Below are 220,115 nucleotides of genomic sequence, written 5' to 3'. Positions count from 1 at the left end.
TAGAATCCTTGCAACGTGAATGAAGCCATACAGGTTCGGGGTAGCTCCCCATAAAGAAACCGAATATACGTGCACTTGCCAACACGCTTTCTCAAACTCTTGCATTACACGGGGAGTCCATATACGTGCCTCAACTTCCGAGATGACGGCTATTGGGCTGAGTAGATGCAAAACTCAACGATCGAGATGCTTTACAAAGAAACAAACGCAAAAACAAAAGACATCCATAATTTATCGCCAGTGATGATGGAAGCTGCCGCTTAATGTAAACACCTATAAAGATGTACAGTTTTACTTGATCACTTCAGACTGATTCATTAACCGTATCGAAACACTTAAACAAACGGGTAGTGGTTAAATATATCGTCTATTTTTCTGTGAAGTAATGCCTCATTATTATTTACTTTAGCGAAGGTACGCAAACCCGTTATTTGAATTTGCACGTAGCTTGCTAATTCTTCAGCATCTTTACTTGAATCTATAATTCCCTGCGCTTGGGCTTCTTTAATCAGCGTAGTAAATTCCAGTAAAATTTCGTTAAGACAATCTTTGGTCACATCGATTAGTTCTTGATTTTCCGACGTTAATTCTCCTATGGTTTTGGCAAGCATACAGACACCGTTTGGTGCATTAGTTTGGGTGTCGATAACTTGTGCTTTGACAAATGCCTTTAATACTTCGATAGGCGTGTCGAGCACATTTCTTAATGCTTCAATTTGCGTAAGCCCCATATTGGTATAGTTACGCAGTACTTCCTTGAATAATCCCTCTTTACTATTGAAAGCTGAATAAATACTTCCCGGTCGCATATCAATTTCGTCTTGCAGATTACGCATTGATGTCGCGTGAAAGCCTTTTTTCCAATATAAATTGGTGGCTTTTTTTATTACTTCTTGGCGGTCAAATTTTGCTGTCTTTGCCATAATATGATCTTGTAAATTTATATATGAACACTCGTTCAATTGTAGTGGTAGTGGGTGACTAGGTAAAGATTAATTTGCTTAGTTTTATGCCTGTTGATTAAAGGGAAATACAAAATTAGAAAAATAAATCATTTATAATCAGCATGATAAAGATAAAGTGGTTAGTGTTTTGAACGGTCGTTCAATTTATTGCTTGAACGATCGTTCAGCGTTCGTTATAGTTCAATTCATAGACAGGGAATATGGCATCTTTTTGTGGAGTATCACATAATATTTCCCTTTATTTTGAACAACGATTGGAGTCTTGAAAATGAGTAAATTTATTTTTCACACAGTAGAAACCGCGCCAGAAAAAAGTAAACCAATGCTAGAAGGTGCTGTGAAACAAATGGGCGCAGTACCTGGCTTATTTGCGGTAATGGCAGAGTCTCCAGAAACACTGAAAGCATACCAACAGCTTCACCAGATATTTATGAATTGCTCATTTGATGCAGAAGAGCTAACGGTTGTGTGGCAAACTATTAACGTAGAGCATGAGTGCACTTTCTGTGTACCAGCACATACTGCCATTGCGCACTCGATGAAAGTTGATCCTGCATTAACCGAAGCACTGCGTAATGAAGAGGCAATGCCAACAGAAAAACTACAAGCATTGCATGATTTCACGTTAGCGATGGTTCGTGAACGTGGTAACGTGTCTAACGAGCAAATGGATGCATTCTTTGCAGCAGGTTACGGCCAGCAGCAAGTACTTGAAATTATCCTAGGTCTATCGCAAAAAGTGATCAGTAACTACACCAATCATGTAGCTAAAACACCTGTAGGCCCTATGTTTGAACAGTTTGCTTGGACTAAAAAACGTAATTAATCTAGCTTACTTTTTCCAATAATGAGTTAGCCGTTTAGCTAACTCATTAATGATATTCGTTCACACAACCATTACTAATTTGTGAGTGGTATTTTCAAGTTCTAATTGCGATAAATATCAACTTGTGGTTGTATGAAAAGTCATAAATTCACGCAATGTGGCAATAGGAGTGGTGATATGAGTATCGAAAAAGCAATACTGGCTGGTGGGTGTTTTTGGGGTATGCAAGATCTTATTCGTCGTCAGCAGGGCGTGATCGCAACGCAGGTCGGTTATACGGGCGGTGATGTTGATAATGCTACCTATCGCAATCATGGAACTCATGCTGAAGCGATTGAGATTATCTTTGATACCACACAGACTAATTTTACTAAAATCCTCGCTTATTTCTTTCAAATACACGATCCATCGACCGAAAATCGTCAAGGTAATGATCTTGGCTCATCTTATCGCTCAGCTATTTTTTATACCTCTAATGAGCAAAAAACCATTGCTGAAGATTTGATTAAACGGATGGATGCTTCTGGTGTATGGCCTGCACCAATCGTGACGGAAATTGTGCCTGCCGGTGATTTTTGGCATGCCGAGTCTGAACATCAAGATTATTTGTTGCATCAACCTAATGGTTATACCTGCCATTTTCCTCGTCCAGATTGGGTGTTGCCTGAGTAATCGTAGTATAAATAAGTGTCATTATGTGATTGAAATAATGACGCTTATTTAGAGTGATTTTTCATAATTGAGTAATGGCACACATACTGCGACAGAGAAATACACTTTAATAGTGGCTTTATTTTACTCTGGAAAGTCACCATGAACGAAAAAGACAAAATGCTAGCTGGCCTTGCTTATAACGCGGGTGATGAACAACTCTTTGCTGATCGAATGCATGCTAAATCTGTCTGTCATCGCTTTAATATCGCTGATCCTACTCAGCTTGAAGCGCAGATGGCGATATTAAAAGCGTTACTTATCATCAAAGATCGAGCTCACATTGAGCCGAATTTCTTCTGCGATTATGGCTATAACATTGAAGTTGGCAGTAATTTTTATTCAAATCATAATTTAACTATTCTTGATGTCTGCAAAGTGACGATTGGCAATAATGTACTGATTGGTCCCCATGTGATGATTTCAACCGCCACGCATCCTTTAGATCCTATTGAACGTCAACATCAAGAATATGGCGCGAATGTCAGCATTGGTCATAATGTTTGGATTGGTGGCAATGTGTCGATATTACCAGGGGTGACTATTGGTGATAATTGCGTGATAGGGGCAGGCAGTGTGGTAACGCGTGATATTGCTATTAATAGTGTAGCGGTTGGGAATCCTTGTCGAGTAACAAAAATACTTGAAACTCAGTCAATCTCTGTATAAAGATATGAGCTTAATGCGATAAATGTTTAATTAAATATGGGTTAAACATTTATTGATATTTAATTATCATGGAGAGAGATAAGTTATGTCGGGTATTACAGAGTTAAGTGAATTGTTAGCCTCAATGAAACCTATTCTAGTCGAGTCAGAGTTTGTTTTCTGTACGGTTACAGGTGAGCTAAAAGAGTATGTTGATTTGCAGCCAAAAGCTACGTTTATAGAAGCGGAAGGGCTAACGCTGATCCTTGAAAAAAAGGTAGCAGAGAAGGCACAATTAGCGTTTAGTGGCTCTTTTCGTCAAATTACATTAACGGTTCATTCAAGTTTAGAGGCGGTAGGGCTAACTGCTGCGGTGTCGGCGAAGTTAGCCGAGCATAATATTAGCGCGAATGTAGTTGCTGCTTATTACCATGATCATATTTTTGTTCAGGCGACGAAAGCAGATGCGGCAATGATTGCATTACAGTCATTTAATGTTTAGTTTTTAGTTCTATTAATACAGCTCTTGAGCGTTAGTCCGAGATTGTCTACAATAGCGCACTTTTTATTTTCAACAGGCACCATCATGACCGATACTACATCACGACCAACTTTACCTGATCACCTTGCTGGTAATCCTCGTAGCCCATTCTTCTTAGAAGCTGCTTTTGAATTCGAAATTGGCATTCTACTTAACGGCAAAGAGCGTTTTGATGTTGAAGAATACTGCATCAGTGAAGGTTGGGTAAAAGTACCGTCACCTAAAGCATTAGATCGTCGCGGTAACCCAATGCTTATTACGCTAAAAGGCACTGTTGAAGCTTTTTATAAGTAATAGCGTCACTGAGTTAATGGTCAACCGTTAACTGCATTACTATCATTGTTTGCCGTTTAGGTAGCAATCGATATGATGATCTTAGGGTCTAATAATGATTAGGCCCTATTTGATCAATAAAAAAGCTACTGTATTCCTTCCTTATTTTACATCCTGTTAGTATTTAAAATTGTCTTGTTATTAAAAATACATTGCAGCTGATTTATCGCGATTAGTTTGCTATTGGTTATTATTCATATTTACTTAGAGGGTAATAAATGAAATAGTAATAAAGTATTTAAATATTCGCTAAAATGGAGTTAAGCATGAATATATATAAGATACTTGATGATCTTGGGATTGATTATAAAAAGTTTCAGCATCCTGCGGTGTTCAATTGTGAGCAAGCGCACTTATTAGCGTTAGATATTGATGGTGCAGCAACCAAAAATCTGTTTATTAAAAATAAGAAAGCTAATCGTCATTTCTTAATTATTATGATGGACGATAAAACCGTTGATTTTAAAAGACTAAGCCAAATATTGAACGTTTCAGGTTTAAGTTTCGCATCCAGTAACCGCTTAGAAAAATACTTAGGCACCAGTGCTGGCTCTGTTTCTATTTTGGATATTGTTAAAGATACACAAGCAGCGGTTGAATTAATTATTGATAAAAGTATATTTAATTATTTAGCTATACAGTGTCATCCCTTTACTAATACCGCAACATTAGAGATTCCGATAACGGGAATACAACAACTGTTAGCGCATTATCAACGTCAGTACACTGAAATAGAGATATAAAATCCACGAGCAGCATTTTATATTGAGCTAAGCTATTAGTATGTTCAATAAGGGATGATGTGATGAATATTTTTATTTTAGATCATGATATTGAAAAATGTGCTCAATATCATTGTGATCAGCATGTGGTTAAAATGATTTTAGAAAGCGTGCAGCTTTTATGTACGGCGCTTAATAAAAAAGGATTTACGACACCGTATAAATCAACCCATATGAATCATCCCTGCGTGCTTTGGGTTGAGCAATCTTATGATAATTTTCTCTGGTTAAAAGCATTAACGTTAGCATTAAATAAAGAATATAAATTTAGGTACAATAAAACAACTGATCATAAATCAATTGCGGTGTTGGTAGAGATTGAGCGTCATTCTTATGATGCAGTAGGATTAACACCATTTGCTCAGGCAATGCCAAATGATTATAAAGTAGAAGCGAATGCGATTGAGGCTTATCGTAATTTCTATCGTGGCGACAAAGCAGCCTTTGCTAAATGGACCAAACGATCCCCTCCAGAGTGGTTTTACGTAGCTTAATGTATAATTTAAGTATTATCGTTGCTGTAATCAACGTATTATGATCGCGTATTATTCTGATTTTATACGAAAATTAGCAAGGGTTAACGATGAATATAGATAAAGCGAAAAAGCGGATTGCAAAGCAGGTTAAAAAAGGCTTTAAAGGCTATCCTCAGCTTTCTTTAACCTATTGTGGTAAAACGGCAGATATTGCAACGGAAGTGATTGTTACATTTACACTGGCAGAAGGGGCTGAGCCTCAAGAACAAAAATTTGCGAGTGAAAATGATGTTCGAGAAGATGAAACGATTCAATCTGTTCTCGTTAAAATCATCGATCGCGCTGGTGCAAACAGTGTGCTTGAAACTGAAGGTGTTAAGATTATCTAATTCTTTATTGGGACTTCAATAAGAAAGTTATTTTTATTATTGAGTTCCAATTCTTATAAAATTCCAATTATTATAAAAGTACTTGAGATTTATATCTCAAGTATAACGTTATAGGCTGTATTTAATAGTATAAATACGAACGATATGCTATTAACGTTTTATTTTCAAATCAACATATTACCCTTCATTAATCTATTTTTTAATATAATAATCGCAATATCTGTTAGTTGTATTTGGTGTATCAGTTATTAAATTGCTATTTTAGTAATTTACCTTTTACGTTATTAAACATTGATAATAACCGTTGATGAGCAATAAGGTGTTGCTGAATAAATTGTCGGCATACGATAACTTGTTTAGTGTAATTCTCTGGTAGAGAGAGATTTAGTTCGTGTGCAATAGTTTGAGCGTGCTTAATTTCTTGTGTTGATGGCGGTGTTAACGCTTCAGGAATAGCTTTTAAAATAGAGGCATCTAATGCTTCAGAAAATCCTTGCCATGTCGCTAGATCGATAGTGACTTCATCTGTTAATGATAACAATGCTTCTTGCTGTTTTGAAACGGTAAAGTGATAAGTAATATTGCCAAGCTTAAATTCAATGATATTCATATTAATAATACAGTTACTTACAGTAAATACGTGCTAGTTGAGGTAGGGGAAATATAGGGTTAATTTTTTGTGGAACCTCTGCAATAGCAGCGAATAATGCCTTAGTAAAGACATAAACGACAAAAGCCCGCGCGGTAATGACAGTGCGGGCAATAGTTATTTGATATTTATGCTTCTAACGGTGCGCGCCAGTCATCAGCACCAGATGTGCCTGAAACCGTATGATCCCAGTTAATTTTACGGTAAGCCATTGAAACTTCAATAAGCTGAGTGAAATCAGCTTTGGTTGAATCTTGGCAATGTGGCATTTGATTGTCGATATTTACAATCGTTGCATCGGTTAACGTAGTTGTGAAGTAATGCTCTTGCTTACCTTCAACAGAAGTGCGGTACCACTTAAGCTCAACCGTTGGCAGCATTTCACCTGATGCCAATGCGTTATACATCAGTGGTACAGATTTGTTTAATGCCACAGTAAATTTAAAAGGTTTATGAACACGTTGGCCAGCAGGTTGACCTGATTGTGGATCAGTTGGCACGGTCACGACATGCTTAAACTCTTGCACTAGCATTTGGTCTTCGTGGCCTTCAACGTAAATGTTACCGACTGAATCAGCGGTAAATGAACCTGCGGTGATGTTGCCCTGAGTACGACCTTGGATAGAGATATAACAAGGAGTTGGCATTGTAATGTCCTTTATATTAATAAGTTAGAATGTATTTGTACTTAAAGCAGGATGCATGCCAAGATTTAATTTAATATAACTTATTGTTTTTAATGCTGTTTATTTTAAGTGGAAATAGCTGTGGGCGAGTTGTTGCTTATGCCGGGCCATTTATTGCTCAACGGGCAAGATGTTGCTCATATTGAGCAAGTTATTGCCTGAAATGGAGGTAAAGAAAAATATTCATTTAATTTCAATAGTTTGTGATTTTTACTGTTGGCTTGATAATTGCATAATATAGCTCGTTGTAGGTAGTACGAAATAACATATGTGCTTTGTCACAGCGTTTGATCTATTTTTACGGGGAGTAGTAACCATTGAGTACGATGGGATTTTATCAAGGTCGACAATTTACGTTTGTGGATGACGAAAGCACACTTAGAAATTCAACAAGATATCAATTGATTAGAGATGAGATTAATCGCCTTAATAATCCATCCTATGGAAAAATCGATTGGGATAAAATTAAGATGTTGTGTGAGGATCTTGCTCGCACTGACGGATTAAACTTTCTGACAACACTTTATTATACGACAGCATTAGTAAAAGAGAGTGGGATAGGTGGGCTTGCCAATGGGCTTGAACTTCAACTTGCTGCGCTGATGCACCTTTATAATAATAACGATGCCAATCTCATAAAATGTGCAGATCTCTATCGTTGGATGATTGCCAGATTAGGTGATGACTTACGTCGATTAGAACCTAAGCAGTCACAGTTAAAAGATCTTTATCGTTGTGAGCGTTGTTGTAAAGAAATTTATGAACTGTTTCTTGATGTCCATCCTCAACATGTTCCTGACTTAGAAGCCATTAGCTATGTGATTTTTGAACATGTCGATTATCTTGAAGGGAATATAAAGCCAATAGCGTTAGTTGAAGAAAAGCAGATGGATAAGGTGGATGATATTCCGCCTGAATTACCATCGCATAAGAACAAACACCGCATACGTCCATATTGGATATTTTGCTTCGGTTTACTAGTAGGATTATCAGTTTTTGTGATTAAAGGGTATTTAGAGTCCACAACGCCTAAGGTGGATCATCAAGAGTCGTTCCCTGCGTCTACCATGAATGAATCACCGAGTATTCCTTTATCTTTACGCCCAGCAAATGAGATACAAATAGAACCTAATCAAACGCATATTGCCGATATTCAAGAGCGGTTTGAGACACAATATCGACGTTTTAAGCTTACCAGAACCAATATTGCAAACTTACAACAAACAATGAGCCAAAGTAAAAACAATAAGATGGCCTCATTATCAAAAGATCTCAACGATTACGCGATTGGTTTATCACCCGTTTATGGAAGAATTAGTTATATTGAGCAACAAATAATTAATAAAAATCAGCCAGAAGTACAAAAAGAGCTTCAACAACTTGATAGTGAAATAAAAGGTTTAGCATTAAAATTTTCACAATTAGAAAGTCTAAGTAAAAATATTTAAAGACTATGAGCATTGTTTAATGAATGGATAAGAATAAGGAAGGTTGGGTTAAGTGATGTATAGAAAATATCTGAGTATATTAATAAGCACATGTGTATTAACAGCATGTAATGGAGAGATAACAGCTTCAGTAACCAGTAAAACGATACCAGCTGAAAAAATCAATCAAATAGAAGCGAAAGTAAAAAAGCTTTACCCTGATGCAGATACCAAACTTCAACATCAAATCGTGGCTGTTGCTGTTGAATCACTTGAAAGCATGGTGTTTATTAAGGGAGGGACTTTTATGATGGGTGCATTTAAAGCACCTTGTAACCCAATTTCTACGGATAGAATGGATTGGTCGCCAGATGCTAAGTGTAATACGACTATTTCCAATTTTAAAACGGGCTCTAACTTTATACATAAAGTGACCTTAAGTAACTATTCATTAGCAAATCATGAAACGACTTATCACGGTTTTGATGCATTTCAACGAGTCCATCATCGCGCCGTTGTAAAATCTGAAATGAGAGAAAAATATGATCTTCCTGACGATAAGTTTAAAGATTTAGCGGCACCGACTAAAGCATGGCAAGAGGCAAAGGATTATTGTTTATGGTTGGGTGAGTTAACAGATTATCCGATTGACTTACCCACAGAAGCACAATGGGAATATGCAGCTAGAAATCGTGGAAAGCATATTTACTATGGAACTAATAACGGTTACATCCAACGTAAAGGTGACCAGCATTTGGTTGATGGTAGTAGGTATGTAGACTACACAAAAGATGAATGGAATATTGGTAGCTCTATAGATTTAAATCAAATTAAATTGTATCCGCCAAATCCATTAGGTTTGTATGATATGGCTGGAAATGTAAAGGAATGGATGAATGACTGGTATAGCGAAGATTATTATCAACAGTCACCTGTACTCGATCCTCAAGGTCCATCGGCAGGGGTTAAAAAAGTCATGAGAGGAGGGGGATTAACAACATCTCGAGCAGGGCAAGCCATAGTCCAAGATGAATATATCTCACTCAACGGTTTTCGCTGCGCGGTACAGCAAGCCATACCTGTAAAATAGTATGCATTTAGTGCCGACAATAACCCTTGGTTATTATTGTCGGCAACGCTGTATTATGATTATAAATTATTACGTTTGAATTTTCGTTGTGGACTGGAGATAGTAAATGGTGTTTTAGGTACCATACCCATATTTTCTAAATAATTTAAGCTCGCTAACTGAGCGATCCATTGATTAAACTCTCTTTGTTGTGAGAAATCTAAAATATTGTTTATTCGCTGTAGGTTAGTTATAAGTGCAATGTCTGAGTTTTGTTTTTCTCCTATTTCATTCATATGTGCTAACACCTCAACAAACTTACGCCAAGAGCGAACAGCGCCTCCTAATAACAAATAAATTGCTTTTTCTTGTGACTCTTCAAAATTTAACCAATATGTATGCACCAAGGTATTGAGCATCATTCCTACCGTTTCAGGGGGAAGAACTTTTAAACTGACACCACTCAACACTTTGCGCTCTCTATCTAAAATCCGTTCTGTTAAACGTTTAGCTTCATCTGAGATGAATATTTCATCGCTTATCATTAATAGACGATCTTCCCACCATTGTCTAATACTTATAGTTCCTGCTTTAATATTCTCCTCAATTGTCTTTAAATTTATATTTGTAAAAGCGCTATAGGCGGCCTGATATAAATAATTATAGGAGTGGCTATCTATGTTTTTTATGACACGGCAACCAATGGTATCTATGGCTTCCCAAATAATTTTTGTTAATTCAAATAATTGTGAAAAGTCAATCGAGGTGCCAAAACCGCCGGAAGCTCCAGGTCCCCATACTAAACGCGCACAACAATGACACTCAAATTTACCACTTTCCGGATCAAAACGAAGCTGAAAATCAACCCCAGCACCAAGCCCGAACGCTACATTGCCCTCAGCTTTGATTTCAACTAAAGCTGAAAAATCAGTAGTACCCGTCTTTTGAGGTGTTAACCATTCCACGGATCCTTTTAATTGTCCGCCAGCTTGAGCGCCAGCGAATCCTTCGGCACTAACACCTATTTGCCCTGAAGGTTTTACTGCCATCGTAGGGTGAGGTGAGAAAATAACTCCCGTTCCCGCACTTTTCTCAGCCGTATTAGTCAGCATTGCTTTACCATTAACCATAGCGGTCACTAAACAACTTAATGTTAACGTTGCGCTACATCTAAAGTGACCAAGAGGGTATAAGGCAGACTTACCATTAGCATCAGTATAAGTAATGAGTGCGGAGTAACCTTTTTCATGTGGGAAGTAACTATTAAATGTAACCGCACCTTCCGCTAATGAAGCGGAAGACTCAGCTGCAAAGCCGAGATCAAATTTAGCTTGTTTAAGATTAAAATCACCTTTCACACTGGCTTGTGCTGCAAATCTTAGTAATTGCGCTTCCGCATTGACGGCATAAACCGTTTCGCCGTTGGCATCTTTAAATTCTTTATTTGCTTTCCATTCTTTGAGCTTATAACCAGGGACTTGCCAGCCTATTATTTTACCTTCGAATTGGCCGTCAATAGTGTTCTTAATACCATCTGTCATGCCATTTGTAATATCTGATGATATTGCCTTACCCATTTCTTTCCAATTGCCGCTAGAGACAGCTTGATTCAAGTGGGTATGGTTTTCTGAATGACGCCAAAAAGGTTTTTCTCGTGCCATAAAATCTTGGCGTATGTAAACCAATTTATTTTGTGAAACGATAAAGATTTCAATAATCCCTTGTTTTTTATTCGTTAGTGCTACATCTTTTGATGTGAAGTTTTTTGGATTAATACCTTGTTTTACTGAAGATTCATCAGTACTAGCCACTGCTTTTATATAGTATTCTTGCCGCTTCAGTTCTGTATTGATCTCTGAGATTAAAGCATCAACGAGTGTTATCTCTGTCGGTTCAAAAGTAATAACCGTCTTTATGATTTTTTTTCTTTCTTCTAGTTCATTTATTTTTGCTTGTGCCGTGTTCTTATTAATATCACTGCGCTTGATGCCTATTGTATTTACAAAAGGATCGTCTTCAGACGTTGGTTGTGCTTCAGTTTGCGTCTTAACGGGCAGAGCACCTGAAGATATAGCCATGTCATACCATTTTTGTCGCATGGCTTTATGCTCAGCAACAGCGGCAGAATCTTGATTTGCATTGTTTTCAGGCGCTTTTTGCAATATTTGCTCATATCCATCAATCAGTTGTTGAGTATATGAAATCTCTTCTTCAAGTAATTCTTGAGCATGCTTATCCAACAAAAAGTAATCTGTCGTTTTATTTCCTGTTTTGAATACAACATCGCACACTTCTATCCCTTTACAGGTAGGTCTTGCAATAGCACATCCACCTTCTGTTGGTCGATTCATATTTACAGGTTCAACAGGCTTTAGTTCTATTAAGCTTGGTTTTTCCTGATTCGGTAAGGTAATACTATCGTTGATGTTTATCAGATCTGGATTCGGTTGATATTGAGGGTTTATCTCCAAAAGCTCAACAAGGCTAATATTGTTTTTGATAGCAATACCTAACAGAGTGTCATTTGGCTTAACGGTGTATATGTTTGTCATAAGAAAATAATACCTGTTAGGATGCTAGAAATTTATTAATATTATCAATCTGTTGAACGCTGACAACCCACTGAAACTGAGGGCGTAATCTACCTTCCTGATGCTGCGGAGGAGAGAAGTGTTTCCAACCTTTATTCCACCAAAGCAAGTCATTGATACCGGAAAAAATGTTTCTTTTTTCTTCTTCGTTTAATACTGTAATTAATGCATTAAGAACACGAGGTTCGTAGAAACGAAATAAAGCTTCGCCATAAGAGGTATTCGCGGTTAGACGACCTCTAATTTGTTGAAGCAATTCATTCATAGTCAATGATGATGTTAAAAAACAACCGATGGGTGAGTGCTTTGAGTTGTCATATATCAATTGATAAAAATCAGGATTCATATCAGTTAATTGAAGAAGGATTGGCCCATCAGCAATAGATTGAAATGGTGATTCTTCAAAAATTTTGTTAAATATAGGATTATCTATTGCGTAGGTATAGCACCACTTAAAGATGTCAGGGCATAGTTGCGGTTCAATAATTGCGTATTGATAATAATTCAGTTCTATTGGTGTGAATGAATTTAGCTCCATTACTTTGGAGAATGAATCGGACATGCACCACCTCCACATGTACATAACTCTACAAATAAAGCTCCACTTTGAAGTACTGCTGAGTAGTTAATTAAAGAGGCGGGTGCTAATGCCACAGCCGCTTCAACCGCTCCGGGTAATAATGGTGAAATACCCGCATAGCCGGAGCCACTGCCTGCACTACCACCTGAATTGAGGTTAATTGCAGCTCCTGATATTGATACACCAGATGCATCAATTTTGATAAAGCTACCGCCTGCTTTAAGGGTTAACTCCGCACCGGCTTCAATGACAATTTTACTGCCTGCTTTTAAGTGCACTTCATTACCCGCATTGAGTAATAAGGCTTTACCTTGTTTCATGTGTAGGTTGCCATCAACGGTGAGGGTAGAGTCACCTTTAACATGCTGGCGGCTTTCACCATCAACCGTTAAATGATCATTCACTTTGATATGGCTAAAGCGTTCATTTTCTACATCAAGGTGTAAGTCATGTTTGATATTATCGGTACGGTCATTTTCAACTAAGACATTGACATCTTTTTGAGCTCGAACGTAGATTTCTTCTTTGCCAGCTTGGTCTTCAAAACGCAGTTCGTTATAGCCATCACCTTGGTGGGTTTCAGTGCGTAAAACAGTGCGGGTCTTATGAGCAGGTAATTCATAAGGAGGCTGATTGGTGGCGTGATAAGTACGGCCTGTGATGATCGGTTGATCAGGATCACCTTCTAAAAAACTGACAATGACTTCATGGCCTACACGAGGCAGGGCAACCATACCATATTGGCTACCCGCCCAACCTTGTGAAACTCGCACCCAACAGCTGGCGTTATCATCGTTGTTACTGTAACGATCCCAAGGAAATTGAAGTTTGACTCGCCCAAATTCATCACAATAAATTTCTTCACCCTCAGGCCCAACAACCATCGCGATTTGTGGGCCATCAACGGTGGGTTTGGCATTAAACGGCGGACGCCAAGGACGATGAGCGGCAATGACAACAAACTCATTATTATAGGTTGTTGCGCCTTTGCCGCCGGCTTCTTCTAATGCTTGGGGTTGAGTACCAACATGGGTGACGGCAATGATCAACCAGTCACGGTTACAACTGTCATCATCATGCTCTTGCAGCGTAAACTTTACGCCGGGAAGAATAGTGGGCACATTACTTTTAGCATTCGCGGTTTGGGCATCGCGTCGAAGTGATTCAATTCGAAACTGCACAAAGGGCTTACCACTGGCATCATCTTTATAACGACCTGGGTAATCATAGTGCTCATACGTGGCTTGTTGATAATCTGCTTCTTTAGCTGCTGATGTTTGCAAAAAACTATAAGCCGGCTTTTTAAAGCTGTAGTCTTTTAGCTGAGCGGATGATGAGCAAATTTGAGTGTTACGCGCAAAAGTTCGAATAAAAGGCACGTTACTGCTACCACCACTGCGGCTGTTGTAAACCAGAGGCTCAACGAGACTGACAGCATGTTGAGTATCATCACTAAAAATGAGGGTGTTTTTGTTATTGTCGTGATTGAAGTAATAAAAAATCCCTTTTTCTGCGGCAATTCTCTCGATAAAGGCTAAATCACTTTCACGGTATTGTACGCAATATTCACGTTGTACCAATTGGCGGCTGATTGCAAAACTATAATCATTAATCCCCATTTCTTGCAGCAAGATAGAGATAATTTCAGGCACCGTTTGTGTTTGGAAAATACGGCTATTTTGACGCAAGGCTAACCGCGCCAAAGGTGGCACAAATTCAACTTGATAGATTGTATGGCTGTGGCCGGTATCGCCTTGAGAAAATTGGCGCACAATACCATGCCATTGCTGTTGTAATTCACCGTGCTGCCAAACCGTCAATTTTGCATTGCGATCAATGGTTTCAAGCGGCGTTAAACTTGAGTTGCGGCTGGCTAAATCGATCGTAAAAGAAAAAGGCAAAGACAACGTATCGTTACCTTTAAATTCAGTCACAGCAAATGTTGACGCGTCAAGCCCTTCAACGGTAAAGGTAAATTGTAATCCTGTTTGTTGTGCCATGATATTGCCTCAATTAAGCCTGTGCTAAAGCGATCAAAAAATGCCTTAGCAAAGACATAAACGCTAAAAGCCCGCACTGGATAACAGTGCGGGCAATAGTTATGTGATACTTACGCTTCTAACGGTGCGCGCCAGTCATCAGCACCCGATGTGCCAGAAACTGTGTGATCCCAATTAATTTTGCGGTAAGCCATTGAGATTTCAATAAGTTGAGTGAAATCAGCTTTGGTTGAATCTTGGCAATGTGGCATTTGATTGTCGATATTTACAATCGTTGCATCGGTTAACGTCGTTGTGAAGTAATGCTCTTGCTTACCTTCAACAGAGGTGCGGTACCACTTAAGTTCAACCGTTGGCAGCATTTCACCTGATGCCAATGCGTTGTACATCAACGGAACAGATTTGTTTAATGCCACAGTAAATTTAAAAGGTTTATGAACACGTTGACCAGCAGGTTGACCTGACTGTGGGTCAGTTGGCACGGTTACGGTATGCTTAAATTCTTGCACCAGCATTTGGTCTTCATGGCCTTCAACGTAAATGTTACCAACAGAATTAGCAGTGAATGCATCTGCGGTGATGTTGCCCTGAGTACGACCTTGGATAGAGATATAACATGGAGTTGGCATTGTAATGTCCTTATATGCTAAAAAACAAATTGAATATCTGATGTATAAGCATTAAGTGTGCCATGTTGTTTTTATTTTTTAACTGATTGTTTTACATTGTTTTAATTTAAATATTGCAGTGTTTTGATTTTTTCTGGGCAAGAAGTTGCTTGAGGTGGGCAATAACTTGCTCGTTAGGCAAGTTATTGCTCATTTAAATGAACCAAATATTTGAAAGTATAAAAAAGTCACTATCAACACTGTTCGAAGCCATTGATAGTGATAGATGAGAGCAATATCTAATTTAGCCATTAATGTGCACGTTATTTCCTATTTTGATGCTGTTTCCCATATTTGCTGGTTTAGCTGTGTTGGTACTAAGACTAACAGCATGTGAGCTTGGAGTAAGAAAACAACTACCGCACCCTGTATTGACAAGATCACCGACGCGAGCAAAATTAACGCCATTAACATTGGCTGCTCGAGGTGATTGAGCCACTATTGGGCCCTGGCCTTTGCAATTTTTTTGACCACACATACAGGTTGCGGTATCGCCAACGAGTGCAATTGGCTGCCCATTTATCATGACATTTGAGTTACCTGATATTACCGCTCCACCCGTTGATGTTTTACTGCCTAATGTGATGACATCATTCATTTAATTACTGTTCCTAAGTTATAAAGATAATTATCGTAACACATTAAAAATAGGGGCAATAATTTGCCCACTTAGCAATGATATTTTTCAATGTTGCAATTTGTTATGGCTTGTGGGTATTAAATATTATTTTGATGTAAATTCATTTTTGTGATCTTGCTCTAGTGATTTTGTTTTTTACTTTTTTTTATCTTTTTAAAATCAATATGTTGAGTAATTTTGGCTGTAGAGGGTGTTAATGAGGTAAGCCTGTGGGGAATTTTCTTTAACATTATGTAAAATAAATGATATTTGATTTAAATGCGTTTTTTTTGATTTTTTTATATTCATATTTCGAATGTATTTATTCTAACTGATACTTGAATCATTATGATATTAGATGTCTAATCCACTCATTCCTTATGCACATAAGGTTATTATCATGCAATTTCAAATGGCTAAGTTTGATTTGAAAAATAAATATAACAGGGAAAAAATATGTCGAAAGAAGGCAGCGTAGCACCAAAAGAGCGTATTAATATTAAATATGTTCCTCATTCTGGTGAGACACAATCGGAAGTTGAATTGCCATTAAAAACGTTAGTGATTGGTGAATTCAAAGGTCATGCTGAAGATACTGCAATTGAAGATCGTAAAACGGTCTCAATTGATAAAAATAATTTTGAATCAGTTATGCGTGAAAGTAGTTTAATGCTGACGACAGCCGTTAAAAATAAATTATCTGATGATGATTCCGATTTATCTATTTCACTTTCTATTAAAGGATTAGATGATTTTTCCCCTGATGCAATTAGTCAGCAAGTCCCTGAATTAAAAAAATTAATTGAGTTAAGAGAAGCATTAGTTGCTTTAAAAGGTCCACTTGGAAATATTCCAGCATTTCGTTCTCGACTTCAAGAACTTATTGAGTCTCAAGAGTCTCGTGAAAAGTTATTAGGTGAGCTGAAAATTGTCAGTGGAGAAGCAGAAAAGTAATCCTTTCTGTTGCTAACATTCTTTTAAGGGATCGATAAATGTCTGTACAAAAAACTGTTGAATCATCAAGTGCAACTCAAAGTAGTTTACTTGATGAAATTATGCTTCAAACTCGTATGGTACCGAGTGATGATGGCTACGATATTGCAAAGAAAGGCGTTGCTGCTTTTATAGAAAATCTATTAGGTAGCGAGTATGGTGTTGATCAAGTTAATAAAGCGCTTGTTGATCAAATGCTCGTTGAACTTGATAGTAAAATCAGTGCTCAAATGGATGAGATTTTGCATAACGAGTCAGTTCAGAAAATTGAATCTGCGTGGCGTGGTGTGAAAATGCTCGTTGACCGTACTGATTTCCGTGAAAATAACAAGATTGAATTATTAAATGTAACCAAAGAAGAATTACTAGACGACTTTGAGTTTGCGCCAGAAACCGCTCAATCTGGTTTATACAAGCATGTATATTCTTCTGGTTATGGTCAATTTGGTGGTGAGCCTGTTGGTGCAATCATCGGTAACTATGCTTTTACTCCATCATCTCCAGATATTAAATTATTACAATATGTGGGTGCTGTTGGTGCTATGGCCCATGCTCCTTTTATTTCAGGTGTTGCACCTGAGTTTTTTGGTATCGAATCTTTCGAAGAATTACCAAATATTAAAGACTTAAAAGCAACATTTGATAGTCCTCGTTATATTAAGTGGCGCCAATTACGTGATTCTGACGATGCGCGTTATCTCGCACTAACCGCTCCTCGTTTTTTGTTACGTACACCATATGATCCTAATAATAACCCAGCAAAAACATTTAACTACCGTGAAAATGTTAGTGATTCCCATGATAATTATTTATGGGGTAATACATCATTTGCATTGGCTTCTCGTTTAACTGATAGCTTTGCCCAGTACCGTTGGTGTCCAAATATTATTGGTCCTCAAAGTGGCGGTGCAGTAGAAAATCTTCCTGTTCATTTATATGAATCTTTAGGTGAGCTGCAAGCTAAGATCCCAACAGAAGTATTGATCAGTGATCGTAAAGAGTTTGAACTAGCGGAAGAAGGCTTCATTGCATTAACTATGCGTAAAGGTAGTGATAATGCTGCATTTTTCTCTGCTAATTCAATTCAAAAACCAAAAGCGTTCCCAAATACAAAAGAGGGACGTGAAGCTGAAATGAACTTTAAGTTAGGTACTCAACTACCTTATACGATGATCATTAACCGTCTCGCACATTATGTAAAAGTGCTGCAACGTGAACAAATTGGTTCTTGGAAAGAGCGTCAAGATCTTGAGCGTGAATTGAATACTTGGATCAAGCAATTTGTTGCCGATCAAGAAAATCCACCGGCTGATGTTCGTAGCCGTCGCCCATTACGTGCGGCAAAAATTGAAGTACTCGATGTTGAAGGCGATCCCGGTTGGTACCAAGTTGCATTATCTGTACGGCCTCACTTTAAATATATGGGAGCAAATTTTGAGTTATCGCTGGTTGGTCGTTTAGATCAAGAATAACTGAATGTCTTATATTGAGCTAGCAGATAGGGCTTATGGTGTCAGTCTCTTTGAACGATTAGAGACTGATGCACCTCAAATGACAATGACGAAAGCTCCTGACACGAAGCAAATATTAGATTCAATTAAACGAAATGTGGCGCAATTGCTTAACAGCCGACTTGGTGAAGCAATGAGTGCGCCACAGTTAGGTTTGATTGATTTTAATGATGCAGCATTGGGAACACATGATTTAGCATTTCAGATTAAATCAGCCATTCAGCGTTGTCTTGAGTGTTATGAGCCGCGATTAAAACAGATTGATATCCGATATGTACCTGATAATGGAAGTCCGTTAAATATTTTTTTCCATATCACAGCAAGCATAAATTCTAGTGCGCTGCATGAATCAGTACGTATTGATTTGCTATTGGATAACTGTCGTAAATACCGAGTAATTTGACTTTGTCACAAGAAAAATACTTTAGAGATGAACTGGCTTTTTTAAAAGAGCAAGGGGGAGCTTTTACAGAAGTGCATCCCCAGCTATCCCGTTTTTTGCAAGGGAAAAATACAGATCCAGATGTTGAACGGTTATTAGAAGGATTTGCTTTTTTAACAGCTCGCTTACGGGAAAAGGTCGAGGATGAATTTCCAGAGTTAACACACTCGATTATTAATATGCTATGGCCCAATTATTTACGGCCAGTACCTAGTTTTAGTATTGTTCAGTTTTTACCGATCGAAAAAGCGATCAGTGTTCGTCAAATAATTAAAGCCAATACTGATGTTGATAGTGGACCTGTGGCTGAAACTGTATGTCGATTTAAAACGTGTCGGGATATAGATATTTATCCATTAAAGCTTACTGATGTGATGACGACACATAGTCGCGAATCATCGACTATTGATTTGCAATTAAATGTGTTAGGTGAGCAAAGTTTAGCTGATATTAATCTTAAAACATTGCAGTTTTTTCTTGGTGGTCAGCATTACAGTGCACAGATGCTTTATTTATGGCTGAATCATTATTTATCACATATTGAATTAATCTGTGGCGATAAGCAGTTTTCTATTCCGGCATCACATTTTAGAAGCCGTGGTTTTGATAGTGCTGATGCGGTGATGCCATATCCAAAGAATGTGTATGAAGGTTATCGAATTTTACAAGAATATTTAACGTTTCCTGATGCGTTTTTATTTGGTGATGTAGAAAATCTAGATCGCTTTATTACTTCAGATATGGGGAAGGTGTTCCATATTCGGTTTGTATTTTCAAAGACATTGCCTACGGATGTTCGTGTTCGTGACGAATGTTTTAAATTATTTTGTACACCCGTCATTAATTTATTTGCTCACGATGCTGATCCTATCGATCTTACGGGAAAACGTTCTGAATATAAGATCATACCGTCAAGTCGTTTTCCTGCACATTTTGAGATATTTAGTATTGATCATGTACAAGGTAGACAAGAAGCACATGAGTCGCGAGTGCGAGGTCAAAAACGAGTTTATACCGCTTTTGAAAGCTTTCAGCATGAAATTGAGCGTTCTCGTCATCGCTTAGCTCTTTATTATCGTGCCAGAGTTAAAGACAGTATGCGTAATAATGGTTTTGATCATTATATTTCGTTTGTGCGTGGTGATGAAACTCAAGGGATCGGATTTAGTGAAGCTATCTCATTACAACTAACTTGTACTAATAGACAGTTACCGTTGGAATTAGGTTTGGGGGATATTTGTGTTCCGACCAATAGTTCACCATCGTTTGCGACTTTTTTTAATATTACGGAGCCAACGCAACCTTTAAGGCCGACTTTAGATGGCAGTTTATTGTGGACGTTGATTTCTAATTTATCACTTAATTATCTTTCATTATTATCGAAAGATGCATTGTGTTCTGTGTTACGTGCATATGATTTTAGAGCACTTGTTGATCGACAAGCTGAGCGTGTTTCAAAACAACGTCTTGATGGAATTGTAAAAATAACATCTAAACCAATAGATAGAATTATCAAAGGGTTACCTGTCAGGGGTTTACAATCTGAGTTAGAGCTTAATCAAGAGGCTTTCAGTTCTGAAGGTGATTTGTATTTATTTGGCAGTGTATTGAGCCGATTTTTTTCCTTATATGCCAGCATAAATTCATTTCATGAGCTTATTGTGATTAATAGTGTGAATCAGGAACAGTATTCATGGGGAACGCAAGTGGGTCTACAACCCTTGATTTAATGTTTGATGATATCGATTTAACATCAGAAAAAGTAGCGATATTACAACAACAAGCTCGCTCTTATGATTTTTATCAATTAGTTGAGTTATTACAACGTTTAGCGGATCAAGATCCTGATAGTGAAGGTTGGGAAACTAATTGTCGTTTATTGTTTAAAGCTAATCCGAGTTTAGGGTTTGCGGCTAGCGATATTTCAAAATTAGAGTTATTAGAGCAAGGCGGCTTTTGTATTGAAACTAATTTTTTTGGACTAAATGGTGCGCAATCGCCTCTGCCTGGGTTTTTACTTGAACAAATAGCGACAGAAAGTGAAACCGGTGTACGTCGTCATTTTCTTGATTTTTTTAATAATCGGTTATTGGCGTTGGTTTATCGTATTTGGCGTAAATACCGCTATTACATTCGTTTTCAAGAAAATGCAAGTGACGGATTTTCATCACAATTATTTGCTTTTGTTGGTCTTGCTGATGATGAATTACGTGGTGAAACGGCTATTAACTGGGGAAAGATGCTGTCTTATGCAGGTACATTAGCCGGCAGAAGTCGATCTCCTCAAGTTGTTGCTGGGATTATTTCACATTGTTTTGATTTAGAGGATGTTTCTATTCGGCAGTGGGAAGAGCGTAGTGTGGTGATTCCTTCTCATCAGCGTATGTGTCTCGGTATGGCAAACAGTGCGTTAGGTGAAAGTACGATCATCGGTTCAACAGTTCGAGATTGCACTGGTAAATTTGTTATTGAAATTAAAGGGTTGACTCAAAAACGATTTAACGATTTTTTGCCTTCGGGTAAAGAATATCAATCATTTTGTAAGCTAGTTGAATTCATTCTTCGTGAGCAGATGGCATTTGATTTGGAGTTAGAACTCAAAGAAGACGAAGTGCCATTATTAAAGTTAGGGAAAAATTCAACAATGTCGCTAGGTTGGTCCTCTTTTTTAGGTCAAGTTGATAAAGATCGTAACGTTTGTATTCAAGTTCGTCAGTAAAAAGGATAAACGCATGGCTGAACAAACACTACTGAAATTAAAAATCACTAATACACAGTATTTAGAACCAGGTTTATCTGCAACAAAAGAGTTTATTGCTGACGGTGGAACGATTGGTTCAAGCTCGTCAAGTGACTGGTGCCTTACAGATCGTAAAGGAAGGTTAGAGTCTACTCATTGTCGTATCTCATTAATAGATGGATATTTTTGTATAACAGATGTTTCTAACCAAACGTATATTAATGACGCTCGAATGGCTATTGGTTGGGATAAACATGCTCGATTAAATGAAAATGATGTTATCTCCCTTGGTCCTTATATGATTCGTGTCTCTATAGATAATACCTTTAGTGACAGGGATAGAGACATAGAACATATGATCTCTGACTCAAAACATCTTGATTTGTTTGGTGAAGAGCTAGATTTAACAGTTGAAGAAAAAGAGTTGTCTATTGATGATCCTTTAACGGCATTAGATGTATTAAGACGCAATCTAGAGACTGAATCGGCGCTACAGCATTCGCAATCGAAGACCGAATCATTACTCGATAGTCAACAGCAGTGGTTTGGTCATGATAGGACAATTCAAGCAGATACCGACCGTGATCCCACTTCAGCTATTTCGTTGAGTGGCTTTAAATCGAATCCATATGAGGATTCAACGTCATTCACCGCAGCAACATATATTAACAAGGATAAGATAATGGACGATAACACGCTGGATTTACTTGAAGAGGAAATGAGTCGGAACTTTTCTTACTCCAATAATCAATCTACCGTAATAAATGACGAAAATCATTTATTAACAGGTCCATTATTTCGTGGGTTGGGTGTACGAACAAGTAACAGTGATAATCTTGCTGAAATGCAAATGCTTTCTGAAGAAATAGGAGCGTCATTACAGGCTGCGGTAAAAGGACTGATTGAACTTCACCAACAGGTCAATACTAGTCGCTATGGTGTAATGAACAAAAACCTACAACCGATTGAAGATAATCCTCTGCGATTAGGATTGACTTATGAAGATACCGTACAGGTTATGTTTGATAATCAGCGTAGCTTAGTGCATTTATCCGCTCCTGCTGCGATTGAAGAAAGTTTACGTACTGTTAAAGATCATAACGAAGCGGTACATATTGCGATTAATGATGCCTTAAATCAGATTATACAAGCCTTTTCACCTGAAGTTTTAATGCGTCGTTTTTTACGTTATCGCCGTCCAGGGCAAACAATGAATGTGTCATCTGAAGCATGGGCTTGGGATATGTATCAGAGTTACCACAAAGAACTAACATCAAATCGTCAACATGGTTTTGAAAAGTTATTTTGGGAAATTTTTGATCAGTCTTATGACAAGAACCTGCGAGAGAAACAGCAGGAGGTATAGACGGTGAAGATCTCTTATTTGATGCATGCTGTTATATATATATGGTTATTATTTCTAGTGGGATGTAGTTCTAAATACGATCCAGCTTTAGAACCTAGCACCGTAACCATAAGTATGGTGACCACTGATTCTATAAATATAAATAATAATGAAGAAGCATCTTCTGTTGAATTAAAAGTTTTTGAACTTGAAGATGATTCAATGTTTAATTCGGCATCTTATGATCAATTAGCGTTGGATTATAAAAAGGCATTAAAAAGTAATTATGTTGGTGACTATGATTATGTTTTGTTACCCAATAAATTCAAATTTATTGAAAAAATAAAATTAGATGAAAACACTCGTTATATCGGTGTAATGGCATTTTTTTCAGATAGTGATCATAGTGACTGGAAAAAATCGGTAAAAGTAAAAACATTGGGTAGAGATTATCATCTACTTATTTACATAAAAAATAATCAAGTGATGTTGGACAGGGTTGAGTAATATGTCATCTAGAAGCCGAGTTATATGGAATGAAGGGCTATTTATAAAGCCTCAACATTTTCAACAGCAGCAACGCTATTTTGAAAGCGTGATCGATGAAAGACTTAACTCTGTTAGTTTATATTTATATGGCATAACAGAATTAAGTTTAAATTTGGAATACTTAAGTTTTGGTCGTATTGCAATAGAACGAGTCGTCGGAATTATGCCTGATGGCACATCGTTTAATATTCCGCAGCAAGATTTATTACCAGATGCATTAGAAATTATTGATAGTTCTCTTGCGAATCAAATTATTTATTTAGCTATTCCGTTACGTAGTGATTCTCTGGCTGAAGTAAGTTGGAATGATTCTACTAATATGATGCGGTATAAATCGAAGCGCGAAGAAGTGAGAGATATTCAATCTATACAAGGTGATAGTTGTTTGATTGATGTTAGTTCGACAAGTATTAAGTTAATGCTAAGTAAAGATGATCGTAGTGCATATGCTTCTATTGCTATCGCACGTATTTTAGAAAAACGGCCAGATGGCAGTGTGATGTTAGATGATAATTTCATTCCTTGTCACCTTAATGTAAAAGCGGTACCTCGCTTGCAACGCTTCATTGGTGAAATTGCAGGATTAATGCGGGAGCGAGCAAAAAATATTGCGTCACGCATTGGCTTATCAAACCAAGGTGGGGTCGCGGATGTCGCTGATTTCATGTTATTGCAAATGTTAAACCGAACTCAACCTAAGTTACAGCATATTGCGTATTTGCGTAATGTTCATCCGGAAGTGTTATATCAAGAGCTGACGTCTATTTGTGGCGAGCTTGCAACATTTACTGATGAAAGTCGGGTGGCAGCAGAGTTTGGTAGTTATGATCATGATATGCCTGAATACTCATTTATTCCGGTTATGTCAATGTTGCGCCAAGCGTTAAGTATTGTACTTGAACCTCGTGCGGTATCAATCCAATTACATAAGCGTAAATATGGCCTTATGGTGGCATCGATTCAAGATACTAACCTTGTTACAGATGCAGAATTTATATTGGCGGTTCGTGCTCGTATGCCTCAGGATGAATTGCGTAAGCTATTTATGCAACAAACAAAAATAGCATCTGTTGAGAAAATACGTGAACTTATTTCTTTGCAGTTACCAGGGGTTCCATTATCACCATTGCCTGTTGCCCCGCGTCAGTTGCCTTACCATGCTGGTTATACATATTTTCAGCTTGATAAGACCAGTGCAGCATGGGAAATGTTTGTTAATTCGAGTGGTTTTGCGTTCCATGTTGCGGGTGATTTCCCTGATCTTGATCTTCAATTTTGGGCGATTAGGAGTTAATTACTATGGATAGTGTAATGAAGAAAGCTAACCATATTCGCGAAAGTAGCTATGATGATTTGTTGTTTGATAATGTAAACAATATTAATCAAGACCAAGATTTTTGGTTTCAGCTACGTGGTAATAGCATTAATTTATTTATTGATGCAGCGACACCGTTATTAGGTATGGCTTTACGTATTCGTCATTTGGGAAGCTGCGATAATATTGAAGCAATTTATCATCAAGCCGTTGAAGAAATTAAAGCGATTGACGTTGAGCTAACCGAAGCCGATCATGAGCATGCTGTTATTTTAGCTTATCGTTATATTCTATGTTCATTTATTGATGAAGCAGTAATGAGTACCTCTTGGGGGGCGGATAGTGCTTGGGCTGAACATTCATTGTTAACTCGGTTTCATAATGAAACATGGGGCGGAGAAAAAGTTTTTTCTGTTCTTTCACGGCTAGAGGCAGAACCAGAACGATACCAAGAGTTACTTATGTTTATCTATCTTTGCCTAACATTAGGTTTTGAAGGTAGATATAAGGTAATGAATAACGGTAAAGAAGCTTTTGATAAAGTTATTGCCAATCTTTATGAAATTTTGCGTCGGTTAAAAGATAAAGAGCCTCAGGCTTTAACATTTGCTACAGAGCACGTGGCTGCTAAAAAATATAAGTTAACCAAGCAAATACCTCTTTGGACTATATTTTCTGGATTTTCTTTATCTTGGATAGTTATTTTTATTGTGTATTCAGTTTTATTAAATAATAAATCAATCGATGTTTTAACGCAGCTTAATCACATTCTTCAATAGGATATTACCGTGATCAGAATTGAACTTCCTGTGCTAATTAATAAATTAAACGCACAAACCAAACTTGCATTAGAACAAGCGGCAGCATTGTGTATGAGCCGTGAAAGTAATGAGGTTACTTTTGAACATTTTTTATTTTCTCTTTTAGAAAACCCATTATCTGATGTGCGAGTTTTAATAAACCATGCTGGCTTAAATAATGACATTATTAAGCAAATGTGTGGTGATGCAATGCCACATGAAATAGGTAACGATACTTATCCTTCTTTTTCACCTTTGCTGGTGGAGTTATTACAAGAAGCATGGTTACTTGCATCAACTGAAATGAATGAAGTTGAATTACGTTCAGGTATTATATTTTTAACGGCATTAATTCGTCCTGATCGTTATTTGGCCTTCAATTTAATTAAAGCGTTTGAAAATATTAATCGTGAATCATTTCGTAAACAATTTGCGTCTTTAGTCGTGGAGTCATCTGAGACCGCTGTGATTGATTCGACGTCAGGAAAAGCGACGGCAGTTTTAGGTCATGACAATAGTACTCTTGCTCGTTTTTGTTCAAATTTCACTGAACAAGCTCGTCAAGGAAAATTAGATCCTGTGCTTTGTCGTGATAATGAAATTAATTTAATTATTGATATTTTGTGTCGTCGTCGTAAAAACAATCCAATTGTTGTGGGTGATGCAGGTGTTGGTAAAAGTGCCGTTATTGAAGGGCTTGCTTCGCGCATTGTAGCAGGAAAAGTACCAGAATCACTGCAACAAGTAGAATTGTGGGCACTTGACCTAGGTTTAATGCAAGCGGGCGCTTCGGTTAAGGGTGAATTCGAAAAACGTCTAAAATCAGTATTAGATGAGGTAAAGCATTCGGCGACCCCTATCATTTTATTTATTGATGAGGCCCATACAATGATAGGGGCTGGTAATCAAGAAGGTGGTGGTGATGCTGCTAATTTACTGAAACCAGCTTTAGCTCGTGGTGAACTTTGTACGATTGCGGCGACCACATGGAAAGAATATAAGAAGTATTTTGAAAAAGATCCTGCATTAACGCGTCGTTTTCAATTAGTAAAACTGGATGAGCCAACAACAGAGCAAGCTGTTGATATTATGCGTGGTCTTCATAGTGTTTATGAAAATGCACACAATGTATTGATTAGTGATGATGCTTTACGTGCAGCGGCTGAGTTGTCAGCTCGTTATGTGTCTGGGCGTCAACTACCCGATAAAGCGATTGATGTGTTAGATACCGCTTGTGCGCGTATCGCAATTAATTTAAGTGCGCCACCACGACGTATTTCAGAAATAGAGAGCCGTTATTATCAGCGCCAGTTAGAAATAAAGATGATCCATCGCGAGCAGCAATTAGGATTATCGATAGATGAAGATCGTTTAGCTGTTTTGATTGAAACTGAAAATACAGAACAAGCTGAATGTGAGTCGTTGTATCAAGCATGGCAACAACAGAAAATACTAGTGACTGATATTATTGAGACGCGTCGACAGGTTCTTTTTCCTGAATTAATAGCAGTAACGGATAAGCCTGAGTTATCTGCTGATGAATTACGAAATAGGTTAGTAGATCTTTATGTTCAACTTGAGCTAATTCCACATGATAAATTGCTTATTTATCCAGAAGTAGATGCAGCGCAAATTGCTCAAGTTATTGCTGATTGGACAGGAGTACCTGTTGATCAGATGAATACCGATGAATTAACTAAAATAACTGAATTACCTCGTATTTTAGGCGAAGCGATTAAAGGTCAAGATGTTGCGATTGCAGGTATTCATCGTCATTTGTTAACTGCTCGTGCAGATCTTCGTCGTCCAGGACGGCCTAAAGGGGCTTTTTTATTAGTCGGGCCTAGCGGCGTCGGTAAAACAGAAACTGTCATACAATTGGCAGAGCAACTCTATGGTGGTCAACAATTCTTAACCACCATCAATATGTCTGAGTATCAAGAGAAGCATACAGTCTCTCGTTTAATTGGCTCTCCTCCTGGTTATGTTGGTTTCGGTGAAGGTGGCGTATTAACGGAAGCTATGCGCAAAATGCCTTATTCGATTGTATTGCTCGATGAAGTTGAAAAAGCACACCCCGAAGTATTGAATTTGTTTTATCAAGCGTTTGATAAAGGCGAATTAGCGGATGGTGAAGGTCGTGTTATTGATTGCCAGAATATTGTGTTCTTCTTAACCTCAAATCTTGGCTATCAAACTATTGTTGATTATGCCGAGCAGCCAGAATTACTAGAAGAAAAAATGTACCCAGAATTGGCTGCATTTTTTAAGCCCGCATTATTAGCTCGCATGGAAGTCGTACCATATCTACCACTTGATAAGGAGGTATTGAAGCAGATTGTTCGCAGTAAGTTATCACGATTAGAGAAATTATTGGCAACTCGTTATAAAGCTGAAGTAATAATCGATCATTGTCTAATTGAAGAGATTTTACGTCGAGCGACACGTGCTGAAAACGGTGCGCGTATGCTAGAAGCGATTATTGAAGGGCAAATGTTGCCTCCAGTTTCTTTGGCTTTATTGAACCGACTTGCTCATCGTGAGGCGATCACTCGTATCCGTTTGACCGTAGAGAATGGACAGTTCTGTGGTGAAGTGGAGTAATTGTCATGCAACAATGGCTTCATTGTATATCAGCACTAATTAGTTATAGAGATAGAGTAAAGCTGGCTGACTTTTATAATCATACATTAAAAAATAAGTTAGCGTTAACCGCCAGTTATGTTGTCTATCCGACAGATGATGGTCGAGCTTTACATGCTGCTGATAATAAAGATTGGACATGGGATGTGAGTGATTTTGATCATCCATTTTCTCACGTCTTACAGCAAGCATCATTGATTTTACTTGATCATAAGCGGTTAGTTTATTGGCAACAAAATAAGGAATTTAAACAATTAGCTGAACTGGTTGATACCACGAGTAGTTTATTAATTGCCCCATTATTTAATAATCATAAACAAATTATTGCAATTCAAGTCTTGATCGGTAAACAGGACATTATCAATGGATTGTTGACAGACGATAATTGGCACGAGTTTAGTGATGCATTTGTTGCACAATGGACGTTACTCAAAGATATGGAAATGCAGGACTCGCATAAACAACAATTGAGTGATTCTATTGTACGCTTGAAAGCCCAGCAACGAGCAAAAGATGCATGGTTAGATATGACATGCAAGCTAATTGGCAGTAGTACTGTTATGGAGCAATTGCGTGAACAAATAGCAATGGCTGCTAGTTCTAATCTCGCGGTGCTTATTCAAGGTGAAACTGGCTCAGGTAAAGAGTTGGTAGCGAAGGCTGTACATAGTTTGTCATCACGACGAAATAAGCCGTTTGTTGCGATTAATTGTGCAGCGATACCTGAAAGTTTGCTGGAAAGCGAGTTATTTGGTTATGAGAAAGGAGCATTTACAGGCGCATTGATAAGCCGTAAAGGCTTGATCGCTCAAGCTGATGGTGGTTCATTATTTCTAGATGAAATGGGTGAGTTACCCTTAGCTTTACAAGCTAAATTATTGCGAGTATTGGAAACATATCAGTATCGACCTTTGGGATCGAATAAAGAGCAATCATCAAACTTTCGTTTAATTGCAGCAACTCATGTCAATTTACGTCAGAGCGTGAATGATGGTGGCTTTAGGCAAGATCTTTATTATCGTATATACCAATATCCACTATTAGTACCAAATTTAAACAGTCGATTGATTGATATTAATGAGTTAGCAACTTATTTCATTCGTCAATATAACGATCGTGAGCAACGTAATATTTTAGGTTTGTCACCCTCTGCACTTAATAAATTGAAAAGTCTGGATTACCCGGGAAATGTACGTGAATTACGTTCATTAATTGAATTTGCTTGTGTACAAACTCAGTGTGATGTTTTGATTGAAAAATCAGCTTTTACCACCAAGTTACCATTGGGCATAAAAATAGCTGTAGATAAGTTTGTTACTAATGGCAATGATTTTACTGTGATTGATGATTTACGTACAGCTTTGGAATCTTACGAAAAAGCCATTATTTGTAATCGATTAGAACAGTATAACGGTGATCGTGCTAAGGCCGCTGAAAGCTTAGGACTTCCTAAACGTACACTGGCACACAAATGCCAAAAGTTGGGGATTCAAAATAGATGATAATAAAAAGGATAATATTATCGTTAAGCTTGATTTTGTTGCCAAGCTTAGTATCGGCACAACCTGATTTATTAATTACGCTAGATCAAGCTCATCAGTGTCGAGATATTGAGTCAAAGCTTAAACGTTTGCAGTGTTTTGATGAAGTTTTTGATACGCCAATGGCCATTAAAACATTGGCAGGACTTAATTCTGTGCAATATCCGCCATCTTGGATACGTGCCGTTAATAGTGAAAAAAGTCGTGGCTCAAAAAAAGGATTTATTTTAAATCAACAAGATGAAAGTAATAAATTATCAAGTGTGTGGTTAACGGCAACGGCAACAAATGTTTCGTCACAATCTAAGACTCGGGGTCCAATTTTGATGCTGACTTGTTTCGAAAAAATTAGCCGTGTCCAATTAATATTACCACAGCCAATTAAAGCTGGGCGAGTCACTATATCCATTCCTGGATCACCAGTAGTGACGCAAAATTGGATCAGTGATGACAGTGGTTATTTATTGCGTTCAGGCCGTGGAATACCCGCAATTGATGCAATAAAGGCGATGATTTCTGCTCCACAATTGATATTACGCTCAGATATAGCCGGTATTGATAATGTAGAGTTTGATAATAAAAATCTTGCTGAGGCTGTTAAGCCAATGCGAGAAATTTGTCGTTGGTAGGAGTATTAAATGTCAATGACAAGCTTTAGAGAGCAACTGCTTACTCCAATAATGACAGACAATCCTGTTGGTGAGCGCTTGAAAGATGATCCTCAGCTGAATTTTATTGATAGTCAGATGATGAAAGTTGGCTCCCTCGCTCATGGTGAAGTGCAATGGGAAAAAGTTGAAAAGAGTGCCGTAAATTTACTCTCAACAAAATCGAAAGATATCAAATTACTGACAGTGTTAATACAGTGCCTGCAATATAAACCTACGCCTGAACGCTTCACTTTATCTATTGGTGTGTTGGTCGATTTTATCTCGTGTTTTTGGCTTGAATGTCAACCAAGACCAGGTGAACGTGGTGCTGTTCACCGTAAAAAGTTTTTTAATCAAATTTGTCAGCGAACATATGTCGCTACAGATAAATTAGACAGTACTTTGTTTGATGCTGATCTTAAAACCGAGTTAACAACGTTGTTACAAGAGCTTTATCTGCATGCTGAAGGGCTGAAGTTACCAATAGAGGTTATTGATGATATTAATGCACGTTTGCGCCATAAATTAGCGCAAGTCGATAGTACATATAAAGTTAATGATCCAAAGGTAATAGCCCCCTCAACTATAGATTCGTGTAGCAATGTCACAACATCAGTACCGATACCTAATTTAGACATCGATAATAGCAGTGATCGTAATTTTAAAATATCACTCCTGAAAGCAGTTGAATGTCTTTCTGATCTTGGCGGTGATGGTGTGATGTTAAGTCTCCGTATTCGTCGTTTTGCAATGTGGTATTCAATTCATAGTTTACCTGATGCCAATATGAATGGAGAAACGCAGTTAATGCCCGTTTCATTGGATCGTATTAGTGATTATGAAGATGGCTTACAGCGTGGAGCTGATATTGAATTGTGGCGTCGAGTGGAAGAAAGCTTAACTAAAGCGCCTTATTGGTTAGATGGGCATTATTTAAGTTACCGCATCGCAATGGCGCTGGAAGAAGACACATGGGCAGAAATTATTAAAGATGAATTACACCGTTTTATGCAGCGATTACCAGCATTGAAAACGTATTTATTTAAAGGAGGGGTTCCATTTATTAGCGAAGCGACCTTGACGTGGTTAGATACCTCTGTCGGTGATTTCAATATTGCAGAAGTTAACCAAATCGGTTGTTGGAATGATAAACGTAATGAAGCACTTGTACTCGCACAAGAAGAGGGAATTGCACCTTCTCTTAAAATGCTTAATGAGGGGTTATCACAAGCGACAGAACCACGTGATGCCTTTTATTGGCGGTTATTATCAGCCGATGTGATGAAGGCTAATTCATTGACCGCAATGGCAGCAGAGCAATATCAGACTTTACATCATCAAGTAAATGCAATGTCGGTTACAGAATGGGAACCCGCATTAATTAAACAAATTGAAAATAATATTGCAGCAGAATAACCACAGGGAAAATATAAAATGTGGAATTTAATAAGATCAATCGGCTTCAGGCTTGCTTCAAGTTTTAAAACATCATTACCTGTGATTATGTTAGCAACATTTATTCTAATAAATGTTGCTATCTGGTGGGCGGGACCTTGGTTAGACATTGAAGGTCAGCAACCTTTAACGACAGTCACATCTCGTGTTGTCTTGAGCATTATTTTTTCGTTGTGTTGTTTTACAATATGGGGGTTTATGCAATGGCGTAACTTACAACGAATCAATAAAGATAAAGCGCGTGAAGAGAGATTAGTTGAAGATCCTATTAAACGTTTAGAAGCTCGTCAACAGGTTGAGCTAAACCAAGTAATGGGAGAGCTAAAACAAAATTTAAATAAACGCAATTATCTTTATAGTTTGCCTTGGTATTTGGTATTAGGATTAGAAAATGCAGGTAAAACTAGCTTAATTAACCGTTCAAGTCAGAATTTTGTTTTTTCTAGTATGATGCGAGCATCAGGGAAGAAAAGTGAAAATCCGTATTCTTTTGATTGGTGGATTGGTGATGATGCGGTATTGATTGATCCTGATGGTGAATTATTGACGCAACGACAGAATGAAGAGAATAATGATGGAGAAATGGAACGACGTTTATGGCTTAACTTCGTTAATTGGCTAGATAAAACGCGGTCACAACGACCATTAAATGGCGTTGTTATTGCTCTTGATATTGAGCATCTTGCGAGTTCAACTGTTGCTGAGCGTCGTGCATACGCTAATTTATTACGTGCTCGATTACGTGAGTTGATGGAAATATTATCAACACGAATGCCCGTATATATTGCATTGACTAAATTAGATCTGTTGCATGGTTTTGAACCTTATTTCCGTAGTTATACTCAAAGTCAACGTGAAGAGGTAATGGGATTTACTTTTTCACTGAATACTGTAAAAGATTTTGATCATTGGTTAGCTGAATTTGACCAAGATTATATTCAATTTATTGAACGTATTAATGATTCTTTACCTTTGGCATTGCGCCATGCTGTTGGTGCTGAAGATCGTACGGCTATTTATAGCTTTTCTCGCCAAGTTGCAGGGTTGCATGATGTCTTAAAGCAGTTACTAGAAGATGCTTTTGCAAGTGATCAATTTTCAACACCGGCGTTAATTCGTGGTATTTACTTTATGTCTGTCTATCAGCAAGGAGTACCAACGGATGCATTTGTTGATGCCGCATCTCGTCGTTACGGTTTATCAAATACAATTAATAGTGCGCAACACTCTAAAAACTCAACTACTTTTTTTGTAAAAAAACTTTTTAATGAGATTATTTATCCAGAAGCGGGGATTGCATCTGACAGCCTGCGAGTTATTCGACATAAAGCAAAAGTGCTATGGATGTCGGTATTAGCATGTAGCATTGCATCTGTATTATTAATAGGGGGGTGGCAGCGTTATTATACCCAAAATATTGCTCATGAAAATGCAGTGCTTAATCAAGTCAGTCAATTTAAAAATGAATATTCAAACGTTAAATTGATGCGTTCAGAACAAGAGTTATTAGCACCATTAAATTCAATTCGTCAAGCAACATTAGAGTTTGGCGTGTTTCAAGATAAGCCTAAGTATGTTTCTGATATCGGGCTTTATCAAGGACATAAAATTGGACCTAAAGTTGAAGAAACCTATTTAGGCTTACTGCAATTTCGATTTTTACCAGCATTAATGAAACAGTTAGCGGTGGATATTAAGAGTGCGAATTCAGAGCAGCAAGAGTTATCCGCATTACGTGTCTTTAGAATGTTGACAGATCGAAGTGGACGACAAGATAATGTTGTAAGGACGTACTTCGCACAAGTTTGGCAGAAAAACTTTCCTAATGATGCTCAAACTCAAGAACAATTACTTGCACACTTGGATTATTCGTTAGCATATACTGATTTACAAGATCTTCGTAATACAGGTAATACAAATGCGATTTCGGTGATGAGACCGTACGATAATTTAATTGAAAGCACTCAACGGGATCTTAGTTCAATAGGTTTAGCTGAGCGTGTTTATAACAGTTTAAAACGTACGGCAGAACACACATTAGGAGCTCCTCTTAATATTAAAAAAGCGGTTGGTCCTGTATTTGAAGTGGTATTTGGTCAGCGAGTGCAAGATAATGCTCTGAATATTCCGCAAATATTAACTAAAAAAGGCTTTAATAGTTATTTTTTACCCAAAATAGAGTCATTGTCAGATGTCGCGCTTGTTGATAGTTGGGTATTAGGTGAATCAACAGTCGCAACGTTTAGCGCAGAAGATAAACAAGTGTTACGTCAGAAAATTCGTAATTTGTATGTTGATGATTATGTAAATACATGGCAGTTAGCATTAAATAATATTGAGATTAAATATTTTTCAGACATTAATGAAGCCGTAGCTGTTTTGAGTAATATAGTTGGACATAAACAGCCAATAGTGCGTTTTATTAAAACTGTTGATATAAATACCCAGCTATTTCCAATGTTACCCAAAAATGATAAAGCACGCTTGGCGTTGATGACATCATCGCAATATAACGTGGCGTCAATGATTGCAACACCGTTTACTGATATTGATTCAATTTTAGACAGTAATAGCAAACAGCCCGCATATATACAAGAAGTGATGACTTCAGTGCGGCAGCTATACTATTATATGAAAGCGATTCAAGATGCGCCAGACAAGGGAAAAGCAGCTTTAGAAGCAACGAAAGATAGATTAGGATTAAAAGAAAACGATCCTATTTATACGTTGCAGCAAATGGCAACTAATTTACCTAAACCACTTGATAGTTTGGTTAAAGAAATCGCTGAAGAAAGTTGGTATGTGATTAAACAAGAGGCGATTAAGTATGTCGAAGTACGTTGGCAACGTGATGTTTATAAAGAATATCAAGAAAAATTGGCTTCTCGCTATCCATTTAATAATCATACCTCGAAAGATGTATCGCTGAAGGATTTTGAAACCTTCTTTGCGCCTAATGGCACTATGGATAACTTTTATAATAATGACTTGAAACTATTTATTGATGATAATATTTCAATGGATATGAGCAATAATAACGAACCGTCATTATTACGCAGTGATGTGCTTAAGCAATTTGCTAATGCTAAAAAGATCCAACAAGCATTTTTTAATCGTAAAGGCATATTAGATGTTGAGTTTACACTTGAGCCCATTAATTTAAGTGCTAACCAACGCCGAAGTGTGATCAATGTTGACGGCCAATATATTGAATATAGTCATGGTCCTCGTCATCCAGTAGAACTCATTTGGCCTAATACACTCCGAGATACCTCAATATCAAAATTATCATTAGTACCAATATTGGCGAATTTATCACCGCGTGCTATTACCATTCAAGGGCCATGGGCATTTTTCCGTCTTCTTGAGCGAGGGCAGGTTGTAAGTGCGAGTGAAACAAGTGTTGATTATAGATTTTCGATCAACGGTGGCAATGTTGTTTACCGTCTAAATACGGAAGAGGACGCTAATCCATTCACATCATCATTATTTAAGAACTTTAAATTGAGTAAGACACTTTATTAATTAAGTATCTCTTTTAGATATTAAAGTTACTGATTTATTAATGATAGAAGAAGCTGCCTTGTGCAGCTTTTTCTCTATATATGCTTAGGTAAAATATTACGATAATTTTTAGTTTAACTTTAACATCATAATCAACAGGTATATTTGAGTGTAGTAGCATATTAATTGTCAGGATGGCTGAAGAGCCCCGTCGATATAACCGACATTATCTTAATCCAGATTAAAGATTTTCAGATGTAGTCACGGTATTATTCATATTAGCTTAGCGTTTATGATAACAACACATAAAAAAGAACAGCTCAATAATGCTGTTCTTTTTGTTTTTATGGCGTTGGTGAAAATAAGACGACATGATATTTAAGAGGACGTGATTTGAGTACTTTATTTACAGAAGCCCGTATTGGCAACATGGCATTAAAAAACCGCTTTGTTCGTAGTGCAACATGGGAAAATATGGCAACAGAAGATGGCCATATGACCGATAAGCTTTATGCTATTTATGAAGAGCTTGCACAAGGGGAAGTGGGGCTGATCGTAACGGGTTATGCAAATATTGTCGAAGAAGAAAAACCCAATGCTGGCATGATGGGGATGTATAACGACTCGTTTATCGAAGAATATCAAAAACTGACTGATCTTGTTCATCAATACGATTCCAAAATCGTGATGCAACTGGCTTATGGTGGCACTAAAACCACTTACAACCTTGGCGAGCGGGTGATCTTTGCACCTAGTGCGGTGTGCGAGAAAGGCACTCAAACATTAGGTCAGGCTATGACTCAAGCTGACATTGATTATATTGTTGAAGCTTTTGCATTAGCGACTAAACGTGCTCAAGATGCGGGTTTTGATGGTGTTGAAATTCATGCAGCACATACCTATCTAATTAACCAGTTTCTAAGTCCATATTATAATCAACGTGATGATCAGTATGGTGGTAGCCTTGATAACCGTATGCGTTTTCTATTAGAAATTTACGCTAAAATTAGAACCTTAGTCGGTGATGATTTCCCTATTTTAGTTAAATTAACCGCCTCTGAATTCTTTGAGGGTGGATTAACATTTGCTGATACGCGTCTTATTTGTAAAAAACTAGCAGCGGTTGGTGTGGATGCGATTATCATCTCAGGTAACGTGCATGGTAAGGCTGACACCATGGTGGGCGAGTCTTACGATGGTTATACTATTGAAGCTGAAGGCTACTTCCATCAATACGGCGACATAATCAGCCAAGATGTTGATGTGCCAGTGATTACTGTTGGTGGTTTGAGTGAATTTGATGCTATTGAAGCGATGGCAAACAATACTGGTATTGAATTTTTCGCATTATCACGTCCATTGTTATCTGAACCTAAGTTAATTAAACGTTGGTTAGAGGGTTATAAGGCTGACGTTGAATGTGAGCGTTGTTCAAAGTGCCGTACCCGTCGTGGTAATTTCTGTGTAGTAAATAAAACCCGTAAAGCAGAATTAGCCCGCTTATAATTGACGTTATTAATTTGTTTCCTAAAAAAGAGCTAACCTTTGTGTTGGCTCTTTTTTACTTTTAGAGCAATACATATCAACATGATTACCTTTGCATCGTGGTGAGTATTAATTTATAGTATGGCATATTGTTATTTTGTTAACATATAACTAACAGTCGACTATGGATAATGTATTTATCGTTCAATGGATGAAAGGGTGAAAGTAATGCAACAAAAGATCTGGTTATTGATATTAGTCATTATCACTACGGTAGGTTGTGCTAATAATCACCAAATAGTAAAACCTAAGACATTTGAAACATATGAAGACTTTCATCCAGGTCCAAAGGATGGTGTTGATTTAGTGTGGGCGCAACGGGGTATATTTAATCAGCGCTCATTACAACGTAAAATAGCAAAATACGATAATATTATTTATGATCAAGTACATATCATGCTTGATAAAGAAAAGAGTGATCACTTATCAGAAGCTGAAATTATTATGATAAAAGATTATTTTATCAATCAGTTAAAATCACTTAATACAAAGTTAACCGTTGTTGAAAAGCCACAGCCAAAGACATTACGAGTTACGATTGCGATTACTAATGTGCAAACACCGAACCCTATTTTAGCGATCACAAGTAGCGTATTACCTGTAGGGTTGGGGATCTCAACCATTTCAAAAGTGCTTACAGGCGAGCATACCAATGTTGGTTCAGCGTCAATGGAAATATTGATCAGTGATGCGACAACAGGTGAGCCTATTATGGCGGCTATTGATCGTAAAACGGGTAATAAAGATTTTAGTACGATGATTGATTCTTCTGATGATATAAAAGATGCAATCAATTGGTGGGTAAAGCGACTATCTATTACTCTTGCGCAATATAAACAGTAATCGTTTAATAACAATATCAATACCAACAAAAGAGCGGCTGTTAAATATTCATTAATAGCCGCTTTTTTTGATTTAGTTATTCAACAGGATACCAATAACCAATATTAATTAACTGGGTTAACATGGCTAGAAATGCTGGATTATCAAGTTGTTCGCCTAATTGTGCGTGAGTGATTTGTTCTTCATCACACAATAATTTAGCGGCATCAGCACACTCTGGCGGTAATTGATATTGCTCACCATTAATATAGACAAGGTGAGCTTGATCGGGATGATAAAACGCACGTAAACCACCAATACGTTTAAATGCTTCACCGTCTTCTAAGAACTGATAGGTTTCATTATTTTGCCATGGCGGCTCAGATGCCATTACATCAAGTTCATGACGATTTTGCGTTAGATGTTCGCCTAACCACTGTTTTAATCGTTGAGGGTCATCAAGCAAACTGCGCATCATGTTTTCAAGATCTTTGGCTTCTTCTGCCAAAATAGCACCGTTGTTAGCACGAGCTGGTAACGCTGGATTATGATAGTGCACATCACCAATATCATTCGCAATCACAAAGTCGGCAAAGCTGCTTAATAATTCTTGTTTCTTAGGTGAGCGGAAACCCACTGAAAAACTCATTGATGTTTCAATGGCGTAACCATCATGTGGGAAACCTGGTGGAATATATAAAATATCACCGGGTTCTAAAATATCGTCAATAATAGGATCAAAGCCTTTTATTTGACGTAATGCAGGATGACGACATTCTTCTTCGTAGTCATCTTTTTTAGGGCCTACGCGCCAATGACGTTTACCTGAACCTTGAGTAATGAATACATCATATTGATCGATATGAGGACCAACACCGCCGCCTGGGGTTGAGTAGCTGATCATTAGATCGTCCAGTAACCAACCGGGTAATTGACGAAATGGGGTGATCAGTTGCGCTGCACCTTCATGCCAATGGTTTGCCGCTTGAACAATGAATGACCAATTATCTTTAGGGGTATCATCAAAAGTCAGTGGCCCATGACGCACATCCCAAGTGTCAGCTAATTTAGCGATATAACGCGAATCAACGTCCTCTTCCATTGCGAGTCCAGCGAGTTCATCCGCTGAAATGGGATCGACAAAGTTTTTAAAACCGCCTTTGATAATGGTGGGTTTCTTTTGCCAAAACTCGGCAAGAAATTCTTCAAATGAAAACGTCAATTGATACATATTATTCTATTTTTTGTTGAGCTGGATGGCGATTATAACGTAATCCGTTTTTAGAGATAGTATTTGTTTTTGGGAATGAATATGTCGATATAAGAAATGATAATCTATAAAAAAGCGCCAATAGCGGCGCTTTGAATAATTAGCTTTGTATTGCAGTCGGTTAATGTTTGCTTACGCGCCAGCGAAGTGTGATGCCATATCTGCTTTTTGGGTAAGCGTGGTAAATATTTCGTTGGTGACTTTTAGTGCATTATCCGTAGCGGTTTTTTCAAATTTATTAATTAAAGCGGTTGCTTGTTGTGGGTGCTGTTTATAAATAGTTAAGTATTTCTGTTCCATTTTTTTCTGAGCAATCGCGGTATCAGCTTCGTATTTATCGTAGGCAGCACGAATAATCGGTTCATTTTGTTTCCAATTTGCCATGCCTAACGTTTGTAGTTTACGCATGTCCCAGAAGATAGAACCATTACTTGCGACATCAGTACCGATATCGTAGCCATAGGGGATCTCAGTTGTTCCTTGATAGAAAGGAATGTAAACTCCAAGCGCCGTCATACCTAGGTTAATGTATTCAGTTTCGCCGATTGCAATCGGTAGGTTTGGACGTACTTCAATGATATGTGATTCAGCGCAACGGAATACTGAAATTGGACGATAGTGACCGAGTGGATCTGCATTTGCATATGGGTCCATCGCTGTGCCTTGATAATGGTTACGCATAATTTCTTCTACTTTTTGGAGTGAGATTTTATGTGTAGGTGTTAAGAAGACAGGGTAGTTTGGTTGGTCGCGATCAATTTGTGTTTTAAGGCTTGGGTTTAGAATATGTTGTGCAATCCATACGCGAGGGTAGTTATAAGTGATGTTTTCTTGGCCGCCAGTAGTGGCATAAGCATCATGGAAATCAAAAGGTTGATTAGCCTTGGTAACATATAAACCATGTTGTTCAGCAAAAGAAACTAATGTTGGAGAGGCGAGATAATCACTGTTATTCGGTAGATATTGTTTTAAACGTGATTGGTTGCCTGAAATGAAATAAGCATCTTTAGGTATTTTACGTGCCATCCATTGATGACCGCTGCCTGTTTCTAAATACCAAATTCCGGTTTTATCAATAAATCCAACCCCAAAGCCTTGTGATGCGCCACGCTCTTCAATGATTTTACCTAGTAATTCAACACCTTCTTTGGCACTGTGAATACGAGGTAAAATCACATTTTCGATTGAATCTTCATTAATACCATTTTTAGTATTATAAGGATCGGCGGTCAATGCGGCTTTTCGGTTAGTCAGGCTTTCGGTTGAGGTAATACCCACGCCCGCAGAATTTAAGCCCACTTCACCCATGGTTTTATCATGAGTATCCCAATCCTGCATTGATGTATAAGCCAATGACACTTTAGGGAATGGATAGGTAAAGCCATCAGTATTGGAATGGAATTGCCCTTTTTCATTAACAGCATGAGGATGAAGAACAAAGTGTTTAGCCCATACCGCTTTATAGTCTTCATTACGTGCCATGTAATAGGCACCATTGGTTGAGGCTTGATCACCAACAAGAAGAGTTGTACAGGCACTTGCCGCTTGAGTGCCAAGTAAACTGGCAATTGCACACGCTAATAAAGGTAGTTTTTTCATGGTCGTTAATTAGGTTTATAAAATGAACATTTATTCTATTCTTGCTGTAATAAATAACCATATCAGTAATGACAATCTCATCTTGTTAATTTTCAGTTCATTTTTCAGCCGTAAACACTAATATAATAATTCAAATCATAAAAAGCTAAGAGTGATATAACACTTGCGAGGTTGATGTTTTTTTTCATAAAATGGTTTTTTATGTTAACGAACCGCTTCCTATGCCCAATTTTTCTTTGAATAAAATACCTGTTGGCGTCAGATATATGCTGATGTCAGCGTTTGCCTTCGCATTGATGTCGAGTTGTGTGAAATTAGTCCACACTTATGGTATTCCCGTGTTTGAAATTGTAGCAGCGCGTGCGTTGGTATCTCTGCTTATTAGCTATGCTGACGTCAAACGTAAACGGATTGATATCTGGGGCAATAACCGTAAGTTATTATTAACTCGTGGCGTTACAGGTTCACTGTCATTAATTTGTGTTTATTATGCGGTTTCAACTTTACCTTTAGCTGAAGCGACCATTTTACAGTATCTCAACCCCGTTTTTACAGCAGTATTAGCGATTCTTTTCCTAAAAGAAAAAATCCATATCAGTACCATTATTTGTATTTTTTGTTCAATTATTGGTTTGTTATTGATGGTGGGGCCAGGACTAACGCTAGATCATGTTCAACAATTACCGCTATTTAGTATAGGTATTGCATTGTTAGGCGCATTTGGTAGTGGTGTGTCTTATATTATTGTTAAGCAGTTGAGTAACACCGAGGATAGTTCGGTAATTATTCTTTATTTCCCATTGATTGCGTTGCCGTTATCAGTGTTATTACTGGGTGATGATTTTGTTATGCCAACCACAGAAGCGCTGTTCTTACTACTCTTTGTGGGTATTTTTACTCAGTTTGGTCAAGTGGGTTTAACCAAAGCAATGAAAGTAGAAGTGGCAAGCAAGGCAACCGCATATTCTTATATTCAAGTCGTGTTTTCGATTGTTTTAGGTTGGTTGGTCTTTAGTGAAGTGCCATCGACATGGACATTAGCGGGTGGGGCGATGATAGTACTCGGCGCATTAGTGAATGTTATTGGTAGTTTACGCGCTAATAAAGCAAAAGCGGCAATAGTTTAATTTTAACTGATCACTTAAAAACCCTGTGATGTTTAATGCTTATTGATTAAATATCACAGGGTTTATTTTTATTAGTTATTACCTTTTTTTGATTTTATATGAACAACAGAGGTCGGATTATTAAAAATCTTACCGTGTTTAAAGCCTTTAAATGTGCCTAATGCTGCTGTAACCCACGCTAAGATCAAGAATGCAAAGAGGATAATAGAAGCCCATTGAAAAGCGGGTAAACCAGTATGAAGTGCTAATTGTGTTGTGCCTGTTACACATGTACCCACGGGGAAGGTAAATGCCCACCATGTTAATGCAAACGGCATTTTACGACGCATAGCACGTAGGGTTAATAATGCTGCGACACAGAACCACAACATAGCAAAGCCCCAAATCGGCACACCATATAAAATCGACATCACATTCATTGCACTCGCAATAGGTTCATTGACAGTAAACATCGCCGCTGTACCTAAACAACCCGCCGCAGTAATTGATTGACCTAGCGGACCTAATACAATCCATAACGTTGGCACACGTGCACTGCCTGATGTACCTGAATGTGCTAAACGACTCCAGATCAATGTAATAATAATGACTGATGCCATTAAACTCATACCAAAACACGCATACATGCCATAGAGTAAGGTTTGTTGTGCTGCAGAATGGGCCATATGTGATAAGAACATTGAACCGATAGTGGCTGATACCATGGGTGGAACAACAGGCATTAACCAACCACCAAAGGCGGCATCGTCATGTACTTCATTATGAGTAAACAAACGGTATGGAATAATAATAGCAGTAATAATACCGCTGATTGTACCAATCCAAAATAGTGGCCACGCAATATTAAGGGCAAGACTTTGGCCAAGAACATGAGGACCTAATAATAGTGTGCCACCAGCAACGGTTAAGAATGCCATTGGTGGTGCGCCAAAGAATTGAGACATCACTGGATCGTTAAATTGACGTTTAATAATATGGGGCTTGGTGATTGTTTGATAGCTTTTGATAATGGTCATAACGATCAGCATCGCAAATGCAATTAACCAAACAACCGTTGCAAATCCAATTAAGTCTTTGCCTATAAAAGGTAATCCAACAGCAGCATTAGCGATAATACCTGTACCCATGACGGATGCAAACCAGTTGGGACCCATTTCTTTTTGTAATTCGATTTGTTGTTTATTTGTTGACATAAATATACTTTTCAATGAGAGAGTTTTTACAAATAGCGTGCAATATTTCTCTTTTTAATAGGAGATATAATCTTATATCTTTAGTTTTTATATTGTGTGCTTATAAATAATGTACTAACTATAACGTCATTTTTGATTTTGTAAAATTGAATATTATTAATAATAGGTTAATAATTATTTAACCTGAATTTTTAGTTATTATTTTTGCATGACTATGGGAGGATGTATTATATGTTATTGTATTTTAATATGATTTATACGAATCACTGTTGTAAAATTAGTTTTTGGTAATATTAAGGTTTAAACAATGATTAAATTAAATAATGAACACTATTGTGGTGAGATTAACATTGATTCAAAAGTAACAGGTTATGGGAAAGTACAAGGTTATTCATGGTGCTTATCATCAACCTCGACCACTATTGTTATAGAGATCGCTGAAGATCAATCGATAGACAGTAAAAGCTTGCCACTTGTGGGTTATGGTTGTGGTGGTTGGGTTTATGAGCAGTCATTAACTAAAAATGAGAATGATATCTTAGCCATAATAAATACTGCAATGATGTTATTCCGTGAGAATAAAATGACGTATTTTCCAGCAGTAACATGCAGTTGTAGTGATTTGTAAAATTATCAATTTAGTTGTGAAATTTATAATGTTGTTGTTTTTTGTGAACCAAATCAAAATATTGAATACAAGAATGACTCTGTAGTGATGAATATATGCTATTAATGAATAAATAATGATAGTAGCAGATATGTGTAATGGCTAAATATCAATTTTTTTGTTTACCCAATTCAAATCGTGAGAAGTTCACCTATTTGGATATGGCAGATGAGCAATTTATAGAGCAGAAAAAACAATTATTGGCAGCGGGGTTTAAGGTTGAAGATGATGTAATTTTGGCTGAAACGGATGAAAAAGCTGTTGAGCATTTTAAGTCAAACTTTATCTATGTAATGGAAGAATACAATAACGCTAATTTTATTACAGCATTGATTAACGCTATTATTAATGGCTATAAAAGTGTTTTTAATAAAAAATAATACGATACTAATAAGAAGTTATTGATATTCAGACCATCAATTTAAGAGGCGTTTCATTAAATGATTTTTTCAACAACAGAAACTGTTCCTGGACGTGAGATTATCGCTATACTTGGTGTAGTTACGGGTAATATTGTGCAATCAAAGCATATCGGCCGTGACATTATGGCAAGTTTAAAAGGTATTGTCGGCGGAGAACTGAAAGGATATACCGAAATGTTTAATGAAGCCCGTAGTCAAGCGATGGCTCGATTAGAGGCTGATGCGACAACGTTAGGTGCTGATGCTGTTGTCGGTATTCGCTTTACTACCAGTGCAATTATGGACGGTTCATGTGAACTATTAGTATTTGGTACAGCAGTAACATTGCAACAGCCACAAGCATAGATCACTAAAGGCTAATTATTTAAGGATGAATAATGACTCGGAGGGATAATGAGTAATTTTAGCCATAATATAGCCCCCTATATTAAAACAGAAATGACCCGTTCATATCGGGCTCAAAAGAAAGGCGATTCTGCTGCTGAATTTAGACATTTAGAAAATGCACATGTCTTAGGTCAAGAGTCAACGTATTGGCATGTTAAGGTGCATTATTTAATGTTACGTTGGGCATTAAGACAGCGTGATATAAAAGAAATTATTGGACAGCTTGTACGTATTGTTGGTGCCGCATGTTTAACCGCTATTGATGGCGTACCAATAGGTAATACGGGTGGCAGCAATGTGCATTCGTTAAAAGTGATGCCAATATCAGCAGAGCATGCTGAGATTATTTTGAAAATAAAAGCGTTATCGCGCTAATTAATGACAGTAATAGTAGGAGCGGCGATAATTATTCATACGCTCCCTCTTATTTCTTTATCTATCAATATCATTAGTTAATTAGATAAAAAGTGATTCATTATTCGTTAATGATCACCTGATTGATAACGATAGCTTCACATGGAACATCTTCATGCCCTTGTATTGTTGCAGTTTTTACCTGTGCAATATGATTAACAATATCCATTCCAGCGGTTACATCGCCAAAAACGGTATATCCCCAGCCACTGTTTGTTGTCGCTGTATAATCAAGACAATCGTTATCAGCGAGGTTAATAAAAAATTGTGCGGTCGCAGAGTGTGGCGCATCGGTACGTGCCATTGCAATTGTACCAATAGTATTTTTAAGACCACGATTTGCTTCATTTACAATTGGATCGCGCGTTGGCTTTTCTAGTAAATCTTCAGTATGACCACCACCTTGAATCATGAACTCATTAATAACACGATGAAAAATGGTATCGTTATAAAAGCCGTCACGACAATATTGAATAAAATTACGTACAGTAACTGGGGCTTTTTGTTTATTAAGGCTGATGTCGATATTGCCGACATTGGTGATCAAAGTAATGTTTGTCATGATAATTATCTAGTTAAGGTGGTTGCTCGCAGTATACGTAATTTATATCATAAACTATAGCTAACGCAGATTATCTGCGCGGGTTATTGTTGGAATGCGCTATTTTTAACGAATAAATAATACCAATAAAATGAAAAGGACTCAGATAATGAACACAAACATGATCCGTTGGGGCATGATTGGCTGTGGCGCAGTAACTGAAGTAAAAAGTGGCCCAGCTTACCAAAAAGTTGAAAATTTCACCTTAGCGGCGGTTACTCGTCGTGATCAAGCTTTAGCTCAAGATTATGCAGATCGACATAATATCGATACGGTTCATGTAGATGCGGATGCGTTAATTAACGATCCTACAATTGATGCAATTTATATTGCGACGCCGCCTGATAGCCATAAAGCGTTGGCATTAAAGGTTGCGCAAGCTGGAAAGATTTGTTGTGTAGAAAAACCATTAGCCCCGAGTTATGCTGATTGTCAAAGCATTGTTGATGCCTTTGAAAGGGCACAGTTACCATTATTTGTTGCTTATTATCGTCGTTCTTTACCGCGTTTTAATCATATAAAACAGTTGCTCGATGACGGTGAAATTGGAGAAGTACGTCATATTAATTGGCATTTAAATAAGCCAGCTAACCCCATGGATTTGTCACAACAATATAATTGGCGGACAGATAAAATGATTGCCGCTGGTGGTTATTTTGATGACTTAGCTAGCCATGGCTTAGATTTATTTGCGTATTTATTGGGTGATTTTTCAATGGCTAAAGGGGTAGGTATTAATCAACAACATTTATACACCGCCTTAGATGCAGTGAGTGCATGTTGGTTACACACAAATGGTGCTACAGGCAGTGGTAGTTGGAATTTTGGTGGTCATTCACGTCAAGATAAAGTGGTGATATATGGCAGCCGAGGGGAAATACGATTCTCAGTGTTTGATGAATCCCCAATAGAAGTGATCACCGAAGATAAACAGCAGCAAATTATGATTGAAAATCCAACTAATATTCAGTTGTATCATATTGATAATATGCGTAAACAACTTTTAGAAGGAAAGCAACATCCATCGACAGGCGTGACGGCGGCTCATACTGGGTGGGTAATGTCACAAATAATAGCAAGCTAACACAGATTAATCGTGACGTTGTCACTTTGTGTGAATATACAGATAAAAATAAGATGGGTGGTTGGAAGTAGCAAGTTATAAGGAATGTTATAACTTGCTACTGGTATTATGTATTAAACGATTTTGCCTTCAAGGGCAAGGTTTGACATGTATTCGTCAAATGTGCCGTGGAAGTTAACTACTTGTTTTTCACGAATATCAATAATGCGTGTTGCTAGTGATGATACGAATTCACGGTCATGGCTAACAAAGATTAACGTGCCTTCATACACTTTTAATGCACTATTTAGCGCTTCAATCGCTTCCATATCCATATGGTTAGTAGGTTCATCCATTACTAATACGTTGATATTTAGCATCATTAATTTGCCAAATAATAAACGGTTTTTCTCACCACCAGAACAGTTCTTCACTTTCTTGTTGATATCATCAGCAGTAAACAATAAACGGCCTAAGATACTACGTACGGCTAGATCATCATGATCTTTAGTACGCCACTGTGAAATCCAATCAAAGATGCCTAAATCATTATTAAAGTCAGCAGAGCTATCTTGAGGGCAGTAACCAACTGAAGCATTTTCAGACCATTTGATCACGCCGTGGTTGTGTTTTAGTTCTTCCACTAAACAACGCAGCATGGTTGTTTTACCCACACCATTTTCACCAATGATCGCTAATTTTTCACCAGCGTTTAAGATTAAATCGCCACCTTCAAATAAGGTTTCGCCATCAAAGCCATGGCTCAGCTCTTCTAGAATCAATGCTTGACGGTAAAGGGCTTTACCCGGTTTAAACTGTAATGATGGCGTTAAACGGCTTGACGATTTCACTTCATCAAGCTTGATTTTGTCCATTTTTTTAGCACGAGAACTTGCTTGTTTTGCTTTTGAAGCATTCGCACCAAAACGGTTTACGAAATCTTGTAGTTCATTAATTTCAGCACTTTTCTTCGCGTTTTCTGATAATAATTGTTCTTGAATCAGCGATGATGCTTCAATGAATTTTTCGTAGTTACCAGGGTAAATACGTAATTCGCCGTAGTCGATATCTGCCATGTGAGTACATACAGAGTTCAAGAAGTGACGGTCGTGTGAAATAATGATCATGGTACATTTACGCAGGTTCAACTCGCCAGCAAGCCAGTTGATTGTGTGGATGTCCAAGTTGTTTGTTGGTTCATCAAGTAGCAAAATATCAGGGTTAGAGAACAATGCTTGTGCTAGTAACACACGTAATTTCCAACCTGGCGCTACTTGTGACATTAAACCGTAGTGAAGTTCTTCGTCGATACCAGCATCAAGCAATAACTGTCCAGCACGACTTTCAGCGCTGTAGCCATCCATTTCTGCGAATTCACTTTCAAGCTCAGCCACCGCCATGCCATCTTCTTCTGTCATTTCTGGCAGAGCATAAATACGGTCACGTTCTTGTTTTATTTTCCATAATGCAGCATCGCCCATGATTACTGCATCAACAACCGTGTATTGCTCAAAGGCAAACTGGTCTTGACTTAGGGTACCTAAACGTTTCCCTGAAGAGATAGACACATTGCCAGAGCTTGGCGTTAGCGCACCGCTAAGAATTTTCATGAAGGTTGATTTGCCGCAACCATTGGCACCGATAAGACCATAGCGGTTACCGTTACCAAATTTAGCTGAAATGTTTTCAAATAATGGCTCAGCACCAAATTGCATTGTAATGTTTGCGGTAGATATCAAGAGGTATTCCTAGCAGTTTTATTCGATGATTTTTTGACAGTAAGCCAAAAGAAGATGCACGAAAACAGAGATAGATGTAAAGGGGGCGCATTATACAGAGGTTTGTTTGTAAATGTCGAGGCTAAAATGTAACCAAAGTAGATAACAGCCTTGTAAAAAGAAAGACTAAGGCTGTTATCAAGAGGAAGGGGGATGAATTTAAGTGGATTATTTCGCTAAGTTGGCAGTATCAAACAACAAGAAAGCGTCATGTACGCCTTGGATTAACATCTGCATACCAATAACCGTTAAAATCAATCCCATTAAACGCGTGGTAATGGTAATGCCTGCTTCACCGACTTTATCAACCAATTTAGGGCCATAAAGAAAGCACACAAGGGTAATTAAACATAAAGTAGCAAAGGCAACAATTGTGATAATAGTGTGTAGAAATGATCCTGATGCTGAATAGTTCATCGCTGTCGCAATAGTGCCGGGGCCAGCAAGAATTGGTAATGCGAGTGGTGAGATAGAAATGTCTTTTTCTTCACTTGTATCATCAGCGTTAGAATTTGAATGCAGTTTTGAGCTATCACCTTGTAACATATGATAACCGACTAAAAAGACTAAAATACCGCCTGATAATCGTAGTGCAGGTAACGTAATACTGAATAATTCAAAGATCCCTTTACCTAAAAGACAGAAGGTAGCGATAATAAAAAAAGCGGCGGTAAGGGCTTTGTAGGCAGTTTTTTTTCGTTGTTCTGGGGTTTGATTACCCGTCATTCCGACAAAAACAGCGGTATTGGCAATGGGGTTCATCATAGCAAAGAAACCCATAAATACCGTGATTGTCATTGTTGTAATATCGTGCATAACCATCCTTTTGGTTAATTTTTTGTTATTGATTTTATTACAATAGCATGGATTTTTAGGTGATGAACGTAAATATCTATACAAAATTAATATCAATATTATTACTGGTGTGAAGATTGTGAAGAGTTTAATAAATGAAGGATAAGGAATGAGGGATGACGATGATGTCAGTGTCTTTAGTGTGGGTTTGAGGTACTATGCGCGCAAGAAAACATGGCGATGATAGATATGACCATTGATATAACCAATATAAGCACCGAACCCGATCCAACCATGACTTGCAGTACGTGCCAAGCATGTTGTTGCCGTTTGGAAGTAATGATTATTACAGATACAGGTGTACCTGAAGAATACATTGATATTGACGAGTGGGGTGGTGAAGTGATGCTACGCCTTGATGATGGCTGGTGTGCAGCGGTTGATCGCGATACTTTGTTGTGTACGATTTATGAAAATCGTCCGTGGATTTGTCGTGAATTTGAAATGGGCTCGTATGAGTGCAGTATTGAACGTGCCACGATGCCGCCACGTTCAGCACAACAAGATTAACAGTTCACTATAATAAGATTAACCACAGTCAGTATATTTTAATAATCCCCCAAACAATAACCAAGGTATATTCAGCTACCTTGATTATTGTTGATTGTATTATCGCGTTACTGTTCTATTTACCACTGTTCTATTTGTTATCGTTTATTTACTTGAGCTTATTGCTGCCAGTATCTCAGCTGTCGCTTGGCAAGGATTGTCGGCATGGCTTATCGCAGAAACAATCGCAATTCCATCTGCTCCGGCTGTCATCACTTCAGTTAAATTGGTGTGATTAATACCACCAATCGCCACAATCGGAAATGGACAGATCGCTGCTGCACGTTGTAGACCGTCTAATCCCCAATGAGTAATCAGATTGGTTTTAGTCGTTGTCGAAAAAATAGCACTAAGTCCAATGTAATCAATCGGCTGGCTGGCACAGTCTAACAGTTGCTGTTCAGTTTCAATTGACAGCCCAATCAGTTTATCTTTTCCCAATAGTTGCCGCGCCAGTGTCACAGGCATATCTGTTTGGCCTAAATGTACCCCATCAGCATCCACCGCTAAAGCAACATCAACCCGATCATTAATGATTAAAGGGATATGACGACCTGTTGCCGCATAAGCCTGTTGCAGAATCGCTTTAACGGTTTGAGCGCGCTGAATAAATGCCCGCACATCACCGTGTTTTTCACGAATTTGCACCATTGTCACACCACCCGCAACGGCTTCACGGACAACGTGTTCAAGGGTGGTTAGGTTTTGCTGATCATCAGTGACTAAATACAACAAATAAGGATTGTGATTGCTGGTTATCATTACGCTACCACGTCCATATTAAGTCGCTGACAAATTTGCTCGGCACTGATTTGATATAAACCATCAATAATATTGAGCTGTAATGATGCAGGACCTGCTGATTGTTCTGCGGCAATTTCACCTGCAATGGCATAGATTGCAGTGGCTGCTAGCCCTGAAGTTTCACCAATAGCGGCAAACGCTCCAGTTAATGCGGTTAATGAACAGCCCATGCCAGTGACATAAGGCATCATGTGGTGACCATTGCTAAGGCTGATGGTCTGTGACGCTGTCACTACATAATCAACTTCACCAGAGATAACCACATTGGCGTGGTACTGCGCAACTAACGCTTGTGCGGCGGCTAATGCGGTATCACTGCTATCAAGCGCATCAACGCCTTTGGTTTGGCTGGCTTCACCTGCAAGGGCAATGATTTCAGATGCGTTACCACGAATGATCAGATTATTGGCATTCGCTGCCAGAGTGCGAGCAGTTTGAGTACGTAATACACTTGCGCCACAGCCGACAGGATCTAACACTATCGGTTTGTTATTGGCATTCGCTTGTTCAACGGCAAATAGCATCCGTTTAATCCATTCGCTATCAAGGGTGCCAATATTGATCACTAATGATCCTGCAATGTGCATCATCTCAGCCATTTCTTGACGTGAATGCGCCATAATAGGTGACGCGCCAATGGCTAATAAGGCGTTAGCAGTATTGTTCATTACTACATAATTGGTGATATTAACCACTAATGGTTTTTGTTCTCTGACCAGCGCCAGTGCCGCGATAATGCTTTCGGTCAAAGAGGCTGAAGTAGGCGTTTGCTGTGATGGATTATGCATTGTCGACAGCTCCTGATTTATTGTTAATAGCTTCTGCGTTGAGCCCTTGTTGCCAGAAGGCGATTTCCATTTCTGTTGCGACTTTAAAGGTTTGAACCAGTTGCTGACCTCGTTGACTGTGTAGCGGAATTTCTGCGAGTAAGTTATTCAAATATACTGTCGCGGTGGCAACACCTTGTTGGTAGTCTTCACCGCTATATAACGCAATCCAACTATGGTAGGGATTATTGTCAAACACGGTTTTTGTATCATTAACCAGTAAGTTGCCAATTTCCGCATAGCCAATCGCACACGGCGCAAGGGCAACATATAAATCAATGATATCCCCTTGCATACCTGCATCTAATACATAACGGGTGTAAGCGACTGTTGCGACATCTTCTGGCTCTTGTTCCATATCTTGTTCGGTTAAATGCCAAGCACCACAGTAATCAATATGGTGAGCAATTTCATGATCCAATAAAGCGGCAACACTTGGTAGTGCTCGGCGCATATCGGCTAAGGTGCGGGCTTTATAAATCGCTAACGCATAAGCGCGTGCATATTGTTTTAAGAATAAAAAATCTTGCTTTAAATAATGCATAAAACAATGGTGGGGCAGTGTACCTTGACCAAGTTGCATCACAAATGGGTGCTGGGTATAGGTAGTCCATTGTGGTTGGCAAGCATCAATTAAATCTTGGTATGTCATGTGATCTCTCCTTAGAAGCTGCCAATATAATTTTTGGCTTGAGGCAGTTGCGTTATAACGTGGTGTTTAAATAGAAATTGGGCGTAATCATCGTAGCGTTTAAAATCGACTGCCGCAGGACGCAGAGCAAACCGCGTTAACGTATCGTTCCATGCATTATGGTTAAGCTTGTTATCTAACGTATCGGGCGCGTATTGAATAAACTGTTTCCACGCTGCATCTGGGTGATTGATGATATAGGTGGTCGCTTGAGTGATAGCGGCATTAAAAGCGGTAATAGCTTGGCGGTTATAATGTTTGCTGTTGGCAACAAAGATCAATTCGTCATAACTAGGAATACCGTTCTCTTCAGGAAAAAACGATGTAGTCGGGTAGCCTTCTAGTGCTAATTGATTGGTTTCAAAGTTACGTAATCCTCCCCAAATAGCATCAACTTTGCCTGATGCTAATGAAGATGATAATGCCCAGCCGACATTGACGATGTTGACATCACTTAATTTTACACCGTGATCAGCTAGCATGGTGCCAATGGTGGCGTCTTCATTGCCTGCGACTGAAATACCAATGGTTTTACCTTTCAGTTGTGATAAATCAGTGATGCCACTTTTCTTTAATACCATCAATGTATTAAGCGGTGTCGCAATTAGAGTTGCGGTTTTAATTAACGGTAAGCCAGCAGCAACATCAATCGTTAAATTAGGTTGATAAGAAACGGCAAGATCGATTTTATTAGCGGCGACTAATTTAGGTGGTAAAGATGGATCGGCAGGTTGCTGAATATCAACCTCGATTCCATGCTGTTTAAAATACCCCCGTTCTTGGGCAATAATAATCGGACCATGATTAGGGTTAACAAACCAATCAAGCATTAGGCTTATTTTAGTGAGCTTTTTGGGGACGGTTGTCGCATCTGCACTGACTGAGAAGCCAAACAGCACCAACATTGTTGTAGTAATTAACAAAATACGTTTCACAATAGATCCTTTAAAGAGTGAGTCTAAAAATAGGTATTAGGTAAAGCATTAGCCTGTTACGACAGTTGCCATGGAATAAAACGCTTTAATAATTTATCGGTAATGAAATACAGTGATATCGATAACAATGACAAAATAAACAGCGCGGCAAACATTTCATCAATCATCATCCGTGCATTGGCTTGGAGCATTAAATAACCTAAGCCTTTGCTCGCACCCACCCATTCGCCAGCGACAGCACCAATCGGCGCAATAACCACCGCAACTCGAATGCCAGAAGCTAGTGCCGGTAAAGCAGCAGGAAAGCGAATATATTTAAGCTGTTGCCATTTGGTCGCGCCCATCGTGGCGGATAACTCAAGGTAACCAGTGGGGGTATTACGTAAGCCGTCATAGCAGCAAGTAGTGACGGGGAAAAAGATAATTAACGCTGCCATTACTATTTTAGAACCAATGCCATAGCCTAACCACAGCATTAATACCGGAGCGATAGCAAATACAGGGATGGCTTGACTGGCAATCAGTAATGGTAATAACCATCGTTTAACGGGTTTAAACAACAGCATTTGTAAGGCAAAAAATAGCCCTAATGATAAACCGAGTATTAGCCCAAGGATGATCTCTTGAGCTGTGACCCAAGTGTTACTTAGCAATACGTCATAACGTGTTATTAACCGCTGCGCGACATCAAGCGGTGGCGGTAAAATAAAGCTCGGTAAGTTGAATGCCACCACCGTCAGTTGCCATAACCCAAGTAGCACACTAATACTGATCAGAAACCGTATTGGTGTCGCAAGTTCACGCTGTGGGTGCCGTTGTTGATGGGGCGATGTGGTGGTGATTAAACGGGTAATATCAGTCATGATCGTGTGCCAATATGTCAAAAATACGTTGCTGGTGGCTGGCTGATTCAGCATCAAATCGCCGTGGTGGCAATGTGGGCGGCAACGATAATGCCGTCGCGAAAGCGGGTTCGCCTTGCAAAATATACAGCTGATCACTTAATCGAATCGCTTCTTGAGGATCATGAGTAATCAACACCACAGTTTTATGCTTGAGTAACTTTACAAACAGATCTTGAAGGCGATAGCGAGTGACGGCATCCAATGCTGAAAATGGTTCATCCATTAAGACAATCGGCTGGTCTTGTAATAACGTCCTTGCGAGGGCGACTCGTTGGCGCATACCGCCTGATAATTGTTGTGGCAATAGCTGGTGTTTATCTGCTAAACCAACGTGTTCTAATAATGTCATTGCCCGTTGTTTTAAATTGGGTATTGAATCGTGATGACCGAACTTACTGCTAATACAAACATTGTCTAATACCGTTAACCAAGGTAATAACAGATCTTGTTGTGCCATATAAGCGACTCGCCCCGTTAAAGGCTGATTGTCTGAAATCGTCAGTTGACCTTGCCATTGGGTACTTTCGTTGAGTAATCCGGCTAAAAACTTGATCAGGGTGCTTTTACCACAACCACTTTTACCCACCAGACAAGTCCATTTATTGGCGGCAATAGTCAGATTAAGGTTCTCAATTACCGCCTTATTTGTATTTGAACGGGGGCTGGAGTGATAGCGTAAACTGCCATTAGTTATGGTAATTTCCAGATCAACGGACATGATGATGACCTGCAAAGAAGTGATTCACAGGGCCGTGACCATGACCAACATTGAGTTCATCGGCGGCGGTTATGGCGGCGGTAATGTAGCGTTTAGCCAAGGTAGTTGCCGTTGTAAGATCATTGCCTTGAGCTAAATAAGATGCGATAGCCGCAGATAAGGTACAACCCGTGCCGTGAGTGTTGTTGGTGTTAATGCGAGGGGTTGTCAGTTCAATAACATCAGTGGCGAGAATGAGTAAATCAGTGCTATCACTACTTTGTTCTAAATGCCCACCTTTGAGTAACACTGCATGAGGATTAATATCTCGTAACGCACTGATCATCGCTTGCATATCAGCCAGTGATTGTGGAATGTCTAAACCTGTTAATGCAGCAGCTTCTGGTAGGTTAGGGGTAATAATATCAGCCAGTGGCAGTAAGTCTATTTTGAGGGTAGTAATGGCATGTTGTTGTAATAACACATCACCGCTGGTGGCAACCATCACCGGATCAATGACTAAAAACTTGGGTTGGTAATGACGAATTTTTGCAGCAACCAGTCGAATAATATCACTGTCGGCGAGCATACCAATTTTAACGGCTTGAATATTGAGGTCACTGAATACGGCGTCCAGCTGTTGCTCAACCATATCAAGAGGAATGGCGAATATGCCGTTAACACCTTGCGTATTTTGGGCGGTAATCGCGGTGATCACCGAGCAAGCATAACTGCCTGTTGCTGAAATGGCTTTAATATCGGCTTGAATGCCTGCACCGCCGCCACTGTCTGATCCTGCAATCGTCAATACAATAGGAGTAGTTGTGTGATGCGATGATGGGTTGTGTGACATATTTCATTCCTTACGCGCTAGCATCAGGAACAAGTTATCAAGCGGGGAAGTGTAAACTGCGGTATGAGAGTATGCAGTTGACTCAGCTTGCATCTATTAACGTTGGTAATCCGTTGATAGTTAGTTCCCTCCGCCAGTGTTAACTGGTTCAGGTTCAACGGGTCCCACCGTTATGGTGATCTCAGCTTAACGCCCCCCGACTAATGGCAATTATCCTAATTCAGAATAATTTAATTGTCACTCTATTTTATTAACAAATAACACGTTACAAACATTACGCGAGATTGTTAATAAATAATAGATTAAATTGGTGAAGGTTTTATTGTTGTGAACTGAAGTGGTTTTTTGGTATATGAATCTGATACTGACTATTTATAAATGAGATAGGTGTCAGTTTTTCGGTGCTTATTTTGATTTGTTATACTGCTAATTCTAATAGCAATGAATTATAAAGAAAATCAGAAACCGATTGATTGCAAAGGAACGCTTGTTCGTCATTATTACCATAGACGTACATATTTGTAATCCAGCGTAATTCTTCTTTTTTAAATGTTTCATTTAAGAAATCAGTTGTTTGACCTTTAGTTCTTGAGGCACAAAAAATAATATCACAGCGACGATTATTATTAATTTGTGTTAAACCTGATTCGATAGCACCTCGGTCATCGCCACCCGTAATAATGCCTATTTTTTTATTCTTTAGAATGAATGTTACAGCAAAATCATCCTTATTTGGAATAGTGATACTTGGTATTGTTATTTGCTCTAATTTCTTTGCTAAAAGCCGCAGTGAGGTGGTTTTGCCAGTGTTTGAACTACCATAAAGGACATAAATTAAATTATTCTCAGACATATTTTCAATCGCAGGTTATACCGTTATTGAAAATATAATAACTTATGTTGGTGATTGAAAATTTGCGCCATTCCATAAAAATACAATAATGTTGTCTGGTATGGTGAATGCCCATTCAGGTGGTACAAGCTCTAATGGTTGTCATGCAAACTACAAAACAGGCGTATATCACTGCCATTAAATTCGTTTTTCTATCTGCACATCTTGACGGTTACAACGGTGACCTTTAGAAAGATGAAAGACATATGAAAGACAGGACAGCCATAAAAATATTAAATTAAATATCTGGCTGTCCTGTACTTGCTGTCTGTGGTTTCTGTATCGCTTTTTTAACGGTGGGAGTCTGTAAAACTTGAGTTATATTAGTCAAATTGATAACTCTCTAATTGACCTATCTCTTTTTCAGCTTTAGCCATAATTGCTTGTTTTACAAACTCATAAGATAATTCTGGATTCTCTTCCATTATCGCTCCAACTTTTGCCCAATGTTCTATTTTTTTTGATGTTGTTCGGCTAAGGGCTTTGGCTTTAATTGTCGCTTTGGCTATTAATTCTTGATCTAGTCTAATACTTGTTGTTGCCATTTTAAATTATCCTTTAGTTTGTTTCTCATATTGTAGTGCATTGTTACATATGTCGTAATTTGTATCTTTATATAAAGCGTCAATAGCTGCTATCTAATACTTATTCTCCACTGAGAAAAATAGGACAGCCATAAAAGTATTAAACATATGGCAGTCCTGTTTTTTATACAAAGTGTTGATATGGTTGTTAATTACACTATCATGATGATTAATTGGACATTGTTTGTTTTAGTTCTCGCTGTAAGGATATTTAAAATTGTCATTGCTCACATTTATTCTACTTTTATGTTGTTTGACACCTTCGCAAGGCACATCATATGCAATAAGTCACAATATCCATCGGTGAGTATTGTTAATTTTAGGTATTTTAAAAGGCGTAATTTACCAATGCAATATGACATATTAATAAGTGAATTTGGTGCAGTAGCAACAATTTCTGTTTCTAAAAAAACATATAGAAAAAATGTAATTATAAAAGTTCTTTATGAATGTACAGATCGTCTTTTTGTATTAGTTTCAGAAGATAATGATAATTTCCTTATTAAGATTAGTGCGAAAGATCCAAGCTGTACTGATGTAACTGAACTGTATAAAGAATGCGGTAAGCTAGTTAATAATTTAGCTGATCAGGAACTTCGTCAGATTGTTATTGAAGAAACAGGAAAAATACGAGATGTAATTATCCAAAAAGCATTTTCTGAGGCAGCTAAGGGAATTACTAATAAATTATTAGACAGTGATCTTCCTAGATATGATCAATCATATAAAAGCGATAAAAAGAATATAATGAAAATCAAAGGCTAATTTATGAAAGTGAATCTCCCATTATCAATATATTCAATTAGTGCTTTAGGTAAAGCAAGAGTTGCTTATAAAGAATATGCGACTATAGATATTGAGAAACAGAATAAAAATGCTTATTTAACCATAGCTGTTAATCATGAATACACTGATGCTGAAAAATATGAAATTGAAGGTTCGTTTTTGAATTATGCTCTTCAGTTGACAGCTGTAGAGTTTCTTGAACTTGAGGTGGTTCAGTAATATGGAAAAATTCATTAGCTTAGAAAATTTTCAGGATAACAATGATTATAAACTCATGCCATTTAGGTTCTCTAATTTTAAGAGTGATTATTTAATTAGTAATGATTTTGGTGAATGGATGGTGATATCTAGAAAAAATTTAGAAGATCTTATTAATAAAAAATTAGATACTACATCTATATTTTATCGTGAGTTAAAGCTAAATAATTTTATTCTTGGTAATTCTGGATCTTTTGGTTTAGAAAATCTTGCTTCTAAGTTGAAAACAAAAAAAGAATTTATTCTTGATTTTAGTAAACTTCATATTTTCTGTATGACACTTCGCTGTAATCATAGTTGCATTTATTGTCAAGTAAGTCGAAAGTCAGAAAATTCTTGTACAAATAAGTATGATATGAGTAATGAAGTGTTATCTAAATCTATTGATATAATGTTACAGATGCCTTCACCGTCAGTGACGATGGAATTTCAAGGTGGAGAATCATTATTAGCTATTGAAAAAGTCAAAAAAGCAGTACTTCTAACTAATGAGAAAAATGAAAAAATTGGAAAAAGTATAACTTTTGTTATTTGTACCAATATGGTTGGAATTACGGTACAAACACTTGAATTTTTTAAAGAACATAATATTCAGATATCAACATCTTTAGATGGGCCTGAATTTCTACATAATTTTAATCGAAATACTTCAGGTGGTGATAGTTATATTAAAGTAATGAAAAGTTTTAGATTAGCGAAAGAAATACTTGGGAATAATTGTTTATCTGCGTTAATGACAACGACTAGAGAATCTTTAAAATATCCTAAAGAGATTGTTGATGAATATATTAAAAATGGATTGACAACTATATTTATTAGAGAGTTGAATCCATATGGATTTGCAGAGAAGTCTCAAAAAAAAATAGGCTATACAACTGAACAGTTTATATCTTTCTATAAAGAAATCCTTGATTATATTATTGATGTAAATTTATCAGGAGTTTATTTTCAGGAAAGCTTTGCTGGTTTGATACTTAGAAAATTATTAACTCCATGGTCGATTGGTTTTGTTGATTTACAAAGTCCAACGGGGACTGGTTTTAATGTTACATTATATAATTACGACGGAAAAGTATACCCAAGTGATGAATCTAGAATGCTAGCAGAAACTGGTGATGATACTTTTTGTTTAGGTAATGTTATAGATCATGGTTATGAGGAGTTGTTTTTTTCTAAGCCAATGCAATTAATTGCAACAGCAAGTACAAATGAATCATTACCATCATGTAGTGATTGTTCTTATGCTCCATTTTGTGGTTCTGAACCTGTTAGGCGACATCAAACTCAAGGTGATGTAATTGGTCATAGGCCTTCTGATACATATTGTAATAAAAATAAAGCTATTATTGCACATATCATCGATTTATGGATTAACGGTGATGAGAAGGTTAAAAATGTTCTTTCTTCTTGGATTACTAATTAATGACTAAGGTTAAAATATCATTTACTCCTTATGGTGGAGTAAAAAGGAAATCCTTTTCTGCACAAATAGGATTAGCTGTGAGTAAGCTAACAGAAACTTGTAAAGGTAAGAATTTATTTTATCTATACCATGGTGGTGTTATTGACCAAGAACTATTAAATTTAAGTAATTTAGTCATTAGTAGTGAAAATATTGAAGTAAATAAAGATATTGTTGTTATAAAAGATTCATTATTAATAAGTGAAGGTTCAGTTATTAATATAAGTGAAGGTGGTAAATTACGAATTTTATTTGATCCAAAATCACATAATAATGCTTTATTTGTTACTGATGCATGTAATAACTATTGTATTATGTGCCCTCAACCACCAAAGCCTACGATATCATTAGGAATAAAAGGGTATTTAATTAATATTATTGATCTAATTCGTAATGAGGATTCTCCCGAAACATTAGGAATTACAGGTGGTGAACCAACTGTTATTAATAAAGACTTAATCGATGTAATTATCAGGATTAATGAGAAATTTCCTAATACTATAATTCAATTACTTTCTAATGGGCGAATATTTGCTTATCAAGATTACACTAAAGCGATGTCAGCCGTTTCATCTAATATGTTTATTGGTATTCCGATATTTGGTGCTACATCTGAGATCCACGATTTTATAGTGCAAAGTAAAGGAGCTTTTAATCAGACGATAGCCGGAATTTATGAATGTAGACGAAATAAAATAGATATAGAACTTCGTGTTGTATTGCATAAATATACTATTAAAGAACTTGAGTTAATTATTCAATTTATTAAGCGAACCCTTCCATTTGTTAACCATGTTGCTTTAATGGGGATGGAGAATATGGGATTTGCTAAGATGAATTATAACGATTTATGGATTGACCCCATCGAATATAAAGATACGCTTAGACATGCTGTTATAGACCTTAATAGCGCTGGCATTTCAACATCTATTTTTAATCTTCCATTTTGTGTCTTAGCTTCAGATATTTGGGATTTTTCAAAACAAAGTATTAGTGATTATAAAACTAATTATTTAAAACAGTGTAATGAATGTATTAAAAGAGACGACTGTGCAGGTTTATTTTCCTCTACAAATGATAAGTTTAGACTTACTAAACCAGAAAATATAAATCTAATTAAGGATATAATATGAAGTTACCTTCTATTGAAAAGCTAAAAGAAACTATGGCTCCAAAATCAGTAAAAAAAATTGTGACTGGTATCCTTGCAGCAATTGTAATAACTATGTCTACTCCTGTAATTGCGTCGAATATTAATAATAGTTCAGCGGTGTTAATTAAGTCTAATAATATTGAGATTGAGAGAGTTATAACTCTTACACCAGATAATACTGGTATTTTAAGTGCCTATCATAGTAGCCATCGAAGTCATAGTAGCCATCGAAGTCATAGTAGTCATTATTCTTGTACACCAGGAGTGACATGTTAAAAAATAAATTAAGTTAATAACATCATTTTCTAAAAAATAAAAAGGACAGCCATAAAAGTATGTAAACATATGGCTGTCCTGTCTTTGGCTTGATAGAGAGAATGACGGTCTTAATTAACCACTATCACCATTTATCTATAGTGAGCGTCTTGCCTTGGCGGCTACTTTCCATTGCGAGTGCAATTAGTTTGATATTCCATAACGCGTCTGTTGCGGTTACGGGTGGCGCTGTATTGGTGTTAATCGCTAATGCAAGTTCTTGAAAATATTGTTGATAGCAACCAGGCTCAGTTGTAATGGTTTCGACGCCATCTGCATCATAAAAACGACCATATTGCTCCGATGTTTCATTTGCCCATTGTGGTTTGTTAGGCAAAACGCCTGCAATTAAACATGCTTCTTGTGGATCTAAGCCGTACTTTTCATAGCTTCCTTGCGTGCCTTTTAGCGTAAAACGTTTGTTTGGACCAGCACTGAACAAATCACTATGTAAGGTCGCTAAATGATTAGGGTAGTGCAGAACAATATTGAAGTAATCGACATTTGTTGAACCTTCACGCATGATTTCACATTGTGCGGTAATCGCATCAGGAACACCAAATAATACCAGCGCTTGATCGATAAGGTGCGAGCCTAAATCAAACAAAAGCCCACCGCCATTGGTCGCATGTTCACGCCAACGTTGACGAACTTCTGGTCGAAAACGGTCGAAATGAGATTCATAATGCTTTAACTCACCACAACGTTTTTCTTCAATCATCTTTTTAATTGTTAAGAAGTCACCATCCCAACGGCGATTATGATATACGCTCAAGATTCGGTCTTTCTCTGCGGCAAGGGCAATTAATGCTTCACCATCGGCAAGAAAGACAGGACAGCCATAAAAGTGTTAATGGTTCAACAACCGCCACTTTTTCAAATGGGGCATAGATGGGACACGATTGTTTTAATGCCCGTGAGGGCGATAGGGAATCTACTTGCCGCGCGTTGAGTTTTTAAAATAAAGATATGGCTGTCCTGTCTTTGTGTCAGATAATAATTAACGCGATTATCTGAGCTTACAATCATCATTCCCTACAGTGAATGTCTGCGAGAGCGATAGGGCGATTACCATTAGCGTGTCGTAGAATTACTATTTCATTGATATCTTTTAGGCTCGATCACGCTATTAATAGATCACGGATAGCTCATGCTTCGCTTCCGAGATGACGGATAATAACCAGTGCTATTCTCTGCTGTTACGTATAAATTCATTTCTGTTATTCCCCAAACGAAGACAGGACAGCCATAAAAGTGTTAATGGTTCAACGACCGTCATTTTTTCAAATCGGGCATAGATGGGACACGACTGTTTTAATGCACGCGAGGGCGATAGGGAATCTATTTGCCGTGCGTTGAGTTTTTTAAATAAAGATATGGCTGTCCTATGTTCTGCTGACTACTACTTGTCGAAAACCCAGAAACTAGATGGCAAGTGTCCTATTTTGTGATTACTATCGGGATTAATAACTAAAAATGCATCTGATTTATAATGATTTTTATATTATTACGAGATAAATACGGGCGTATGTTCAAAGAACAAATTCGGGCAAGTTGTTAATATAATAAGTTGTTATTTTTTTTCTTGATTATCACAGAAACTCAGTCAGCGGATTATATTCATAACTGATTGAATATAAATTATAAAGTAGTCACTATGAGCTTGTATAATAACTGAGTGATATAGAATTAATAAAAAGCAAGGCCGAATACTTCATTCAGAACGGCCTTCTGTCATGGAAGCCTTACAGTAGCTATCTGCTTTGTGGATGCATCTAGCTGAGTCATGTTAGTAACCAAGTATTTTTTGAGTAAATTAAAGTGAATAAATATTTATATAAGTATATGCCTCTAAGAGAGCAATTTTTTGTTGAGCCAATGTTAAGGGCAACTCAAATAGAAGGTTTAAACGATCCGTTTGAAGCGTCCTTGGCAATGGAGCAAATTGTAAATGTAATGAAGCATCAGGATAACGTTTTCGCTCCCGACGGCTATGAAAAATCAGAAGACGAAGATAATTATCACATTCAGGCTTGTCTAGAAACGATTCCAGAAGATTTAAATGAGCAAGGCATAGTATCTTTTACAGAGGATTATTCAAATCTTTTAATGTGGTCTCACTATGCTGATGAGCATCAAGGTATTGTTATTGAAATAGAAAATGATCATTCGTGGCTAGATGACAAAGACTTTATAGAGAACGATAAGTTTGTGCGTTTTGCGAAAAGCCCGGTATGCAATATGCATGAATTACCTACCAGAGTCGTCTATAGAGATACTCAGCCGATGTTTGAATTGGAGCGTGATGCGCTTCCTGATGATAAATATAGTGTACCCTATAAGAAACTAATAAAATCACTCTTTTTGACCAAGGGGGATAAATGGATATACGAGAAGGAGCATCGTTCCATACTAAACCTTAGGTATTGTGATAAATTGATTACTGATTACAGTGATCATTTAGAAATAATCTGTAATGGTCAGTTAACAATTCAAGGTGATAAGAAAGAAAAATGTGAAATTAATATTCCATCTGACTTTGATGTTGGAGAAAATGAAGATGTTAATGGTGATGGTATTAGATTAGGTCTGTATGGTGCAACAAGATATACAAGCAAATCATTATATCTTTATAAAGTTGATCCTATGGTAATAACAGGTGTTTATTTTGGGTGCAATGTGCCTGATTATAAAATAAAAAAATGTATTGAATTAATACGGAATAATTCGAATTTTCGTGAAGACTTAATACTTAAGAAGGCTGTAGCACGTAAAGATAGGTATGCTCTATCTTTCGAAGAAATAAAAATATAACAGATAAGGATATGTGTCGTGCAGCTGACACCTATCCGAAGTGTTGGATAAGCCAGAGCAAACTGTTGTGGCTTAATGAACTTGTACACCTAAATAGGATAAAATACTTTTAATATCAAAATGGTGTACATAATGAAAAAAGCTCGAACAACTTATTCAGTCGCATTCAAGCACGATGCTGCTAATTTAGTCCTAAATAAAGGCTACACAATACAAGAAGCATGTAATGCTGTTGGTGTCGGATATACAGCAATGAGTCGCTGGGTTGCTCAGCTAAAGCAAGAACATGGTGGAATAACACCAACCTCAAAAGCCATGACACCAGAACAAAAACGCATTCAAGAGCTCGAAGCAAAAATTAAACAGATTGAGTGGGAAAACGATATTCTAAAAAAAGCTTCCGCTCTTTTAATGCAGGACAACATCAAACGATAGATTTGATAGCAGCATTATCAAAAGAGCCTCATTCAATAAAGCCATTATGTAAGCTATTTGAAATACCTCGTAGTAGCTATCATTATCGACTTAAATATCGGGGTATTGTTACGCCTGAGCAAGCATTGCTGCGTCAAAAAGTTGTTGATATTCATAGTCGTAGTAGAGGCTCTGCGGGTGCAAGGACAATAGCTGGTCAGCTTACCCAAGAGGGTGAAAATGTTGGTCGTTATAAAGCTGCTAGCTTAATGAAAGAGCTCGGTATTATAAGTAAACAACCGAATAAACATAAATATAAAATATCAGAAGATGTCTCTAAAATAGCTCCGAATTTATTAAATCGAAAATTTAATGTTAAAGCACCAAATCAAGTTTGGTGTGGCAACGTGACATACGTTTGGGCGGGTAATAAATGGTTATATTTAGCCGCTGTTATGGATCTATTTGCTCGAAAAATTGTGGGTTGGGCAAGAAGAAATATAGGACACCCATAACTTTCCATTTCGAAAATAGATAATAAGTAACGCGATTATCTGAGCTTACAATCATCATTCCCTACAGTGAATGTCTGCGAGAGCGATAGGGCGATTACCATTAGTGTGTCGTAGAATTACTATTTTATTGATATCTTTTAGGCTCGATCACGCTATTAATAGATCACGGATAGCTCATGCTTCGCTTCCGAGATGACGGATAATAACCAGTGCTATTCTCTGCTGTTACGTATAAATTCATTTTTGTTATTCCCAATCACGTTGAAGTACATGCTTAAAGAAAAACTGTAATCCATTACGTTCAATTCTGACGATACTCCATGAATGGGTTTTAATCAGTCGTGAGAAATATAGGACAGCCATAAAAGTATGTAAATATATGGCTGTCCTGTCCGTCTTTGGCTTGATAGAGAAAATGGCGGTCTTAATTAACCACTATTACCATTGATCTATAGTAAGCGTCTTGCCTTGGCGGCTACTTTCCATTGCGAGTGCGATCAGTTTGATATTCCATAACGCGTCTGTTGCGGTTACGGGTGGCGCTGTATTGGTGTTAATCGCTAATGCAAGTTCTTGAAAATATTGTTGATAGCAACCAGACTCAGTTGTAATGGTTTCGACGCCATCTGCATCATAGAAACGACCATATTGCTCCGATGTTTCATTTGCCCATTGTGGTTTGTTAGGCAAAACGCCTGCAATTAAACACGTTTCTTGTGGATCTAAGCCGTACTTTTCATAGCTTCCTTGTGTGCCTTTCACCGTAAAACGTTTGTTTGGACCAGCACTGAACAAATCACTATGTAAGGTCGCTAAATGATTAGGGTAGTGCAGAACAATATTGAAGTAATCGACATTTGTTGAACCTTCACGCATGATTTCACATTGTGCGGTAATCGCATCAGGAACACCAAATAATACCAGTGCTTGATCGATAAGGTGCGAGCCTAAATCAAACAAAAGCCCACCACCATTGGTCGCTTGTTCACGCCAACGTTGACGAACTTCAGGTCGAAAACGATCGAAATGGGATTCAAAATGTTTTAACTCACCACAACGTTTTTCTTCGATCATCTTTTTAATTGTTAAGAAGTCACCATCCCAACGGCGATTGTGATATACGCTCAAGATTCGGTCTTTCTCTGCGGCAAGGGCAATTAATGCTTCACCATCGGCAATGTTGGTTACAAATGGTTTTTCTATGATGACGTGCTTACCGTTTTCAAGTGCTTGTTTAGCGAGCTCAAAGTGGACGTCGTTAGGGGCTGTGATAATGACAAGCTCAGCATCAGAGTGGTTAAGTAAATCTTGCGCAGATTCATAATGTTGTACATTGGGCCAATCACGATTGACGGCTTCACGATTACGGGTGCTTACCGCTGTAAATTCAAATTCTGGTAAGGTGTTAATAAAGGGAATATGAAACGTTTTTGCTGAAAAGCCGTAGCCAATAATAGCGGTTTTGATGGAAGAAAAGGTCATAATAGTCACGCTCAGTTGTTGGATAAAAGCTGTTAATTATTTAATTTAGCAAGAAGAGTTATGATGATGTGACTCACCTATAATCACTTATAGACGCGTTTTGAAATTTAAACGGCACGTACAATAATGCACAAACACAGATCAATTAGCAAAGCTAAAAAGAAGAGAGGACAGCCATAGCATTATCATGGTGCTATATAGAAAAAAGCCTGATTTTTACGCAATTATAACGCGGCACAATAATACCTTACGATGGCATCAATTTAATAAATTTGTAGTGAGCAACAATACGTAGACTACGTTGAGAGAGTAGATCGTATTATTCCTATTTTATGGATGAAATGATTGATTTTATAAATACACATTACGTCTTTGTAGCCCTACCGAACGTGATAGGTTGCTAATAACGAATAAAAAAGAGTAATTGTTTCGCCATTTAATGCTTTTTATCACAATTTGTAGTGATGTCCTTTTTTTATGATGCATGTAATTTCAATATGTTTTTTAAGGATATTAGCATGATTTATAAGCGTTCATTACTGTCGTCTTCCATTTTATCTATTATTACAACCATCATTCTTTCTGGATGTAATGACAATTCCTCAAAAAACACAATAGATGATAACGCCTATTTTGATACCACAAATCCTCCCCAAATTGCGATTAAACTACCGTCAACAAATGGCCCTACAGCAACCTTAAATAATGTTGGTGAAGTGTCAGAGCCTATACAAGCTAAAGATGGCGAGGCGGTGGTTTATTATGTTGCTAAATCAGGAACAACCCGCAGTAATAATTTTGCCAATTATAGCCTTCACATTTGGAATAATGATCAGTGTGATCGCGCCGCAAGTAACATGGTGAATGGGGCATGGGATAATAGCCAGAACACACCAACAGGCGTTGATAACTTAGGGCCATATTGGAAGATTAATCTTAAAGACGGTAAGAATAATTGTATTAATTTCATTGTGCGAGATGACAACTTATCTAATCCGCTAGGTGGTAATGTTCTATTAGATTTTACTCAAATACCTGATCGTACCGCATCGTATATTGCAGGCGATACCAAGGCGAAGGATTCTCGTGAACAAGCCTTTATTGCTATGTCTGGTATTGCGAATGCGGAAGCTCACCTTATTGGTACCAATACATTAGTGTGGAATGGTGCGAGTGGTGCTGCCCAAGTTCGTATGTATGTGTCATTAAACGGGGATATTAAACCAAACGATAATTATCAATATACTGCGGATTACATTGTATTAAAACCTGCGACATTAACGGGACAACAACAAGCACGCTTCCCGTATCTTGCGGGTCAACAGGCTTATACCATTCCGAATGATGTTGATATGCGAGCCATTGTGAAAGCTGAAAATATTGTGTTAGCCGTCGATAAAAAAGGCACAGTATTAGCGGGTACCAAAGTTCAATCAGCTGGTGCACTTGATCAACTGTTTGCATCTAAAGCGCAATCAGAACAATTAGGCTCAACGATTACTGACAATGGCGTGCAATTTAAATTATGGGCACCGACTGCGCAAAATATTGTTCTGGTTTTATTTAATAATGAAAAGAAAGAGCTGGGACGATTGCAGATGGATTTTGAACCGCAATCAGGTGTGTGGTCTTCTATTACCGATAAAGCAAAAGATGGGACGTATTATCGTTATTTAGTTAATGTGTTCCATCCGGTATCGGGCAATGTTGAGCAATACCAAGTGACCGATCCCTATTCATTAAGTTTGGCGATGAACTCTAAGTATAGCCAAGTTGTTAATCTAAATGATCCAAGGTTAAAGCCTGAAGGGTGGGATGAATTAGCGCGTCCAAGAGACCAATCTAATCCAAGTTCTTTTGTGATTTATGAAGCTCATGTGCGTGATTTTAGTGCGCATGATCAATCCACTAAAGAAGCGTATCGCGGTAAGTTTAAAGCATTTACTCAGGCGGATTCTATTCCGGTTAATCATCTTAAAAAATTGAGTAACAATGGCGTAACGCATCTACATTTATTACCTATTTTTGATATTGCGACCATTAATGAAGATCCACAACAAGTTGCTAATATTGATCAACCTTTCTCTACGTTATGCAAGGTTAATCCCAACGTTGCTAGCTCATTATTTAGTGGCGATTGTAGTCGTGATTTAACCATCGCTGAAGTACTGGCTCGTGAGCAAAATGGTGATAATGAAAAGAACCCTAAAGTACAGATGCTTAATCGACTCATATCGGAAGCTGATAGCTTTAACTGGGGTTACGATCCTTTTCATTACACTGCGCCAGAAGGATCTTATGCAACAAATGCTGAAGGCAAAACACGTATTTTAGAAATGCGAGAAATGATTAAAGCGGTTAAGCAAGATATTAAGATGAATGTAGTGATGGATGTTGTTTACAACCACACTAATTCGGCTGGTCCAGTGAGTGAAACGTCGGTGCTTGATAAGATAGTTCCTTGGTATTACAATCGCTTAAACCCTATAACGGGGGCGGTAGAAAATTCCACTTGTTGTTCTAATACGGCACCAGAACACGCGATGATGGCGAAACTGATTAAAGACTCATTGGTGGTATGGTCACGAGATTATAAAATTGATGCATTCCGTTTTGATTTAATGGGGCACCATCCACTAGCACAAATGGAAGATGCATTACATGCAGTGCAAGCAGTGGATCCTCAAACATATTTTTACGGTGAAGGGTGGAATTTCGGCGAGGTTGCTAATGATCGTTTATTTATACAAGCAACGCAGGCTCATTTAGCTGGAACGGGGATCGGTAGTTTCTCTGATCGTCTTCGTGATGCTGTTCGAGGTGGTGGTCCATTTGATGGTGGCAATGCACTGCGAGAAAACCAAGGTTTCGGTAATGGCGCTTATGTTCAACCAAATAAGATAAGCACAACCAGTAAAGCAACCGCATTTCATGCAGCGGATTTAGTACGCTTAGGCATGGTTGGTAATCTAAAGGCGTTCCAATTTGAGAATGCACAAGGTCAACGTATTCGAGGTGATCAACTTGATTACAACGGTCAACCCGCAGGATATGCAAAAGATCCTACTGAAATTCAAAACTATGTCTCTAAGCATGACAACCAAACATTATGGGATAACCAACAATACAAGATCCCTTATAGCGTTAGCGCGAGTCAACGTGTTCGTATGCAGGCGGTGTCGTTAGCAACGGCATTGTTAGGCCAAGGCGTACCATTTACTCAGATGGGATCTGAGATATTACGTTCTAAATCAATGCAACGAGACTCTTACGATTCTGGTGATTGGTATAATAACGTTGATTTTACCTTGCAAGATAACAACTGGAATAAAGGCTTACCCCGTAAAGATAAAGACGGTGATAACTATAATATTATTGAGCAAGTTATTGATGGTAGTGGAGCCAATGCAAAACCAAATAGCAAAGAGATTCAACAAATGTTGGATTATTATCTCGATCTTACTAACTTACGTCAGAGCTACCCTTTAATAACATTAGGTACAGGATTCGAAGTGATTAATCGCGTGGCATTCCATAATACAGGCGTAGATCAAAAACCAGGCTTGATTGTTATGACCATTAATAATGGCAATGGGGTGGAAGATATTGATTCAACGCTTGATGCAATGGCGATTGTGATTAATGCGAGCCCTGAAAGTCAATCGGTTGATATTGGCGTTACAGGTTTTGAGCCAAGTGAAAAATATAAATCTGATTTGGCAAAGGGTACAACCGTTGATGGAACTGTATTAACTGTTCCCGCGTGGACTCCTGCGGTATTTGTTATGCCACGAGGAAATGTTCGCTCACAAGGCTTACCTGTCCTTCAATAAAATAAATGCAATAAAATCATCTGTAGAGCTCTTTATTTTATAAGATAAAGAGCTTTTCTTTTAAGAATAATATTTGGTTATCTCTCGCTGAGATCTTTAATTTGTGTAAACGATCTCACTTTGTAGGGGTACAGTACGGGTAAAGTGGATAATCCTTTATTATTCTTGAAGTTATAAGATGTCCTGTATTCTAAATGCTATTGTTTTCCAACCTGCGGCACAAATTGTGATTTCTTTGCAGCATGAGCAGCTTCTTCCTTGTTATCAGTTAGATAATCACTCACAGATATTAAGTTCTCATACACAAATTGGACGGTTTACTTTCCCTTATAAAGGCACCGAAACGATTATTGGCGATGGTTTTCAAATGTTAGCCCAAACAGGCGGTACGATTGATCAACCTGTTGCGATTGGCCGTTGCCCTGATAACAATAGTGAATACCGTATTTATCCACAAGATGCGCCCAATCGTTATTATAACTATCTTGTTATTGAACAAAATAAGACATTCACGTTATTTGGATTTACATCATGTCGTCGTTTTGCGGGGTATTTTGAAATTCATGATCAAGCAGTGCATGCGTTTATTGATGGTGAGTCTTGCCAATGCCAAGTTGATGAGCCTGATCTATTAACCCTTGAAAATATCATTACCATCATAGGAACTAGCCTTGATGAGGTATATCAGCTTTTTACACAAGCAATTAATGTTAATCATCCTAAACGAAATCAGCAGCTTGCATCTCCGATAGGCTGGTGCTCATGGTATGCCTATTATGCTGGGGTTTCCGCACAAGATATTGATTCAAATGTAAGCCGAATGGACGGTGACAATTCTGCCATTGAGTGGGTATTACTTGATGATGGTTATCAGGCTTACATGGGGGATTGGTTAACACCGTCAGATCGTTTTACGAATGGTATTAAAACGGTTATCGCTAATATCAAACAGCAAGGGAAAAAACCAGGCATATGGCTTGCTCCATTTATTGCAGAGCCAAGTTCAACTATTTTTAAACAGCATCCCGAGTGGTTTGTTCGTCATCATAATGGTGAATTATTAAAAGCAGAAACAATAACCTATGGCGGTTGGCGGTGTACGCCTTGGTATATTCTTGATACTTCTCACCCACAAGTTCAAGCGCATTTAACTCACGTAGTAAAAACAATGCGTGAAGAATGGGGCGTCGAACTGTTTAAGCTTGATGCTAATTATTGGGGTACGTTGAAAGGACAGCGTTATCAACGGGATTGTACTGGGGTTACTGCTTATCGTTTGGGAATGGAAGCGATTGCAAAAGGGGCGGGAACGGCTTGGTTATTAGGGTGTAATGCACCAATGTGGCCATCACTTGGTTTAGTGGATGCGATGCGCGTTTCTGATGATGTTGAGCGTAATGATCATCGTTTTAGTCAAATCGCGCAAGAGACATTTTATCGTAGCTGGCAGCATTTGAGTTTGTGGCATATTGATCCTGATTGCGCGACGCTTGTTGATCTTGTGAATCAAAAAACAGATCACCACAGTTATCTATTTCATCGTGACGTATTATTAGCGGCTGGTGGCTTATTATTATCAGGTGATCCATTAGTGCAGTGGAATAGTTTTGCTCAGCAGAGTTTTTTACGATTAGTTCATCGTCAACAATTAACGCAACATGCCGCAGTATTTAAAGATTTAAGGTTAACAACCGCAGAATTAGCCTTGCCATTGACTGATGGCTCAGTGCAACAGCTGTATTTTGCGTTTAATTATATTGATGATGCCGAGCAAGAGATTTTATTAGAGGCAGAATATGCGACAGATTGGTTTGATTTCTGGAGTGGGGCGTGTGTCGCTAAAAACACATCTACTTATACAATAGCAATGGGATCAGGATTAGAAAGTCATGTGTTTTATACCGTTAAGGCTTAGTTTTCTTTTGGTTTTAGCTAATAACAACTAACGGTAAGTAAAAATCCCAGCAATAGGTGATTATTGCTGGGATTTTTTTATGCTGCTAACCCGATCAGTTTTAATAAACTTTCAGCAGTTTCAATGGCCTGATGACGATTAATAATATTTAATTTTTGATATAAATTACGAATATGAGTTTTAATCGTTGTGGCGGCGACATCAAGTTCATTTGATATTTGTTCATTGCTATAACCCGCATAGATGAGCCCTAAAACCTGCCATTCTCGTTGTGTGAGTGGGCTAGAACGAATAAGTTCTGGAATATTGGGTAATGCTAATAGCTTATCAACAAAATTCTCATCAAAATGTACAACCCGAGCCCGCTCTTTACTGGTCATTTCCCGTAATAAATATTGGCAACGGTGTAGTGTTAATTCGTCTAATTTTTTATGTTCAACCAGCGTTTGGATCAATGTATTGACATCATCGCCAACACATAAAAAATCACTGATCATCCCTGAATTATTACTGACAGTAAGCACTTCATTTAAGGTGGTTAAGGCTTGTTGTGGTTGCTCTGCTTGTTTATATAGTACTGTTTGAATTATTGCATTGCGATGATGATCTGTATGCAAATCATGTTCAATACAATGTTGTTGCATGGTGTTAAGTAACTGCTGTGCTTGGTCTGTTTCTTCTAATAGAAGATAAGCTCTGACAATATTACGGGCATGCAATTGTTGAAAATGATTGCAGTATGATTTCGGTGGTGTGGTGGTTTTTAACCATTCTTTGATGGCATCAGTATCGTTTTTAGCTTGCCAATATAGAAGACAACTAAAATCATGGTTTGCTAACCAATCAATATGATATGAGGTGTTTTTGACTAAATCATGGCATATATCAAGATAGCGGGTTGCTTTATCTAATTCACCTCGAGATATGGCAATTCTTGCGAGCATAGAATAAGCATGTAATGATTTCGATTTATCAAATGGCGTTAAAATTTCAATGCATTTATGCGTGCACTGTTCTGCTTCATCTAAACGATGCCAGCACCATAAAATCTGTGCTTTTAAACGTAACGTAAATTCATGCAATGGAACTTGCTGCAAATGCTGTTCTTGTATGAGCTTAGTGGCATTTTCTAGTAATTCAAAAGCATGATGAATGGCGCCTTGAGCAATAAGAATCTCAGATTGTTGAAGTAGAGCCCATAACGCTTGGTGATAGAAATGATATTGACGTGCCATCTTTTCAGTTTGTTGCATCATAGATAACGCTTGAGTTAAATTCCCTAAGCAATGATGAACTTCACCAATGACAGATGTTGCAACAATACGACTGCGATAAGTTGTTGCTGATAGTTGCCCTAAGGACAATTCAGCTAATTTGAGAGCTTGTTGTGGTTTACTTTGATTAATCGCAACTTGTGCCCGTAATGCATTAAATTCACCTAGAATGGCATCATCCAGCGTTAAGTTACGGGATATTAGTTCAGTTTCACTTTGTAATAATAGCTCGCCCACATCATTATAACGGTGTTGGCTTTGTGCTAGCCATGCTTTTAATAAACATAAACGTGGCGAACCAAATAAAATGTCTTGGTTGAGTTTTTCAATGGCATTTTCAAGTAAATTTAATTCACCTTGATGGAACATACTCCAGCCATGAGCCGATAACAGATCGGTTAACAGGGGTTGATTCTCACTCTTAAGCGCATGAATAAGTGCTTGTTGATAATTATGCTGTTTTATCCATGCTTTGGCTGCACTTTCATGTAATTTATTCCGTTGCTGGGGGATGGTCGCATAACGTTGATGACGTAAAAATTCAGCAAATAAATTATGAAAACGATACCAATTATTATCACCTTCTAATGGCGTTAAAAATAGGCCGAAGCGGTTAAGTGATTCTAACATTGCTAAAGCATCAGATCGTCCGGTTAATTCGGTAATCAGTTCAGCATTAAACATGTCTAATATTGAACAATGTAATAAGAAATCTTTAATGTCTTCACTTAATTGATCAAAAACTTCTTCAGCTAAATAATCCCATAAATGGCTACGATTAAAATTCACTAATGAGTGTGCTGAATCTGCTAATAAGTTAGGTTTTTGTTTTGCATGCAAAGCGATAAGTTGTAATGCAGATGGCCAACCTTCAACTTGTTGTCTTAAGTTGCTCAGTAATTGACTCTCAACATGATCGGTCACTCGTTGATGGAAGAACCGTTGGGTTTCTTCTTCATCAAAAGCAAGGCCATCATGATCCACTTCAAGTAGTAAATCACGAATACGTAAATTTGCGGTTCCCAATGGTGGAATAGTACGACTGGTGACAACCAATGTAATATTATCTGGCATGTGTTTTAAGAAAAAACGCATACCTTCATGAATACTGTCATCATTAATAACATGATAATCATCTAATACGATGTAACATATTTCTTGATAATCGGCTAATTCAGCAAAAAGCGCATTGATTAATGTCGTAATACAAGCGAACTGACGGCGCTCGGCCATTGCTTGGGTTTTTAAACAGCTATTATTGGTAGCTTTATTTATTGCTTGGAGAAAATAATTAACGAACCGAAAGCTTTCATTGTCGTTTTCATCAATATTAAACCAGCCAGTATGTGGAATATCTTTTAACCATTGCGCTGCCATTGTCGTTTTGCCATAACCAGCCGGTGATCGAAACAGGACTAATCGATAATTATTGGCTTGGTTAAGATCCTCAAGCAGACGAGGTCGTAAAATCGCGTTATGTAATCGCGCAGGGCGAGTAAGTTTCGAAGGTATCCACATAATTAAGCTCTTTAAAGATCCATCATTTAAGGCTAGAAATAGGAATATATACGATAAACGTATTATTCTTGGTGCATACTTTAACCTTCAGTACGATACAAACAAGATCTCTCATCATTCTGGCTCTTCTCATCCCTATAAATTTGAGCTCTCTCACATAATATACGGATGCAGTGCCGAATTTTTACTCGTTGACTACCGATATTTTTCCTACGCCCTTCATTCTCCTCCCCATAATCCTTTTATTAGGATGATGTTTCATTATTTGAATAGGTGCAGCATAGATACCAATCAATTAAATCTTACAGTGAGACATAACAATGAAAAAGCGTGGTCAAACACAACAATTTGATAAAGCCTCATTTAAGGCTTCAGTTAAAAAACATTTAGTGACTACTTATGCTCAAAATATTGAAACTGCCAGCGATAAACATTGGTATTTAGCCGTAGGTAAAGCATTGGCTGAAATTAGTACGGGCAATTTACTCGAAACAGAAAAGCGTGTTGCTAATGCACAAACGCGTAGTGTTAACTACTTTTCACTAGAATTTTTAATTGGTCGTTTAACGGGCAATAATTTAATTAGTCTTGGTCTATATGAACAAATTAGTGACGCTGTTACTGAACTTGGTTTTCAGTTAACTGATTTATTAGAACAAGAACGAGATCCAGCATTAGGTAATGGTGGTTTAGGTCGTTTAGCTGCGTGTTTTATGGATTCATTAGCCGCTCAAGAGTTTCCTTCTGTTGGTTATGGTTTACATTATCAATATGGCTTATTTCAACAGTCATTTCTTAATGGTCATCAAATTGAATTTCCCGATGCATGGCGTGAAGCTGAGGGGTATCCGTGGGAAGTGCAACGCCCAGAATTAAATCAATTTGTTGGTTTATATGGGGATGTTAGCTTTTATACTGATGATGAAGGACAGCAGCATCGCCGCTGGAATCCGGCCGTTACATTACAAGGTATTGCGTGGGATTTACCTATTATTGGTTATCAAAACCAATCGGTATTTCCGTTACGTTTATGGGAATGTCGAGCGCCTGTACCGTTTAACTTAGCTAAGTTTAATGATGGTGATTATGTTGGTGCACAACAAACGCAAATTGCGGCAGGTAATGTAACGAAGATACTGTATCCAAATGATAATCATGATCAAGGTAAAGTGTTACGTTTAACACAACAATATTTTCATTGTGCTTGTTCTATCGCTGATATTATTTGTCGTCACCTTAAAAATGGTCATGAAATTAATTCGTTATCAAAATTTGAGGCTATACAGCTTAACGATACCCATCCAACGATTGCTATTCCAGAGTTGATGCGAGTGTTATTAGATGATCACCAACTAAGTTGGGACGATGCTTGGGCCATTGTTTCAAAAACATTTGCTTATACTAATCACACCTTATTGCCAGAAGCATTAGAAACATGGAGTGAAGCTTTAATTGGTGAATTATTACCTCGTCATTTAGAAATTATTTTTGAAATAAATCATCGTCTAATGGCTCAGGTTGAAGCTAAATGGCCGGGTAATAATGAAATAAAGCGTAAGCTTTCTATTATCGCTGAAGGTCAATCGCGAATGGTTCGTATGGCGAATCTTTGTGTGGCAAGTACTTATGCGGTTAATGGTGTGGCAGCGCTTCACTCTGAATTAGTAAAACGTGATTTATTCCCAGAGTTTGATGAACTATTTCCAGGACGCTTACAAAATGTGACCAATGGAATTACGCCTCGCCGTTGGCTTAAATATTGTAATCCACAATTATCAGCTTTAATCAGTGAAAAAATAGGTACTGAATGGCCTGCACATTTAGAACAATTAGAAGCTATTGCTCAGTTTGCAACTGATACTCAATTCCAGCAACGTTTTGCTGAAATTAAAAAACAAAATAAACAACGTTTTGCTAACTGGGTTGCTGAAAATCTTGATATTGAATTAGATACTAATGCTATTTTTGACGTACAGATTAAACGACTACATGAATATAAACGTCAACATTTAAATTTATTACATATATTATCGCTATATCATCGTTTATTAAATGATCCAACATTTGATATGCATCCTCGCGTATTTATTTTTGCGGCTAAAGCAGCACCTGGTTATGCCTTAGCGAAAGATATTATTTATGCCATTAACAAAGTTGCCGACAAAGTAAATAACGATCCTCGCTTAAATGGTAAGTTGAAAGTGGTTTTTGTGCCTGATTATCGCGTTAGTTTGGCTGAAATTATTATTCCTGCGGCAGATGTATCAGAACAAATATCAACAGCTGGTAAAGAAGCGTCTGGTACGGGTAATATGAAATTAGCGCTTAATGGGGCATTAACGATTGGTACGATGGATGGTGCTAATGTTGAGATCCGTGAAGAAGTAGGCGATGACAATATCTTTATCTTTGGTTTATTAGTTGATGATGTCGAAAAACTAAAAGCTGAGGGTTATAACCCCCATACCTATTATGAGCAAGATAGTCTATTAAAAGCATCGATCGATTTATTGGATAATAATGAATTTGATGCTACGGATTGTGCTGCATTTTCAAATATTCGTCATAACTTATTAGAGGGTGGCGATCCATATTTAGTTCTTGCCGATTTTGCTGACTATGTGAATGCACATAATCGTATTGATGCTGAATATCGCAACCAAACTCAGTGGGTTAAAAAGACCATTTTAAATACCGCATTAGTGGGTAAGTTTAGTTCAGACAGAAGTATTCGTGATTATGTAAATAATATTTGGCATTTAACTGCATTGCCTCAGTAATATTAATTCTGCATTGATGCCAGATTTGGCATCAATGCTAATTGTTTTTTTTTATTATTTTATATTTTATATTCTTTATTTTTAGTTGGTTGAATTTTTAATAATTTGATCATAACAAATCGCATCGTAGTGGAAGTAATTGCCGCTTATGGAGAAAACAATGAAAGATAGCCAAGTATTAAAACAAGTGGCAAAAGCTGCGGGAATTGCTGATAGTTATATTAGTGCTTGGGGGGAGGAAACCCCAGTTGCAGACGAAACGTTACGTCATTTATTAACCGCGTTAGGATATGACGTGCGTAATGATGAAGTGCTATTAGAGTCAAGTGGTAAACATAATCGCGTTGAAGTTTTAGCTGATGTAAAAGTTGTTCGTAGTGGTGAAGCTATCCACATTGAGTTGCAATTAGGTGCTAGCGCTAGAGTGAGCGATTTTAGTTGGCGTTTAATCGCAGAAAGCGGTGAAGTTTTTGAAGGTTGGCTACAGTCGCAATTAGTGAGTGATATGCGCTCTGAAGGCGGCACATTAACATTTTCACTGCCTGAATTAGCATGTGGTTATCACCAGTTTGAATTAATGCGTAAACGTCGTAAATCACCGTATTTAATGACGCTTATTGTTGCACCGACAGCTTGCTATAAACAACAACCGTTATTAGATGATAAAAAAATATGGGGAACTAGCGTTCAACTATATTCTATTCGCACTAGCCATAACTGGGGTATTGGTGATTTTGGTGACCTAAAACAATTGGTTATTGATGTGGCTAATGCTGGCGGAGATTTTGTTGGTTTAAATCCAATACATTCTCTTTTTCCTGCTAATCCCGAGGGTGCAAGTCCATATAGTCCGTCATCTCGTCGTTGGTTAAATCTGCTTTATATTGATGTTAGCTCAGTGGCTGAATTCGCTCAAAATGATAAAGCTCAGCAGTTAGTGGGCAGTGCAGAATTTCAACAACGATTAAGTGCAGTTCGTGATACTTGTTGGGTAAATTACAGCGAAGTATCATCATTAAAAATGGCTGTGTTACCGCTGCTATATCAAACATTTACTACGCGTCACCTTGATAAACATACCGCAAGAGCAAAGCAATTTTTGCAGTTTGTTTTTGACGGTGGTGAGAGCTTATTACATCAAGCAACGTTTGATGCATTACATGCTCATTTAAAGCAAGATAACGATGATGTATGGGGATGGCCTGTTTTTCCTCAGCAATATCGTCATTTTGGCAATCAAGCAGTACAAGATTTTATTGCTCAAGAATATGAGCAAGTTGAATTATATATGTACCTGCAATGGTTAGCTGATATACAACTAGCTGAAGTGCATGAATTAGCTAATGAAAAAGAAATGGTCCTTGGTTTATACCGTGATTTAGCTGTTGGTGTCTGTGATTCTGGCGCTGAGACGTGGGCGGATCATGGTGCGTTATGCCAAGATGTTAGTATTGGCGCGCCACCTGATATTTTAGGTCCTCTAGGTCAAAACTGGGGACTTCCACCATTAAACCCTGAAGTGTTAAAGCAAACTGCTTATCTGCCTTTTATTAATTTATTACGTGCAAATATGCGTAATTGTGGGGCATTGCGTATTGATCACGTTTTAGGTTTATTACGGTTATGGTGGATCCCTAAAGGCGAAACCGCTCAACAGGGCGCTTATATGTATTACCCTGTTGATGACATGATGGCAATTCTTGCACTAGAAAGTCACCGCCACCAATGTACTGTTATCGGTGAAGATTTAGGTACGGTACCTGATGAAATTATTGAAAAACTGGCTACCGCAGGTGTTCATTCTTATAAAGTCTTTTTCTTTGAAACCGCCGAAGATGGGGGTTTCTATTCACCAGAACATTATGCACCGCAATCAATGGCTGCACTGTGCACTCATGATATGCCAACGCTTCGAGGCTTTTGGCATTGTGATGATCTTAAAATGGGTAAAGAACTTGGACTTTATCCAAACAGTGATCAATTAACCCAGTTATTTAATTCTCGTGCAGAGAGTAAGCAAAATATTCTAAATAGTCTTAATTGGCATGGGAATTTACCTGAAGGTGTTGGTTTAGATGCGGCTTATGTTCCGATGGATCGTGTATTAAGTGAGGCCATGCAAGTTCATTTAGCGGGAAGTTCTAGTGCATTATTAAGCTTGCAACTAGAAGATTGGTTAGAAATGGATAAGCCTGTCAATATTCCTGGTACGGTCAACGAATATCCAAACTGGCGTCGTAAGTTATCAACAAATTTAGATGATATTTTTACTCGAGATACGATTAAACGGTTAACTCAGCGTTTGAATCAAGCTCGTGAGAAAGCTAGTCATAAAGCAGATTAAGGTAACGGATTATATGAATTTATCTGTGACTTCTCACAGTGATAATTTACAGCAGCTCGAAAGGGCTGCTTACTGTGATTTAAATCAAATAGTAACTTTATTACCTTGCGCAGCGTTATTACGTGATCCTGCTGCGATGTGTAACGAAATGGGGGCTCAATTTCGTGACGTTACGATTGATGGTGCACTTGTTTCTGGTGTTCGTTTTTTAGTGTATGCCCCTCATGCATCCAGTGTTGCTGTTATTGGTGATTTTAATGGTTGGCATGCTAAAGAGTGCCAATTAACACGATTGCAGCAGCCTAATATTGATAGTGGCTTATGGGGAATATTCATTCCTAATCTAAAAGCCGGTGAACGCTATAAATATCAATTAAGCGATCAGTGTGGTAATCAATTGCCGGATAAAACGGATCCTTGGGGATATTATGCCGAGCAGTATCCGTCATTTTGTTCATTAACCTATCAACAATCTTGTTATCAATGGCAAGATGAGAAATGGCAAACACGGCCAGTAACCGCAAAACATCAGCAACCATTGTCTTTTTATGAGTTGCATATCGGCTCTTGGCGACGTCACGAGAATGGTGATTTTTACACCTACCGTGAATTGGCTGAAACATTGATCCCATATATAACTGAAATGGGGTATACCCATCTAGAGTTAATGCCGGTTTCCGAGCATCCATTTCATGGTTCATGGGGCTATCAACCGATTGGTTTATTTGCACCAACAAGCCGATTTGGTTCGCCTGATGATTTTAAATATTTCATTGATCAATGCCATCAAGCAGGGCTGGGTGTTGTGTTGGATTGGGTTCCTGCCCATTTTCCGGCCGATGAGCATGGCCTTGCTAATTTTGATGGCACTGCACTTTATAACGACCCCGATCCTCGTCGAGGTTGGCACCAAGATTGGAAAAGCTACATTTATGATTATGGGCGTGATCATGTACGTCAATTTTTAGTTTCAAATGCGTTATTTTGGTTTGAGCATTTCCATATTGATGGCTTACGTGTTGATGCTGTGGCATCGATGTTGTATTTAGATTATTCCCGTAATGACGGCGAGTGGATCCCTAATGCTGATGGCGGTAATTATAATTATGATGCCATTAGTTTATTACGTTGGATCAATGAAAAAATTTATGCCCATTACCCTAATGCAATGATGATCGCTGAAGAATCTACCGCTTTTCCTGGCGTCTCTAAGCCAACAAATTTAGGTGGCTTAGGTTTTGGGTTTAAATGGAATATGGGCTGGATGCATGACAGTTTAGCTTATATAAAAGAAGAATCTATTTATCGTTGTTATCATCATAATACCATTACGATGCCGTTACTTTATTCTTTTAGTGAGAACTATATTTTATCACTCTCACATGATGAAGTGGTTTACGGTAAAGGCTCGTTAATGAATAAAATGCCGGGTGATGAATGGCAACAAACGGCAAATTTACGGACATATTTAGGCTATATGTACGGTCAGCCTGGCAAAAAATTAAATTTCATGGGAACGGAAATTGGTCAAACGGCTGAATGGAATCATGACGATCAATTGCAATGGTTCTTACTGCAATTTGCACGTCATCAGGGGATGAAGCAGTTAGTTAAAGATTTAAATCATATGTATTGCTCTTACCCTGCGCTATACCAATTAGATTGTGATCCTTCGGGGTTTGAATGGCGAATTGGTGATGCGGCTGACGACAGTTTATTAGTGCATGAACGTTTTGATATTGTCGGAAATAAGGTCTTGGTTGCGTCTAATTTTACACCGGTTCCAAGAGAACAATATCGAATTGGTGTGCCGTTAGAAGGGACATATGAACTGATATTAAATACTGATGATGCTTTATATTGTGGCAGTGATTATTCTCTGATTACAACGATTAAAACTGAAGCAAAAGGCAGTCATGGTCTCTCTGATTCAATCTTGATGGTTATACCACCATTAGCAACCGTATTTTATCGATTCATACCTAATCCAGCATAACGGATACAGTGATAGGAAGTGACAATCATGAGTATATTAACAAATTGGTGGCATGATGCCGTTGTTTATCAAATATATCCCCGTAGTTTTTGTGATTCAAATAATGACGGTATCGGTGATCTTCAGGGGATCATTTCTAAGTTAGATTATTTACAAAACTTAGGGATTAATGTGATTTGGTTATCGCCTGTTTATCGTTCACCAATGGATGATAATGGCTATGATATCTCAGATTATCAAGATATTGCGCCTGAATTTGGCACCATGGCTGATATGCAGCAGTTGTTAGATGAAGCCAAATACCGAGGCATTCGAATTATCATGGATTTGGTGGTCAACCATACTTCAGATGAACACCCATGGTTTGTTGCTGCTCAATCATCGATTGATAATCCATATCGAGATTATTACGTATGGCGAAAACCTAATGTAGATGGTACCCCCCCAGATGATCAAGGCTCACTCTTTGGTGGTAGTGCTTGGCAATATGATGAGCAATCAGGCGAGTATTATTATCATTTATTCTCAAAGCGTCAGCCAGATCTGAATTGGGAAAAACCTGCGGTTCATCAAGCGGTATTTGATATGATGAATTGGTGGATAGATAAAGGCATTGGCGGCTTTAGATTAGATGTTATTGATTTAATTGGTAAAGAAGTCGATAAAGGTATTACAGGTAATGGTCCTAACTTGCACCCATTATTGCAGAAAATGAGTCAGTCTACTTTTGGTGATAAATCATTATTAACGGTGGGTGAAACATGGGGAGCAACGCCTGAAATTGCAAAACTATTTAGCGCCGAGCAACGAAATGAATTATCCATGGTATTTCAATTTGAGCATATTACATTAACGTGGGGAAATGGTGACAAGTGGCAACCTATTGATTTTAATCTGCCAGCATTAAAGCAAGTGTTAACCAAATGGCAAGTTGAATTAGAAAATGAAGGTTGGAATTCTCTGTTTTGGAATAACCATGACTTACCTCGCATTGTGTCAAAATATGGTGATGAAGGGCAATATCGGGTTAAATCTGCAAAAATGTTAGCAACAACGTTACATTTTATGAAGGGTACACCTTATATTTATCAAGGTGAAGAAATTGGTATGACCAATGTTGCGTTTGATTCTATTGATGATTATCGTGATATTGAAACGTTGAATTTTTATCACGAGCGCACTGTAAATGGTGTGTCTGAAGAAACGATGCTAGCCGCTGTGCATGAAAATAGCCGTGATAATGCCCGTACTCCAATGCAATGGGATAGTTCAGATTATGCGGGTTTTTCAACTTCGCAACCGTGGATTAAGGTAAACCCTAATTATCCAGAAATCAATGTGGATGCGGCACTGCATGACACGCAGTCTATCTTTTATCATTATCAACGGCTTATTGAATTGCGACGTGCATTTCCGTTGATTGTGGGTGGTCGGTTTGTACCATTATTAGAGCAGCATGAGCAAGTCTTTGCTTACATACGAGAAGACGATCATCAGCAAATAGTCGTAATGAATAACTTTAGTGATCAGACCGTAGAGATTATTTTACCTGACGCTTTAGCACATTGTGGCTTAGAGACGTTAATTAATAACTATGAGCCACATGTGCAGTTTACTAATAAACTGTTATTACAACCTTATGAATCCTTTGCTGCGTTAATTGTTTAGTTAACCGTTTAGTTAACCGTTTAGTTAATCGATAAGTAGTTATAAAAATGCCGACCTTGATTGCGTCGGCATTTTTTATTTATTAATTTAATTTGAGCGATATAAAATAGACATAGAATGTGCAGGTTGAAGATAAGAAACATTAATATCTTCGATAATTATATTCTGGGTACTGGTATCACAAACTATATTCCATTTATTATCTTTGGGTAAAATAAAGGTTAGTGGATTATTTGTTCCGTTAATTAAATAGAGTAATTCGCCATGATTATTGAATAAATCAATATGTAAGGAAAAATGATCGATATCGACCCATTGCTGAGACGTGATTTGTATACCATTAGCATCTGACCAAGTAATAGTGTTTTTTGTTCTATTTTCATTACTGAAGGCACGAATAACATCAGGCATGAGTTGCTGACGGATAGATATAATATCAGTTAACCATTGCTGAAAAGCGGTATCTATCTTTGATAATTTCCAATTAGCCCAACCAATAGGTGTATCTTGACAATACGCATTATTATTACCTTGTTGGCTATGTGATAAACTATCGACAGCAAGTAAATGAGGAATACCAAAACTAAATAAAAGCGATACCATTAAATTGCGTTTTTGTTGATCACGTAATAATAAAATAGCAGTATTATTTGTTTCGCCTTCGATACCATGATTATTAGAACGGTTATCGCTATGCCCATCACGATTATTTTCACCATTAGCTTCATTGTGTTTTTCGTTATAAGAAACGAGATCTTGAAGCGTAAAGCCATCATGGTAACTAATAAAATTAACGGGTAGTTTTTGAGGCCAACGACTGGCACTGAATAGATCTCTTGAACCCATTAGACGTGTTGCGAAATTTTTGGCTATATTCGGTTGTTGTAACCAATAATTTTTTGTTATATCTCGGAATTTATCATTACATTCATGCCAATTATCCGGATAGTTTCCTAATTGATACCCATTAGGTCCAATATCCCAAGGTTCAGCGATAAGTTTTACCTTTTGTAAAATAGGGTCTTGAGCGACAGCCATAAAGAACGCATTGTGCGCAGAGAAATTCTCATGATCTCGTCCGAGTGTTGTAGCAAGATCGAATCTAAAACCATCAATATGATATTCTTTTACCCAATGGCGTAGGCTATCTAGCACTAGAGTAAGGCTTGCTTGGTGCGTTAAATTAAGCGTATTACCACAGCCGGTATAATTCATACATTGGTCATGTTCGTTATGGAGATAATAATCATGATCAAGCGCTTTTAGGTGGAAGCATGGGCCATTATTATCACCTTCTGCCGTATGATTAAAGACCACATCTAAAATCACCTCAATATCATGCCGATGCAATTCTTTAACCATAAGTTTAAGTTCTTTTACGGCATCATTTTTTGCATAATTTGGATGAGGGGCCATAAAACAGACACTGTTATAACCCCAAAAATTGGTTAAGTTATTTTCAATTAAGTGTGGCTCAGTGACAAATGAAACGATGGGTAATAATTGAATGCTAGTAATAGATTGTTGTTTAAAAAAATCAATAATATCAGGTTGACACAATCCTAAATAGTTTCCTTGATAAGAGGGAGCAATAGTAGGGTGTTGTTGAGTAAATCCTTTGGCGTGTAATTCAAATAGTATTGTTTTTTCGATAGGATGATTAGGGGGAGTGTCTTCTTCCCAATCAAAAGCATGATCAACAACCACTGATTTTGAGAGTGTCCAACTTTGTTCTGCATCTAAAGGGTAATTATATTCTAACGGTTTACTCAGTTGATGAGCATAGGGATCGAGTAATAGACGACTGTTGCCATTATCGTCGGTAATTTTATAGCCATATTTTGTGGCTGATTTTATATTTGGAATAAAGAGATAATATATGATTTGATCATCAGTATTTAAACTATATTCATAAGAGTCGTTATCGTTCGTGAATATAATTAATGAAATAATTTTATCTGGGCTATGAATGGCGAAATTACAGCCATCATTATATAATGTTGCCCCTAAAGGGAATGGCGAGCCTTGTTTTTTTTTCATTTAATTATCTCTGATTTTTTTTGTATATATATTGTTGCTTTCTATTTTACTACTAAATTTTATATTTCTTATCATCCTCATTAATGTGATGAATATCACTAACTAATTGAAGTGGAATATTTCTACGCCCTAAATATCACCCTTAGAAATAACTAAAAGAGGAGGATGTTTACGCCCATGGTTCTAGGGAATACTAGGTCTAAAGGTTGCCCTACAGCACCTACCTAATATTACAAACATAAAGGGACACATGGATGAAATTCACATTGATGCCAATAGCAGCCGCTTTGTTAGCCGCACTTACGTCGACTACTGTTTTTGCTGCGGATACACAAGATTCTAATAATGTTGATGCTGATGTTATTGCAGCAGAGACTCAACCCGTTGATTCACAATCAGCGGTTGAAATGTTGACAGATGGCTGGGAAGTGAATGGTTATGGTTCAATGAACTACCGTTCAAATTCTGATTTTCAATCATTTGACTCTGAATTAGGTAAGCCTGATTATCGAACTGCTGGTACATCGGGTAAGAGTGCTAACCAAGTTGAATTTGTTGTTAAAAAGAAAACAGCATTTTCAAATGGGGTGAAGAGTGATTTTGTTGTTCGTGCTGAGTACGGTAACGGAGATTCTTACTATTACAGTTCGCCTGGTGCAGAAAAAACCAATACAGTTGCTCAATTTGAAGTTAAAGAAGCTTACGTTGCTTTAGCTAATTTACCTTATTTAGGGGAAGGTACTGAGATCTGGGCTGGTCGTCGTTATTTTAATCGTGCTGCTGGCATTTTAACGGGTGAATTTTGGAAGCAATCATCAGGTATGGGGGCTGGTTTTGAAACCACGTTAGCCAATGAAAATAAAATGGGTATTGCTTTAGTTTCTGCAGATCCAGAAGCTGGGTATGGAATTAACTGGGAAAATCCAGATTTTCAACCGGCACGTCCTGCTGATGGTGATCGCACAACCGTACATTCATTAGATTTGTATTATTACAATGTAAAAGCATTAGGCGGTAGTTTTGATTTTGACGCTAAAATCATGAAACGCGCAGATGAGAAACTGACAGGTGATCAAGCTAAAGATGGTTATGGTTTTGCGGTAACTTATAACCGTGATTACTACGGCTTAGATGGCTGGACACAAACAGCATTGGCTTACGGTCATGGCATGGCGTCTAACCGTGGTGTGAACTTTGGTCAATGGAGTGGTGATTGGCTGAAAGATTCTAAATCCTGGTTTGCAACATCATACGGTGTGTTAAATATTAATAATCGCTGGCAGATGGGCTCTGAATTAACGTACTGGGCACCACAAGATATGAATTGGGGGGCAACTTCTGATGGTAAAGATAAAGTGACTCGCTTTATTGCGGCATTCCGTCCTACTTATAAAGTAAATAATAACTTCCGTGTTGAGATGACGGGTTCATATGCGATTGAAAAAGTGAATGGCAATAATTGGGGTCGTGAAGATAACGCCACTAATTTCTATAGCTTAGAGCTTGCACCTGTCTTTACTGTTAATGCTGATTACTTTGGACGTCCACAAATTAAACCTTACATCACGTGGGTTAGCACTTCTGATGAGGCTGCTGCGGGTGCTATCGGTATTACTGACGCCAATAAAAAAGATCAAGTTGTGTTTGGTATTCAAGCTGAAATTTGGTTCTAAGACAATATGTTTATTAAAGGCAGCTTAATTGCTGCCTTTTGTATATATAACAAGGAGATAACAATATGAAAGTTATAAAAAAACGTACTGTTTTGGTTATGGCGCTATTGAGTATTATGGGCTGTAGTAATACCGATGCAGTATCGACAAATACAATATCACCAATGATTAATCAAGCCGCTTGTTGTACCTCTTATTCTCAATTTTCGTGGATACCGTTACAAGGTGCAGACATTTCTGTCGCGATTAATGCTCAATCACAAATTGGTCAATTTCCTGATGGGAAAAGCTATTTTGCAGGGTTTTCTTTACCCGGTCATGTTGAACAAATGCAAGTCACATTAGAGAGTTTTATTCGCGGTGATCATGTATTTGCTCCGACAGTTATGCTGTTAAATGCAGACTTTCAACCAGTGAAAATAATTGACTTAAATAAGTTTTCATTAACATCATCACATTTATTACAGCGTGCGGCATATCAACGTACTTTTACGATGACAGCAAAGAATACCCCTTATATGGTCGTGTATTCGCCTGAAAAATATCGAGGTGAATCGATAACCATTCCACATCCTGAACGCGTACGTGCTGAAGAATTAGGTTTACCGCGTCCTATCGTTACCGATCCTGAAATAAAATATGCATTAACGGGGCAATTACGCTTAGCCTTTAAGCCAACACAATTAAAAAGCTACCAAGTATCATCCCCTGTATTAGTACCACAAGGGCAAACATTAATTGCTGATTCGTCTGTCATGCCTAAAGCCGTAACAACAGTACCAGTACCGGCTGCTGTTTCTACTGTTGATGTTTCAAATCGTGCCATGCTGCCAGAAACAGAAGCATTTTATAATCAACAAATAACCAGTGCAATTAAACATAAAAATATTAAAAAAGCGTTGCAGTTATTGAATGAAGCTAAACGTGCAGGTTCTACATCAGCTGAAACGGTGTTTGTTGAGTTAGTTCAATAACGTATTGTGATTTAAATACAAAGGATTACAAGGATGTTTGATGGCGCATTCAAATAATAAAGATGCATTAGATACTACGGAAAAACAAATTCGATAATATAAGCCAACATTAATAATATTAAACACTTCAAAGAATTTCTATTTTTGAAGTGTTTTTGTATAGGGAATAAATAGATGAGTTTTTTATTAAATAACGATCTTTATTTAAAGGGAACATTTAATGGTTGGGGTAATGATACACGGTTTAAAAAGATAAATAAGGGCATTTATCAAGCATTTTTAATGTTATCACCATTACAATATCGTTTTAAAATATCAGATCTTAACGGTTCAGATGGATTCAGTTTTACTGCTGATACTATAAAAGAGGTTGAGTGTAAGTTAGATAGGCCAATTCATTTATTATCAGCGAAAGGTATTGGTAATGATATTATAGTGAATATTGAAAATCCTGCCTGTTACTGTTTTGAAATAACCGTTATTGATAATATTCTTTCTCTTGAAGTTAAGTGTTCGCTAAACGATAAAATAATAAGTAAATTATCTCGAGACTTGATTTTAGAATCTTTTTCTATTAATGCTTATAAGAAAAAAATTAAAGAAAAAGGACGATGGGTATTACCTTCAAAAGTATTATTTTCAGAACTTGCAATTAGTAACAAAACAGCTTGTCCTTTCGTTTTTGGTGATAATATTGACGGATATTATGAAGGTCATACACATTCATTTATCGGAGGGAAATATAACCATAAACAAGGGTGGATAGTCGGGGAATTTGCTTCATTTATCAATAAAAAAATAAATAATAAAACAGTAAATATAAATGCTGATATTTTTCCTTACGGTGTTACACATTATTACGATACTGAAATTAATAATAATTGTAATGATACATTAATGCTGTTTTCTGGCGCTCAATCTCAACAACATTGTATCGCTTTATCTATTGAATCTGAATATCCAGCAATATTATCTATTGCCCCTCAGTTAAATATTATGTTGTCTGAATCCGTTGTTAAGACGTTTAATCATGGCGTCGTTTATAGAGTGTCACCTGATGATTCTCAAGAAATAATGCCAAAATTTATTGCTATATGTACTAATAAATCCTTTGTTTTTGAAGAGCCTGATGATTCTCAATACCCTGAGTTAATTGAAACCGCTTTATTTGATAGACGACAAGTAACGCCTGTTATTAGCTCTCAATATTTAGAGTCACAAATAACAGTCTATATTACTTTGGCTGATAGTGAAGCTGACGCTATATCTGCTGCTAATCGTATGCTTGCCCACGATGGCACAACCCAACATAAACAAGCGGTTTATGATGTGCTTACAAATACTTATCTTTGGACGTCAGATCTTGAATATAACCGAGCATTAATGTGGTCAAAATTGTCTGGTAGGGTTTTTGTATCAACAGAATATGGTCATGGAATATGGGCAGGTTTACCTTGGTTTAAAGATTGCTGGGGGCGTGACACTTTTATCGCGCTGTCTGGTATTTCATTAGTCAACGGATTCATGGATGAAGCGAAAAACATTATCAGTCGTTTTTCACAATGGCAAATGACCGATCCTAATCATTGTCATTATGGTCGTATTCCTAATCGTGTAACGTCATTTGATGACATGATTTATAATACGACGGATGGAACACCGTGGATGATTAGAGAGATATGGGATTATCTTCGTTATAGTGGTGATAGGGATTTTGCTATAACAATTTATCCAGTGGTGCAAACGTATATCGCGGGCGTCGAAAAATATTATTTAGATGATAAATGCTTAATGACTCATCGCGATCCTGATACATGGATGGATGCAAAGTTATTCGGTCTTTATCCTTGGTCTGCCCGTGGTAATCGTGCGAATGATATTCAAGCATTATGGTATACCAGTCTGCAAGTTGCGATAAAATTAGCTGATATTACGGGTGATGTTGACAGTAAGCAGCATTATCAACAATTAGCTGATGCAGTAAAGCAGAATTTCACGCCACTTTTTTGGGCATCAGCATCTCATCAGTTAGCGGATTGTATAAAAGCAGATGGCCAACAAGATATGAAGGTTAGACCAAATCAGTTGATGACAATAACCGTTCCTTATGAGCAAGATTTTATTGATCGTGAAATAGGGGCTTATGTTGTATTGAATACCGTTTCTGAGTTACTTTTTCCTTGGGGAATAACCTCATTATCACAAAATGATCCGCAGTTTCATCCTTATCATGATAACCAACCGCACTATCATAAAGATGCCGCTTACCATAATGGGACTATTTGGGGCTGGAATGCAGGCTTTACTGTTACGGCATTGACATTATATGGTTATGACGATTTTGCTTACTCATTAACTAAAAATTTAGTCGATCAAATTTTATATCAAGGCCATCGAGGCACAATGAGTGAAAATGTTGATGCGTTCCTTGGTGATAATCAGAACGTAACATTATCAGGAACATACGCTCAAGCGTGGTCTGTTTCAGAGTTTACAAGAAATGGCTTTCAAGATTATTTAGGTTATCAGCCTAATTTAATTGAAGGTATTATTACTCTTGCTCCTTCTTTAGCCAGTGGATGGAATAAATTTCATGCAGAAGTTGATGTTGCAGTTAACAATCGTTTATTGATTGATTTTAAACGTAACGTAAAAGGGGAACAATGTTATGTATTAACGATGCTAGAGCAGAATAAATTATCTTTAGTATTACAGCTTACGGCTGACGATAAATCGAAGTATCAAGCAATATTACCAATAAGTAACAAAAAGATGGAATTGAGATTTAATCCATATTTAGCACAATTATTTATCGATGGTGTTGAATATAAAATAGAACACATTCAATCAAGCTATCAGGCATTAATTGGTCATCTTTCATTTGCGCAACCAGATTTAAAAATTAAGCCTCAAGCACTACAAACACAGCATTGGTTACAACAACAGGTTGAACGACTCGCATCGATTAATACAGATTCATAAACCGCAATAATAAAAAAACTCACTTCATTGTGTGATGAAGTGAGTTTTTTAGTTTATCGTATTAAGGAAAAATTAAGATCCAACTTCCTGGTATAAACGACGACATGCTTTACCATCATCATGGAATAGGTGACAGCGGTGTGGTGGAATACCCACTCGGAAACTATCACCAGCGTTAATATCTAAAGTGTCACTATGTCGAGATACAAATTCAGCATCAATATCATTTAGACTAATGTAAGCTTGTGTTTCATAACCTAATTTTTCAACAACTTGTACTATACCCTCAATACAAATATCACTATGTTCACAATGAATAAGGTGCTCAGGACGGATACCTAATGACATGCGTGTATTGGGAGTAACAGTCGTACCATCAACGGGGATCCAAAATGAAGTGCCGTTATCCATTTTTACTTTAACTTGATCTTTTTCTGCTTCAATCGCAGTTACGCTCATGAAATTCATTTTTGGTGAGCCAATAAAACTCGCCACGAAACGGTTTTGAGGATAATGATATAACTCTAATGGTTTACCAACTTGTGAGACATAACCGCCATCGAGTACGACGATCTTTTCAGCCATTGTCATTGCTTCAATTTGATCGTGAGTAACATAAATCATGGTGCAACCCAGTTGTTTATGTAATTTAGCGATTTCAATCCGCATTTGTACACGTAAGGCTGCATCAAGGTTAGATAAGGGTTCATCAAGTAAGAAGATCGCAGGTTGAGAGACCAATGTACGGCCAATGGCGACACGTTGACGTTGCCCACCAGACAGTGCTTTAGGTTTACGATCAAGTAAGGGTGTTAATTGTAATATATCTGCGACTTTAGATACGCGACGTTTAATTTCATCTTTATTCGTTTTCGCTAATTTTAAGCCGAATGACATATTGTCATACAGATTTAAGTGTGGATAAAGTGCGTATGATTGAAAGACCATACCGACACCACGTTGTGCTGGTGGAACATCATTCATTCGTTTATCACCAATAAATAAATCTCCAGATGTAATATCTTCTAATCCAGCAATGCAGCGTAGTAACGTTGATTTACCACAACCTGACGGACCAACAAAGACAACAAATTCGCCATCTTTAATTTCTAGATCAACGTTCTTGGAAATTAAGTTATCTCCATATGCTTTACATACATTTCGTAAAGTGACACTCGTCATTGTGCCTATTCCTCTATTGGTTATAACCGACTAATATTTTTGTTATTTAAACAAAAGCTAGCTTTAATACGATTGAGTTTACGTGATAGTGAGTGTTGATTACATCCTCCTCCTTATGCCTTTATAAAGGGGGATGATAGGGGAGGAGTATGAAGATGACTGTTTTAATAATAATGAAGTAAAACGGATTATTTACGGTTTTAACCTGTGCATGTCATCACATATTGATATTTTTTTGCGATATAGCTCACGTCCAAATTTGGTTGAGATCACATTTTCGAATAGAGGTGAGCGGGGGCGTAGAGTGTAGGAGGATGCATCTTTGTCATTAACTATAGAAAATAGGCTTAGAAAAACGTTATGACCTTTGCGTGACGTTATTAAGATCAATAACAATAATGAAGGATGTTAGATAATGACTAAGGTACTCACTACAGTTGCTTTATGTACTATTGCGGCGTTAAGTTCATTTCATGTTTCAGCGGCTATTGAAGAAGGGCAACTGACAATTTGGGTGAATGGTGATAAAGGTTATAATGGTCTTGCTGAAGTTGGTAAGAAGTTTGAAGAAGATACCGGAGTTAAAGTAACGGTCGCATTTCCTGATAATCTTGCTGATAAATTCCCTCAAGTTGCTGCATCTGGTGATGGTCCTGATATTGTTATGTGGGCTCATGATCGTTTTGGTGGTTACGCTCAATCTGGTTTGTTACAAGAAATTAAGCCATCAGCTGAATTTAAACAGCAGTTTTCTGATTTTACGTGGGATGCAGTAAAATCTAATGGTAAATATTATGGTTATCCAATTTCTGTTGAATCTCTTTCTTTAATTTATAATAAAAATCTTGTGCCAAATCCGCCTAAAACGTGGGAAGAAATAGCTGCTATTGATAAAAAATTAGCTAAAGAAGGTAAAAAAGCAATCATGTGGAACTTACGTGAACCGTATTTTACATGGCCTCTTTTATCTGCTGATGGTGGTTATGCTTTTAAGAAAACGTCTGATGGTTATGATGCAAAAGATATTGGTATCAATAATGCTGGCGCACAACGCAGTATGGCTTTTATTAAGTCATTAGTTGATCAAAAAGTAATATCACCTGATATGGATTATAGCATTTCAGAAGCTGAATTTAATAAAGGTAATGTCGCGATGACAATCAATGGGCCCTGGTCATGGAGTAACATTGATAAATCAGGTATTGATTATGGCGTAGCAATATTACCCATGTTTAATGGTCATCCTTCAAAATCTTTTGTTGGTGTATTAACCGCAGGTATTAGTACCGCGTCGCCAAATAAAGATTTAGCGATTGAATTTCTTGAAAATTACCTATTAACCGATGCAGGTTTAGCCAAAGTTGATCATGATAAACCACTTGGTGCTGTTGCGCTAAAATCGTATCAAGCAAAAATTGGTAAAGATAGCCGTATTGCCGCTACCATGAAGAATGCAGAGCAAGGCGACATTATGCCTAATATTCCTCAAATGACTGCTTTCTGGTATGCCGAAGGTAATGCGATTCAAAATGTTGTTGATGGTCGCCAGAGTATTAAAGAAGCTTTAGACGCTGGTGCGAAACAGATGCTTAAGTAATTTCTTTTTTAGGGGAAGTGATTCCCCTATATTTTATCTGAATGCAGGATATTGATATGGAATCGGTTCAAGATATTGAGCTATTTGAATCAAAAAATAAAACATTTAAATATAAAAAAGAAATTAAGTGGTTTATTTTATGTTTGATTGCCTTAGTAAATGGTTACGCAACAATTTTAATGTATGCACAAGGTGAAATCGCTTTTGCATTATTAACTGTAGTACTTACTGCATTAGCAATTTATATTTTTGGTAGTAGTAAAACATATGCTCAGCGTTATATCTATCCAGGTATTGCAGGGATGATTGTATTTATTATATTTCCATTGTTATATACCGTAAGTTTGGCGTTTACTAATTATAGTGCAACCAACCAATTAACATTGGAACGAACGCAGTCAATATTAGAGCAGCGAACATTTCAATCAGGGAAAAATTATAAATTCAATTTATATAAAGCGGATAATGGTTATCAAATTATTATTAATGATGATGGTAAATTATTATCTACAGGATTAATTGATTTTAATAATAAATCGGTAAAATTAAAACCAGTAGCCGAAGCTTTTGGTAATACAACCCCGATAAAAAATTATGATGAATCTCATCCGGTTGCTATTAAATTAGACGCAATTGCTCAAGCTTTTGGTAAAAAATTACCGATTAAAGATATTGTTAAAAATAGAAATCAAATATCTAAATTAAGGTTAGAGCTACCTAATGGTAAAGATATTCGAATGAGCGGGTTACGAAAATTTGCTTCTGATTATCCATTATTTACCAAGCAACCTGATAACGTTACATTACTGAATAATCAAACCGATCAGTTTTATAAACCAAATATGGAAACGGGTTTTTATCAACCAGTTGATAGTAAAGGAAACTTCATTGGTGAGTCAATTTCTCCCGGATTTGTCGTTGATGTTGGTATCGATAACTTTAAACGTGTAATTCAAGATGATGGTATTAAAGAACCATTCATTGGAATCTTTATTTGGACGATTGTATTTGCATTTCTTGCTGTTTTTTTAACGCTTATTTTAGGAATGGTCTTAGCATGTATCGTACAATGGGAACCATTAAAAGGAAGTGGTTTTTACCGTATATTATTGATATTACCTTATGCTGTGCCTTCGTTTATTTCTATATTAATATTTAAAGGTTTATTTAATCAAAGTTTTGGTGAGATAAATATGCTGCTAAGTTCTATTTTTGGAATTAAACCAGCATGGTTTTCTGACCCCGTATTATCACGGATGATGGTTGTTATTGTTAATACCTGGTTAGGTTTTCCTTATATGATGATTTTATGTATGGGTTTATTAAAATCAATACCTGATGATTTATATGAAGCTTCAGCCATTGATGGGGCTGGTCCTATTCAGAATTTTATGAAGATTACTGTACCATCAATGATTAAGCCGTTAACACCATTATTAATTGCAGCATTTGCTTTTAACTTTAATAACTTTGTAATGATTCAGTTATTAACTGGTGGTGGTCCAAATATGATTAATACCTCAGAACCTGCTGGTTATACTGATTTATTAGTAAGTTATACGTATCGTATTGCTTTTGAAGGTGGTGGTGGTCAAGATTTTGGTTTGGCTAGTGCAATTGCAACAATTATTTTCGTAATGGTAGCGGGTATGGCATTACTGAATTTGAAATTCACTAAGTTATCACAGGACTAAGGAGTCGGTCATGGCAATAGTTCAACCTAAATCATTAAAATATCGGTTATGGGCAACACATGCAGTGTTATGGCTTTTTTTGGCAATTACTATTTTTCCGTTATTGATGATTATTGCAATCTCGTTTCGTGAAGGTAATTTTTCTGGGGGTGAATTAATTCCCAGTAATCCAACATTAGATCATTGGAAATTAGCATTAGGCTTTGCGGTTGAGAATGCTGATGGCTCGGTAACGCCACCTCCATTTCCAGTATTATTATGGTTATGGAATACGATTAAGGTTGCAACGATAACATCTGTGTTAATTGTTGCAATGTCGACAACCAGTGCTTATGCCTTTGCTCGATTACGTTTTAAAGGTAAAGAAAACATTTTAAAGGGAATGATGGTCTTCCAAATGTTCCCAGCAGTATTGGCATTGGTGGCGTTGTATGCATTGTTTGATCGATTAGGACAATACATTCCATTCCTTGGTTTAAATACACATGGTGGATTAATATTTGCATATTTAGGCGGTATTGCTTTACATGTTTGGACGATTAAAGGTTACTTTGAAACTATTGATCGTTCATTAGAAGAAGCGGCAGCATTAGATGGTGCGACACCATGGCAAGCATTTAGATTAGTATTATTACCATTATCAGTACCAATTCTCGCGGTTGTCTTTATTCTTTCGTTTATTGGTGTTGTAACAGAAGTACCTGTTGCGTCAACATTACTATCAGATGTGAATAATTACACCTTGGCGGTTGGTATGCAGCAATACTTATATCCTCAAAACTACTTATGGGGTGATTTTGCGGCCGCAGCGGTACTTTCGGCATTACCTATTACGATTGTATTTTTACTCTCGCAGAAATTCCTTGTTGGTGGATTAACTTCTGGTGGTGTAAAAGGTTAACTCTGTAATCAAACCAGAGTATTACGATTAAGTCGTTCTAATTAGTCTATCTAAAAATCCGAGAATGTTCATATTCTCGGATTTTTTATCGAATATTTAACCATAGTAACGTTACTATGGTTAACCCGCCATAATATCCGTTGTGTTAGCAATGTTGATACCTAAAATCTCCATCTTTTCAATAAAGACTTTTGCTTGTTGTTCAAAGCCTGCGACAGGGCTGGTGGTATCAATAAGGAGGGTTAATTTATGAATGTCAGTAAGTGGTAGTTTATCGACCATTTGTTCAACAGTGCTTGCGACGCAGTGAGATAGGGCCTGTCCTGAGATAAAGACGCGATCGCTCTGTATGACTAATGCCGTTAATTGGGGATCAAACTGAGTCTTTATATCATTGTGCAGTGGGTATTCAGCTTCACAACCACCATAGTGCTCAGTATGTGGGTTTTCACCTTTAGAGATGGTGTAGCGTGAAAGGGCTGTTTGTTTTTCCCAAGCATCAATAGCGGTTTGAATTGGGGCAACAATCGTATGTCCTATTGAATTGATAATACAGTGTGTTGGCCAAATAATCAGGCTGTATTTACCTGTTTGCTCAAGGAACTGAGTATATTCAAGTACGTGACCAAGGTGCTCTAAATTGGTCGGTTGCCATAAGCCATCAACAATATTCTGATGGCTAATAAGCGTAAACGGCGCAGGATGTTGACCATATTTATTCTGCCAATAAATCGTGTGAGCAATATCGTATTCATGGTGGCTATCAAGGGTTACAACGATATTGTTGATTTTATTTTGTTGATTATTAATAAATGTAGCAAGTCGTTGAGCATCTTCCCATGAATGAGGAACAGGAAGAGAGGGAGAAATCGTATTTGGTGGTGCACCTAAAGTGAGTTGCTCATTTAATGGTACATCATAAAAGTCGTATTGAGGATCAATGATAAGTAATGATGTTATTGTTTGATGCATTGCATACTCCTTTATGCTTTGAGGTGTTGATCTGAATCGAGTGACAGCATGGTAAAAAAAGTGGAATAAATATACGTGGGTGAACGTTAATTGAAAAGAAATAAGATGACTATCTAAAACGTCTTCAAAAGAATTGGAAGAATTGGGACAGCCATAAAGGAAATACGGGGCATTACACGGGACAGCCAAAACATTGCAGACTTTCGATAAGCTACTACACTTAAGCCTCGTATTGCTTATGGTGGAAGAAATGACAGTCTCAAGACGTAAATTGATCGAACCTCAAATTACTCCGTATTATCATATTATTAATCGCTGTGTTCGGCGGGCTTATTTGTGTGGTGATGATCCGTATAGTGGTAAAAATTACCAACATCGACGTGGTTGGATCGTGAATAAAATCAAGCAATTGTCTGAGGTGTTTTGTATTGATGTTTGCGCTTATGCCGTCATGAATAATCATTATCATTTAGTCTTAAAGATCGATATACAGCAACAACAGGCGCTATCACCTCAAGAGGTCATTTCGCGTTGGTTACAGTTATTTAATGGTCATCCTATTGCGGTAGATTTTGTTAATAATGGTGATGTTGGTGCAGATAAGAAACAAGCGTTATCAACATTGGTTGCAGAATGGCAGTCACGATTAGGCAGTATTAGCTGGTTTATGCGGTGTTTAAATGAAGAAATTGCGCGAAAAGCCAACAAAGAAGATGATTGTACTGGTGCTTTTTGGGAAGGGCGTTTTAAATCTCAAGCGTTGTTAGATGAACAAGCATTACTCTCTTGTATGATGTACGTTGATTTAAATCCGATTAGAGCCGGACTTACAACATCGTTGCACGACTCTGATTTTACTTCAATTCAGCAACGAATAGCAGAATGCCATCAAACGTCTATAGCAAAAAAATCAACCTTAAATTCATCATCAATTAAACTACCTAAAATTGGATTATTGCCTTTTGTTGGCGCTGAGCATCAGGATAAACAGGCGGGGATTCAGTTTGATTTTGCTGATTATTTAGAGCTGATTGATTGGAGTGGACGTAGTATTCGCGATGATAAAAAAGGCTTTATTCCTGCCACTCAACCTAAACTGTTACAACAAATTGGGGTTAATGCAGAAGCGTGGTTAGATAATAGTAATGACTTTATGGAGCACTATACTAATGTGAGTGGTAAATGGTCGCGAATGTGTTCGTTTCAACAGCATTTTGGTGGTCGTTGGTGTAAAGGTAAGGTCGCTAGTCAAAGATTACACCCTCACTAAATTTCTTTTTGTGATTGCAGAGGCCTATCACCGCAATAACCGTTTATTGTGGAATTTGGCGATCTTGTTAAACAGGAAAGAAGATGTTTTATTGTTGTGAGACTGGTTTTTTCACATTCAAAACCGAAGTAAATGGTATGTGGTTGTTATTGTCTCAGTGTGTAGTGGTTTTTATGTTAGAAATATATGGCTGTCCTCAATTTGCTCCTCAATTTGACAATGAATGTCTTTTATTTAAGCAGTTGAGCTGTGATTTTAAAAAGACATGGCTGTCCTTTGTGCTCTTGCCTTTGTGCTTTTTTTGTGCTCTTTTTCGGCAAAAAAAGCCTCTTAATTTCTATCAATTAGAAACTAAGAGGCGAGAAGATTAATCCTGAATATTGTTAGCTTGTGCCGTCGTTATTTTATCCCATTGATAGAAATCTTGTTTATAAGACAAGCTACCCCATAACGCGAATGCATTTGCTGTTTTTACTTCGCTGTTGGGTAATTTAGTGGGTATTAATGCATGAGTTGTCGGTTCATAGTGAAAAGTCATTACGTCTTTGTTTGGCTGAAAGACGACAGCATGATTATCTCTATTTAGCCACGCAAAGTTATTGTGGTATTGCATGATGGCTCTTTGTTTGTGTTGTTCTACTTCTTTGCTGAGATCATTTCCCATCATCGGGTGATAAGCACTAATACCAGCCATTGACAATAATGTTGGCGGTAAATCAAGTTGACTGGCTAATTGATTATCCTCACATGCAGATATACCACCACCAAAAATGACGGCAGGAATATGGAAGCAGTCTATTGGAACTATTTGATCACCATAAGCACGCGAATCATGATCCGCGACCAGTACAAAAATAGTATCGTCCCAATAATCTGATTTTTTAGCCTGCTCTAGAAATTTACCCAGCGCGTAATCTGAATATTTAACGGTATTTTCTCGCGTGGTTGCTGGTTGATTATAAGGTTCTATTTTACCTTGTGGGTAATCATAAGGTGAATGATTTGTTGTTGTGAAGACTAAGCTAAAAAAGGGCTTATCTTGTTGAGAAAGCATACTAAATTGTTGGTGTGCTTTAGTGTAAAGATCTTCATCACACGCGCCCCATGATCCAATAAATTCTGGATTATGAAATGTGGGCAAATCTTGAATATCAACAAAGCCATTACCCAGCATAAAGCCTTTCATATTGTCAAAATGACTTTCGCCAGCATAGATGAATTGAGTATGGTAATTTTCATTTTTAAGCGTTTGAGCCATCGAATAAAAATTATTTTGGCTTTTAGGTAATTTTACAACGGCATTTGCAGGTGTTGGGAAAAATCCAGTAGTAACCGCTTCAATACCTCGGATTGAACGTGTTCCCGTTGCATATAATCGAGTGAGATTCCAACTTTCTTGCATTAATTGATCAAGATTTGGCGTGAGAGGTAAACCGCCTAGGCCGCCGACAAAACGTGCCCCAAGACTTTCTTGTAGCAAAATAACGATGTTTTTGCGTTTACCTGTATTACTTGCTTTGTGGTAGGCAAGTGTTGGTAGTGGCTGATAACTGAAAGCGTCTGCGGGTAATTGACTATTTTCCTGCATAGTCTGAATAATATCTTCTTTTTCCATTGGGGGATAAATAGTGGATGAGTCAACTATTTTGCGCATTAGTTTCATTGCATACAGAACTGAATACGTTGAATTTAATGGAAAATCATTCATTAGGTTATCATGTGAAAATGCAATCATCGATGGATTAATCGCGCGGTGACCTAATGTTGAGCGTGCACCTAATACACACAGTGCCACCGTACTCAGAGCGATAACAGGACGCCAATACCAGTTAGGAGCGTTAAGGTCTTGAATAAGGTAATTTGAAAAAATCCAGCCAAAATAAAGTGTTGTTAGTGAAATGATTAAACCAAGCGCTAACTCAAGTTTATACCCACTCCACATCATGCTCATGACTTCTTTTGGATAGATAAGATATTCGACAAATAGACGGTTTGGACGTACATCATATTCTTTAATGAAAAAAGGAGTTGCTGCTTCCATATAAACGAGCAGCCATAACCCGCAAGTGATCCATAATGAAAGTATTGTTAACCAAATTTGATTTAAATAAGGGATGCCAACGACAAGCGGTGTGATAAGACAAGGTACGATGACCAAGTAGCACATACTCACAATATCCATTCTCAACCCAGAGCTGAAAATTATCTTCCAACCATGAGCATTAGAAACTCGCTCTTTTTGCCAGAGACATAAAAAGAGACGTGAAAGTGTTAATATAACAATGCCTACAATAAAAAACATGAGAATAGGGAACATTACGCCAGTTATTTTTTTAATTGGATCTAGCAGGATAAAAAAATCCATAAATTAACTACTTAAATAATTTAGTTTTGTTTCAAATGTAGATTTGATGGTTAGTTTCGGAAAAAGTTTCAATTTATGTTAAAAAATCACAAAAAAATAGCAAATATACCTGTTTTTATAATTTTTTGGCTGTATTTCTATCTTTTATGTGGCGTATATTTAATCAAATATGCTGTGTGATTATTAATTAGGTTGATGTTGAGTGCTTAATCTTTAATATGAAATATACATGTTTTCAAATGAGTTAATTTCTGGATGGTTTTTATTTTCGGATGAATAAAATAGTGATGGATGAACAACTGACGATTCTTACTGTGTTAGATTGCGATTTAATAGTATGTTAAATTTTCAAAATTAATGTAATACTTAACACATTGTTATCATTGCTAATGTTATAAGCCATTGAATCTATCCGTCATTAAGTCTGCTGTTCTAGCAGCGATGCCTTTTATGTTGTTGTTTGTCGCCGGTATTGTTGATGCAATTGGCTTTATACATCTTAAAAACGGTTTATTTGTCTCTTTTATGAGTGGTAATACAACGCACGTGGCGATGTTACTTTCCAGTCATCAATATCATCAATCGTTGCCTTATATTGGTGTGATCTTGCTGTTTGTCACAGGAATCACTGTTGGTGAAATGATTGCTGTATTACAAAGGAAAAATTATCGCTGGTTGGTGATGAGTGCGGTATCTATATTATTATGCAGCGCTATTTTTATTGAACAGATTACCATACCGATGGCAACTAACTTTGTGCTGGCATTTGCGATGGGATTACAAAATATTGCATTAAGAATTACGATTAATAAGGCGATGCCATTAACGTTTGCGACGGCTTTTCTCGCTAATACAGGACGAGAGTTAGCAATGTTGTTATTAGGCCAAGGCGATAAAAAAGTTTTTATTAAACAAATTAGTTTATGGCTGTCCATTTTTATTGGTGCAATTGTAGGTAGTGAGTTAATGGTAGTATCATTAAGTTACGCGTTAGTTGTGCCGATCATTTTGTGCTTATGTATTGCGGGATTATTATTTTGGTTAAAGGAACTAACGAATGATGATTGACACATAATGAGAATGTTAAATCACTGCTACATACTCTTTATTAGTCTTCTTTGTGGTTGAGTCATTAATCAAGAAGAGTGTGATTTTATGGGATTAATCACAGTGTCGTTTTTGTTTAATATATAAATCGATTGTAATTGGATTGGTAACATTAATTAATGGTGATATGGTGAGTTAAAATCTCAAAACATTGTTACGTTATACCGAAACTAACTAATTTTACAAGGATGATCAAATTGGCAGGGATAAGTAAATTAAGTGCTGAGCGTTATGGAGCCATGTTTGCTCAATTAACGGATAAATCATGGGTATTTGGTGTGATTGTTGCAACTGTTTTTTTAGTCATAACATTATGTTTAAGTTATAGCATTATCTACTACGTTCCACTTTATCAACCGACAACAGAGCCAGCTATGGCTATAATGACAACGTTAAAACCGTTGATGTTTGTCTTTCCACTTATTACCGCAGGGCTTACTTTTGCGGCGAGTTTTCGAGTTGTTAAATCATATTTAAATAACAAAACAACAGCTTTAAAATAGGCTAATAATAGCGATGAGTTATCACATGACTCATCGTTTTTTTATAAACTAAAATACGTTTAATTTGTTAAATAAGTGAAGTTATTGTTTTCTATATGGTCAATTAATGATGAAAATGCATAGTGGTTATTTTTTATTGTTGATATTGACGCATTATTGAATATTGATAATAGCAATGTGTGATCGTTGCTTTATTTTATTTATGATTGTTGACTCGTTTTTTTGTGAATTTACGCTACGATAGCGGCCATTTCTCGTTCCTTTATTTAATTAGATCATGAATATAAAAAAAGCGGTTCCTTATTTATTCGTTACTTTAAGTTTTTTTGGCAACATGTCAGCTGCGCAGGCTTATGACCAGATTACACTTGGTCGTACTATTTTACTTAAACATGGCGAGCATGGTGCAAAAATTCCATTAGTCGTGTGCCGTAATACCAACGCGATAAAAGTGAAAGCAGAACGAAACTTACACCTTGAGCGCATTAAAGTAACGTTTAGAAATGGTGAAACGCGTAATATTTCTTTTTATCGTGATCTGAAGAAAAATCAAGAAACGAGCTGGCGTAAATTTTCATACAAGCGTTGTGTGAAGAAACTAGAAGTGTACGGTAATTCTGACGGTACGCGTGCTGGCGTTAAAGTTTACGGTCGTCAAAAAGATTAACTAAAAAACGCCATATGTCTTATCTATATAACAAAAGATGAGACAATATGGCGTTGTTTTTATTTAGGTGTTTTAGACCTGATATAATCGATTAAATTATAATAGCCCAACGGTGAAGTGTAAGCCGTAAAACACCCCGCGTCCGATGATTTCTGCTGCAAACATAATCACAAAAGCAAGGCCACTTAAGGCTGTAACCGATGTTGTCTGTGATGATTTAAATGCAGAGAATAACCATAAGCCACCCGCAATAACAAGCAACAGTAAACGGGTAATAATTGACCCTGAATAAATAGCTAAATGTTCAGCACCCGTCTGAATTGATGTTGTTATTTCAGCGATATTCACTAATTGCCAAGCTGTTATCACAAGATGAAGTGAAATAATAACGACACCAAATGTAGCTAATTTAGCGTTTAATGTTGGGGTTGTTGCCCCCGTTAGGTTCAATAGCACGTAACCGAGTAACACACCGGACATTAATACGGTGCCAATAAACTCGACGTAAGTGAAACTGCTATCCCACACCGGAACCGTATTGATCAGATAGACTTTGATCATCGCCGCCATAAAAATAACGCCAGCAATACTGACAACCAGACGGGCGATTTTTAATAGATGCGCATTTGCAATTTTAAACAGTTCAGCAAGCCAATAAATGCCGCCTAAAGCAAAGAACAAGCTACCGGTTAGGATCTCGTTAGATAAACCGGAATAACCGACACGGTTTAACGCATTAAATGCACGTAAAGGACTACCAAGGTGCATGGTTGATGCAGCAAAACCTATTGCCATAAATGCCCATAAAATAAACATACTAAGCACAAGCGGTTGACGCTGCTTTGCTATTGAGTCCATTTGAGATAAACGGCCAGCCATAGTGATATAGCCACCAACAGCGGTTTGTGCCAGAACAGTAAACACGACTAAAGGTAATTCAGGATATAACATTATTTTACCTCCCGAGGGTTTTGTAGAAATCCACTGGTATCATTAACGGGCTTACCATTTGGATTTAGCTTAATGATTAAGTTTGGATGGGTAATATTTGAATCAGGTAATGGTGCACAATTAGCGTTAGTGCCGTATTTTTTACGTAATTCACTGATCTCGCCAAATTCAATTGCGCGTAATGGACAACTATCGACACAGATAGGCATTAAGCCTTCTGCGACGCGTTCAAAACAACCATCACACTTGGTCATATGGCCTTTTTCTTCGCTATATTGCGGTGCACCATAAGGGCACGCCATATGGCAATATTTACAGCCAATACAAACATCTTCATTAACGACAACTAAGCCATCTTCTTCACGTTTATGCATCGCACCTGATGGACATACTTTTGTACAAGCAGGATCATCACAGTGATTACATGAAATTGAAAGGTAGTAAGAGAAGACATCTTGACGGAATACGCCATGATTTTCTGTCCAGTTACCGCCTACGTATTCATAGATTCGACGAAAGTTACGATCAATCCCTAAATCTTTATTATCTTTACATGATAATTGACACGTTTTGCAGCCAGTACATTTACTTGAATCGATGTAAAAGCCGTATTGTTTTTTCGGTGTCATTACGCAACTCCCATGCTTTTCACAAGTTTCACTTCAACAAGGTTGGTGTGAGATGGATTAGATTTCGCCAACGGGCTTGGACGGCTGGTGGTTAATACATTAATTGAACCAGCCTGATCGACACCTTTACTATTCGGTGAATACCAAGCGCCTTCGCCAAGAGCGGTAACATGGGGCATGATACGAGGCGTCACTTTTACGCGAACATTCATTTCACCTTGTTTACTGCGCACACTAACGAGATCACCATTTTTAATGCCACGAGCCGTCGCATCAATAGGGTTCATCCATAACTCTTGTGGTGCAGCGGTCTTTAAAATATCAACGTTAGCGTAAGTTGAATGGGCACGAGCTTTGTAGTGGAATCCGGTTAATTGCAGTGGGAATTGCTCACGATCTTTTGAATCCCAACCATTAAACGTTGAGTGATATTCAGCGATCGGTGTAATTTTCTCATCGTCACCTAGGGTCCATTCTTTTGCGATAACCGCTAGCTGCTCGGAATAGATTTCAATTTTCCCTGATGGTGTTGAGAGTGGATTCGCAATAGGATCAGCACGGAAGTCTTCATAAGGCACATACGGACGATCAAATTGTTTCTTATAGATCCCTTGTTTACGCATTGTGTCGTAATCAGGTAAATTTGCGTCATTATTTTGCTTAACAGTTTCAGCATACATCCACTGTAACCATTGCTCTTGAGTACGTCCTTCGGTAAAGGCTTTTTCAACACCCATACGCTTAGCCACACCAGACATAATGTCGTAGATTGGCTTACATTCAAAACGGGGTTTAATGGCTTGGCTAGCGAAGATGAAATAAGGCATAGATGCCGCAGCACCGTCCATACAGAAGTCTGATTGTTCTGATGTAGTACAGTCAGGCAGAACAATATCTGCATATTTAGCGGATGATGTCATGTGGTTATCGATAACAACGATCATCTCACAAGCTTTTTCATCTTGTAGAATATCATGAGTACGGTTGATGTCTGAATGCTGGTTTATCAAACAGTTACCAGCATAATTCCAGATGAATTTAATTGGATTATTGAGTTTTTCTGCGCCTAATAGACCATCTGTTTTATCGGTCATTTCATGAGCACGGAAAATAGCATCAGTCCATAAGAACATCGGAATTGACGCTTTTATTGGGTTTGCTACTTTAGGGAAACGTACAAATGGGTAGCTATGATTACCTTCTCGTGCACCGGTACCACCACCTTGAAGGCCCACCTGACCACGTAGAAGTGACAACATCATGATCGCTTTACAAGCTTGTTCACCATTAGCTGAACGTTGTAATCCCCAACCTTGGGTAATGTAAGTGCGGTTTGAGTTACCAATTTCACGCGCTAATTTAATGATAATGTCAGCAGGAATACCTGTAATAGGGGCAGCCCATTGAGGTGTCTTTGGTGTTTTATCATCGCCATTGCCGATAATATAATCTTTGTAACTGCCATTTTTAGGCGCTGATGCTGGTAATGTTTTAGCATCATAACCAACACAATATTTATCAAGGAAAGTTTGATCGACTTTATTTTCAATGATTAATACATGGGCGATAGCGGCACATAATGCGGCATCTGTACCATGCTTAATTGGAATCCATTGATCTTCACGGCCGCCAGCGGTATCTGTATAACGGGGGTCAATGCAAATTGTGCGAGTGTGATGGATTTTTTGACCATCAACAAAACTGTGAACTTGACCGCCGCCAGACATGCGTGTTTCTGCTGGATTATTACCAAACATAATGCACAAATCAGCGTTTTGAACATCATCAATACTATTGTTATCAATAAATGAGCCGTAGAAGAAGTCACTCATACGCTCAATATTGGCAGCTGAGTAGTCACCATAATGGTTTAGGTAACCACCACAAAGGTTCATCATTCGTGCAATTAGCGTGCTAGATGGATCCCAACTTTTCGTCACAGTGCCACCAAGTGTGCCTGTACCGTAGTTAAGATAAACCGCATCATTACCATATTCTTTGATGGTGTGCTTTAAGCTATTGCCAATAATATCGAATGCTTCATCCCAACTAATACGTTGAAACTTACCTTCACCACGTTTACCGATACGTTTTAATGGGTATTTAAGGCGATCAGGATTGTAGATACGACGACGCATTGAACGGCCACGTAGACAGGCACGGACTTGGTGAGAATGGTTGAAAACATCATCACCTGTGTTATCCGTTTCAACATATTTTATCTCACCATCAACGACATGCATACGTAAAGGACAGCGAGAACCACAGTTCACCGTACATGATGACCAAACGATTTTCTCATCGGGCTTTGTTGGGGTTTCTTTAGCAATCGCTTTAACGCTGGTGAATGGTAGGGACATTCCTCCAGCTGCGGCTGCTAATAAATAACCACTTTTTAGCACGCTACGACGACTGACGCTAAGTGGCTTTTTTAAATCTGTCACATTACATCCTTAAGATATTGCTTTTTTGTTTTATGAGGGACAAAAGTATGCCTTGATAAAATTATCATTTATTGTTTTACGTCAATATATGTAAGATAGTTTCAAAGCATTATTGGGTTAATGGTATAAATTAATAGACTATGAGAAATGATGTTCATTTGTAGAGATATGGAAAATATAAAAATATTGAGTCGAGTTATTGGAGGGTTGTTTTATTACCATCCAAGCCAATATGAAACGGTAGGTATTAATGCAATATTAAAACTGGACCACTCGGGTTTTACTCAGTTCGACACCACGACAGCAGCAATTTCGGCAACGGATCCCCATACTTTATCTGTGTGGCATGATGAATTATTCACGGGGGTAGGAGAGATGAAAGCACCACCGTGGGGATCGGTGTATTTAGATAAAGAATCGGTAGTTTTTGGTGATTCAACGCTTCATTTTCGACAATTTTTACAGCAATACGGCATTAAGTTTGAAGTTAATCATAATGAACCTGAAGATCAATTTGGGTTGATGTTAATGGTGATCGCCAGTTTAATTGAAGATAATAAATTTGATGCTGTCACTGAGTTGTTATCAATACATTTATTACCTTGGGCTCCACATTATTTGACCTTACTTCAACAAGCCGCACCTGTTGGCGCTTACAGGGAATTAGCTGAGTTAGGTCAAGCATTTATTATGGCTCTTGCGCAAGAGTTTAATGCTGAAATTATACCGAGTAAGCTCTATTTTAATGCGTGAATCAAAGCAATATAGTCGGCGTCAATTATTTACTCAATTTGCACGACCACCAGTGAATAAACCTCAATTGGTTATTAGCAATACGTGCGATAATCTTTATGGTTATTGTGAAAGTTGTATTGATATTTGTTCTGAACAAGCAATACTTTGGCAAGTAGATAAGAAACCTAGTATTGATGCTGAAAAATGTACGCTTTGTCAGCAATGCATTGGAGCTTGCTTTATTAATGCGATCAGTATAACTGATTGATTTTTATTGTTAAATGTTGCTGTACTTTGTTTTTATAGGTTGAAATAACTGATGTATTTATAAGATATACCGTTGTGATTTTTACTCGGAATATGATCATTAAAATTAAATATGCAATATAAAGTGGGCTTTTCTGTTGTTGTGTGCAGTAATATTAGTCTTATATTGATATTCTAATTCTATATGCAATTAAATAGTAATTGGTTCATGACTTATAAGGATAATGTTTATGAATGATACACCTAAGCGTGCTTTAGTTGTTGAAGGTGGAGCGATGCGTGGTATTTTTGCCACGGGTGTTTTAGATGCTTTTCTTGAAAAAAATTATAATCCATTTGATTTTACGATTGGTGTGTCTGCTGGATCAATGGTGCTAATGGGTTACTTATGTAAAAACCATAAGCGCAATTATCAAGTAATTACAGAGTATGCACGTAGTAAGTCATTTATTAATTATTTTCGTTTTGCTAAAGGCGGCAATCTTATAGATATTGATTGGCTATGGTCTGAAAGTATTAATAACTTACCATTAGAAATTGATAAATATGAAAGCCAAGGGATCCCTCTATTTGCCACAACGACAAATATCGTTACGGGTGATGCTGACTATATTGAAGTGAAGCGTGATAACTTACAAAGTTTGATGACAGCAACATGTGCTTTACCCATTGTTTACCGTAATTTCCCTAAAGTGGATGGTATTGCCATGAGTGATGGTGGTATCGCTGATCCTATTCCTGTTATTGAAGCTTATCGTCGTGGCGCGCGTGATATTACGGTTATTTTATCCCATGCACAGGCTAATTTTGTCCATAGTCATCAAGTTCCTTGGTTAACGCGTAAGATATTCAAAACAACCCCTGTATTTGGTCAAGAGTTTCTCACCAAAGAATCGCGCTATAACAAGGCATTATATTTTATTCGTAATCCTCCAGCTGATTGTCGTATTACCGCGATTGTACCGAATAAAGATTTTTTGATTAAGCGGTTAACGCGCGATGTAAATAAGCTAAATGCAGGCTATGAATTAGGGCGTCAAGCTGGATTTAAGATGATCAATGATGAGCAAGCATTAAGTTAATTGATGTGTGACGGAGTGTTATTCGATATTCAATATGAGTTTGGAAAATCGAGTGGTTAGATAGGTTTTCCTTTTTATCATGAAAGAGTATGGTGTCTACTTAACGAATATACCGCACTAGGAAAATAATATGAGTATTGTTGATGCTGCCAACAAACGCTATTCAACCAAAGTTTTTGATCCTTCTCGTAAGCTAACTGATGATCAATTACAACAAATTAAAGCGTTGATTCGACTAAGTGCTTCTAGTGTGAATTCACAACCTTGGCATGTTATCGTTGCTGCAACGGATGATGCCAAGCAGCGTATAGCAAAATCGGCTGAAGGCCCTTATGTCTTCAATAAGCCAAAAATAATAGATGCATCACATGTGTTAGTTTTTTGCTCAAAAACAACCATTAATGATGACTATCTAAATGACTTATTAGCGTCTGAACAGCAAGATGGTCGTTTTTCTAATGAACAATCAAAACAACGTATGGTTGATGGACGTAACTTCTTTGTTGATTTACATCGAAAAACCCTAGGCGATGCAGATCAATGGATGCAAAAACAAGTGTACTTGAATATTGGTTCACTATTATTAGGTGTTGCAGCCATGGGCATTGACGCCGTGCCGATTGAAGGTTTTGATCGTGATGTTTTAGATAAAGAATTTAATCTAAGCGCACAAGGTTTTACCAGTTTGGTGATAGTGCCTGTTGGCTATCATAGTGCTGATGATTTTAATGCTAACGTGCCAAAATCACGTTGGTCTGATACGAAAATTTTTACGGAGTGTTAACCCATGATTTATTTATTAGCAGAAATCAAAGCAAATCCTAATTGTCTTGAAAAAGCACAAGCACTATTAGAATCGCTGATTGCACCGACACATTTAGAGAAAGGCTGTGAGAGTTATCAGTTATTTGCTGATCAAAACGTAGAGGGTTTATTTGTAATGCAAGAAGTGTGGCTTTCTCAAGCGCACCTTGATGAGCATTTAGCAAGTACACATTTTCAGAATTTTTTAACAACAGCTGAAGAATACAAATTGTTTGAATATGTGAAACTACGTCCAATGAATTTGGTTGGTTAATATATTATAATTGCCAGTATATGTAATAGTTACTGGCAATTTTTTTATAAAACATGCTGTAATATACCCATACCCATACCCATACCCATACCCATACCCATATTTAATAGTCATTATTTTCCCTTTAAATATTATGTAATAAATTAATTTTTATTGCAGGTAGGAATATTAATGATACATATAAAACCTATATTTTTATCTTATTGATTAAATAAATTTATCATATAGGTCTAGCGTGAGTAATTCCTTATGGTCATTTGTTGTTATTTATATATTCTTTTAAAGAATTAATTATAAAATATATATATCAAAAAGGGCTATTTTAAATAAAGAAGAAAAATCATATTGTAAAGTAAAAAACAACATGCATACTGGCCAAATATTACATGGAGGCTAGGCGTATGAAAAAAAAAGTGATTGTACTATCGATTGCAGCAGCATTATTCAGTATTAACGTATCTGCATCTAACTATATTACTTCTGATGAATATATTAAATCTGAATCTCAAACTATTTATAATAAAGTTAATGATAAAATAGAACAAATTCGGTTATTAGCTCAAGATGAAAATAATATAGTTATTATTGATGGTCAGCGTAATATCAGCATTAACGGTATAAATTATCGTCTTAATGATGATAATTATATTCAGTTTGATTTTCCTACACCTACTTTTACTGATGAAACGCGTTTTAGAAATGTGTTTGACTTTATAGGATCAGACTGGGAATTGACTTGGTACGATCTTGGTATCGTGATGGTTAATAAAATATTTGGTAATTATGATTATGGTAATGGCTGTTTAATTGAATATTCACCTAATAATCTAATTGCCACGCCAGTCGGGGATAGTCACCTTGTTATTGAAACGGCATCATGTGCTATTGAAGATAATGAGAAATTATCTATTACCCAATTTTTAGGCTCGGCAAAAAAACTCGACTTCTCTAGTTTTGGTTATCAACAAGCCCGCGACTTTGCGCCTGAATCGATCGCAGTGATTAATGATAAAGTGTATGTCGGTAATACAAACAGTACATTTTCTCGTATTGATCGTTTTGATTTGAAAACTCAGCAACCATTAACGCCAATTACAGGGTTTACTAAAAATGGTGTTGCGGAAACATACCGTATAGTCAGTGATATTACAGAGCATAACAATCGTTTATATGTTGCGTCATTATCGTCAAACCGTGTTGATATTTATGATACACAGAATGACGATCAGATTATTATGTCATTAGGTACCGGTACGTGGTCTGGTAATACATTCAACACGACATTAACGCATCCTTATGCTGTTGCAGCAAATGATAATTATATTTTTGTTGCAGATATTACAGGTAAAATTTCTGTTTATAATCAAAGTGATGCAACGGAAAGTAATCATAAGCGCGCGTCAAAACATGCATTTTTAAGTCTGCCTGAAAGTAATAATATATTACGCAATATAAAATTAGAAGTTGTTGGTAATGAACTTATTGCTTCATTTGATAATACAGCAACTTATGTTTATGACATTGCGAATCTTGAAAAAAGTACTGAATTAGTTGAACCAAAATATACAACATATTTCAAACGTAATGTTTATGAAACAAAGAATGGTGATGTTTATACAGCAGATAAAAATGGTCAATTAAATGTATATTCAAAGGGTAAATTACATTTTAATGATGCTGAAAATATCGCAGTAGCAGATCAAAACATGGTTAAGTATTTTGATCAAATTGAAAATAAAGAAAAGACGTTAACAGCATCTTTTGATTTAGCAGCAGAAGATCAAACATTAGCAATGCTACAAGGTAATACAATATTATTGGCTGATATTGAATTAATAAAAATGCACTTGTCGAATACTGTTGGCGAAACGCCGACAGCTATTGATCTTATGGCTGAAAATGTCGTTAGAACGCCATTATTATTTGATGGAGAGAGTTGGGAAAGCCTCACTGAAAATCACTCCGTACGAATTAATCGTTTACTATCAGGTAAACAAGATAAGACCCATTTGGCACTGACAAGTTATGCCGCTCAAGAAACATCAAATCTTAATGTTGAAGCGCAGTTTAAAGGCAGTGATACTTGGTTAACATTGGGTTCTGTCGATCAATTACCTGCTTTTAACCAATATACGATAGAACAAAAAGTAGTTGATAATTATGCTTATCCTACTTCTGATGGAACTCAATCCGTTTCTTTCTATGGTATTGGTGATGTTAGTTATCTACCAAGTGACTTACTTGATATTCGTTTAACATCTGAAACTGATGAATTTGTTAAAAAGATCACTGATTTCCGTATGAAGTGGAGTTTAAGTTTTGGTAAATATTCTCGAGCAGATGGTCATTGGGAGAAAATAACGCCTGTTTATGCGCGTGAGTGGATGATTATCATGGCTAACTTTGCTTATGTGATTAACAGCCCTGAGTTTGAACATTTATGGTTTAATTATAAGCAAAGTATTGGTGGCGGTGAGCATGAGTTTTATGGTAATGCGGGCCCTGTTTATGCGCCAGGTGGCTATTTTAATAGTGATGATTACCAACGTATATTCAAAGAGTTTATGGAACGTGGTGGTATTCGTTTAGGTGTTACAACTATCGGTGGTGGTTTGGGTGGTGGCGATGTTTTAGGTATTGATACTTGGAACTATTATGCTCATTACTACAAATCAGGTATAGGCGTTGTAGGCCACGAGTTCGGTCATCATTGGGGCAGCCATTCGAGTAGTTTTTCGTCATATTCCACTGGGATGCAACGGATGTCACAAGATATCCAACAAATGATGATTCGTCGTCAAGAATTGCCATATTTAGACGATAATATTAATAGTTTTTATAAAACGCCAAGAGAAGATCTTTACAATGGTGTTGCGCACAATATGCGTGTGCCTCGTCCCGCATCAGATATAAATATTGTTGAACGTTACTTTGCTGAAAACCCAGTACCGTTAAAGTAATTCGTTAACGTCATTTGTTAAGATAATAACGACGAAAGTATTAATGTAAAAATAGCCACTATCGTGAAGTTGTCGCTTTATCAACAACGGATAGTGGCTTTTTTATGTTTATTTCAGATAGGATTAAGCACTAATAGGACGTAATCCACTGATGATCAATTGCTTATCAATATGATAATCGGTCGCGTAATGACGTAATTTACAGTCATTACCATCATGACAACCACAACTTAGGCAACGTTTTGCTTCATTCATCGCTGCTTGATGGCTATAACCTTTTTCCACTTCATTAAAACTTAAATGACGAGCATGTACGTGCAGCTCTGACATTTGATTACGCATAACGTGTGTTAAGGCATGTTCAAGTTGAACTTCAATATCTGTTGAATTATTATCTGACAGTAATGAACGCATAACGTTTTTAAGTTTGTCGACATGATCAGGGCGAATTAAATGCCCACGTGTCACATTGCGTTCACGGAATGACTCGGTGTAGAGTTTTTCCATGTTGCCACCAAATTGTGCATCAATCGCTTGGGCTGCTTTACGTCCATCAGCAATCGCCTCAATAGCCGTTGCAGGACCTCGACGAAAATCACCAATACCAAAAATCTTATCAACGCCTGAATACATTGTCTGTTCATCGGTATCGAGCGTATTCCAACGGTTGATAGGTAATTTAACTGTATCGTTATCTAAAAATCGCGTATCTGTTTTTTGTGAGACAGCAGCAATAACGGTATCAAATTCAGCATAGATATATTCACCGGTAGCTTTAGGTGAACAACGACCCGATGCGTCAGGTTTACCAAGCGCCATGGTTTCTAATTTTACTTGGCAAATATGGCCATTTTCATCGGCAATATTTTCTACAGGATTAGTTAAAAATAAGAAGTTAACCCCTTCGTGTTCTGCTTCTTCAATTTCATATGATTCAGCGGGCATTTCTTCACGGGTACGACGATAGATAAGGGTGGTATGTGCCCCTAAACGTAATGCTGTTCGTGCGCAGTCAATCGCGGTATTGCCGCCACCGATAACGGCCACTTTTTTACCAATGATGCAGTGTTTATCAAGCATTTGATCTTTTAAAAAGTCGACCCCAAGATAATGCCCATTAAGATCGGTACCTTGATAATTCATTTCACTGGCGAGTGAAGCACCAACGGCTAAACAAACGGCATCATAGTTGTGTTGTAATGATGATAACGTAAAATCTGTACCCAGCTTTTTATTGGTTTCAATCGTCATACCATTACGGCACATGATGTCAATTTCTTGATCTAAAATAGCTTTAGGTAAGCGGTATTCTGGAATGCCGTAACGTAACCAACCGCCAGCTTGAGGCATTGACTCAAAAATAGTGACGTTGTAACCTTCATTACTTAAGAAATAACCACAACTTAATCCACCAGGACCTGCACCAACAATGGCAATCTGCTGTGTTTTAGTGGATTTTTTTGTTGGGGTATAAGCATGTAACGATGCTAGATCAATATCTGCGGCATAGCGCTTTATTTGTCGAATCGCAATTGAACCATCTACTAATTTACGCTGACATTTAGCTTCACAAAAAGCGGGGCACACTCGACCAATAGACAATGGCATCGGTAGTGTTTTTTTGATGACTTCAATGGCTTTTTGTGGTTGATTGGTGGCAATAAAATAGAGATAAGATTGAATATCAACATCTGCTGGGCAAGCGACTTGGCATGGTGGCACACTGCAACTGATATTGGGTGCAGATAAAATCTGTTCAAGAGCGTGTTTACGACGTTGAATTAATGCGGTCGATGTTGTTGTAATGACCATGCCTTCGGTAGGATAGGTACGGCAGGCTTTTACTGTGCCATGATGTTCAACCTCAACGTCACATAAATCACAGTTGTGATGAAAACCGTCTATTTTACATAGCGATGGAATAGTAATGCCACATTCTTCTGCAGCGTTGAGCAAGGTTAGACTTTGATTCACCTTGAATGTGTTACCGTCAATAATGATATTTACCATTAATAGTCTCTATTCTTTTTATCTACTGAGAGTAGGGCTGTGTTGGTATTGTTGGTGATTCTCAGTGATTTTTAATTATTTTATGAATTACGTAAAGGCTATATCCATATAAGCCAAAGATGATAATTGCTTAAAAAAAGCAGAGGTTAGACGTCTTAAATCGTCTGTTATATGTTCGTTGGCTAAATAGGGACGGCATCATAGCATGATGCTCTAGAGGTATAAAGAGAGCCGTCACGGGTGTTTTTTTTTATTTTTTATTTTATATCAGATACTTAAAAAAAGTAATCGTTTGCTTTGTGATGTTTTTCCAAGAATTTTATTTATAATAAAAATTAAGAGCGTAATCATAAGAAATTTGAATTATTACCGTTTGTTTTTAGGTTTGTTATTGTTGGCAATGCTTTGATGGTATAACCTAAAGCTCACGCAAGGGGGCACAATGTCAAAAAGTATATTTCTAGTACGTCATGGTCAAACAGTTTTTAATGCACAGCAACGCTTACAAGGACATTGTAATTCTGACCTAACGGACTTAGGGCAACAGCAAGCAACGACGATCGGTTTATCTTTAAAAAACAAATTAGCAAATAAGCGACAGTGGACTATTTATTCAAGTCCATTAGGCCGTGCGATGCAAACCGCTGCAATCGTTGCGGAACAAATAGGGATTGATGCGAGTGAGATTGTGCCTGATGCACGCTTACAAGAGTTTTGTTTAGGTGAGTGGGAACAAGCATATATTCCGGACATTAAAGCAACACAGCCACGTCTTTGTGAACAACGTGATTGGTATTTAATGGCGCCAAATGCTGAATCCTATTATGCCGTTAAAGATCGTATTGAAGATTTTCTTGCTGATGTTTCAGTACCTGAAAATGTTATTGTTGTTTCCCATGGGTTAACTGGCGCTGTATTTCGTGGCGTTTATGTCGGCATGACTTACAACGAAGTCTTCTCTCAAGATTTACCACAAGATGCTTATTTCTTATTAGCTAACGATAAAATTAGTCGTATTCAGTGTGATGTTCAAAGTGTAGCCACTGTTGCCGTATAAGTCGTTATAACAGCAAACTTAGAGTAACGTTTTATCTAGAAATAAAAATTATCTTTCATTTCGGCCTAAAGTATAATAAAACATAAATAACATAACGAATTTATGCTTATGTTCATAGTTGGTTCATTTATGGCAAGCTATTATCTAAATAGATATATAGAGTATTGAATTGATATTAGAATAAGCAGACTTATCAGGTATAAGATAAACGTTAGGATAACCTAATGGCCTGATTGATATGATTTTAGAGAGGCGTGTCCATGAGAAATTTACTTACTGGTTTTTTTGCTGTTGTAATCGGTTTATTTGCCGTTTCTTTTGCTACCATTATGGCATTGTTTCTTGGTATTGCAGCAATGATTGCGAAGCCATTTATTAAACGTAAACTTGCAGCTGAAGGTATGCAGTACCAAGACAATAGTTTTACAGAAGGTTTTGCTGGCCAAGATGAAACCATGAACAGTGTGTTCCGTCAGCAACGTCAAACTACATCAAATGTGATTGATGGTGAATGCGAAGATGTGACCAGTCGAAAATTTTAATCGCTGTCATAAAAGCACTTATTATACTAAGAACGCCTAGCAATTATTGTTAGGCGTTTTTGTTTTATTATTTAATTGTGGTTATTGAACATTGTACGCTTTGGCTTTTACCATATTGCGGTATTGTGACGGTGTAATATCAAATTCTTTTTGAAACCGTGTTGAAAAATGATAAGCATCTTTATATCCCACCTGTTCTGATACATCAGATAATGACATTCCAAAATCGCGCAATAATTCTTTGGCTGTTTCCATTCTTATTTTTTGTAGGTATTGATGGGGTGCTTGGCCGACTTGATCTTTAAATTTACGATTAAAGCTGCGTAATGGTAATTCACAATGTTGTGCTATTTGTTGGGTGGTTAATGGCTGCGACATATAGCGCTGCATCCAATCTTGCGCTTGGGCGATTGATTCATCAAATTGCACTTGACCGCCAATTTCATAAAAAGGTTGATGACCCGATTTACTGATTTCATGACCATAATGGGTTTCAATGGTGTTGGCGATTTTCTGCCCATAATATTTAGAGATTAAATACAGCACCATTTCTGTTTGTGAGTTAATACTTTCAGTGCAATAAAGCCCGTTAGCTGACGTAATAGAGGCTTTACGGTTAAGTTTTATTTGTGGATAACGCTGTGAGAATTTGTCATAAAAATACCAATGGGTAGTGGCCGTTTGATGGTTTAGTAATCCCGTTTCAGCCAGCCAAGTCACGCCAGTGCCTGTTGCAATAATTTGAGCGCCATTATGATATTGCTTAATTAACCAAGGTGGTATTTCGGGGTGTTTTGACAGTGCAGATATTGGGTTGCCCCACATTGGTGGCACAATAATAATGTCAAAATTTGCAGGGTCTTCAAATGTGATATCAGGCTGAATGCGAATACCTGCGGTTAAGTTTGGTGATGTGAGTGTTGGAGCAATGAGTTTAATATCAAAAGGGGACTGTCGTTGAGTTTTACGATCACGAAGACTGGCGGCACTGGTTAACATTTCAGCACTTAATGAAATACCCGTAATTAATGCTCTATGAAAAAGTATAAAACCCACTTTCATTATTCTACCTCTGACAATAATTGTGCATAAAACACACATCATTGTAATGTTTTCACACCTTTGGCTGAAATGTCAGTGATTTTGGCACAAATATAGAGTGAATCACAGGTTAATACTGATATTCTGATTCAAACGGTGTATTAAATCGATCTCAGGATATTAAAATGGCAAAATTACCGCTAATTGTTGGTTTGGGTGGCATCAATGCCGCTGGTCGCAGTTCTGGCTTTCATAGCTACAAACTTATGATTGCTGATGTGCTATCTGAAGATACAATGCAATCAACATGGCAAGATCTCGCTCGTCGAATGGGATTGAGTGATGATGGCGCTATTACTGATGATATTATTACTGCAATTAAAGCGGGTACGTGTGTACGCCGTATTGATTCGTTTGATCCTGATAATCTGTTATATCAATATAAAGCGAATCTCAATTCAGCAGATGATCAAATCACATTTACCTTACGTAAATCTAAATTACCTAATCATATTCCAAGCAACTGGCAGGTTGATATTCAAGGTGCAAAAGCCGTTATTACTGTTAAGGGTGATTTTGATGCCTTAGTTGAGGGGCGAGTTGCTTTTCCTGTTTCTAGTGGCGGTAATATTCCTGCCGGTTTTGATCCTAGTAAATTATATAATTCTCGTTTTCATCCGCGTGGTTTGTCGCTCACAATATATGGCGCTTCAGATGCACTTAACTCGTTAGGTTTTGAGTGGGATGACGTTTTACGCCACATCAAACCCGATCAAGTGTCAGTCTATGCGGGCAGTGGTTTAGCACAAATTGATGATAACTCGCTAGGTGGCATGATTGCAGCGCATCTTACTGGCGGCCGTGTAAGTTCCAAGATGATGGCGTTATCGCTAGCACAAATGCCTGCTGACTTTATTAATGGTTATGTGATTAACAGTATTGGCGCAACAGGTACAAATATGGGGGCGTGTGCGACGTTCCTATATAATTTACGTCAAGGTATGCACGATATTCAACATGGTAAAGCGAAAGTTGTGATTGTCGGTAATGCAGAAGCTCCAGTTGTTCCCGAAATAATGGAAGGCTTCCGTGTGATGGGCGCATTGGCTGAAGATGAGCAATTAAAAGCGCTTGATGGCAGTGATCGTGTTGATAATCGTCGTGCTTGTCGTCCATTTTCGTCAAATGCGGGCTTTACCATGGCAGAATCAGCGCAATTTGTGGTGTTAATGGAAGATGAATTGGCCCTTGAATTAGGAGCTAATATCTATGGTTCTGTGGCTGATGTGTTTGTGAATGCTGATGCGAATAAAAAGTCAATTTCAGCGCCTGGTGTGGGTAACTATGTCACCGTTGCGAAAGCTGCGGCATTGGCAAAAGCGATCCTTGGTGAAGAGGGCGTAAAGCAAACATTTGTTCAAGCTCATGGTACAGGCACACCACAAAACCGCGTGACTGAAAGCCATATTCTTAATGAAGTCGCTAAAACATTTGGTATTGAAAGCTGGCCTGTCGCAGCGATTAAATCGTATGTCGGTCATTCAATGAGTGCAGCCGCTGGGGATCAGCTTGTCGCTTCATTAGGCGTATGGCAATACGGTTGGCTACCTTCGATTAATACCATTGATCATATTGCTGATGATGTTCATAATTCAAATCTGAATATTCTTACTGAGCACACTTTCGCGGGTGATTGTGGCCAAGATTACAAAGCGGTTATTCTTAATGCGAAAGGCTTTGGTGGTAATAATGCATCAGGACTTGTGTTATCGCCGCAACAAACCGTTGCAATGTTAACGGCGAAATACGGCAATGATACAATGGCGGCTTATCAGGTGCGTAATCAGGCTGTTAAAGCGATAACAACACGTAATGATGCTAACGCATGCCAAGGGCAAGAAACCATTCGTTATCAGTTTGGTGAAGCGGTAATGGATGAGCATTCAGTTACCATTACACCTGATGCGATTAAATTGTCTGAGTTTGAACATGCGATTGCATTAAGTAATGTTAATCCTTACGCCGATTACAACTAGAATTAAATAAGAAATAAGAAATAAGAAATAAGAAAGCAGGTTATTTATGACCTGCTTTTTATTACGATGAAAAAGAACAACAAGGATCATAGTTTAGTGACTAGAAAAAAAATAGCAGCGATATGGATTGGTGTTGCCAGTTTACTTGCTGTATCAACGTCTGCTTATAGCGCGACATGTTCAAATAATGGCGATGTGCTGCCATTATGGAATAACAGTGCTAGTCGTAGTGCGATCACGCAGTTTGTCAATGAAGTGACAACCGTAGGAAATCCTGATTTTGTAAAACCCAGTGCACGTATTGCCGTTATCGATAACGATGGAACGTTGTGGCCTGAGAAACCCACTTATACGCAGTTTTTGTTTGCCTTTAGCCAAATTAAGCATGAAAGTGCACAACATCCTGAGTGGAAAACAGAAACACCGTATAAGTGGGTACTTGATAACAATACTAAAGCTATTTTCGCGAAAGGTTGGGGGGCATTACTGCCTATTTTAGCTACGTCACAAGCAGGATTAACGCCCGAGCAATATAGTAAAGATGTTTTAGACTGGCTCTCAACGGCCCAATCACCACGCTTTAAACGTCCATATACAGATTTAGTTTATCAACCGATGATTGAGTTGATTGATTATCTTCACGCACATCAGTTTAAAGTATTTATTGTAACCGGTGCTGGTGGTGCATTTATCAAGCCATGGAGTGAGGCTATTTATCATATTCCCGCTGAAAATGTGATTGGTACTGCGTTTGGTTATACTTATAAAGACGGTGGATTAATTAAGAATGATAAGTTGGTATACATTGATGACGGCCCACAAAAGGCGATCAATATTGCGACGATCATTGGTAAGCGTCCTATTCTCGCGGTTGGTAACTCGACGGGTGATAAAGCGATGCTGTCATGGACAACGTCTCAAAAAGGCGCAAGTTTAGGCATGTTGATTCATCACACCGATGCCGAACGTGAATGGCAATATGGTGCAGATTCTTTTGAAGGTAAATTTACCCCTGCATTGATGCAAGCAGCAAAACAACATCAGTGGCAAGTGGTTGATATGAAGAAAGATTGGTGTCAAATTTTCCCGACTAAAGCTGAACGTCGAACATTATAGTTAGATTTTAGCGATGTAATACCGTGCTAGTGTTAATACGCTATTATTTGTTATTAATGGTTACGACAAATCGACATTGCTAATATGCATTGGTAAAGATGAAATAAAAAAGCCGAGTAAGATAAAATCTTAGCTCGGCTTTTTCGTGTTAATACATTAAAGAATGTACTTAACTTACTTTTTCAAGCGAGTGATCTTGGTTGCTTTGCTGCTAATTGCGTTACGTAAACGTGCGCGACGTTCAGCGGCTGATTGATCTTGAGTCGGATTGTTTTGACGACCTGCACGATCACGGTAAGCGGCTTTAGTGTTCATACGCACAACGAGCGCTTCACGGCTCTTAGGCTCGTAACCTTCTAATTGTACACGGTGAATACGTTGGTTAATCAAACGTTCGATCTGCACTAATGTCAGTTCTTCTTCACGGCTAACAAATGAGATTGCATTGCCTTTTTGTCCTGCACGACCAGTACGACCAATACGGTGAACATAGTCTTCAGCAAGGAATGGCATGTCGTAGTTAACAACATACGGTAAGTTTTGAATGTCTAAACCACGGGCTGCAACTTCTGTTGCTACCATTACACGTGCTTTACCTTCTTTAAACTCTTCTAATGCACGACGACGCGCACTCTGCGCTTTATCACCGTGGCAAAGAACTGCTTTAATACCGTCAAGTTTTAGTTCTTTCACTAATTGGTTAGCGGTTTCTTTGTAGTTAACAAAAACCAATACTTGTGGCCAGTTTTTCTTACCAATTAATTCCGATAGCATTTCACGCTTACGATCTTCATCAACAGGGTATACCACGTGAGAAACTGTAGATGCAGTACTGTTTTCAGGCGTAACTGTAATACGTTGTGGTTTACGTAGAATATCTCCCGCTAATGCATTCATCTGTGCAGAAGAGGTTGCTGAGAACAACATGGTTTGTGGCTTAGTGCGAATATCTTCAAGGATAACGCGAATAGCACCGATAAAGCCCATATCAAGCATACGGTCAGCTTCATCAAACACTAAACATTCTAAGTTAGCCAATGAAACGTTCTTTTGTTCCATGTGCTCAATTAAACGACCCGGTGTAGCAACAAGAATATCAACACCTTGTTCTAGGCGTTTCTCTTGTGTTGCCATTTTTTTGCCACCAAAAACAGCCGTACAATTAATGTTGGTGTATTTAGCGTAATCGTTGATGTTAACTGAGATCTGTTCAGCTAGCTCACGCGTTGGTGCAAGGATTAATGCACGAACGTTAAAACGGCTTTTTGTTGCAGGTTTGTCCAACAACTTTTGAATAATAGGCAATGCAAAAGCAGCTGTTTTGCCTGTACCTGTTTGTGCTAATGCTAAAATGTCAGCACCACGTCGTGCTTGAGGGATTGCTTTTTGCTGAATTGGGGTTAATTTCTCGTAACCAATTTCGGTTAACGCTTTAACAAGCTCTGGAGAAAAACCTTGAGATAAAAATGACATGCTGTGTTCCTAAACTGTCGGCCTATGCCGATTACATTCATAAACTAATAATTAAAAGTAAGCTTATGAATGTAATCTGCGAATAAAATGACCGCATATTATAGTTGATTGTAAGTTATTGCGCTACCGTATCCTGAGTTAACATAAACCCCGCATAATGCGGGGTTTAAAGAATAACTGAGTTCAGCCTAAAGCTTACTTAAATTCAGCTTTGCGCATTCGGTTCAATACTGCCATAACCTCAATAACGCGAGGTTTAGCCATTTCACCATATTTAGGCATCATATCGGCCCAATTATCGTGCAACATATTGGCAAACGCATGAGTAGGATTTTTTTCCCAGCCTTTAGTTTGCGCAAGTTGGAACCATAGGTAACCAATGGCTAATAGTTGGCTAGAGTGAGCAATTTGCTCTAAGGCTTTTAAGTCTATGTATTCACGACCAAAACGTAATGATGTTTTGTCTTTAACTTGAATACGGAACTTGCCTTCTTCTAACATTGCTTGCAATGCACTGCGGTTTATTTGACGTGTGCGAGGATGAACAATAACTTCTGTTCCTTCTTGCTTACGACGTGTTGGATGAGACGCAACCACTGCACGTGCTTTTTCTGTTACATCAACGGCATCATAGTTATGCATTTGAATAACAGTATCTGCTACATCAAGATAATCACCAGAACCACCCATTACTAACATTACTGAGATGTTGTGTTGATCGCGTAGCAGTGCAATGCGGTCAACTAATGGTGTAATTGGCTCATCTTCTTTACAGATCAGTGCTTGCATACGCTCATCACGGATCATGAAGTTAGAAGCTGATGTATCTTCATCAATCAATAAGGCTTCAGCGCCTGATTCAATCGATTCTTGTAACCACGATGCTTGAGAGGTTGAGCCCGAAGCATTTTGGCTACTAAACGCCGTGGTATCTTTACCCATCGGCAAGTTGCTGATGTAAGGTGATAGATCAACATTGTGAACACAGCGACCATCTTCAGCGCGAATTTTAGCCGCGGCATCATTAGTCACAACATATTCACGACCATCACCAGGAACATGATCATACACTGAACGTTCAATGGCACTCAATAAGGTTGATTTACCGTGGAAACCACCACCAACGATAAGCGTAATACCTTCAGGAATACCCATACCGCGGATTTTACCTTTATGAGGCGCTTCTAATTCAACCGCTAAGTTGTCTGGACTCAGAAATGGAATTGCGTCTGTTAGTGGTAAATCACTATTACCTGCAATACGAGGTAATAAGCTGCCATCTGCAACAAAGGCTAACAGCTTATGTTGTTTAAGCTGGCTACGCAGTGCAACTTGATCTTCAACCGCTTCACAGTGACGTTGTAATTCATCCATAGGTAATTCACGTGCGATAGTGGCACGACGAATCATCTTTGGTAAATAGAACGTCAATAGGTTAAGAGTTTTTTTCGCAATAATAGTACGGCCATCGGCAGGCATATTAATGCGGAAACGTAATTCAATACCTTTTTCATCAAACACAACAGAAGTGCGATCAAGAATGGTTTGTCCTGGCATATCAATTAAGACTGCATTGTCTTGCTGTGATAATTCAGCAAAAAAACGTGCGATAAAATCACGAGCTGCACGTTGATAATCAGTCGATTTTTCACGTAGCCATTCGAGGTCAGTTAATGACCAAGCGCGACGAGCACGAACGCGAGAAGCTGGCGCAAAGGGATCCGACTGAACGGTATCGATAAAAAAGTCGAAATCAACAAAGTGATATTCACCGCGCATACTTGAATAGCTGCGGTAGTTATGACGGTCAATTTTATGGAGTTTGGCTTCGAGTAATTGCATATCGCCCCGATATCGTTCGTTATTAAATACAGAGCGCATAATGAGGTTGGCTCTGGTCGCTGGATATTACACTAAACACTGACTATTAGCATGAAAACTTTACCTAGGTCACAAAAAACCATCTAGGCATGGATTGTTTTAAAAGGGATAAATAACAAAATGTAAAGGCATATTATTGCAACTAAAATAATATTATGCAGAGGTAAACGTTATGAACAAAGCTTTTATTGTCGAGTAATAAAAGTAGAGAAGAGAGCTGTTTAGTTGATATATCCTAAAAAAGCATATTTATTCTTTATATCTATATGTTTTTTATTAGTTTTTCTGTTATTAATGATTAATTTTATTTATATAAACGCAATTTTATAGTTCAGAACTCTAAAATATTGCTGATTAGATGTGATTCTTAGCACTAAAAATGAAATTGTAAGTAAAAGTAAACTATTTTCATCTTTTCTATTCACCAATGCTGGTTATCTTCGCTGTTATGATGCATTCTTAAAAGATAAAACAACAAAAACTTACATAAAACCAATGAGTTATTCCTTTTTGGTATAATTCATCTGTGTTGTGTAACAATGATTATCAAGGTAACAACTATGAATAAACCCCAGCTTAAAACTATTGCCGAAAACGCTTTTTTCTCAATGTTTCGTCGTAAAGCTGATGTGTGTGATATTCAGGAAACCTTTTATGGTTGGGTAGTTTTTCTTGCCTCAGGGAAGTCGAAAATTGTGGTTAAATTTTCGCGTGAAGTAGGTCGTATTGGAAAAGAAGTCGCGAGTTTAGAGCAGTTACGTAAAATAGTGTCATGTCCTGTGCCTGAAATTTATTTATTTGGTCGAGAAGCTGGCTATGATTATATCGTTTTAGATTGGTTAGATGGGGTCTCTGCGCATCAATTGCCGGAAGATTCTAAAGCGGTTATGACATTTAGAGAAGATTATACTGATATTTTATTAGCGTTACATGAGCATCAGCATCCACAAGGGTTTGAGCTTTCAAATGGTCAGTTTAGTCAACATTTAGGTTCCGCATTTGATGATTGGATGGGCAGTGTTTATCATTATTTAATGAGTGCTGGTTCACCCTTTAGCTCAAGATTAAAAGAAAAATTTGCAGATCTTTGGGATAATAGAGCGAAAATTTTAGCGCCAATTGCTCATGAGTCATCATCTTTTGTACATGATGATTGTCATATTGCCAATGTGCTTTTTGATCCAACAACGTTTAAGGTTGCGGGATTATTGGACCCTTGTGACAGTGGTTTTAAACATCGAGAATTGGATGTAATTCATTTATTTGATGTGCGTAGTGATTTGCATATTGCAGAGCGATATTTAGAAAAAAGCCATTTAGATGATGGTTTTGAAGAGCGTCGTCATTTCTTTAGTTTGTGGGATGATGCTAAACACAGTCGCAATATGGGGTGGTATAATGAACAGTGGTTAACCAATAAGTTTTCATTATATGAATCAGCGATACAATAGCGATGGACTTTGACGAAATAGAATTATTTGGCATAACATGAATCCTCGTATTATGGTTAGTTATGGCCTGTAAAAATGTAAAGGAAAATGTAATTTATGAAGAAAACAGCAGTAGGTTTACTAACTTTGTTTCTTTTTGGTTGTGCTCAGCAGCCAATAAATGATAAGCAACAAGTAACTGCGCCAGTAGTTAAACCAATGACCAAACCATTAGCGTTTGCTCCGATGGTTACCGCGGCTGAAATGCAAGCAGCAGCAAAAGCACAAACAGCTACCGCTGAAAAAAAAGCATCTAAAATTAAAAAGCAGGCAGTAGTGAACACTAATGTGACGACCGATAAAATTACGGCTTCAACCGCATCTGCAAAGTTAGCGGCTGTTGATCATAAGCAAAAGGCGACCACAAAAAAGACCACCAAAGATGGAATGTTAATCTTAGGGCATCATGAGTGGGTACTTATCTTATCGGGTACCAAACATATTTCAGCCTATATCGATCCTAAATCAGCCACATCGAGAATTGGTGTTAAAGATTTAGTGGAATTTGAGCGTGATGGTGATAACTGGGTAAAATTTCATTTTCAAGCGAAAGAATATAAATATCCGGTAAAATCGTGGTCAAAATCTGAAGATAAAAAACGATTACCTGTTGTTTCCCTTCGAACTAAATTGGGGGATCGCAATGATGAAGTTGTATATCAACTGATTAATGGCGGTAACGGTGTCGTTTTAGGTGAAAACTTTATGCGTGATATTGCTATACAAAATAATCAACGAAAATATATTCAGCCAAGAGCTAAATAAATTTACGCTAATAATAGAGCGCAATTAGAAACGGTATTCCTCGCATTAAAGAGGAATGCCGTTTTTGTTTTTTATGAGTAAAAATTATTCAGCAACAATGATTTCATAACTGCTAAATTTACGAATATTAATGACTCCTGTATCAAATAATAAATATTGGCCTTTAATGCCTTCAAGAATCCCACTGACAACCGATTCTTTATCAAAATTATGAGATGCTATTTTGGTTGGGAAATGATCAACAGGATAATGGATATCAATAATATCATTATTTAAGTATTCAATAGCATCGTCACCAAATTCTGAAGTTATTTCAGAGAGTCTTTGTTTTACTTCTGGCAATAATAATTGGGCTTGCTGCTGCAAATCGATATCGTCATTATTACCTTTTAACATTGTGCGCCAATTCGTTTTATCTGCCACCATTTCAGCAATGGCAATTTCAACAAGGCCTGATATTTGACGTGTTTTTACTTTTAATACTGCCAATGCTTGAGTTGCACCTTGATCAATCCAGCGAGTAGGGATTTGGGTATGGCGAGTAATACCGACTTTAAGGGCTGAAGTATTAGATAAGTAAACATAGTGAGGCACCATACAGTTATCTTCGCCCCACTGAGGCTCACGACAGGTTCCTTCAGCATAGTGACAAGTTTCTGGCTTTAGAATACACATATCACAGCTAGCCAGTTTTTTCATACAAGGAAAGCAATGTCCTTGAGAATAACTTTTTTTGGTTTTCTTACCACATGAACAGCAAAAAATATTACCCGTATGAGTAAGGGTTAATTGCTTACCAATAAATGGATTAAGATGAAGTTGTTGATCGCCCACAGGGAGATAATAATCAACGATATCTCCAAGTGATGATTTCATTTTACTGAGTGTACCTTGCATGTTTGTGCTCACCATTAAATGTTTGCTGTGAGTGTATCAGTGATTTGTCTGAAGACCCAAGTATCTTACGATGGTGAATAGTGAACAGTTGCACAAACAATTAATAATATTTCCATCCTACAGTATAAATATTGACTATAATTAACGTATATTCATTGGTAGTCGTGGGGGATATCATGAAGAATAAACTTAAGAGGTTAATTACAGCATATATAAAAATAGTAAGTAGTAAACAAATACATAATATTTACAAATAATATAATTATTGTATACGCAGTTATAATTTTATTTATTAATATCAAGGTATGAAGATAGAGAAGATGGAATATAAAAAATAAAACCCAAGAATATTTGTTATTCTTGGGTTTTACATATGATATTTATGAATGTTGTAAATGACGTGAGCTGTGTTTTTCTAGTTTTCTAAAGAGTAATGATAAACTAAAACATAATATAAAATAGACCAGACCAACAATCAGCCATATTTCAAAGATAAACCCTGATGAGTTAGCAATTTCAGAACCAGTAAATGTCAATTCTTGTATAGAAATTAATGAAATAATAGATGAGTCTTTTACAATTGATATAAATTGACCAGCAAGTGTTGGCACGATAGCGGCAAATGCTTGTGGAAATATTACAAACCTAAAACGGCTATATGTTGATAACCCCAAAGAATCAGCAGCTTCCCATTGACCTTTGCTTATCGTATTAATACCGGCACGAATTATTTCAGCAATGTAAGCGGCAGCAATTAATCCAACACATAAAACACCTGAAAATAAGTTTTCCCAGAGGTTGCTACGTCCAAATAAAATGATCTGTAATATGTTTTCTTCGCCATTATAGTGACGAAAGATATGATTCAAACCTAATAATGGAACTAATTGATTTGAAATGAAAAAATAGAAAATAAATACAAATACAAGTGGTGGTATATTACGCAATAATTGGATGTAGCTACTTGCAAAAAGCTTCATTATTCTAAATGAGGAAAGGTTCGCCAAAGCAAGCAATAAACCAAATGTGGCAGCAAAAAGCATTCCCCAGAGACTAACTCTAATTGTACTGATTATACCTTGTATAAAATAAGGTATGCCACCATTGTGGCTACAAGTAAATACGAGCTTAATGGCTTGACGCCAATGCCAGTGGTAGTGAATACCAATAGAAGAACGATAAGCTAACCAGCCAATAAAACAGCCAATAATAATAAGTAAAATAATATCGAGTGTATTTAGTTTGAAATTAAAGCGACGACCCACAGGAGGCTGTAATGCCTCCTGTGGTGTCTTGTCACATGACGTTTTAACGACAGTCATTATTATTTATTCTCGTTAACCAAGTTTTTCCAGTCTGTTGTTTTAAACCAGTACTGGTAACGCTCATTTAACCAACCATCTTCAGTACGTACTTGAATCCAGTTATTAAGGAAATTGAGTAAGTTAAAATCACCTTGACGAATAGCAAAACCGGTAGCGTAGCGTGTTAGTGGCTCTTTAAAGGGCATGAATAAGCTATCTGGGTTTTTAATTACCATTTGTTCTGGTGTCGGTGTTGATGCTAGTGCTGCTTGTGCATTACCATTTAACACTTCTTGGAATGCTTGAGTTTCGTCATCAAATTGGCGTAGTTTTGCTTTTGGAAATAACTTACGTGCAGTTTGAACAGGGTAAGCACCACTACGAACGGCAATCGTAACACTGCGTTTATTATAGTCAGCAATCGTCGTCATTTTTGATGCAAGTTTTTTATTGGCAACCATTTGAACTGCTGAATATGAGTATGGATGAGTAAAGAGAACACTCATATTGCGTTCAGGTGTGATAGTTAAGCCACCAATGATAACATCAAACTTACCCGCGAGTAGGGCTGGAATAATACCATCCCAAGCAGTAGGTACAAATTCAACTTTTAATCCAGCATCAGCGGCTAAACGTTTAGCAACATCAACTTCAAAGCCAATTAATTCGCCTTGTTTATCACGCATAGCCCAAGGAACAAATGTTGATAAACCCACACGTAATGTGCCGCTTTCTTTTATTTGCTGTAGTGCATTATTATCGTCTGCCGCGAAGGCATTATTAACCCCTAATAAGCAAGTAAAAACGGTAAGTAATACCGCAATAAAGCGTTTCATAGCTTTCTCCATCGATGTACGTATAAATTTAGTGATTAGGAATACTTAAACGGCGTTCTAGCCAAACAGCTAATGCTGATAATGTTAAAGTAATACAAAGATAAATGGCGGCCACTGTAAACCAAACTTCAAATGGCATCGCCGTATCTGCGACAATATTTCGTCCTTCTGTTGTCAGATCAAATATAGCCATTATACTGACAATAGAAGAGTTTTTTACTAAAGAGACCGCTTCATTTGTGAGCGGTGGAATTATTTTTCTAAACATTTGTGGAATAACAACAAATCGATAGCTGTCAATTTGTGATAACCCTAAGCTTTCCGCTGCTTCAAGCTGACCTCGTGGGATCCCTTGCAGACCGGCTCTAAAAATTTCAGCACTATATGCACCTTGAAATAAAGACAGCGCTAAGATAGCGGTTGTTATGCGATCAATGCCTAATACGGGACCGAAAACAAAATACAATAAGTAAATTTGTACTAATAATGGCGTACTACGAATAACTTCAATATAACCACGTGCCAGACCTCGGCCAACAATAGAGTTAGACATTCGTAATAGTGCGGTGATAAAACCGATAGCAACCGTACAAACTAAACTGATAGCGGATATTCTTAATGTTACCATTAAGCCTTCAATCAAGTCGCCAGGATACCATTGTCCATCTTCATAAAACCAAAGATGTTCAGGAATGCGGTACCATTGCCAATGATAATGCATTGCTTTTGCACCACTATTGAGTAGTAACATTATAATTGATGCAACACAAATCACTTGTAATATAATGGCAATAGTTTTAGGGATTCGAGATCGCGTATGTTGGGTCATTATTTTGATCTCAATAGCTAAGTATATTTTCGAGAAATTGTTGTGTTCGTTGGTGTTGAGGACTATCAAATAATTGTGCTGGAGAGGCTATCTCAACAATTTCACCTTGATCCATAAACATGACTCGGTCAGCAACTTGACGAGCAAATCCCATCTCATGAGTCACACAAACCATCGTAATTCCATCATCGGCGAGTTCTTTCATAACATCAAGCACTTCACGGATCATTTCTGGATCAAGGGCAGACGTTGGCTCATCAAAAAGCAATATATTGGGTTTCATACATAAAGAACGGGCAATTGCCACACGCTGCTGTTGACCGCCAGACAGTTGACCTGGAAATTTATCAGCTTGGTGACCGATATGAACACGTTCTAAGAAGTTGCGCGCAAGTTTTTCGGCATCTGCTTTTGACATTTTTAATGCACGACGAGGTGCTAATGTAAGGTTATCTAAAACGGTCATATGTGGAAACAAATTAAAGTGCTGAAACACCATACCAACCTGACCTCGAATGGCATGAAGCTCTTTATGGTTGAGTAAATGTCCGGCAACGGTTATTTCACCGCTATTATACTTCTCTAACCCATTGATACAGCGAATCAATGTTGATTTTCCTGAACCTGATGGCCCACAAATGACAAGTCTTTCACCTTTACTAATAGAAAGATTAATATTTTTGAGTGCATGATAATTGCCATACCATTTGTCAACATTATTAAATGTGATTATGTTGTTTTTAGACAATGCCGCACTCCTTAAATTTAATAGACATCTATTTATATTATCTTTAGTTATGTTTTATGATTAAAGAATACATTGTTATTGAAATAAGGTATTAATTTCGGTCAATGTTATTTCGGCAATACATTGAGCGCGTGTATATTCTTTAGGTTATTACAAATTATTGTTGTTAATGTTTATTATAAGCATATTTTACAGTGTTTCTATTCTCTCGTGTAATGATATATCCATATTTTTGATGATTATGAGTATTCATTGTTATTTATATGCGGAATTATGCATTATTTATTGCAAAGAGGACCTATTGATACCGTTTTTGATTCAATAACTGTTTGCACTATTAGTTTTTAAACGATAAGTTAAGTAAATGTGTCAGAATTAATATTATATGGTTATTTGTCTTTGTAGACTAATTGTTGTGTATTAAAAGGAATTATAGGAAGTCAGTATATGCATAAAACGGATGATATTCGTATTAGTGAAATCAAAGAGCTTTTACCACCGATTGCTGTGTTAGAGAAGTTTCCAGCGTCTAAGACCGCAGCAAAAACAGTGTATGAATCACGTAACTCAATCCATAACATTCTCAATGATAAAGATGATCGCTTATTGGTGATTGTTGGTCCATGTTCAATTCATGATCCTCAAGCGGCATTAGAGTATGGCAATAAGCTTAGACTGTTACGAGAAGAGCTTAAAGACGATCTTGAAATTGTTATGCGAGTTTACTTTGAAAAACCACGAACAACGGTTGGTTGGAAAGGGCTGATTAATGACCCATATATGGATAATAGCTTCCAACTTAATGATGGTTTACGTATTGGACGTAAATTATTAGCTGATCTTACCGATTTAGGTTTGCCTACGGCTGGTGAGTTTTTAGATATGATCACGCCTCAATATATGGGAGATTTAATCAGTTGGGGAGCTATTGGTGCTCGAACCACTGAATCTCAAGTACATCGAGAGCTTTCATCTGGGCTGTCTTGTCCTGTCGGTTTTAAAAACGGTACCGATGGCAATATTAAAATAGCAACGGATGCTATCGGTTCTGCAAGTGCACCTCATCATTTTTTATCGGTGACAAAATACGGCCATTCTGCAATTGTTGCAACTGCGGGGAATGAAGATTGTCATATTATATTACGCGGCGGTAAAGCGCCAAATTACAGTGCTGATGATGTGAATGCTATTATGCAGCAGCTTGTCAATGCAGGCTTACGTAATAAATTGATGATTGATTTTAGCCATGCCAATAGCTCAAAACAATATCAGCGACAAGTGATTGTATCTGAAGACGTTGGACAACAAATTGCCAATGGTAATAACGCTATTTTTGGCGTGATGATTGAAAGTCATCTCGTTGAAGGCCGTCAAGATATTATTGAAGGTAAAACACCTACTTATGGACAAAGTATTACTGATGCCTGCATCGGTTGGGATGATACTGATAAAGTATTACGCCAACTTGCCGCAGATGTCAGAATGCGTCGTCAAAAATAGTGGTATTAATTGTTTAATACGCTGTAAATAAACATATTTTTTAAAGCTCTTGCTTATACCGAGTAGGGGCTTTTTTATTGTGGCAGCGATAACCATCATTAAATTCAATATCAAAATGGTTACCATAATGATACTTATTAAGTAAATTAACATTAAAGGGGAATTGGCAATATATGCAATAATGTAGATGTAACCCATTAATGATAAAAGCATCAAAAATATCATGAGTGTCAGCTATCAGTGTTTTCTTATTCATAATGCTCCCAAAGGGTATGCCCGATAAGTAATATGATAAAAAGAACGCATTAATTATAAGTATATTTTATTTTTCAAATGATAGGAGGATAAATGTTCAAAAAGGTACAGTAGATTGTCACGGCAATAGCGTAACAATAGCGCCTGTTAATTGAACAATATCTAAAATGAAAAATAATGCCACAGTTGTTAACGGGGGATAATAACAGCATATCGTTTAGATTTTTAATCAGTAGCCTATATTAGCTGTTATACCATTGCTTAAATAATTTTTGACTGATAACTTGCTTAAGATTATATCCCATCGAAATTGTATTCGGTGTGTTTTGATGGAAGTCCTTAGGCGGTGTCAATATATTACAGCCATTATAAATGACACTGTAACTTTCTTTGACATCAATGACGATTTTATAGCTATTCTCTCGTATTTTTGGAAGTGTAAATTTACCATTGTTAGCAATATTGAATGTTAATTCTTTCGGGTATTCATTAAGTATCTTTGTTGCATATTCTTGAGTTAGTTTTTTAATCAACGGTTTATTATTATAAAGTAATGAAAAGTTAACAATAGGATCTTTTATCTTGTCATGGAGTAATAATGGCGATAAGTATTCATAGAATGCCATACTTGAAACATTGACTTTATTATGCTCATCAAGCAATGCTTTGTTAATGCTTGTAGCCATTTCCATGGTCAATTTATTATATTTATTAATATGTTCATTTATTGCATATTGAGACTGATGTTCTACAGTCATAGTACGTTTGATCGCTAAATTGTTATTAGCAATCATTAGATCTTTTTGTAAATAACTATCGAAAACTTGTTTGTTATAATTTGATTCGAAATAACCATTAAGTTGTACCATTGTTTTCCATAATTCTGGCACGTATTTATTCAATATAGTTACGACTTGCGGCTGAAATTGTTGTGGTATTGTTTCAATGAGTTCTTCTTTATTATAATAGACACATGCATTAGGTGCAGTAAAAGTAATAGGTTGATAAACCCCTAAATATTTTGAACAATGCAGTGATTTGTCTATTCTATATGTAAAATTAATATCTGATATTAAGTCAAAAGTAAGATCATTATTAAGTAAGATAGCATTTAAATCATTCCTTAATGAACGACGAATATTAATATAATGTTTTTGTTTTTCTTTTATTTTATTTTTTATATTTGATATTTCATTAAGTTGTTGTTTTTCATCTGTTCTTGTTATTTTTAGATAGGTATCTATTGATGATAGTTTTTGTTGGTAATACTTTATTTTTTTATTAGTCTCTGCTTGAAGCTTTCTTTTTATAATATTTACTTCAACCATGTTTTTTTTATAAATCAATGCACTATTATGAAGTGCTTGAATGAAAATATCAGCATTTTTTAAATGTATTTGATTAAATTGATAGATTAAAGAATGAATTTCTTCAAGATAATACGGATTAGATAACCAATTTGAATTAATTAATGATTTTGATGCTTGTTCAAGGTTTTTGAAGTCTAACGGTGTTTTAAATGGGCTACAATTATTTGTAATAATAAAACCTTGTTGTTTTTGATCTGGAATAATTTCAGGTTGGATATTAAAAGAAGAATAATCGATATGACTCTCTTTATCACAGCCAGCAACCATGCATAACAGAATAATAAAAAAATTGCGCAACATGCTAATATTCCACAGCATTTACAGTCATTAATAAGAATGTGAATTATACCGATATTGGTGCCATATACAAGTGTATGCTTAGTAGCAATTGATACCTACAGATTATTTTATATTTAGTGTGGTTTTATTGTGATAAAAATGTTTATGTAGTTAAATGTTTAGCTATAAATTAGTATGAAAAGGGTGAAAAGAAGCATGTTAATCACGTTTAGTAGTAAAGCTCATAATGATGTCACTATGTTTGGTGATATTGCTCAATCATTCATTAAGATGATGGGATATACAACTGAAATACCAGGAGCCATAACGGCAGAGGATGTTAACAGCGCATTGGCTAATCTAGAAAAAAACCTTGCAGTTGCCGCTGCCGCTGATCAACAACAGATAGCTCAAGATAAACAACAAGCGGTTGATATTGATGATGAGGATGAAAAAGAATCGGAGATCAAGATTACTGTTCGTGCTATTCCGCTGATAGAACTATTAAAGGCCGCTATTTCAGCAAAAAGTTATGTGATGTGGCAGTAGTAAAGTTTATCTATTTATAGACAGCCTTATTTGACTAAATGTAATGGGGCGAAAGGGTCGTCATTAGGATCATTGAGCCATAAATATTCCGTGTCAGCAGCAATGCGGCGAGCAATAGAATCACCATGTTGATGACCAATAATCGCTAATGACATATCAAGGCTTGCTGAGCTCCCTGATGCTGTAAAAATATTGCCATAACGTACCCATCGAGCTGAAGTTTGCCACTGAATGTTGTGACCAAATTGAGACACCCAATCAAGATTTTTTTGGGTCGTGGTGGCTTTGCCATTGTTAAGTAAGCCTGCATTTGCAAGTAATGCTGCTCCAGTTGAGGTTGAACATATAATATGTTGTTGTGGCGCGGTTTTTTTTAACCATGCTAAAATATCTTTGTTATGAGTTGCAAATCTCATTCCCGCACCACCAGGGATAATTAAAATCCCTGCGGATATTGTGTCATTAAAGCTTAGCGTTGGTTGCATATTAATACCCTGAGTACTAGTAACATACTGCCCATTGGTTGTTATTATTTGTAATTGATAATATTCAGGCAATAAGCCAAACATGTGCAGAGGGCCTAATGCATCAAGTAATTCAAATTGCTCAAAAAGTAATACTGTAACCGTTTGCCGATTTTGCATCGTATATACCTTGTCATAAATGGAATCTTGCGACTAGATACCATAAGTAATAGTCTAATTAATCATGATTCATTGTGTTGTAGATGATAATTTGGCATTTATAATTGCATTATGAGGATAATGCTTGTTATTCAGCCGCGAATGATTACAATCAGCTCCCTGTTTAAAAATGGCTCAAAATATCAACTGACACGATTATGAATAGAAAGAAAAAAATTAACGAAACGCTAAAAAAGAGAATGAAGAAGGCGAATGCTAAGCTAAATAAAAGCACTAAGCCTCGTTATATTTCTAAAGCAGAACGTGCCACGCTTGATGAAGAAGCTGCACTGGTTGCTGAAACAGCAGATGTAACATCTGATGCTATTGTTGATAGTGAGATTGAATCTGCACGTTAATCAATAGCCAAAACATGAATTTTATATCTTAAACAGAAACATGATTTTGATCGTTTTTCTGTTTTTTCGCATCATGCCTATGATTATTTATAGGGTGATTGCTTGCTTATCATTAGATGAGTAATCTACTACGCGATTATGCGTTTAATTTATACAAAGAGAGATGCTATGAGTTTTGCCTCTTTAGGCCTATCCGCCCCAATTCTTGAAGCCGTTGCTAAGCAAGGCTACAAAACACCATCCCCAATTCAAGCGCAAGCAATTCCAGCAATTTTGGAAGGCAAGGATGTCATGGCGGCGGCACAAACGGGTACAGGCAAAACAGCAGGTTTTACGTTGCCGCTACTAGAAAAACTATCTGGTGGTCAATCTGCTCGTTCACATCATATTCGTGCACTTATTCTAACACCAACCCGTGAGCTTGCAGCTCAAGTTGGTGATAATGTTGCAAAATACAGCAAAAATTTACCGATTAATTCAGCTGTTGTATTTGGTGGCGTAAAAGCCAATCCACAAATAAATCGTCTACGTCAAGGTGCTGATGTTTTAGTGGCAACACCTGGTCGTTTAATGGACTTGCACAGCCAGAATGCGGTTAAATTCCGTGATGTTGAAATTTTAGTTTTGGATGAAGCTGACCGTATGTTAGATATGGGCTTTATTCGTGATATTCGTAAAATTTTAGCGTTACTACCAAAGCAACGTCAAAACTTACTGTTTTCAGCGACATTCTCTGATGATATTCGTGCGCTTGCTAAAGGCTTGGTGAATAATCCGGTTGAGATTGATGTTAATCCTCGCAACCAAGCAGCACCAACAGTTAAGCAGTGGATTTGCCCTGTTGATCAAAAGAAAAAAGCAAACTTATTAACGAAGTTGTTAAATGAGCGTAGTTGGAAGCAAGTGTTAGTGTTTACTAAAACTAAACATGGTGCAAACCGATTAGCGACTCACTTAGAAAGCCGTGGTATTTCATCTGCTGCTATTCATGGTAATAAGAGCCAAGGCGCACGTACAAAAGCACTTGCTAACTTTAAATCAGGCGAAGTACGTGTACTTGTTGCAACGGATATTGCGGCGCGTGGTTTAGACATTGAGCAATTGCCACAAGTGGTTAACTTTGAGTTGCCACATGTTGCTGAAGATTACGTTCACCGTATTGGTCGTACAGGTCGTGCGGGTTGTGTAGGTGAAGCTATTTCATTAGTGTGTGCTGATGAATTTGGTGATTTGATTGCCATTGAGCGTCTAACGAAGCAAATCTTAGATCGTGAAATTATTGAAGGATTTGAACCATCAATTAATTTACCAGTATCACGATTAGATACACGTCCTCTTAGTAAGCCTAAAACAGCTAAGAAGCCAAATGCTAATGGCGAAAAGCGTACTTTCTCTAACAGTAAGCCTTCTGCTCGACGTAAAGCAACGCCTCGCAGTGATGATGCGCCACGTAGTGAAGGTGCAAAGCCAGCACGTAAGCCACGTCCTGCAACAGATGCTAAGCCAGCACGTCGTACACCTCAACGTAACCGTAAGCCTGCGGCAACAACAGCTAACTAATATCGCTATTGCGGTTTAATCAGCTAGCTGAAAAATACGTTTTACTAAAAAGCAGCGTGTAATGATTATTTATCATTGGCGCTGTTTTTTTATCTATACTTTGTGTTATTACGATCTCAGTGACAACGTCACGCAGGGGATGGCATGATCAGTGCTATAACCATCTTCATCAAAACTGCTATTAACAAGATGTTTATCTTCAGTATGATAATGACTGACTTCAAACAACGAACCACGGTATTGGGCGTTAAATTCTTGAGATAGCAAAATATAATCAAGCACTGAGCTTTTGGCTCCGAAGTAGTGAGTCGGTGGGCGAGGCAGTGTGGTTTGTTCAGTATTTTGAGTAAACAACGTCCAACTATCATATAAACGATAATAGCCAATTAAACGTTCAATATCCCCGTCTGACATGCCAAAAACATTACCCGCAATCAGTTGTTCTAAGCATGAACTTGAGATCTCATCATTAAAATCTCCCATTAATAGCATTGGATGCGTGCTTGATTCACGTTGTTTGAGAATGGCTAATAATAATAAATTTGCTTCTGTGCCACGCAACATTGCTGATCCCCAACTGCCTAAGCGTTGGCCTGCAAAACGTGATAATGCGGTGTTTGATGGCACAATCACGTCAGGGAGTGGATCATCAAACAGGGAGCGTTTTGATTTGAAATGTGTGACATAGCAATCAGTTAAGCCAACGTGTGGAATATCTATCGTGGCTCTTAGGGGCTTACGACTAAAGTGAAAATCGGCTAATCCGAGTAATGCAGCCGCTTGTTGATCGGCGGTAACGGTAGATATTTCAGTGATAGGAAATTTTGATGCGATAGCAACCACAGGGCTACGGCAGATAAAATCATCAATCACTGTGGGAGAATCAATTACCGCATAATAAGGGTAACCGGCTTTTTCCAACAGAGATTGTAGACTCTCACTACTGAATACTTCTTGAAAGCCAATAATATCAGGTTGGTTTTTATCAAGAAATCGTGTTATCCATGCTTGTTTTTTATGCCATTGTTCAAGGGTATAAATATTTTGAAAATCATAATAAGCCATCGGTGGCTCAAGATAATTCAATAAGTTAAAGCTGGCAATTTTAACGGTGGGTAATAGCACTTCATAAGAAGGCTGATTAACGTTTGGCACACTATACACTCTCAGTAATATAGCCGAAGTTTATAACTTGGGCTTTATGATTATGCTAAATTATTGATATATAGCATACCAGAGTGAGAGGGTAATAACAGTGCTGCTTTTAGAGTGAGCCAATGCAAGCCAGTTAACAGAATAATTTATTAATATTTGCTTTCGGTGTTTTAGCAAATTTTTGCATTAATGAAAATGGTACGTCATTAATACCATATTGCTGTTTAATATCATCAATCATTGTTAGCCATAATCGGGCTGTCATTTCAGAATCCGCTAATGCTCGGTGAAAAACACCATCATGGCGAATATGCTTATATTCGACTAAAGTACCCAGTTTGTGGTTGGGTGCGTGTTGGTATAAACGTCGTGCAATTAGCATAGAACAGGCAAATTGTTCACGGTATTGACGACCAATCATATCTAATTCAGCCGTAAGAAAACGTTGATCAAAAGAAGCATTGTGTGCAACAAGGTTAGCATCGCCAATAAAATCGGCAAACTCAGCCATGACACTTTCACAGCAAGGGGCAGTGCGAAGCATATTATTACTAATGCCAGTATAGTTCTCTATAAAACTACTGACACGAAAGCCGGGGTTCATTAATTGTTGAAAATGCGCGACTACCTGACCATCTTCAAGTTTAACCGCACCAATCTCAATGGCTCGATCACCTTGAGCGGGTGATAAGCCTGTGGTTTCAAAGTCGAGTACGATAACGCTATTTGCAGAACGAGAATTGATCATTTTTAAATCTTTAACGGTAATAGTAGTCGTATTGTAGCGTTATCCATTCAGTTGTAAATTGTAACCAGTCAATTTTATACCACTTTTAATGCTGAATTTTTCGGCAAATACGCTTGTTTTTTATCGTGTTTAAATTTAAATGGCATATTGTATTCTATGAAAGAATCAATACGGTGTTATTATTTGATGATTGGCGAATTATCGCCCCGATTATGAGTCAATTAAACGTTATATGAAAAAAAAATACTCCCGTCAGATTCGCGATCATAAACAAGAAAAAGATTTATTTATTCGACGAGCCATTCAAGCTTTTATTGGTATTCTCATTTTAACGTGTGTGTTAATTGCTAATCTTTATCATTTACAAGTTCAAGATTACAGTGAATATAAAGCACGATCTCATAATAACAGTATTAAACTCATTGCTGTTGCGCCTAATCGTGGTCGGATTTATGATCGTAATGGGGTGATATTAGCGGATAATATTCCAGTTTGTTCTTTGGAAATTATTCCTTATCAAGTCAAAAATTTACCTCAAGTATTGCTTCAGCTTCAGTCGTTGTTAGGTATATCAGATAAAGAGATCGCAGCCTTTAATAAAGCGAAATCTCAACTAGCGGCATTTAAGCCTGTTACGCTTATTGCGCAGATGAATAATAAACAAGTGGCGGTCTTTTCCGTTAATGAATTTCAATATCCAGGGGTGAATGTTGATGCGCATCTTGAGCGTTATTATCCTTATGGTGCTGCATTAACACATCTATTAGGTTATGTTGGAAAAATTAATGATCGTGATATTGCAGCCTTAAAAAAGAGCGGTGAATACGAAAATTATAAAGCAACCCGTACTATTGGTAAGTTAGGCATTGAACATTACTATGAAAATCTTCTTCATGGTAAAACTGGCTATGAAACAGTTGAAGTAAATAGTCATGGTCGCGTTGTTCGTACTGTGTCTTATGTTCCTCCTGTTGCGGGCAAAGATTTAAAGTTAACGATTGATATTAACTTACAGCTTTATTCGCAAAAATTACTGACATTGCAACAGCAAGATCCAATAACAGGCTTGATAGTAACGAAAGTTCGTCGAGGCGCTATCGTGGCAATGAACCCAAAAAATGGGGCGATTTTAGCCATGGTTTCAAGCCCAAGTTATAACCCGAATTTGTTTGTTAATGGCATTTCATCAAAAGCTTATGCCGCATTATTGAATGATCCTGCGCGACCACTGATCAATCGTGCCACATTGGGTTTATATCCACCGGGTTCAACTGTAAAACCTGAACTTGCTGCTGCGGGTTTAACAACCGGGGTGATCACGGTACATACGGTGCGTAATAACCATGGCTGGTGGCGTATTCCTAATAGTAAAAGTCGTAAGTTTAGAGATGATAGAAAGCAAGGCTTTGCCAATGTTGATATCTATAAAGCGATTGAAAAATCAGTGAATACCTATTTTTATCAAGTGGCTTATGATTTAGGCATTGATCGATTATCAATGTGGATGACTAAATTTGGATATGGTCAACACTCGGGTATTGATATCGATGAAGATTCAACTGGTATTATGCCAACACGAGCATGGAAAATGGCACGTTTTCATCACCAGTGGATGCAAGGTGACACAGTACCATTAGGGATTGGTCAAGGTTACTGGACAGCAACTCCAATACAGATAGCGAAAGCGACCTCAGTTATAGCAGAAGACGGCATTGAGCATCGTCCTCATTTATTAAAAGACATCATTGATGGTAAGGTTCAGCAACCGGTTACTTTTGCTGATTTTAAACCTCTGACCTCAGTACCTCAAAAAGATTGGGCGATCATTAAAAAGGGCATGGAGCTTGTTGTTGAAAAAGGAACGGCTAGTCGAATGTTTCAAAATATGCCATTTCAAGTTGCGGGTAAAACAGGCACAAGTCAGGTCTATTCAATGAAGGATACTGAACATTACAACTCGAATGAGGTTGCTGAGCATTTTAAAGATCACGCTTTATTTACGGGTTTTGCTCCTGCTAATGATCCCACTATTTTAGTGACTGTAGTGTTAGAACATGGTGGTTGGGGTTGGCATGCTGCTCCGTTTGCGCGAGATATTATGGAGTATGTTTTGCTGAAACCGACATTACATCCTCAGTCTGATGAGTTAGTACAACAGCCATCACCATCACTTGCGGGGTTACACTCGCCCCAAACTAAAAAACCATGATGACGAATGAGTATTAATCGGTAATAGAATCGTTTAGCCGTGATGTTAAGTCTTTGACTCACGGCTAAAATGAGATTGATGCGAGCTATTAAACCATTCGTTTAGCATCGCGAGTAATTCAGAGGCCATGTAAGGTTTACATAAAATATCGTCCATACCAGCGTTAATACATGCTTCTCGCTCGGCGGTTGTTGTACCTGCCGTTAATGCAATAATAGGTTTGGTGAACTGTTGTTGACGTAAAATTTTGGTGGCACAATATCCATCCATAATCGGCATACGACAATCCATCAGTACAATGTCAAAAGGTTGGTTGGCAATGATATCTAACGCCGCCTGACCATTATCAACGATAGTGACATTAATATTATGTTTTTGAAGCATTAGTTGAATGATCATTTGGTTTGTTTTTAAATCTTCCACGACCAAAATATTTAATTTTTGTAATGCTTCGTGTGTGATCGGTGGATGATTAGAGAGTGTTTCGTCACGTGTACTTATTGTTAATGGCAGTGATACTGAAAACGTAGTTCCTTTTTTAGGCTCACTCGATAACGTAATATTACCGTCCATTTGTTCACATAATTGTTTACAGATTGCCAGTCCTAATCCAGTACCTTCATGGCTACGCTTACTTGATATATCGATCTGACTAAACGGTTTAAATAATTTATGTTGTTGCTGTTGTTCAATACCACAACCACTGTCTTCTACGGTAAATATCAGACGATTATTCTGCCAACTAAATTTTGCACGTACAAATCCTTGATGGGTAAATTTTATCGCATTAGCAATAAGGTTAACGTAGATTTGTTTAAGGCGATCTTCATCGGCATTAATTGAGCGTGGAATATCAGTATCATAATCAATGGTAAAATCTAACCGTTTTTCTAACGCACGATGAGAAAATATATCCCTTAATTTAGTGACTAATAAATGGCTATCAAAAGGCTTTTCTATTAGCTCTAACATGCCAGCATTTATTTTACTGTAATCAAGTAAGTCGTTAATAATAGCGCGAAGTAGTTCGCCGGAATGATTTAATGTGGTTAATAATTTATTTTGGTTGGCATTTAATTCTGTGTCTTGTAATAGCTCGGCAGTCCCTAATAAACCATTAAGGGGAGTACGTAATTCATGGTTAATCATCGCCAAAAAATCACGGGTTGATTGTTCTGAATCCTCAGCACGTTGACGGGCATGAATTGCGCGGCTTAGTGTGATTTGACGTCCAATAGCAGAACGAAATAACTCACAAAAAAGCGCTAGATGCTGCTGAATAATAGTAATTCTATTGATAGGGGCTGATATTCTGGCGGCAAAATATCCCACAATATCGTTGTTATTAATTAATGCCGTCCAATAAAGATTAGTGGTTGGATCCCATAACGAAATTTGATTTTTAAGCTCTGCGGGTGGAAGCCATATTTGTTCGCGGCCACTGCAATAATCACCACTAATCGTAATGTTTTCAATGGGCATGATGGAAATATAACAGGCAGTAATGTAGTAACCATCAATGAGGCTTTCGATTAATTGCTGAATATTATCACGACAAGGTGCTTGTTTTAGAAATAGCCGTGCATAGGTAAGGAGTAAATTTTCAATTTTTGTTTGATAGGCGAGTTGTGCGGAATCTAACTCTGCCTGTAAGCGTAATTTTTCTAAAGATATTTCTAATACACTATTAGTTTCAAAAAGTTCACGACTTTTCATCTCTAATAATTTTTCAGCCATAATACGCGAAGCATGTTCTCGCTCTAGTTTGCGTTCTAATAACATAATATGGCGATTGGCATCCATGTTAGTCACCAGTGAGTGTTAATGAAAATCGGACATGACTTTGTGAAGCATTCATCGGTTGCATTGCGATGGTTAATGACTGATTAAAATAATTAGCACAGCCTTCTAATACGCCCATACAAACGTACCCCATACAACGCGCTGAATGATAATCTAAGATCATGGTTGATTGTGTTTGATTACTAAATGTGAATTTAGGCGGTGTTACATCAGGATAGAGTTTTTTGACTTCAATATGAATATGCCGCTCGACTTTTTCAATAAAGCTGAAAGTATCATCACTTTCAATATCAGGAATGGGTAGGGCTTGTAATAATGAAGGAAAAACTAATCGGCCATAAGTTTGCTGTAGCTCTTGTGCCGGAATGTTAGTGATATGGCTTAAGCTCATGATTAATTTAATCAACTGACGATGATCATAACTGCCAACAGCGGTATAAACACCAGCATCATTAGCATGATCAAACATTTTTTGACTTATTTCTAAACCAAATTGTGTTTCTACAATCGTAATAAATTCAGTAAAAATAATCCCTTTCATATCAATCCTTATTATCCAATCGCGCGCATTCAGCACTGTAGCTATGCAACTAATCACTATAGGTTAAATTGTATTAGTAATTATGGCAGAGTTTATTGGTTCGTCAAAAATAGACGTGAAGAAGATTGTATTTTTGAGAGATTGGCAATAAAAATATCAAGATGCAATATTATTACATCTTGATAAATAATATTATTTTTGAAGTACAACTGTTGATGATATTTGTTGGGCAACATCTAATAAATATTGCTCCATGTCTTGCATCAGTTGGTTTTGGTTTGGTAGTGGTAATGCATGTATATCACTGACTAAAGATACTTTTTTATCATCGTTAACATCAGTGTAAATCATCCCTGTTGCTGCGGGTTTACCGTTATAAAAACCTACATACAGTTGTGCATTTGTCTCTGCTTCAAACATAATCTGAGTCAGATATTCAACAATAGCTTGTTGTTGATCTTCTTGTTGCCAATAGCTTGAATAAACCAATGCATAACGGATAGTGAGGGGATGACAATCAACCGGATAGAATGTTAATGATGATTCAGTTGGGGAGATAATTGAGTCGATAATCTGTGTAGACAGTTCTGAGTGTGCGAGTTGATACAGATGTAAACCTTGTTCACTTAATGGGGTTGGAAATTCAGCATCAGTAACATGGCTAGCCATCCACGCGTTTTTTAAAGTAATCAGTTTTTCTGTAATTAGTGGCATATCATCACTTCTTTTATTCAATTGCCGATACCATAACCTAAATTACGAGAATAAGGTATGCTATTCGATTGTTTTCGATAAAGTCGTTCGTTGTATTGCTCTGTGATTGAACAAAGTATGCACTATAGAGATTTAATGCGCATGTAAAAGAATAAAGTAATGGTTGTTAGCTATAATATCGCTATATGATGTTGATAACTTATATTTTAATTATAAACCTAACTATTAGGTATCAGAGTAAGAATGAAAAAATTGGTATTAGTGGCTGCGATGAGTGTTATGCTGGCTGGATGTGATTTTTCGCATACATCACCTCAAACAGAGGCAAAAGCGACGGCAGTAAATGCAGTTCAATCAATTGCGAGTGTTGAAAAGCAACTTCCTGATTGGATCAAAGACAATACCGTGACTTCGCCATTAGAAGCCATTGTCATGGGCGGTCATACTTATGATGCGGTTTCTTTTTGTAAACCTCATGATTGTGCCAGTGATTTTATGATCACCTTAACGGCAGATAATAATAAAAAATATTCAATGATTGTGCATGTAAAAGATGTGCCTGACGCATTGAATACCCCAAGTATTTACGCAACATATCAATATATTGGTCAGCCAGATCAGCAAGTAAAAAGTGTATTCACACAAGCCTTGAGCCAAAATCCCAACTGGCAATAAAAATCACCGCGCTACAATTAGTGGCTATCAGAAATAGAGCGCTCAGTCTTGTACTGTGGGCTCTGTATGTTCACCATAAGCTGAAATCTTTATTGAATCGTATAGATATGGGTATCCTGTATCTCTGTGGTGAAACATAAACATTCCTGCTAGTGAATACCCAACTCACCCCGTCATTCCCTACAGTGAGGTTACGAACGAGATAGGGAATCTACTATCAGCGCGTTGTAGAGTAAAAAAACGGAAACTAACAGGTCAGTGCCCGATTTTATGATTATTATTGGGATTGATAAGTGAAAATGTATCTGATTTATAATGTTTTTTATATTATTAAAAGATAAATACGGGTGCGCGTTCAAAGAACAAATTCGGGCAAGTTGTTAGCTTTCTGAAGGTGTAAGCCTAAAACTATGCTGTTATAATCGAGACATATTTGTATTTTGAGAAATAAGATGATGAAGTTTACGTTAGAAGGTAATGATTGTATGCCACCCATTTCAGGTGGCTATTTACTTATTTATCGCGGTTCTGAAGAGATTACGGTTGTTAGCGTACCATCTCCTAACTTTATGGTAGATCGTTATAGGGACAGTGTGAGCGAAAACTATGATTCGTTTGAAGATGAGAAAGGTAATAAGTTTAACATTAATATCTGGTCTTCCAATGTTGGCGTTGATTGGACGTTAGACGTTGAGACAGAGGATGGAACGTTAAAAGAGCAAATTAGAGTGGAGTACCATGCTAATGAGTTCTGATGCTGCATTTGATGTATATCTCAATACTTTCACTGAAGGACTTACGCAAATAAGAGCCCAAAGTCGTGATAGCTTTCACAACCAATTGTATTTTTCGAACGTTATAAGTTTAATGGAACAGTATCTTTCAAACTTGTTCATTTTTGAAATTACTAATTCTCCTGAATCACTCCGAAAACTAGCAAGCCATGATAAATTTCGTTCTGCTACCGTGACGGTTCCTTTTGCTTTAAACAATCCTATTGATGAGTATTTGATACATTCAATGAAAGCATTGGTATGGCATCGGCTTAATGATGTTGAAATGTATTATAAAAAAGTGCTTGGCATTCGTTTCAATATCAGCAGAGAGTTATTAAAGCAACTTGAATTACGCCATGACCTTGTGCATCGAAATGGTCATACCTTAGATGGTGATAAAGTAGATATAACGGATGATGATCTAGACCGATGTATAGCTTTAGTGGAGCCGTTTGTCCTCGATATTCACGCAAAGTATGTAGCCCAAAAAAGCTAACAAATAAGGATATGTATCGCGCAGCTGACACCTATTCGAAGTGTTGGACAAGCCCAAGCCACTTTATATAAGTAAATATTGCGAATGTCATGAGGGTGATGCTGCAAAGATGTCGAGCGTTATCTTTTGCGTGAATCCATCAATTTTATTTATTGATTTATAATTAGAGCCTCTTTAATTATTACGCGTTAATGCCATTATCCTTATTACTTTTGCTGACGTCTTTTAGGCTCGATCACGTGGTGAATAGATCACGGATAGCTTCGTTCTTCAACTTTCGAGATGATGAATAATGGGCTGAGTGTATACCAAACCCCGTCATTCCCTACAGTGAATGCCCGCGAGGGCGATAGGGAATCTATTCACAGCGCGTTGAGTTTTCAAACTAAATATACTATTGCCAAATATTCTTATATTCATCATTAGTAGAAAATCCAGAAACTAACAGGTCAGTGCCCGATTTTGTGATTATTATTGGGATTAATAAGTGAAATGAATCTGATTTATAATGTTTTTTATATTATGAAAAGATAAATACGGGCGGATGTTCAAAGAACAAATTCGGGCAAGTTGTTAATATAATAAGTTGTTAGCTCTCAAGGAGATATAAATTGAAATTCCCATATAATAAAACAGATTCTGAAATGGAGTTCTTATCGTCTAAAGACGCATTATTTCATTTTACTAAAAAAGATACTGCAATTGAAAATATTTTGAATGATCGAACTCTTAGGTTCGGGACTCTTTCTGGTACTAATGATCCTCAAGAGTATAAACAAAAATTAACAGGAGCAATTGGGTGGGGTTGGGAAGATCGCCATAACGATAAAGTATCAGAAGTTACAAATTTAATTGACGAATTTTTAAGAAAAGAGACAAAATTCATTTCTTTTTGTCAAAGCTCATTTGTTGATAATAAACTATCTACACATGGATTACTCAAATCGAGAATGTGGTCTCAATATGGTGATAACCATAGAGGTATTTGCATCGTTATTTCTAAATCGAAATTTTTAAAACAGTTAAAAGATCAATATCGAAGAACTCATGTTTTAAAATCAAGCAATGTAGCTTATGAAGAGCCTAGTTTAGAATCAAATATTCCATGTTTAGATGTCGATGCTCCAGTACTTGATGAATCTAAGAGCGGTGATATAGCTTTAAGTTTTATAAAAGAGTTTAGTCAGTCTTTGCTCTTTACCAAACAACCAGATTATAAAGATGAGAATGAGTTTAGAGTTGTAGCTATAAACATTGAAAAAATAGATGATTCAGAGTTTATTTATATAGACCTTAATACATGTATTCACTCTATTATTTTAGGGGATGCTTTTCCTTACGTTTATAAGCCAACAATTCAAAAATTAGCAAAGGAGTTAAATGTGCCGTGTAAAAAATTACATTGGGAACACCATGCATACGTCCTTTTGAATTGGTCAAAAGAAAGCTAACAGATAAGGATATGTGTCCCGCAGCCGACACCTATTCAAGTGTTGGACAAGCCCAAGCAAATATTACGAATGTCATCAAGGATGCTGAAAGAAGTCGAGCGTTATCCTTGGCGTGAGCCAATTAATTGAATGCATTGATTTCTTCAAGGCTCAAACTCCCCTTGAGTAGATCACGGATAGCTTCGTTCCTCAACTTCCGAGATGACGTATAATAACCAGAGTTATTCTTTACCATAACGCATAAATCAACGATCGTTATTTTCAATTACAGAACCATCAATAGTGGCAGGACGTTTATCTTGTAGAGTTAGGTGGGTAATGTGTTGTTCGTTCAACAAATGTATCAACCCGATTTACTACACTTGGTAATCTCAGTCTGGTGAGTGTTTCTCATTTTAAGGCGTCAATATTAAGTATAGTTGCAAGGTAGTAAACGTATGCAGGCGTTAAGAGTTAAGGCTCAAATTTATATTGATAGGTAATTCTTTTATGATATTGACATCTTTAATTGATAATACAAGATTGAATAATCGAACAGACCTAGCGATAGAAAGAGGGCTATCTATTCACGCAAGCGTTATGGGGAAAAGTATATTATTTGATGCCGGAAGCAGTGAAGCTTTTTGTGATAATGCAACATTATTGAATGTTGATATTAACAATGTAGACGCAACTATTATTTCACATCGTCATCATGATCATTGCAACGGAGTTAGTCACTTTTTAGATCGTAACTCGAAAGCTCAGGTCTATTTTCGTGAATGCGAAGAAACCAATTATTTGTTTAAAACATTTGGCTTTAAAAGCAATATTGGTATGGATAAACAGTTATTGGTCAAAGGTGCTAATCGACTAACCTTTGTTAATCAAATGACTGAGATTTCATCTAATATTTTCGTTATCACTGATTTAAGTAATAAATATGCGAAACCAAAGGGTAATAAATACCTTTTTACTAAATCTGATGGGTGTTGTAAACCTGATAACTTTGATCATGAATTATTACTTGTGGTTAAAGAAAGTGACGGACTTATCGTGTTTACTGGCTGTGCTCACAGTGGTGTTCTAAATATGATAGATACTGCAATTAGTCATTTTCCAAATACAAAAATCAAAGCGGTTGTTGGTGGCTTTCACTTGGTCGGATTACCATTATTTAATAGTATTGGTGGAACTAAAAAGCAGATAGAAGAAATTGGTGAATCTATCTTAAATTATCCAATAGATAAGTTGTATACAGGTCACTGTACCGGAATGAAAGCCTATCATATTTTGAAAGGCGTGCTTGGTGATCGCTTAGAATACTTTCCAACCGGTCGTAGTCTTACTATCTAACGTTAGAAAGGCTTAACAGATAACAACATGTGTCGCGTAGTTGATACCTGTTCATATCGAACGTTATCTTTTGCGTGAACCCATCAGTTTAATTTATTGATTTATAATTATATTTTTTAATTACTACGCATTAATGCCATTATTTTTGTTAGCGTTTTTCTAGCTTATCATCACTCAATAGTTTCAAAGTAGAACTTGTAATCACGAACGCCATCTATATGAATACCTTTCTCTCTTAACTCTAGATATTGTTGAATCTTAATGGTTCTAAAATCCATTGCCTTGAGTGCCAGAATTATTCGCAGTTCATCCATTGGGCGTGATTTAGCATCAGAGCTACAGCTACCACAGACAACATGCGCTTTTTGTTTAAAACCAACCTGATTAAGCCAGTTAAGATCTTTAGTTTCTTTACGTGTGCCACAAAAGTAACAACAATTTTGTTGTTTTAATACAGCCTGTTCTCTTAAAGCTTTAGGGCTTGATGATTTGGCTTGTGGGGGAGTGTTCGTTTTTTTATTCTGACTGAACATAGAAAGCTGAACGACATTAGACATTTGAATTACTCTTACTAACCAAGGGATAGCGCATATAACAGAACATTAATGCCATACGCTTTTGTATTTTATTGCTTGTGTATTCGATGAGTCAAACTATCAAGCATGCGTAATGATGATCTCTTGATTATCAACCCGTTGACGCTCGCCATAAATACCTTCTTCTGTGCGCTTGCCACAGCTAACAATCATGGTGATTTCATCGCTGCTTTTAAGGCCAAGTAAGGCTTTTGCGCGTTTAGAGTCAAATCCTTCCATTGGACACGTGTCATAGCCTTCTGCACGCATTGCCATCATAAATGTCATTGCTGCCAGTGAACTGCTTTTGTGCAAACAAACCCGTAAATCGGCTTTACTCACTTCACGCATCATTGGCTTGTTTCTGCCTAAAAATGCACAGATTAAGCGACGACCTAAGCCCAAAAGACCAAATCGGTCATTACGATACACAAACGGGATCAGCTTTTCATAATATTTAAGGGCGCGTTTAGAGGCTTTATCATCACGGCCTTTAAACATTTCTCGAATGTGGGCAGCATTAATGCGTGTGCGCTGTTGCCATTTATCGGGAGTGATCACAAATGCGACTAGTTCATTTGCAGTCTTAGCAGCATTTTGATCCATGCAAAGTGTGGCTAATTGCTGGCGTTTGTTATCATTAATCACACGGTGGAACTGCCATAATTGCATATTGGAACTGTTGGGTGAAAGGGCGGCTAATTCTAATGCGCGAGCAACTGCTTGATGATCAAACTCGGCCGTTAAATCATATTTACGTACCGAACGGCGACTGTGAACTAAAGAGGAAAAATCGTAAGGTTGAGAAATAGATTCAGGCATGATGATAATGGGTTTTAAGAAATAGAGGGTTATGTTTTTACCTATATTCGATTCAATAAGCAACTTCTGTCGTTATGTTTGTGTCGCATGACAGAGTTTGATGTAAGAAAAGAGGAAAGACTGGCTGATATAATAAAATGCTTATATCAACCAGTGTTATTAATGATCACTCAGGAGTCACAATGGTTTGGGGGAACACATTGCAGACAATGTTCATTAACCTTGTCAATACATTAAACGCCACAGAGTTAACATGCGTAATTTTGCTCTGTGATGATACGTTTTTGTTTTGACATGCTCTATTTTAAGTTAAAGTAGAAAAGTTAAAAGAGTATAAATCGATAAATAAGGTTCCCCTTTTTATGAGTGGTCAACGGCTTAAATTGCAATTTCAACGTTTGTACAATCACTTTGGTGGTGATTGCACTGAGACTAACCTGCAAGATATCTCTGAAGTTCTGTTTTGTACGCGCCGTAACGTGCGAATGGTGATCAATAAGATGGTCGAGAAAGGTTGGGTTGACTGGCAACCCGCTGTTGGCCGAGGTAAACAGTCGCGACTTATTTTTAATAATACAGACAGCGAGTTACAGCTTCACCATGCCCGTAAGTTAGTGGCTGATGGTAAGTTAGAGCCCGCTTTGGTGGCCTTGGATAATAATGCTGAAAAATTGGTACAGTTGATTCAAGAACAATTAGGTATTTCACATCATCAAGGCAAGCAAATTGTCCGTTTACCTTATTATCGTAGCTTTGAAAATATCACACCGCTAAAGCCATTACGTCGTTCTGAACAGCATCTTGTAAGGCAAATTTTTAGTGGTCTAACGCAGCTAAAAGAGGAAAAAGGGGAACAAGAAACGGTTATTGGCGATATTGCCCATGCTTGGGAAGCGATAACACCACGGCATTGGCGCTTTTATTTACGACCAGCGATTCGATTTCATGATGGTCGATTGCTTGATAGTAATGATATTTTTGCGACGTTTTCAGAAGTGAAGCAGCTAGCTTTATTTGCACATATCGATAAAGTGTCGTCACCGTTTATTAATATTATTGATTTTCATTTATCTCAAGATGATTATCGCTTTCCTGATTTATTAGCCAATATTTGCGCGATGATCCAGCCTGCTAATCATGCTTTGATCTCTGATTATAATATTTTCCCGATAGGCACTGGCCCTTATAAAGTGGCGGTTAATGATAAGCAGCGGTTTAAACTTGAAGCCTTTGAGCATTATTTTGGTTTTAGAGCGTTAAGTGATGTGGTTGAAGTGTGGATATTAAATCATTTTGCTGCGTGTTATTTACAACCGACCTTGGGGGATAAACTTGAGCAACATGTTCATATTTCATCGCGCTTATCCATGGATCAAGGCTGTACCTTCTTATTGTTGAATCGTATTTCTGGTTTAGCGCAAGATCCACAATGGCTGCGTTATTTTCAATCACGGTTATATAGTTTAAATGTGATGCGTGAGATGGATTTAACACAGGTGGGGGATTTTAAGTTATTTAATGCTTATGGGTTATTACCTGGTTGGATCCATACTCAACAAGTGCCTGAACCTGTTGTTATGCCGCATAAAAGAGTAGTGACACTGGCTTACCAACATGAACATCCTATTTATCCGTATGTTGCCTCTTTGATTGAAAAAATCCTGATGAAAGATGGTATTCGGCTAAATATAATGGAATTAAGCTATGAAGATATCGTTCTAGGAAAGCACGCTGAAAAGATTGATATCTGGCTAAATGGCATGAGTTTGGGAAGCAATCGGAGTGATGCTATTCTAGCGTGGTTGCATAATTTCAATCATATTCAGCGCGTAATGCCGAGTGATGAATTTAAGCAATTACAGCAAGTGATCAGTGAATGGCGCTCAACGTCAACTACCAAGTTTCCCGGTGATATTATTGGTGAAACATTATCGCAAACAGGGCAAATTATTCCGCTCTTCCATAACTGGTTAGGCGTTGATGATAACGTACAACTGCAAGGAATGGAGTCGAACTTACTCGGGTGGTTTGATTTTAAATCGGTATGGAGTAAGCCTCAGTCATCGTAGTTATTATAGTTGTCATGGTACTAATATCTAAGGTTAAGATGTTGTTGTGCTGCCATGAAGATGACATGCAGATCGATCAAATCACGACGTTGTTGTTGCCAGTGTTGCGGTTGCTGGCATTGGCAAAATTCTAATAACTTAACAATGATGCTATCGAGCTTTTTTAATCCCCAGCGTTTTGTGGTTGCACCTTGTTGTGGATCACAGATAAGTGCTTGTAACTTGGCATAAGGTAATTGGAGATAAGTAAAGGCGAGCTCTGGTTGTTGTTGGCGATGAAACTGGCTGATTTTTTGACACCCATCAAGCCAATAAGCCAATGCTTCTTCATAGTTATGATTATTTTGTTTATTTAGGTTTAGATCTGGCGCGGTAAATAAACGCGCTGGCGTGGCGCTAATGATCGCGATAAGAGGCTCAATATTGTGAGGATTATCTTTACGGTACCATGTCTTTATGGTGGCGATCCATAGCTGTAAATCATCCATATAATTTATCCTTGTTTAGTAACTTGAAGCATCAGCTTATATGGTGTTTTTATCTATTATTGATACTAGTTATAAGCGTAGTTTAAGATAGTAAACAAGAGGGGTGATTTTGGTGTTTTTTTGCTTGGATGTGACGTATTTCTAACATTTAAATAAAGCCCATATCCACTTATGCGTGTATGGGCTATTCGTTTTTGTCAGCGAATTAACTGGCTATTATAATGCGCTTTTTAGTGCTGCAATAAAGGTGTCAATATCTGCTGTTGTGATATCTAGATGAGTAACGAAGCGCATTGGATTGCCGCCACTGATCAAAATATCTTGCTGTTTTAGGGTTGCGATCAGTTGGGTTTGATCAATGTGTTGATCGACCTTCGCAAACGCCATATTGGTTTGGATATGTTGTAGGTTTACGCTAAAACCGTCAACCGTATTTAACTGCTCTGCTAAGTAACGTGCGTTGTGGTGATCGTCAGCAAGACGCTCAACATTTTCAGTTAATGCTAATTTACCCGCAGCGGCAATAATACCCGCTTGGCGCATACCACCACCCAGCACTTTACGCCAGCGACGGGCTTTGGCAATTAAGGTTTTATCACCAAGTAATAAAGAACCAACAGGCGCACCTAAGCCTTTAGATAAACAAATTGTAAATGAATCAAAGTATTTTACAATTTCTGTAATATCTACGTTCATGGCAACAGCGGCATTATAAACACGCGCGCCATCAAGGTGCATTTGTAAGCCGTGTTGATTAACAAACTCACGTGCTTGCTGAATGTATTCTAGTGGCAATACTTTACCATTAATGGTGTTTTCAAGACTAAGCAGTTTAGTTCGTGCAAAGTGTGGATCTAATGGCTTAATTGCAGCCGTTAGTTTTGAAAATGGAATACTACCATCGGCATCATTTTCTAATGGTTGTGGCTGAATTGAGCCTAATATTGCCGCGCCGCCGCCTTCAAACTTATAGTTATGTGCTTGCTGACCACAAAGGTATTCATCGCCACGTTCACAATGCGCCATCAATGCCAGTAAGTTTGCTTGTGTGCCTGATGTGCAATAAATAGCTGCTTCAAAACCATGACGTTCTGCAGCCCACAACTCTAAATCATTAACGGTTGTGTCATCGCCATAAACATCATCACCGACAAGGGCTGCTGCCATTACTTGACGCATTTTGTCTGATGGGCGAGTGACTGTATCTGAGCGGAAATCTATCATTTATTTTTAATCTTCCTTTGTTGTGTTTTTTTTTAATATATCACTGCGCGATTTGAATGATCGATAGCAATCGTTATTTTAGAGTTAGTTATTAATAGCTAAGCTTTATTTACGAGGAATCGGTAGATATAACATCGCTTTTAAGCCACCAAGAGCACTGCTCGTTAAGACTAAATCACCACGGTAACTATGTACTAGTTCATTAACGATATTAAGGCCAAGCCCTGTGCCTGGGGTGTTTTCATCTAATCGTACACCACGTTTTAGCACTTGCTTGCATTTTTCATGTGCGATACCCGGTCCATCATCTTCAATCACTAATACAATATGACCATCGACAATCGATTCTTGATACACACGAATCAAATTGTTCGCCCATTTATAGCTATTTTCGATTAAGTTACCGATCATTTCATCTAAGTCGCTTTTTTCAACCGCAATCACCACATCACTATCAAGCTCATTGACTAGCACAACACCTCGATGGGCATAAACTTTATCCATCGCTAATGAGATGGCATCAATGCGGTGTGATATCGCTGTTTTGGTCGCGAGAATATTTATCGCTCCCGCCATTCGCGCACGCCCTAAATGGTAATCAATATGCTGTTGTAATTGTTGTAGTGCAGGAGCTAGTTTAGCCTGTGTGGTTGGGTCTAATAACGATACTTCATTATTTAAAATCGCAATCGGGGTTTTTAACGCATGTGATAAATTGCCCGAGTGGTTTCTTGCACGCAGCAGCAGTTCTTGATAGTGAAACAGTAGTGCATTGAGATCATCTATTACAGGTTGAATCTCTACAGGATAAAGCCCTGTTAACTCGGTAGAGTGACCTTCACGTACTTCAATAAGGTTTTTACGCAGTTTACGTAATGGCCATAATGACCAGCTTACTTGTAAGGTGGTTAGTACTAAAATACCAATCGCCATGATAATAAGAATAATCCATAAACCATGGGTCAATTGTTGTAGTGTTTTAAGGAGCTTGTCTTGATTTACGGCGACTGATAATTCGATAGGGTAGTCACTGTCAGGCAAGCTGAATTTACGTTTTACTACAATTAATGATTGATTATTAGGGCCTTCAAAGCCTTTTTTAGCATTGCCTCTTATGGTGGTATCCCATAATGAGCGCGAGCGTAATACTTGGTTATTGAGCTTTAATGACCAATATAAGCCACTGTATGGAAAATTAAAGCGAGGGTTTGATAGGCGACCATCAACAAACAATTGACCGTGTTTATCAATATCGACTTGGGCCGTAATTTGATCCATATAAAGGTATAACTGTGACTTTTCTTGTTCAATTAAATAGGTCTTGATAAAAGAAGGAACAAGATAACCCGCTGATAATGTGATCGCCAATAACCAGACTGCCGCAGCAATAAGCAGTCGGTTACGAATACTGGGTTGACGATTTTTGGGTAGGCTAACTAGCATTGATACGATATCCAAGACCACGTACTGTCTTGATTACGTCATTACCAATTTTTCGGCGAATACGACCAATAAACACTTCAATTGTATTTGAATCACGATCGAAATCTTGCTTATAAATATGTTCAACAAGCTCAGTACGAGAAATTACTTTATCTGTATTGTGCATGAGATATGACAGCACTTTAAATTCAAGCGCGGTTAAATCAACAACATTATCTTGCCATGTTACTTTTGAGGTTCGAGTATCTAAGCTTAAATCGCCAGCTTGAATAACGGGTGATACATTACCGGTTGCACGGCGTAATTGGGCGCGTACGCGTGCCACTAACTCGACCATTTGAAATGGCTTGGTGAGATAATCATCAGCACCTGCATTTAAACCATCGACACGTTGTGTTAGCTCATTACGGGCGCTTAGGATCACCACTGGGCAGTTAACGTTTTCTTCACGAATGCCTTTTAAAACGGTAATGCCATCTAGCTTGGGTAAGCCTAAATCAAGCACAATAGCATCCCATGGTTCTGATGTTGCGCGATAAAGTGCATCAATACCATCTATGGAGTGTTCTGCAACCCAACCGTTTTGTTCTAAACCTGCGACAACTTGTTCGCCTAATGTTACATCATCTTCAACAACTAAAATTTTCATTTTGGAACCTTAAGGACGCTTTCAAGATGGCGACCTTTTATTTCTATCATTTTAAGAGTACGGGCTTCATACTCGACTTTTATTATATTATTGTTATCATCAATAAGCTTTAATTCGTAAATCCATTCATCATCATCTTTGTCTAATTCGACGCGAATGATACGGGCTAATAGCTGTTGTTGGACTTTATGTTGTAGTGCAGAAAACGGTTGAATGAGTCCTTGAGCTACGGCATCCATAACATTATCGTGATGTTCATCTATATCAGCCGTCGGGGAGGCAAACACCTGACAGCTTATAAGACTGATAAATCCAATTAGATATAAATATTTGCAATGTTTTTTCATATTTATAACTGTAACCAAGTCGCCATGAATGGAAAATGAATACTATCATTATAAATAGATTCTTCAATTTGTAAGCCTTTAAATTTTGTCATCTTTTCAATGTTATAACATAACGTGAGGCATTAGCATTTTGTACCAACTAATGCGATAATCATCACATTAGCAATGCCTTCATTAGTATAGCGATAATAGGTTTATTAGCATGGCTTCAACCGCAGCAGCACTTCATATTCTAGTAAAACATAAAGAACAAGCAGACGATATTTTAGAGCAACTTAAAAAAGGTGCTAAATTTCAGACGCTTGCTAAAAAGTATTCTACTTGTCCATCAGGTAAAAAAGGTGGCGATTTAGGTGAGTTTAAAAAAGGTGCGATGGTACCGGCATTTGATAAAGCTGTATTCAGCGGCAAAGTGCTAGAGCCAATCGGTCCGATTAAGACAAAATTTGGTTACCATATTATTAAGGTTTTATACCGTACTTAGCCGATCAGATTATTGTGGATTTTTAAGAAGGCGCTGATGATTCAGCGCCTTTTTTATAGGTCGTAAAAAATATTGTCATTATGACGGTATTATTATTAATAAGAGAATTACCACCAGAATAGCGTTAAGGTGATTAATATTCGGCACATCATATGACATAAATAAGAAGAATCATTGAGGAGGGTATTAAGATGTAATCCGTCGCAGCGGGGATTATTTTCTTTTTGTTGCCATAATGCATTATAAATATGCTCTATAAGGCGTTATTTGCAGCATTATTTTTCGTGTAAAAATTTCATTATTAATTCCTATTAAGCTTATAAGCATTCGCTATTATACATTTTCATTATATACAGGTACTTTTGATGAGTAAAAAAATGCCACCAATAATGTATTGTCTAGTTATGGACTAAATAAGCGTCAAATGGATTTCTATAAGGATTATAACCATGAAAAAAATACTACTTTCTGCCTTAATTTTAGCTTCTGCTAGCGTAAGTGCTGCTGATCTCTCGGTTAAGATGACAGATCTTAGCTCTGGAGCTATGGCGGGGACGATATCGATGGAGCAAACAAAATATGGTGTTGTTTTTACACCACATTTAAAAGGCTTACCAACAGGATTACATGGTTTTCATGTGCATACCAATCCTTCATGTGATTCCTCTGAAAAAATGGGCAAAACTGTTTTAGGTGGTGCGGCTGGTGGCCATTATGATCCAATGAAAACGGATAAGCATGGTTATTCATGGGCAGATGATAATCATTTAGGGGATTTACCGCCTCTTTATGTCGATGATAAAGGTGATGCAGAGCAGTCAGTGTTAGCACCACGATTAAAATTGTCTGATTTAAAAGGGCGATCAGTCATGATTCATGCAGGGGGGGATAATCATTCAGATCATCCTCAACCTCTTGGTGGTGGTGGTGCACGTATGGTTTGTGGTGTGATAAAATAAAAAACTGTGACTTTTAAAGAAAGCGCTGATGATTCGGCGCTTTTTTGTAGCTGTCATTTGAAGGAGGTTAAATTCGGAATATTTAGCTGAAATGTTTTATGTTAATGTTTTATTAGGTAATTAAAATGCAGATGCATCGACTTATACGTCAGGTAGTATTTTACTCATTATCAGCAATTGTTTTCTATAGTGCTTTAGAATCGGCAAAATTTGTATATTTATTAGGCTCAAGTAAAGCGCTGTATCCAATTTCTATTTTTGGATTCTCTCTATTTTACTGCACCTTATTATTATTGGTTTCGTATTCTTTAGGACAGAAATTTCTATTTGAAGCAACGCGAACTAATCCGCTATTTACGATTAAAAGACAGTCTTATCAAACTCTCGTTATGATGAGTTTATTTACGGGATTAACTGTTATTAATGTTATTGTTTTATCGGCGTTTTCTTCAGGTAAATTATTATCATCTACTTTGACGGATCTTTGTACATTATCTTTGCAGTATGGTGTGACAACGTTTATCGTCACATTCATTGCTCTTTTCGTCGTAATACTCATTAATAATATGATGGTCAGTCGAGGAAAATACAGCTAGAACGCTAGTTTTTTTGAATAAAAGGTTGCGACAAGACGTCGCAACCTAGAATGTCATATTACGGTTTACGCATTAATCATGTTGATTAGTAAGGTAATTCACCCGCTTTATCTAACTCGTTATAAACATCAACAAATAGCTTAGCAAAATGAATTTCAGTCCAGTTACAAGGCTTTGGCGGGCAGTCATGATACCAATTCTGACCAAATTGCTCGCCAAGGTATAAAGCAAAGTCTTGCATTTCACCGCGTTCAACTTTATCTAACTCTTTATCAGAGACACCAAATACGGTTCCCGCACTTTTACCAAAGCTAAATGTATTTTGGAATCCAGATGTTTGACGATAGTTCACAAAGCCATTCGAATTTAATGTCTTGTTAAGTAAACTTTCTTTCTGTGCTTTTGTTTTAAATGTTGTGCCATAAAGGTACAAATCATGACCATAGTTTTCTTTATAATTCATCAGCTTATTTTTGAAGCTATCACTAGAAACAATATAAGCAACGTTCGTGAGAAGTTCAATGTGGCGCTTGATGCTGTTTGCATCCCAAGGTGTTTCTGTATTAGTAGACCCTAGCAACATATCCGTAAACGAGATATCCCATGTCGCCGTTATTTTGTTTAATTTGTCTAATAGCGGATGTTTTGTTTCTGTTGCAAAACGTGAATCAATGAGATGCTGGGTGCCATAATGACCGTAAGTATTGCCTTGACCATCCAGCGTACTTAGCATTCCGGTGTAGTTATATACACCACTGCCGTCTGTAGTATTAAAGCTTTTATCTATATTTAGATCCGTAATAGGCAGGGTAATACGAGTGTATGCTGGTAATTTATCTAAATTAGCCAAGCGAGCCCAATTATGTTGGCTGTGAGCTTTAATATCGAGATCTAGATTGCTAAGATCTATTCCAGTAAAGTTTGTGATTTCAACGGTATTACGATCAAGTAAACGAATATTTACCAGTGAATCAGTCTTGGCTGAAATAGATTGACTACCTTCAGTTAATCCATCTTGTAAAATTTTACGTACAGAGGCTGTTTGTGGTAGGGCATCAAATTCTAGTTGAGCCGTTGGTACATATGCATTTGGTGTAAAATCAAGGGTATCTAATTTGTCTAATGGCACGCTTTCAATAATAGACGGAGTTAATGTAATAATCTCATTATTATTGACGATTAGATCATGACCACTTACCCAGAAATTATCCAGGAGGTAAACGGCTTTAGCTGCATCTTTAAATTGGTAATCATTTGCAATAAATTGCTGAATGTCATACATAGCAAAACGTGTCGTTGCATCAATATGTTGACCATTATTTTCTTTTACAAAAATGTAGTTATCATTAGCATCCATTGATTCAAACGCACCAAGGTTTTTATGCATTGGTTGAAGCGTTATATTCTGTGACAGTGCGGCTAAATCATAAACAGCTGAGCCTTGTGAACCACCGGCAAGTAATTTAGAACCAATAAATTCAAGTGTAAAAGGGCGACCATGAGCATAAGCTAAGTAAGCAAAAGGTTGTATTGATTTGGTTTCACCAAGCGTTGCTGGAGTATTATGGTAAACCGCAATATGATCGGCATCAGCGACTAAAATATATTGATCATTAACAGCAATTTTACCACTGCCATTATGTTGAACAGCATAAGAGTATTGGTATTGATTTGTCTCACCATTAAATACATCTATACGATCATGGGCACTAATGGCTGAAACGAACAGTTGTGATTTATGGCTACGTAAATCATCAAGACCTTTATAAGGTTGAGCTTCACTAATACCTAAAATTTTTGTGGTCGTATTTGCTTTGGTATCGTAAATACCCACCATTGGTGAATCACCCGCTGATGGCGATTGAGCCACAATCAGTTTGTCACCAAGTTGCTCTATTGAAACCATGTTTGAATGTGCAACATCGACACCAAATTTATAGGGGGCGATAGAAGTAGCATCTGGTTTTTCATGTTTGTCTGAACCATCCATACATGTAAATGCTTCATTTAAAACATAGTTGCTATCAAGGTGACCATTGGGTAAGTATTCAAGCACACAGCCATTGCCCCAATCATAATTTCCCCATGTTTTATTAACGACAACAGCGCCGCCTTCATACATGGAAAATTCCCAATCTTGGTCAAAGAAACTGAATAGATTACGGGTTGCACTGTCATCTGCCCAGTTTCGTAATGGAATAATAGGGGTGCCATGCTCTGCATCTATTTCATAATCAATATCATTGATTTTAATGAATTTCTTACCATCTTTGAAAAAATAAAAATCAGGGTCCTGAGCATACTTTTTGAGTTCGCTTACACGTTGAACCATTTGTGTAGCCATTTTGTTCATGATCTGAACATATTTAACCTGACTTACTTGTTCAATCTCAGGCATAACTTCTGCTGGTGGAGGTAAAGGTAGAACGTCTTCTGGTGTTATTGCTTCTGATGTTGAAATGAATACCCAAGGTGATTCCCATGTGTTTTGTGTAATGGTCGCTGGAGATTCATTTTGATTTACCCACCACTGAGCTTCAAAAATATTGCCATTAAATTGTACTTGTTCTTTAGTTGAGTAATTTTTATTTGGATCATACATTTCAGCAGCAAATAGAGAACTAGATGCAGTAAGTAAGATCGCCATAGATAATAATTTTTTGCGCATGCTTAACCTCAGTGGTTGATTTATAAAATACTGTTAAGTCATTATCAAAAAGATAATTGTGTATTTCTGGTGACGTTTTTTTGCTGTGCCTTTGTATAATAAAAACATATATTTGTCATTAAATTATTTTATATATCGGGCCGTTTTATTATTAATATTCCATTAAGGGATATTGGAGTATGATGAGCTTAAATAGCTAACTTTGATTTGTAAGGTAAAAATATGCGTTATTCATGGGCGATGGTTGGTGTAATTGCACTTTTATCTGGTTGTAGTACTGCGGCTTTAACATCAACACCTTCTACAACTGCAACTTCAGTGGTAAAAACAGAAGCAACTCAAACGGCTAAAGTTCTTACTCTTAGTGAGCAATTTATTCAACATGGCTATAACGATGGGTGTAAAGATGCGCTTAAGAATCAATGGCAACCATCAAAAATGATCCTTGATGACATGAAGGGGGTTGAGAAAATGAAGTATGTAGAAGGTTGGAAGCAAGGTTATCAACGTTGTGTTAATGGTTTAGGTCCTGTAGTTATTAACGATACAATGCCGATTTCACAGCAGAAAAACAAATAATTCATACAAATTTAAATTAACACCTTTACGTTGTGAGGATGATAATTCTTATGACGTAAAGGTGTTTTTATTTTAAGGACACTAGGATTCTTTTCGTTGTTTTACGGGTTTTGGAATATAGCGTTTTAATTCATCAATTTTACGGTTTTTAGAAAAGAACATTTCAAGTTCAATCATAATACCTAGGTTTGCGTGATAATTATAATCTCGTGGAAATTCAAGCTGTGGTCTTGCTGCGAGATAAAGCCAGTGTTTGTATATACGTCGTTTCCATTCAGCGGATACCCAATAGTTGGTGATTTCTTTCATTTCATCGGTATCTGCGCTGATTCCCATCGAGTATTCAAACAAATCTCTTTCTGTTGCCCGCTGATAAATATTAAATTGTTGTACTAACTCCCATTTATCATCATCTTGTAAATATTGTGCACTGGTTGTCGTTCTAAAGATGTTTTTTTGATCAGGGGTCAGTGCATAAAAACCACTTAATTGAGTCAGTGAACCAAAGCCTTTTGAATGATAATAAAATAGCTCTTGTTCAAGTTGGGTTGTCCAGCTTTCACTGACATTATCTACACGAGTAAGGCGAGCTTTTACAAAGGGGTCGAGAGGGAATTTGAGCTTGATACCAATATCAAAATCAGAGCTCCAGTTACCAAATTGCGCATCTTGAAGCCTAAAGCCACCAACCGTATTTCCATTTTGAGTTTTACTGCCAGAGGCAATACCACGTTGTTTACTTTCGAGACTGTCATAATCGCTGGGTTCTGAATCTAGGATTAACTTCCAATCACGTTTGACGTGTGGTAAATCGAGCTTGAAGTAAACTTTGAAATCATTTTCTAATTTACCTCGGTGTGAATAGATTGATCGCTGGCGAATGCGCAGATAACTGCGGTTGGTAAGTTTCGCTTCGTCTTCATCTTTAGTGAGGCTTTGATCTATATATTCACCGACAGTGTGTACTGAGTCTGTCATCGATTGTTGAGAGCTATCAATCCATAGTGTCATTTTATGTGGAGGGGCGGTATCAGCATCAATGGTTGGGGCTGTTTGCGGTAATAAATTTGTAACGGTGTTACTCTTTTCTGAAGAATTTTGAGTGAGAGATGCTGCGTTGATCGCTGTTGTATAGAAGCAGCACAACGATAAAGAAAAATAAGAAAGAATAGTGTGCTTTAGAGTCTTCAAGTGAATGTCATATCCTTACTTTTTTGTCGCATAAATTTCATTTTATATCGTATACGACAACTATACTGATTAAGAAATTAGGTATAAATAATTATAGTGTAGAACAATACATTATGACTATTTTGTTAAGTTATATAGTTGTGATTGTATTTTTATTGTTTGTTTTTGATAGATTAATACAATAACTGCGATCCAGCAATTGCTTTTAATCGATCGTTTATTACTATTATTATTGTGGTTTTTCTGGAGGTTGATATGGATAGTTCAGAGTTTAAAAGGATCAAACAAGAAATGTCAGGGAAGGAAAATGACATCTTTGATGATTTTGAAGAATCGAATAATCGTTTACCTACGATGGAAGAGTTGCGCGTTATTATGGCGGATACTACGGAGCATTATTTAGGTCCGATAGATCAAAGTGTTATTGATGGTATTAATACGAATTTAGAGCGTCAACATATACGAGAGAAGCCATTGTGGAATGCAACCACTGAGCTTGAACCTTAAGTACATATATGCCGTGATTATGAATGATACTTTTATATGATAACGACTGTATATTAGTTGGTATTTGTTGTAAAACTGAAAACTCTGTTTTCAGCACTATTTCTTAACTATCATTCACCGAGAGGCTATAAATGGCATATTATTGCTTACTTAATGGATTATAAAAGAGGTTTAAGGATGACTGGAACGGTAAATATATTTGAAATTCGATGTGGCAGTGGGCATGCGATTGGTGTGCTGGAATTAAATAATGCATCATCATTAAATGCATTAACATTGACAATGCTAAGAACGATTCAGCAACAATTATTGCATTGGCAACATGATGAAAATATTGTCAGTGTGATGATCCAAGCTGTTGGTGATAAAGCATTTTGTTCTGGTGCTGATATTCGAGCGCTTTACTATGCGCTGGAAAATGATCCCGCGATTACAGCGATTGAACAAATAAAGTCACCAACAGTTGATGATTATATTCGTCGTGCTAATAACGAAAAAAGTTATTTAGCAAAACCATTTTTAATTGATTATTTTACGGTTGAATATAGCTGTGATTATCTGATTCATAACTATCCTAAGCCAATAATTGCTTGGGGAAATGGTCTAGTCATGGGCGGTGGACTTGGATTATTTATTGGTGCTAGTCATCGAGTCGTTACACCCTCGGCATTGCTTGCGATGCCTGAAATGAAGATTGGTCTATATCCAGATGTGGGTGCTACGTGGTTTTTAAATCAACTTCCTGCTGGAATCGGGTTATTTTTAGGTTTAACGGGGGCTGATGTTAATGCGAGTGATGCGCTTGATTTAGCGATGGCGGATCATCTTATTGTTGATACCGATCGTGAACGTTTGATTAAACAGTTAAAGCATTATCCGTGGCAAAACGTAGCTGACGATCAAGTCTCTAATGTGATTACAGAGATGCTGACTGATATTGCGATAGATTCAGAACGTCAGCGTCCACCAAGTCAAATGATCCCTTATTTCCCACAAATTCAAGCGGCATGTGTAGCACCGACACTTGACGTTGTTTATGAACAAATTAATGCTATTGACGGGCTTGGATGTTGGCTTGAAAAAGCAAAACAAACGCTTGTTAATGGTAGCCCATTATCGGCTCATCTCTGTTTTCAGCAAATGCAACAATATCAACAAGCAAGCTTAGCTGAATGTTTTAAGATGGAGTTATCATTGTCGGTACGATGTGGGTTAGTCGGTGAATTTAAAGAAGGCGTAAGAGCGCGATTTATTGATAAAGACGCTCAGCCTCAGTGGTTATATAACACTATTTCAATGGTAGATATCCGTTTGGTTAATAGTTTATTTACACCATTGTGGCAACAACAAGCAAATCCATTAACTGATTTGATGTGATTATTCGAATAATGAAACAGTGTTGTGTTTTCTCTATTTTTCGAATTGTTAATGTTAATCAGTATTTTTTATATATGTATAAACAAGTTTAGGAGCGAATTAACGTGGACATTGAGAATAGTGTTATTGTCATAACAGGCGCAGGCCAAGGTCTTGGGCAAATGATGGCTGTAACGCTTGCACAGATGGGAGCGCGGCTCGCTTTAATTGATGTGAATACAATAGGGTTAAGACAAACACAAGATCAGTGCCATATGCTTAATAGTATGGCGCGCATTTATGAAGCTGATGTGACAGATGAAGAGCAAGTAGATCAAGCTTTTATGCATATCATGGAAGACTTTGAGTATATTGATATTCTTATTAATAATGCTGGTATTCTTGATGATGGTTTGTTGATACAAAAAAGTGAGATGGGCATTAAGAAAATGTCATTGGATCAATTCCAAACCGTAATGAATGTTAACGTTACGGGCACTTTTTTGTGTGGCAGAGAAGCGGCTAAGTGGATGGTCGAAAATGAAACCAAAGGCGTTATCATTAATATTTCAAGTGCCGCTCGTGCAGGAAATATTGGGCAAACAAATTATGCAGCATCAAAAGCCGCCGTCACGACAATGGCTGTGGGCTGGGCACGTGAACTTGGACAATATGGTATTCGAGTTGCCGCAATTGCACCAGGGCTGATTGATACACCAATGGCAGCACAAATTAATGATGAGGCAATTGAGAAAATGCTAGCGATGGTACCTCTAGCACGTATTGGTGAGGCAAGCGAGATTGCCCATTCGGTGAGATTTATTATAGAAAATGATTATTTCACCGGCAGGGTGCTTGAAATCGATGGTGGATTACGTTTGTAATCAACGTCAGCTTAAAAGTGGTTATATAGTGCAACTAATGCTAAAACGCCACCAACAACAAACATGATCATTGATAGGCCAAATGCGAATTTTGCCATATACGGCATTAATTTTTCCATTGGAAAGTCCAAATAGCGATGAAGGAAGATATTCTACCTCAGATTATATATTAATAAGCATTAATCTTGAGGTATGGCTGTGTTTTTGACATAAAAAAAGATCGTCATCTGACGATCTTTTTTTGTTTATTTAGCAATATTTGTTTGTGAATTATTTTACTAAACAGATATTAGAATGCTTTTGGTGCGAAACCTGTAACAGCTTTAATACCCATGCTACGGCCAAGAGCCGTCATTGGGTGAACAACAACAAGGTCTTTTACTGATTTTTTCAGTTTACCCATGTCAGCTTGTTCTGCTTTAGTTAACACGCGATTAAAAGCAAGAGATTTAACATCTTTACCTTTAACACTTACTTCTGATGACTTACGGTGTTTAACGTTTTGCGTTTTTTTGTTCAGGCTAAGAAGCTCATCTTTAAACTGCTTGATGATAACTTTATCATCACGTTGAATAGCAGCAGCAAGTTTACGCTGGCACTTGTCCATACGGTTGTTAAGATTTTGAAGCTCTTCGTTTAAATTCATTTCATTACCTTTGTATTTACACTCGCAATACACTAAATCGTAGTGTTTACGATGAATAGGTATTGAGTTGGCGCTAGTATACATTATATTTCTGATAACTGGATCGCTATCCTACAACTATTTTTACTTAAAATTGCAATTTTATGGAGATATATGCCTCTTTCACTGTTTAGATATGCTCTGATAACATTTATCGTTAATGTTTTATTATTAATTTAATACAGTCGACTACCTTTCATGGATTGATCAGACGTGTTTGTGATTATCTATGGTTTAAAGATAAAGGGGATATATTTTGATTTATGGGGAGTGATTAGGTACAAAGGAAACCAATCGTTTTGAAAAAGAAACTAATTTATGCATTTAAATAATTAGTATCTTTCTGGAAGTTATAATAGTTTTATTACAAGGATGTTAACTATAGCGCAATATAATATCGCTGTAGTTAGGGAATATTAGTCATCATCGGTTCAATAATTTATGGCTACATTTAGAACCGATGACAATACATGGAAGTGATTATTAATGGTAAATCAAGCGTTAACGACACAGACAGAATCTGAATTACGGGTACGTTATAATGATATTACTCGTGGTGTTTATTTTATCGGAACAACCCCCCCCAAAACCAGCACGCCTTTAGATGAAGTGGAAGGCATTGCAGATCGATTAGTGAACCGTATTAAAGATCTCGCCATTGATGGTTTGATTGTGTACGACATTCAAGATGAAGTTTCACGGACGAAAAAACCACGCCCATTCCCATTTAAATCAACCCATGATCCTCGTTACTATTCATCGTTACTCAATAAGAAAACTGGGCGTCCGGTTATTACTTATAAAAGTGTGGTGCAATCAGAAACAGAAGCCTTTGATGAGTGGCTTAATGAAGCGTGGCATGAATATCAAGTACGTGACATTGTGCTTGTTGGAAGCCCCTCGGCGAAAAATGAAGTGTCGTTACCGTTATCGACGGCGTATCAAACGTTGGCAGAACATCAAAATAACTTTTTTACTGGCGGCATTATGATTGCTGAACGTCATGCTAAAAAAGGCAATGAACACGCCCGATTAATTGAAAAATACCAGCAAGGGTGTAATTTCTTTATCTCTCAAGCTATTTATGACACGCAAGCTACAATTGATATTTTGACCCGTTATGCGATTGAATGTAAACAAGATGGTATTAAACCTCAACGTATTTTATTAACATTTTCGCCGTGTGGTAGTGCAAAGACATTAGAGTTTATTGAATGGTTGGGGGTGAGCGTGCCAGAGGCAACCAGTTTACGTATTCTGAATGCGACCAATCCGTTACATGAATCGATTAAAATGTGCTGTAACAGTCTGAATCAGATTTTAGATGCAGTGGTTGAGTATGATTTACCGTTGGGATTAAATATTGAGAGCTTAACTAATCGTAAAGAAGAAATTGATGGGTCTATTTTATTGTATAAATTACTTCGTGCATCAATGGATAGCCATTTAGCAAAACATGAATTTCGAACATTACAGAGAAACACAATAGCGGCACAGTAGTTAATTTATTGTGTTTGGCATTAGGTCGTAAATGATAAGCCCATACCTATAACGCGTTGTACAGGGATGGGCTTATTTGATCATTGTTTATGTATTAGTTGGTTACATTAGACCTAAAATAGACCACCAAATAATGCCGGAAGTCATAAATATTACGGCACCGCCGCCAGAGATAATTAAGCCTATTTTCATCCACTGCTTATCGTTGTGATATTGATACCCCATTAATAATGGATTACGTGCATGACTATAGGTTGTGAGGTTACAGCCGATATTAGTAATACCAGCAACGGCTAAAATAGAGATCAGAGGATTAACCCCTAATGCCATTAATGAACCGATAATAACTGGACCTAAAGCAACAACTTTTGCTGTACCAGAAGCAAAAAAGTAGGCAGTTACAAGATAGAAAACCATCATTACAATTAAAATAACCGTTGGGCTAGCATGGCCCATATATTGGCTGATTAAATCGGAAACACCGTGACCTACCCAAGCGGTAAAACCGAGTTTTTTAAGCTGGCTCGCCATTCCCATTAGCACTGCAAACCAAACTAGCGTATCCCATGCGCCTTTTTCTGATTTAACATCATTCCAATTTAAAACCCCTAAGATTAATAAGGCAGATAAACCGATAAATGCTGATGTGGTTGAGTGTAGATGTAGAGACTGTCCACCAACCCACATAATAATTAACGCGATAAAAACGGCAATTAATTTCCATTCAGCAACACTGACAGGACCTAAATGCAATAATGCTTGTTTTGCATAAGCGGGTGCTTGTGGTGTCTTTTTGGTTTCTGGATTGATAAATTTAAACAGAATAAAGGGGATCGTTAATAGTAAAATAGACGCAGGCAATAATAGATAGAGCGCCCAGTGACTGAAGGTCATATTAATGCCAGCAACAGAAGCAGCAATACCGACTAAAGCAAGGTTACCTGCAAAGCCTGTTTGAAAACCTACTGCTGATGCATCGTTCATGGCGCTTACCGAAGAAATAAGGTATTGACCCAATTTGCGATCGTCTTTGTTGATGACTTTTGCAAGTGAGTCTGCAATAGGGGAGATAATTGCTGAACGGGCAGTATTGCTGGGTGTTGCGGGTGCGATAAGGAAATCAGCCACACCTAAACAATAAGCAATGCGTAAAGAAGATTGACCAAACCAACTAAGCAAGATAAGCGCAATACGTTTACCTAAGCCAGTTTTAGCAAAGGCGCGTGCAATCATAAACGCAATCACAATCAACCAAATAAGAACGTTATTAAAATTGCTGGTGGCTGCCATAATCGCGGCTTTTGCGGATGTTTCTCCACCTGCATGGAGTACGGCATAAACTGAAACCGCAATAACGGCAACCGCACCGGTGGGTAAGACGTTAGCAACGATAGCGACAATGGTAGCGATAAAAATAATAGCGGTATGAAATGCTGCGATGTTTAATTCAGCAGGTATATCGATAAAGTGCCAGCAGAGAGTACTTAACACTACAATGATTATTGCTGGAATAATTTTGATGGCAAAAAAAGGTTCTGATGGTGATGTTTCTTCAGTAACTGTTGTAGTCATGGTTTTTGAGTTATTTTATTGGACATGCCTATATGGTATATCTGATTTTAATAATTCCTATTTAATATGTTATTTCTGCGATATAAATACCAAAAAATGTTGATTTCTTATTCAAAATAGAATGTTTTTTATGCAACTAGTGGATTTGGGGTGCGGGTGATCTAATCGCGAGTGAGTGTGTGGTAAAAAGAAAACGCCACGTTATGGCTATAACGTGGCGTTAGATAACAAACAAAACTAGGTAGTCATGCCATTTTGTTTATCACTATCTTTGCTGCTGTTATATTTTACTGGTAAATGTACGAGTAATTACGTCTTGCTGTTGTTCACGTGTTAAAGAATTAAAACGCACGGCATAACCTGATACACGAATAGTTAGCTGAGGGTATTTCTCTGGGTGTTCAACTGCATCTAATAATGTGTCGCGATTTAATACGTTCACGTTTAGGTGTTGGCCTCCCTCAATACCGTCTGCTGCACCTGTTGCTTCGTGGTGGAAGTAACCATCCATTAATGCTGCAAGGTTTTGCTTTTGTGTATTTTCATCTTTGCCTAATGCATTTGGCACGATAGAGAAAGTATAAGAAATACCATCTTTCGCATAAGCAAATGGTAGTTTTGATACTGAGGTTAATGAAGCAACGGCGCCATTTTCATCACGACCATGCATTGGGTTAGCACCAGGACCAAATGGCATACCAGCACGACGGCCATCCGGTGTATTGCCTGTTTTCTTACCGTATACAACATTAGAGGTAATGGTTAAGATTGATTGTGTTGGAATTGCTTCACGATACATATGCATTGTTTGAATCTTCTTCATGAAGCGTTCAACTAAATCACAAGCGATATCATCCACACGAGCGTCGTTATTACCAAATTTAGGGTAATCGCCTTCAATTTCAAAATCGATAGCCACGCCATTTTCATCACGAATCGGTGTTACTTTAGCAAACTTGATGGCTGCCAATGAGTCAGCGACAACAGAAAGACCTGCAATACCACAAGCCATAGTACGGCGAACATCGCGATCCATTAATGCCATTAGTGACGCTTCATAGCTGTAACGGTCATGTGAGTAATGGATAATGTTAAGTGCTGTCACGTATTGGGTTGCTAACCAATCAAGCATGGCATCATAACGAGGCATTAGCGTATCAAAATTAAGCACTTCATCAGTGATTTTGCTAACCTGAGGGCCTACTTGTTGTTGTGATTTCTCATCAATACCACCATTGATGGTATACAGTAGTGCTTTAGCAAGGTTGGCTCGCGCACCAAAGAACTGCATGTGCTTACCAACAATCTGTGGGCTTACACAACATGCGATAGCGTAATCATCGTTGTTGAAATCAGGGCGCATTAGATCATCGTTTTCGTATTGAACAGACGATGTTTCAATGGAGACTTTTGCCGCGTATTGCTTAAAGGCGATAGGCAGTTGCTCAGACCAAAGGATAGTCATGTTTGGCTCAGGAGCCGGACCCATTGTATGTAAAGTATGTAGGTAACGGAATGTGGTTTTAGTCACTAATGTACGACCATCAACACCCATACCTGCCATTGCTTCTGTTGCCCAGATTGGGTCGCCAGAGAACAATGAATCGTACTCTGGTGTACGTAGGAAACGCACCATACGCAGTTTCATGATGAAATGATCCACCATTTCTTGTGCTTGTTGTTCGGTAATTAAACCGTTAGCGATATCACGCTCAACAAAGACATCAATAAATGTTGATGTACGACCAAGCGACATTGCTGCGCCATTTTGTGATTTAACCGCCGCAAGGTAGCCAAAGTAGGTAAATTGAATGGCTTCTTGTGCCGTGCGGGCAGGTAAAGACATATCAATGCCGTATGTAAGCCCCATTGTACGAATATCTTCTAATGCTTGAACTTGATCAGCAAGCTCTTCACGTAGACGCATGGTTTTTTCTAAATCTTGGCCTTGCTCAAGGAAAGATTGAGTTGAGTTAAATTGCTCTATTTTATCGGCTTTAAGAAAATCGATACCATAAAGGGCTAAACGACGGTAATCACCAATAATACGACCGCGGCCATAAGCATCAGGTAGACCTGTGATAATACCAGAACGACGACAAGCTAAAATTTCTTTGGTGTATAAATCAAAACAGGCTTTGTTGTGTGTTTTACGGTAATCAGTAAAGATTTTTTCAACCATTGGATCTAATTCACGACCGTAAACTTCACATGAACTTTTCACCATGCGAATACCGCCATTGGCAATAATTGCACGTTTTAGTGGTTTATCTGTTTGTAGACCGACAATGGTTTCAAGATCTTGATTTATATAGCCAGCACCATGAGAAGTAACGGTTGAAGGTAAGTCTGTATCAAAATCAACGGGAGCATGAGTGCTGCTTTCTTGCTTGATGCCTTCCATTACATCATTCCACAACGTAGTGGTTGTCTCGGTTACTTCGGCTAAGAAAGACTCATCACCTTCATATGGCGTATAGTTAGTTTGAATAAAGTCACGAGTATTAACGCTAGTTTGCCATTCGCCTTTACTAAAACCACGCCATACTTCAAGCATGTCAGTTGTTGGGATTGTCATACTACTTACCTCTATAATGAAAATTTGAATGCGAGTGAGCAATACTGTTTATTGCTCTCTTTTTGATTGAGTGCCATTTACTTAATGTTATAAATGTGGCTTGAGGTGCTAATTATTACTTTCAATATTAATAGCTTGGCTTGTATTATTGCCGTTATCTTGAACCATATTTGGGTGTGATATGCTGCCTTTAAACCTTGAAATAATAGTATGACTAATATCTGTATGAGTAAAATGAATGGTTTTCATTTTGGCTATGATTTTTATGCATAGATTGTTTGATTATATTGTTATAAGTGCTCTGTAGCGGAAGAAATCTATGATGTAGATAGGGCTGTATTGTAGGTAAGGCTGTATCGTGGGGATCATTGAACCATAAAATCGTCACCTATAATTAAATGACAATTTTATAGTAATAACAGTGGGTTAATATTCTATTTATGCAACAGATTTAGAGGGGTTACGTAATCTAAATACCATCCATAGTGTAAGCAAAGCACTACAAATAGGTAACGCAAGCCAAACACCAGTAACTCCAATTGTATGTGCAAGCACAAAAATAATAATTGTGATTAGAATGAGTTTTCCTCCCGTTAATAGAGAGGCTTCTTTAGGTTGAAGGTGCGGATTAATCAAATAAAAGAATGCCTCAGTGTAGCTAACGATGCTGTAAGCGGCGACATGAATGGGTTTTCCTACTAATAGAAACGATTTGCTATGTAGAATCAATGCTTTAACAGCATGGCTGTGATAGTGGGTAAAGTATTGCGCCAAAAAAGACGAAAGATTGAATCATCACGTAAAGATAATGGTTGGGGTGTTGGTATTGTCTGTGGCTACATGGGGTTAGTCAATTCAGCTAATTGTATTTATGCGTCGGGATCACGTGATTTTGATATTATTATCTATTAAATAAAAAGACCAAAAGGAGGACATTACACTCCTTTGGGCTTTGATCGCTGATTATCTAGCGGTTGGTGTTTTTTGTCGCTGATTTGGTCTGGTATTGATTGGTATTTTTGGTAAACCATTTCATGATTTTTTGTTTACGGCAATACAGTAACAATGCACAAATGAATAAGTAAATTGTCGGCTCAATCAATCCTGATTTTACTGACCAATAATAGTGAATAGGGCTTAATAGTAAAGCGAGATACACCCAATTATGCAGTTGTTGCCAATGCTTGCCTAAGCGACGCTGCATCGATTGTGTTGAGGTAAGTGTTAATAATAATAAGATAATCCAACTAATAGCACCAATGGCAAGATACGGACGTTTTATTATCTCGCTGCCCAATAAAGACCAATCAAAATTCAGATCTAAGGCAAGATAGACACTAAGATGAAGTGCCGCCCAAAAGAAGCTGTATACGCCTAATAAGCGTCTTAGGCGTATCAGTCCTCCTTGTTTATATTGTTTTGCTAAAGGTGATAACAATAAGGTAAGGATTAAAGTATTTAATGCCGCTTTGCCCGTGAAATGTTCAATTCCTTTAATCGGATCCGCACCAAAGCCACCGTTAAGGGTGTTATTAACCAATATTGCGACAAAAAATAATGATACTGCATGAATGGTGATTTTTATCATTAAAATTCGAGCCGGTGTAAGGCGGTATTTTTGAACATAATGAGTGAGCATTAATAATTCCTTGTTAGATCCATGCCTTTATATAACGATGCCACTTCTTCAGCATAACCGTTAAACATTAGTGTGGGTTGGCGACGACTACTAAAGACATTACCTTCACCGATAAAACGTTCACTGGCTTGACTCCAACGTGGGTGATCAACCTCAGGATTAACATTGGCATAAAAGCCATATTCACTGGCTGCTAAACGATTCCACGTTGTTGGTGGTTGTTGATCGGTAAGATGAATACGTACAATCGATTTAATACTTTTAAAACCATACTTCCATGGCACAACGAGTCGCAATGGAGCTCCATTTTGTGGGGCTAATGTTTTGCCATATAAGCCGACAGAGATCATTGTCAATGGGTGCATGGCTTCATCAATACGCAAGCCTTCAACATAAGGATATTCAATGCCGCCACCAAGTCGTGATGATGCTTGCCCTGGCATTTGCTTAGGATCGTATAAGGTTTCAAAGGCGACGTATTTTGCTCGTTGTTGTGGATCGGCTTTTTTAATGATGTCGCGTAAGCTAAAACCTATCCACGGAATATTCATTGACCATGCTTCAACACAGCGTAAGCGGTAGATACGTTCTTCCAATGTAAACTGGTTAAACAAATCATCATAATCGAGTGTGAATGGTTTATTTACCATCCCATCAATTGTGACTTTCCATGGATCAGTGATAAATTTTTCTGCGCGCACAGCAGGGGATGATTTGTCAGTACCAAATTCATAAAAATTATTATAATGAAGAATTTTATCCTCTGGTGTTAGTGACAATGCCACATTGGATAATGACGAGGTTGTTCCTGCTAATTGTCGACGATGATCAGTTGCAGGCTCTTCTGAAGATGAGATAAAATCAAACAATCCTGCGTGAGCATTGGTTGACAATGGTAATCCAACCGCTGCAATACCTAATTTTTTCAAAATAGAACGACGTTGATGGTATATATCTTCAGGTGTTACTTGGTTTTCTGTTAATGCCCAGCGAGGACGCGTTTTTATGTGCATAAGTTACCTATAAGTGATGTTTAAAATGATAATTATTGCTATTTAAGTAGACCGTAACCGAATAATAAAAATTTCAAAAATAGTCGGTTTTTATTATTGTTTTTAAAAATAATGATAAGAATAAGCAAATAAAAAGGAATATTAATGAATGAAATCCATGGTTTTAATGCCAGCCTGGAGTTGCAGCATATTTATTTAGAAGTTTATGCTGAACGGTATAGCCATTTACGGACGTTTTTAGAGTCATATTATTGCTATCAGCACGGATTAGTGACTAAACAAGGAAAGCCCGATTGGATACAGATATTTAATGTTGGTAAGCGAACAATAGCAGCCCATAAGATTCAGGAACGAAAATTGCTTGTTAGAGAGATGATGTTGCCATTATCGGTAATCATGGGTCATTTTAAAACACTCGTTCGTGATGATGAGGCAACGATTGAAAATATTAAGATGATTATTGATGAGCATCTTGAATATGTGATCATGACGCGAGAAGAATATAATGCGTTGGTGAAAGCAGGATTAAAAGAGACAATGCCTATTGGCTATTATCAAGCCACAGATGCTCATTATTGTTGCATAAATGCTCGTTTTGATGTGGTTGGAATCACACTATTGATGTAACAATAACGCTTAATCGTGTTGGTTAGTTGAATCACCTAAGTGGTAAGTATAATGTGGCTTACATGTGTACGCTGAAAATAAGGTGAAAAAGGATGATACCTCAACAGCAAAAACCACCCATTATTTGGTTAAATGTAGTTCTATTTACACTAACATTTGCAATCGCAGTTATTGGTGTTCCGCTATATCTTTATTTTTATGAGCTCGATCTTACACTCGTTGTGATGGCTATTGTGGCATTTTGTTGTTGTGGAATGTCAATTACCGCTGGTTATCATCGTTTATGGGCGCATCAAAGTTATCAAGCACATCGCTTTTTAAGAGTGATCTTTGCTCTTGGCGGTGCATTTGCATTGCAAAATAGTATTCTGCATTGGTGTTCTGATCACCGCATACATCATCGATATGTCGATAATAATAGCAAGGATCCGTATTCTGCTAAAAAAGGCTTTTTTTATAGTCATATCGGGTGGATGCTGCGCCAATATCATGCGAGTAGTTATCATGATTATTCCAATTGTGCAGATATACAACAAGATCCGATCGTTGTTTGGCAACATAAATATTATTTATTATTAGCGGCAATAATGAATATTGGCGTACCTGTAGTAATCGGACTGTTGTTAGGCAATTTATGGGGGGCGTTGTTATTTATTGGTGTGGTGCGGTTAGTTTTGAGCCACCATACCACTTTTTGTATTAATTCATTAGCGCATAAGTGGGGATCTCAGCCTTATACGGATAGGAATAGTGCTCGTGATAATGGTGTTATTGCATGGCTAACGTTTGGTGAAGGTTATCATAATTATCATCATATTTTTGAAAACGATTACCGTAATGGTATTTGCTGGTGGCAATTTGATCCCACAAAATGGTTAATTAAAAGTTGTTCATGGTGCGGGTGGACAACAAATTTGAAAGTAACGCCAGCGGATCGGATTGAAAAAACGCGGACAAAAATGGAATTTATACGTTTGCAAAGTAAATTGAAGTCATTACCGAATAACAGCGCGCGTTTACAACAGTTACAATATGAATATGAAGCATTAATCAGTAAAATTTCTGATTATTATCAAGTAAATAAACGATTAATAGATTTACAGCAAAAAAAATTAGCCAATAATTATGAAAACTTTGAATTTATGCAGCAGTATGAGTTGATTCGGCAAAAATTAAACCAACAACGACGAGAGTGGAAGTATTTAGTTCAACAATATACTGTTTAGTACTAAAAAAGGGTTACTGAGCTGTTAGGTCTTACCAAGATTTAACAGCTCTTTTTTATGAGTGGTTATAATTAGATAGCATCATTGTGCTATGAATTGATATGTTATAATCGATTTTATCGTAGATTTACTATTATCTATAAACTAGTAGATTAAAATAATATCAAGTAGTATGACCGTAAAGCTTAAAAGCACATGTAATAATTAAATATAGTTATTGTATGCATAATTAATTACAGCGTTTTACATCCATAATTGAATGTTTGTAAGATCTTAACCGGAGATATTGTCGTGTACCGCGCATTACTTTTGTCACTCACATGTTTAGCTTCATCCGCAGCGCATGCAATTGAATATAAACTACCGACCAATGGTAGTAATATCGTTGGTACAACAGAATATTATGAGGTAAAGCAAGGAGATAGCCTTGCTGATATCGCTAATAAATATAACGTGGGTTTTCTAGGAATGATGGCGGCGAATAAAGGTGTTGATCCTTTTTTACCGCAACCAGGAAAGTTATTACAAATACCAACCCAAGTTGTACTGCCCGATGTTGCTCATAAAGGTATTGTCGTTAACCTTGCTGAACTACGTCTTTATTATTTCCCTAAAAATGATGCATCGATTGTTTATATTTTCCCTATTGGTATCGGTCGCGTGGGTCGTGAAACGCCCAATATGACGACATCTATTAATGAGAAAGTAAAAAATCCAACGTGGACACCTCCAGCATCGATTCGTAAAGAACACGCAGCGAAAGGGGATATTTTACCCGCAGTTGTACCTGCTGGGCCTGATAACCCATTAGGCGATTATAAAATGCGACTTGCCTATGGTCATGGTGAATATCTAATTCATGGTACTAATAAAGATTTTGGTATTGGTATGCGTGTTAGTGGTGGTTGTATTCGAATGAACCCGTGGGATGTAGAGTGGCTGTTTCCACATGTCGCCTTAGGTACTCAAGTTCAGATTATTAATCAGCCAGTCAAGACATCACTAGATCCTGATGGTGAATTGATTGTAGAAGTTCATTCGCCATTATCAAAAAACGAATCTCAAATTGGGGTTAAGAAAAGTATCGATGCACCAGAAGTATTATTAAAAGATGTAGACGGTGATGCGAAGGCTACGCAACGATTATATTCAGAATTAGATAAGCAATCCGGTCTTCCTGTTATTTTAAAATCATAGTAAGCCCGTCACTATCATATAAACGAGATATTATTATCTCGTTTTTTTTTGCGTATTATTTAGAAATTAATGTAATGGTTATTACATTAAGAATAAATTAATTTTATATTATTGTGATCTGTATTTTGTTTTTATTTGGAATAATATGGCTAGGCTTTAGAAGGGCTATTTATAATTATGATTATAAGTGTATATAAATAAAAAGAGACGACATAAGCCATCTCTTTAGATATTTTATAACTAAGTATTGATTACTTAGTGTATGAACCAGCAATGTTGTCAATACGCTTATTAGCACGCATTGCTTCTTGGTATGCTGCGTCAGATGCTGCACGAGAATCATTTACCGCGCCTACGATTTGGTCTTGTTGACCTTGTAGTGCACTAACTTGCTCAGCCATTGTGTCAACTTTGTTAGTTAGTTGCTGCATTTGACTAACTTCATCAGAGCTAGAACAACCTACAAGTGAAGCACTTAGTAAAACACCAGCTAAGATAGATACAGTACGTTTCATTTTTATATAATCTCCATATTGATTTAGCCACTACAACTGTTGAATAAAGTTTGAGTTGGCAAATTCATTATGGCATAACTTATTATAATTGCTCATTAATTTTTTTCAGCTAAGAAAAAAAAATCCGATGTCGATCGCGTTTTTGAATAAAAAAAGTACATATTTAACCATTTCTTTGCATTTTTATCTAAATTGGCTTGAGCATAACTCCGCTTAATATAAGGACTTACAAGTAATTTCTCGTTTTTAATAACAGTTAAAGTCAGGGGAATGTAAAATTTTGCCAATACTCAAATAAATAACATAATAGATTAAAAAACGAACAAAAAAGCGTAGTTTAAATAAATGTCGTTGATATTGCTTTATAAAAAAAACAGATCACTCACGGTCAAACATAATAGATATGAATTTCATGTAGCACTTGGTTCCATGAATATGATCGCTTCTATCATTAATTATTTTGTTGTCGCTGATATTATTATAGGAATTGTCGCAATTAATTGAGCAGGGCTAGCCATATGAGGAAGCTTTTTAATTAACTCACCCGTAGGTTTTAAAAAATAAAAATAAGAATTGTGATCAATAACGTATTTTATTTCGGAATTTTTTAATTCATTCTTAATATAAAGTACACCATATGTATCAGCTAATGCTTTAATTTGTTGTTCCGTTCCAGTTGCTCCTGTAATTTCAGCATCAAAATAAGCCGTATATTGTGCCGTTTTATCAGCCGTGTCACGTGCGGGATCAAGACTAATAAATATAGGCCATAATTTATCGCGTTGTTGTTGAGGGATTGCCTTTAAAGCCGCAGATAATACTGCTAATGACGTTGGACAGATATCTGGACATTGTGTGTAGCCAAAATAAACCAAACGAATACGGTTGTCCTCAGGCGCGAATAAATCGATGACCTCAGTACCTGATTCTAAATAATTCATCGGATAATAAGGTTCACGTGTAACCTCTGGATCGTTACTGTCCATGATGTAGCGGGCGAATAGTCCAGCAGCTAAAGCTAAAGCAATCACTAACCATTGGTATTTCATTCATTCATCCTTAAATATTATCCTGATAATCGATGTGGAATAAATGAATTATGAATAGAGATGTGTATAAAAGGTAGGTAGAGAGCAATTTTTTGTGACGTAACTGCATGTATATATAAAAAGAATAAAAAAAAGTAGCCACGGGGGCTACTTTCTATATTTTTGAGTCTTATTCATTACTCATTATGTTTTGCGTATTTTTCAAGGCCCCAAACGACAGCGAGTCCTAGAATCATTGCTGCAATAGCATAAGCAAGTAATGCTGGGTGACCGGTTACATTTTCATAATTCAATGGCGATAAATTATGTTCAAGTAGTGGCACTTGTTCACCATGTGAATTTATACGCCATGTTAAGACTTCTTTCCAAGGCCAAATCTTACCCAATGTACCAATCATCAACCCCGTTAATAGTGTCAGGGCAATATCACGGTAGCTACGTAATATCCATGATAATACATGTGAGAATGTTAAAAGACCGGCAACGCAGCCAACAGCAAATAAGCCAAGTGTGAAGACATCAACTGATTTTGCGGCGGCTAGAATCGGTCCATACATGCCAAGTAGTAGTAAAATAAAACTACCTGAGATTCCTGGTAAGATCATCGCACAAATCGCAATGGCACCAGCAATGAAGATATTTAATGGTGTTGGATCCATCGCTACCGGATGTAGAACAGTAATGCCATAAGCAAAAGTGACACCAAGAATAATGGCAATAAAACGGCTAACATTCCATTTATCTACTTGTTTAAGCATATGAATAACTGAAATAATAATTAAGCCAAAGAAAAAGGACCACAATGGAATTGGATGGGTATGCAGCATCCAAGTGATCACTTTCGCTAATGTAAAGATACTTGTTAATATGCCACCAAATAAACAGATTAAGAATGTACCATTAACGTGCTCAAATGCGGCTTTAATGCCACCGTTACGGATTATTCTTATTAGACTTGGGTTGATTCGACGAATACTTTCAAGCAGCGTATCGTAAATGCCGGTGATGAATGCGATAGTACCGCCTGACACGCCTGGTACAACATCTGCTGCACCCATTGCCATGCCTTTTAAAAAGGTTGATATTTTACTCATTAGATTCCGTAACTGTGATAGCTGGATAATTTAGGTCGAACATTATACAGCGAACTACTAAAAACCACTATCAAATCATAAATATAGTATTTCTCTATACGTAGTAAATGAAATATACATATAGTGGATGTTATTGAATTTATTATGATGACACAGCATATTTATTATCGTGTGGTTTTTATGTCAATTTAACCCGTGAATGAGCATCAATGTGAAGATAAAGAGATATTCCGTTGTTATTACAATGAAGTAAATGTTGTTTGTAACATCGACTCAGCCAATAGTGTGAACCTCTGACAGGGTTGTGGTTCAAAGGTAATATTGAATGGGGATGTCGCTATAATATTTAATAATTTTTCTTCTGCTTGATCTTTTATCGTAATATGCCGCTCAGTATTAAAATAGTTCAATATTGGTGATACTAATGTGTTATCTATCTGCTGTAATGAATAATAACATTGGTTAATGGCTATATTATTAGTGATTAATGTTATCGCTGTAATTAAGAGGATTCGCTCTTTTTGATTATGGGTTGCTATGAGCCTATCCCAATGTGCTGCGGCTAAAATACCCATAGCAACATATTCAGGTCGTTGATATTGCGTTAGTAATAGTCGCTCGTAGTCATCTCTTATATTGTTATGGTTAATATCAATGACGGTATCAGTGTCTATTGGTAATGATGATTGAGTATTTTGTGGCATATCATAAGGGCGAGGAACTTGACTGCTACTCACTTTTTTTAGTGCTAAGATTTCTAAGGAGTGATATTCATTTAGGGGTAACTCAACAGTGTGTTGTGTGATTGGATGGGGCGTTAATTTTATAATGGGTTTCATCGGTGTTGCAAAAGCCAACTCTGCTATCAAGCTTGTGGCACCGTAAAATAATAAAGCGAGTGGGGATGATAAGTGCATATAAATAATGACATGGAGGTAATAGACCTTTAAGTATCTGAATTATAGTTGTAAATGACAAGTTTATTAGTTTGTTTTGTGATGATTGTTAAAGACTAACATGAGTCATGGAGCTAATTGAGTAATGATTATGAGGGATAACTCGCAATCTACATAATAAGATAAATTAATGATATGGAATGAAAATCGCTATCATTTTCAACATTCAGAGATAGGTTGTTCAGCTAATATTTAGCATTGGTAACTATACTATAGTCATAGAAAAAGGGTTAATACCTCAGCTTATCATAAGAAGCAGATGGGGTTTGTTAACTGCAATAAGTTACGTTGTAACTGAATCAGTGGTGTAGTATGCCCAAACATCTCTTTGAATTATTACTAACTGTTGGCGCAATAACACTCGCTGTTAGTATGTTTATGCTCATCGTTATACATTAGTTTTTGAAGCCGTTATAAGTCTATCCATGCTTATAGCGGTTTTCTCACCTTATTTTTCTGCTACATCTCTAAATTGTATAAAAATAAACGCTCAATATATTCCCCCATATTAAATATGGTTTAATCGGTATTGTTACCCGTATTAGATTATAGAAACAACTACTTAATAGTGTGTTTATAGCGTTAATGCCTATCAATAAGCGCTTTATAATAAAAGAGCATTACTACTATTAATCAGTTTATCAATGGTTTTATTGACTATAGTTATTAAGTAACAATTATTTAGGTCATTTTTTATTATGAATAATCTTGCATTTCCATAAATGAAATCTTTTAATTCACATATACAAGTTGATCTTTAGGTGAGAAAATACGTTCAGAGACTACACCGAGGTTTTTTGTAGATATTATAAGTGAGGATATATGATATTTGGATTGATTATATTGTTATCCATCGTTGCTGGCATACTATCAGGTGAACATTTTCATTCGTTTATGGCGGGCTTTGGTATTGCAGCTGTCGCGATAGGAACCGCATATTGGTTAGCTTTTCGTACAACGCGTTATCCACAGTTAGCATTATTGATGTTACTTGTGGCGATGGTGGCGAAATTAGTGATTACTGTGACTGGCGTGATTTGGGTCGTTAAAGCTGATCTGCTCAGTTCACCATTTGTATTTTCATTGTCTTACTTGTTCTTCTCTATTGTGGTGAGTTATGGCTATTTCAAATTAAGAGAATATCAAATGTCTGTTACAGAAAAACGTAATCCAGTGATTTTCGCTACGCCAATAAAGCGTACTGCAACATTGATAGCCCCAACGACAACAACACCGCAGATTTAATCATCATTAAGAAAACGCATTAAAAAAGGCTGCCATTTATTGAATGGCAGCCTTTTACTTTTTCATTACTTTTAAGGTATTAGCTTAAATTAGAATGCTTTTTTACCCATTTGGTAAACATGTTTCACTTCGTTATTATCAGAAAGCAATGTGATATTCGCTTTGTAGCCTGCTTTTAGTAGACCATATTCATTATCAACTTTGATTGCTTTCGCAGGATATAATGTTGCCATACGTAAAGCTTCTTCACGAGAAAGACCAACATGATCAATCAGGTTATTTAAGCCTTGCTCCATGGTTACTGCTGAACCTGCGATAGTGCCGTCTTTGTAATGACACTTACCGTTAGTTACGTAAGCTTGTAAACCTGCCATATCAAATTCAGTCATGTCAGTACCCGCTGGAGCAACGGCATCTGTTACCATAAACAGTTGTTCGCCTAGCATTTCATGAGCAATACGTACTGATGGGTAAGAAGCATGGATACCGTCAACAATAATACCTGCATGTGGCTTTTTATCGAAGATGTAACCCACAACACCTGGTTCACGAGAGCCAAGTGGTGTCATTGCATTATAAAGGTGAGTAGCCATGGTTAGGCCTTCTTTCTCATCTACTTGCTCGTAAGTTGCATTAGTATGACCTAGTGATACGGTGATTCCTGAATTACGCACAATATCAATAACTTCTTGTGATGTGTTTTCAGGTGCTACTGTTAATACGCAAATTTTATCTGCGTTATCAGCAAGGTATTTAGCCGTGTTAATGTCTAATTCACGGATGAATTCTTCGCGGTGTGCACCTTTCTTTTCAGTACTGATGAAAGGACCTTCAAGGTGCAAACCTAGCACACCTTTTTGTAAGCGATCATCCATTGCTCCAACCATATCAAGCACTTCAATCATTGACTCAGCATCGCTGGTAATGAATGTAGGTAGAAACTGTGTAGTACCACCTTTTAAGTTTGCTTGATTCATTGTCTCAAGGGTTTCTTTACAGATAGCAGTGTTAAGTAATACACCACCACAACCATTTAGTTGTACATCAATAAAGCCTGGTGATGCGAGTAAGCCTTTTGCATCAAACGTTTCTTGTGGTAGTTCACTCTCTGATACCGCAGACATTGGAACAATACGTGAAATAAGGTCGTTTTCAATAAAGATGGCTTGGTTTTCTTGAATAGTTTTACCATCAAATACATTGGTGTTAATAATTGCAAACATCTGATTACTCACTTTAATTCTGTAGCCTGATGATAAATTAGCAGGCTAAATGGTGATTTTACTCTACATCGAGTGATACTCATTAAGATGAGCGTCGCACTCTGTTTGTTGATTGGTAGAGCACCGAATAATTGGTCTGAAATAAGATTTAATCTTGTGTATTAAATCTTATTTCACTATAAAAAATAAGATACCTGTTTCAATCCTCATTCGTCAATCTTTTATCTAATTAAATGCTAAAAATTCTAGGATTCTTACCATTTTTTATCTTTATATCATACAAAAGTAAATTTAAGTCTGTAACTGAGGTTCTTTGGCGGTATTTTTTTAGAGAATATGCTTTGAGAGGGGGATATAGAGGGATTTTTTACGCTATACCTTTAATAAATACCTGTAGTGCTTATTTTGATGAATGAATTTGTCTTTTTGGATCAAAGCCTTTTGCACTCATTCAGACAATTAGGCAGAATAGCTATTTATTAAAGTGTGCTATGGCATATAAAATGGGTGCTATTTAGCCATGTATTATGCGTAAGTAAGGCTGTGTTAGGAGTAAAAATGCAGTGGAATGATTGGGCGATATTATTGTCTGAAGTGGTAGAGCAATTTTCGATAGGTGCATTCATCATTATTGGTGGTGTAATGCTATCGGGTAAATTGTGTTTTGGGCAACATGATCGTGTAATGAAGGTATTACCGTTAATTAGTTGGTTGTTAATTGCTTCGTTGTTAATTCGTGAAGCCACTTTAATGGCAATACAGTCAAGTAGTAATGAAGGGAATTCGAGTGCGACTTTCTTTGTGCTCGTATTTGTAGCATTAACATTGGTTTATAGTTTATGTGAAAATCGCCTAATTGGAAAAGATGGAACACGTAAAATAATTGTCGGTATTATGCTGTTATGGAGTATTGCCTACGTTATTAATATTTTGAGTTTTAGTGCTAATAGTGGTCATGTTAGTAATATGATAACGATTATTTTTAGCGTTGGTTTTGGAGGAAGCTTATTAGCCCATGCGATGTTAATAAAGGCACAACATAAAATTGATCCTCTGAATGTAGCATTACCGCTATTTGGTGCTCTTATTGGTGCTATTGTCTTTGTTGTAGCATGGTTAGATTTAGCAACGCTGGTCGAACAAACACACCATGGTCTTTTATTACCTTTTATCTGGCGTATTGTTAGTGTGGGGTGTTTGTTAGCGGCGACTGGGTTATGGTTAATGTCATTATTAACTAAAACTAAACCTGTTTTAGCAATGTTGGCATGTGCATGTGTTTTTGCCATTATGGCGAGTTTAGCTGTTCATGGTAGTTTTTAATGATTATCTGAAAAGTAAAATCGTTTCAGTAATGATTATTTTAATGATTTGTAACGATATTGTTCTTTACAGTAATGATGATAAACGGAACAATTAAACAAAGAAATAGCAGATTTTATAAGCTTTAACTAAAGTTACTATAATATAAACGATAATTTTAGGAAGCGTTGTATTAAATGAACAAATAGTGTTATTGAGATAAATTTGAAGTGACATAATTATGAATAAAGGAAATTATTAGGAATTATGGCCGAAAAGAAAACAAATCCGTTAAATGAAATTATTTTTAACGTTGTTGTTCCGTCAATCATTTTAATGAAAATGAGCAGTGATGACCGCTTAGGATCAGTAGGGGCATTGTTAGTCGCTTTGGCTTTTCCTGTCGCATTTGGTGGTTATGAATTATTAAAAAAGAAGAAACTTAACTTTATTGCAATTTTAGGTATTGTGAGCGTATTACTTACTGGCGGAATTGGTGTATTAAAACTTGATACTCAATGGCTTGCGGTTAAAGAAGCGTTGATCCCTGGCATTATTGGCGCGGTTGTTCTTGGGTCAACGTTCACTAAATATCCGATAGTAACAAAGATGATTTTTAATGAAGGTATTTTGAATTTAGGCCTAATTAAGCAAAAATTAATGGAATTTAACCAGCAAAAAGCGTTTGATCGTTGCTTAGTTCAATCCAATTATTTATTTGCGAGTACCTTCGTTTTCTCTTCTATTATGAATTATATTCTGGCTACGGTGATAGTAACGAGTCCAGCGGGTACTGAAGCCTTTAATGAAGAGTTGGGACGAATGACCCTCTTGAGTTATCCCGTTATCGCTATTCCATCAATGTTGATGATGATGGGGATATTCTATTTTGTTTGGCGTCAGATTCGCAAGATGACCAAACTTGAGACGGTACAAATATTTAAAACACAATAAATAGAGCGTACTAAAAAGATAACCAGTAATGTTAATGACAACATTACTGGTTTTTTTATATCTAAAAATCTTAATTATAAGATCTCTTTGATAATTAAAGCAGCCCTTCACTGAGTCAGTCATACTGATATTACTTATTATTATTGGAGGGTAATATGAAGCAATTCTCATTACTCTGTACATTATTGGTAACGATCGCATGCTCATCTGCTGACGTGGCAGAACTAAATAAACACCCTCAAATTCACCAGAGGGATCATTGTGGCGCTTATTTAGCTCCTCAAGTTAAAGATTATTTTAATTCGTTTATTGATTCGCAATTACAGCAAGTTAATGCTCTTCAGGGAGAGATTACCAATGATAATATGAATGAGCTACATAATGCGTTATATCAATTTGAGGCTCATTGGTTAACCTTAAAAGAGGAACGGTATGATGCTTGTCTACGGTATGCCAATTGTAACGAATTAGAACGGCAATATAACAATAACGTTGTACAACACCCTCGAGATTGGATCGCTACATCCCCGCCTTTTATGTGTCAGAAAAGTAGTTTTGAGTATGCTATAAGTCGTATAAAAATGGTAACGTTTTATACTGATGTCGAACGTTTGGAATTAATTCGTCAAGAATAATGTTTTAAAACACGATGATTATGTATCAAGAAGAAGACGAGATTGATATTAAAGACTATATTTAATAGTAAGGTATTTATATTAATATTATCAACATTATAAATATCAATATAAACAATAAGATATATTTTAATAGAGGAGGGCGTCGTTGAGGTAAAAGAGTGTTATTTTTCTTACTGAAATGTGTAATCAAGGGGCAAAGTATCTTTAACTAATTGAAGTAGCGTTAATTTTACGATAAACAGGCTAAAACGTAACCTCAGTGGCCGTTATGACTCAATAATGTTAGTTATAACGTGAGTTTTATGCAAAATATTGTGCTTAACGTAAAAATTAACCGTAAATTGTCACAACTTTATAACTTATTTGAGCTGTTGTTAGTACAATAATGTAAGTTGTTAGTGGATTTGAGTGGAATGATAAACAAATCTCAATAACTTATGGACTGAAAATTGTCAGTTGGTTTTGTTTTAACAGATATAAAGGTCAATTATGGAAATTATACTCACTGTAGCGTTTATTGTTGGTGCATTTTATATTATATTGAAAGAGAAAAAGAAATGTTCCAAATCCGTCGATTATTCGAAAGATAGTTTATAATATTTAAATATAAATAAATATTATGATTAATATCGTTTATTTATATGGTAAAAGTGCCAAATGGTACTTTTATATATTATTGATACAGAATTATTATTATATTATATTCGCTAATATAAAGGTGGTTATTTCTCTTTTAAATGTATGTATATTATTATTGTTGAAAAGAATAATTTCAGTTAATATTTGGAGATAAGAAAAATATCAAAAACAGAGTAATATTATAAACATAATGAGTGGTATATATAAAATAAAATCATGGCTTAAAAGTCGATTAATAGCTAATTATTCTAGTACTATGGTAGTAGTTGCGATATTTGTTGTTATTTTTATGTCCATAAGCTTTACATTACTATCTCCTTATATTGCAAAAGAACAGTTGTCTTCTAAATTAGACAGGATGTCTAAGGATCTAATTGATAACTATAGTTCAAATGTTGGTGAATATCATACCTTTATAAAGTCAGTAGTGGACAATATTAGTTATGATTGCGGTGTAAATGACCGTGAATATATAGAAAGAAAAGCATACAATAATTATTATATTAGAAATATTGATATTGAAAATAATGAAGATGTTTCTTGCTCAAGTTTTAATGGACAGCATGATTATAATTTGAAACCTACATTCATAAAAAAATTACAAGAAAATATTTCATTGTGGAATCTTTATGATAATAAAAATGAGCAATCAATACTTTCATTAGTGTGGGAAGGTAATAAAGGAAGAGTATCGATTGATTTTGAACCTATAATATCTAAAGTCATACGCAATAAGTATTGTGATGATTGTATATTAAGTGTGGTTTCAACGTCAAAAGGTAACAAAAATACGCTTCAACCCCAAAATGAGACGAAACAATTTTTATCGCAACAGTCTTTAAATATAGAAATATTTAATAATAGTTTAATACTAAGACATTATGTTGATCCTAAATTACTATCGCTTATTTCAATGGATTTAAAACCGTTATTATGTATTATCGGTGGACTTATTGGTTTAATCACTTTCTTTTTGATTAATATTTATTTTAAACATCAATTATCGCTACATTCATTGATTTTAAAAGGGATACAACGCAAAGAATTTATACCTTATTATCAACCGATTGTTAATGTTAAGAACAATAAAATGTATGGTTGTGAAGTGCTTGTTAGGTGGTGGTTTAATAAAAAAGAATTAATATCACCTGATAACTTTATTCCTTATGCTGAAAATAGTGGTTTGATTATCTATATAACTGATATTTTATTGGAAAAAACATTAGCTGAATTAAGTTCATTAAATTGGATTGAAAGTTTAGGCATTATTAGTATTAATCTTGTTCCTGAGCAATTAGAAGATAAACAACATATGCGTAAAACGGTTGATTTAATTATTAAATCATCAATTTCACCTAAACAAATTGCTTTTGAAATAACAGAAAGAATGTCTTTTACTGATTTAGATAAAGCGGCAATAGTTATTGATTATTTGAAAGCTCAAGGCATAAATGTGAAGCTAGATGATGCTGGTACTGGGTATGGAAGTTTTAGTTATATACAACATCTAAAGTTACAAAGTTTAAAAATTGATAAAATGTTTGTTGATACTATTGGTACTTATGATCATAAACTGTCTGTACTCGATTCAATTATTGCTTTTGGTAACAAATCAGGTATGGAAATGATAGCGGAAGGCGTTGAAACTAAAGAACAATCGGATTATTTATTAAATAATGGTGTCTATTTGCAACAAGGATACTATTTTTCAGAACCATTAATATTTGAACAATTCCGTGAATATTTTAAACGAGAGCAAGAAAATAATTAAAAAGCACTTTATTCGACTTATTAAGTAAAGAACAAAGTGCTAGAGAGTTTAGTCAATTAATTGTTTTTATTATTCCATGTTTCGACTAAGTGTGAAATAGAGCGCTGTGCTTGTTTCCATTCGCGTGTTTGCATTAATGCATTGAATTCAGGTGTTGGTTTTTTCAATAATGTATTAAGAATTGTGGCTTGAGTTTGTGGTAATCCATCCAATGCTTGTATTGCACCTTCACGGTTATTACATAGCATAACCATATCACAACCTGATTGTTGGGCTGCAACAGCGCGCTCACTATAATTACCTAAAACATCGGCACCTTTCATATTTAAATCATCAGAAAAGATAACACCGTTAAAGCCTAAATCACGACGAAGCACTTGTTTAAGCCAATATTCAGAACCACTGGCTGGGCGCTCATCATAAGCATCAAATACGACATGTGCTGGCATGATCCCTTGAAGCTTATTATTGCTTATTAAATCAGTAAACACGGTCATATCATGTTGTTTGATATTATCCCGTGAGTCATAAGGGGTTTCAAGGTGTGAATCCGCAATAACACCGCCATGACCGGGGAAATGTTTCCCCGTTGCTGCCATACCTGCGGTTGTCATACCATCAATAAAAGCAGAGGCATAGCGAATAACATCAGATGGTTTGTCTGAAAACGCACGATTGCCGATGGCTTTACAATCAAAACCTAAATCCAACACTGGCGCAAAGCTGATATCGATATCCATTGCCAATAATTCAGCCGCCATTAACCAACCACCCGTTGTTGCTAGTGCTAGGCCATTATCTGATTCTGCAAATGCGCGAGCAGGAGGAAGAATTGAGAATTGCTCTCTAAAACGCTGAACCCGTCCGCCTTCTTGATCGACACCAATAATAAGAGGGCGTTTTGCTGTTTGACGAATATCTTTTATCAGTGCTCGCAGTTGATCTCGATTATCGTAGTTACGTGCGAAGAAAATAATACCGCCAACGGTAGGATGTTGAATAATTTCACGTTCTTCTGCATCAAGTTCATAGCTTGAAACATCAAGCATTAAAGGTCCCATGAAGACACTCCAGCAAACAAATAGAATGGATAAATTATCACAGTTTGCTATAACCGCAATTTTTAATCTGGATTTTATAGTATTTCTTTAAATCTAACGATAGAAAATAAAGATGTGATGCTTATCGCTTTAAATAGTAATCAAATGTAATCTTATTTAGTTGTATGTGATCTAAATCGTTTTAAGTGCGCGGCTGGTTAATATAGACTACGCGTTATTGAAAATTGACGTGGGATCAATAATGTCTTTGCTTATTGCTATTGCCTTAACAACAGGTATTCTTTCTGGAATATGGGGCTGGGTTGCTGTTTCTTTTGGCTTGCTGAGTTGGGGGGGATTTTTAGGTTGCACAACATACTTTGCTTTACAACGCGATGGTATCAAAGGGGTTGGGTTAAGTATTGCAACTAACCTTAGTGGTGTTTTTTGGGCGATGGTGATTATTAAATTATCAACAATGATTAATTTAGAAATTGTTGGTTATATCATCACGGCTCTCGTTGCATTTATGATGTGCGCTCAAGCAAAAAAACATTGGTTAAGTTTTATTCCCGGTACATTTATTGGTTCTTGTGCAACGTTCGCTGCGGCAGGTAATTGGCAGCTCGTAATTCCATCTCTTATTGTCGGTGTTATCTTTGGTTATTTGATGAAAACAACAGGTATATGGCTACACGCGAAAATGTCTTCAGATTATGAACAGATGAACAACGAATAATAAAGGGTGATGATTATTGATCATAAAAACGCAGAACATTGGTTCTGCGTTTTTAGTTTATAATTGTAAAATTTCATCCAAAAATAGGGACGAAAATACCATTATGACTGGTACAGTATTTTTTGATGCCTGGACGGTGGTTATCTTTGGTCGCAAGTATACAAACACGGACACCTTGTTGCACAAGATTTTCTGTGAGGGCTTGGATATTTTTATGATCACAACGCTCACGATCAGCATCACGTCGACATAAATCAATAAACACATCTGCTACATCGTCATGGTAAAGAACATATTCAGATTGTTGCATTAATCGTAATGCTTTAAGGCTGAGTAATTCAGGATCATGGCCCGTTTCAATTAAATAAATATTACCGCTACAATCATTTTTTTCCGCTAATAACTGCTGAAAGGCTATTTCTAATTCTTCGTTGGTATGCGCATTTTCAACAGCGGTTAATCTGAAAAATTGTTCCCAAAATTTTCGACGTTCATCAATCGTCGTAAAATGCTGTTTAATACGCTGACGTTGCTTGCCAGAGAATGTGGCGACTAAGCTTAGATTTTGTGGTAAATAGGTTTCTAAACGTTCGCGTAAGTAACGCACTAATACGGGCGATGCTCCGCCACTAGAGATAGCAATATGAATGGGAGAGCGATCAACCATTGATGGCGTAATAAAATCACAGAATTTTGGGTCATCAACCACGTTAGTCCAAATTTTTAATGCATTCGCATCATGGTAGATTTGGTGATTAAGTTCTGCTGAATCTGTTGTTGCCCACACTTGATCGGCACCACTCAGTTGTGACGACTGATAAGGTTGATCGATATGTGTGATCAGCTGTTGCTCAAGTAGCATTTGTAAATGCGGATGCAGTATTGGTGATACAACAGTGATATTAGCATGTGCTTTTAATAATAAATCCACTTTGCGGCAAGCAACTTCGCCACCACCGATAACTAAGATTTGTTTGTTCTTTATTTTCAGAAATATTGGAAAGAAATCCATTTAATAATATCCATATTTAAATATCAATGTAGGTCTATTATCACGTAATATTTATTGATAACAATAATGTATTTATTATTACTCATAAATAGATAGTTATAACTTGCTTTCTATAATAAATTGATTCTTTTTCGAAATAAAGCAATTGTTATAAGCATAATTAAAACTATTAATGGTATATTTCCAGCAGTTTGTGGCTGAGTTGAAACTAATAATAGATTAAGATCCTGATCTTGCGGGTAATCATCAGCAAGACGAAATGGATTGTACTTGTAATTAGGCGAATTATAGTGTAAGGCTAATGAAAAGTGGAGCAGGTTATCATATTGTTTAATAGACGTTTCAATCCAAGTTCGTAATGACGCCAGTTCGGTATATTGGCCATGTAGATGTTGATATTGTTGGGTCGGATTATTTAATCGTTGTTCACATTGCGCACCATTACTCACAATACCAAGTACTCGTAACCCAAAGTCATTATTAGCAGCATGTTGTGGATTTTGCCAAATTAATGGACCACCAGAGTCGCCACTACAGACATCTTTCAGTAGACCATCAATATTAGAATCAGCACAAATAATCTGTGATTTGTTGGCTTGCAGGCCATTACAATATTGATCAGGAACACCGGCTAACGTTACTACTTGTAATTGCGTCGGGTAGTTTATTATTGTACTGCTATTTGATTTCCCCCAGCCTGATGCAATGAGATTTGCCGCTGAATTTTGATGTATTACCCAGCTATTATCAAAAATATTATTAGCAGTTATTTGCTCATTTACCGAGGCAATAATAATCGGTTTAGCAACCGTCAATAAAGAACGATTAACACGAATCAACGCCAGATCATTTGCAAATATTTCCTTATTGTAATGAGGGTGATTTATTATGTGTGTGATGGTGAATCTATATTTAACATCAAGTTGTTGTGTGTTTTTTTTAGGAATTGAAGATGTTCCTGCAATAACATAGTGAATATAATTTTTAGTGCAATGCGCTGCGGTTATTAACCAAAATTCATCAATAATAACTGCACCACATAATACAGATGTTACATTTGATGAGGTTATTGCTGCCTGCCACGGTAATAGTAATGGCGCGTAAAGTGTCGCTGGGTTGCTATTTATTGCTTTTGATGTGGGTTGTGCTGCGAGTGCAACTGAATGACGAGAGCTGAATATTATAAGAAACAAGAGTAATAAATAACGGGTTGTATTTTGTTGTATATGTAAGCGCATTATTAATCCTTATTGTGCCTATTATCTTCAGTGTAGTAAGTTGATGATTAACATGCTTATGAAACTGTGATTAAGGTCGAATCAAAAATGAGAATGTTGTTTGGTGTGTATAGATAATTGTTAACTCGATAACGGAAAAGAGCTGTGTTTTTGATTATCATAAGCCACTATTTTTTGTTTTTTGGTGGGTAAATTGTGTTTAATCAATGTATTGGTTTTGGTGTCGCGGGTAATTTTGCAGGACATTTAGAGCAAGCGGGTGAAGCCGCAGATTTTGTGACAGTTGCAGTAAAAGAAGTGACGCAACCTAAAGCTATTTTTCCTTTTTACCTTCCTAATATTAATTCCGGATTGCTAGCAACATACCCATTATCCTCAACAAATATCACGCCGCCTAATGATGCAGATAATCTTCAAATTGAACCTGAAGTAGCATTGGTTTGTGATGTGATATATAGCACTGATGTTAATGATGGACATCAAACCGTGTCAGCATTGATTCCGCGTCAATTTGGTGCTTATAACGATTGTTCAATTCGAAAACCACATGCAAAAAAAATCAGTGAAAAGAAAAACTGGGGTGCAAATAGTAAAGGCATCAGTGATCACCTTATTACTATCGATCATTTTTCTGTAGGTGGTGTTTTAGACAGTTACCGTATTGCGAGTTTTCATTGTCGTGATGGTGAAATTCATCGTTATGGTGAAGACAGTGCGGTGATTGGCTACAGTTATTTTCATAACACGTTATTAGATTGGATTATTGAACGAATGAACCACCAGCAAGATGTTGGACCTACTGAAAATATTGCTGAGCTGTTAGCGCAAAGTCAGTATCCAACCCAAGCGGTGATCAGCATTGGAGCGACTCGTTATACACCCTATGGTGAAACCCATTTTTTACAAACAGGTGATACTAGTATCGTCGTTGTCTATGATGGTAATCGCTATAATGCGGAAGAGATTATGCAGATGGCATCGACCCATGATTTAGCCAATAGTGAGGGTCTGTCAGTATTAATCCAACAGGTTGCTACAGTGTAACTTATTGCTGGTTATAGACGTTACTGCTTATCCATATTGTTTATTTATCAACATGCGCCGTAAAGGATCTTAATATATATGGCTGATTTAGCTGTAAAAACTGCTGCCGTCATAGACGATGATCCGCTTAGAATGGCATGTTTGCGCGCTGTACAAACATTGAATTTATCTGATTGGTTTATAGCTGCTGGGTTTGTGCGTAATGCTATTTGGGATCACTTACATCATTTACCGATGACACCATTAAATGATGTTGATGTGGTGTATTTTGATCCTAATGATTGCTCATTAGTCACTGAAGCGCATTATGCCGCATTGCTACAACAGCAATTACCTATGATTAATTGGGAAGTTAAAAACCAAGCAAGAATGCATTTAAAGCATCAACACTCACCGTATAAAAATAGTGCAGATGCCATATCTCGCTGGGTAGAAGTCCCTACGTGTGTTGGGGTGCGGTTAACGATTGATAATCAATTCATTTTTACTGCGGCATATGGACTAGAGCATAACTGGTCATTACATGTTAGCATTAATCCACATTACCCAAGACCTGCCGTTTATCAACAGCGTATTCGAGACAAAAAGTGGCAGGTGTTGTGGCCCAGGTTAAGAATTTTAACTGCGGATTATTCCTAAGGATTTTTTATGGTATCGCCTGTTAATAATATAGTGTCTGTTGCTTGGCTTAATCAGCAATTATTTGATAGCTCGTTGGCAGCATCAATTGTAGTGCTAGATGCGAGTGCATTTATGCCTGATGTGCCGCGTGATCCGCAACAAGAGTTTATTGATGTTCGTATCCCAACGGCACGTTTTTTTGATTTTAACCACCAAATAGCGGCACCGAATACTGATTTACCACATATGTTGCCATCAGCTGAATTATTCACTCAAGAAGTCGAAAAATTAGGCGTGAATAATGATAGTCATGTTGTTATTTATGATAGCCAAGGGATGTTTTCAGCACCACGTGGCTGGTGGATGTTCAAGGCGATGGGACATGATAATGTGTCAGTGCTTGATGGTGGTTTACCTGCTTGGCTAGCGGCGGGTTATGCGACGCAAACGGGTGTACCAATGACTAATGCGATTGGGGATTTTAGTGCTAAATATCGACCTAATTGGGTAATTGATGCAGATACTTTGTGTCAAAGACTGGATGATACCCGTATTCAAATCATTGATGCACGTCCTACCGCACGTTTTTTAGCCACCGTAAAAGAACCGCGCGTTGGGCTTCGCAGTGGTCATATGCCAAATGCGAAAAGTTTACCTTTTGGTGAATTATTGACTGATGGTCACTTTGTGCCTGTTGAGCAATTAAAGCAAAAATTTGATGCGTTGAGTACTGTTGAACAACAGCTTATCTTTAGTTGTGGCTCAGGTGTGACAGCTTGTATTTTAGCTCTAGCCGCGCAACTTAGTGGACGTGACAATGTCACTGTTTATGATGGCTCATGGACAGAATGGGGCGCAAATGAGAAATATCCAGTGGTTAAATAGTTAACCGACTAATATTAAGCCGTAAAAGTATTAAAATAGGCTTTTAGTCGTATTTATGACACTAAAAGCCACTATTTTAATTAACAACAAAAATATTATGATTGTTCAGCGATATAGCCATTATCATTAATGATTTTTATAGCATCATCAGATGCTAAAAATTGAATAAATCGTGTTGCCGACGGTGAAAGTGCTTGTTTTTTATACATGATCAAAAATGGACGGGCTATTTTATACTTACCTAAGCGGATATTGGTTATATTAGGAATGACACCATCATAAGATAACGGTTTAATTGAACTATCGACTGAACCAAAAGACAGATAACCAATCGCTTGTTGATTACGGGCAATTAAACTTTTAACCATGCCATTGGTACTGACCACCAGCACTTCTGGGTTTATATCTGATACAGTAAATCCTGCGACATCTTTTGTTAGTTGCATAAATTGTTCAAATGAAAAGCGTGATCCAGACGCATTTTCACGGCTTACAACTGCGATTTTTTCATTATTTCCTCCCATCTGTTGCCAATTTTTGGTAACACCATGATAAATATCATCAACTTGTGAGTGGGTAATATTATTAATAGGGTTAGTTGGATTAACGATTATTGCAATACCATCATGTGCAATAGGCGTAATTGTATAGTTGTCATCAAGTTCATCGGCATTAATCATACGTGAACTCATGCCTATTTCTGCGGTTCCTGTTTGTAATGCGACGATACCTGCTGATGAACTGATACCTTGCACATTAATTTTGTTGTTAGGATACTGTATTGAATAATGCTCAACTAAAATATCCATAATATGACTCACTGATGTTGAGCCAGTAATGGTGACGCTATCGTTAGCTTGGGCATTGAATGCCATTGTTGTACAAAGTGCCCATAGGGTAGTTGCTTTCACTAGCATTGCTTTGCTCCATGAGTTAATGATAAGCAAAGATGGTATTACGCGTATATGACGTTAATATGAAGTTAAAACTGTAATTTTATTAACTTAACGTTATTCAAAATGCCTTTAAAGTAAGATTAAAATAAATAACAAAGAAATTTAAAATGGATAGGGTAATGATTTATAAATAATTTCATGTTGTAGCTATCTGTATTTACTTAGTTATCTGTTAATAATCGTATTAATTATGAGTTTTGATATAACGCTTTATTGTTAAACGACCGTATAAGATGTATCACGCATAAAATCATGATATAAGAGTAACAAGACAACAACGTATTGGTGTTAGTCGACATAATTAAGCACCGTTTACGGTATACCATGTATGGTAAGAAAAGAATTCAAGGTTGGATATATGCTTACAGTAGCAACAGCTGCACCGAATAAAGCCATTTTATCAGAACGCATTCAAAAGCTGATCAGTGGGCTTGCTAATGGTGTTTATGAACGTGAAGAAACTATCAAATTATGTCTATTAGCCGCGTTAGCTGGTGAAAGTGTCTTCTTGTTAGGCCCTCCTGGTATTGCTAAAAGTTTGATTGCTAAAAGACTCATTCAAGCATTTGACGACAGTAAGTTTTTTGATTATTTAATGACTCGCTTTTCAACCCCAGAAGAAGTATTTGGCCCATTATCGATTCAAGAATTAAAAGATAACGGCAAGTATGTTCGTTTAATTGATGGTTATCTACCCACGGCTCAAGTTGTTTTTCTTGATGAAATCTGGAAAGCGGGCCCAGCGATTCTAAATACCTTATTAACTGTGGTGAATGAGCGGACATTTAAAAATGGTCAGGATATTTTACCAATACCTATGCGATTGTTGATTACTGCATCAAATGAATTACCCGATGCAGATAGTGGCCTAGACGCGCTATATGATCGTATGTTAGTTCGCGTGTTCGTTAACCGTATTCAAGAAAAACGTAATTTTAAATCAATGTTAATGGGCGATAGCACAACGTTAACGGCGATTGATCCGTCACTAACGATCAAAGACGATGAATACCATAGCTGGCAAGCGCATATTGAAGATGTAACATTAACTGACACCCTTTTTGAAAAAATTTATCAGCTAAAATCAATGATAGAAGCGCGTTCAGGAGAAAGCATTGCACAAGCAACAGATAGCGAGCTTTATATTTCTGATCGCCGTTGGAAAAAATCAGTACGGTTACTAAAAGCGAGTGCCTTTTTTAACGGTCGTGATCATATCAATCCGTTAGACTTATTACTGTTACAAGATTGCTTATGGCATAGCCCTGAGTCGCGTAATGTTATTGTTAGCATTATGAAAGAATTTGCGACTAAACATGCTTTTAATCAACAAGATGCTATTGCTGATGCTAAAGAAGCCCATGTTATTATTGATAATATTAACCAAGATATCTGCACCCAATTAGTTGTGACCTTTACCCGTGAAAGTACGATGCGTAAAGAATGGTTTAAATATAACTTTGCAACGGCGACGCGATTTAATATTAATAACAACCCCCGCATGATTAAGTTAGTCATGCTACAACCTAACACTTCAGTATCAGAGCAAGAACTCGGTGATAGCCGGTGGGTGTATGTTGATGGTGATGAGTTTGATAAAAAAATTCGTACCGGGAAATGTGATATTTATGGCTTCGTGAATAAAAATACCCATTTATGCCGACTACAGTTTGAGATCGATGCTGAGAATCAATTGGTTATTAAAGACATTGCTAATCGTCCTGTTTTGGTCGGTGTTACTGGCAATAAAGGCTTAACAACGACTCAGCAGCAACAATGGCAGCAACTGGTTGATCAAGCAATGGCTAAGATCACTGACTCTGAACATAATGTGATTAAAGCGCGCACTTCGTTCCATGGCGCATTACCGCATAATTTCATTAGTGGTGATTTTCCTACATTAATAGAACAAAGCCTTAATGATTGCGTTGATAAAGTCGCCGATCTGAAATTAATAACTGAAAGAAGTGCTTTTAGAATTACGCATATGAATGAATATTTTTCTAAACAATGATTGTTGGAATAAGAAAATACCGTTGTATAGCTATGTGTGATAATAAATAAAGTAAAGGATTAATGCTTATGCCTGTATCTGAAGGGTTAAATTTTGCTTTGATGCTTGCTGAGTCAGGTATTATTGATACTGCTGTAAATGAAGTGATGCTTAGGCCACAACTTCTTATGGCAGCAGAAGCCAGCCCTGGTGTTAAAACCGCCATGAAAAATCAAATCATGAAGTGGCGTGGGCAGATGATCAAAAAAACCGCCAAAGGCACGGTCGTTGAACAATTCAGTGATGAGATTAATTTATACCAACAAGTATGCACATGGAATAAAGAGTACTTTTTTGCTCACTCCGAGCAGATTATTAAGCAACTTGAAGGGCAGTCAGCATTCTATTTTAAGGCAAAAAGTTTATTAGCAACCGAGCAGAATAAACATAACCCCATGTTCCAACGTTTCTTTTGTGATAAATGGTATGACTACCTAGCCCATGCATTGCGAGAAGCGCAAGAGTCTGAAGTTGAAGAACAAAAAGATCAATTATTACAAGATCTGTATCAACGCATTGAAACCATGAAAAAAATGGCGACAGTAACAGACGCTGGTGATGTCAGTAAAGCAGGGCGTTTGTGGGATATGGCACAAGCAAAGTTGACTAAAACTGATGTTGATGTGATGAAGAAAATTGCTGCTTTTTTAAAAAAGAACAATGGTCTTCAAGATATTGCAGAAAAATTAGGCCGTATGGCCAATGAAGTTGATGATCCCAATAAAGAGCGGGTAAAATCGGAACAAATGAAGCTGGTGGAAGAAATCAGTGACAATGTCACCGACGATATTGTTGGGATCCATGAAAGTGATGATTTAACCAAGCTATTGCCTAATGAAGCGATGTTTTTAGCGTATCCTGAGCTTGAAGTGATTTTTTATAAGCACTTAGCTGATAAGCGGTTAATGAATTATCGAATGCAAGGTACTCAACGTAAATTGCGAAAAGTAAAAGCCTTTCAGCGGCAAACCAAACAGGTTGATCAACCTAAAGGTCCTTTTATTGTTTGTATTGATGCATCAGGTTCGATGTCGGGTTATCCTGAAAACTGTGCAAAAGCATTGGCTTACGGGTTAATGCAAATAGCACTTGTTGAAGAACGTGACTGCTTTGTCATTATGTTCTCAACGCAACAAATCACTTATGAACTGACCAAGCAAGATGGTTTACATGAAGTGGTTAACTTCTTGTCATATTCATTTCATGGCGGCACCGATCTTGGACCCGTATTGGATCAGTCAATTGATCTGATGGCGGCGGGTAAATATAAAAATGCCGATTTGGTGGTATTGTCTGATTTTATTGCGCCAAGCCAACCTGAAGTAATGCAATCGCGAGTTCAAAAGCTAAAGCAGCAGAAAAACCGTTTCCATGCGGTGAATTTATCTAAATATGGTAACCCAGAGTTATTGGAATTGTTTGATCATTGTTGGTCTTATCATCCGTCGACATTAAGCCAACTTGGGCGTTTATTTAAATTACGTTAATGATGTATATTTTATTGCAAATATTCTAAGGAGTACATGAGTGCTCCTTTTTGTTGTGTATCTGTTTTTTGTAACGATTGTCATTATAAAAGACACTGGCTATTTAATCTTGAAATATTCAGTTAATGCTTTTTTCCATTGATTACTTTTACGAAATTGCAATAGTTCTCGATTGATTTCTTCATCATAAGGGCTGTTTTCGCCCAATACGATACCGTAGTTTTGTTTTTCAAATTGATAAGGAAGCACTTGTAATTGTTCGTAATTACCTTTGTTTTTCGCCATTTTTATTTGATATCTTAAAATAGCATCATCATCGACAATCGCTTCAATTTCGCCTTTATCTAAAGCCAATAGCATTGCGGTAACTGTTGGGTAGGTTTTATGGCTAATACTGTGGTTTGTTAAAAACTCAGAAGAGGTTGATGATTGTTTTGCGCCAGTAATGACAGTGTCTAAATCATTTGGGCTTTTAATATCGCTATTTATTAGCACTACAGTAAACGAACTTGCTAGAACAGCGGTAATACTCGCAATAAATAATGTTGTAAAAACCGCTAATAATACCGTGATCACACGTCCGGTTAATGTTTTAAATTCATAATAATTAAATGGACCTTTGGTGATAAATAATAATCCTAAGATAAACCCTTCAACTAATCGGGCTGAACGTGATTGCATTGAATAAAGTTTGTCGTTAACCCGATGTTCAAGTCGATAATATATTCCACCAACAATTGCGGCAGTTATTGAGATAATTGCCAGAATCTGTAAGAGTTTTTTATTGAAAACAATACTGGTAAAGGTTTCCCAATGACTTTTTTGCTTAACAGCAATGGCTAGATTTGTTTCATAAAAAGAGTGTGAAAAATCTAATATTTCTTCACGTTCAGGTGTAATAGAAATACACGATAATCCAATATCAAGCTTACCACTGGCAACCTCTGCAAGCAGGTCTTTGAGGGGTAATACTTTAACCGTATAGTTTAGATTAAGGTTGGTGGCGATATTATCCCACAGTAAAAAACTTAACCCTTGATAGTTATTGGTATCATCCGTTATCACAAACGGGGGGCAAGCATAGGTGCCTACTTGTAACGTCTTACTGTTAATGGGGGCTTTTGCGTATGTATTCGCAGAGTAAAATATAACGATAATACTGAAGGCTGTAATAAAAAATAATGAGAAAAAACCGAAATGAGATGGCTGAGATGATGGGGCGATAATTGTCATAGCATCACTCCTAGCAAAATGAGGACATCTTTAAGTATAAGTAATTTTTTAAATATCATAGATATTACAGCGGAAAATACACATGATGGTTTAGTGATATTCTCAAATGGATGTGGCATATTTTCGCGTTGGATATTAGGGTTAATCGTAAATTTAAACACTAACATGATAATTGTTAGCCGCTATTGGGTGTTTTTTGTGCATTTGATCATTAAGATGCTAAGGTTATTAGGGTTTAGCATGTACAATGCTGCGCTTAATTGTATTTGATTTCTGCGAGTAGCAAAGATGACCCAAAAGAAAGCCGCACAGCCTAAACAAGGCTTACACCCACGTAACCCACACCGTGCGCGTTATGATTTTGCGACCCTAACTCAAGCAACACCTGAACTGGCGCAATATGTTAGTGAAAATGCTTATGGGGATCTTTCCGTAAACTTCTCTGATCCACTCGCAGTTAAAACGTTAAATAAAGCGTTATTAAAGCATTTCTATCATATCGATTACTGGGATATTCCAGCGGGTTTCTTATGTCCGCCAATTCCTGGTCGTGCTGATTACATTCATTATATTGCAGATTTATTAGCACAATCTAATGGTGGCGTTATTCCTGAAGGTAAAGGCGTGCGTGGTTTAGATATTGGTATTGGTGCTAACTGTGTTTATCCTATTATTGGTCATCGTGCGTATGGCTGGCAGTTTGTTGGTTCTGAGATTGATAAGTTAGCCGTTAAGTCAGCGAAATTTATTGCTGCTAGCAACACTAAACTAAAAGGTGCTATTCAAATTCGTCTTCAAAATCAGGCAGATAATATCTTTACCGATATGATTGATGATGAAGAAATGTTTGATTTCACTATGTGTAATCCACCATTCCACGGCTCAGAAGAAGAAGCGATGGCTGTCTCTGAACGTAAAGTGCGTAATCTAACGACTAACTCAAACAAAAAGCGTCAAGCACATGGTCGTAGTAATAAGCTTTCGGCATTTAATGCGAAATCTGAGTCAACAACGCCAGTGCTTAACTTTGGTGGTCAAAAGGCTGAATTGTGGTGTACAGGTGGCGAAGTTGGTTTCATTAAAAAGATGATCAACCAAAGTGCGACCAAAGCGACACAATGTTTCTGGTTTACGACACTTGTTTCTAAGAAAGAAAACCTTGGTGTGCTTTATAAGCAACTTGAAAAAGTAAGCGCATTCCAAGTAAAAACCATTGAAATGTCACAAGGGCAGAAAATCTCTCGTGTTGTTGCATGGACGTTCTTAAACGAAGAACAACAAGCAGAATGGCAAGCAGAACGCTGGGCATAATGTTTCAGTAATAGATAATTGTATTGATAACAAGCGACCTTGATGGTCGCTTTTTTATGGTTGTTTAATTTGATGCTTAATCTCTAATACAATTAAGTGATAGTGTTAAGTCTATATTTTAACGCTATAACGTAATGTTGATGTTGGTTCATACTTTGTAAACATTATAAAATAGGTAAAAGAAATAAGATGTTATTCACAAAATATCAATTTCATAGATCATAGAATACGTTTTTTGTTCGACAGTTGGATTTATCATGAAACGCACATTCTTAACTCTTTCTTTGGTGACTATCCTTTCTAGTTCTCTTTATTCAGCACCAAGCATGGCTGCATTAGATGCGGTTCAACCACAGACTAATTACACCGAAATGACCTCTCAACGTCAGGTGGTTGATCAATTACTGAATGATGCTTATCAAATATTTAAAAATCCAGCTCGTGTTTCTCATGCAGGCTTTACGGCAAAAATGCCAAGCAATGTAGAGATGATCACTAACGACCTACTTGAAGCGTATAAACTTGAACCTTATCGTGTTGATTTATTGTTCTCTGCGGCTAATGCTCAGATTTACAACAGTAATGTCGACCGAGCCATTGAACTGTTTACCCAAATATTAGATGTTGCACCTGATGATGTAGATGCGCATTCATATCTTGTCATTTGGCAAAATTTCAAAGGTAACAAAAGTGAAGTCACCAAACATTTAAACGCATTAGAACAGCTCAATAAAGGGCGTGTCGCTGATTTGAAAAAAATCATGTCTACCATTGATAGAATCGTTGCGACGCCATTAAGTAATAAAATCAAAAAACCAGCGAAAGGTAATAATGCCATTATTACTTTGGGCTATGCTTTAAATCCTGATGGCAGCATGAATGAAATATTAATTGATCGATTAAATGCCACGCTCGCAATGGCGAAAAGCAATCCTAATACTTACATTATAGTGACTGGTGGCGTACCTAAAAATCACAAAACTGAAGGTAAGTTGATGGCTGATTGGCTGGTAAAAAATGGGATAAAGAAAGCTCGTATTATTGAAGATAACTATGCGCGAAGTACGGTAGAAAACGCACTATACAGCAGTTATGCCTTAGCCCGTCATGATATTAACCATGCAACCATTATTAGTTCTGCAAGCCATGTTCGCCGAGGACAAGCTTTATTTGAAGTAGCGAGCTGGCAAACCGGCCCTAAAGGGATTTCATTTGATACCTATGCCGCTAACGATCGCCCATTAGAAGAACTAAAAGTTCCAACCGATGGTGAATTATTAGGGATCTATCGTGATGCTCTACGTGTTTATGGCATGAGGAGCTATCGTTCATACCCTTTAGAGCAAAGATAAGCTTACTTTTTTTCTTCTAAATTACAGCGACCTTGATGGTCGCTTTTTTTATGGCTGCGATTTAATAGATGTTATTGATAGAGGGGTCATCAGGTTGTACAAAAAAAAATGTTGTACAACTATGATTTGTTGACTACATTTATTGTACATAATTTAACAATTGTACAACCTTTGTGTGGGGTTTGGAGGCAGTATGGGGATTCCTGTAGGTATAAGTGCTTGTGTACTAGGACAAAAAGTTCGTTTTGATGGCGGACATAAACGTAACCGTTTTGCCGATGAAGAACTCAGTGAATTTTTTGATTTTAAACCTGTTTGTCCTGAGGTCGGTATTGGGATGACCGTACCGCGACCAACGATTCGTTTACAAGATAACGGTGATCGTATTGCTTTAGTTGGATCTAAAGATCACGACCTTGATTATACCGATCAAATGATAGAATTTGCCGATAATCAAATACCCAGTTTTGAACATTTACGGGGTTATATTGTGTGCGCTAAATCGCCAACCTGTGGCATGGAGCGGGTTAAATTATATTTAGATAATGGAAATTCAGTACCCGGCGGTAGTGTTGGTATTTTTACTCAGCGATTAATAGCAAGAATGCCGTGGTTACCCATTGAAGAAGATGGTCGTTTACAAGATCCCGTATTACGTGAAAACTTTATTTTTCGTATCTATGCGCTTGATGATTTATACCGCTCTGTTGCCGATGGAGTGACTCGCGATAGTATTATTAAATTTCATTCCCGCTATAAATTGTGTCTTATGGCGCATGATCCACAATCTTATCGTATCTTAGGGCCTTTTGTTTCGGACATTCACAAGTGGGATGACTTAAATGCCTTCTTTATTGAATACCGACAGCTATTTATGGATGCATTAAAGCAAAGAGCAAGCCGTAAAAATAACACTAATGTATTAATGCATATTCAAGGCTATTTTAAACGAGATCTCGACAAGCCCCAAAAAGCAGAATTACGTGATGTCATTATGCGTTATCGTGAGGGACTTTTGCCCTTAATTGCACCTTTAACCCTGATTAACCATCATTTAACGGTTCATCCGGATAGTTATTTAGCCGATCAAGCCTATTTAGAGCTTTATCCTGAAAGTTTGAAATTACGTTATGCATTATAAGTGACTCACTCTCGTTTATATTTTCAATGGTTAGTTTAAAGGCGTTTTATGGGTGATCTTACTGACACTACATTATTTGCCATCAGTGAGGTTTCTGAGATCACGGGGGTGAACTCGGTCACATTAAGAGCATGGCAGCGCCGCTATGGATTATTAGTGCCTCAGCGAACACCTAAAGGACACCGGTTATACACAGAAGCAGACATAGAGAAGATTCAATTAATTCTCGATTGGTTAGCAAAAGGGGTGTCGATTGGTAAAGTGAAACCGTTATTGATCTGCGGTGATACACAGACATTAGAGCCACAACAAACATTAGATATCGCGGTTGATATTATTGCTGCAATACAAGCGTTAAATGGTTTTAAGTTGGAAAGATTGATCAATGAAGCATTGAAAATATACCCGTATAAGGTGATTCAACAACGTTTATTGCCTGAAGTAAATGCTGTTATTGATCATCCAGATAATCCCTTGATTGCTGTTCAAAAAAGTTTATGGTCGTCGGTTTTAATGCTGTGTTTTATTAGTGTTATTAGCAAGATTAATAACGAAAAAAAACGCACATGTTTGTTGATAAGTTTTGATAAAAATCAGAATCATAATATTTGGCAACAGGGACTTGAATGGTGCTATAAAGGTGACGGTGTCACTATTATGACGGGTTTATCTGGGCGGCTAACGGGTATGCCGGCTTACATACGTGAGCGTAGTATCGTTAATCTTATTATTGTCGGTGAATCCAAGTTAAGCCGACGGCAATTAACTGATATTGAAAGGGTACAACAAGAAACTGGGGTTACGTTACATTTTGTTGGCAGTATAAAAACAATTCACGGACAGTAATGGATCATGCTAAAGGGATATCATAATGAATATTGAGCCTCAATTATCAGCGACAACAACCGTCAATCATGTATTGGTGTGGTTGCGTGCTGATTTACGTGTTAGTGATAATACGGCTTTAAATCGAGCGATAGCATCAGGTTTACCCGTTATTGCCGCTTATATTGCAACGCCAATGCAGTGGTATCAACATTATGTTTCAGGGCGACAAATTGATTTAATTGAACGCCGATTACACGTTATTAAACAGCAGCTTCATGATATCAATATTCCATTATTAATTCTTGAAGGTGATGATTTTGCAGTAGCGACTGATATTATTATTAATGTGTGTCAGCAATATCAAATTAGTGCGGTGTATTGTAATCGCCAGCATGCTTGGAATGAAAAACAACGAGATCGTGCGGTAGAGCAGGCTTTACTGGCACAAGATAAGCAATGGCATTGCAGTGATGATTTTTGTGCCTTACCGCCTGGTAGTGTGGTTACGAAACAACAACAAATGTATAAGGTTTTTACACCATACCGAAATGCATGGTTAACGCAGTTTTTAATGCATAACTATCAGCCCGTTACTAATAGTGACACCGTAACTCCTAGTGCGCAATGTGCTGATCTTCTTGCGGGCAATATTGACGCTAGTTGTAATATTCAAACCTTTAATTATACCAAACAAGACAGTGTATTATGGCCTGTTGATGAAGGTGCTATTCAGCAACGATTACAGATGTTTTGCGAAACTAAAGCTGAGTATTATCAGCAACAACGTGATTTTCCTGCCATTGATGGAACCAGTTGTTTATCGCCGTATTTAGCCATTGGGGCTTTGTCAGCCCGTCAGTGTTTATCCGCTTTACTGCAAACTTTACCGCAATGTGTTGAAATAAATAAAGATAATGGGGCTTTTGTCTGGTTAAGCGAAGTGGTGTGGCGTGAGTTTTACAATCACTTGCTTGATAGTGATGAACGTTTAAGTAAAAACCAACCTTTTCAGTTATATACAGATAATGTGCGATGGTTAGAAAATAGCGATCATGTTCATGCTTGGCAACAAGGACAAACTGGATTTCCGCTGGTGGATGCGGCAATGCGACAACTGGCAACAACCGGTTGGATGCATAATCGATTACGGATGATCACTGCGAGTTTTTTAACCAAGGATATGTTGTGTGATTGGCGCATTGGTGAACAATGGTTTATGCAGCAGTTGATTGATGGTGAATTAGCGTCGAATAATGGCGGCTGGCAATGGGCTGCATCAACGGGAACTGATGCTCAACCGTATTTTCGAGTCTTTAATCCCACCACGCAAAGTGAACGTTTTGATCCCAACGGTGAGTTTATTCGCCAATGGTTACCTGAACTCAAATCAGTCCCTGACAAATATATCCATGCACCATCATTATGGTCTGGTTTTGGTAGTGTGAATTATCCATTACCCATTGTTGATCATAAACAAATGCGATTGTTAGCGATTGAGCGTTATAAGCAAGCTAAAACTGAGTATGACAACCAGCGTGAGGCATAAATAGAATAATAATAAGGATATTATTATGGTTACAACCAATAACACAGTAATTAATAGGTTTATTGAGGTTTATTGTCAGCTTAATAAAGACAATTTATTACTGCTCAATGATGTCTATCATTCAAATATTGTGTTTGACGATCCTGCCCATCACATCGCGGGTATTGACGCGCTACAGCATTATTTTACTGCGCTGTATAGTAACATTAATTATTGTAATTTTACTATAAATCAAGCGGTTGTTGATGGTGATCATGCGTTTTTACAATGGACTATGACTTTTTCTCATCCAAAGTTACAGCAAGGAAAACAACGTACCTTAGACGGCTGTACTCAGTTAACCATTAAGCAGCAACAGATCATTTATCATCGTGATTTTTTTGATTTAGGGGCGATGCTATATGAAGGGTTACCTGTTATTGGTTATGTGATTACGTCTATTAAAACGAGGTTAGGCCAATGAAACAGGTACTTATTACTGGTGCAAGCTCAGGCATTGGTCTGCAATTGGCAATGGATTATGCGAATGATGGTTGGCATGTTTATGCTTGTGGTCAAAATCAACCACGGCTTGAGCAGTTAGTCACTAATTGTGATGCTGCCACGACAGGAAAAATAACCCCGTTAGTTTTTGATGTCACTCATCTTGAACAGACTCAACAGGTATTATCACAGCTTGAAACTTTGCCTGAGTTGATCCTTTTAAACGCTGGCATCTGTGAATATATCGATGATGGTGTGATTGAGAGTGATGTGTTTAAGCGTGTATTTGAGGTGAATTTTTTTGGCATTATTCATTGTTTAGAAGCGATGCAATCTCGATTTACAGCTACAACACATTTGGTATTTATTAGTTCATCTGCCGCTTATACCGCTTTACCTCGTGCTGAAGCGTATGGTGCCTCTAAAGCTGCGCTATCTTACTTAGCAAATGGGTTAGCGATTGATTTAAAAGACAAGGTTAAGACGGTTACTTTGGTTAATCCCGGATTTGTTGCAACACCGCTCACCAATAAAAATGACTTTCCAATGCCGATGATTGTTAGCTGTGAATACGCCTCACGTAAAATACGTCTAGGTGTGAGTAAGCAACAAGCAGAAATACATTTTCCGATAAAATTCACCTTATTACTGAAAGCGATTGCTTTATTTCCTGTTGCTTTACAGCGGATTATTATTCAACGGATGACAAGGAATGCGTCATGAAAATAGCAATTATAGGATCAGGGATTTCAGGATTGACCGCTGCGTGGTATTTACGTCATCAACATACAATTACACTGTTTGAAGCCAATGATTATGCTGGTGGGCATACAGCAACAGTAGATGTTGAGGTTGCGAGTGGTCGATATGCTATTGATACAGGGTTTATTGTCTTTAATGATCGTACATACCCCAATTTTGAGCAGTTATTGTCAGAGCTTGATATTCAAGGTCAACCCAGTGAAATGAGTTTTAGTGTTCATAATGATAATAATGGCTTGGAATACAACGGTCATGGGTTGAGTTCACTGTTTGCTCAAAAAAAGAACCTCTTTAAGCCGCAGTTTTACCGCTTTTTATATGAAATCACCAAATTTAACCGTCTGGCAAAGCAAACCGCTTATGAAAATATAGAACAACAACAAACCTTAGGGGATTTTCTGCAACAACATGGTTTGAGTGATTATTTTACTGAGAATTATATTCTACCGATGGGGGCTGCAATTTGGTCGTCATCATTAGCGGATATGCGCAATATACCATTAGGCTTTTTTCTGCGTTTTTTCTTAAACCATGGTTTGCTTGATATTGTTAATCGCCCACAGTGGTATGTCATTCCTGATGGTTCTCGTGAATATGTAAAGCGTATGCTAGTAGAAATAGAACCACTTATCAGGCTCAATTCTTCCGTACAACAGGTGAGCCGTATTAATGATCAAATTCATATCACCGTTAACGACAGTGTGGACGTTTTTGATCATGTTATTTTTGCATGTCATAGCGATCAAGCCTTAGCGCTACTAGCCGATAGTACCGTAAATGAACAACAGGTGTTATCAGCCATGGCGTACCAAGATAATGATGTTGTTTTGCACACGGATGCCCGTATTTTACCGAATGCTAAAGCTGCGTGGGCCTCATGGAATTATCATTTACCATTAGCCGATAATGAGTCACTCCACCAGCTTCCTGCATTAACGTATAACATGAATATTCTACAAGGTATTGATGCCCCTGAAACATTTTGTGTCACCTTAAATCAAACGCATGCTATCGATCCCAGTAAGATATTACGCCAATTTACTTATGCCCATCCGGTGTTTAATCGCAACAGTATTAAAGCGCAACAACAACGGCATTTGATTAATGGTCTTGATAATACATGGTTTTGTGGCGCTTATTGGTATAACGGCTTTCATGAGGATGGTGTGAGAAGTGCGTTAGATGTTATTGAAGCAATAACCCATATTGATGTTGAGTGTGCATATGAACAAGACTGAACCCATTATTAATAGTGGAATTTATAGTGGTCATATTCGACATCGACGCTTTACCCCTGTGCTGCATCGTTTTCGTTATTCAATGTTTATGATGTATCTCGATGTTGATGAAATTGATTCCCTGAGTGACAGGGTAACGTGTTTTGGACGATCATGGTTTCATTTCGCTCGTTTTCGCCGTCAAGACTACATTGATGGTGCCGATGATATCCATTTGGCGGTTGAGGATAAAATTCATCAACTCACTGGCGAACGTATTCACGGTAAAGTTAGTATGTTGTGTCATCTACGCTATGGTGGATTGTATTTTAGCCCATTGAATATGTATTACGTTTTTGATCAGCAAGGTGTTTGGCAATATGTATTAGCTGAAGTGAGCAATACCCCTTGGAATCAACGCCATTATTATGCGATCCCCGCCAAGCAATATTGGCAACAAAAGCATTTTATTGATGACAAAGCGTTTCATGTCTCCCCGTTTAATCCTATGGATCAAGATTATGTATGGCAGCTTTCTTTACCTGATAGCATTGTAAGGGTTCACTTAGAGGTTGATTCAAAAAAAGATAGCTTTTGTCGGGGAGGTGAAAATGAAGCTTATGGAAACAGCAATCATAATGCCGATATTTCAACAAAAGTCTTTGATGCCACATTAGTGATGAAAAAGCAGTCATTTACAAGCGCAACATTATTACGACACTTATTGGGCACGCCAATTATGATGGTTAAAGTGTTAGTGGGAATATATTGGCAAGCCTTTAAATTGTGGCGTAAAGGTGCTCCGATTTATGATCACCCTAATCATGACAATGAATAGTAAGGGATAAACTATGCTTAGAAGTGAATTAGAACCAACAACATCAACCGGTTTATTTAGCCATGATCGATCACGTCGATTGATTTTTACGATATTGCATCAATTATCAGATGTTGGATTAACCGTATCAGAGCAAGGTGGCGATACCCATTTCTTTGGTGATAAACAAGCCAGTTTACAAGCAACGATTACCGTTACTAATCTTGATTTTTATAAACGGTTATTAACCGATGGCAGTATTGGTGCCGGTGAGGCGTATATTGATGGCTGGTGGGATAGCCCAGACTTAACCAATGTAGTGCGCATTCTGGCGCGTAATATGACGACACTGGATAAAATAGAAGCCAAAGTTGGCTGGATTGCACGTCTTGTTAAACAACTTAATCACTTTTCACGTAGAAATAATCTTTTAAACGCGAAAGACAATATTTCAGCACATTATGATTTGGGTAATGATTTATATCGTCACTTTCTTGATGACAGAATGCTGTATTCTGCTGGGGTGTATTTATCGGCATCAGACACACTTGCTCAGGCTCAAATTAATAAAATGGCAAGATTGTGTGATCAATTGCAGCTAACCAAAGATGATCATCTATTAGAGATAGGCACGGGTTGGGGAGGAATGGCTATTTATGCGGCGCAGCATTATGGTTGCCATGTTACGACCACGACTATTTCTGAGCAACAATACCTATGGGCGCAAGAGAAGGTTAAGCAAGCTGGCCTTGAGGATAAGATCACCTTATTACTTGAAGATTATCGTGATTTAACCGGACAATATGACAAATTAGTGTCAATTGAAATGATTGAAGCGGTCGGTAAGCAATATCTCTCTACTTATATCAAAAAATGCCAATCATTATTAAAGCCTAACGGACTATTAGCAATTCAAGCGATAACCATTGCTGATCAACGCTATGAAAGCTATAGCAAAGATGTTGATTTCATTCAAAAACATATTTTCCCTGGTGGGTTTCTACCATCCATTAGTGTCTTACAATCACAATTAACATCGCACAGTGATTTTGTAACGCGTGATATTAAAGATATCGGTTTAGATTACGCAAAAACATTAGCCGATTGGCATGTTGCGTTTAATCGCAATAGTGAAGCATTAAATCAGTATGGTTATGACGAACGCTTTATGCGCATGTGGCGTTATTACTTCTGTTACTGCGAAGGCGGATTTTTAGAGCGCAGTATCAGTACCATTCAATTAGTTGCTAGTCGTCCTCAGTGGCGTAAATAATGAAATATATCGCGATAGGTCTTGGGTTTAACCTGTTTTGGTTGCTTGCAGTATGGGGGCAATACCAATATGTAGGCATATTAATCGCACTCTTAATTGGTTGTTGGCTGTTTTACCATCGTAGTTGCCCGTTTGCGTTAATTGCTAGTGTTATTGGTATCTGCGGTGATTATGTCTTATCTCAGTTAAAAGTAATGCAATTTCCATTGCCTCAAGATCCTTTATTTGCACCTTTTAATGACTTTATACCGTTGTGGCTCATTTTATTATGGTTAGGGTTTACTTCAATGGTATGGGTAATGCGAGAACAAGTACAAAAGCTGCCATTATGGGGGGCGATGATGGGGGGTAGTCTTGGCGGTGCAATCAGTTATTGGACCGGATTAACGTTAGGTGCGGTGATATGGCCTTATGGTGAACTTGTTACGTTTATCGGCATTGCTGTTGTCTGGAGTCTTTATAGTGGTTATTTACTGTGGTTATTACAGATGATGACCAAGAGAGAAATAGCATGAAAGCGTATTTAGCACTATTGCTGCTTATTGTTACTTTAACGAGTTCATCCGCACAAGCCTCATCATGGTTTACATGGCCAACCGTGGGTGAGTCGACCTTAAAATGGGGCTGGTGGCAGATATATGTCGCCCAACTTAAAACCCCATCGGGTAAATATGTTGCAAGTGATCCAAATTTGGCTCTGATTATTCGTTATTTACGCGATATTGATAAAGAAGATCTTCTTATTGCAACAGATAAGCAATGGCAACATTTAGGTATTTCGTCACAACAACGACAGCAATGGCTTAATCAGTTAGCGCAACAATGGCCGAGTGTTAAACCAGGCGATAGATTAGTGTTTGTGAAAAATGCCACTGAAGGACGTTTTTATCAAAAGGGTAAACCGTTAGGCAAACCACTGTCTGCGGCATTAAGTAACGCTTTTATAGGGATATGGTTATCAACCGACACTGCATACCCTAAGTTACGGTTACAGCTCATTGGTCAGTAGAACCTAGGTTATATACGCTAGTTATTGGCTATAACACGTTAAGAGGAACAGATTATGTCTTCTCATTCTATTTATCAGACACCACATATCACCTTACAATGGTTATTTGGATGCGTATTAGCATTATTATTAAACGGTTGTACTGCTTCAATTGAAGATTATGAACAGGCTGAACCTAAGTTTGATTTGTTTCAGTTTTTTGAAGGGCATAGCCAAGCATGGGGGATGGTACAAGATTATAAAGGTCAGCAAGTACGCCGATTTAGCGTTGAGCTCAATGGTGTGATCACGGGAAATCAACTGGTGCTTACTGAAGATTTTGTGTTTGATGATAAACAAACCCAACAACGGGTATGGACTATCATCAAGCAAGCCAATGGTCACTATATTGGTACGGCTGATGATGTTGTCGGTGAAGCCGTCGGTTATGAAAAAGGCAATGCATTACAATGGCAGTATGTATTGGCGATGGATATTGATGGTACGACATACCATATTGATTTTGAAGATTGGATGTTCTATCAACAAAATGATCAGTTATTTAATGTCGCAAAAATGAAAAAATGGGGTATTACAGTGGGAACTGTGACTTTGTTTTTTCAAAAATAATATTTTAAATATAGATTGCTATGGTTAATGGTATACACCGTTATAATGCACGTGATAAATGCTTATTATTATACATACACATATCGGCATTATGAATCATACCGTCAATGTTTGTGTTATTTATATTTTCAGAATGAATGCAATATGATCCAATAGCGGCGGTAATAATAATATTATCTATTTTTATTTGTTGTAATTCAGATATGATTTTATTTTTTTTAACATTAGCATTAACCAGTGAACTGACTTCACTATAAACAATAAATTCATCGCCACCTAAACGAGCAACCCCTGTTTTTTTATCACTAAAGTTTTTTAATTTAGAGGCGTATTTTTTTAGAATACGATCGCCAAAGTGATGACCATATTGATCATTGATCATTTTGAAATTATTAATATCAATATAGAAAAGGATAAGGTATTCATTTTTAAGTTTAATATTTTTAATGGCTTTTTTTATTTGATGATAAAAAGCGCGACGATTCCAAATTTTTGTTAGGAAATCATATGATGCAAGATGATCAAGCTCTTGTTCTTTAATGTTTTTTTCGATTGATATGGAACAAACTGTTGCTGCCATATCGAGTAATTCATGTTCATCATCCGTCATTGATGAATGTTGAGGGCAATGAGAATATATAATGCCTAATATTTTGTTTTGTGATGATAAAATGGGTTGTCCATAACAAAAATTAAAATTATTAATATTCTTGAGGCTGTAATATTCTCGGTACTCATTGGTGCTGGTTATGTTTTCAGAGATGATAATCTTATTTTTTGAGCAAATATGTTCAAAATGTATCTGCGTTGGATTTACCATAAATCGTTCATTACATGCTTGATAGCTACTTTTATGTATGAACGGTGTGAATTTTTTCTCATTATCATCAAAAAGAAAGATTGATACTTGGCGATGATTAAACGTTTCTTCCGTTAGTTCAATAACACGTAATAACATCTCCGGTAACGATTTTTCTACCGGTAAATGTTTCAGTATTTTATTGAATGAGCGATATGCCGCAATTAATTCACCAGACACATTATATTCCTAATTCTATAGATAAAAATATCAATCTAAATTCCATTTTATGAAACACACTATACTAATTATTATAGATAATAGGAATATTCTTTATTTATAATTATATTTATTTCGTGATCTATCATTAAATAAATTATATTTCCTTAGTTTAAATAAATTAATATATTCATTTAAATTATGCCTCTTGCCATAACTATCACTTTCTTTAACACCCAACGAATTAATAACGGCATTTTGTCTGAATCTGATTCACGGGTATATTTTACAATAGCCAATGCAACATCAGGTTTTGCGTGTTTTTTTAAAGCGCGATAAATGATTTTTCGAATGGGCATTTGATCATTATCTGCAATATTGGCAAGTTGACGAAATAAGGGTTCATAACCTTTTTTAAAGAGGAAGTGTTCAATATCTTTTGCAGGGAGTACGGTTAAGCGCTCGCGTTCATTATCATCATTCAACAATGATCTGACTTTATCGGCATATTTTCGGCCAGCAGGATCACCATCAGCAACAAGGTGCCACTCAATACCTAATAAACGAGCAAGTTTAATCAGTGGTTTAAGTCCACTTTGTGCAAATTCAATCACATGAATACCTTCAGCGGCCAGATTATGACCCGTAAGGTGTGCCATTTCATTAAATAACCAGACTTCCGTTTCTCCTTCAACAAGAAGCCATACTCGCGCATAAAATGCACTCGGGCGATGCATGCGGACGTGAAAGGTGACTTTACGAATATCATCGTTATTTAACTCACCATTATTCACGTCATGTATAATATTAACGCCATGCACAATCGTTTTTTGTGGCGTACGTTGTAGACGTTTAATCGAGGTAAGAGGAACAACACTTAATAACTCTGGACTATTGGTGGTTAATACCTTTTGCATCGGCATATTTTGTATAAACGCCCACGCTTGATGAAGCATGATAGGGTGCAAACGACCTTCTGGATCTTCTAAAATCATGATTGGCCGCGAAATACGTTTAAGATCAACAGGGCCTCGGGCGCGAATATAAGCATTAAGTAACCCCATTAGAATCAACTTTGCTTGTTTGGTCATTTTAGGTTGTACAAGCTGATCAAATGGATTAAGACATTGATCATCGTATTGGTTTTGTAATGGATAATACGCATGAGGGTGAGCTTTCGTACGGGTATGTGGCGCAAAGGCAAAATAATGATCAACCAATGAACGTAATGTATTAATACTACTTTTGATTTCAGCGGCGCTCACATGCCCTGGCTGGGTCATTAACCGCTGACAGGTATTATCCAATCGGCGTTGAATACGATCAGATTCACGGTTTTTGGCTGGTGGTGTTATTGAAGAATTATGTGCCGTGACGGTAGGGGAATTACCATATTCTAATTGGCGTGCATCTCTAATCCTAACAATAGGGTGTAAGACCATTAATTGACGTAATAACTTATCGGTATCTGGATGTTGGATAATATGACCGTCGGTATGTAAAAAATGACGATGCGTAATGATTTTATCGTTTTTGATATGGCTCTCTATCTGGATATAAAGATGTTTTAAATTATTTTGTTCACTCCAGAAGGGTTCAAAAGCGCGATAACGTCGTGCACGATATTCACCTTGGTAATCTTCATGCCAACGTAACACTATTTGTAGAGACGATGTACGTTCATGGCCGATAGCATGATCAATATGAAAGTCAGAAAACTTCATTTCATAAAATTCAGCACTTGGGCATAAGGTTAAACTTAATGCATCGAGTAGTGATGATTTCCCCCATGCATTTTCTCCGATTAGAACGGTTAATTCATCGAATGACAGTGATAGTCGTTTGATACCTCGAAAGCCTGCGATTTCAATTCGTTCTAAATGCATGATTTTTCCTTATTCTTTCTTTACAACATAGCGCAGAGGATATAAGAAAGGGATCGCTTTGCTCACATTATTGATACAATGTTCAAATTAAAAAAGTTACTATACCGAGCAATGAATATTTAACGAAAACAATTATAAAGGACGATCTGATGGCTAAAATTATTCACGCTATGATCCGTGTTGTTGATCTTGACGCGTCATTAACGTTTTATAAAAAAGCATTGAATTTAGATATTGCACAACGACTGGATTTTGATGGTTTTAGTTTGGTGTATCTACGCAATGATGAAAATGACATGGAACTTGAATTAACATGGAATGAGGGCACAACGGAACCTTATACACATGGCACAGGTTATGGTCATATTGCGATTGCTGTTGATGATCTTGAAGCTGAATATCAAAACTTGGTGGAATTAAATTATAACCCAGCAGAGATTAAAGAATTTTCTCGTGAAGGAATATTGCTCGCTAAATTTTTCTTCGTTCAAGATCCTGATGGTTATAAAATTGAATTTCTACAACGTCATGGTCGCTACCAATAATAATTAATAGCATAATGTTCACTGAGTGAATAAACGTTATCGTTAAAGCGTTAGTTGAATATTCACTCAATGATTTTATTTGAAAAACGGTATATTTTGGCAGAGATCTCATTTTTATGTCGTTTTGTGTAATTTGGTTTCTTATTTAGTGACGATCTTTATTTTTGTAATGCTGTGAGCGTTATAAATCAGTCGTTAGGTGATACCGATGGTTCTGGAGGAACTGAAATTATTATGACTGTTAATCACGCAGCAACAATCACTTTTGCTCATATTAATGATACACACTCTAACTTTGAGCCTTCTGCGATTTCTTTGTCACTCTCTCCTGATGTATTAAATTCAGAGACATCTGTTTATGCCAGTTGTGGCGGTTTTTCTCGTCTTTGTTCTGCGGTTACTGAGATTAAGCACGACGCTTTACTTCATCAACGTGAATTTATGTTTTTACATGCGGGCGATTGTTTTCAAGGCACATTGTATTTTTCGCTTTATAAAGGCATAGCGAATGCTGTTTTACTCAATGCGATTGGTGTTGAGGCGATGGCATTAGGTAATCATGAACTTGATATGGGTAATGATATTGTTGCTGATTTTCTTGATCATACGACATTTCCATTATTAGCAGGCAATTGGGATTTATCGCAAGAAGATCAAACTAAGCGTAATCCTCTGCGTAATAAAGCCAATATTTATGCTTATGATAACGCAACTCAATCCGCTAAATATTTGATTAAAAATGTTCACGGTGAACCTGTCGCTATTTTTGGATTAGCGATTGAAAATATGGCGGGAATAGCAAGCCCAGATCCTGATACGTCGTTTCATAATGTTGTTACTGTTGCTAAAAATACTATTGCACATCTTAAAGCGAAAGGTATTAATAAAGTCGTTGTATTGAGTCACTTAGGGTATGACCGAGATCTATCGTTGGCACAAGAAGTTGATGGAGTCGGTGCTATTATTGGTGGGCATTCACACACAATGCAAGGCGATTTTACTAATATTGGTTATGGAAAAACAGATACTTACGCTTTGATGGTTAATAATACCTGTGTGGTTCAAGCTGGGTGTAATGCATTAGCTCTTGGTCAATTAACGTTGGCATTTAATGCTGATGGTAGTGTAAAAAGTGCCACGGGATGTAATCAGTTATTACTTGGACGTAAATTTACGATTGATGCTGGTCGAACTCAAGATCTTGATCACGATAATCATAATAAAGTGCGGGATTATTTATTGCATCAGCCCAATATTCGGTTTGTAATAAAAGATCCACGTATTGAAAATATCCTTAACGAACACTATCGGCCTGCGGTACGAGCATTACAAACAGATAAAATAGCGCGTATTAATGAACCGTTGCGTCATGTTCGCGTGCCTGATGCTAAAGGGGCAAGTGATATAGCGCCATGGGTTGTAAAAAGCTTTGTTTGGCAAGCGAGAGAACTTGGTCATCATGTTGATTTTGGTATCCATAATGCTGGTGGCGTAAGGTGTTCATTTAATCCTGGAGAGATAACACCTGCGGATATTGCTGGTCGATTATTACCGTTTGCGATTGGAATTATGCTCTATAGCGTACGCGGGTTACGGATTCGTCAAGCTCTTGAAGGGGCAATTGATAATGCCATTAATAATGATGTAGAAGGGACAGGGGACGGTAGTTTTCCTTATGTTGCTGATTTACGCTATGTCTATCGCTGTGGTGCGCCAAGTGGTCAGCGAATTGAAA

The 220,115-nt window shown here is 37.2% G+C and carries 194 protein-coding genes, 2 pseudogenes and 1 riboswitch (1 of these 197 only partly in view); of the genes and pseudogenes, 119 read left to right on the top strand and 77 right to left on the bottom strand.

Going from position 1 to position 220,115, the window contains the following annotated elements:
* Window positions 1-335: 335 nt before the first annotated feature.
* A complete protein-coding gene (locus tag C9J51_RS10920; protein WP_107275060.1) occupies window positions 336-923 on the bottom strand; it encodes a TetR/AcrR family transcriptional regulator in 588 nt (195 codons plus the stop codon).
* 310 nt (window positions 924-1,233) lie between these two features.
* Between C9J51_RS10920 and C9J51_RS10915 the strand changes: the two genes are divergently transcribed.
* The 8 genes from C9J51_RS10915 to C9J51_RS10880 all read left to right on the top strand — a co-directional run bounded on the left by C9J51_RS10915 (window position 1,234) and on the right by C9J51_RS10880 (window position 5,671).
* The gene (locus tag C9J51_RS10915; protein ID WP_045040945.1) at window positions 1,234-1,791 is read left to right on the top strand and encodes a carboxymuconolactone decarboxylase family protein; all 558 of its coding nucleotides are present in this window, start codon (window positions 1,234-1,236) and stop codon (window positions 1,789-1,791) included.
* A gap of 177 nt (window positions 1,792-1,968) precedes the next feature.
* Window positions 1,969-2,463, top strand: a complete 495-nt coding sequence (msrA, locus tag C9J51_RS10910; protein ID WP_045040946.1) for a peptide-methionine (S)-S-oxide reductase MsrA — start codon at window positions 1,969-1,971, stop codon at window positions 2,461-2,463.
* 141 nt (window positions 2,464-2,604) lie between these two features.
* Entirely contained in the window at window positions 2,605-3,171 is a 567-nt protein-coding gene (locus C9J51_RS10905) for a sugar O-acetyltransferase (RefSeq protein WP_045040947.1), read from the top strand.
* Between the two features lie 85 nt (window positions 3,172-3,256).
* Window positions 3,257-3,652 carry an ACT domain-containing protein gene (locus C9J51_RS10900; protein ID WP_045038857.1) on the top strand — a complete coding sequence of 132 codons (396 nt, stop codon included), beginning with the start codon at window positions 3,257-3,259 and terminating at the stop codon, window positions 3,650-3,652.
* Window positions 3,653-3,736: 84 nt separating this feature from the next.
* The gene (locus C9J51_RS10895) at window positions 3,737-3,985 is read left to right on the top strand and encodes a DUF3297 family protein (protein ID WP_045038858.1); all 249 of its coding nucleotides are present in this window, start codon (window positions 3,737-3,739) and stop codon (window positions 3,983-3,985) included.
* A 305-nt stretch (window positions 3,986-4,290) separates the two neighbouring features.
* Window positions 4,291-4,767: a prolyl-tRNA synthetase associated domain-containing protein gene (locus tag C9J51_RS10890; protein WP_045040948.1), complete on the top strand. Its 477-nt coding sequence runs from the start codon at window positions 4,291-4,293 to the stop codon at window positions 4,765-4,767.
* A gap of 62 nt (window positions 4,768-4,829) precedes the next feature.
* Window positions 4,830-5,300 carry a pyrimidine dimer DNA glycosylase/endonuclease V gene (locus tag C9J51_RS10885; RefSeq protein WP_045040949.1) on the top strand — a complete coding sequence of 157 codons (471 nt, stop codon included), beginning with the start codon at window positions 4,830-4,832 and terminating at the stop codon, window positions 5,298-5,300.
* A gap of 89 nt (window positions 5,301-5,389) precedes the next feature.
* Window positions 5,390-5,671: a hypothetical protein gene (locus C9J51_RS10880; RefSeq protein WP_045038860.1), complete on the top strand. Its 282-nt coding sequence runs from the start codon at window positions 5,390-5,392 to the stop codon at window positions 5,669-5,671.
* Between the two features lie 256 nt (window positions 5,672-5,927).
* Here the strand turns inward: C9J51_RS10880 and C9J51_RS10875 are convergent, their stop codons facing one another.
* Together C9J51_RS10875 and C9J51_RS10870 are read right to left on the bottom strand one after the other, a co-directional pair.
* Window positions 5,928-6,281: a hypothetical protein gene (locus tag C9J51_RS10875; RefSeq protein ID WP_045038861.1), complete on the bottom strand. Its 354-nt coding sequence runs from the start codon at window positions 6,279-6,281 to the stop codon at window positions 5,928-5,930.
* 167 nt (window positions 6,282-6,448) lie between these two features.
* Window positions 6,449-6,967, bottom strand: coding sequence for an Hcp family type VI secretion system effector (locus C9J51_RS10870; RefSeq protein WP_045038862.1), 519 nt, complete (start codon window positions 6,965-6,967; stop codon window positions 6,449-6,451).
* A gap of 365 nt (window positions 6,968-7,332) precedes the next feature.
* Here C9J51_RS10870 and C9J51_RS10865 point away from each other — a divergent pair, with 365 nt between their 5' ends.
* Both C9J51_RS10865 and C9J51_RS10860 read left to right on the top strand, forming a co-directional pair.
* On the top strand, window positions 7,333-8,454 hold the full coding sequence (locus tag C9J51_RS10865) for a type VI secretion system ImpA family N-terminal domain-containing protein (RefSeq protein ID WP_045038863.1): 1,122 nt from the start codon (window positions 7,333-7,335) through the stop codon (window positions 8,452-8,454).
* Window positions 8,455-8,509: 55 nt separating this feature from the next.
* Window positions 8,510-9,523 carry a formylglycine-generating enzyme family protein gene (locus C9J51_RS10860; protein ID WP_107275057.1) on the top strand — a complete coding sequence of 338 codons (1,014 nt, stop codon included), beginning with the start codon at window positions 8,510-8,512 and terminating at the stop codon, window positions 9,521-9,523.
* A 59-nt stretch (window positions 9,524-9,582) separates the two neighbouring features.
* Here C9J51_RS10860 and C9J51_RS10855 read toward each other — a convergent pair whose 3' ends face one another.
* From C9J51_RS10855 to C9J51_RS10835, 5 genes are all read right to left on the bottom strand, one after another.
* On the bottom strand, window positions 9,583-12,054 hold the full coding sequence (locus C9J51_RS10855; protein WP_107275052.1) for a LysM peptidoglycan-binding domain-containing protein: 2,472 nt from the start codon (window positions 12,052-12,054) through the stop codon (window positions 9,583-9,585).
* A 16-nt stretch (window positions 12,055-12,070) separates the two neighbouring features.
* Complete coding sequence (locus C9J51_RS10850; RefSeq protein ID WP_164838183.1) at window positions 12,071-12,655, bottom strand: DUF4123 domain-containing protein; 585 nt, start codon at window positions 12,653-12,655, stop codon at window positions 12,071-12,073.
* A complete protein-coding gene (locus tag C9J51_RS10845; RefSeq protein ID WP_107275045.1) occupies window positions 12,631-14,673 on the bottom strand; it encodes a type VI secretion system Vgr family protein in 2,043 nt (680 codons plus the stop codon). Before C9J51_RS10845 ends, C9J51_RS10850 begins: the two co-directional genes overlap by 25 nt.
* Before the next feature lie 110 nt (window positions 14,674-14,783).
* Window positions 14,784-15,302: an Hcp family type VI secretion system effector gene (locus tag C9J51_RS10840; protein ID WP_080156474.1), complete on the bottom strand. Its 519-nt coding sequence runs from the start codon at window positions 15,300-15,302 to the stop codon at window positions 14,784-14,786.
* 283 nt (window positions 15,303-15,585) lie between these two features.
* Complete coding sequence (locus C9J51_RS10835; protein WP_045038341.1) at window positions 15,586-15,939, bottom strand: PAAR domain-containing protein; 354 nt, start codon at window positions 15,937-15,939, stop codon at window positions 15,586-15,588.
* Between the two features lie 477 nt (window positions 15,940-16,416).
* Here C9J51_RS10835 and tssB point away from each other — a divergent pair, with 477 nt between their 5' ends.
* The 16 genes from tssB to C9J51_RS10755 all read left to right on the top strand — a co-directional run bounded on the left by tssB (window position 16,417) and on the right by C9J51_RS10755 (window position 37,836).
* Entirely contained in the window at window positions 16,417-16,914 is a 498-nt protein-coding gene (gene tssB / locus C9J51_RS10830; RefSeq protein ID WP_045038342.1) for a type VI secretion system contractile sheath small subunit, read from the top strand.
* Between the two features lie 38 nt (window positions 16,915-16,952).
* Window positions 16,953-18,425: a type VI secretion system contractile sheath large subunit gene (gene tssC / locus C9J51_RS10825; RefSeq protein WP_045038343.1), complete on the top strand. Its 1,473-nt coding sequence runs from the start codon at window positions 16,953-16,955 to the stop codon at window positions 18,423-18,425.
* Window positions 18,426-18,429: 4 nt separating this feature from the next.
* On the top strand, window positions 18,430-18,867 hold the full coding sequence (tssE, locus tag C9J51_RS10820) for a type VI secretion system baseplate subunit TssE (RefSeq protein ID WP_045038344.1): 438 nt from the start codon (window positions 18,430-18,432) through the stop codon (window positions 18,865-18,867).
* A gap of 2 nt (window positions 18,868-18,869) precedes the next feature.
* Window positions 18,870-20,636, top strand: coding sequence for a type VI secretion system baseplate subunit TssF (gene tssF, locus C9J51_RS10815; RefSeq protein WP_045040419.1), 1,767 nt, complete (start codon window positions 18,870-18,872; stop codon window positions 20,634-20,636).
* Window positions 20,600-21,625 carry a type VI secretion system baseplate subunit TssG gene (gene tssG, locus C9J51_RS10810; RefSeq protein WP_045040420.1) on the top strand — a complete coding sequence of 342 codons (1,026 nt, stop codon included), beginning with the start codon at window positions 20,600-20,602 and terminating at the stop codon, window positions 21,623-21,625. The genes tssF and tssG overlap by 37 nt, the downstream gene beginning before the upstream one ends.
* Before the next feature lie 13 nt (window positions 21,626-21,638).
* Window positions 21,639-23,012, top strand: coding sequence for a type VI secretion system-associated FHA domain protein TagH (gene tagH, locus C9J51_RS10805; RefSeq protein ID WP_045038346.1), 1,374 nt, complete (start codon window positions 21,639-21,641; stop codon window positions 23,010-23,012).
* 21 nt (window positions 23,013-23,033) lie between these two features.
* The gene (gene tssJ, locus C9J51_RS10800; protein ID WP_045038347.1) at window positions 23,034-23,498 is read left to right on the top strand and encodes a type VI secretion system lipoprotein TssJ; all 465 of its coding nucleotides are present in this window, start codon (window positions 23,034-23,036) and stop codon (window positions 23,496-23,498) included.
* 1 nt (window position 23,499) lies between these two features.
* Window positions 23,500-24,834, top strand: a complete 1,335-nt coding sequence (tssK, locus tag C9J51_RS10795) for a type VI secretion system baseplate subunit TssK (protein ID WP_045038348.1) — start codon at window positions 23,500-23,502, stop codon at window positions 24,832-24,834.
* A 5-nt stretch (window positions 24,835-24,839) separates the two neighbouring features.
* Window positions 24,840-25,634: a type IVB secretion system protein IcmH/DotU gene (gene icmH / locus C9J51_RS10790; RefSeq protein WP_045040421.1), complete on the top strand. Its 795-nt coding sequence runs from the start codon at window positions 24,840-24,842 to the stop codon at window positions 25,632-25,634.
* Between the two features lie 9 nt (window positions 25,635-25,643).
* Window positions 25,644-28,259, top strand: a complete 2,616-nt coding sequence (gene tssH / locus C9J51_RS10785) for a type VI secretion system ATPase TssH (RefSeq protein WP_107275040.1) — start codon at window positions 25,644-25,646, stop codon at window positions 28,257-28,259.
* Between the two features lie 5 nt (window positions 28,260-28,264).
* Window positions 28,265-29,800 carry a sigma-54 interaction domain-containing protein gene (locus C9J51_RS10780; protein WP_045038350.1) on the top strand — a complete coding sequence of 512 codons (1,536 nt, stop codon included), beginning with the start codon at window positions 28,265-28,267 and terminating at the stop codon, window positions 29,798-29,800.
* Window positions 29,797-30,468 (top strand): type VI secretion system-associated protein VasI, encoded by a 672-nt coding sequence (gene vasI, locus C9J51_RS10775; RefSeq protein WP_045038351.1) that lies wholly within the window; start codon window positions 29,797-29,799, stop codon window positions 30,466-30,468. Before C9J51_RS10780 ends, vasI begins: the two co-directional genes overlap by 4 nt.
* A 9-nt stretch (window positions 30,469-30,477) precedes the next feature.
* Complete coding sequence (tssA, locus tag C9J51_RS10770) at window positions 30,478-31,905, top strand: type VI secretion system protein TssA (protein ID WP_045040422.1); 1,428 nt, start codon at window positions 30,478-30,480, stop codon at window positions 31,903-31,905.
* A gap of 18 nt (window positions 31,906-31,923) precedes the next feature.
* The gene (tssM, locus tag C9J51_RS10765; protein ID WP_045040423.1) at window positions 31,924-35,469 is read left to right on the top strand and encodes a type VI secretion system membrane subunit TssM; all 3,546 of its coding nucleotides are present in this window, start codon (window positions 31,924-31,926) and stop codon (window positions 35,467-35,469) included.
* A 372-nt stretch (window positions 35,470-35,841) separates the two neighbouring features.
* Window positions 35,842-36,954: an NADH:flavin oxidoreductase gene (locus C9J51_RS10760; RefSeq protein WP_107275038.1), complete on the top strand. Its 1,113-nt coding sequence runs from the start codon at window positions 35,842-35,844 to the stop codon at window positions 36,952-36,954.
* A gap of 207 nt (window positions 36,955-37,161) precedes the next feature.
* Window positions 37,162-37,836 carry a DUF3313 domain-containing protein gene (locus C9J51_RS10755; RefSeq protein WP_045040455.1) on the top strand — a complete coding sequence of 225 codons (675 nt, stop codon included), beginning with the start codon at window positions 37,162-37,164 and terminating at the stop codon, window positions 37,834-37,836.
* 76 nt (window positions 37,837-37,912) lie between these two features.
* On the opposite strand, the gene C9J51_RS10750 is transcribed toward C9J51_RS10755, so the two are convergent.
* Together C9J51_RS10750 and C9J51_RS10745 are read right to left on the bottom strand one after the other, a co-directional pair.
* Entirely contained in the window at window positions 37,913-39,046 is a 1,134-nt protein-coding gene (locus C9J51_RS10750; RefSeq protein WP_045040425.1) for a ribosomal protein uL16 3-hydroxylase, read from the bottom strand.
* Between the two features lie 171 nt (window positions 39,047-39,217).
* Window positions 39,218-40,684 (bottom strand): C69 family dipeptidase, encoded by a 1,467-nt coding sequence (locus C9J51_RS10745; RefSeq protein ID WP_107275033.1) that lies wholly within the window; start codon window positions 40,682-40,684, stop codon window positions 39,218-39,220.
* A gap of 221 nt (window positions 40,685-40,905) precedes the next feature.
* Between C9J51_RS10745 and C9J51_RS10740 the strand changes: the two genes are divergently transcribed.
* Window positions 40,906-41,811 carry a DMT family transporter gene (locus tag C9J51_RS10740; protein WP_082064251.1) on the top strand — a complete coding sequence of 302 codons (906 nt, stop codon included), beginning with the start codon at window positions 40,906-40,908 and terminating at the stop codon, window positions 41,809-41,811.
* Between the two features lie 71 nt (window positions 41,812-41,882).
* Here the strand turns inward: C9J51_RS10740 and C9J51_RS10735 are convergent, their stop codons facing one another.
* A complete protein-coding gene (locus C9J51_RS10735; protein ID WP_045038357.1) occupies window positions 41,883-43,004 on the bottom strand; it encodes a TDT family transporter in 1,122 nt (373 codons plus the stop codon).
* A gap of 307 nt (window positions 43,005-43,311) precedes the next feature.
* Between C9J51_RS10735 and C9J51_RS10730 the strand changes: the two genes are divergently transcribed.
* The 4 genes from C9J51_RS10730 to C9J51_RS10715 all read left to right on the top strand — a co-directional run bounded on the left by C9J51_RS10730 (window position 43,312) and on the right by C9J51_RS10715 (window position 44,855).
* Window positions 43,312-43,632 (top strand): hypothetical protein, encoded by a 321-nt coding sequence (locus tag C9J51_RS10730; RefSeq protein ID WP_045040426.1) that lies wholly within the window; start codon window positions 43,312-43,314, stop codon window positions 43,630-43,632.
* 137 nt (window positions 43,633-43,769) lie between these two features.
* Window positions 43,770-44,051 carry a hypothetical protein gene (locus C9J51_RS10725; RefSeq protein WP_107249979.1) on the top strand — a complete coding sequence of 94 codons (282 nt, stop codon included), beginning with the start codon at window positions 43,770-43,772 and terminating at the stop codon, window positions 44,049-44,051.
* A gap of 60 nt (window positions 44,052-44,111) precedes the next feature.
* Window positions 44,112-44,438, top strand: coding sequence for a heavy metal-binding domain-containing protein (locus C9J51_RS10720; protein ID WP_045038360.1), 327 nt, complete (start codon window positions 44,112-44,114; stop codon window positions 44,436-44,438).
* Between the two features lie 48 nt (window positions 44,439-44,486).
* Complete coding sequence (locus C9J51_RS10715; protein ID WP_209428665.1) at window positions 44,487-44,855, top strand: DUF3703 domain-containing protein; 369 nt, start codon at window positions 44,487-44,489, stop codon at window positions 44,853-44,855.
* Between the two features lie 100 nt (window positions 44,856-44,955).
* Here C9J51_RS10715 and C9J51_RS10710 read toward each other — a convergent pair whose 3' ends face one another.
* On the bottom strand, window positions 44,956-45,456 hold the full coding sequence (locus C9J51_RS10710; RefSeq protein WP_045040429.1) for a peptidylprolyl isomerase: 501 nt from the start codon (window positions 45,454-45,456) through the stop codon (window positions 44,956-44,958).
* 148 nt (window positions 45,457-45,604) lie between these two features.
* Here C9J51_RS10710 and C9J51_RS10705 point away from each other — a divergent pair, with 148 nt between their 5' ends.
* Window positions 45,605-46,579 (top strand): Gfo/Idh/MocA family protein, encoded by a 975-nt coding sequence (locus C9J51_RS10705; protein WP_211306501.1) that lies wholly within the window; start codon window positions 45,605-45,607, stop codon window positions 46,577-46,579.
* A 113-nt stretch (window positions 46,580-46,692) separates the two neighbouring features.
* On the opposite strand, the gene C9J51_RS10700 is transcribed toward C9J51_RS10705, so the two are convergent.
* Together C9J51_RS10700 and C9J51_RS10695 are read right to left on the bottom strand one after the other, a co-directional pair.
* Entirely contained in the window at window positions 46,693-48,297 is a 1,605-nt protein-coding gene (locus C9J51_RS10700; protein ID WP_082064253.1) for an ABC-F family ATPase, read from the bottom strand.
* A 207-nt stretch (window positions 48,298-48,504) separates the two neighbouring features.
* Complete coding sequence (locus C9J51_RS10695) at window positions 48,505-49,152, bottom strand: MarC family protein (RefSeq protein ID WP_045038365.1); 648 nt, start codon at window positions 49,150-49,152, stop codon at window positions 48,505-48,507.
* 228 nt (window positions 49,153-49,380) lie between these two features.
* Here C9J51_RS10695 and C9J51_RS10690 point away from each other — a divergent pair, with 228 nt between their 5' ends.
* The gene (locus C9J51_RS10690; RefSeq protein ID WP_045038366.1) at window positions 49,381-49,701 is read left to right on the top strand and encodes a YkgJ family cysteine cluster protein; all 321 of its coding nucleotides are present in this window, start codon (window positions 49,381-49,383) and stop codon (window positions 49,699-49,701) included.
* A 144-nt stretch (window positions 49,702-49,845) separates the two neighbouring features.
* On the opposite strand, the gene thiE is transcribed toward C9J51_RS10690, so the two are convergent.
* The 8 genes and pseudogenes from thiE to C9J51_RS10650 all read right to left on the bottom strand — a co-directional run bounded on the left by thiE (window position 49,846) and on the right by C9J51_RS10650 (window position 56,305).
* On the bottom strand, window positions 49,846-50,502 hold the full coding sequence (gene thiE / locus C9J51_RS10685; protein WP_045040431.1) for a thiamine phosphate synthase: 657 nt from the start codon (window positions 50,500-50,502) through the stop codon (window positions 49,846-49,848).
* A complete protein-coding gene (thiM, locus tag C9J51_RS10680) occupies window positions 50,502-51,332 on the bottom strand; it encodes a hydroxyethylthiazole kinase (protein ID WP_045040432.1) in 831 nt (276 codons plus the stop codon). Before thiM ends, thiE begins: the two co-directional genes overlap by 1 nt.
* Entirely contained in the window at window positions 51,325-52,023 is a 699-nt protein-coding gene (gene tenA, locus C9J51_RS10675) for a thiaminase II (RefSeq protein WP_045040433.1), read from the bottom strand. Before tenA ends, thiM begins: the two co-directional genes overlap by 8 nt.
* A gap of 11 nt (window positions 52,024-52,034) precedes the next feature.
* A complete protein-coding gene (locus C9J51_RS10670) occupies window positions 52,035-52,967 on the bottom strand; it encodes an ABC transporter substrate-binding protein (protein WP_045040456.1) in 933 nt (310 codons plus the stop codon).
* Between the two features lie 86 nt (window positions 52,968-53,053).
* Window positions 53,054-53,779: pseudogene (locus C9J51_RS10665) on the bottom strand (ABC transporter permease); the annotation flags it as partial.
* A 73-nt stretch (window positions 53,780-53,852) separates the two neighbouring features.
* Window positions 53,853-54,620, bottom strand: a complete 768-nt coding sequence (locus C9J51_RS10660) for an ABC transporter ATP-binding protein (RefSeq protein WP_052668153.1) — start codon at window positions 54,618-54,620, stop codon at window positions 53,853-53,855.
* Window positions 54,610-55,452, bottom strand: coding sequence for a bifunctional hydroxymethylpyrimidine kinase/phosphomethylpyrimidine kinase (thiD, locus tag C9J51_RS10655; RefSeq protein ID WP_045040436.1), 843 nt, complete (start codon window positions 55,450-55,452; stop codon window positions 54,610-54,612). The genes C9J51_RS10660 and thiD overlap by 11 nt, the downstream gene beginning before the upstream one ends.
* A 108-nt stretch (window positions 55,453-55,560) precedes the next feature.
* A riboswitch (TPP riboswitch) is annotated at window positions 55,561-55,661 on the bottom strand.
* 209 nt (window positions 55,662-55,870) lie between these two features.
* Window positions 55,871-56,305, bottom strand: a complete 435-nt coding sequence (locus C9J51_RS10650; RefSeq protein ID WP_107275030.1) for an ATP-binding protein — start codon at window positions 56,303-56,305, stop codon at window positions 55,871-55,873.
* A gap of 88 nt (window positions 56,306-56,393) precedes the next feature.
* Between C9J51_RS10650 and C9J51_RS19730 the strand changes: the two genes are divergently transcribed.
* Window positions 56,394-56,486, top strand: coding sequence for a YHYH domain-containing protein (locus C9J51_RS19730; RefSeq protein ID WP_107180532.1), 93 nt, complete (start codon window positions 56,394-56,396; stop codon window positions 56,484-56,486).
* 181 nt (window positions 56,487-56,667) lie between these two features.
* Here C9J51_RS19730 and C9J51_RS10640 read toward each other — a convergent pair whose 3' ends face one another.
* Complete coding sequence (locus C9J51_RS10640; protein ID WP_045040437.1) at window positions 56,668-56,889, bottom strand: TA system antitoxin ParD family protein; 222 nt, start codon at window positions 56,887-56,889, stop codon at window positions 56,668-56,670.
* Between the two features lie 387 nt (window positions 56,890-57,276).
* Between C9J51_RS10640 and hxsD the strand changes: the two genes are divergently transcribed.
* From hxsD to C9J51_RS10615, 5 genes are read left to right on the top strand one after another with little or no spacing between them, the layout of a single operon-like run.
* Window positions 57,277-57,693, top strand: a complete 417-nt coding sequence (hxsD, locus tag C9J51_RS19505; protein WP_170073312.1) for a His-Xaa-Ser system protein HxsD — start codon at window positions 57,277-57,279, stop codon at window positions 57,691-57,693.
* A gap of 3 nt (window positions 57,694-57,696) precedes the next feature.
* Window positions 57,697-57,933, top strand: coding sequence for a hypothetical protein (locus C9J51_RS10630; protein ID WP_045040439.1), 237 nt, complete (start codon window positions 57,697-57,699; stop codon window positions 57,931-57,933).
* A 1-nt stretch (window position 57,934) separates the two neighbouring features.
* Entirely contained in the window at window positions 57,935-59,395 is a 1,461-nt protein-coding gene (gene hxsB / locus C9J51_RS10625; RefSeq protein WP_065207552.1) for a His-Xaa-Ser system radical SAM maturase HxsB, read from the top strand.
* Window positions 59,395-60,567 carry a His-Xaa-Ser system radical SAM maturase HxsC gene (hxsC, locus tag C9J51_RS10620; protein WP_045040440.1) on the top strand — a complete coding sequence of 391 codons (1,173 nt, stop codon included), beginning with the start codon at window positions 59,395-59,397 and terminating at the stop codon, window positions 60,565-60,567. The genes hxsB and hxsC overlap by 1 nt, the downstream gene beginning before the upstream one ends.
* Complete coding sequence (locus C9J51_RS10615) at window positions 60,564-60,863, top strand: hypothetical protein (RefSeq protein WP_107275027.1); 300 nt, start codon at window positions 60,564-60,566, stop codon at window positions 60,861-60,863. Before hxsC ends, C9J51_RS10615 begins: the two co-directional genes overlap by 4 nt.
* A 124-nt stretch (window positions 60,864-60,987) precedes the next feature.
* Here C9J51_RS10615 and C9J51_RS10610 read toward each other — a convergent pair.
* Window positions 60,988-61,728, bottom strand: a pseudogene (locus tag C9J51_RS10610) (Gfo/Idh/MocA family oxidoreductase); the annotation flags it as partial.
* A 995-nt stretch (window positions 61,729-62,723) separates the two neighbouring features.
* On the opposite strand from C9J51_RS10610, the gene C9J51_RS10605 reads away from it, so the two are divergent.
* The 3 genes from C9J51_RS10605 (at window position 62,724) to C9J51_RS10595 (ending at window position 64,645) form a co-directional block, all read left to right on the top strand.
* Window positions 62,724-63,716, top strand: coding sequence for a DUF2971 domain-containing protein (locus tag C9J51_RS10605; protein WP_107275025.1), 993 nt, complete (start codon window positions 62,724-62,726; stop codon window positions 63,714-63,716).
* A gap of 132 nt (window positions 63,717-63,848) precedes the next feature.
* A complete protein-coding gene (locus C9J51_RS10600) occupies window positions 63,849-64,151 on the top strand; it encodes a transposase (protein WP_158258920.1) in 303 nt (100 codons plus the stop codon).
* Window positions 64,152-64,153: 2 nt separating this feature from the next.
* Complete coding sequence (locus C9J51_RS10595; protein WP_170073311.1) at window positions 64,154-64,645, top strand: IS3 family transposase; 492 nt, start codon at window positions 64,154-64,156, stop codon at window positions 64,643-64,645.
* Window positions 64,646-65,083: 438 nt separating this feature from the next.
* Here C9J51_RS10595 and C9J51_RS10590 read toward each other — a convergent pair whose 3' ends face one another.
* Window positions 65,084-66,127, bottom strand: coding sequence for an oxidoreductase (locus C9J51_RS10590; RefSeq protein WP_107275022.1), 1,044 nt, complete (start codon window positions 66,125-66,127; stop codon window positions 65,084-65,086).
* Between the two features lie 518 nt (window positions 66,128-66,645).
* On the opposite strand from C9J51_RS10590, the gene pulA reads away from it, so the two are divergent.
* Together pulA and C9J51_RS10580 are read left to right on the top strand one after the other, a co-directional pair.
* On the top strand, window positions 66,646-69,960 hold the full coding sequence (gene pulA, locus C9J51_RS10585; RefSeq protein ID WP_045040442.1) for a pullulanase-type alpha-1,6-glucosidase: 3,315 nt from the start codon (window positions 66,646-66,648) through the stop codon (window positions 69,958-69,960).
* A gap of 178 nt (window positions 69,961-70,138) precedes the next feature.
* The gene (locus C9J51_RS10580; RefSeq protein WP_045040443.1) at window positions 70,139-71,875 is read left to right on the top strand and encodes a glycoside hydrolase family 36 protein; all 1,737 of its coding nucleotides are present in this window, start codon (window positions 70,139-70,141) and stop codon (window positions 71,873-71,875) included.
* A 77-nt stretch (window positions 71,876-71,952) separates the two neighbouring features.
* Here C9J51_RS10580 and malT read toward each other — a convergent pair whose 3' ends face one another.
* A complete protein-coding gene (malT, locus tag C9J51_RS10575; protein ID WP_107275019.1) occupies window positions 71,953-74,667 on the bottom strand; it encodes an HTH-type transcriptional regulator MalT in 2,715 nt (904 codons plus the stop codon).
* Between the two features lie 320 nt (window positions 74,668-74,987).
* Here malT and C9J51_RS10570 point away from each other — a divergent pair, with 320 nt between their 5' ends.
* The 4 genes from C9J51_RS10570 (at window position 74,988) to C9J51_RS10555 (ending at window position 83,455) form a co-directional block, all read left to right on the top strand.
* Entirely contained in the window at window positions 74,988-77,447 is a 2,460-nt protein-coding gene (locus C9J51_RS10570; RefSeq protein WP_107275017.1) for a glycogen/starch/alpha-glucan phosphorylase, read from the top strand.
* Window positions 77,448-77,607: 160 nt separating this feature from the next.
* Window positions 77,608-79,791: a 4-alpha-glucanotransferase gene (gene malQ, locus C9J51_RS10565; protein WP_045040444.1), complete on the top strand. Its 2,184-nt coding sequence runs from the start codon at window positions 77,608-77,610 to the stop codon at window positions 79,789-79,791.
* A 13-nt stretch (window positions 79,792-79,804) separates the two neighbouring features.
* A complete protein-coding gene (gene glgB / locus C9J51_RS10560) occupies window positions 79,805-81,787 on the top strand; it encodes a 1,4-alpha-glucan branching protein GlgB (protein WP_082301509.1) in 1,983 nt (660 codons plus the stop codon).
* Window positions 81,788-81,820: 33 nt separating this feature from the next.
* A complete protein-coding gene (locus C9J51_RS10555; protein WP_107275072.1) occupies window positions 81,821-83,455 on the top strand; it encodes a glycoside hydrolase family 13 protein in 1,635 nt (544 codons plus the stop codon).
* 87 nt (window positions 83,456-83,542) lie between these two features.
* Here the strand turns inward: C9J51_RS10555 and glgX are convergent, their stop codons facing one another.
* Window positions 83,543-85,495 carry a glycogen debranching protein GlgX gene (gene glgX / locus C9J51_RS10550; RefSeq protein WP_107236618.1) on the bottom strand — a complete coding sequence of 651 codons (1,953 nt, stop codon included), beginning with the start codon at window positions 85,493-85,495 and terminating at the stop codon, window positions 83,543-83,545.
* Between the two features lie 254 nt (window positions 85,496-85,749).
* On the opposite strand from glgX, the gene C9J51_RS10545 reads away from it, so the two are divergent.
* From C9J51_RS10545 to C9J51_RS10535, 3 genes are all read left to right on the top strand, one after another.
* Entirely contained in the window at window positions 85,750-87,168 is a 1,419-nt protein-coding gene (locus C9J51_RS10545; RefSeq protein WP_045040447.1) for a carbohydrate porin, read from the top strand.
* A 65-nt stretch (window positions 87,169-87,233) separates the two neighbouring features.
* A complete protein-coding gene (locus C9J51_RS10540; protein WP_045040448.1) occupies window positions 87,234-88,142 on the top strand; it encodes a MalM family protein in 909 nt (302 codons plus the stop codon).
* A 174-nt stretch (window positions 88,143-88,316) separates the two neighbouring features.
* On the top strand, window positions 88,317-91,124 hold the full coding sequence (locus C9J51_RS10535) for an amylo-alpha-1,6-glucosidase (RefSeq protein WP_107275015.1): 2,808 nt from the start codon (window positions 88,317-88,319) through the stop codon (window positions 91,122-91,124).
* 72 nt (window positions 91,125-91,196) lie between these two features.
* Here C9J51_RS10535 and malK read toward each other — a convergent pair whose 3' ends face one another.
* Window positions 91,197-92,306: a maltose/maltodextrin ABC transporter ATP-binding protein MalK gene (gene malK / locus C9J51_RS10530; RefSeq protein ID WP_045040449.1), complete on the bottom strand. Its 1,110-nt coding sequence runs from the start codon at window positions 92,304-92,306 to the stop codon at window positions 91,197-91,199.
* A 415-nt stretch (window positions 92,307-92,721) separates the two neighbouring features.
* Here malK and malE point away from each other — a divergent pair, with 415 nt between their 5' ends.
* The 3 genes from malE to malG all read left to right on the top strand — a co-directional run bounded on the left by malE (window position 92,722) and on the right by malG (window position 96,498).
* On the top strand, window positions 92,722-93,903 hold the full coding sequence (gene malE / locus C9J51_RS10525) for a maltose/maltodextrin ABC transporter substrate-binding protein MalE (protein WP_045040450.1): 1,182 nt from the start codon (window positions 92,722-92,724) through the stop codon (window positions 93,901-93,903).
* Between the two features lie 122 nt (window positions 93,904-94,025).
* Window positions 94,026-95,597, top strand: coding sequence for a maltose ABC transporter permease MalF (gene malF, locus C9J51_RS10520; RefSeq protein WP_407675584.1), 1,572 nt, complete (start codon window positions 94,026-94,028; stop codon window positions 95,595-95,597).
* 10 nt (window positions 95,598-95,607) lie between these two features.
* On the top strand, window positions 95,608-96,498 hold the full coding sequence (malG, locus tag C9J51_RS10515) for a maltose ABC transporter permease MalG (RefSeq protein WP_045040452.1): 891 nt from the start codon (window positions 95,608-95,610) through the stop codon (window positions 96,496-96,498).
* Between the two features lie 120 nt (window positions 96,499-96,618).
* On the opposite strand, the gene C9J51_RS10510 is transcribed toward malG, so the two are convergent.
* The gene (locus C9J51_RS10510; RefSeq protein WP_045040453.1) at window positions 96,619-97,470 is read right to left on the bottom strand and encodes a cysteine hydrolase family protein; all 852 of its coding nucleotides are present in this window, start codon (window positions 97,468-97,470) and stop codon (window positions 96,619-96,621) included.
* A 250-nt stretch (window positions 97,471-97,720) separates the two neighbouring features.
* On the opposite strand from C9J51_RS10510, the gene C9J51_RS10505 reads away from it, so the two are divergent.
* Window positions 97,721-98,740, top strand: a complete 1,020-nt coding sequence (locus tag C9J51_RS10505; RefSeq protein ID WP_107275013.1) for a transposase — start codon at window positions 97,721-97,723, stop codon at window positions 98,738-98,740.
* A gap of 367 nt (window positions 98,741-99,107) precedes the next feature.
* On the opposite strand, the gene C9J51_RS10495 is transcribed toward C9J51_RS10505, so the two are convergent.
* Entirely contained in the window at window positions 99,108-101,105 is a 1,998-nt protein-coding gene (locus C9J51_RS10495; protein ID WP_181314815.1) for an LTA synthase family protein, read from the bottom strand.
* A gap of 402 nt (window positions 101,106-101,507) precedes the next feature.
* Between C9J51_RS10495 and C9J51_RS10490 the strand changes: the two genes are divergently transcribed.
* The 3 genes from C9J51_RS10490 to C9J51_RS10480 all read left to right on the top strand — a co-directional run bounded on the left by C9J51_RS10490 (window position 101,508) and on the right by C9J51_RS10480 (window position 103,382).
* Window positions 101,508-102,173, top strand: a complete 666-nt coding sequence (locus tag C9J51_RS10490) for a YoaK family protein (RefSeq protein ID WP_244907466.1) — start codon at window positions 101,508-101,510, stop codon at window positions 102,171-102,173.
* Window positions 102,174-102,409: 236 nt separating this feature from the next.
* Entirely contained in the window at window positions 102,410-102,715 is a 306-nt protein-coding gene (locus C9J51_RS10485; RefSeq protein WP_045040825.1) for a hypothetical protein, read from the top strand.
* Between the two features lie 277 nt (window positions 102,716-102,992).
* Entirely contained in the window at window positions 102,993-103,382 is a 390-nt protein-coding gene (locus C9J51_RS10480) for a DUF2541 family protein (RefSeq protein ID WP_045040826.1), read from the top strand.
* Between the two features lie 96 nt (window positions 103,383-103,478).
* Here the strand turns inward: C9J51_RS10480 and C9J51_RS10475 are convergent, their stop codons facing one another.
* From C9J51_RS10475 to C9J51_RS10465, 3 genes are read right to left on the bottom strand one after another with little or no spacing between them, the layout of a single operon-like run.
* On the bottom strand, window positions 103,479-104,333 hold the full coding sequence (locus tag C9J51_RS10475) for a dimethyl sulfoxide reductase anchor subunit family protein (RefSeq protein ID WP_045040827.1): 855 nt from the start codon (window positions 104,331-104,333) through the stop codon (window positions 103,479-103,481).
* A complete protein-coding gene (locus C9J51_RS10470) occupies window positions 104,333-104,962 on the bottom strand; it encodes a DMSO/selenate family reductase complex B subunit (RefSeq protein WP_045036783.1) in 630 nt (209 codons plus the stop codon). The genes C9J51_RS10475 and C9J51_RS10470 overlap by 1 nt, the downstream gene beginning before the upstream one ends.
* The gene (locus tag C9J51_RS10465) at window positions 104,962-107,406 is read right to left on the bottom strand and encodes a DmsA/YnfE/YnfF family dimethyl sulfoxide reductase (protein WP_045040828.1); all 2,445 of its coding nucleotides are present in this window, start codon (window positions 107,404-107,406) and stop codon (window positions 104,962-104,964) included. The genes C9J51_RS10470 and C9J51_RS10465 overlap by 1 nt, the downstream gene beginning before the upstream one ends.
* 168 nt (window positions 107,407-107,574) lie before the next feature.
* Here C9J51_RS10465 and C9J51_RS10460 point away from each other — a divergent pair, with 168 nt between their 5' ends.
* The 6 genes from C9J51_RS10460 to C9J51_RS10435 all read left to right on the top strand — a co-directional run bounded on the left by C9J51_RS10460 (window position 107,575) and on the right by C9J51_RS10435 (window position 113,528).
* Window positions 107,575-108,159, top strand: a complete 585-nt coding sequence (locus C9J51_RS10460) for a molecular chaperone TorD family protein (RefSeq protein ID WP_045040829.1) — start codon at window positions 107,575-107,577, stop codon at window positions 108,157-108,159.
* Complete coding sequence (locus tag C9J51_RS10455) at window positions 108,152-108,409, top strand: 4Fe-4S binding protein (RefSeq protein WP_045036780.1); 258 nt, start codon at window positions 108,152-108,154, stop codon at window positions 108,407-108,409. Before C9J51_RS10460 ends, C9J51_RS10455 begins: the two co-directional genes overlap by 8 nt.
* 229 nt (window positions 108,410-108,638) lie before the next feature.
* The gene (locus C9J51_RS10450) at window positions 108,639-109,490 is read left to right on the top strand and encodes a patatin-like phospholipase family protein (RefSeq protein ID WP_107237295.1); all 852 of its coding nucleotides are present in this window, start codon (window positions 108,639-108,641) and stop codon (window positions 109,488-109,490) included.
* 130 nt (window positions 109,491-109,620) lie between these two features.
* Window positions 109,621-110,274, top strand: coding sequence for an oxygen-insensitive NAD(P)H-dependent nitroreductase NfsB (locus C9J51_RS10445; protein WP_045036778.1), 654 nt, complete (start codon window positions 109,621-109,623; stop codon window positions 110,272-110,274).
* A 3-nt stretch (window positions 110,275-110,277) separates the two neighbouring features.
* Window positions 110,278-110,568: a putative quinol monooxygenase gene (locus tag C9J51_RS10440; protein ID WP_045036777.1), complete on the top strand. Its 291-nt coding sequence runs from the start codon at window positions 110,278-110,280 to the stop codon at window positions 110,566-110,568.
* Window positions 110,569-110,969: 401 nt separating this feature from the next.
* Complete coding sequence (locus tag C9J51_RS10435; RefSeq protein WP_107250013.1) at window positions 110,970-113,528, top strand: NHL repeat-containing protein; 2,559 nt, start codon at window positions 110,970-110,972, stop codon at window positions 113,526-113,528.
* A 123-nt stretch (window positions 113,529-113,651) separates the two neighbouring features.
* On the opposite strand, the gene C9J51_RS10430 is transcribed toward C9J51_RS10435, so the two are convergent.
* The gene (locus C9J51_RS10430) at window positions 113,652-115,538 is read right to left on the bottom strand and encodes an FAD-dependent oxidoreductase (protein WP_045040830.1); all 1,887 of its coding nucleotides are present in this window, start codon (window positions 115,536-115,538) and stop codon (window positions 113,652-113,654) included.
* A gap of 442 nt (window positions 115,539-115,980) precedes the next feature.
* Here C9J51_RS10430 and C9J51_RS10425 point away from each other — a divergent pair, with 442 nt between their 5' ends.
* Entirely contained in the window at window positions 115,981-116,595 is a 615-nt protein-coding gene (locus C9J51_RS10425) for a histidine phosphatase family protein (protein ID WP_045036775.1), read from the top strand.
* A 260-nt stretch (window positions 116,596-116,855) separates the two neighbouring features.
* Complete coding sequence (locus C9J51_RS10420; RefSeq protein ID WP_045040831.1) at window positions 116,856-117,137, top strand: hypothetical protein; 282 nt, start codon at window positions 116,856-116,858, stop codon at window positions 117,135-117,137.
* Between the two features lie 81 nt (window positions 117,138-117,218).
* Here the strand turns inward: C9J51_RS10420 and C9J51_RS10415 are convergent, their stop codons facing one another.
* The gene (locus C9J51_RS10415) at window positions 117,219-118,199 is read right to left on the bottom strand and encodes a GlxA family transcriptional regulator (RefSeq protein WP_045036773.1); all 981 of its coding nucleotides are present in this window, start codon (window positions 118,197-118,199) and stop codon (window positions 117,219-117,221) included.
* Between the two features lie 164 nt (window positions 118,200-118,363).
* Between C9J51_RS10415 and C9J51_RS10410 the strand changes: the two genes are divergently transcribed.
* Together C9J51_RS10410 and C9J51_RS10405 are read left to right on the top strand one after the other, a co-directional pair.
* A complete protein-coding gene (locus C9J51_RS10410; RefSeq protein WP_045040832.1) occupies window positions 118,364-120,214 on the top strand; it encodes a beta-ketoacyl synthase in 1,851 nt (616 codons plus the stop codon).
* A gap of 96 nt (window positions 120,215-120,310) precedes the next feature.
* Window positions 120,311-121,330, top strand: a complete 1,020-nt coding sequence (locus C9J51_RS10405) for an HAD family hydrolase (RefSeq protein WP_232568400.1) — start codon at window positions 120,311-120,313, stop codon at window positions 121,328-121,330.
* Between the two features lie 174 nt (window positions 121,331-121,504).
* On the opposite strand, the gene C9J51_RS10400 is transcribed toward C9J51_RS10405, so the two are convergent.
* Window positions 121,505-122,803, bottom strand: coding sequence for a DEAD/DEAH box helicase (locus C9J51_RS10400; protein WP_045036771.1), 1,299 nt, complete (start codon window positions 122,801-122,803; stop codon window positions 121,505-121,507).
* Between the two features lie 195 nt (window positions 122,804-122,998).
* Complete coding sequence (locus C9J51_RS10395) at window positions 122,999-124,645, bottom strand: ABC-ATPase domain-containing protein (RefSeq protein WP_107275009.1); 1,647 nt, start codon at window positions 124,643-124,645, stop codon at window positions 122,999-123,001.
* Window positions 124,646-125,244: 599 nt separating this feature from the next.
* Between C9J51_RS10395 and C9J51_RS10390 the strand changes: the two genes are divergently transcribed.
* Window positions 125,245-126,135 carry a phosphotransferase gene (locus C9J51_RS10390; protein WP_045036770.1) on the top strand — a complete coding sequence of 297 codons (891 nt, stop codon included), beginning with the start codon at window positions 125,245-125,247 and terminating at the stop codon, window positions 126,133-126,135.
* A 96-nt stretch (window positions 126,136-126,231) separates the two neighbouring features.
* The gene (locus tag C9J51_RS10385; protein WP_244907465.1) at window positions 126,232-126,939 is read left to right on the top strand and encodes a putative ATP-dependent zinc protease; all 708 of its coding nucleotides are present in this window, start codon (window positions 126,232-126,234) and stop codon (window positions 126,937-126,939) included.
* 84 nt (window positions 126,940-127,023) lie between these two features.
* Here the strand turns inward: C9J51_RS10385 and C9J51_RS10380 are convergent, their stop codons facing one another.
* The 5 genes from C9J51_RS10380 to C9J51_RS10360 form a co-directional block, all read right to left on the bottom strand.
* On the bottom strand, window positions 127,024-127,836 hold the full coding sequence (locus tag C9J51_RS10380; RefSeq protein WP_045040834.1) for a DUF2797 domain-containing protein: 813 nt from the start codon (window positions 127,834-127,836) through the stop codon (window positions 127,024-127,026).
* 380 nt (window positions 127,837-128,216) lie between these two features.
* Entirely contained in the window at window positions 128,217-129,158 is a 942-nt protein-coding gene (locus tag C9J51_RS10375) for an ABC transporter permease subunit (protein ID WP_082064178.1), read from the bottom strand.
* Window positions 129,159-129,160: 2 nt separating this feature from the next.
* The gene (locus tag C9J51_RS10370) at window positions 129,161-129,976 is read right to left on the bottom strand and encodes a transporter substrate-binding domain-containing protein (RefSeq protein WP_045036768.1); all 816 of its coding nucleotides are present in this window, start codon (window positions 129,974-129,976) and stop codon (window positions 129,161-129,163) included.
* Between the two features lie 28 nt (window positions 129,977-130,004).
* A complete protein-coding gene (locus C9J51_RS10365; RefSeq protein WP_045036767.1) occupies window positions 130,005-130,805 on the bottom strand; it encodes an amino acid ABC transporter permease in 801 nt (266 codons plus the stop codon).
* 10 nt (window positions 130,806-130,815) lie between these two features.
* Window positions 130,816-131,553 carry an amino acid ABC transporter ATP-binding protein gene (locus tag C9J51_RS10360; RefSeq protein ID WP_045040835.1) on the bottom strand — a complete coding sequence of 246 codons (738 nt, stop codon included), beginning with the start codon at window positions 131,551-131,553 and terminating at the stop codon, window positions 130,816-130,818.
* A gap of 447 nt (window positions 131,554-132,000) precedes the next feature.
* Between C9J51_RS10360 and aroG the strand changes: the two genes are divergently transcribed.
* Window positions 132,001-133,053 (top strand): 3-deoxy-7-phosphoheptulonate synthase AroG, encoded by a 1,053-nt coding sequence (gene aroG / locus C9J51_RS10355; protein ID WP_045036765.1) that lies wholly within the window; start codon window positions 132,001-132,003, stop codon window positions 133,051-133,053.
* Between the two features lie 40 nt (window positions 133,054-133,093).
* On the opposite strand, the gene C9J51_RS10350 is transcribed toward aroG, so the two are convergent.
* On the bottom strand, window positions 133,094-133,309 hold the full coding sequence (locus C9J51_RS10350; RefSeq protein ID WP_045036764.1) for a hypothetical protein: 216 nt from the start codon (window positions 133,307-133,309) through the stop codon (window positions 133,094-133,096).
* A gap of 241 nt (window positions 133,310-133,550) precedes the next feature.
* Entirely contained in the window at window positions 133,551-134,996 is a 1,446-nt protein-coding gene (locus C9J51_RS10345; RefSeq protein WP_146144934.1) for a hypothetical protein, read from the bottom strand.
* A 177-nt stretch (window positions 134,997-135,173) separates the two neighbouring features.
* Here C9J51_RS10345 and C9J51_RS10340 point away from each other — a divergent pair, with 177 nt between their 5' ends.
* Window positions 135,174-135,506: a DUF1840 domain-containing protein gene (locus C9J51_RS10340; protein ID WP_107237287.1), complete on the top strand. Its 333-nt coding sequence runs from the start codon at window positions 135,174-135,176 to the stop codon at window positions 135,504-135,506.
* Between the two features lie 26 nt (window positions 135,507-135,532).
* Here C9J51_RS10340 and C9J51_RS10335 read toward each other — a convergent pair whose 3' ends face one another.
* Window positions 135,533-136,150: a DJ-1/PfpI family protein gene (locus C9J51_RS10335; protein ID WP_045039323.1), complete on the bottom strand. Its 618-nt coding sequence runs from the start codon at window positions 136,148-136,150 to the stop codon at window positions 135,533-135,535.
* A gap of 197 nt (window positions 136,151-136,347) precedes the next feature.
* Between C9J51_RS10335 and C9J51_RS10330 the strand changes: the two genes are divergently transcribed.
* Together C9J51_RS10330 and C9J51_RS10325 are read left to right on the top strand one after the other, a co-directional pair.
* The gene (locus tag C9J51_RS10330; RefSeq protein ID WP_045039324.1) at window positions 136,348-136,548 is read left to right on the top strand and encodes a DUF2986 domain-containing protein; all 201 of its coding nucleotides are present in this window, start codon (window positions 136,348-136,350) and stop codon (window positions 136,546-136,548) included.
* A gap of 168 nt (window positions 136,549-136,716) precedes the next feature.
* Complete coding sequence (locus C9J51_RS10325; RefSeq protein ID WP_045039325.1) at window positions 136,717-138,108, top strand: DEAD/DEAH box helicase; 1,392 nt, start codon at window positions 136,717-136,719, stop codon at window positions 138,106-138,108.
* Window positions 138,109-138,216: 108 nt separating this feature from the next.
* Here C9J51_RS10325 and C9J51_RS10320 read toward each other — a convergent pair whose 3' ends face one another.
* Window positions 138,217-139,263, bottom strand: coding sequence for an endonuclease/exonuclease/phosphatase family protein (locus C9J51_RS10320; protein ID WP_244907464.1), 1,047 nt, complete (start codon window positions 139,261-139,263; stop codon window positions 138,217-138,219).
* Window positions 139,264-139,396: 133 nt separating this feature from the next.
* Entirely contained in the window at window positions 139,397-140,011 is a 615-nt protein-coding gene (locus tag C9J51_RS10315) for a 3'-5' exonuclease (RefSeq protein WP_045039326.1), read from the bottom strand.
* A 232-nt stretch (window positions 140,012-140,243) separates the two neighbouring features.
* Between C9J51_RS10315 and mrdA the strand changes: the two genes are divergently transcribed.
* Window positions 140,244-142,220 carry a penicillin-binding protein 2 gene (mrdA, locus tag C9J51_RS10310; protein WP_107275065.1) on the top strand — a complete coding sequence of 659 codons (1,977 nt, stop codon included), beginning with the start codon at window positions 140,244-140,246 and terminating at the stop codon, window positions 142,218-142,220.
* A gap of 45 nt (window positions 142,221-142,265) precedes the next feature.
* On the opposite strand, the gene C9J51_RS10305 is transcribed toward mrdA, so the two are convergent.
* From C9J51_RS10305 to C9J51_RS10295, 3 genes are all read right to left on the bottom strand, one after another.
* Entirely contained in the window at window positions 142,266-144,023 is a 1,758-nt protein-coding gene (locus tag C9J51_RS10305; RefSeq protein ID WP_045036758.1) for an ATP-binding protein, read from the bottom strand.
* A gap of 1 nt (window position 144,024) precedes the next feature.
* A complete protein-coding gene (locus C9J51_RS10300; protein ID WP_045036757.1) occupies window positions 144,025-144,564 on the bottom strand; it encodes a heme NO-binding domain-containing protein in 540 nt (179 codons plus the stop codon).
* Window positions 144,565-144,756: 192 nt separating this feature from the next.
* Window positions 144,757-145,278 carry a hypothetical protein gene (locus C9J51_RS10295; protein ID WP_107237285.1) on the bottom strand — a complete coding sequence of 174 codons (522 nt, stop codon included), beginning with the start codon at window positions 145,276-145,278 and terminating at the stop codon, window positions 144,757-144,759.
* 243 nt (window positions 145,279-145,521) lie between these two features.
* Between C9J51_RS10295 and C9J51_RS10290 the strand changes: the two genes are divergently transcribed.
* The 5 genes from C9J51_RS10290 (at window position 145,522) to C9J51_RS10270 (ending at window position 150,011) form a co-directional block, all read left to right on the top strand.
* A complete protein-coding gene (locus tag C9J51_RS10290) occupies window positions 145,522-145,953 on the top strand; it encodes an Ivy family c-type lysozyme inhibitor (RefSeq protein WP_045036755.1) in 432 nt (143 codons plus the stop codon).
* A 452-nt stretch (window positions 145,954-146,405) separates the two neighbouring features.
* A complete protein-coding gene (locus tag C9J51_RS10285) occupies window positions 146,406-146,708 on the top strand; it encodes a hypothetical protein (protein WP_045040059.1) in 303 nt (100 codons plus the stop codon).
* Complete coding sequence (locus C9J51_RS10280; protein WP_232577248.1) at window positions 146,698-147,225, top strand: hypothetical protein; 528 nt, start codon at window positions 146,698-146,700, stop codon at window positions 147,223-147,225. The genes C9J51_RS10285 and C9J51_RS10280 overlap by 11 nt, the downstream gene beginning before the upstream one ends.
* A gap of 611 nt (window positions 147,226-147,836) precedes the next feature.
* On the top strand, window positions 147,837-148,676 hold the full coding sequence (locus C9J51_RS10275; protein WP_045040058.1) for a DUF2971 domain-containing protein: 840 nt from the start codon (window positions 147,837-147,839) through the stop codon (window positions 148,674-148,676).
* A gap of 489 nt (window positions 148,677-149,165) precedes the next feature.
* Window positions 149,166-150,011, top strand: a complete 846-nt coding sequence (locus C9J51_RS10270) for an MBL fold metallo-hydrolase (RefSeq protein ID WP_045040057.1) — start codon at window positions 149,166-149,168, stop codon at window positions 150,009-150,011.
* 170 nt (window positions 150,012-150,181) lie between these two features.
* Here the strand turns inward: C9J51_RS10270 and C9J51_RS10265 are convergent, their stop codons facing one another.
* Window positions 150,182-150,568 carry a hypothetical protein gene (locus C9J51_RS10265; protein WP_045040056.1) on the bottom strand — a complete coding sequence of 129 codons (387 nt, stop codon included), beginning with the start codon at window positions 150,566-150,568 and terminating at the stop codon, window positions 150,182-150,184.
* Between the two features lie 99 nt (window positions 150,569-150,667).
* Entirely contained in the window at window positions 150,668-151,408 is a 741-nt protein-coding gene (locus C9J51_RS10260) for a nitroreductase family protein (protein ID WP_045040072.1), read from the bottom strand.
* Window positions 151,409-151,770: 362 nt separating this feature from the next.
* Between C9J51_RS10260 and C9J51_RS10255 the strand changes: the two genes are divergently transcribed.
* On the top strand, window positions 151,771-153,477 hold the full coding sequence (locus tag C9J51_RS10255; protein WP_045040055.1) for an SgrR family transcriptional regulator: 1,707 nt from the start codon (window positions 151,771-151,773) through the stop codon (window positions 153,475-153,477).
* A 20-nt stretch (window positions 153,478-153,497) separates the two neighbouring features.
* On the opposite strand, the gene C9J51_RS10250 is transcribed toward C9J51_RS10255, so the two are convergent.
* From C9J51_RS10250 to C9J51_RS10230, 5 genes are all read right to left on the bottom strand, one after another.
* Complete coding sequence (locus tag C9J51_RS10250; RefSeq protein WP_045040054.1) at window positions 153,498-153,965, bottom strand: hypothetical protein; 468 nt, start codon at window positions 153,963-153,965, stop codon at window positions 153,498-153,500.
* A gap of 216 nt (window positions 153,966-154,181) precedes the next feature.
* Window positions 154,182-155,189, bottom strand: coding sequence for a low-specificity L-threonine aldolase (gene ltaE, locus C9J51_RS10245; protein WP_045040053.1), 1,008 nt, complete (start codon window positions 155,187-155,189; stop codon window positions 154,182-154,184).
* Window positions 155,190-155,294: 105 nt separating this feature from the next.
* Window positions 155,295-156,632 carry an ATP-binding protein gene (locus tag C9J51_RS10240; RefSeq protein WP_045036898.1) on the bottom strand — a complete coding sequence of 446 codons (1,338 nt, stop codon included), beginning with the start codon at window positions 156,630-156,632 and terminating at the stop codon, window positions 155,295-155,297.
* Window positions 156,622-157,281 carry a response regulator transcription factor gene (locus tag C9J51_RS10235; RefSeq protein WP_045036899.1) on the bottom strand — a complete coding sequence of 220 codons (660 nt, stop codon included), beginning with the start codon at window positions 157,279-157,281 and terminating at the stop codon, window positions 156,622-156,624. The genes C9J51_RS10240 and C9J51_RS10235 overlap by 11 nt, the downstream gene beginning before the upstream one ends.
* On the bottom strand, window positions 157,278-157,568 hold the full coding sequence (locus C9J51_RS10230) for a PepSY domain-containing protein (protein ID WP_244907463.1): 291 nt from the start codon (window positions 157,566-157,568) through the stop codon (window positions 157,278-157,280). The genes C9J51_RS10235 and C9J51_RS10230 overlap by 4 nt, the downstream gene beginning before the upstream one ends.
* Before the next feature lie 262 nt (window positions 157,569-157,830).
* On the opposite strand from C9J51_RS10230, the gene ppiC reads away from it, so the two are divergent.
* From ppiC to C9J51_RS10215, 3 genes are all read left to right on the top strand, one after another.
* Window positions 157,831-158,112, top strand: coding sequence for a peptidylprolyl isomerase PpiC (ppiC, locus tag C9J51_RS10225; RefSeq protein WP_045036901.1), 282 nt, complete (start codon window positions 157,831-157,833; stop codon window positions 158,110-158,112).
* 449 nt (window positions 158,113-158,561) lie between these two features.
* On the top strand, window positions 158,562-159,071 hold the full coding sequence (locus C9J51_RS10220; RefSeq protein ID WP_045040051.1) for a superoxide dismutase family protein: 510 nt from the start codon (window positions 158,562-158,564) through the stop codon (window positions 159,069-159,071).
* A gap of 125 nt (window positions 159,072-159,196) precedes the next feature.
* Window positions 159,197-159,667: a hypothetical protein gene (locus tag C9J51_RS10215; RefSeq protein ID WP_045036903.1), complete on the top strand. Its 471-nt coding sequence runs from the start codon at window positions 159,197-159,199 to the stop codon at window positions 159,665-159,667.
* A gap of 85 nt (window positions 159,668-159,752) precedes the next feature.
* Here the strand turns inward: C9J51_RS10215 and C9J51_RS10210 are convergent, their stop codons facing one another.
* A complete protein-coding gene (locus C9J51_RS10210) occupies window positions 159,753-162,335 on the bottom strand; it encodes a hypothetical protein (protein WP_107275006.1) in 2,583 nt (860 codons plus the stop codon).
* 222 nt (window positions 162,336-162,557) lie between these two features.
* Here C9J51_RS10210 and C9J51_RS10205 point away from each other — a divergent pair, with 222 nt between their 5' ends.
* Entirely contained in the window at window positions 162,558-162,914 is a 357-nt protein-coding gene (locus C9J51_RS10205) for a hypothetical protein (protein WP_045036905.1), read from the top strand.
* A gap of 81 nt (window positions 162,915-162,995) precedes the next feature.
* Here the strand turns inward: C9J51_RS10205 and C9J51_RS10200 are convergent, their stop codons facing one another.
* A complete protein-coding gene (locus tag C9J51_RS10200; RefSeq protein ID WP_232569820.1) occupies window positions 162,996-164,105 on the bottom strand; it encodes a hypothetical protein in 1,110 nt (369 codons plus the stop codon).
* A 255-nt stretch (window positions 164,106-164,360) separates the two neighbouring features.
* On the opposite strand from C9J51_RS10200, the gene C9J51_RS10195 reads away from it, so the two are divergent.
* The 3 genes from C9J51_RS10195 to C9J51_RS10185 all read left to right on the top strand — a co-directional run bounded on the left by C9J51_RS10195 (window position 164,361) and on the right by C9J51_RS10185 (window position 166,852).
* Entirely contained in the window at window positions 164,361-164,612 is a 252-nt protein-coding gene (locus C9J51_RS10195; protein ID WP_045040049.1) for a hypothetical protein, read from the top strand.
* Window positions 164,613-164,789: 177 nt separating this feature from the next.
* On the top strand, window positions 164,790-165,989 hold the full coding sequence (locus C9J51_RS10190) for an enoyl-CoA hydratase/isomerase family protein (protein ID WP_107275005.1): 1,200 nt from the start codon (window positions 164,790-164,792) through the stop codon (window positions 165,987-165,989).
* Window positions 165,990-166,093: 104 nt separating this feature from the next.
* The gene (locus tag C9J51_RS10185; protein ID WP_045036907.1) at window positions 166,094-166,852 is read left to right on the top strand and encodes an SDR family oxidoreductase; all 759 of its coding nucleotides are present in this window, start codon (window positions 166,094-166,096) and stop codon (window positions 166,850-166,852) included.
* 11 nt (window positions 166,853-166,863) lie between these two features.
* On the opposite strand, the gene C9J51_RS10180 is transcribed toward C9J51_RS10185, so the two are convergent.
* Both C9J51_RS10180 and C9J51_RS10175 read right to left on the bottom strand, forming a co-directional pair.
* Complete coding sequence (locus tag C9J51_RS10180) at window positions 166,864-166,971, bottom strand: hypothetical protein (RefSeq protein ID WP_045036908.1); 108 nt, start codon at window positions 166,969-166,971, stop codon at window positions 166,864-166,866.
* Window positions 166,972-167,141: 170 nt separating this feature from the next.
* Entirely contained in the window at window positions 167,142-167,498 is a 357-nt protein-coding gene (locus C9J51_RS10175) for a YibL family ribosome-associated protein (RefSeq protein WP_045036909.1), read from the bottom strand.
* A 525-nt stretch (window positions 167,499-168,023) separates the two neighbouring features.
* Here C9J51_RS10175 and C9J51_RS10170 point away from each other — a divergent pair.
* Window positions 168,024-169,037, top strand: coding sequence for a methylenetetrahydrofolate reductase (locus C9J51_RS10170; RefSeq protein WP_045040048.1), 1,014 nt, complete (start codon window positions 168,024-168,026; stop codon window positions 169,035-169,037).
* 102 nt (window positions 169,038-169,139) lie between these two features.
* On the opposite strand, the gene C9J51_RS10165 is transcribed toward C9J51_RS10170, so the two are convergent.
* Both C9J51_RS10165 and pflB read right to left on the bottom strand, forming a co-directional pair.
* A complete protein-coding gene (locus C9J51_RS10165; RefSeq protein WP_045040047.1) occupies window positions 169,140-170,609 on the bottom strand; it encodes a DASS family sodium-coupled anion symporter in 1,470 nt (489 codons plus the stop codon).
* Window positions 170,610-170,889: 280 nt separating this feature from the next.
* Window positions 170,890-173,187: a formate C-acetyltransferase gene (gene pflB / locus C9J51_RS10160; protein ID WP_045040046.1), complete on the bottom strand. Its 2,298-nt coding sequence runs from the start codon at window positions 173,185-173,187 to the stop codon at window positions 170,890-170,892.
* A gap of 741 nt (window positions 173,188-173,928) precedes the next feature.
* On the opposite strand from pflB, the gene C9J51_RS19495 reads away from it, so the two are divergent.
* On the top strand, window positions 173,929-174,099 hold the full coding sequence (locus tag C9J51_RS19495) for a hypothetical protein (protein ID WP_164838161.1): 171 nt from the start codon (window positions 173,929-173,931) through the stop codon (window positions 174,097-174,099).
* A gap of 55 nt (window positions 174,100-174,154) precedes the next feature.
* Here the strand turns inward: C9J51_RS19495 and msrQ are convergent, their stop codons facing one another.
* Complete coding sequence (gene msrQ, locus C9J51_RS10150; protein ID WP_045040045.1) at window positions 174,155-174,826, bottom strand: protein-methionine-sulfoxide reductase heme-binding subunit MsrQ; 672 nt, start codon at window positions 174,824-174,826, stop codon at window positions 174,155-174,157.
* Window positions 174,826-175,839, bottom strand: a complete 1,014-nt coding sequence (msrP, locus tag C9J51_RS10145) for a protein-methionine-sulfoxide reductase catalytic subunit MsrP (protein ID WP_045040044.1) — start codon at window positions 175,837-175,839, stop codon at window positions 174,826-174,828. The genes msrQ and msrP overlap by 1 nt, the downstream gene beginning before the upstream one ends.
* Window positions 175,840-175,983: 144 nt before the next feature.
* Between msrP and C9J51_RS10140 the strand changes: the two genes are divergently transcribed.
* The 3 genes from C9J51_RS10140 (at window position 175,984) to C9J51_RS10130 (ending at window position 178,889) form a co-directional block, all read left to right on the top strand.
* Complete coding sequence (locus C9J51_RS10140) at window positions 175,984-176,466, top strand: hypothetical protein (protein WP_107237268.1); 483 nt, start codon at window positions 175,984-175,986, stop codon at window positions 176,464-176,466.
* Window positions 176,467-176,558: 92 nt separating this feature from the next.
* Entirely contained in the window at window positions 176,559-177,692 is a 1,134-nt protein-coding gene (locus tag C9J51_RS10135) for an acyl-CoA desaturase (RefSeq protein ID WP_045036915.1), read from the top strand.
* A gap of 291 nt (window positions 177,693-177,983) precedes the next feature.
* On the top strand, window positions 177,984-178,889 hold the full coding sequence (locus tag C9J51_RS10130) for a L,D-transpeptidase family protein (protein ID WP_045036916.1): 906 nt from the start codon (window positions 177,984-177,986) through the stop codon (window positions 178,887-178,889).
* Between the two features lie 251 nt (window positions 178,890-179,140).
* Here the strand turns inward: C9J51_RS10130 and C9J51_RS10125 are convergent, their stop codons facing one another.
* The 4 genes from C9J51_RS10125 to C9J51_RS10110 all read right to left on the bottom strand — a co-directional run bounded on the left by C9J51_RS10125 (window position 179,141) and on the right by C9J51_RS10110 (window position 182,416).
* Window positions 179,141-179,404 (bottom strand): Lpp/OprI family alanine-zipper lipoprotein, encoded by a 264-nt coding sequence (locus C9J51_RS10125; RefSeq protein WP_045036917.1) that lies wholly within the window; start codon window positions 179,402-179,404, stop codon window positions 179,141-179,143.
* A 455-nt stretch (window positions 179,405-179,859) separates the two neighbouring features.
* Window positions 179,860-180,453 (bottom strand): SCO family protein, encoded by a 594-nt coding sequence (locus C9J51_RS10120; protein ID WP_045036918.1) that lies wholly within the window; start codon window positions 180,451-180,453, stop codon window positions 179,860-179,862.
* A gap of 176 nt (window positions 180,454-180,629) precedes the next feature.
* On the bottom strand, window positions 180,630-181,547 hold the full coding sequence (locus C9J51_RS10115) for a DUF368 domain-containing protein (protein ID WP_045036919.1): 918 nt from the start codon (window positions 181,545-181,547) through the stop codon (window positions 180,630-180,632).
* A 239-nt stretch (window positions 181,548-181,786) separates the two neighbouring features.
* Complete coding sequence (locus C9J51_RS10110) at window positions 181,787-182,416, bottom strand: hypothetical protein (RefSeq protein ID WP_146144933.1); 630 nt, start codon at window positions 182,414-182,416, stop codon at window positions 181,787-181,789.
* Between the two features lie 909 nt (window positions 182,417-183,325).
* Here C9J51_RS10110 and C9J51_RS10105 point away from each other — a divergent pair.
* The gene (locus tag C9J51_RS10105) at window positions 183,326-183,748 is read left to right on the top strand and encodes a hypothetical protein (protein ID WP_045040043.1); all 423 of its coding nucleotides are present in this window, start codon (window positions 183,326-183,328) and stop codon (window positions 183,746-183,748) included.
* Between the two features lie 89 nt (window positions 183,749-183,837).
* On the opposite strand, the gene nagA is transcribed toward C9J51_RS10105, so the two are convergent.
* Window positions 183,838-184,971: an N-acetylglucosamine-6-phosphate deacetylase gene (gene nagA, locus C9J51_RS10100; RefSeq protein WP_045040042.1), complete on the bottom strand. Its 1,134-nt coding sequence runs from the start codon at window positions 184,969-184,971 to the stop codon at window positions 183,838-183,840.
* Window positions 184,972-185,529: 558 nt separating this feature from the next.
* Between nagA and C9J51_RS10095 the strand changes: the two genes are divergently transcribed.
* The 4 genes from C9J51_RS10095 to C9J51_RS10080 all read left to right on the top strand — a co-directional run bounded on the left by C9J51_RS10095 (window position 185,530) and on the right by C9J51_RS10080 (window position 190,275).
* A complete protein-coding gene (locus C9J51_RS10095; protein WP_045040041.1) occupies window positions 185,530-186,294 on the top strand; it encodes a hypothetical protein in 765 nt (254 codons plus the stop codon).
* A 246-nt stretch (window positions 186,295-186,540) separates the two neighbouring features.
* Window positions 186,541-187,227 carry a VC0807 family protein gene (locus C9J51_RS10090; protein WP_045036924.1) on the top strand — a complete coding sequence of 229 codons (687 nt, stop codon included), beginning with the start codon at window positions 186,541-186,543 and terminating at the stop codon, window positions 187,225-187,227.
* A gap of 155 nt (window positions 187,228-187,382) precedes the next feature.
* Complete coding sequence (locus tag C9J51_RS10085; RefSeq protein ID WP_045036925.1) at window positions 187,383-187,862, top strand: hypothetical protein; 480 nt, start codon at window positions 187,383-187,385, stop codon at window positions 187,860-187,862.
* An 832-nt stretch (window positions 187,863-188,694) separates the two neighbouring features.
* Window positions 188,695-190,275, top strand: coding sequence for an EAL domain-containing protein (locus tag C9J51_RS10080; RefSeq protein WP_045036926.1), 1,581 nt, complete (start codon window positions 188,695-188,697; stop codon window positions 190,273-190,275).
* 56 nt (window positions 190,276-190,331) lie between these two features.
* On the opposite strand, the gene nagZ is transcribed toward C9J51_RS10080, so the two are convergent.
* On the bottom strand, window positions 190,332-191,336 hold the full coding sequence (gene nagZ / locus C9J51_RS10075; protein WP_045040040.1) for a beta-N-acetylhexosaminidase: 1,005 nt from the start codon (window positions 191,334-191,336) through the stop codon (window positions 190,332-190,334).
* 241 nt (window positions 191,337-191,577) lie between these two features.
* On the opposite strand from nagZ, the gene C9J51_RS10070 reads away from it, so the two are divergent.
* Window positions 191,578-192,054 carry a DUF1097 domain-containing protein gene (locus C9J51_RS10070; RefSeq protein ID WP_045040039.1) on the top strand — a complete coding sequence of 159 codons (477 nt, stop codon included), beginning with the start codon at window positions 191,578-191,580 and terminating at the stop codon, window positions 192,052-192,054.
* A gap of 73 nt (window positions 192,055-192,127) precedes the next feature.
* Here the strand turns inward: C9J51_RS10070 and C9J51_RS10065 are convergent, their stop codons facing one another.
* Together C9J51_RS10065 and C9J51_RS10060 are read right to left on the bottom strand one after the other, a co-directional pair.
* Window positions 192,128-193,066 (bottom strand): NAD(P)-dependent oxidoreductase, encoded by a 939-nt coding sequence (locus tag C9J51_RS10065; protein WP_045040038.1) that lies wholly within the window; start codon window positions 193,064-193,066, stop codon window positions 192,128-192,130.
* A 110-nt stretch (window positions 193,067-193,176) separates the two neighbouring features.
* Window positions 193,177-194,304: a S1 family serine peptidase gene (locus tag C9J51_RS10060; RefSeq protein WP_045040037.1), complete on the bottom strand. Its 1,128-nt coding sequence runs from the start codon at window positions 194,302-194,304 to the stop codon at window positions 193,177-193,179.
* A gap of 195 nt (window positions 194,305-194,499) precedes the next feature.
* On the opposite strand from C9J51_RS10060, the gene C9J51_RS10055 reads away from it, so the two are divergent.
* The 3 genes from C9J51_RS10055 to C9J51_RS10045 all read left to right on the top strand — a co-directional run bounded on the left by C9J51_RS10055 (window position 194,500) and on the right by C9J51_RS10045 (window position 196,854).
* A complete protein-coding gene (locus C9J51_RS10055) occupies window positions 194,500-195,348 on the top strand; it encodes a DUF5718 family protein (RefSeq protein WP_045040036.1) in 849 nt (282 codons plus the stop codon).
* A gap of 78 nt (window positions 195,349-195,426) precedes the next feature.
* Window positions 195,427-195,987, top strand: coding sequence for a nucleotidyltransferase family protein (locus C9J51_RS10050; protein ID WP_045040035.1), 561 nt, complete (start codon window positions 195,427-195,429; stop codon window positions 195,985-195,987).
* Window positions 195,988-195,996: 9 nt separating this feature from the next.
* On the top strand, window positions 195,997-196,854 hold the full coding sequence (locus tag C9J51_RS10045) for a sulfurtransferase (protein WP_107237261.1): 858 nt from the start codon (window positions 195,997-195,999) through the stop codon (window positions 196,852-196,854).
* 95 nt (window positions 196,855-196,949) lie between these two features.
* On the opposite strand, the gene C9J51_RS10040 is transcribed toward C9J51_RS10045, so the two are convergent.
* Entirely contained in the window at window positions 196,950-197,771 is an 822-nt protein-coding gene (locus C9J51_RS10040) for a phosphate ABC transporter substrate-binding protein (RefSeq protein WP_052668047.1), read from the bottom strand.
* A 397-nt stretch (window positions 197,772-198,168) separates the two neighbouring features.
* Here C9J51_RS10040 and C9J51_RS10035 point away from each other — a divergent pair, with 397 nt between their 5' ends.
* Both C9J51_RS10035 and viaA read left to right on the top strand, forming a co-directional pair.
* Window positions 198,169-199,824: an ATPase RavA domain-containing protein gene (locus C9J51_RS10035; RefSeq protein WP_107250037.1), complete on the top strand. Its 1,656-nt coding sequence runs from the start codon at window positions 198,169-198,171 to the stop codon at window positions 199,822-199,824.
* A gap of 68 nt (window positions 199,825-199,892) precedes the next feature.
* Window positions 199,893-201,350 carry an ATPase RavA stimulator ViaA gene (gene viaA / locus C9J51_RS10030; protein WP_045036934.1) on the top strand — a complete coding sequence of 486 codons (1,458 nt, stop codon included), beginning with the start codon at window positions 199,893-199,895 and terminating at the stop codon, window positions 201,348-201,350.
* A gap of 99 nt (window positions 201,351-201,449) precedes the next feature.
* Here viaA and C9J51_RS10025 read toward each other — a convergent pair whose 3' ends face one another.
* Complete coding sequence (locus C9J51_RS10025) at window positions 201,450-202,583, bottom strand: transporter substrate-binding domain-containing protein (protein ID WP_082301483.1); 1,134 nt, start codon at window positions 202,581-202,583, stop codon at window positions 201,450-201,452.
* A 288-nt stretch (window positions 202,584-202,871) separates the two neighbouring features.
* Here C9J51_RS10025 and rlmF point away from each other — a divergent pair, with 288 nt between their 5' ends.
* From rlmF to C9J51_RS09960, 13 genes are all read left to right on the top strand, one after another.
* Window positions 202,872-203,894, top strand: coding sequence for a 23S rRNA (adenine(1618)-N(6))-methyltransferase RlmF (gene rlmF, locus C9J51_RS10020; protein WP_045036935.1), 1,023 nt, complete (start codon window positions 202,872-202,874; stop codon window positions 203,892-203,894).
* 326 nt (window positions 203,895-204,220) lie between these two features.
* On the top strand, window positions 204,221-205,246 hold the full coding sequence (locus tag C9J51_RS10015; protein ID WP_373455636.1) for an ElyC/SanA/YdcF family protein: 1,026 nt from the start codon (window positions 204,221-204,223) through the stop codon (window positions 205,244-205,246).
* 193 nt (window positions 205,247-205,439) lie between these two features.
* On the top strand, window positions 205,440-206,387 hold the full coding sequence (locus tag C9J51_RS10010; protein WP_045040033.1) for a YbgA family protein: 948 nt from the start codon (window positions 205,440-205,442) through the stop codon (window positions 206,385-206,387).
* Between the two features lie 48 nt (window positions 206,388-206,435).
* Entirely contained in the window at window positions 206,436-207,233 is a 798-nt protein-coding gene (locus C9J51_RS10005; protein ID WP_045036938.1) for a MerR family transcriptional regulator, read from the top strand.
* 25 nt (window positions 207,234-207,258) lie between these two features.
* Window positions 207,259-208,761 (top strand): deoxyribodipyrimidine photo-lyase, encoded by a 1,503-nt coding sequence (gene phrB, locus C9J51_RS10000; RefSeq protein ID WP_045036939.1) that lies wholly within the window; start codon window positions 207,259-207,261, stop codon window positions 208,759-208,761.
* 25 nt (window positions 208,762-208,786) lie between these two features.
* Window positions 208,787-209,224, top strand: a complete 438-nt coding sequence (locus C9J51_RS09995) for a nuclear transport factor 2 family protein (protein WP_045036940.1) — start codon at window positions 208,787-208,789, stop codon at window positions 209,222-209,224.
* Window positions 209,221-209,967 (top strand): SDR family NAD(P)-dependent oxidoreductase, encoded by a 747-nt coding sequence (locus C9J51_RS09990; RefSeq protein ID WP_045036941.1) that lies wholly within the window; start codon window positions 209,221-209,223, stop codon window positions 209,965-209,967. The genes C9J51_RS09995 and C9J51_RS09990 overlap by 4 nt, the downstream gene beginning before the upstream one ends.
* A complete protein-coding gene (locus C9J51_RS09985; RefSeq protein WP_107275003.1) occupies window positions 209,964-211,244 on the top strand; it encodes an NAD(P)/FAD-dependent oxidoreductase in 1,281 nt (426 codons plus the stop codon). The genes C9J51_RS09990 and C9J51_RS09985 overlap by 4 nt, the downstream gene beginning before the upstream one ends.
* The gene (locus C9J51_RS09980; protein ID WP_045040031.1) at window positions 211,231-212,061 is read left to right on the top strand and encodes a DUF1365 domain-containing protein; all 831 of its coding nucleotides are present in this window, start codon (window positions 211,231-211,233) and stop codon (window positions 212,059-212,061) included. Before C9J51_RS09985 ends, C9J51_RS09980 begins: the two co-directional genes overlap by 14 nt.
* Before the next feature lie 13 nt (window positions 212,062-212,074).
* A complete protein-coding gene (locus C9J51_RS09975) occupies window positions 212,075-213,313 on the top strand; it encodes an SAM-dependent methyltransferase (protein ID WP_045040030.1) in 1,239 nt (412 codons plus the stop codon).
* Window positions 213,313-213,828 carry a DUF2878 family protein gene (locus tag C9J51_RS09970; protein WP_107250046.1) on the top strand — a complete coding sequence of 172 codons (516 nt, stop codon included), beginning with the start codon at window positions 213,313-213,315 and terminating at the stop codon, window positions 213,826-213,828. Before C9J51_RS09975 ends, C9J51_RS09970 begins: the two co-directional genes overlap by 1 nt.
* Window positions 213,825-214,322, top strand: a complete 498-nt coding sequence (locus C9J51_RS09965; RefSeq protein ID WP_045040028.1) for a chalcone isomerase family protein — start codon at window positions 213,825-213,827, stop codon at window positions 214,320-214,322. The genes C9J51_RS09970 and C9J51_RS09965 overlap by 4 nt, the downstream gene beginning before the upstream one ends.
* Before the next feature lie 54 nt (window positions 214,323-214,376).
* Window positions 214,377-214,931, top strand: a complete 555-nt coding sequence (locus tag C9J51_RS09960) for a DUF3833 domain-containing protein (RefSeq protein ID WP_045036947.1) — start codon at window positions 214,377-214,379, stop codon at window positions 214,929-214,931.
* A gap of 40 nt (window positions 214,932-214,971) precedes the next feature.
* Here C9J51_RS09960 and C9J51_RS09955 read toward each other — a convergent pair whose 3' ends face one another.
* Window positions 214,972-215,889, bottom strand: coding sequence for a sensor domain-containing diguanylate cyclase (locus C9J51_RS09955; protein ID WP_146144943.1), 918 nt, complete (start codon window positions 215,887-215,889; stop codon window positions 214,972-214,974).
* Window positions 215,890-216,143: 254 nt separating this feature from the next.
* Window positions 216,144-217,835 carry a DUF2813 domain-containing protein gene (locus tag C9J51_RS09950; RefSeq protein WP_107180451.1) on the bottom strand — a complete coding sequence of 564 codons (1,692 nt, stop codon included), beginning with the start codon at window positions 217,833-217,835 and terminating at the stop codon, window positions 216,144-216,146.
* 149 nt (window positions 217,836-217,984) lie between these two features.
* Here C9J51_RS09950 and C9J51_RS09945 point away from each other — a divergent pair, with 149 nt between their 5' ends.
* Both C9J51_RS09945 and C9J51_RS09940 read left to right on the top strand, forming a co-directional pair.
* A complete protein-coding gene (locus C9J51_RS09945) occupies window positions 217,985-218,380 on the top strand; it encodes a VOC family protein (protein WP_045040026.1) in 396 nt (131 codons plus the stop codon).
* A gap of 234 nt (window positions 218,381-218,614) precedes the next feature.
* Window positions 218,615-220,115, top strand: the 5' portion of a protein-coding gene (locus C9J51_RS09940) for a bifunctional metallophosphatase/5'-nucleotidase (RefSeq protein WP_045040067.1). It continues 251 nt past the right edge of the window; the window shows 1,501 of its 1,752 coding nt (coding positions 1-1,501); the start codon lies at window positions 218,615-218,617; the stop codon falls past the right edge of the window.

Source organism: Photobacterium iliopiscarium, assembly GCF_003026395.1.
Taxonomy (GTDB): domain Bacteria; phylum Pseudomonadota; class Gammaproteobacteria; order Enterobacterales; family Vibrionaceae; genus Photobacterium; species Photobacterium iliopiscarium.
The sequence above is the reverse complement of the archived record's forward strand: the minus strand, read 5'-3'. Positions and strand labels throughout refer to the sequence as shown.

Excerpts from the sequence above, each read along its gene's own strand:
- C9J51_RS10720 (WP_045038360.1), top strand. The coding sequence starts at position 44,112 with ATGATTTTTTCAACAACAGAAACTGTTCCTGGACGTGAGATTATCGCT.
- aroG (WP_045036765.1), top strand. The coding sequence starts at position 132,001 with ATGCATAAAACGGATGATATTCGTATTAGTGAAATCAAAGAGCTTTTA.
- nagA (WP_045040042.1), bottom strand. The coding sequence starts at position 184,971 with ATGTTTGCAATTATTAACACCAATGTATTTGATGGTAAAACTATTCAA.
- C9J51_RS10040 (WP_052668047.1), bottom strand. The coding sequence starts at position 197,771 with ATGCTAGTGAAAGCAACTACCCTATGGGCACTTTGTACAACAATGGCA.
- C9J51_RS10670 (WP_045040456.1), bottom strand. The coding sequence starts at position 52,967 with ATGTTGGTGCTGTTTGGCTTCTCAGTCAGTGCAGATGCGACAACCGTC.
- tssG (WP_045040420.1), top strand. The coding sequence starts at position 20,600 with ATGGGGAACGCAAGTGGGTCTACAACCCTTGATTTAATGTTTGATGAT.
- C9J51_RS09970 (WP_107250046.1), top strand. The coding sequence starts at position 213,313 with ATGAAATATATCGCGATAGGTCTTGGGTTTAACCTGTTTTGGTTGCTT.
- C9J51_RS10290 (WP_045036755.1), top strand. The coding sequence starts at position 145,522 with ATGAAAAAATTGGTATTAGTGGCTGCGATGAGTGTTATGCTGGCTGGA.
- pulA (WP_045040442.1), top strand. The coding sequence starts at position 66,646 with ATGATTTATAAGCGTTCATTACTGTCGTCTTCCATTTTATCTATTATT.
- C9J51_RS10535 (WP_107275015.1), top strand. The coding sequence starts at position 88,317 with ATGAGTTTTTTATTAAATAACGATCTTTATTTAAAGGGAACATTTAAT.
- C9J51_RS10780 (WP_045038350.1), top strand. The coding sequence starts at position 28,265 with ATGCAACAATGGCTTCATTGTATATCAGCACTAATTAGTTATAGAGAT.
- C9J51_RS10270 (WP_045040057.1), top strand. The coding sequence starts at position 149,166 with ATGATATTGACATCTTTAATTGATAATACAAGATTGAATAATCGAACA.
- hxsB (WP_065207552.1), top strand. The coding sequence starts at position 57,935 with ATGGAAAAATTCATTAGCTTAGAAAATTTTCAGGATAACAATGATTAT.
- C9J51_RS10480 (WP_045040826.1), top strand. The coding sequence starts at position 102,993 with ATGAATATAAAAAAAGCGGTTCCTTATTTATTCGTTACTTTAAGTTTT.
- hxsD (WP_170073312.1), top strand. The coding sequence starts at position 57,277 with ATGCAATATGACATATTAATAAGTGAATTTGGTGCAGTAGCAACAATT.
- thiM (WP_045040432.1), bottom strand. The coding sequence starts at position 51,332 with ATGCATAATCCATCACAGCAAACGCCTACTTCAGCCTCTTTGACCGAA.
- C9J51_RS10740 (WP_082064251.1), top strand. The coding sequence starts at position 40,906 with ATGCCCAATTTTTCTTTGAATAAAATACCTGTTGGCGTCAGATATATG.
- C9J51_RS10650 (WP_107275030.1), bottom strand. The coding sequence starts at position 56,305 with ATGTCTGAGAATAATTTAATTTATGTCCTTTATGGTAGTTCAAACACT.
- tssB (WP_045038342.1), top strand. The coding sequence starts at position 16,417 with ATGTCGAAAGAAGGCAGCGTAGCACCAAAAGAGCGTATTAATATTAAA.
- C9J51_RS10900 (WP_045038857.1), top strand. The coding sequence starts at position 3,257 with ATGTCGGGTATTACAGAGTTAAGTGAATTGTTAGCCTCAATGAAACCT.
- C9J51_RS10850 (WP_164838183.1), bottom strand. The coding sequence starts at position 12,655 with ATGTCCGATTCATTCTCCAAAGTAATGGAGCTAAATTCATTCACACCA.
- C9J51_RS10285 (WP_045040059.1), top strand. The coding sequence starts at position 146,406 with ATGATGAAGTTTACGTTAGAAGGTAATGATTGTATGCCACCCATTTCA.
- ppiC (WP_045036901.1), top strand. The coding sequence starts at position 157,831 with ATGGCTTCAACCGCAGCAGCACTTCATATTCTAGTAAAACATAAAGAA.
- malQ (WP_045040444.1), top strand. The coding sequence starts at position 77,608 with ATGAAAGATAGCCAAGTATTAAAACAAGTGGCAAAAGCTGCGGGAATT.
- C9J51_RS10915 (WP_045040945.1), top strand. The coding sequence starts at position 1,234 with ATGAGTAAATTTATTTTTCACACAGTAGAAACCGCGCCAGAAAAAAGT.
- C9J51_RS10170 (WP_045040048.1), top strand. The coding sequence starts at position 168,024 with ATGGTAAATCAAGCGTTAACGACACAGACAGAATCTGAATTACGGGTA.
- tssM (WP_045040423.1), top strand. The coding sequence starts at position 31,924 with ATGTGGAATTTAATAAGATCAATCGGCTTCAGGCTTGCTTCAAGTTTT.
- C9J51_RS09990 (WP_045036941.1), top strand. The coding sequence starts at position 209,221 with ATGAAACAGGTACTTATTACTGGTGCAAGCTCAGGCATTGGTCTGCAA.
- C9J51_RS10070 (WP_045040039.1), top strand. The coding sequence starts at position 191,578 with ATGTCTTTGCTTATTGCTATTGCCTTAACAACAGGTATTCTTTCTGGA.
- C9J51_RS10370 (WP_045036768.1), bottom strand. The coding sequence starts at position 129,976 with ATGAAACGCTTTATTGCGGTATTACTTACCGTTTTTACTTGCTTATTA.
- C9J51_RS10410 (WP_045040832.1), top strand. The coding sequence starts at position 118,364 with ATGGCAAAATTACCGCTAATTGTTGGTTTGGGTGGCATCAATGCCGCT.
- C9J51_RS10730 (WP_045040426.1), top strand. The coding sequence starts at position 43,312 with ATGATTAAATTAAATAATGAACACTATTGTGGTGAGATTAACATTGAT.
- C9J51_RS10080 (WP_045036926.1), top strand. The coding sequence starts at position 188,695 with ATGAGTGGTATATATAAAATAAAATCATGGCTTAAAAGTCGATTAATA.
- mrdA (WP_107275065.1), top strand. The coding sequence starts at position 140,244 with ATGAAAAAAAAATACTCCCGTCAGATTCGCGATCATAAACAAGAAAAA.
- icmH (WP_045040421.1), top strand. The coding sequence starts at position 24,840 with ATGGATAGTGTAATGAAGAAAGCTAACCATATTCGCGAAAGTAGCTAT.
- C9J51_RS10210 (WP_107275006.1), bottom strand. The coding sequence starts at position 162,335 with ATGCGCAAAAAATTATTATCTATGGCGATCTTACTTACTGCATCTAGT.
- C9J51_RS10415 (WP_045036773.1), bottom strand. The coding sequence starts at position 118,199 with ATGAAAGTGGGTTTTATACTTTTTCATAGAGCATTAATTACGGGTATT.
- C9J51_RS10705 (WP_211306501.1), top strand. The coding sequence starts at position 45,605 with ATGAACACAAACATGATCCGTTGGGGCATGATTGGCTGTGGCGCAGTA.
- C9J51_RS10395 (WP_107275009.1), bottom strand. The coding sequence starts at position 124,645 with ATGCAATTACTCGAAGCCAAACTCCATAAAATTGACCGTCATAACTAC.
- C9J51_RS09980 (WP_045040031.1), top strand. The coding sequence starts at position 211,231 with ATGAACAAGACTGAACCCATTATTAATAGTGGAATTTATAGTGGTCAT.
- C9J51_RS10325 (WP_045039325.1), top strand. The coding sequence starts at position 136,717 with ATGAGTTTTGCCTCTTTAGGCCTATCCGCCCCAATTCTTGAAGCCGTT.
- thiD (WP_045040436.1), bottom strand. The coding sequence starts at position 55,452 with ATGTCACACAACCCATCATCGCATCACACAACTACTCCTATTGTATTG.
- tssA (WP_045040422.1), top strand. The coding sequence starts at position 30,478 with ATGTCAATGACAAGCTTTAGAGAGCAACTGCTTACTCCAATAATGACA.
- C9J51_RS10250 (WP_045040054.1), bottom strand. The coding sequence starts at position 153,965 with ATGGATGATTTACAGCTATGGATCGCCACCATAAAGACATGGTACCGT.
- tssE (WP_045038344.1), top strand. The coding sequence starts at position 18,430 with ATGTCTTATATTGAGCTAGCAGATAGGGCTTATGGTGTCAGTCTCTTT.
- msrQ (WP_045040045.1), bottom strand. The coding sequence starts at position 174,826 with ATGCTCACTCATTATGTTCAAAAATACCGCCTTACACCGGCTCGAATT.
- C9J51_RS10035 (WP_107250037.1), top strand. The coding sequence starts at position 198,169 with ATGCTTACAGTAGCAACAGCTGCACCGAATAAAGCCATTTTATCAGAA.
- C9J51_RS10445 (WP_045036778.1), top strand. The coding sequence starts at position 109,621 with ATGAGTATTGTTGATGCTGCCAACAAACGCTATTCAACCAAAGTTTTT.
- C9J51_RS10010 (WP_045040033.1), top strand. The coding sequence starts at position 205,440 with ATGGGGATTCCTGTAGGTATAAGTGCTTGTGTACTAGGACAAAAAGTT.
- C9J51_RS09955 (WP_146144943.1), bottom strand. The coding sequence starts at position 215,889 with ATGTTATTACGTGTTATTGAACTAACGGAAGAAACGTTTAATCATCGC.
- C9J51_RS10420 (WP_045040831.1), top strand. The coding sequence starts at position 116,856 with ATGAGAAATTTACTTACTGGTTTTTTTGCTGTTGTAATCGGTTTATTT.
- C9J51_RS10380 (WP_045040834.1), bottom strand. The coding sequence starts at position 127,836 with ATGCAAGGTACACTCAGTAAAATGAAATCATCACTTGGAGATATCGTT.
- C9J51_RS10315 (WP_045039326.1), bottom strand. The coding sequence starts at position 140,011 with ATGATCAATTCTCGTTCTGCAAATAGCGTTATCGTACTCGACTTTGAA.
- C9J51_RS10745 (WP_107275033.1), bottom strand. The coding sequence starts at position 40,684 with ATGAAAAAACTACCTTTATTAGCGTGTGCAATTGCCAGTTTACTTGGC.
- tenA (WP_045040433.1), bottom strand. The coding sequence starts at position 52,023 with ATGACATACCAAGATTTAATTGATGCTTGCCAACCACAATGGACTACC.
- C9J51_RS10495 (WP_181314815.1), bottom strand. The coding sequence starts at position 101,105 with ATGGATTTTTTTATCCTGCTAGATCCAATTAAAAAAATAACTGGCGTA.
- tagH (WP_045038346.1), top strand. The coding sequence starts at position 21,639 with ATGGCTGAACAAACACTACTGAAATTAAAAATCACTAATACACAGTAT.
- malK (WP_045040449.1), bottom strand. The coding sequence starts at position 92,306 with ATGACGAGTGTCACTTTACGAAATGTATGTAAAGCATATGGAGATAAC.
- C9J51_RS10890 (WP_045040948.1), top strand. The coding sequence starts at position 4,291 with ATGAATATATATAAGATACTTGATGATCTTGGGATTGATTATAAAAAG.
- C9J51_RS10460 (WP_045040829.1), top strand. The coding sequence starts at position 107,575 with ATGGAAAATATAAAAATATTGAGTCGAGTTATTGGAGGGTTGTTTTAT.
- msrP (WP_045040044.1), bottom strand. The coding sequence starts at position 175,839 with ATGCACATAAAAACGCGTCCTCGCTGGGCATTAACAGAAAACCAAGTA.
- C9J51_RS10350 (WP_045036764.1), bottom strand. The coding sequence starts at position 133,309 with ATGAATAAGAAAACACTGATAGCTGACACTCATGATATTTTTGATGCT.
- tssC (WP_045038343.1), top strand. The coding sequence starts at position 16,953 with ATGTCTGTACAAAAAACTGTTGAATCATCAAGTGCAACTCAAAGTAGT.
- C9J51_RS10510 (WP_045040453.1), bottom strand. The coding sequence starts at position 97,470 with ATGCATCAAACAATAACATCATTACTTATCATTGATCCTCAATACGAC.
- C9J51_RS10125 (WP_045036917.1), bottom strand. The coding sequence starts at position 179,404 with ATGAAACGTACTGTATCTATCTTAGCTGGTGTTTTACTAAGTGCTTCA.
- C9J51_RS09960 (WP_045036947.1), top strand. The coding sequence starts at position 214,377 with ATGTCTTCTCATTCTATTTATCAGACACCACATATCACCTTACAATGG.
- malT (WP_107275019.1), bottom strand. The coding sequence starts at position 74,667 with ATGTGGATACCTTCGAAACTTACTCGCCCTGCGCGATTACATAACGCG.
- C9J51_RS10295 (WP_107237285.1), bottom strand. The coding sequence starts at position 145,278 with ATGCCACTAATTACAGAAAAACTGATTACTTTAAAAAACGCGTGGATG.
- C9J51_RS10235 (WP_045036899.1), bottom strand. The coding sequence starts at position 157,281 with ATGAAAATTTTAGTTGTTGAAGATGATGTAACATTAGGCGAACAAGTT.
- C9J51_RS10865 (WP_045038863.1), top strand. The coding sequence starts at position 7,333 with ATGGGATTTTATCAAGGTCGACAATTTACGTTTGTGGATGACGAAAGC.
- C9J51_RS10540 (WP_045040448.1), top strand. The coding sequence starts at position 87,234 with ATGAAAGTTATAAAAAAACGTACTGTTTTGGTTATGGCGCTATTGAGT.
- C9J51_RS10015 (WP_373455636.1), top strand. The coding sequence starts at position 204,221 with ATGGCTGCATTAGATGCGGTTCAACCACAGACTAATTACACCGAAATG.
- C9J51_RS10340 (WP_107237287.1), top strand. The coding sequence starts at position 135,174 with ATGTTAATCACGTTTAGTAGTAAAGCTCATAATGATGTCACTATGTTT.
- C9J51_RS09950 (WP_107180451.1), bottom strand. The coding sequence starts at position 217,835 with ATGCATTTAGAACGAATTGAAATCGCAGGCTTTCGAGGTATCAAACGA.
- ltaE (WP_045040053.1), bottom strand. The coding sequence starts at position 155,189 with ATGATAGATTTCCGCTCAGATACAGTCACTCGCCCATCAGACAAAATG.
- pflB (WP_045040046.1), bottom strand. The coding sequence starts at position 173,187 with ATGACAATCCCAACAACTGACATGCTTGAAGTATGGCGTGGTTTTAGT.
- C9J51_RS10715 (WP_209428665.1), top strand. The coding sequence starts at position 44,487 with ATGAGTAATTTTAGCCATAATATAGCCCCCTATATTAAAACAGAAATG.
- C9J51_RS09965 (WP_045040028.1), top strand. The coding sequence starts at position 213,825 with ATGAAAGCGTATTTAGCACTATTGCTGCTTATTGTTACTTTAACGAGT.
- C9J51_RS10240 (WP_045036898.1), bottom strand. The coding sequence starts at position 156,632 with ATGCTAGTTAGCCTACCCAAAAATCGTCAACCCAGTATTCGTAACCGA.
- C9J51_RS10390 (WP_045036770.1), top strand. The coding sequence starts at position 125,245 with ATGAATAAACCCCAGCTTAAAACTATTGCCGAAAACGCTTTTTTCTCA.
- C9J51_RS10135 (WP_045036915.1), top strand. The coding sequence starts at position 176,559 with ATGATACCTCAACAGCAAAAACCACCCATTATTTGGTTAAATGTAGTT.
- C9J51_RS10180 (WP_045036908.1), bottom strand. The coding sequence starts at position 166,971 with ATGGAAAAATTAATGCCGTATATGGCAAAATTCGCATTTGGCCTATCA.
- C9J51_RS10710 (WP_045040429.1), bottom strand. The coding sequence starts at position 45,456 with ATGACAAACATTACTTTGATCACCAATGTCGGCAATATCGACATCAGC.
- C9J51_RS10300 (WP_045036757.1), bottom strand. The coding sequence starts at position 144,564 with ATGAAAGGGATTATTTTTACTGAATTTATTACGATTGTAGAAACACAA.
- C9J51_RS10735 (WP_045038357.1), bottom strand. The coding sequence starts at position 43,004 with ATGTCAACAAATAAACAACAAATCGAATTACAAAAAGAAATGGGTCCC.
- malG (WP_045040452.1), top strand. The coding sequence starts at position 95,608 with ATGGCAATAGTTCAACCTAAATCATTAAAATATCGGTTATGGGCAACA.
- C9J51_RS10905 (WP_045040947.1), top strand. The coding sequence starts at position 2,605 with ATGAACGAAAAAGACAAAATGCTAGCTGGCCTTGCTTATAACGCGGGT.
- C9J51_RS10060 (WP_045040037.1), bottom strand. The coding sequence starts at position 194,304 with ATGCGCTTACATATACAACAAAATACAACCCGTTATTTATTACTCTTG.
- vasI (WP_045038351.1), top strand. The coding sequence starts at position 29,797 with ATGATAATAAAAAGGATAATATTATCGTTAAGCTTGATTTTGTTGCCA.
- thiE (WP_045040431.1), bottom strand. The coding sequence starts at position 50,502 with ATGATAACCAGCAATCACAATCCTTATTTGTTGTATTTAGTCACTGAT.
- C9J51_RS10590 (WP_107275022.1), bottom strand. The coding sequence starts at position 66,127 with ATGACCTTTTCTTCCATCAAAACCGCTATTATTGGCTACGGCTTTTCA.
- glgB (WP_082301509.1), top strand. The coding sequence starts at position 79,805 with ATGAATTTATCTGTGACTTCTCACAGTGATAATTTACAGCAGCTCGAA.
- C9J51_RS10425 (WP_045036775.1), top strand. The coding sequence starts at position 115,981 with ATGTCAAAAAGTATATTTCTAGTACGTCATGGTCAAACAGTTTTTAAT.
- C9J51_RS09985 (WP_107275003.1), top strand. The coding sequence starts at position 209,964 with ATGAAAATAGCAATTATAGGATCAGGGATTTCAGGATTGACCGCTGCG.
- C9J51_RS10895 (WP_045038858.1), top strand. The coding sequence starts at position 3,737 with ATGACCGATACTACATCACGACCAACTTTACCTGATCACCTTGCTGGT.
- viaA (WP_045036934.1), top strand. The coding sequence starts at position 199,893 with ATGCCTGTATCTGAAGGGTTAAATTTTGCTTTGATGCTTGCTGAGTCA.
- C9J51_RS10265 (WP_045040056.1), bottom strand. The coding sequence starts at position 150,568 with ATGTCTAATGTCGTTCAGCTTTCTATGTTCAGTCAGAATAAAAAAACG.
- C9J51_RS10545 (WP_045040447.1), top strand. The coding sequence starts at position 85,750 with ATGAAATTCACATTGATGCCAATAGCAGCCGCTTTGTTAGCCGCACTT.
- C9J51_RS10120 (WP_045036918.1), bottom strand. The coding sequence starts at position 180,453 with ATGAAATACCAATGGTTAGTGATTGCTTTAGCTTTAGCTGCTGGACTA.
- C9J51_RS10205 (WP_045036905.1), top strand. The coding sequence starts at position 162,558 with ATGCGTTATTCATGGGCGATGGTTGGTGTAATTGCACTTTTATCTGGT.
- C9J51_RS10630 (WP_045040439.1), top strand. The coding sequence starts at position 57,697 with ATGAAAGTGAATCTCCCATTATCAATATATTCAATTAGTGCTTTAGGT.
- C9J51_RS10870 (WP_045038862.1), bottom strand. The coding sequence starts at position 6,967 with ATGCCAACTCCTTGTTATATCTCTATCCAAGGTCGTACTCAGGGCAAC.
- C9J51_RS10260 (WP_045040072.1), bottom strand. The coding sequence starts at position 151,408 with ATGCCTGAATCTATTTCTCAACCTTACGATTTTTCCTCTTTAGTTCAC.
- tssJ (WP_045038347.1), top strand. The coding sequence starts at position 23,034 with ATGCATGCTGTTATATATATATGGTTATTATTTCTAGTGGGATGTAGT.
- C9J51_RS10835 (WP_045038341.1), bottom strand. The coding sequence starts at position 15,939 with ATGAATGATGTCATCACATTAGGCAGTAAAACATCAACGGGTGGAGCG.
- C9J51_RS10385 (WP_244907465.1), top strand. The coding sequence starts at position 126,232 with ATGAAGAAAACAGCAGTAGGTTTACTAACTTTGTTTCTTTTTGGTTGT.
- C9J51_RS10570 (WP_107275017.1), top strand. The coding sequence starts at position 74,988 with ATGAAAAAGCGTGGTCAAACACAACAATTTGATAAAGCCTCATTTAAG.
- C9J51_RS10400 (WP_045036771.1), bottom strand. The coding sequence starts at position 122,803 with ATGTCATTTTTATCTCAAGGTTTTTCTCCAGAGCTTGTTAAAGCGTTA.
- C9J51_RS10695 (WP_045038365.1), bottom strand. The coding sequence starts at position 49,152 with ATGCACGATATTACAACAATGACAATCACGGTATTTATGGGTTTCTTT.
- C9J51_RS10450 (WP_107237295.1), top strand. The coding sequence starts at position 108,639 with ATGAATGATACACCTAAGCGTGCTTTAGTTGTTGAAGGTGGAGCGATG.
- C9J51_RS09945 (WP_045040026.1), top strand. The coding sequence starts at position 217,985 with ATGGCTAAAATTATTCACGCTATGATCCGTGTTGTTGATCTTGACGCG.
- C9J51_RS10660 (WP_052668153.1), bottom strand. The coding sequence starts at position 54,620 with ATGTCCGTTGATCTGGAAATTACCATAACTAATGGCAGTTTACGCTAT.
- C9J51_RS19730 (WP_107180532.1), top strand. The coding sequence starts at position 56,394 with ATGTTGTCTGGTATGGTGAATGCCCATTCAGGTGGTACAAGCTCTAAT.
- C9J51_RS10860 (WP_107275057.1), top strand. The coding sequence starts at position 8,510 with ATGTATAGAAAATATCTGAGTATATTAATAAGCACATGTGTATTAACA.
- C9J51_RS10505 (WP_107275013.1), top strand. The coding sequence starts at position 97,721 with ATGACAGTCTCAAGACGTAAATTGATCGAACCTCAAATTACTCCGTAT.
- glgX (WP_107236618.1), bottom strand. The coding sequence starts at position 85,495 with ATGAAAAAAAAACAAGGCTCGCCATTCCCTTTAGGGGCAACATTATAT.
- C9J51_RS10255 (WP_045040055.1), top strand. The coding sequence starts at position 151,771 with ATGAGTGGTCAACGGCTTAAATTGCAATTTCAACGTTTGTACAATCAC.
- C9J51_RS10195 (WP_045040049.1), top strand. The coding sequence starts at position 164,361 with ATGGATAGTTCAGAGTTTAAAAGGATCAAACAAGAAATGTCAGGGAAG.
- C9J51_RS09995 (WP_045036940.1), top strand. The coding sequence starts at position 208,787 with ATGGTTACAACCAATAACACAGTAATTAATAGGTTTATTGAGGTTTAT.
- C9J51_RS10090 (WP_045036924.1), top strand. The coding sequence starts at position 186,541 with ATGGCCGAAAAGAAAACAAATCCGTTAAATGAAATTATTTTTAACGTT.
- C9J51_RS10140 (WP_107237268.1), top strand. The coding sequence starts at position 175,984 with ATGAATGAAATCCATGGTTTTAATGCCAGCCTGGAGTTGCAGCATATT.
- C9J51_RS10375 (WP_082064178.1), bottom strand. The coding sequence starts at position 129,158 with ATGACTGTCGTTAAAACGTCATGTGACAAGACACCACAGGAGGCATTA.
- C9J51_RS19495 (WP_164838161.1), top strand. The coding sequence starts at position 173,929 with ATGGCTGTGATAGTGGGTAAAGTATTGCGCCAAAAAAGACGAAAGATT.
- C9J51_RS10880 (WP_045038860.1), top strand. The coding sequence starts at position 5,390 with ATGAATATAGATAAAGCGAAAAAGCGGATTGCAAAGCAGGTTAAAAAA.
- C9J51_RS10840 (WP_080156474.1), bottom strand. The coding sequence starts at position 15,302 with ATGCCAACTCCATGTTATATCTCTATCCAAGGTCGTACTCAGGGCAAC.
- hxsC (WP_045040440.1), top strand. The coding sequence starts at position 59,395 with ATGACTAAGGTTAAAATATCATTTACTCCTTATGGTGGAGTAAAAAGG.
- C9J51_RS10475 (WP_045040827.1), bottom strand. The coding sequence starts at position 104,333 with ATGTTATATCCTGAATTACCTTTAGTCGTGTTTACTGTTCTGGCACAA.
- C9J51_RS10875 (WP_045038861.1), bottom strand. The coding sequence starts at position 6,281 with ATGAATATCATTGAATTTAAGCTTGGCAATATTACTTATCACTTTACC.
- C9J51_RS10435 (WP_107250013.1), top strand. The coding sequence starts at position 110,970 with ATGAAAAAAAAAGTGATTGTACTATCGATTGCAGCAGCATTATTCAGT.
- C9J51_RS10580 (WP_045040443.1), top strand. The coding sequence starts at position 70,139 with ATGTCCTGTATTCTAAATGCTATTGTTTTCCAACCTGCGGCACAAATT.
- C9J51_RS10175 (WP_045036909.1), bottom strand. The coding sequence starts at position 167,498 with ATGAATTTAAACGAAGAGCTTCAAAATCTTAACAACCGTATGGACAAG.
- C9J51_RS10725 (WP_107249979.1), top strand. The coding sequence starts at position 43,770 with ATGGCTAAATATCAATTTTTTTGTTTACCCAATTCAAATCGTGAGAAG.
- C9J51_RS10220 (WP_045040051.1), top strand. The coding sequence starts at position 158,562 with ATGAAAAAAATACTACTTTCTGCCTTAATTTTAGCTTCTGCTAGCGTA.
- C9J51_RS10190 (WP_107275005.1), top strand. The coding sequence starts at position 164,790 with ATGACTGGAACGGTAAATATATTTGAAATTCGATGTGGCAGTGGGCAT.
- C9J51_RS10045 (WP_107237261.1), top strand. The coding sequence starts at position 195,997 with ATGGTATCGCCTGTTAATAATATAGTGTCTGTTGCTTGGCTTAATCAG.
- C9J51_RS10845 (WP_107275045.1), bottom strand. The coding sequence starts at position 14,673 with ATGGCACAACAAACAGGATTACAATTTACCTTTACCGTTGAAGGGCTT.
- C9J51_RS10470 (WP_045036783.1), bottom strand. The coding sequence starts at position 104,962 with ATGACACCGAAAAAACAATACGGCTTTTACATCGATTCAAGTAAATGT.
- C9J51_RS10600 (WP_158258920.1), top strand. The coding sequence starts at position 63,849 with ATGAAAAAAGCTCGAACAACTTATTCAGTCGCATTCAAGCACGATGCT.
- C9J51_RS10640 (WP_045040437.1), bottom strand. The coding sequence starts at position 56,889 with ATGGCAACAACAAGTATTAGACTAGATCAAGAATTAATAGCCAAAGCG.
- C9J51_RS10215 (WP_045036903.1), top strand. The coding sequence starts at position 159,197 with ATGCAGATGCATCGACTTATACGTCAGGTAGTATTTTACTCATTATCA.
- C9J51_RS10330 (WP_045039324.1), top strand. The coding sequence starts at position 136,348 with ATGAATAGAAAGAAAAAAATTAACGAAACGCTAAAAAAGAGAATGAAG.
- C9J51_RS10025 (WP_082301483.1), bottom strand. The coding sequence starts at position 202,583 with ATGACAATTATCGCCCCATCATCTCAGCCATCTCATTTCGGTTTTTTC.
- C9J51_RS10690 (WP_045038366.1), top strand. The coding sequence starts at position 49,381 with ATGACCATTGATATAACCAATATAAGCACCGAACCCGATCCAACCATG.
- C9J51_RS09975 (WP_045040030.1), top strand. The coding sequence starts at position 212,075 with ATGCTTAGAAGTGAATTAGAACCAACAACATCAACCGGTTTATTTAGC.
- C9J51_RS10050 (WP_045040035.1), top strand. The coding sequence starts at position 195,427 with ATGGCTGATTTAGCTGTAAAAACTGCTGCCGTCATAGACGATGATCCG.
- C9J51_RS10165 (WP_045040047.1), bottom strand. The coding sequence starts at position 170,609 with ATGACTACAACAGTTACTGAAGAAACATCACCATCAGAACCTTTTTTT.
- C9J51_RS10855 (WP_107275052.1), bottom strand. The coding sequence starts at position 12,054 with ATGACAAACATATACACCGTTAAGCCAAATGACACTCTGTTAGGTATT.
- C9J51_RS10345 (WP_146144934.1), bottom strand. The coding sequence starts at position 134,996 with ATGCTGTGGAATATTAGCATGTTGCGCAATTTTTTTATTATTCTGTTA.
- tssK (WP_045038348.1), top strand. The coding sequence starts at position 23,500 with ATGTCATCTAGAAGCCGAGTTATATGGAATGAAGGGCTATTTATAAAG.
- C9J51_RS10305 (WP_045036758.1), bottom strand. The coding sequence starts at position 144,023 with ATGGATGCCAATCGCCATATTATGTTATTAGAACGCAAACTAGAGCGA.
- nagZ (WP_045040040.1), bottom strand. The coding sequence starts at position 191,336 with ATGGGACCTTTAATGCTTGATGTTTCAAGCTATGAACTTGATGCAGAA.
- C9J51_RS10335 (WP_045039323.1), bottom strand. The coding sequence starts at position 136,150 with ATGCAAAATCGGCAAACGGTTACAGTATTACTTTTTGAGCAATTTGAA.
- C9J51_RS10885 (WP_045040949.1), top strand. The coding sequence starts at position 4,830 with ATGAATATTTTTATTTTAGATCATGATATTGAAAAATGTGCTCAATAT.
- C9J51_RS10455 (WP_045036780.1), top strand. The coding sequence starts at position 108,152 with ATGCGTGAATCAAAGCAATATAGTCGGCGTCAATTATTTACTCAATTT.
- C9J51_RS10005 (WP_045036938.1), top strand. The coding sequence starts at position 206,436 with ATGGGTGATCTTACTGACACTACATTATTTGCCATCAGTGAGGTTTCT.
- phrB (WP_045036939.1), top strand. The coding sequence starts at position 207,259 with ATGAATATTGAGCCTCAATTATCAGCGACAACAACCGTCAATCATGTA.
- C9J51_RS10755 (WP_045040455.1), top strand. The coding sequence starts at position 37,162 with ATGCAACAAAAGATCTGGTTATTGATATTAGTCATTATCACTACGGTA.
- C9J51_RS10750 (WP_045040425.1), bottom strand. The coding sequence starts at position 39,046 with ATGTATCAATTGACGTTTTCATTTGAAGAATTTCTTGCCGAGTTTTGG.
- C9J51_RS10065 (WP_045040038.1), bottom strand. The coding sequence starts at position 193,066 with ATGGATTTCTTTCCAATATTTCTGAAAATAAAGAACAAACAAATCTTA.
- C9J51_RS10105 (WP_045040043.1), top strand. The coding sequence starts at position 183,326 with ATGATATTTGGATTGATTATATTGTTATCCATCGTTGCTGGCATACTA.
- C9J51_RS10280 (WP_232577248.1), top strand. The coding sequence starts at position 146,698 with ATGAGTTCTGATGCTGCATTTGATGTATATCTCAATACTTTCACTGAA.
- C9J51_RS10085 (WP_045036925.1), top strand. The coding sequence starts at position 187,383 with ATGAAGCAATTCTCATTACTCTGTACATTATTGGTAACGATCGCATGC.
- C9J51_RS10615 (WP_107275027.1), top strand. The coding sequence starts at position 60,564 with ATGAAGTTACCTTCTATTGAAAAGCTAAAAGAAACTATGGCTCCAAAA.
- C9J51_RS10115 (WP_045036919.1), bottom strand. The coding sequence starts at position 181,547 with ATGAGTAAAATATCAACCTTTTTAAAAGGCATGGCAATGGGTGCAGCA.
- C9J51_RS10920 (WP_107275060.1), bottom strand. The coding sequence starts at position 923 with ATGGCAAAGACAGCAAAATTTGACCGCCAAGAAGTAATAAAAAAAGCC.
- C9J51_RS10365 (WP_045036767.1), bottom strand. The coding sequence starts at position 130,805 with ATGACCCAACATACGCGATCTCGAATCCCTAAAACTATTGCCATTATA.
- C9J51_RS10440 (WP_045036777.1), top strand. The coding sequence starts at position 110,278 with ATGATTTATTTATTAGCAGAAATCAAAGCAAATCCTAATTGTCTTGAA.
- rlmF (WP_045036935.1), top strand. The coding sequence starts at position 202,872 with ATGACCCAAAAGAAAGCCGCACAGCCTAAACAAGGCTTACACCCACGT.
- malE (WP_045040450.1), top strand. The coding sequence starts at position 92,722 with ATGACTAAGGTACTCACTACAGTTGCTTTATGTACTATTGCGGCGTTA.
- msrA (WP_045040946.1), top strand. The coding sequence starts at position 1,969 with ATGAGTATCGAAAAAGCAATACTGGCTGGTGGGTGTTTTTGGGGTATG.
- C9J51_RS10095 (WP_045040041.1), top strand. The coding sequence starts at position 185,530 with ATGCAGTGGAATGATTGGGCGATATTATTGTCTGAAGTGGTAGAGCAA.
- C9J51_RS10430 (WP_045040830.1), bottom strand. The coding sequence starts at position 115,538 with ATGGTAAATATCATTATTGACGGTAACACATTCAAGGTGAATCAAAGT.